At 68.4% G+C, this 222,917-nt stretch carries 210 protein-coding genes and 1 tRNA gene (2 of these 211 cut by a window edge); 86 read left to right on the forward strand and 125 right to left on the reverse strand.

The window, feature by feature from the left end; all coding sequences use genetic code 11:
- The 5 genes from EJJ38_RS10650 to scpA form a co-directional block, all read left to right on the forward strand.
- On the forward strand, positions 1–280 hold the 3' portion of the coding sequence (locus tag EJJ38_RS10650; protein ID WP_127090036.1) for a hypothetical protein. 170 nt of this gene lie to the left of the window's left edge; the window shows 280 of its 450 coding nt (coding positions 171–450); its start codon lies beyond the left edge, outside the window; the stop codon is at positions 278–280.
- Between the two features lie 11 nt (positions 281–291).
- On the forward strand, positions 292–2,319 hold the full coding sequence (locus tag EJJ38_RS10655) for an acetyl-CoA carboxylase biotin carboxylase subunit (RefSeq protein WP_127090037.1): 2,028 nt from the start codon (positions 292–294) through the stop codon (positions 2,317–2,319).
- A 171-nt stretch (positions 2,320–2,490) separates the two neighbouring features.
- The gene (locus tag EJJ38_RS10660) at positions 2,491–3,744 is read left to right on the forward strand and encodes an SAM-dependent methyltransferase (protein WP_127090038.1); all 1,254 of its coding nucleotides are present in this window, start codon (positions 2,491–2,493) and stop codon (positions 3,742–3,744) included.
- Complete coding sequence (locus EJJ38_RS10665) at positions 3,741–5,570, forward strand: methylmalonyl-CoA mutase subunit beta (RefSeq protein WP_127090039.1); 1,830 nt, start codon at positions 3,741–3,743, stop codon at positions 5,568–5,570. Before EJJ38_RS10660 ends, EJJ38_RS10665 begins: the two co-directional genes overlap by 4 nt.
- Positions 5,571–5,784: 214 nt before the next feature.
- Positions 5,785–7,941, forward strand: a complete 2,157-nt coding sequence (gene scpA / locus EJJ38_RS10670) for a methylmalonyl-CoA mutase (RefSeq protein ID WP_127090040.1) — start codon at positions 5,785–5,787, stop codon at positions 7,939–7,941.
- A 782-nt stretch (positions 7,942–8,723) separates the two neighbouring features.
- On the opposite strand, the gene EJJ38_RS10675 is transcribed toward scpA, so the two are convergent.
- Positions 8,724–9,659, reverse strand: a complete 936-nt coding sequence (locus tag EJJ38_RS10675; protein ID WP_127090041.1) for a LysR family transcriptional regulator — start codon at positions 9,657–9,659, stop codon at positions 8,724–8,726.
- A gap of 110 nt (positions 9,660–9,769) precedes the next feature.
- Here EJJ38_RS10675 and EJJ38_RS10680 point away from each other — a divergent pair, with 110 nt between their 5' ends.
- The 4 genes from EJJ38_RS10680 (at position 9,770) to EJJ38_RS10695 (ending at position 13,509) form a co-directional block, all read left to right on the forward strand.
- Positions 9,770–11,125 carry an acyclic terpene utilization AtuA family protein gene (locus EJJ38_RS10680; RefSeq protein ID WP_127090042.1) on the forward strand — a complete coding sequence of 452 codons (1,356 nt, stop codon included), beginning with the start codon at positions 9,770–9,772 and terminating at the stop codon, positions 11,123–11,125.
- Between the two features lie 9 nt (positions 11,126–11,134).
- Positions 11,135–11,494, forward strand: a complete 360-nt coding sequence (locus EJJ38_RS10685) for an AtuA-related protein (protein WP_127090043.1) — start codon at positions 11,135–11,137, stop codon at positions 11,492–11,494.
- A gap of 57 nt (positions 11,495–11,551) precedes the next feature.
- Positions 11,552–12,547, forward strand: a complete 996-nt coding sequence (locus EJJ38_RS10690) for a Bug family tripartite tricarboxylate transporter substrate binding protein (protein ID WP_127090044.1) — start codon at positions 11,552–11,554, stop codon at positions 12,545–12,547.
- A gap of 71 nt (positions 12,548–12,618) precedes the next feature.
- A complete protein-coding gene (locus EJJ38_RS10695) occupies positions 12,619–13,509 on the forward strand; it encodes an MBL fold metallo-hydrolase (RefSeq protein WP_127090045.1) in 891 nt (296 codons plus the stop codon).
- Here the strand turns inward: EJJ38_RS10695 and EJJ38_RS10700 are convergent.
- The 5 genes from EJJ38_RS10700 to EJJ38_RS10720 form a co-directional block, all read right to left on the reverse strand.
- Complete coding sequence (locus EJJ38_RS10700; RefSeq protein ID WP_245454217.1) at positions 13,506–14,171, reverse strand: ribonuclease HII; 666 nt, start codon at positions 14,169–14,171, stop codon at positions 13,506–13,508. The two genes, EJJ38_RS10695 and EJJ38_RS10700, sit on opposite strands and share 4 nt — an antisense overlap.
- 29 nt (positions 14,172–14,200) lie before the next feature.
- Positions 14,201–15,070, reverse strand: coding sequence for a VOC family protein (locus EJJ38_RS10705; protein WP_127090047.1), 870 nt, complete (start codon positions 15,068–15,070; stop codon positions 14,201–14,203).
- Positions 15,071–15,213: 143 nt separating this feature from the next.
- Entirely contained in the window at positions 15,214–16,842 is a 1,629-nt protein-coding gene (locus EJJ38_RS10710) for a CTP synthase (protein ID WP_127090048.1), read from the reverse strand.
- 107 nt (positions 16,843–16,949) lie between these two features.
- Entirely contained in the window at positions 16,950–17,480 is a 531-nt protein-coding gene (gene secG / locus EJJ38_RS10715; protein ID WP_127090049.1) for a preprotein translocase subunit SecG, read from the reverse strand.
- A gap of 305 nt (positions 17,481–17,785) precedes the next feature.
- Positions 17,786–19,924, reverse strand: coding sequence for a sodium-translocating pyrophosphatase (locus EJJ38_RS10720; RefSeq protein WP_127090050.1), 2,139 nt, complete (start codon positions 19,922–19,924; stop codon positions 17,786–17,788).
- Positions 19,925–20,123: 199 nt separating this feature from the next.
- On the opposite strand from EJJ38_RS10720, the gene EJJ38_RS10725 reads away from it, so the two are divergent.
- From EJJ38_RS10725 to EJJ38_RS10765, 9 genes are all read left to right on the forward strand, one after another.
- Positions 20,124–21,542 carry a mannose-1-phosphate guanylyltransferase/mannose-6-phosphate isomerase gene (locus tag EJJ38_RS10725; protein WP_127090051.1) on the forward strand — a complete coding sequence of 473 codons (1,419 nt, stop codon included), beginning with the start codon at positions 20,124–20,126 and terminating at the stop codon, positions 21,540–21,542.
- Between the two features lie 81 nt (positions 21,543–21,623).
- Positions 21,624–22,181 carry a dTDP-4-dehydrorhamnose 3,5-epimerase gene (gene rfbC / locus EJJ38_RS10730; protein ID WP_127090052.1) on the forward strand — a complete coding sequence of 186 codons (558 nt, stop codon included), beginning with the start codon at positions 21,624–21,626 and terminating at the stop codon, positions 22,179–22,181.
- A gap of 38 nt (positions 22,182–22,219) precedes the next feature.
- A complete protein-coding gene (rfbB, locus tag EJJ38_RS10735) occupies positions 22,220–23,275 on the forward strand; it encodes a dTDP-glucose 4,6-dehydratase (RefSeq protein WP_127090053.1) in 1,056 nt (351 codons plus the stop codon).
- Complete coding sequence (gene rfbD, locus EJJ38_RS10740) at positions 23,275–24,150, forward strand: dTDP-4-dehydrorhamnose reductase (protein WP_245454183.1); 876 nt, start codon at positions 23,275–23,277, stop codon at positions 24,148–24,150. Before rfbB ends, rfbD begins: the two co-directional genes overlap by 1 nt.
- A 16-nt stretch (positions 24,151–24,166) precedes the next feature.
- Positions 24,167–25,039: a glucose-1-phosphate thymidylyltransferase RfbA gene (gene rfbA, locus EJJ38_RS10745; RefSeq protein ID WP_127090054.1), complete on the forward strand. Its 873-nt coding sequence runs from the start codon at positions 24,167–24,169 to the stop codon at positions 25,037–25,039.
- Positions 25,040–25,229: 190 nt separating this feature from the next.
- A complete protein-coding gene (locus tag EJJ38_RS10750; RefSeq protein ID WP_127090055.1) occupies positions 25,230–26,003 on the forward strand; it encodes a ferredoxin--NADP reductase in 774 nt (257 codons plus the stop codon).
- 92 nt (positions 26,004–26,095) lie between these two features.
- A complete protein-coding gene (locus EJJ38_RS10755; protein ID WP_127090056.1) occupies positions 26,096–29,383 on the forward strand; it encodes an autotransporter domain-containing protein in 3,288 nt (1,095 codons plus the stop codon).
- A gap of 165 nt (positions 29,384–29,548) precedes the next feature.
- A complete protein-coding gene (locus tag EJJ38_RS10760) occupies positions 29,549–30,307 on the forward strand; it encodes a DUF4198 domain-containing protein (protein WP_127090057.1) in 759 nt (252 codons plus the stop codon).
- Between the two features lie 14 nt (positions 30,308–30,321).
- The gene (locus EJJ38_RS10765) at positions 30,322–33,045 is read left to right on the forward strand and encodes a sulfite reductase flavoprotein subunit alpha (RefSeq protein WP_127090058.1); all 2,724 of its coding nucleotides are present in this window, start codon (positions 30,322–30,324) and stop codon (positions 33,043–33,045) included.
- 78 nt (positions 33,046–33,123) lie between these two features.
- On the opposite strand, the gene EJJ38_RS10770 is transcribed toward EJJ38_RS10765, so the two are convergent.
- Together EJJ38_RS10770 and thiD are read right to left on the reverse strand one after the other, a co-directional pair.
- Complete coding sequence (locus EJJ38_RS10770) at positions 33,124–33,738, reverse strand: helix-turn-helix domain-containing protein (protein ID WP_127090059.1); 615 nt, start codon at positions 33,736–33,738, stop codon at positions 33,124–33,126.
- A gap of 93 nt (positions 33,739–33,831) precedes the next feature.
- On the reverse strand, positions 33,832–34,641 hold the full coding sequence (thiD, locus tag EJJ38_RS10775; RefSeq protein WP_245454184.1) for a bifunctional hydroxymethylpyrimidine kinase/phosphomethylpyrimidine kinase: 810 nt from the start codon (positions 34,639–34,641) through the stop codon (positions 33,832–33,834).
- 176 nt (positions 34,642–34,817) lie between these two features.
- Between thiD and EJJ38_RS10780 the strand changes: the two genes are divergently transcribed.
- Entirely contained in the window at positions 34,818–35,054 is a 237-nt protein-coding gene (locus EJJ38_RS10780) for an Lrp/AsnC ligand binding domain-containing protein (RefSeq protein ID WP_127090061.1), read from the forward strand.
- Positions 35,055–35,060: 6 nt separating this feature from the next.
- Here EJJ38_RS10780 and EJJ38_RS10785 read toward each other — a convergent pair whose 3' ends face one another.
- From EJJ38_RS10785 to EJJ38_RS10795, 3 genes are read right to left on the reverse strand one after another with little or no spacing between them, the layout of a single operon-like run.
- Positions 35,061–35,588: a chromate transporter gene (locus EJJ38_RS10785; protein WP_127090062.1), complete on the reverse strand. Its 528-nt coding sequence runs from the start codon at positions 35,586–35,588 to the stop codon at positions 35,061–35,063.
- The gene (locus EJJ38_RS10790; RefSeq protein WP_164738473.1) at positions 35,585–36,163 is read right to left on the reverse strand and encodes a chromate transporter; all 579 of its coding nucleotides are present in this window, start codon (positions 36,161–36,163) and stop codon (positions 35,585–35,587) included. Before EJJ38_RS10790 ends, EJJ38_RS10785 begins: the two co-directional genes overlap by 4 nt.
- A complete protein-coding gene (locus EJJ38_RS10795; protein WP_127090064.1) occupies positions 36,160–37,056 on the reverse strand; it encodes a DMT family transporter in 897 nt (298 codons plus the stop codon). Before EJJ38_RS10795 ends, EJJ38_RS10790 begins: the two co-directional genes overlap by 4 nt.
- A 270-nt stretch (positions 37,057–37,326) precedes the next feature.
- On the opposite strand from EJJ38_RS10795, the gene EJJ38_RS10800 reads away from it, so the two are divergent.
- Positions 37,327–37,998 carry a cytochrome b/b6 domain-containing protein gene (locus EJJ38_RS10800; protein WP_127090065.1) on the forward strand — a complete coding sequence of 224 codons (672 nt, stop codon included), beginning with the start codon at positions 37,327–37,329 and terminating at the stop codon, positions 37,996–37,998.
- Between the two features lie 122 nt (positions 37,999–38,120).
- On the opposite strand, the gene EJJ38_RS10805 is transcribed toward EJJ38_RS10800, so the two are convergent.
- The 3 genes from EJJ38_RS10805 to EJJ38_RS10815 form a co-directional block, all read right to left on the reverse strand.
- Positions 38,121–38,546 (reverse strand): c-type cytochrome, encoded by a 426-nt coding sequence (locus EJJ38_RS10805; RefSeq protein ID WP_127090066.1) that lies wholly within the window; start codon positions 38,544–38,546, stop codon positions 38,121–38,123.
- A gap of 122 nt (positions 38,547–38,668) precedes the next feature.
- Entirely contained in the window at positions 38,669–40,981 is a 2,313-nt protein-coding gene (locus tag EJJ38_RS10810; RefSeq protein ID WP_127090067.1) for a xanthine dehydrogenase family protein molybdopterin-binding subunit, read from the reverse strand.
- A 146-nt stretch (positions 40,982–41,127) separates the two neighbouring features.
- Positions 41,128–41,874, reverse strand: coding sequence for a competence/damage-inducible protein A (locus EJJ38_RS10815; RefSeq protein WP_127090068.1), 747 nt, complete (start codon positions 41,872–41,874; stop codon positions 41,128–41,130).
- Between the two features lie 161 nt (positions 41,875–42,035).
- On the opposite strand from EJJ38_RS10815, the gene EJJ38_RS10820 reads away from it, so the two are divergent.
- From EJJ38_RS10820 to EJJ38_RS10850, 7 genes are all read left to right on the forward strand, one after another.
- Positions 42,036–43,451, forward strand: a complete 1,416-nt coding sequence (locus EJJ38_RS10820) for a circularly permuted type 2 ATP-grasp protein (protein ID WP_127090069.1) — start codon at positions 42,036–42,038, stop codon at positions 43,449–43,451.
- Between the two features lie 52 nt (positions 43,452–43,503).
- Entirely contained in the window at positions 43,504–44,454 is a 951-nt protein-coding gene (locus EJJ38_RS10825) for an alpha-E domain-containing protein (protein WP_127090070.1), read from the forward strand.
- 114 nt (positions 44,455–44,568) lie between these two features.
- Entirely contained in the window at positions 44,569–45,426 is an 858-nt protein-coding gene (locus tag EJJ38_RS10830) for a transglutaminase-like domain-containing protein (protein ID WP_127090071.1), read from the forward strand.
- Positions 45,427–45,493: 67 nt separating this feature from the next.
- Positions 45,494–45,934, forward strand: a complete 441-nt coding sequence (locus tag EJJ38_RS10835; RefSeq protein WP_127090072.1) for an HIT family protein — start codon at positions 45,494–45,496, stop codon at positions 45,932–45,934.
- A 44-nt stretch (positions 45,935–45,978) separates the two neighbouring features.
- Positions 45,979–47,103 (forward strand): ATP-grasp domain-containing protein, encoded by a 1,125-nt coding sequence (locus EJJ38_RS10840; protein WP_127090073.1) that lies wholly within the window; start codon positions 45,979–45,981, stop codon positions 47,101–47,103.
- Between the two features lie 132 nt (positions 47,104–47,235).
- Complete coding sequence (folB, locus tag EJJ38_RS10845; protein ID WP_245454185.1) at positions 47,236–47,670, forward strand: dihydroneopterin aldolase; 435 nt, start codon at positions 47,236–47,238, stop codon at positions 47,668–47,670.
- A gap of 68 nt (positions 47,671–47,738) precedes the next feature.
- Positions 47,739–48,722: a class 1 fructose-bisphosphatase gene (locus tag EJJ38_RS10850; RefSeq protein WP_127090074.1), complete on the forward strand. Its 984-nt coding sequence runs from the start codon at positions 47,739–47,741 to the stop codon at positions 48,720–48,722.
- Positions 48,723–48,798: 76 nt separating this feature from the next.
- Here EJJ38_RS10850 and EJJ38_RS10855 read toward each other — a convergent pair whose 3' ends face one another.
- Positions 48,799–49,410: an LOG family protein gene (locus tag EJJ38_RS10855; RefSeq protein ID WP_127090075.1), complete on the reverse strand. Its 612-nt coding sequence runs from the start codon at positions 49,408–49,410 to the stop codon at positions 48,799–48,801.
- 151 nt (positions 49,411–49,561) lie between these two features.
- On the opposite strand from EJJ38_RS10855, the gene EJJ38_RS10860 reads away from it, so the two are divergent.
- The 6 genes from EJJ38_RS10860 (at position 49,562) to EJJ38_RS10885 (ending at position 56,232) form a co-directional block, all read left to right on the forward strand.
- Positions 49,562–49,897 carry an ArsR/SmtB family transcription factor gene (locus tag EJJ38_RS10860; RefSeq protein ID WP_127090076.1) on the forward strand — a complete coding sequence of 112 codons (336 nt, stop codon included), beginning with the start codon at positions 49,562–49,564 and terminating at the stop codon, positions 49,895–49,897.
- Between the two features lie 10 nt (positions 49,898–49,907).
- On the forward strand, positions 49,908–51,857 hold the full coding sequence (locus tag EJJ38_RS10865) for an ABCB family ABC transporter ATP-binding protein/permease (protein ID WP_127090358.1): 1,950 nt from the start codon (positions 49,908–49,910) through the stop codon (positions 51,855–51,857).
- 38 nt (positions 51,858–51,895) lie between these two features.
- Positions 51,896–53,641, forward strand: coding sequence for a glucosamine inositolphosphorylceramide transferase family protein (locus EJJ38_RS10870; protein ID WP_127090077.1), 1,746 nt, complete (start codon positions 51,896–51,898; stop codon positions 53,639–53,641).
- Between the two features lie 77 nt (positions 53,642–53,718).
- Positions 53,719–54,420, forward strand: coding sequence for a phosphatidylserine decarboxylase (locus tag EJJ38_RS10875; protein WP_127090078.1), 702 nt, complete (start codon positions 53,719–53,721; stop codon positions 54,418–54,420).
- A gap of 6 nt (positions 54,421–54,426) precedes the next feature.
- Positions 54,427–55,272: a CDP-diacylglycerol--serine O-phosphatidyltransferase gene (gene pssA / locus EJJ38_RS10880; RefSeq protein WP_127090079.1), complete on the forward strand. Its 846-nt coding sequence runs from the start codon at positions 54,427–54,429 to the stop codon at positions 55,270–55,272.
- Positions 55,273–55,461: 189 nt separating this feature from the next.
- A complete protein-coding gene (locus tag EJJ38_RS10885) occupies positions 55,462–56,232 on the forward strand; it encodes a VOC family protein (RefSeq protein WP_127090359.1) in 771 nt (256 codons plus the stop codon).
- A 99-nt stretch (positions 56,233–56,331) separates the two neighbouring features.
- Here EJJ38_RS10885 and EJJ38_RS10890 read toward each other — a convergent pair whose 3' ends face one another.
- On the reverse strand, positions 56,332–59,052 hold the full coding sequence (locus EJJ38_RS10890) for a molybdopterin-dependent oxidoreductase (RefSeq protein ID WP_127090080.1): 2,721 nt from the start codon (positions 59,050–59,052) through the stop codon (positions 56,332–56,334).
- Positions 59,049–59,879, reverse strand: a complete 831-nt coding sequence (locus EJJ38_RS10895) for an FAD binding domain-containing protein (protein WP_127090081.1) — start codon at positions 59,877–59,879, stop codon at positions 59,049–59,051. The genes EJJ38_RS10890 and EJJ38_RS10895 overlap by 4 nt, the downstream gene beginning before the upstream one ends.
- Positions 59,880–60,005: 126 nt before the next feature.
- On the opposite strand from EJJ38_RS10895, the gene EJJ38_RS10900 reads away from it, so the two are divergent.
- Positions 60,006–61,118 carry a linear amide C-N hydrolase gene (locus EJJ38_RS10900; RefSeq protein WP_127090082.1) on the forward strand — a complete coding sequence of 371 codons (1,113 nt, stop codon included), beginning with the start codon at positions 60,006–60,008 and terminating at the stop codon, positions 61,116–61,118.
- Positions 61,119–61,195: 77 nt separating this feature from the next.
- Here EJJ38_RS10900 and EJJ38_RS10905 read toward each other — a convergent pair whose 3' ends face one another.
- From EJJ38_RS10905 to EJJ38_RS10915, 3 genes are all read right to left on the reverse strand, one after another.
- Positions 61,196–62,794: an acyl-CoA synthetase gene (locus tag EJJ38_RS10905; RefSeq protein ID WP_127090083.1), complete on the reverse strand. Its 1,599-nt coding sequence runs from the start codon at positions 62,792–62,794 to the stop codon at positions 61,196–61,198.
- 119 nt (positions 62,795–62,913) lie between these two features.
- Positions 62,914–63,594 (reverse strand): ribulose-phosphate 3-epimerase, encoded by a 681-nt coding sequence (gene rpe, locus EJJ38_RS10910; protein ID WP_127090084.1) that lies wholly within the window; start codon positions 63,592–63,594, stop codon positions 62,914–62,916.
- Positions 63,595–63,711: 117 nt separating this feature from the next.
- Positions 63,712–63,996, reverse strand: a complete 285-nt coding sequence (locus tag EJJ38_RS10915; RefSeq protein ID WP_127090085.1) for an exodeoxyribonuclease VII small subunit — start codon at positions 63,994–63,996, stop codon at positions 63,712–63,714.
- A gap of 169 nt (positions 63,997–64,165) precedes the next feature.
- On the opposite strand from EJJ38_RS10915, the gene EJJ38_RS10920 reads away from it, so the two are divergent.
- The 3 genes from EJJ38_RS10920 (at position 64,166) to EJJ38_RS10930 (ending at position 67,421) form a co-directional block, all read left to right on the forward strand.
- A complete protein-coding gene (locus tag EJJ38_RS10920; protein WP_127090086.1) occupies positions 64,166–65,314 on the forward strand; it encodes an ATP phosphoribosyltransferase regulatory subunit in 1,149 nt (382 codons plus the stop codon).
- A complete protein-coding gene (hisG, locus tag EJJ38_RS10925; RefSeq protein ID WP_127090087.1) occupies positions 65,314–66,294 on the forward strand; it encodes an ATP phosphoribosyltransferase in 981 nt (326 codons plus the stop codon). The genes EJJ38_RS10920 and hisG overlap by 1 nt, the downstream gene beginning before the upstream one ends.
- A gap of 152 nt (positions 66,295–66,446) precedes the next feature.
- Positions 66,447–67,421, forward strand: a complete 975-nt coding sequence (locus EJJ38_RS10930; protein WP_127090088.1) for a malate dehydrogenase — start codon at positions 66,447–66,449, stop codon at positions 67,419–67,421.
- A gap of 166 nt (positions 67,422–67,587) precedes the next feature.
- Here the strand turns inward: EJJ38_RS10930 and hemN are convergent, their stop codons facing one another.
- Together hemN and EJJ38_RS20775 are read right to left on the reverse strand one after the other, a co-directional pair.
- Complete coding sequence (gene hemN, locus EJJ38_RS10935) at positions 67,588–68,952, reverse strand: oxygen-independent coproporphyrinogen III oxidase (RefSeq protein WP_127090089.1); 1,365 nt, start codon at positions 68,950–68,952, stop codon at positions 67,588–67,590.
- Between the two features lie 85 nt (positions 68,953–69,037).
- Positions 69,038–70,156 (reverse strand): methyl-accepting chemotaxis protein, encoded by a 1,119-nt coding sequence (locus EJJ38_RS20775; protein ID WP_127090090.1) that lies wholly within the window; start codon positions 70,154–70,156, stop codon positions 69,038–69,040.
- A 346-nt stretch (positions 70,157–70,502) separates the two neighbouring features.
- On the opposite strand from EJJ38_RS20775, the gene pepN reads away from it, so the two are divergent.
- From pepN to EJJ38_RS10970, 6 genes are all read left to right on the forward strand, one after another.
- Positions 70,503–73,136, forward strand: a complete 2,634-nt coding sequence (pepN, locus tag EJJ38_RS10945; protein WP_127090091.1) for an aminopeptidase N — start codon at positions 70,503–70,505, stop codon at positions 73,134–73,136.
- Positions 73,137–73,385: 249 nt separating this feature from the next.
- Positions 73,386–73,967, forward strand: a complete 582-nt coding sequence (locus tag EJJ38_RS10950) for a carboxymuconolactone decarboxylase family protein (RefSeq protein WP_127090092.1) — start codon at positions 73,386–73,388, stop codon at positions 73,965–73,967.
- Positions 73,964–75,046 (forward strand): acyl-CoA dehydrogenase family protein, encoded by a 1,083-nt coding sequence (locus EJJ38_RS10955; RefSeq protein WP_127090093.1) that lies wholly within the window; start codon positions 73,964–73,966, stop codon positions 75,044–75,046. Before EJJ38_RS10950 ends, EJJ38_RS10955 begins: the two co-directional genes overlap by 4 nt.
- The gene (locus EJJ38_RS10960) at positions 75,043–75,810 is read left to right on the forward strand and encodes an ABC transporter ATP-binding protein (protein WP_127090094.1); all 768 of its coding nucleotides are present in this window, start codon (positions 75,043–75,045) and stop codon (positions 75,808–75,810) included. The genes EJJ38_RS10955 and EJJ38_RS10960 overlap by 4 nt, the downstream gene beginning before the upstream one ends.
- A gap of 14 nt (positions 75,811–75,824) precedes the next feature.
- Positions 75,825–77,027, forward strand: coding sequence for an ABC transporter substrate-binding protein (locus EJJ38_RS10965; protein WP_127090095.1), 1,203 nt, complete (start codon positions 75,825–75,827; stop codon positions 77,025–77,027).
- Positions 77,024–77,872 (forward strand): ABC transporter permease, encoded by an 849-nt coding sequence (locus EJJ38_RS10970; protein WP_245454186.1) that lies wholly within the window; start codon positions 77,024–77,026, stop codon positions 77,870–77,872. The genes EJJ38_RS10965 and EJJ38_RS10970 overlap by 4 nt, the downstream gene beginning before the upstream one ends.
- A 52-nt stretch (positions 77,873–77,924) precedes the next feature.
- On the opposite strand, the gene EJJ38_RS10975 is transcribed toward EJJ38_RS10970, so the two are convergent.
- From EJJ38_RS10975 to cysE, 9 genes are all read right to left on the reverse strand, one after another.
- The gene (locus EJJ38_RS10975; protein ID WP_127090096.1) at positions 77,925–78,548 is read right to left on the reverse strand and encodes a cysteine hydrolase family protein; all 624 of its coding nucleotides are present in this window, start codon (positions 78,546–78,548) and stop codon (positions 77,925–77,927) included.
- Positions 78,549–78,585: 37 nt separating this feature from the next.
- Positions 78,586–79,272, reverse strand: coding sequence for an amino acid ABC transporter permease (locus EJJ38_RS10980; protein WP_127090097.1), 687 nt, complete (start codon positions 79,270–79,272; stop codon positions 78,586–78,588).
- Positions 79,265–80,074: an amino acid ABC transporter permease gene (locus EJJ38_RS10985; protein ID WP_127090098.1), complete on the reverse strand. Its 810-nt coding sequence runs from the start codon at positions 80,072–80,074 to the stop codon at positions 79,265–79,267. The genes EJJ38_RS10980 and EJJ38_RS10985 overlap by 8 nt, the downstream gene beginning before the upstream one ends.
- A complete protein-coding gene (locus tag EJJ38_RS10990; RefSeq protein WP_127090099.1) occupies positions 80,071–80,844 on the reverse strand; it encodes an amino acid ABC transporter ATP-binding protein in 774 nt (257 codons plus the stop codon). Before EJJ38_RS10990 ends, EJJ38_RS10985 begins: the two co-directional genes overlap by 4 nt.
- An 8-nt stretch (positions 80,845–80,852) precedes the next feature.
- Positions 80,853–81,695 carry an ABC transporter substrate-binding protein gene (locus EJJ38_RS10995; protein ID WP_127090100.1) on the reverse strand — a complete coding sequence of 281 codons (843 nt, stop codon included), beginning with the start codon at positions 81,693–81,695 and terminating at the stop codon, positions 80,853–80,855.
- Between the two features lie 134 nt (positions 81,696–81,829).
- Positions 81,830–82,366 (reverse strand): rhodanese-like domain-containing protein, encoded by a 537-nt coding sequence (locus tag EJJ38_RS11000; protein ID WP_127090101.1) that lies wholly within the window; start codon positions 82,364–82,366, stop codon positions 81,830–81,832.
- A gap of 7 nt (positions 82,367–82,373) precedes the next feature.
- Entirely contained in the window at positions 82,374–84,236 is a 1,863-nt protein-coding gene (locus EJJ38_RS11005) for a cysteine desulfurase (RefSeq protein WP_127090102.1), read from the reverse strand.
- Positions 84,223–85,611 carry a family 2B encapsulin nanocompartment shell protein gene (locus EJJ38_RS11010; protein WP_127090103.1) on the reverse strand — a complete coding sequence of 463 codons (1,389 nt, stop codon included), beginning with the start codon at positions 85,609–85,611 and terminating at the stop codon, positions 84,223–84,225. The genes EJJ38_RS11005 and EJJ38_RS11010 overlap by 14 nt, the downstream gene beginning before the upstream one ends.
- Before the next feature lie 66 nt (positions 85,612–85,677).
- Entirely contained in the window at positions 85,678–86,502 is an 825-nt protein-coding gene (gene cysE / locus EJJ38_RS11015; protein WP_245454187.1) for a serine O-acetyltransferase, read from the reverse strand.
- 420 nt (positions 86,503–86,922) lie between these two features.
- Here cysE and EJJ38_RS11020 point away from each other — a divergent pair, with 420 nt between their 5' ends.
- Positions 86,923–89,241, forward strand: a complete 2,319-nt coding sequence (locus tag EJJ38_RS11020; protein ID WP_205666137.1) for a sensor histidine kinase — start codon at positions 86,923–86,925, stop codon at positions 89,239–89,241.
- A gap of 130 nt (positions 89,242–89,371) precedes the next feature.
- Here EJJ38_RS11020 and EJJ38_RS11025 read toward each other — a convergent pair whose 3' ends face one another.
- The 9 genes from EJJ38_RS11025 to ccmI form a co-directional block, all read right to left on the reverse strand.
- The gene (locus EJJ38_RS11025) at positions 89,372–92,335 is read right to left on the reverse strand and encodes a bifunctional [glutamine synthetase] adenylyltransferase/[glutamine synthetase]-adenylyl-L-tyrosine phosphorylase (protein ID WP_127090105.1); all 2,964 of its coding nucleotides are present in this window, start codon (positions 92,333–92,335) and stop codon (positions 89,372–89,374) included.
- A 30-nt stretch (positions 92,336–92,365) separates the two neighbouring features.
- Positions 92,366–93,775, reverse strand: a complete 1,410-nt coding sequence (locus EJJ38_RS11030) for a sensor histidine kinase (protein WP_127090106.1) — start codon at positions 93,773–93,775, stop codon at positions 92,366–92,368.
- A 31-nt stretch (positions 93,776–93,806) separates the two neighbouring features.
- Entirely contained in the window at positions 93,807–94,523 is a 717-nt protein-coding gene (locus EJJ38_RS11035; RefSeq protein WP_127090107.1) for a response regulator transcription factor, read from the reverse strand.
- 196 nt (positions 94,524–94,719) lie between these two features.
- Positions 94,720–96,276, reverse strand: a complete 1,557-nt coding sequence (locus EJJ38_RS11040; RefSeq protein ID WP_127090108.1) for a Do family serine endopeptidase — start codon at positions 96,274–96,276, stop codon at positions 94,720–94,722.
- Positions 96,277–96,424: 148 nt separating this feature from the next.
- Positions 96,425–96,847 carry a hypothetical protein gene (locus EJJ38_RS20630; protein ID WP_245454188.1) on the reverse strand — a complete coding sequence of 141 codons (423 nt, stop codon included), beginning with the start codon at positions 96,845–96,847 and terminating at the stop codon, positions 96,425–96,427.
- A complete protein-coding gene (locus EJJ38_RS11050; protein WP_210211190.1) occupies positions 96,847–97,356 on the reverse strand; it encodes a cytochrome c-type biogenesis protein in 510 nt (169 codons plus the stop codon). Before EJJ38_RS11050 ends, EJJ38_RS20630 begins: the two co-directional genes overlap by 1 nt.
- Positions 97,357–97,358: 2 nt before the next feature.
- Positions 97,359–99,338: a heme lyase CcmF/NrfE family subunit gene (locus EJJ38_RS11055; protein ID WP_127090109.1), complete on the reverse strand. Its 1,980-nt coding sequence runs from the start codon at positions 99,336–99,338 to the stop codon at positions 97,359–97,361.
- A complete protein-coding gene (gene ccmE / locus EJJ38_RS11060; protein ID WP_127090110.1) occupies positions 99,335–99,814 on the reverse strand; it encodes a cytochrome c maturation protein CcmE in 480 nt (159 codons plus the stop codon). The genes EJJ38_RS11055 and ccmE overlap by 4 nt, the downstream gene beginning before the upstream one ends.
- Positions 99,815–99,853: 39 nt before the next feature.
- Positions 99,854–100,984 (reverse strand): c-type cytochrome biogenesis protein CcmI, encoded by a 1,131-nt coding sequence (ccmI, locus tag EJJ38_RS11065; protein ID WP_127090111.1) that lies wholly within the window; start codon positions 100,982–100,984, stop codon positions 99,854–99,856.
- Between the two features lie 280 nt (positions 100,985–101,264).
- Between ccmI and EJJ38_RS11070 the strand changes: the two genes are divergently transcribed.
- The gene (locus EJJ38_RS11070; protein WP_164738474.1) at positions 101,265–101,648 is read left to right on the forward strand and encodes a YidB family protein; all 384 of its coding nucleotides are present in this window, start codon (positions 101,265–101,267) and stop codon (positions 101,646–101,648) included.
- Between the two features lie 329 nt (positions 101,649–101,977).
- Here the strand turns inward: EJJ38_RS11070 and EJJ38_RS11075 are convergent, their stop codons facing one another.
- The 5 genes from EJJ38_RS11075 to EJJ38_RS11100 all read right to left on the reverse strand — a co-directional run bounded on the left by EJJ38_RS11075 (position 101,978) and on the right by EJJ38_RS11100 (position 105,979).
- The gene (locus EJJ38_RS11075) at positions 101,978–102,424 is read right to left on the reverse strand and encodes a hypothetical protein (protein ID WP_245454189.1); all 447 of its coding nucleotides are present in this window, start codon (positions 102,422–102,424) and stop codon (positions 101,978–101,980) included.
- A 149-nt stretch (positions 102,425–102,573) separates the two neighbouring features.
- Positions 102,574–103,959: a sensor histidine kinase gene (locus EJJ38_RS11080; protein WP_127090113.1), complete on the reverse strand. Its 1,386-nt coding sequence runs from the start codon at positions 103,957–103,959 to the stop codon at positions 102,574–102,576.
- 31 nt (positions 103,960–103,990) lie between these two features.
- Positions 103,991–104,662 (reverse strand): response regulator transcription factor, encoded by a 672-nt coding sequence (locus EJJ38_RS11085; protein ID WP_127090114.1) that lies wholly within the window; start codon positions 104,660–104,662, stop codon positions 103,991–103,993.
- Positions 104,663–104,761: 99 nt separating this feature from the next.
- Positions 104,762–104,992, reverse strand: coding sequence for a hypothetical protein (locus EJJ38_RS11090; RefSeq protein ID WP_164738475.1), 231 nt, complete (start codon positions 104,990–104,992; stop codon positions 104,762–104,764).
- A 219-nt stretch (positions 104,993–105,211) separates the two neighbouring features.
- Positions 105,212–105,979 (reverse strand): glycoside hydrolase family 108 protein, encoded by a 768-nt coding sequence (locus tag EJJ38_RS11100; protein ID WP_127090117.1) that lies wholly within the window; start codon positions 105,977–105,979, stop codon positions 105,212–105,214.
- 100 nt (positions 105,980–106,079) lie between these two features.
- On the opposite strand from EJJ38_RS11100, the gene EJJ38_RS11105 reads away from it, so the two are divergent.
- Entirely contained in the window at positions 106,080–106,310 is a 231-nt protein-coding gene (locus tag EJJ38_RS11105; RefSeq protein WP_127090118.1) for a hypothetical protein, read from the forward strand.
- Positions 106,311–106,317: 7 nt separating this feature from the next.
- Here EJJ38_RS11105 and EJJ38_RS11110 read toward each other — a convergent pair whose 3' ends face one another.
- The 8 genes from EJJ38_RS11110 to EJJ38_RS11145 are packed head-to-tail and all read right to left on the reverse strand — an operon-like array spanning position 106,318 to position 114,344.
- A complete protein-coding gene (locus EJJ38_RS11110; RefSeq protein WP_127090119.1) occupies positions 106,318–106,539 on the reverse strand; it encodes a hypothetical protein in 222 nt (73 codons plus the stop codon).
- Entirely contained in the window at positions 106,536–107,351 is an 816-nt protein-coding gene (locus EJJ38_RS11115) for a hypothetical protein (RefSeq protein WP_127090120.1), read from the reverse strand. The genes EJJ38_RS11110 and EJJ38_RS11115 overlap by 4 nt, the downstream gene beginning before the upstream one ends.
- Positions 107,348–107,662: a spike base protein, RCAP_Rcc01079 family gene (locus EJJ38_RS11120; RefSeq protein WP_127090121.1), complete on the reverse strand. Its 315-nt coding sequence runs from the start codon at positions 107,660–107,662 to the stop codon at positions 107,348–107,350. The genes EJJ38_RS11115 and EJJ38_RS11120 overlap by 4 nt, the downstream gene beginning before the upstream one ends.
- Before the next feature lie 27 nt (positions 107,663–107,689).
- Complete coding sequence (locus EJJ38_RS11125; protein WP_127090122.1) at positions 107,690–108,391, reverse strand: DUF2793 domain-containing protein; 702 nt, start codon at positions 108,389–108,391, stop codon at positions 107,690–107,692.
- 26 nt (positions 108,392–108,417) lie between these two features.
- Positions 108,418–112,332: a baseplate multidomain protein megatron gene (locus EJJ38_RS11130; RefSeq protein ID WP_127090123.1), complete on the reverse strand. Its 3,915-nt coding sequence runs from the start codon at positions 112,330–112,332 to the stop codon at positions 108,418–108,420.
- 30 nt (positions 112,333–112,362) lie between these two features.
- On the reverse strand, positions 112,363–112,797 hold the full coding sequence (locus tag EJJ38_RS11135; RefSeq protein ID WP_127090124.1) for an NlpC/P60 family protein: 435 nt from the start codon (positions 112,795–112,797) through the stop codon (positions 112,363–112,365).
- On the reverse strand, positions 112,794–113,672 hold the full coding sequence (locus tag EJJ38_RS11140) for a DUF2163 domain-containing protein (protein WP_127090125.1): 879 nt from the start codon (positions 113,670–113,672) through the stop codon (positions 112,794–112,796). Before EJJ38_RS11140 ends, EJJ38_RS11135 begins: the two co-directional genes overlap by 4 nt.
- 30 nt (positions 113,673–113,702) lie before the next feature.
- Positions 113,703–114,344 (reverse strand): DUF2460 domain-containing protein, encoded by a 642-nt coding sequence (locus EJJ38_RS11145; protein ID WP_127090126.1) that lies wholly within the window; start codon positions 114,342–114,344, stop codon positions 113,703–113,705.
- A 109-nt stretch (positions 114,345–114,453) separates the two neighbouring features.
- On the opposite strand from EJJ38_RS11145, the gene EJJ38_RS11150 reads away from it, so the two are divergent.
- The gene (locus tag EJJ38_RS11150; RefSeq protein WP_127090127.1) at positions 114,454–115,179 is read left to right on the forward strand and encodes a hypothetical protein; all 726 of its coding nucleotides are present in this window, start codon (positions 114,454–114,456) and stop codon (positions 115,177–115,179) included.
- Between the two features lie 238 nt (positions 115,180–115,417).
- Here EJJ38_RS11150 and EJJ38_RS11155 read toward each other — a convergent pair whose 3' ends face one another.
- The 8 genes from EJJ38_RS11155 to EJJ38_RS11190 are packed head-to-tail and all read right to left on the reverse strand — an operon-like array spanning position 115,418 to position 118,608.
- Complete coding sequence (locus EJJ38_RS11155) at positions 115,418–116,008, reverse strand: phage tail tape measure protein (RefSeq protein ID WP_127090128.1); 591 nt, start codon at positions 116,006–116,008, stop codon at positions 115,418–115,420.
- 25 nt (positions 116,009–116,033) lie between these two features.
- Entirely contained in the window at positions 116,034–116,234 is a 201-nt protein-coding gene (locus EJJ38_RS11160) for a rcc01693 family protein (protein WP_274704728.1), read from the reverse strand.
- The gene (locus tag EJJ38_RS11165) at positions 116,231–116,587 is read right to left on the reverse strand and encodes a gene transfer agent family protein (protein WP_127090130.1); all 357 of its coding nucleotides are present in this window, start codon (positions 116,585–116,587) and stop codon (positions 116,231–116,233) included. The genes EJJ38_RS11160 and EJJ38_RS11165 overlap by 4 nt, the downstream gene beginning before the upstream one ends.
- Positions 116,588–116,598: 11 nt before the next feature.
- Positions 116,599–117,006 carry a phage major tail protein, TP901-1 family gene (locus EJJ38_RS11170; protein WP_127090131.1) on the reverse strand — a complete coding sequence of 136 codons (408 nt, stop codon included), beginning with the start codon at positions 117,004–117,006 and terminating at the stop codon, positions 116,599–116,601.
- A 33-nt stretch (positions 117,007–117,039) separates the two neighbouring features.
- The gene (locus EJJ38_RS11175; RefSeq protein WP_245454190.1) at positions 117,040–117,444 is read right to left on the reverse strand and encodes a DUF3168 domain-containing protein; all 405 of its coding nucleotides are present in this window, start codon (positions 117,442–117,444) and stop codon (positions 117,040–117,042) included.
- A gap of 8 nt (positions 117,445–117,452) precedes the next feature.
- Complete coding sequence (locus tag EJJ38_RS11180) at positions 117,453–117,734, reverse strand: hypothetical protein (protein ID WP_127090133.1); 282 nt, start codon at positions 117,732–117,734, stop codon at positions 117,453–117,455.
- A complete protein-coding gene (locus tag EJJ38_RS11185; protein WP_127090134.1) occupies positions 117,731–118,048 on the reverse strand; it encodes a head-tail adaptor protein in 318 nt (105 codons plus the stop codon). Before EJJ38_RS11185 ends, EJJ38_RS11180 begins: the two co-directional genes overlap by 4 nt.
- Positions 118,045–118,608: a head-tail connector protein gene (locus tag EJJ38_RS11190; protein WP_164738476.1), complete on the reverse strand. Its 564-nt coding sequence runs from the start codon at positions 118,606–118,608 to the stop codon at positions 118,045–118,047. Before EJJ38_RS11190 ends, EJJ38_RS11185 begins: the two co-directional genes overlap by 4 nt.
- Positions 118,609–118,699: 91 nt before the next feature.
- Here EJJ38_RS11190 and EJJ38_RS11195 point away from each other — a divergent pair, with 91 nt between their 5' ends.
- Positions 118,700–119,470: a S1 family peptidase gene (locus tag EJJ38_RS11195; RefSeq protein WP_245454191.1), complete on the forward strand. Its 771-nt coding sequence runs from the start codon at positions 118,700–118,702 to the stop codon at positions 119,468–119,470.
- Positions 119,471–119,614: 144 nt separating this feature from the next.
- Here EJJ38_RS11195 and EJJ38_RS11200 read toward each other — a convergent pair whose 3' ends face one another.
- The 8 genes from EJJ38_RS11200 to EJJ38_RS11235 all read right to left on the reverse strand — a co-directional run bounded on the left by EJJ38_RS11200 (position 119,615) and on the right by EJJ38_RS11235 (position 125,450).
- Positions 119,615–120,856 carry a phage major capsid protein gene (locus EJJ38_RS11200; protein ID WP_127090137.1) on the reverse strand — a complete coding sequence of 414 codons (1,242 nt, stop codon included), beginning with the start codon at positions 120,854–120,856 and terminating at the stop codon, positions 119,615–119,617.
- Positions 120,834–121,316 carry an HK97 family phage prohead protease gene (locus EJJ38_RS11205; protein WP_127090138.1) on the reverse strand — a complete coding sequence of 161 codons (483 nt, stop codon included), beginning with the start codon at positions 121,314–121,316 and terminating at the stop codon, positions 120,834–120,836. The genes EJJ38_RS11200 and EJJ38_RS11205 overlap by 23 nt, the downstream gene beginning before the upstream one ends.
- Complete coding sequence (locus EJJ38_RS11210; protein WP_127090139.1) at positions 121,313–121,501, reverse strand: hypothetical protein; 189 nt, start codon at positions 121,499–121,501, stop codon at positions 121,313–121,315. Before EJJ38_RS11210 ends, EJJ38_RS11205 begins: the two co-directional genes overlap by 4 nt.
- Positions 121,502–121,551: 50 nt before the next feature.
- The gene (locus EJJ38_RS11215) at positions 121,552–121,737 is read right to left on the reverse strand and encodes a hypothetical protein (protein ID WP_127090140.1); all 186 of its coding nucleotides are present in this window, start codon (positions 121,735–121,737) and stop codon (positions 121,552–121,554) included.
- 373 nt (positions 121,738–122,110) lie between these two features.
- On the reverse strand, positions 122,111–123,298 hold the full coding sequence (locus EJJ38_RS11220; protein ID WP_127090141.1) for a phage portal protein: 1,188 nt from the start codon (positions 123,296–123,298) through the stop codon (positions 122,111–122,113).
- 108 nt (positions 123,299–123,406) lie between these two features.
- Positions 123,407–123,586 (reverse strand): hypothetical protein, encoded by a 180-nt coding sequence (locus EJJ38_RS11225; RefSeq protein ID WP_127090142.1) that lies wholly within the window; start codon positions 123,584–123,586, stop codon positions 123,407–123,409.
- 63 nt (positions 123,587–123,649) lie between these two features.
- Positions 123,650–124,963: a DNA-packaging protein gene (locus EJJ38_RS11230; protein ID WP_127090143.1), complete on the reverse strand. Its 1,314-nt coding sequence runs from the start codon at positions 124,961–124,963 to the stop codon at positions 123,650–123,652.
- Positions 124,935–125,450, reverse strand: a complete 516-nt coding sequence (locus EJJ38_RS11235; protein ID WP_127090144.1) for a hypothetical protein — start codon at positions 125,448–125,450, stop codon at positions 124,935–124,937. Before EJJ38_RS11235 ends, EJJ38_RS11230 begins: the two co-directional genes overlap by 29 nt.
- Before the next feature lie 268 nt (positions 125,451–125,718).
- On the opposite strand from EJJ38_RS11235, the gene EJJ38_RS11240 reads away from it, so the two are divergent.
- Positions 125,719–126,492, forward strand: a complete 774-nt coding sequence (locus EJJ38_RS11240; RefSeq protein ID WP_127090145.1) for a hypothetical protein — start codon at positions 125,719–125,721, stop codon at positions 126,490–126,492.
- An 8-nt stretch (positions 126,493–126,500) separates the two neighbouring features.
- Here the strand turns inward: EJJ38_RS11240 and EJJ38_RS11245 are convergent, their stop codons facing one another.
- Together EJJ38_RS11245 and EJJ38_RS11250 are read right to left on the reverse strand one after the other, a co-directional pair.
- Entirely contained in the window at positions 126,501–127,748 is a 1,248-nt protein-coding gene (locus EJJ38_RS11245) for an Hsp70 family protein (protein ID WP_127090146.1), read from the reverse strand.
- 153 nt (positions 127,749–127,901) lie between these two features.
- Entirely contained in the window at positions 127,902–128,156 is a 255-nt protein-coding gene (locus EJJ38_RS11250; protein WP_127090147.1) for a hypothetical protein, read from the reverse strand.
- Between the two features lie 207 nt (positions 128,157–128,363).
- Here EJJ38_RS11250 and EJJ38_RS11255 point away from each other — a divergent pair, with 207 nt between their 5' ends.
- On the forward strand, positions 128,364–128,981 hold the full coding sequence (locus EJJ38_RS11255) for a hypothetical protein (protein ID WP_127090148.1): 618 nt from the start codon (positions 128,364–128,366) through the stop codon (positions 128,979–128,981).
- 109 nt (positions 128,982–129,090) lie between these two features.
- On the opposite strand, the gene EJJ38_RS11260 is transcribed toward EJJ38_RS11255, so the two are convergent.
- From EJJ38_RS11260 to EJJ38_RS11295, 8 genes are all read right to left on the reverse strand, one after another.
- Positions 129,091–129,804, reverse strand: a complete 714-nt coding sequence (locus tag EJJ38_RS11260) for a GntR family transcriptional regulator (RefSeq protein WP_127090149.1) — start codon at positions 129,802–129,804, stop codon at positions 129,091–129,093.
- Positions 129,805–129,928: 124 nt separating this feature from the next.
- Positions 129,929–130,333, reverse strand: a complete 405-nt coding sequence (gene hpxZ, locus EJJ38_RS11265) for an oxalurate catabolism protein HpxZ (RefSeq protein ID WP_420836874.1) — start codon at positions 130,331–130,333, stop codon at positions 129,929–129,931.
- 91 nt (positions 130,334–130,424) lie between these two features.
- Complete coding sequence (locus EJJ38_RS11270; protein WP_127090151.1) at positions 130,425–131,867, reverse strand: AtzE family amidohydrolase; 1,443 nt, start codon at positions 131,865–131,867, stop codon at positions 130,425–130,427.
- A complete protein-coding gene (locus EJJ38_RS11275) occupies positions 131,864–132,076 on the reverse strand; it encodes an AtzG-like protein (protein ID WP_127090152.1) in 213 nt (70 codons plus the stop codon). The genes EJJ38_RS11270 and EJJ38_RS11275 overlap by 4 nt, the downstream gene beginning before the upstream one ends.
- A 263-nt stretch (positions 132,077–132,339) precedes the next feature.
- The gene (locus tag EJJ38_RS11280) at positions 132,340–134,187 is read right to left on the reverse strand and encodes a dipeptide ABC transporter ATP-binding protein (protein WP_127090153.1); all 1,848 of its coding nucleotides are present in this window, start codon (positions 134,185–134,187) and stop codon (positions 132,340–132,342) included.
- A gap of 15 nt (positions 134,188–134,202) precedes the next feature.
- Positions 134,203–135,090 carry an ABC transporter permease gene (locus tag EJJ38_RS11285; RefSeq protein WP_127090154.1) on the reverse strand — a complete coding sequence of 296 codons (888 nt, stop codon included), beginning with the start codon at positions 135,088–135,090 and terminating at the stop codon, positions 134,203–134,205.
- An 11-nt stretch (positions 135,091–135,101) separates the two neighbouring features.
- Positions 135,102–136,115 carry an ABC transporter permease gene (locus EJJ38_RS11290; RefSeq protein WP_127090155.1) on the reverse strand — a complete coding sequence of 338 codons (1,014 nt, stop codon included), beginning with the start codon at positions 136,113–136,115 and terminating at the stop codon, positions 135,102–135,104.
- Positions 136,116–136,374: 259 nt separating this feature from the next.
- Entirely contained in the window at positions 136,375–137,994 is a 1,620-nt protein-coding gene (locus tag EJJ38_RS11295; RefSeq protein WP_127090156.1) for an ABC transporter substrate-binding protein, read from the reverse strand.
- 321 nt (positions 137,995–138,315) lie between these two features.
- On the opposite strand from EJJ38_RS11295, the gene EJJ38_RS11300 reads away from it, so the two are divergent.
- Both EJJ38_RS11300 and EJJ38_RS11305 read left to right on the forward strand, forming a co-directional pair.
- Positions 138,316–139,323 (forward strand): Bug family tripartite tricarboxylate transporter substrate binding protein, encoded by a 1,008-nt coding sequence (locus EJJ38_RS11300; RefSeq protein WP_127090157.1) that lies wholly within the window; start codon positions 138,316–138,318, stop codon positions 139,321–139,323.
- Between the two features lie 347 nt (positions 139,324–139,670).
- Entirely contained in the window at positions 139,671–139,859 is a 189-nt protein-coding gene (locus EJJ38_RS11305) for a hypothetical protein (RefSeq protein ID WP_245454192.1), read from the forward strand.
- A gap of 248 nt (positions 139,860–140,107) precedes the next feature.
- Here EJJ38_RS11305 and EJJ38_RS20445 read toward each other — a convergent pair whose 3' ends face one another.
- Positions 140,108–140,998 carry an NUDIX hydrolase gene (locus tag EJJ38_RS20445; RefSeq protein WP_205666138.1) on the reverse strand — a complete coding sequence of 297 codons (891 nt, stop codon included), beginning with the start codon at positions 140,996–140,998 and terminating at the stop codon, positions 140,108–140,110.
- Positions 140,999–141,280: 282 nt separating this feature from the next.
- On the opposite strand from EJJ38_RS20445, the gene EJJ38_RS11315 reads away from it, so the two are divergent.
- On the forward strand, positions 141,281–142,369 hold the full coding sequence (locus tag EJJ38_RS11315) for an alpha/beta hydrolase (protein WP_127090158.1): 1,089 nt from the start codon (positions 141,281–141,283) through the stop codon (positions 142,367–142,369).
- Positions 142,370–142,384: 15 nt separating this feature from the next.
- Here EJJ38_RS11315 and epmA read toward each other — a convergent pair whose 3' ends face one another.
- Positions 142,385–143,437 carry an EF-P lysine aminoacylase EpmA gene (gene epmA, locus EJJ38_RS11320; protein WP_127090159.1) on the reverse strand — a complete coding sequence of 351 codons (1,053 nt, stop codon included), beginning with the start codon at positions 143,435–143,437 and terminating at the stop codon, positions 142,385–142,387.
- A 180-nt stretch (positions 143,438–143,617) separates the two neighbouring features.
- Here epmA and efp point away from each other — a divergent pair, with 180 nt between their 5' ends.
- Positions 143,618–144,187, forward strand: a complete 570-nt coding sequence (gene efp / locus EJJ38_RS11325) for an elongation factor P (RefSeq protein WP_127090160.1) — start codon at positions 143,618–143,620, stop codon at positions 144,185–144,187.
- Positions 144,188–144,365: 178 nt separating this feature from the next.
- Positions 144,366–144,791, forward strand: a complete 426-nt coding sequence (locus EJJ38_RS11330; RefSeq protein ID WP_164738477.1) for a response regulator — start codon at positions 144,366–144,368, stop codon at positions 144,789–144,791.
- Between the two features lie 30 nt (positions 144,792–144,821).
- On the opposite strand, the gene ureG is transcribed toward EJJ38_RS11330, so the two are convergent.
- From ureG to urtA, 11 genes are all read right to left on the reverse strand, one after another.
- Complete coding sequence (gene ureG / locus EJJ38_RS11335) at positions 144,822–145,442, reverse strand: urease accessory protein UreG (RefSeq protein WP_127090162.1); 621 nt, start codon at positions 145,440–145,442, stop codon at positions 144,822–144,824.
- Positions 145,439–146,158 (reverse strand): urease accessory protein UreF, encoded by a 720-nt coding sequence (locus tag EJJ38_RS11340; RefSeq protein WP_245454193.1) that lies wholly within the window; start codon positions 146,156–146,158, stop codon positions 145,439–145,441. Before EJJ38_RS11340 ends, ureG begins: the two co-directional genes overlap by 4 nt.
- Positions 146,136–147,008, reverse strand: coding sequence for a UreE family protein (locus tag EJJ38_RS20635; protein ID WP_127090164.1), 873 nt, complete (start codon positions 147,006–147,008; stop codon positions 146,136–146,138). The genes EJJ38_RS11340 and EJJ38_RS20635 overlap by 23 nt, the downstream gene beginning before the upstream one ends.
- Before the next feature lie 61 nt (positions 147,009–147,069).
- Positions 147,070–148,782 (reverse strand): urease subunit alpha, encoded by a 1,713-nt coding sequence (gene ureC, locus EJJ38_RS11350; protein ID WP_127090165.1) that lies wholly within the window; start codon positions 148,780–148,782, stop codon positions 147,070–147,072.
- Between the two features lie 58 nt (positions 148,783–148,840).
- Complete coding sequence (locus EJJ38_RS11355) at positions 148,841–149,461, reverse strand: urease subunit gamma (protein WP_127090166.1); 621 nt, start codon at positions 149,459–149,461, stop codon at positions 148,841–148,843.
- Between the two features lie 69 nt (positions 149,462–149,530).
- A complete protein-coding gene (locus EJJ38_RS11360) occupies positions 149,531–150,382 on the reverse strand; it encodes an urease accessory protein UreD (RefSeq protein WP_245454194.1) in 852 nt (283 codons plus the stop codon).
- Positions 150,348–151,043, reverse strand: coding sequence for an urea ABC transporter ATP-binding subunit UrtE (urtE, locus tag EJJ38_RS11365; protein WP_127090167.1), 696 nt, complete (start codon positions 151,041–151,043; stop codon positions 150,348–150,350). Before urtE ends, EJJ38_RS11360 begins: the two co-directional genes overlap by 35 nt.
- A gap of 181 nt (positions 151,044–151,224) precedes the next feature.
- Positions 151,225–151,974 carry an urea ABC transporter ATP-binding protein UrtD gene (gene urtD / locus EJJ38_RS11370; protein WP_127090168.1) on the reverse strand — a complete coding sequence of 250 codons (750 nt, stop codon included), beginning with the start codon at positions 151,972–151,974 and terminating at the stop codon, positions 151,225–151,227.
- Positions 151,975–151,979: 5 nt separating this feature from the next.
- On the reverse strand, positions 151,980–153,107 hold the full coding sequence (gene urtC, locus EJJ38_RS11375; protein WP_127090169.1) for an urea ABC transporter permease subunit UrtC: 1,128 nt from the start codon (positions 153,105–153,107) through the stop codon (positions 151,980–151,982).
- Positions 153,104–154,735: an urea ABC transporter permease subunit UrtB gene (gene urtB, locus EJJ38_RS11380; protein WP_420836875.1), complete on the reverse strand. Its 1,632-nt coding sequence runs from the start codon at positions 154,733–154,735 to the stop codon at positions 153,104–153,106. Before urtB ends, urtC begins: the two co-directional genes overlap by 4 nt.
- A gap of 103 nt (positions 154,736–154,838) precedes the next feature.
- Positions 154,839–156,152 carry an urea ABC transporter substrate-binding protein gene (gene urtA, locus EJJ38_RS11385; RefSeq protein WP_127090170.1) on the reverse strand — a complete coding sequence of 438 codons (1,314 nt, stop codon included), beginning with the start codon at positions 156,150–156,152 and terminating at the stop codon, positions 154,839–154,841.
- A gap of 453 nt (positions 156,153–156,605) precedes the next feature.
- Between urtA and EJJ38_RS11390 the strand changes: the two genes are divergently transcribed.
- Together EJJ38_RS11390 and mgtE are read left to right on the forward strand one after the other, a co-directional pair.
- The gene (locus EJJ38_RS11390) at positions 156,606–157,217 is read left to right on the forward strand and encodes a carbonic anhydrase (RefSeq protein ID WP_127090171.1); all 612 of its coding nucleotides are present in this window, start codon (positions 156,606–156,608) and stop codon (positions 157,215–157,217) included.
- Positions 157,218–157,321: 104 nt separating this feature from the next.
- Positions 157,322–158,686 (forward strand): magnesium transporter, encoded by a 1,365-nt coding sequence (gene mgtE / locus EJJ38_RS11395; protein ID WP_127090172.1) that lies wholly within the window; start codon positions 157,322–157,324, stop codon positions 158,684–158,686.
- A gap of 48 nt (positions 158,687–158,734) precedes the next feature.
- Here mgtE and EJJ38_RS11400 read toward each other — a convergent pair whose 3' ends face one another.
- The gene (locus tag EJJ38_RS11400; protein WP_127090173.1) at positions 158,735–158,980 is read right to left on the reverse strand and encodes a hypothetical protein; all 246 of its coding nucleotides are present in this window, start codon (positions 158,978–158,980) and stop codon (positions 158,735–158,737) included.
- Between the two features lie 224 nt (positions 158,981–159,204).
- Between EJJ38_RS11400 and EJJ38_RS11405 the strand changes: the two genes are divergently transcribed.
- The 4 genes from EJJ38_RS11405 to EJJ38_RS11420 all read left to right on the forward strand — a co-directional run bounded on the left by EJJ38_RS11405 (position 159,205) and on the right by EJJ38_RS11420 (position 164,601).
- Entirely contained in the window at positions 159,205–160,578 is a 1,374-nt protein-coding gene (locus EJJ38_RS11405; protein WP_205666139.1) for an HdeD family acid-resistance protein, read from the forward strand.
- On the forward strand, positions 160,575–161,720 hold the full coding sequence (locus EJJ38_RS11410) for an MFS transporter (protein ID WP_127090174.1): 1,146 nt from the start codon (positions 160,575–160,577) through the stop codon (positions 161,718–161,720). The genes EJJ38_RS11405 and EJJ38_RS11410 overlap by 4 nt, the downstream gene beginning before the upstream one ends.
- A 133-nt stretch (positions 161,721–161,853) precedes the next feature.
- Positions 161,854–162,390 (forward strand): hypothetical protein, encoded by a 537-nt coding sequence (locus EJJ38_RS11415; protein WP_127090175.1) that lies wholly within the window; start codon positions 161,854–161,856, stop codon positions 162,388–162,390.
- A gap of 144 nt (positions 162,391–162,534) precedes the next feature.
- A complete protein-coding gene (locus EJJ38_RS11420; protein ID WP_127090176.1) occupies positions 162,535–164,601 on the forward strand; it encodes a methyl-accepting chemotaxis protein in 2,067 nt (688 codons plus the stop codon).
- A gap of 178 nt (positions 164,602–164,779) precedes the next feature.
- Here EJJ38_RS11420 and EJJ38_RS11425 read toward each other — a convergent pair.
- Positions 164,780–164,856, reverse strand: a tRNA-Pro gene (locus tag EJJ38_RS11425).
- Between the two features lie 143 nt (positions 164,857–164,999).
- Here EJJ38_RS11425 and fabI point away from each other — a divergent pair.
- From fabI to EJJ38_RS11445, 4 genes are read left to right on the forward strand one after another with little or no spacing between them, the layout of a single operon-like run.
- Complete coding sequence (gene fabI, locus EJJ38_RS11430) at positions 165,000–165,827, forward strand: enoyl-ACP reductase FabI (RefSeq protein ID WP_245454195.1); 828 nt, start codon at positions 165,000–165,002, stop codon at positions 165,825–165,827.
- Positions 165,828–165,856: 29 nt separating this feature from the next.
- Positions 165,857–166,339, forward strand: coding sequence for a hypothetical protein (locus tag EJJ38_RS11435; RefSeq protein WP_127090177.1), 483 nt, complete (start codon positions 165,857–165,859; stop codon positions 166,337–166,339).
- Between the two features lie 59 nt (positions 166,340–166,398).
- The gene (locus EJJ38_RS11440; RefSeq protein ID WP_127090178.1) at positions 166,399–166,794 is read left to right on the forward strand and encodes a hypothetical protein; all 396 of its coding nucleotides are present in this window, start codon (positions 166,399–166,401) and stop codon (positions 166,792–166,794) included.
- Entirely contained in the window at positions 166,791–167,375 is a 585-nt protein-coding gene (locus EJJ38_RS11445) for a histidine phosphatase family protein (RefSeq protein WP_127090179.1), read from the forward strand. The genes EJJ38_RS11440 and EJJ38_RS11445 overlap by 4 nt, the downstream gene beginning before the upstream one ends.
- A 284-nt stretch (positions 167,376–167,659) precedes the next feature.
- Here the strand turns inward: EJJ38_RS11445 and EJJ38_RS11450 are convergent, their stop codons facing one another.
- Positions 167,660–168,973, reverse strand: coding sequence for a hemolysin family protein (locus EJJ38_RS11450; protein WP_127090180.1), 1,314 nt, complete (start codon positions 168,971–168,973; stop codon positions 167,660–167,662).
- A gap of 151 nt (positions 168,974–169,124) precedes the next feature.
- Between EJJ38_RS11450 and aroC the strand changes: the two genes are divergently transcribed.
- The 3 genes from aroC to EJJ38_RS11465 all read left to right on the forward strand — a co-directional run bounded on the left by aroC (position 169,125) and on the right by EJJ38_RS11465 (position 172,792).
- A complete protein-coding gene (gene aroC / locus EJJ38_RS11455; RefSeq protein WP_127090181.1) occupies positions 169,125–170,237 on the forward strand; it encodes a chorismate synthase in 1,113 nt (370 codons plus the stop codon).
- A gap of 68 nt (positions 170,238–170,305) precedes the next feature.
- Positions 170,306–171,616, forward strand: coding sequence for a 3,4-dihydroxy-2-butanone-4-phosphate synthase (gene ribB, locus EJJ38_RS11460; protein ID WP_127090182.1), 1,311 nt, complete (start codon positions 170,306–170,308; stop codon positions 171,614–171,616).
- Between the two features lie 333 nt (positions 171,617–171,949).
- Positions 171,950–172,792, forward strand: a complete 843-nt coding sequence (locus EJJ38_RS11465; protein ID WP_127090183.1) for a DUF1194 domain-containing protein — start codon at positions 171,950–171,952, stop codon at positions 172,790–172,792.
- A gap of 85 nt (positions 172,793–172,877) precedes the next feature.
- Here EJJ38_RS11465 and EJJ38_RS11470 read toward each other — a convergent pair whose 3' ends face one another.
- The 3 genes from EJJ38_RS11470 to EJJ38_RS11480 all read right to left on the reverse strand — a co-directional run bounded on the left by EJJ38_RS11470 (position 172,878) and on the right by EJJ38_RS11480 (position 175,550).
- Positions 172,878–173,372 (reverse strand): DUF4142 domain-containing protein, encoded by a 495-nt coding sequence (locus EJJ38_RS11470; RefSeq protein ID WP_420836883.1) that lies wholly within the window; start codon positions 173,370–173,372, stop codon positions 172,878–172,880.
- A gap of 217 nt (positions 173,373–173,589) precedes the next feature.
- The gene (locus tag EJJ38_RS11475) at positions 173,590–174,825 is read right to left on the reverse strand and encodes a class I SAM-dependent RNA methyltransferase (RefSeq protein WP_420836876.1); all 1,236 of its coding nucleotides are present in this window, start codon (positions 174,823–174,825) and stop codon (positions 173,590–173,592) included.
- Entirely contained in the window at positions 174,822–175,550 is a 729-nt protein-coding gene (locus EJJ38_RS11480; protein ID WP_127090185.1) for a TlyA family RNA methyltransferase, read from the reverse strand. Before EJJ38_RS11480 ends, EJJ38_RS11475 begins: the two co-directional genes overlap by 4 nt.
- A 522-nt stretch (positions 175,551–176,072) precedes the next feature.
- Here EJJ38_RS11480 and EJJ38_RS11485 point away from each other — a divergent pair.
- Both EJJ38_RS11485 and EJJ38_RS11490 read left to right on the forward strand, forming a co-directional pair.
- Positions 176,073–176,609 carry a hypothetical protein gene (locus EJJ38_RS11485; RefSeq protein WP_127090186.1) on the forward strand — a complete coding sequence of 179 codons (537 nt, stop codon included), beginning with the start codon at positions 176,073–176,075 and terminating at the stop codon, positions 176,607–176,609.
- Between the two features lie 74 nt (positions 176,610–176,683).
- Positions 176,684–177,142 carry a hypothetical protein gene (locus tag EJJ38_RS11490; RefSeq protein WP_127090187.1) on the forward strand — a complete coding sequence of 153 codons (459 nt, stop codon included), beginning with the start codon at positions 176,684–176,686 and terminating at the stop codon, positions 177,140–177,142.
- A 182-nt stretch (positions 177,143–177,324) separates the two neighbouring features.
- Here the strand turns inward: EJJ38_RS11490 and dxs are convergent, their stop codons facing one another.
- Both dxs and EJJ38_RS11500 read right to left on the reverse strand, forming a co-directional pair.
- Positions 177,325–179,247 (reverse strand): 1-deoxy-D-xylulose-5-phosphate synthase, encoded by a 1,923-nt coding sequence (gene dxs / locus EJJ38_RS11495; RefSeq protein ID WP_127090188.1) that lies wholly within the window; start codon positions 179,245–179,247, stop codon positions 177,325–177,327.
- Positions 179,248–179,430: 183 nt separating this feature from the next.
- Positions 179,431–180,279, reverse strand: coding sequence for a glycosyltransferase family 2 protein (locus EJJ38_RS11500; protein ID WP_164738479.1), 849 nt, complete (start codon positions 180,277–180,279; stop codon positions 179,431–179,433).
- Positions 180,280–180,386: 107 nt separating this feature from the next.
- On the opposite strand from EJJ38_RS11500, the gene EJJ38_RS11505 reads away from it, so the two are divergent.
- Positions 180,387–181,625: an alpha/beta fold hydrolase gene (locus EJJ38_RS11505; protein ID WP_127090190.1), complete on the forward strand. Its 1,239-nt coding sequence runs from the start codon at positions 180,387–180,389 to the stop codon at positions 181,623–181,625.
- Positions 181,622–182,212 (forward strand): protein-S-isoprenylcysteine O-methyltransferase, encoded by a 591-nt coding sequence (locus EJJ38_RS11510; protein ID WP_127090191.1) that lies wholly within the window; start codon positions 181,622–181,624, stop codon positions 182,210–182,212. Before EJJ38_RS11505 ends, EJJ38_RS11510 begins: the two co-directional genes overlap by 4 nt.
- Positions 182,213–182,777: 565 nt before the next feature.
- On the opposite strand, the gene EJJ38_RS11515 is transcribed toward EJJ38_RS11510, so the two are convergent.
- The 11 genes from EJJ38_RS11515 to EJJ38_RS11565 all read right to left on the reverse strand — a co-directional run bounded on the left by EJJ38_RS11515 (position 182,778) and on the right by EJJ38_RS11565 (position 193,853).
- Complete coding sequence (locus tag EJJ38_RS11515; RefSeq protein ID WP_127090192.1) at positions 182,778–183,197, reverse strand: F0F1 ATP synthase subunit epsilon; 420 nt, start codon at positions 183,195–183,197, stop codon at positions 182,778–182,780.
- 127 nt (positions 183,198–183,324) lie between these two features.
- On the reverse strand, positions 183,325–184,761 hold the full coding sequence (atpD, locus tag EJJ38_RS11520; protein ID WP_127090193.1) for a F0F1 ATP synthase subunit beta: 1,437 nt from the start codon (positions 184,759–184,761) through the stop codon (positions 183,325–183,327).
- Positions 184,762–184,793: 32 nt separating this feature from the next.
- Positions 184,794–185,666 carry a F0F1 ATP synthase subunit gamma gene (locus EJJ38_RS11525; RefSeq protein WP_127090194.1) on the reverse strand — a complete coding sequence of 291 codons (873 nt, stop codon included), beginning with the start codon at positions 185,664–185,666 and terminating at the stop codon, positions 184,794–184,796.
- Between the two features lie 38 nt (positions 185,667–185,704).
- Positions 185,705–187,234, reverse strand: a complete 1,530-nt coding sequence (gene atpA / locus EJJ38_RS11530; protein ID WP_127090195.1) for a F0F1 ATP synthase subunit alpha — start codon at positions 187,232–187,234, stop codon at positions 185,705–185,707.
- A complete protein-coding gene (locus EJJ38_RS11535) occupies positions 187,234–187,788 on the reverse strand; it encodes a F0F1 ATP synthase subunit delta (protein ID WP_127090370.1) in 555 nt (184 codons plus the stop codon). The genes atpA and EJJ38_RS11535 overlap by 1 nt, the downstream gene beginning before the upstream one ends.
- 280 nt (positions 187,789–188,068) lie before the next feature.
- Positions 188,069–188,794, reverse strand: a complete 726-nt coding sequence (locus EJJ38_RS11540; RefSeq protein ID WP_127090196.1) for an amino acid ABC transporter ATP-binding protein — start codon at positions 188,792–188,794, stop codon at positions 188,069–188,071.
- On the reverse strand, positions 188,772–189,431 hold the full coding sequence (locus EJJ38_RS11545) for an amino acid ABC transporter permease (protein ID WP_127090197.1): 660 nt from the start codon (positions 189,429–189,431) through the stop codon (positions 188,772–188,774). The genes EJJ38_RS11540 and EJJ38_RS11545 overlap by 23 nt, the downstream gene beginning before the upstream one ends.
- Positions 189,428–190,102, reverse strand: coding sequence for an amino acid ABC transporter permease (locus tag EJJ38_RS11550; RefSeq protein WP_127090198.1), 675 nt, complete (start codon positions 190,100–190,102; stop codon positions 189,428–189,430). The genes EJJ38_RS11545 and EJJ38_RS11550 overlap by 4 nt, the downstream gene beginning before the upstream one ends.
- Positions 190,103–190,156: 54 nt before the next feature.
- Positions 190,157–190,942 (reverse strand): transporter substrate-binding domain-containing protein, encoded by a 786-nt coding sequence (locus EJJ38_RS11555; protein WP_127090199.1) that lies wholly within the window; start codon positions 190,940–190,942, stop codon positions 190,157–190,159.
- 221 nt (positions 190,943–191,163) lie between these two features.
- Positions 191,164–192,513 (reverse strand): S41 family peptidase, encoded by a 1,350-nt coding sequence (locus tag EJJ38_RS11560; protein ID WP_127090200.1) that lies wholly within the window; start codon positions 192,511–192,513, stop codon positions 191,164–191,166.
- Positions 192,510–193,853: a murein hydrolase activator EnvC family protein gene (locus tag EJJ38_RS11565; RefSeq protein ID WP_127090201.1), complete on the reverse strand. Its 1,344-nt coding sequence runs from the start codon at positions 193,851–193,853 to the stop codon at positions 192,510–192,512. The genes EJJ38_RS11560 and EJJ38_RS11565 overlap by 4 nt, the downstream gene beginning before the upstream one ends.
- A gap of 166 nt (positions 193,854–194,019) precedes the next feature.
- Between EJJ38_RS11565 and EJJ38_RS11570 the strand changes: the two genes are divergently transcribed.
- Positions 194,020–194,736 (forward strand): SDR family oxidoreductase, encoded by a 717-nt coding sequence (locus EJJ38_RS11570; RefSeq protein ID WP_127090202.1) that lies wholly within the window; start codon positions 194,020–194,022, stop codon positions 194,734–194,736.
- 15 nt (positions 194,737–194,751) lie between these two features.
- Here the strand turns inward: EJJ38_RS11570 and rlmH are convergent, their stop codons facing one another.
- The 6 genes from rlmH to obgE all read right to left on the reverse strand — a co-directional run bounded on the left by rlmH (position 194,752) and on the right by obgE (position 200,195).
- Positions 194,752–195,234: a 23S rRNA (pseudouridine(1915)-N(3))-methyltransferase RlmH gene (gene rlmH, locus EJJ38_RS11575; RefSeq protein ID WP_127090203.1), complete on the reverse strand. Its 483-nt coding sequence runs from the start codon at positions 195,232–195,234 to the stop codon at positions 194,752–194,754.
- Positions 195,235–195,271: 37 nt separating this feature from the next.
- A complete protein-coding gene (gene rsfS / locus EJJ38_RS11580; RefSeq protein ID WP_127090204.1) occupies positions 195,272–195,661 on the reverse strand; it encodes a ribosome silencing factor in 390 nt (129 codons plus the stop codon).
- A gap of 116 nt (positions 195,662–195,777) precedes the next feature.
- Positions 195,778–196,458: a nicotinate-nucleotide adenylyltransferase gene (locus tag EJJ38_RS11585; protein WP_127090205.1), complete on the reverse strand. Its 681-nt coding sequence runs from the start codon at positions 196,456–196,458 to the stop codon at positions 195,778–195,780.
- A 17-nt stretch (positions 196,459–196,475) separates the two neighbouring features.
- Complete coding sequence (locus EJJ38_RS11590) at positions 196,476–197,717, reverse strand: glutamate-5-semialdehyde dehydrogenase (RefSeq protein ID WP_245454221.1); 1,242 nt, start codon at positions 197,715–197,717, stop codon at positions 196,476–196,478.
- A gap of 164 nt (positions 197,718–197,881) precedes the next feature.
- Entirely contained in the window at positions 197,882–199,012 is a 1,131-nt protein-coding gene (gene proB, locus EJJ38_RS11595; protein ID WP_127090207.1) for a glutamate 5-kinase, read from the reverse strand.
- 142 nt (positions 199,013–199,154) lie between these two features.
- On the reverse strand, positions 199,155–200,195 hold the full coding sequence (gene obgE / locus EJJ38_RS11600) for a GTPase ObgE (protein ID WP_127090371.1): 1,041 nt from the start codon (positions 200,193–200,195) through the stop codon (positions 199,155–199,157).
- 277 nt (positions 200,196–200,472) lie between these two features.
- On the opposite strand from obgE, the gene EJJ38_RS11605 reads away from it, so the two are divergent.
- Entirely contained in the window at positions 200,473–202,644 is a 2,172-nt protein-coding gene (locus EJJ38_RS11605; RefSeq protein WP_127090208.1) for a primosomal protein N', read from the forward strand.
- A 211-nt stretch (positions 202,645–202,855) separates the two neighbouring features.
- Here EJJ38_RS11605 and EJJ38_RS11610 read toward each other — a convergent pair whose 3' ends face one another.
- Genes EJJ38_RS11610 through EJJ38_RS11620 form a run of 3 tightly spaced genes read right to left on the reverse strand, consistent with a single transcriptional unit; the run spans position 202,856 to position 205,497 of the window.
- Positions 202,856–203,668 (reverse strand): ABC transporter permease, encoded by an 813-nt coding sequence (locus EJJ38_RS11610; RefSeq protein ID WP_205666140.1) that lies wholly within the window; start codon positions 203,666–203,668, stop codon positions 202,856–202,858.
- Positions 203,649–204,485 (reverse strand): ABC transporter ATP-binding protein, encoded by an 837-nt coding sequence (locus EJJ38_RS11615; protein ID WP_127090210.1) that lies wholly within the window; start codon positions 204,483–204,485, stop codon positions 203,649–203,651. The genes EJJ38_RS11610 and EJJ38_RS11615 overlap by 20 nt, the downstream gene beginning before the upstream one ends.
- Positions 204,486–204,489: 4 nt before the next feature.
- Entirely contained in the window at positions 204,490–205,497 is a 1,008-nt protein-coding gene (locus EJJ38_RS11620; protein WP_127090211.1) for an ABC transporter substrate-binding protein, read from the reverse strand.
- A 176-nt stretch (positions 205,498–205,673) separates the two neighbouring features.
- Between EJJ38_RS11620 and EJJ38_RS20780 the strand changes: the two genes are divergently transcribed.
- Positions 205,674–205,802 carry a hypothetical protein gene (locus tag EJJ38_RS20780; protein ID WP_274704724.1) on the forward strand — a complete coding sequence of 43 codons (129 nt, stop codon included), beginning with the start codon at positions 205,674–205,676 and terminating at the stop codon, positions 205,800–205,802.
- Positions 205,803–205,871: 69 nt separating this feature from the next.
- Here EJJ38_RS20780 and EJJ38_RS11625 read toward each other — a convergent pair whose 3' ends face one another.
- Both EJJ38_RS11625 and EJJ38_RS11630 read right to left on the reverse strand, forming a co-directional pair.
- The gene (locus tag EJJ38_RS11625) at positions 205,872–206,552 is read right to left on the reverse strand and encodes a GntR family transcriptional regulator (RefSeq protein WP_127090212.1); all 681 of its coding nucleotides are present in this window, start codon (positions 206,550–206,552) and stop codon (positions 205,872–205,874) included.
- Positions 206,549–207,463, reverse strand: coding sequence for an amidohydrolase family protein (locus tag EJJ38_RS11630; protein ID WP_127090213.1), 915 nt, complete (start codon positions 207,461–207,463; stop codon positions 206,549–206,551). The genes EJJ38_RS11625 and EJJ38_RS11630 overlap by 4 nt, the downstream gene beginning before the upstream one ends.
- A 146-nt stretch (positions 207,464–207,609) precedes the next feature.
- Here EJJ38_RS11630 and EJJ38_RS11635 point away from each other — a divergent pair, with 146 nt between their 5' ends.
- From EJJ38_RS11635 to EJJ38_RS11650, 4 genes are all read left to right on the forward strand, one after another.
- Complete coding sequence (locus tag EJJ38_RS11635; protein WP_127090214.1) at positions 207,610–208,596, forward strand: Bug family tripartite tricarboxylate transporter substrate binding protein; 987 nt, start codon at positions 207,610–207,612, stop codon at positions 208,594–208,596.
- A 109-nt stretch (positions 208,597–208,705) separates the two neighbouring features.
- Complete coding sequence (locus EJJ38_RS11640; RefSeq protein ID WP_127090215.1) at positions 208,706–209,077, forward strand: carboxymuconolactone decarboxylase family protein; 372 nt, start codon at positions 208,706–208,708, stop codon at positions 209,075–209,077.
- Between the two features lie 120 nt (positions 209,078–209,197).
- Positions 209,198–209,980: a 2-oxo-hept-4-ene-1,7-dioate hydratase gene (gene hpaH, locus EJJ38_RS11645; protein ID WP_127090216.1), complete on the forward strand. Its 783-nt coding sequence runs from the start codon at positions 209,198–209,200 to the stop codon at positions 209,978–209,980.
- Positions 209,981–209,988: 8 nt separating this feature from the next.
- The gene (locus tag EJJ38_RS11650) at positions 209,989–210,753 is read left to right on the forward strand and encodes an HpcH/HpaI aldolase family protein (RefSeq protein ID WP_127090217.1); all 765 of its coding nucleotides are present in this window, start codon (positions 209,989–209,991) and stop codon (positions 210,751–210,753) included.
- 51 nt (positions 210,754–210,804) lie between these two features.
- Here the strand turns inward: EJJ38_RS11650 and EJJ38_RS11655 are convergent, their stop codons facing one another.
- Positions 210,805–211,173, reverse strand: coding sequence for a hypothetical protein (locus EJJ38_RS11655; RefSeq protein WP_127090218.1), 369 nt, complete (start codon positions 211,171–211,173; stop codon positions 210,805–210,807).
- Between the two features lie 468 nt (positions 211,174–211,641).
- On the opposite strand from EJJ38_RS11655, the gene EJJ38_RS11660 reads away from it, so the two are divergent.
- Positions 211,642–212,148, forward strand: coding sequence for a GNAT family N-acetyltransferase (locus EJJ38_RS11660; RefSeq protein WP_127090219.1), 507 nt, complete (start codon positions 211,642–211,644; stop codon positions 212,146–212,148).
- A gap of 176 nt (positions 212,149–212,324) precedes the next feature.
- Here the strand turns inward: EJJ38_RS11660 and EJJ38_RS11665 are convergent, their stop codons facing one another.
- Together EJJ38_RS11665 and EJJ38_RS11670 are read right to left on the reverse strand one after the other, a co-directional pair.
- On the reverse strand, positions 212,325–215,204 hold the full coding sequence (locus EJJ38_RS11665; protein ID WP_245454196.1) for a DNA translocase FtsK: 2,880 nt from the start codon (positions 215,202–215,204) through the stop codon (positions 212,325–212,327).
- 212 nt (positions 215,205–215,416) lie between these two features.
- Positions 215,417–216,733, reverse strand: a complete 1,317-nt coding sequence (locus tag EJJ38_RS11670) for an MFS transporter (protein ID WP_127090220.1) — start codon at positions 216,731–216,733, stop codon at positions 215,417–215,419.
- 192 nt (positions 216,734–216,925) lie between these two features.
- Here EJJ38_RS11670 and cyoA point away from each other — a divergent pair, with 192 nt between their 5' ends.
- The 6 genes in view from cyoA to EJJ38_RS11700 are tightly spaced (at most 15 nt apart) and all read left to right on the forward strand, a layout consistent with a single transcriptional unit that may run on beyond the window.
- Positions 216,926–218,098 carry a ubiquinol oxidase subunit II gene (gene cyoA, locus EJJ38_RS11675; protein WP_127090221.1) on the forward strand — a complete coding sequence of 391 codons (1,173 nt, stop codon included), beginning with the start codon at positions 216,926–216,928 and terminating at the stop codon, positions 218,096–218,098.
- 11 nt (positions 218,099–218,109) lie between these two features.
- The gene (gene cyoB / locus EJJ38_RS11680; RefSeq protein WP_127090222.1) at positions 218,110–220,122 is read left to right on the forward strand and encodes a cytochrome o ubiquinol oxidase subunit I; all 2,013 of its coding nucleotides are present in this window, start codon (positions 218,110–218,112) and stop codon (positions 220,120–220,122) included.
- Positions 220,119–220,751: a cytochrome o ubiquinol oxidase subunit III gene (cyoC, locus tag EJJ38_RS11685; protein WP_127090223.1), complete on the forward strand. Its 633-nt coding sequence runs from the start codon at positions 220,119–220,121 to the stop codon at positions 220,749–220,751. Before cyoB ends, cyoC begins: the two co-directional genes overlap by 4 nt.
- On the forward strand, positions 220,748–221,131 hold the full coding sequence (cyoD, locus tag EJJ38_RS11690) for a cytochrome o ubiquinol oxidase subunit IV (RefSeq protein WP_127090224.1): 384 nt from the start codon (positions 220,748–220,750) through the stop codon (positions 221,129–221,131). The genes cyoC and cyoD overlap by 4 nt, the downstream gene beginning before the upstream one ends.
- A gap of 2 nt (positions 221,132–221,133) precedes the next feature.
- A complete protein-coding gene (locus EJJ38_RS11695) occupies positions 221,134–221,892 on the forward strand; it encodes an SURF1 family protein (protein ID WP_127090373.1) in 759 nt (252 codons plus the stop codon).
- Between the two features lie 15 nt (positions 221,893–221,907).
- Positions 221,908–222,917, forward strand: partial view of an ATP-binding protein gene (locus EJJ38_RS11700; protein ID WP_127090225.1) — the 5' portion only. Its footprint extends 274 nt past the window's final position; 1,010 of the gene's 1,284 nt are visible here — the first part of the coding sequence; the start codon lies at positions 221,908–221,910; its stop codon lies off the right edge, out of view.

Below are 222,917 nucleotides of genomic sequence, written 5' to 3' on the forward strand. Positions count from 1 at the left end.
AGGAAGCGATAATCCACCGATACTTGTGGAATGCAAATCCCATAAGTGGACATCTGGATGGAATGTGCCGAGCGCGAAACTGACCGTCTGGAACGAGGCGATGCTGTATTTTCTATGCGCACCGCCTCAATACAGAAAGCTGATGTTCGTCTTAAAGCACAGTAGAAAAGATCAATCCTTGGCATCTTATTATATTCGCAACTACTCACACCTGATACCAGAAGGCGTCGAATTCTGGGAGTATTGCGAAATCGAAACTGTCGGCACCCGGATTAGATAGTAGGAAACTCTATGTTCTCGAAAATCCTGATCGCAAACCGGGGCGAGATCGCCTGTCGCGTCATCAAGACGGCGCGCAAGATGGGCATCAAGACCGTGGCCGTCTATTCCGACGCCGACAAGGACGCGCTCCATGTGGAGATGGCGGACGAGGCGGTGCATATCGGCCCGGCCCCCGCCGCCCAGTCCTATCTCATCGCCGACAAGATCATCGAGGCGTGCAAGAAGACCGGCGCCGAGGCGGTGCATCCCGGCTACGGCTTCCTGTCCGAACGCGCCTCCTTCCCGCAGGCGCTGGCCGAGCACGGCATCGTCTTCATCGGTCCCAATCCCCATGCCATCGAGGCCATGGGCGACAAGATCGAATCCAAGAAGGCGGCGGCCGCCGCCAACGTCTCCACCGTGCCCGGCTATCTCGGGGTGATCGAGAGCGGCGCGGAAGCCGCGAAGATCGCCGACGAGATCGGCTATCCCGTCATGATCAAGGCTTCGGCGGGCGGCGGCGGCAAGGGCATGCGCATCGCCTATTCCCGTGAGGAAGTGCAGGACGGCTTCGACCGCGCCAAGTCCGAGGCCAAGTCCTCGTTCGGCGACGACCGCGTGTTCGTGGAAAAGTTCATCGTCGATCCCCGGCACATCGAGATCCAGGTGCTGGGCGACAAGCACGGCAACGTGCTCTATCTGGGCGAGCGTGAATGCTCCATCCAGCGCCGCAACCAGAAGGTTGTGGAGGAAGCCCCTTCCCCGCTGCTGGACGAAGCCACCCGCCGCAAGATGGGCGAGCAGGCCGTCGCCCTCGCCAAGGCCGTGGGCTATGACAGCGCCGGCACGGTGGAGTTCGTCGCGGGCCAGGACAAGAGCTTCTACTTCCTGGAGATGAACACCCGCCTCCAGGTGGAGCACCCGGTCACCGAGCTGATCACCGGCATCGACCTTGTGGAGCAGATGATCCGGGTTGCGGCGGGCGAGAAGCTGGCCTTCACCCAGGACGACATCAAGCTGAACGGCTGGGCGGTGGAAAGCCGCATTTATGCGGAAGATCCCTACCGCAACTTCCTGCCCTCCATCGGCCGTCTCGTGCGCTACCGCCCCCCGGCGGAAGGCAAGACCGGCGACATCACCGTGCGCAACGACACGGGCGTCTATGAGGGCGGGGAAATCTCGCTCTACTACGATCCCATGATCGCCAAGCTCGTGACCCACGCGCCCACCCGCGCCGAGGCCATCGAGGCCCAGGCGGACGCGCTGGACGCCTTCGCCATCGACGGCATCGGCCACAACATCCCCTTCCTCTCCGCGCTCATGGCCCATGAGCGCTGGAAGTCCGGCCAGCTTTCCACCGGCTTCATCGCCGAGGAATATCCGGACGGCTTCCACGCCCGCGCCCCGGAAGGTGAGCTGATCCACCAGATCTCGGCCGTGGCCGCCGTGATCGACCACGTCCAGAATGCCCGCAAGCGGCACATTTCCGGCCAGATGATGGGCAAGCCCGTCACCTTCGATACCCACCGGGTGGTGCATCTGGGCGGCTCCCATGCGCTCATCGTCGCATCCTGCGAGATCGCGGACGTGGACGGCGGCTACAAGGTGCAGATGTTCGAGGACGACGGCACGCCGGGCCATGTCCATGTGCTCGCCTCGGGCTGGACGCCCGGCGAGCCGGTCTGGCGCGGCACCATTGACGGCGTGCCCGCCGCCCTGCAGGTGCGCCCCGTGCTGAACGGCGTGGCGCTGGCCTATCGGGGCGTCGCCACCGAGGCGCGGGTGTTCACCGCGCGCGAGGCGGAACTCTGCGCGCTGATGCCGGTGAAGGAAGCTTCGGCGGGCGGCAAGGAGCTTCTGTGCCCCATGCCGGGCCTCGTGGTTTCCATCGCGGTCCAGCCGGGCCAGGAGGTGAAGGCGGGCGAGGCGCTGGCGGTGGTGGAAGCCATGAAGATGGAGAACGTGCTGCGCGCCGAGCGTGACGGCGTGATCAAGTCCGTCCTCGCCAAGCCGGGCGACAGCCTGGCCGTGGACGCGGTGATCCTGGAATTCGCGTGATCCGCGCGGGCGGCCAGACCCCTTCTCCCGCCTGCGGGGGAAGGGCAGGATGGGCGCAAGCCGTCCTCCGCCGGTTGATGGCCGCCACGCCGGAGGGCAGCATACCCTCCCCGTCCTTCCCCCGCCTGCGGGAGAGGGAGCCTGTTCCGCAAGCCGGAGGAAACGCCTGACATGCGCCTGCTCTCCCATCTCCTGTCCCGCTTCGTGGAGAAGGGATCCCTCACCGTCATCACGGTGAAGGGCCAGAGGGTCGTGTTCGGGTCGGGCCTGGACGGGCCGAAGGTCACTGTCCGCTTCATGGACGAGAAGCTGGAACGGGACCTGTTCTTCAATCCCGAGCTGACCGCCGCCGAAGCCTATATGGACGGGCGCCTCGTGTTCGAGGACGGCTCGGGCGTGTTCGACCTGCTGCTGCTGTTCTCGGTGAACCGCAAGGGGCTCGGCAGCCATCCCGTGCAGCAGGCGCTGCGCAAGACCTGGCGGGCGCTGCGGCGCTTCCACCAGGCCAACCCCGTCGCCAAGGCCAAGGAAAACGTCTCCAGCCATTACGACCACCCGGCCGATTTCTACCGGCTGTGGCTGGACGAGACCATGGCCTATTCCTGCGCCTATTTCGACTTTCCCGACCAGCCGCTGGCCGACGCCCAGCGCGCCAAGTTTCGCCATGTGGCCGCGAAGCTGAAGATCGAGCCGGGCATGAAGGTGGTGGAAATCGGCTCCGGCTGGGGCGGCCTGTCCATCTATCTGGCCAAGCAGTGCGGCGCCCATGTCACCGCCATCAATGTCTCCCCCGAGCAGCTGGCGGAATCCCGTCGCCTCGCGGAGGCCGCGGGCGTGGCTGATCTTATCGACTTCCGGGAGGTGGATTACCGCAACCTCACCGGCAAGTATGACCGCCTCGTCTCCATCGGCATGATGGAGCATGTGGGCGTCACCCATTTCGACGATTACTTCACCACCGTGCGCGCGCTTCTGGCGCCCGGCGGCTTCGCGCTGGTGCATGCCATCGGCCGCATGGCCCCGCCCGGCACCACGGCGCCCTTCATCCGCAAATACATCTTCCCCGGCGGCTATGTGCCCGCCTTGTCGGAAGTGTTCGCCTCCACGGAGCGCACCCATCTGTGGGTGGCCGACATGGAGGTGCTGCGGCTCCACTATTACTGGACCATCCGCGCCTGGAGGCACCGCTTCATGGCCCGCTACGGGGAGGTGGAGGCCATGATGGGCGTGCGCTTCGCCCGCATGTGGGACTTCTACCTCTGCGCGGTGGAGCTGGGCTTCCTGCACGGCTCCAACATGGTGTTCCAGCTCCTGCTGAGCGAGCGGCGCGACGATGTGCCGGTGCGGCGGGATTACATGTTCCAGGACGAATTGATGCTGGCCGCGCGCGACGGCGCCGCGCCCGCCACGGAGGCCCTTCCATGACCGACCTGCCCTTTGCCGCGGACCTCAAGCCCGCAAGCCGCGAGGACTGGCTGAAGCTGGTGGACGGCGTGCTCAAGGGCGCGCCCTACGACAAGAAGCTCGTCACCCGCACCCAGGACGGGCTGGTCCTGGACCCGCTGCCGCCGCGCGCGCCCGATGCTTTGACCGTGGCCGGCCGCGCCGCCGGCGCGCCCTGGACCATCTCCGCCCGCGTGGACCAGCCGGACGCGGGCGCCGCCAATGCCCAGGCGCTGGACGATCTCGGCAACGGCGCCTCGGGCCTGACGCTGGTGTTCGCCGGCTCGCCCCACGCCCACGGCTTCGGGCTGACAGACGCGGACGGGCTCGGCGCCATCCTCGACGGCGTGATGCTCGACCTCATCGAGACGCGCCTCGAAAGCGGCGGCTTCCAGGGCCGCGAGCATGCTCTGGCCTTCGCGGATGTGATCGCCACGCGCGACTTCGATCCCGCGACCCTGTCGGTCTCGTTCGGCCTTGACCCGCTCTCCGACATGGCCCGCGCGGGCAGCTCCCCGCTGCCCTGGGCGGACGGCCTCTCCAAGCGTCTGGCGGAGAGCTTCGGCATCCTGCGCGGGCGCGGCTTCACCTCCCCCATCCTGCGGGCGGACGGCGCCGTGCACCATGCGGCCGGCGCCTCGGACGCGCAGGAACTGGCCGCCGTGCTCGCCACGGGCGTCGCTTATCTCAGGGCCATGGAAGCCGCCGGCCTCGCGCTGGAGGATGCCGCCGCGGGCATCGAGCTGGCGCTGACCGCCGACGTGAACCAGATCGCCACCCTCGCCAAGTTCCGCGCCATCCGCCTGCTCTGGGGCGCGGTGCTGCGCGAGGCGGGCATTCCGGCGCGCCCCGCCACGGTGCATGCCACCACCGCGTGGCGCTCCCTCACCCGGCGCGATCCTTATGTGAACCTGCTGCGCTCCACCGTCGCCGCCTTCGCGGCGGGCGTGGGCGGGGCGGACAGCCTTACCGTCCTGCCCTTCACGCAGGCGCTCGGCCTGCCGGACCCGTTCGCCCGGCGCCTCGCCCGCAACACCCAGCTCATCCTGCTGGAGGAAGCCAACCTCCATCGCGTGGCCGATCCCTCCGCCGGGGCCGGCGCCGTGGAGGTGCAGACCGATGGCCTCGCCGCCACCGCCTGGGAGCTGTTCCGCACCATCGAGCGCAAGGGCGGCATGGCCGAGGTGCTGGGGAGCGGCTGGTGGCGGTCTGAGATCGCCGAGGTGGCCAAGCGCCGCGCCAAGGATATCGCCACCCGCAAGGAGCCCCTGACGGGCACGTCCGAATTCCCGCTGCTGGGCCAGGAGGCGCCGGAAGTGCTGGCGCCCGCCCCCGTGGTGGAGCCCGCCCCCTCCGACACCGCGCTCGCCCCCCACCGCCTCGCCGAGCCCTTCGAGGCCCTGCGCGACGCGGCGGAAGCGGCGCCGACGCCGCCCAAGGTCTTCCTCGCCACCCTCGGCCCGGTGGCCGCCTTCACGGCGCGCGCCACGTACGCGAAGAACTTCTTCGAGACCGGCGGCCTCGCCGCCCCGGTGCCGGAAGGCTTTTCGTCGGTCGCGGAGATGGTCGCCGCCTTCACGGCGTCCGGCACCGCCTTCGCCTGCCTGTGCGGCTCGGACGAGCTGTACGGCACGGACGGCGCCACTGCCGCCGCCGCGCTGAAGACCGCCGGCGCCACGGTGTGGCTGGCCGGACGGCCGGGAGAGCTTGAAGCGTCGCTGACCGAGGCCGGTGTCTCGGGCTTCGTCATCGCCGGCGGTGACGTGCTGGAGACGCTGAGGAAGGCGCACACGGTGGTGGGGATCTGAGGGCGCACACGGCCCCCTCCCCCCCTCCCCCGCAAGCGGGAGAGGGAGTTGTCGGCAAGCGGAACGGAAAGCCCTCTCCCGCTTGCGGGGGAGGGTTGGGAGGGGGAAACGGGTTGCCCCCGGAGCGGGAGCCTCCCGCCGCACATTCACCCCGCCCCGGCGGGGACACGGAACAGGGGCGCCAAGAGGCGCATTTTGGATTAGGATGGGGACCATGAGCCGCTTGCCCGCATTCGCCGAGATCGACTGGCGCGCGCCGGACCTCGCGCCGCCGGCCGCTGCCGACGCGCCGTGGATGACCCCTGAGGGGATCGCGGTGAAGTCCCTCTATGGCGCCGGGGACGTGGCGGACCTCACCTTCCTCGATACCTATCCCGGCATCGCGCCCTATCTGCGCGGCCCCTACCCCACCATGTATGCCAACCAGCCCTGGACCATCCGGCAATATGCCGGCTTCTCCACGGCCGAGGATTCCAACGCCTTCTACCGGCGCAACCTCGCGGCGGGCCAGAAGGGCCTGTCGGTGGCCTTCGACCTCGCCACCCATCGCGGCTATGACAGCGACCATCCGCGCGTGGCGGGCGATGTGGGCATGGCCGGCGTCGCCATCGACAGCATCTACGACATGCGCACGCTGTTCTCCGGCATCCCGCTGGACCAGATGAGCGTGTCCATGACCATGAACGGCGCGGTGCTGCCGATCCTGGCGCTGTTCATCGTGGCGGGCGAGGAGCAGGGCGTGCCCCACGCCAAGCTCTCGGGCACCATCCAGAACGACATCCTCAAAGAATTCATGGTGCGGAACACCTATATCTATCCGCCCACGCCCTCCATGCGCATCATTTCCGACATCTTCGGCTACACGTCGAAGGAGATGCCGCGCTTCAACTCCATCTCCATTTCCGGCTACCACATGCAGGAAGCGGGGGCGACGCAGGATCTGGAGCTGGCCTATACGCTGGCGGACGGCGTCGAATATGTGCGCGCGGGCGCTGCGGCGGGCCTGGACATCGACGTGTTCGCGCCGCGCCTGTCCTTCTTCTGGGCCATCGGCATGAACTTCTTCATGGAGGTGGCCAAGCTGCGCGCCGCCCGCCTCCTGTGGAATCGGCTCATGACCGATCTCGGCGCCAAGAGCCCGAAGTCGCTGCCCCTGCGCACCCATTCCCAGACCTCCGGCTGGAGCCTGACGGCGCAGGACGTGTTCAACAACGTCATGCGCACCGCCATCGAGGCCATGGCGGCCACCCAGGGCCACACCCAGTCGCTGCACACCAACGCGCTGGACGAGGCGCTGGCCCTGCCCACGGACTTCTCCGCGCGCATCGCCCGCAACACGCAGATCCTGCTGCAGCAGGAGAGCGCCACCACCCGCCAGATCGACCCCTGGGGCGGCTCCTTCTTCGTGGAGCGCCTCACCGCCGATCTCGCCGCCAAGGCCTGGGCGCATATCCAGGAAGTGGAAGCTTTGGGCGGCATGGCGAAGGCCATCGAGGCGGGCATCCCCAAGCTGCGCATCGAGGAAGCCGCCGCCACCACCCAGGCTCGCATCGATGGCGGGGCGCAGACCGTGGTGGGCGTCAACAAGTTCAAGCCCGAGGCCGAGAAGCCCATCGACGTGCTGAAGGTGGACAATTCCGCCGTGCGCGCCGCGCAGATCGAGAAGCTGAACCGCCTGCGCGCCGAGCGCGACCCGGCCGCGGTGGAGGCGGCGCTGACCGCCCTCACCAATGGCGCCACCCAGGGCGCGAACCTGCTGGAACTGTCCGTCAACGCCGCCCGCGCCAAGGCGACGGTGGGCGAGATTTCCGACGCGCTGGAAAAGGTGTTCGGCCGCCACCGGGCGGAGATCCGCGCTATTTCCGGCGTCTACAAGCGCGAGGCCGGCGCCATGACCGATAAGGTGGGCAAGGTGCAGAAGATGGTGGAAGGCTTTGAGGAAGCGGAGGGCCGCCGCCCGCGCATCCTCGTCGCCAAGGTGGGCCAGGACGGCCATGACCGTGGCCAGAAGGTGATCGCCTCCGCCTTTGCCGATCTCGGCTTCGACGTGGATATCGGCCCCCTCTTCGCCACCCCCGATGAAGCCGCCCGCCAGGCGGTGGAAAATGACGTGCACGTCGTGGGCATCTCGTCCCTCGCGGCGGGCCATCTCACCCTTGTGCCCGCGCTGAAGGCGGCGCTGGAGGCGGAAGGGCGCGGCGACATCATGGTGGTGGTGGGCGGCGTGGTGCCCCCGCAGGATTATGACGCGCTGAAAGCTGCTGGGGCCGAAGCCATCTTCCCGCCCGGCACCGTCATCGCCGACGCGGCCCGCGACCTGCTGGTGACCCTCTCCGAGCGCCTGGGCCACACCCGCGAAGCGGCGGAGTGAGGGGGACGGCCCTTTCCGCTTGAGGGAGGGGCGCGCATGCGAGGCGGGTGAGCGAGTGAGTGCCGGGCGCTTCCTGAAAATGCTCGGCCCGACGGCTCTCCTCCCCCTTCCCCCGGATTTCCCCCTCCCCAACCCTCCCCCGCAAGCGGGAGAGGGGGCCTGTGGCGCTATATGGAGAGGGACTTCACCATCCCGCACGCCGCAAGCCCTCTCCCGCTTGCGGGGGAGGGTTGGGAGGGGGCAGAGCGGGGCGCAGGCGAGCATTCTGAGACGACATCTCAATACAAATTCGGAACAGGCGTTCTTTCTCTGCCCTACCGAAAACATGCAGGCTCATAACGCGGCCCCCGTCCTCAATACAGCCCCGGAATCGGCGCCCGCTTGGGGCCACGGCCACGCGGTGGGCCTAAGCGTTCGGCGAGGAAATCCACCACCGCCCGCACGCGCGGCACCGAAGTTCGGCCGCGCAGATAAAGTAGGTAGAAACAGCCGAGTTCGGGCGGGAGAGCGTGTGCGCCGCGCGGATTGAACAGCACCTATCCGCCTTCCCCCTCCCCAACCCTCCCCCGCAAGCGGGAGAGGGGGCCTGTCGCGTCTTATGGAGAGGGGCTTCACCATCCCGCACGCCGCAAGCCCTCTCCCGCTTGCGGGGGAGGGTTGGGAGGGGGCAGCAGGGCGCAGGCGAGCGTTCACGATCAACGTCTCAATACAAGCCCGCAAGAGGCGAACGTTTTCTCTGCCCTGCCGAAAGAAAACGCCGGTTCCGAACGCAACTCCCATCCTCAATACAGCCCCGGGATCGGCGCCCGCTTCGGGCCACGGCTGCGGGGTGGGCCGAAGCGTTCGGCGAGGAAATCCACCACCGCCCGAACGCGCGGCACCGAGGTTCGGCCGCGCAGATAGAGCAGGTAGAAACGGTCGTCGTCGGACTGTTCCTGATAATCAGCCAGGAGCGGCACCAGCGTGCCCGCCGCCAGATCCTCCGAAAGATGGAAGGTGGCGAGCCGCACCACCCCCATCCCCACCAGCGCCAGCGTGCGCAGAAGCTCGCCCTGGTCCGCCCCCACATGGTTGGGGATGTCGATGGTCTTCAGCGCCCCGTCCTCGTGGAAAGTCCAGGAGTTCCATTGGGTGCGGATGGTGAAGTTGAGGCAGCGATGCCGCAGCAAATCGTCGGGATGCTGCGGAACGCCGTGCTTTTCCAGATAAGAGGGCGCGGCGGCGATGGTCCAGGGCCGGACCATAAGCGGGCGGCCGATGAGGGAGAGTTCGGTCGGCCGCCCGCTATGGATGGCCACATCGATACCCTGGCGAGCGAAGTCGCCCCGCTCGGTGCCCAGCACGAATTCCAGGCGCAGGTCCGGATGCCGGTCCATCAGGTCCGGCAATTGGGGCGCGATGAGATATTTCGCCGTGGTGAGGGCGGTGTGGATACGCACCGTTCCCGAGACCGGGTCCGCCACCGGGCGCACCGCGCCTTCCGCCGCCTCCATGGCCGCCACCACGGCCTCGCTCGCCGCGCGGAAGGCCGCCCCTTCCTGCGTGAGGCGAATGGTGCCGTCGATGCGCTCGAACAGCCGTGCATCGAGCCGCGCCTCCAGGCGGGCGATGAGCTTGCTGACCGTGGACGGCGCCTGGTTCAGCTTGCGCGCGGCGGCGGAGAAGCTGCCCTCCTCCACCACCCGCAGGAACACCGTCATCTCGCCGAACCGGTCCATGCGCGCCCCCTGTGAATTTTCATCATAGGGCCTTTTCCGCCGGCTGCATTGCCCCTGCGCGGCGCGGATGAAGAATGGAGGAAAGACAAGACGAATGGGATGAACGCCTGATGAGCAAGACATTACGGATCGGCTCCGGATCCGCCTGGTGGGGCGACCGCGTTGAGCCGGCGGCGCTGAACGCCGCGCGCGGCGACCTCGATTTCCTCTGCTTTGAGACCATGGCGGAAGCGACCATTTCCGCCGCCCAGGTGCGCGCACGCCGCGACCCCAGCTTCCCCGGCTACGACACCTATCTGGACGACCGCATGCGCGCGGTGCTGCCCGCCTGCATGAAAAGGGGCACGCGCATCGTCTCCAACCAGGGTTGGGTCAATCCCGACGGCGCGGCGCAGCGCATCGTGGAATTGCTGCGCGAGCTGGGCATCACCGGCGTCAAGGTGGCGGCGGTCAACGGCTCCATCATCACCGACCGGGTGCTGGAGCTGACCGACACCATCCTGGAGAGCGGCGCCCCCACGGCGACGCTGGGCAACAGCCTCATCTCGGCGGAAGCGTATCTCGGCGCCGAGCCCATCGTGGAGGCGCTGGACGCAGGCGCCCAGATCGTCGTCACCGGCCGCGTGGCGGACCCGTCCTTGTTCCTCGCGCCCATGATGCACAGCTTCGGCTGGACCGCGGACCAGTATGAATTGCTGGGCGCGGGCAACGGCATCGGCCATCTCATGGAATGCGGGGCGCAGGTCACGGGCGGCTATTTCTCCGATCCCGGCTTCAAGGATGTGCCGGAGCCGTGGAATTTCGGCTTCCCCATCGCCGAGGTGGAAGCGGACGGCACGGCCGTCATCACCAAGACGCCGGGCTCCGGCGGGGCGGTGACGCTGGCGACCGTGAAGGAGCAGATGCTCTACGAGGTGCACGACCCCGCCAATTATCTCACCCCGGACGTGGTGGTGGACTTCACCACGGCGCGCCTGGAGCAGGAGGGGCCGGACCGCGTGCGCGTCACCGGCCTCACGGGCAAGCCCCGCACCCCGACCCTGAAGGTCTCCATGGGCTGCACCGAGGGCTTCATCGGCGAGGACATGTTCTTCTATGCCGGCCCCGGCGCCCTGCGCCGCGCGCAGCTCGCCAAGAAGGTGCTGGAGGAGCGCTTCAAGATCGTGAAGCTGGACGCCGAGGACATCCGCATCGACTTCCTCGGGCTCAATGCCATCCACGGCGCCGCCACCCCGGCGGATGCACCGGAGCCTTATGAGATCGCGGTGCGCGTCGCCGCCCGCACCCGCACCCGCGAAGAGGCGGCGAAGGTCGGCCGCGAGGTGGACGGCATGGCGGTCTCCGGCATCGCCCATACCGGCAAGCGCGTGCCCCACCAGGAGCGTTTCCGCGAGGTGATCGGCGTGTGGTCCACCCTCGCCCCGCGCACCGCCGTTCCCGCCACCGTGCGCTATTTCGAAAGCTGAGGCCCGACCATGACCAAGACCGTCGCGCTCCAGCACGTCGCCCATGCCCGCTCCGGCGACAAGGGCAACACCTCCAACATCGCCGTGTTCGCCTATGACGCGGCGCTCTACCCGCTGCTCAAGGACCAGCTCACCGCCGAGCGGTTCAAGACCTTCTATGGCGGCGCCATTACGGGGCCGGTGCTGCGGTACGAGGTGGACAATATCGAGGCCCTGAACTTCGTCTGCCACGGGGCCCTGGGCGGCGGTGTCTCCCGCAGCCTGTCGCTGGACAATTACGGCAAGGCCCTCTCCTCCGCCGTGCTCGGCTTCCCCATCGAGGTGCCGGACGACCTTTTCCCCCTGCTGCGCGGCCACCCGGCCGCCTGATCTTCCGACGCATGCAACGAACCGGGGCGAAGACCCCGACTGAAGGATGGAAACGCCATGATACCCAGCGCCCTGCGGGCCCGGCCGTCGCGCCGCGCCCTCCTCGTCCTCGCCGCCTTGTCGCTCGCCCTTCCCACGGCGGGCGCGCAGGCGGAGACCTATCCCTCCAAGGTCGTGAAGCTGGTGGTCCCCTATCCGGCGGGCGGCACCACGGACATCATCGCCCGTCTCATCGCCACCCAGCTCAGCGAGAAACTGGGCCAGCCCTTCGTGGTGGACAATCGCGCGGGCGCGAGCGGCGCCATCGGCACCTCGGCGGTCGCGAAATCGGCGCCGGACGGCTACACCCTGCTCATGGGCACGGCCAATACCCATGGCATCAATTCCGCGCTCCAGAAGAGCCTGCCCTATGACGCGCTGAAGGATTTCGCCCCCGTCACGGTGGTGGCGAGCACGCCCAACGTCATCGTGGTCAATCCCAGCGTGCCGGCGCAGAACCTCCAGGAGCTGATCGCGCTGGCGAAGAAGGAGCCGGGCAAGCTCAATTACGGCTCCACCAGCGCCGGCGGCTCGCCGCACATGAGCGCCGAGCTGCTGAAGATGATGACCGGCATCAACATCGCCCACGTGCCCTATAAGGGCGCGGCGCCCATGCTCACCGACCTTGTGGGCGGGCACATCCCCATCGGCTTCGATAACCTGCCCTCCGCCATGCCCTTCATCGAGAGCGGCAAGCTGCGCGCCATCGCGGTGACCACCGCCAAGCGCTGGCCGGGCGCGCCGAACATCCCCACGGTGGCGGAAACCGTGCCGGGCTATGAAGTGTCGGGCTGGTTCGGCATCCTCGCCCCCGCCGGCACCCCGCCCGCCATTGTGGACCTGCTGCAGAAGACGGTGGCGGAAGCCGTGGCCAAGCCCGAGATGCGCAAGCAGCTGGAAACCGTGGGCGCCGAGCCCGTGGCCAACACGCCCGCGGCCTTCGCCAAGCAGATCGAGGCGGACGTGGCCCGCTGGAAGACCGTGGCCGAGACCACCGGCGTGAAGCTGGATTGACCGGCGCCATTGCGCGCGGGGGATAAGTCGGGGAACGTCCGTCGAACCTCTGTTCGACGGACCCGCCTCGCATGCCTCCCGCCCTCGGTGCCACCCTGCGCATCCTTCAGCCCGCCCCCCATGTGCTCGCCTTCTATGACGGGCGCGTGCCGGGGGTGCGGCTGCATTCGCCCAAGCCCAACTGGCTGGATGACGGCGCCTATGAGGCGGGCATCGCCTCCTATGCGGTGTTCGACGGCGCCGAGGCGCTCATCTACGACACCCATATCTCGCTGACCCACGCCCGCATCATCCGCGAGACCCTCGCCGCGCGCGGGGTCACGCGCTTCACGGTGGTGCTGAGCCACTGGCACGACGACCATGTGGCGGGCAACGACGTGTTCGCCGATTGCGAGATCATCGCGAACCGCCTCACCGCCGACATCCTGGCCGAGAAGCGTGAGGCGCTGGAAGCGGCCGACCCGCCCATTTGCCCGCTCATCCTGCCCAACCGCACCTTCGAGGGGGAGATGACGCTCACCGTGGGCACGCTGCCTGTGCGGCTGATCCAGGCGGACATCCATTCCCGCGACGGCACGGTCCTCCTCCTGCCCGGCGGCCTGCTGCTGGCGGGGGACACGCTGGAAGATCCCGTGACCTATGTGGACGAGCCGGACCGGCTCGCCGTTCATCTGGTGGATCTGGAGCGCATGGCGGGCTGGGACATCTCCCGCATCCTGCCCAATCACGGGGCGGAGGAGGTCATCGCGGCGGGCGGCTATGGCCCGGGCCTGATCGCGGCCACCCAGGCCTATGTGCGCAAGCTGCTGACGGTGCGGGAGGATGCGCAGGCGCGGGGAGAGGATTTGCGGACCTTCGCGGCGGAGGGCTTCGCCTCCGGCACGCTGCGCTACTTCGCGCCCTATGAAGCCGTGCACCGCATGAATGTGGAAGCGGTGCTGAAGGCCGGCAGACCCAGTTAGCCCGCCGATCCGCCGAACAGCTTCAGTTGCTGCTCGCGCACCGGGGCGAAGCTCTGGCGGTGGTGGGGACAGGGGCCGTGGGTGCGCAAGGCCAGGGAATGGGCCGCCGTGCCATAGCCCATATGCCGCTCGAAGCCATAAGCGGGAAAAGCGGCCCCGAGGCCCGCCATCAGCCGGTCCCGCGTCACCTTCGCGACGATGGAGGCGGCCGCGATGGAGGCGATGAGCCCGTCGCCGCCGATCACCATCTCCAGCGCGCAGGGCATGGGTGGGGGATCGTTGCCGTCCACGAACACGAAGGCGGGCACCCGCGGCAGGCCGCGCACCGCGTTCGTCAGCGCCCAGAGGGACGCTTCGCGGATATTGTCCCGGTCGATGCGCGCGGGCGGGGCGAGGCACACCGAGACCTCCGCCGTGGCGCAGATCTGCGCATAGAGCGCCTCGCGCCGCGCGGCGGTGAGCTTCTTGGAATCATTGAGGCCCTGGGGCACCCGCTCCGGGTCGAGAATCACGGCGGCGGCCACCACGGGACCGGCCAGCGGCCCGCGCCCCGCCTCGTCCACGCCCGCCACCGGGGTGGTGCCGGCCGCGAGAAGCGCCGCCTCCCGCACAAAGGGAAGGCCCTCGGCGGGACGACGCCCGCCGCCGCTGCCGCGCTTCATGATGCGTCCCGCCATGGCGCCGTGCGGCCTCAGGAGGGCCGGTCGAAGATGAGCGTCGCGCCCATGGCGGCGCGGGGCGCCACCACCACCAGGCCCTCGATCTTCTCCTCGATCATGCCCCGCGCCGCGAGGCCCCGGCGCATGTCCACCGCGCCCGGCGAGACGAACCGCACGCCCGCGATGCGCAGGTCCGTGCCCGAAGGCGCGGGCACGCCGAAGCGGTCGGAGAACATGGTGCGGGTCATGATGTCGATCTCCCCGCGCGGGGTGCGGGCGATGTACCAGTCGTCGGTCGCGCGCCGCGCCGTCACCCCGGCCAGGGTGTCGATGAAGCTCACATGGTCCATGGGATGCTCGGCCACCAGAACCACGCCCGCCACGCCCGTTGTGCCATTGGCATGGCGCTGGAGATCGGGGGACCAGAAATTCTCCGGCTTGCGCTGGGTGCAGGTGAAGAAGCCCGCATTGGGGGCCGCGGGGTCCTGCGCGAAGGCGAGGGAAAAGCCTACCTCCACCTCCTGCCCGTCCGGGCGGCGGGCCATGCGGGAGAAGTCGAACACGTCGAAGCCGCCGAATCCGGCCGCCGCGAAAGCCGCCGCCTCGGCGGTCGGGTCGCGACCCTCCAGCGCCAGCATGGGCAGGCCCTCGCCGTTGCGGGCGAGGAAGTCGCGGTTGAAGGCGCCGAACGAGAAATGGCTGCCCGCACCCTCCGGAATGCGCTCCGGCTCCGCCACTTCCAGAAGCTCGATGAAGAAGCCGGGAAGCTGGACGATGCGGTTATGGGTGCCCCAGGGGTGGTGATTGCGCGGCCCCACCGTGAAGCCGATCAGGTCATAAACCTCTCCGGCCGCATCGAGATCGCGCACCAGATGCACAAGGTGATCGAGACCGCGCGGCATGGGCTGCTCCCTGATTCATCGCTGGCTTTGTGGCACGCGCGGTGAAAGGGGGGCAAGTCGCGCGGCCGCCGATGCTGCCCCGGCGCCCACGACGCTTTCAAGACCACGCCCGCGAGGGGCGTGGTCCTAGATCGCACTCTGGATCACACGAGACGGCTCTGTTCCTTGGCTGCGCCGATGAAGGACGCGAACAAAGGATGGGGCTCGAAGGGCCGCGACTTCAGTTCGGGATGGAACTGCACGCCGATGAACCAGGGGTGGGCCGGATATTCCACGATCTCGGGCAGCAGGCCGTCCGGCGACATTCCGGAGAATCGCAGGCCTTGCTGCTCCAGCCGATCGCGATAGGCGGTGTTCACCTCGAAGCGGTGCCGGTGGCGCTCCTGGATGTCCTGCGTGCCATAAACGTTCGACACCCGGCTGCCGCCCTCCAGGCGGGCCGCATAGGCGCCGAGGCGCATGGTGCCGCCCAGATCGCCGTTTGCCCGGCGCTGCTCCAGCTCGTTGCCGCGCAGCCATTCGGTGAGCAGGCCCACCACGGGCTCGGGTGTTTCGCCGAACTCGGTGGAATTGGCCTCGGGGATGCCTGCGAGATTCCGGGCCGCCTCGATGACCGCCATCTGCATGCCGAAGCAGATGCCGAAATAGGGCACCGCCCGCTCGCGCGCGAACTGGGCCGCGCGGATCTTGCCTTCCGCGCCGCGCTGGCCGAAGCCGCCGGGCACCAGGATGCCGTGCACATGCTCCAGGAAGGGCGCTGGATCCTCGTGCTCGAAGGTCTCGCTCTCGATCCAGTCGAGATTGACCTTCACCTTGTGGGCGATGCCGCCATGGGCCAGCGCCTCGATGAGCGACTTATAGGCGTCCTTCAGGCCGGTATATTTGCCCACGATGGCGATGGTGACCTCGCCCTCGGGATTGCGCACCCGGTCCTCGATATTGGTCCAGCGGGCGAGCTTGGGCAGCGGCGCCGGCTCGATGCCGAAGGCGGCCAGCACTTCCGTGTCGAGCCCTTCCGCGTGATAGGCGGAGGGCACCGCATAGATGTTGTCCACATCCCGCGCCTCGATCACCGCGCTTTCCCGCACATTGCAGAACAGCGCCAGCTTGCGGCGCTCCTCGCGGGGCACGGGCCGGTCGGTGCGGCACAGCAGGATATCGGGCTGGATGCCGATGGAGCGCAATTCCTTGACGGAATGCTGCGTCGGCTTGGTCTTCAGCTCGCCCGCCGAGGGGATGTAGGGCAGCAGCGTCAGGTGGATGAAGATGGAATGATTGCGCGGCAGGTCGTTCTTCAGCTGCCGGATGGCCTCGAAGAAGGGCAGGCCCTCGATGTCGCCCACCGTGCCGCCCACTTCCACCAGAACGAAGTCGAAGCCGTCATTGCCGTCCAGGACGAAGTCCTTGATGGCGTTGGTGACGTGGGGAATGACCTGGACGGTGGCGCCCAGATAATCGCCGCGCCGCTCCTTGTTCAGGATGTCCTGATAGATCTGGCCGGTGGTGACATTGTCCCGCCGCGTGGCCGGGCGCCCGGTGAAGCGCTCATAGTGGCCAAGGTCGAGATCGGTCTCCGCCCCGTCATCGGTGACGAAGACTTCGCCGTGCTGATACGGGCTCATGGTGCCCGGATCGACGTTCAGGTAGGGGTCCAGCTTGCGAAGCCGGACGGTGTAGCCGCGCGCTTGAAGAAGCGCACCCAAAGCGGCTGAGGCGAGGCCCTTGCCCAAGGAGGACACGACGCCGCCGGTGATGAAGATATAGCGCGCCATGGGCTTTCACTCTAATCCGTGCAAACGCGATTCGGCGAGAACGAAGCGCAGGAACGCCTCGTTTTCGCCTGTGGAAACCTGACGCGGCGGATAACCGCCGCGTCTGATCACTGGGGCTGAGGAGCCGGGGTGGCCGGAGCGGGCGCCGAAGGCGCGCTCTGCGGCGCGGGCGCCTGGGATTCGGGAGCCGGGGTCGCAGGAGCCTGCGGCGCGGGCACCGGAGCAGACGACGCGGGAGCGGCCGGCGCCGGGGCCGGAGCGGCCGGCACCTGGGGCACCGGCACCTGCGAGGCGGGAGCCTGGGGCGCGGGCGCCTGCGGACGGATCTGGTCGAGAATGCTGCCGCCGGTGGGCACCGAGGGGCCGGACGGCGCGCCGGGCTGGTTCAGCAGCGCGGGGGGCGTGCGGCCCCAGCCGGCCATGACGGTCAGCGTGAGACTGGTGACGAAGAAGATGGCCGCGAGAACGGCCGTCGCGCGGGTCAGCACGTTGGCGGTGCCGCGAGCGGTGAAGAAGCCGCCGCTGCTGCCTCCCCCGCCGCCGATGCCGAGCCCACCGCCCTCAGAGCGCTGGATGAGCACGACGCCAATAAGGGCAAGCACCACCATCAGGTGAATGACGATCACGACTGTCTGCATGGATTCCATCGTCCACGCGCCGCATGGGGCGCGCACCAAAGCAATTCGGGCGCGTTCGTACACGATCGGCCGCGCGATTGAAAGGGCGGCGCCCCTGCATGGGACGCCGCACAGAAATGCGAAAGGGCGGGGGATGGTGCAGACGCGGCTCTCGCGGGCCCTCGTCCGGGCTGCAGTCCCGCACGTCTTTCCCCTCCCCTCCCCTCCCTGGCGAGCGGGAAAGGGAGGAACGCCCCGCATGGGGAACGCCGCGCGATTCTATGCGCCGCGCGCCCCGTGGGGCGCGCGGCGCAAGCCCCCTCCCCTCAATGCCCCATCACCGCCAGCATCAGGAGCGCGACGATATTGGTGATCTTGATCATGGGATTGACCGCCGGCCCGGCGGTGTCCTTGTAGGGATCGCCCACCGTATCGCCGGTCACCGACGCCTTGTGGGCGTCAGAGCCCTTGAAGTGGCGCACGCCGTCCTTGTCCACGAAGCCGTCCTCGAAGGACTTCTTCGCATTGTCCCAGGCCCCGCCGCCGGAGGTCATGGAGATAGCCACGAACAGGCCGGTGACGATCACGCCCAGCAGCATGGCGCCCACCGCCGAGAAGGCGGCGGACTTGCCCGCCACGCCCCCGCCCGCCACCACATAGATCACGTAGTAGCAGACGATGGGCGAGAGCACGGGCAGCAGCGAGGGGATGATCATCTCCTTGATGGCCGCCTTCGTGAGCAGGTCCACGGCGCGCGAATAGTCCGGCTTGTCGGTGCCCGCCATGATACCGGGCTTCTCGCGGAACTGGCGGCGCACCTCCTCCACGATGGCTCCGGCCGCCCGGCCCACCGCCGTCATGCCCATGGCGGCGAACAGGAAGGGCAGCAACCCGCCGAACAGCAGGCCCACCACCACATAGGGGTTCTCCAGCGAGAAATTGGGCGTCACCCCGGCGAAATAGCTGCCGGGCGCCGCCTGGGCGATGAAGTATTTCAGATCCTGGCTATAGGCCGCGAACAGGACCAGCGCGCCGAGGCCCGCCGAACCGATGGCATAGCCCTTGGTGACCGCCTTGGTGGTGTTGCCCACCGCGTCCAGGGCATCGGTGGCATGGCGCACCTCCGGGGGAAGACCCGCCATTTCCGCGATGCCACCGGCATTGTCGGTGACCGGCCCGAAGGCGTCGAGCGCCACCACCATGCCCGCCAGCGCCAGCATGGTTGTGGCGGCGATGGCGATGCCGAACAGGCCCGCGAGGCCATAGGCCGCGAGGATGCCCGCGATGATGATGAGGGTGGGCAGCGCCGTCGCTTCCAGCGAGACGGCGAGGCCCTGGATGATGTTGGTTCCGTGCCCCGTGACCGAGGCCTGGGCGATGGAAACCACGGGGCGATAGCCCGTGCCCGTATAATATTCGGTGACGACCACGATGCCGCCCGTCACCAGCAGGCCCACGAGGCCGCACAGGAACAGCATGGTGCCGGTCATCGGCCCGCCCGCGATGGGGCCCCAGCCCGGCAGCAGCCAGGTGACCAGCGCCAGCGCCACCACCGAGAAGGCGGCCGAGGCGATGAAGCCCTTATAGAGCGCCCCCATGATGGACGAGGTGGGGCCGAGCTTCACGAAGAAGGTGCCGGCGATGGAGGTGAGGATGCACGCCCCGCCGATGGCCATGGGATAAAGCAGCATGGCCGAGAGCGCCGGGGTGCTTCCGAAGAAGATCACCGCCAGCACCATGGTGGCCACCAGCGTCACCGCATAGGTCTCGAACAGATCGGCGGCCATGCCCGCGCAGTCGCCGACATTGTCACCCACATTGTCCGCGATGGTGGCGGGGTTGCGGGGGTCGTCCTCCGGGATGCCCGCCTCCACCTTGCCCACGAGGTCGCCGCCCACGTCCGCGCCCTTGGTGAAGATGCCACCGCCCAGGCGCGCGAAGATGGAGATGAGCGAGGCGCCGAAGCCGAGGGCCACCAGCGCGTCCACCACCGTGCGGCTGCCCGGCGCAAGGCCGAGCCCGAAGGTGAGCACGCCGAAATAGACGGCCACCCCCATGAGCGCGAGGCCCGCCACCAGCAGGCCGGTGACCGCGCCCGCCTTGAAGGCGAGATCGAGCCCCCCCGCCAGCGAAAGCGTCGCCGCCTGGGCGGTACGCACATTGGCGCGCACCGACACGTTCATGCCGATGAAGCCCGCGAGGCCCGAGAGAATGGCGCCGATGGCGAAGCCCACCGCCACCAGCCAGCCGAGGAAGAGGCCGACCAGGATGAAGATGACCACGCCGACAATGGCGATGGTGGTGTACTGGCGCTGCAGATAGGCACGCGCCCCCTCGGCAATGGCCGCCGCGATCTCCTGCATGCGCGGCGTTCCGGCATCGGCGGCCATCACGGCCCGCCCCGCCCATATTCCGTACCCCACGGCGAAAAGACCGCAGACGATGATCAAGATGAGAGCCAGCATGAAACCCATCCCTGTTTTGGCGTTTCCCAACCCGTTTCAGGTTCTTGTTTATGGTCGGGAGTGTGAGGGGTGCGCCCGAAAGTCGCAATGGCCGCTGCCTGCAATTTCATCATTTCCAGCCCGCGCTGGACGCCTCGCGCGCGCTATGCCAGTAGCTGGGATCGGCGCACAGGCGCGCCGCTGACCGTTGGGGGCTCGGATGCAGGCGGAAAAGATCGTTCCGGTCATTCTGGCGGGGGGAACGGGCACCCGGCTCTGGCCGCTCTCGCGCAACAGCCTGCCCAAGCAGTTCCTGGCGCTGGCCTCCGACAAGACGCTCTACCAGGAGACCCTGCTGCGCACGCCGCCGGGGCCGGACTTCCTGCCGCCCGTGGTCATCACCAACGAGGAATTCCGCTTCTTCGCCCTGCGCCAGGCGAGCGAGGTGGGCATCGAGGCGAGCGTGGTGCTGGAGCCCACCCGGCGCGACAGCGGCCCCGCCTTGATCGCCGCCGCCGCCGTGGTGCGCGAGCGCTACGGGGAGGATGCCCTCATCCTCGCCCTGGCCGCCGACCATGTGGTGCTGGACCCGGAGGGCTTTCGCGCGGCGGCGCGGCTGGCGGCGCGCGTGGCGGCCGGCGGGCGCATCGTCACCTTCGGCATCACCCCCAACGCCCCGCGCACCAGCTACGGCTATATCCGCCTGGGCGCCGCTTTGCCCGAGGGCGGCAACGTGGTGGACGCCTTCGTGGAGAAGCCGAACCTCGCCACGGCCGAGCGCTATGTGGCGGATGGCTACGTCTGGAACTCCGGCAACTTCCTCTTCCCCGCATCGTTGATGATCGCCGAGGCGGAACGCTTCGAGCCGACGCTTGCGGCGGCGGCCGTGGCGGCGGTCGAGAGCGCGCGGAAGGATCTCGGCTTCATCCGCCTGGACACGGCGGCCTTTTCGGCGGCCCCCGCCAAGTCCATCGACTTCGCGGTGCTGGAGCGCACCGACCGCGCCGCCGTGGTGGCGGGCGATTTCGGCTGGTCGGACATCGGCTCCTGGGACGCGGTGCGCGAGATCAAGACCGCCGATGCGGACGGCAATGTGGTGGAAGGGGCCGCCGAGCTGCTGGACAGCCACAATTCCTACATTCGCTCCGAAGGCCCGCTGGTCACCGGCATCGGCCTGGAAGGCGTCTCGGTGGTGGCCACCGACGACGCCATCCTCGTCATGCCCTCCGACCGCAGCCAGGACGTGAAGGCGCTGGTGGCGGCGCTGAAGGCGGACCGCCACACGGAAGCGGACGAGCACCGCAAGATCCACCGGCCCTGGGGGACCTACGAGACCATCTGCCGGGGCGAGCGGTTTCATGTGAAGAAGATCATGGTGGAGCCGGGTGCAAAGCTCTCGCTCCAGAAACACCATCACCGCTCGGAGCATTGGGTGGTCGTTCGCGGCACCGCCGAGGTGACGGTGGGCGAGCGGACCTTCACGGTGCACGAGAACGAATCCACCTACATCCCGCTGGGCGAGGTGCACCGCCTCGCCAATCCCGGCCGCATCCCGCTGGAGCTGATCGAGGTGCAGACCGGCTCCTATCTGGGCGAGGACGACATCGTCCGGCTTGAGGACATCTACAACCGGTCGTGACGATGCGTTCACCTCAGATTGACCTTACAGAAGCGCCCGAGTAACGTCCGCGCCGCTCAGCCAAAAGAGATTTGCACGCCCATGACCGCTTTCGTGCGCCTGGAGATTCCCGAGGTCATCCTGGTGACCCCGGCGCGGTTCAACGACCCGCGCGGCTATTTCAGCGAGAGCTATGTGAAGGCCCGCTGGGAAGCCAATGGCGTCGTCGCCGACTTCATGCAGGACAACGAGTCCCTCTCCGAGCCGGTGGGCACCATTCGCGGCCTGCACTTCCAGGCGCCGCCCTTCGCCCAGGCGAAGCTGGTGCGCGTGGTGCAGGGCGAGGTGTTCGACGTGGCGGTGGACCTGCGCAAGGGCTCGCCCACCTACGGCAAATGGTGCGGCGCCACGCTCACCGCCGAGGGCCGCGAGCAGCTTTTCGTCCCGCGCGGCTTCGCCCACGCTTTCTGCACTCTCGTGCCCAATACGAAGGTGCTCTACAAAGTGGACAGCCCTTATGCGAAGGACTGCGAGGGCGGCATCGTCTGGGACGATCCGGACCTCGCCATCACCTGGCCGGTGGCGGAAGCGATCCTGTCGGACAAGGACCGCGTCCTGCCGCGCCTGAAGGATTTCGACAGCCCGTTCGACTACGCCTGAGGGCGCGGGCGAACGCGGACGACGCAAGCGGGTAAGACATGGCACAGCGCATTCTGGTCACGGGCGGGGCGGGCTTCATCGGATCGGCGGTGGTGCGCCACCTCATCGCCGCCGGGCGGGACGTCCTCACCTTCGACAAGCTCACCTATGCGGGCAACATGGCCTCGCTCGCGCCGGTGGCGGACAATCCCCGCCACGCCTTCGTGCGCGGCGACATCTGCGAGGCGGAGCAGGTGCGGGCCGCGCTGGAGAGCTTCCGGCCCGACCTCGTCATGCATCTGGCCGCCGAATCCCATGTGGACCGGTCCATCGACGGCCCTGCGGCCTTCATCGAGACCAATATCGTCGGCACCTATGTGATGCTCCAGGAAGCCCTGCGCTACTGGCGCTCGCTGTCCGGCGCCGAGGCGGAGGCGTTCCGCTTCCACCACATCTCCACGGACGAGGTGTTCGGCACCTTGGGCGCCGAGGGCCTGTTCCGCGAGGATACCCCCTACCAGCCCAATTCGCCCTATTCCGCCTCCAAGGCGGGATCCGACCATCTGGTGCGCGCCTGGTTCCACACCTATGGCCTGCCCACCGTGATGTCGAACTGTTCGAACAATTACGGGCCCTATCATTTCCCCGAGAAGCTGATCCCCCTCGTCATCCTCAACGCGCTGGAAGGCGCGCCGCTGCCGGTCTACGGCACGGGCGAGAATGTGCGCGACTGGCTGTTCGTGGAGGATCACGCCGAGGCGCTGGTCCTCATCGCCACCAAGGGCCGCCTGGGCGAGAGCTACAATGTGGGCGGCGCCAATGAGCGGCGGAACATCGACGTGGTCCGCACCATCTGCACCATCCTCGACGAGATCCGCCCGGACGCGAAGATCGGGCGCCGCGAGGATTTGATCCGCTTCGTCACCGACCGCCCCGGCCATGATGCGCGCTATGCCATCGACTTCTCCAAGCTGAACGGCGAACTGGGCTGGTCGCCGCGCGAGACCTTCGAGAGCGGCCTGCGCAAGACCATCGAATGGTATCTGGCCAACGAAGCCTGGTGGGAGCCGCTGCGCACCCGCTATGCCGGCCAGCGCCTGGGGCTCGCCTCCTGATGCGCATCCTCATGTTCGGCGCCAATGGACAGGTGGCGCGCGAGACCGTGGCGCTCGCCGCCGCGCAGGGCCGCGATCTCGTGGCCCTCGACCGCACCCAGGCGGACATTGCGGACGCCGAGGCGGTCGCCCGCGCCATTGCCGAGGTGAAGCCGGACATCGTCTTCAACGGCGCCGCCTATACCGCCGTGGACAAGGCGGAGGGCGACCCCGCCGCCGCCGAACGCGGCAATGCCACCGGCCCGGCCGTGCTGGCCGCCGCCTGCGCCAAGGCGGGCATCCCCCTGGTGCACATCTCCACGGACTATGTGTTCGACGGCACCAAGACAGGCGCCTATGTGGAGAGCGACCCCATCGCGCCGCTCGGCGTCTATGGCGGCACCAAGGCCGCCGGGGAGGCCGCCGTGCGCGCCGCCACCGAGCGCCATGTGATCCTGCGCACGTCCTGGGTCTATGGCGCCCATGGGGCGAACTTCCTCAAGACCATGCTGCGCCTTGCGGGCGATCGCGACCGGCTGACCATCGTCGCCGACCAGCGCGGCTGCCCCACCGCCACCCGCGATATCGCCGAGGCGCTGTTCGCGGTGGCCGATGCCGTCGCGGCGGGCACGGTGCGCTACGGCACCTATCATTTCGCCGGCACGGGCGCGACCACCTGGCACGGCTTCGCCAGCGAGATCATCGCCCACGCGGCGCGCCATACCGGCCGCACGCCGGACGTGGCGGCCATCACCACCGCGGACTATCCGACGCCCGCACAGCGTCCGGCCAATTCCGAGCTTGATTCCAGCCTGTTCGAGCAGACCTTCCGCTACCGCGCCGCGCCCTGGCAGACGCGCGCGGGTGAAGTGGTGGACACCCTGCTCGCCCCTTGAGAACTTTGGAGGTCCCGTGAAGGGCATCATCCTCGCCGGTGGGTCCGGCACGCGCCTTTATCCCATGACGCAGGTCGTGTCGAAGCAGCTTCTGCCCGTCTACGACAAGCCGATGATCTACTATCCCCTCTCCACGCTGATGATGGCGGGGATCCGGGACATCCTGATCATCACCACGCCCCATGACAGCGCGCTGTTCCAGAAGCTTCTGGGCGACGGCAGCCAGTTCGGCATCCGCCTCGAATATGCGGTGCAGGAAAGCCCGCGCGGTCTCGCGGACGCCTTCATCGTCGGCCGCGAGTTCGTGGGCGACGACCGGGTGGCGCTGATCCTGGGCGACAATCTCTATTTCGGCCACGGCCTGCCGGAACTGCTGGCCGAAGCCACCTCGCGCGAGACCGGCGCCACCGTCTTCGCCTATGCGGTGCAGGACCCCGAGCGTTACGGCGTCGTGGAGATGAGCGGCGAGGGCCGCGCGCTCTCCATCGAGGAGAAGCCCGCCAAGCCGCGCTCCAACCTCGCGGTGACCGGCCTCTATTTCTACGACAACCGGGTTCTGGACATCGCGGCGGCGGTGAAGCCTTCGGCGCGCGGCGAGATCGAGATCACCGACGTGAACCGCGCCTATATGGAGATGGGCGAGCTTCATGTGAGCCGCATGGGCCGGGGCTTCGCCTGGCTCGACACCGGCACGCCGGATTCGCTCACCGAGGCCGCTTTGTTCGTGCAGATCCTGGAACAGCGCCAGGGCCTGAAGATTTCCGCGCCCGAGGAGATCGCCTACCGCTCCGGCTTCATCGACGAAGCGCAGCTGCGCATCCTGGCGACGGCCCTCGGCAAGTCGGCCTATGGCCGCTATCTCGTTCGCGTGGCGGACGAGGAGGTCTGACACCCTGGAACGCGCGATGCGCGGCCGGGGAAACGACATGAGGGACACGGCGCCGCATGGGAACTGCCCCAGGTGGCGCCGGTGCAGTTATTCGTTTATAAGTGAAATTGAAAATATCACAGATCGGAAACGGTGAATGCGGTGGAGACCCATCGCATGCACCGCCCGCTCCGCTTTCGATGACGGCGCCATGAGCAATCTGAACCAGGAAACGGTGACCAGCGTCCATCATTGGACGGACCGCCTGTTCACCTTCACCACCACCCGCGACCCGGGCTTCCGCTTCCTCAACGGCCAGTTCGTGATGATCGGCCTTATGGTGGAGGGCAAGCCGCTGCTGCGGGCCTATTCCATGGCCAGCGCCAATTACGAGGAAGACCTGCGCTTCTTCTCCATCAAAGTGGCGAACGGGCCCCTCACCTCGCGCCTCCAGCACCTGCAGGTGGGCGACAAGCTGCTGGTGGGGCGCAAGGCCACGGGGACGCTGGTCCAGGACAGCCTCATCCCGGGCAAGACGCTCTATCTCCTCTCCACCGGCACGGGCCTTGCCCCGTTCCTCTCGGTGGCGCGGGATCCCGACGCCTATGAGCGGTTCGACAAGATTGTGCTGGTGCACGGTTGCCGCACGGTGGCCGAGTTGGCTTATGACAATTATCTCACCAACGAACTGCCCAACGACGAGTTCATCGGCGAGATGGTGCGCGAGAAGCTCATCTATTATCCGACCGTGACCCGCGAGCCGTTCCGCCACCAGGGCCGCATCACCGCGCTCATCGAGAGCGGGAAGATCTTCGAGGATATCGGCCTTCCGCCCCTGGATGTGGCCAATGATCGCCTCATGCTCTGCGGTAGCCCGCAAATGCTGAAGGACGTGGTGGAGCTTCTGGAAGCCCGCGGCTTCCAGGAAGGCAGCCAGTCCCAGCCCGGTCACTATGTGATCGAGAAGGCGTTCGTGGAGCGCTGAGGCGCTTCGCCGCCACCCACACAAAGTTCCGCCGCATTTCTTGACTGCCCGCGCGGGTTGCGATCAGTGTGCCGCATCCTGCGGGGGATGACATGCTGACTCTTAAATCCAATGTCCTGGTTCTGTCCGAGACGCACGCGCCCATGGGGTTGCGTCCGGCGCTTTCGCGGGCAACCGCCCTCGGCCTCCTGGCCGCCGGCACGTTCCTGGCCTCGGCCAGCCCGGCCGCCGCACAGCTCTGCACCACCACGGCCTGCGAGCAGTCGGTCGCGACGCTCTCGGCCTTCGGCACCCTGCTGAATACGCCCGAAGGGATGGCACTGCTCCAGGCGACGCTCGCCAAGGAAATCGAGATCTACCGGACCTCGACCCTCGACCAGCAGAACCTTGCCACCATCAATGCGCAGGGACCGTTCGTGCCCTGGTATGTGAGCGGCAACATCTGGGCCATGGTGCCCGGCACCACTGCGCAGACCCTGTCCTCCACCGCGTACAGCCAGGCCCTTCCACCCCTGGTGACACAGGAACTGAACAACGTCCTCAGCACCACCTATGTGGGAGAGGCCAAGGCCTATTACGCCCAGAACGACACCTACGGCATCGCCTATGGGGTGACGAACAACACGCCGGATCCGCGCCCCTATCTGGTGACCACGGAAGTCTCGGGCCATCCCTGGACCACCGTGGCTCCCGGCCCCTTCCCCGGTCTTACGCCGAGCGACATCTGCTATCAGGCCTGCCAGTGGACGGCGAACGCGCCTGAGCCCTCCTTCCCCAGCGGCCATACGGAAGCGGGGTATACGACCGGCCTGCTCTATGCGGTTCTGCTGCCGGAATATTACCAGGGCCTCGTCACCGCCGCGCAGACCTTCGGCTACAGCCGCAACATCCTGGGCGTCCATTATCCGCTGGACGTGGTGGGCGGCCGGATCATCGCCACCTACAATCTCGTCCAGTGGCTGGCGGGTGCCTACCAGCCGAACTTCCAGCAGGAGATGAAGGACGCAGCGGAAGAGCTGCGCATCATGCTCGGCGGCAGCGCCACCGTGCCCTATGCGTCCTGCGCCTCGGACGTGGCGAGCTGCATGGCGGCGGGCGTCTTCCCCACGGCGGCCGAATTCACCGCCGCCAATCTGGCGATGGTCTCCTTCCTCACCTATGACCTTCCCTCGGTGGGCTCCACCACCGATGCGCCCATCGTGCCGGAGAACGCCTATCTCCTGCTCCAGACGCGCTTTCCCTATCTCACGCCGGACCAGATCAACGCGGTCATCGCCAGCACGGAACTGGCCTCCGGCGTGCCGCTGGACGACCACGCCACCGGCTGGGCGCGGCTGAACCTCTATGCGGCGGCGGGCGGCTACGGCGCCTTCACGTCCGACGTGACGGTGACGCTGACCGGGACCCACGGCTATCAAGCCATCGATATGTGGAGCAACAACATCTCCGGCCCCGGCGGGCTCACCAAGCTGGGCGACGGCGTGCTGGTGCTCGGCGGCGACAACACCTTCACGGGCGGCACCAATGTCGGTGCCGGCACATTGGCGCTCACCGGCAGCATGGTGGGCGACCTGACGGTGTCGGCGGGCGCCACCTTCCTCACGGCGGGCGGCTACAAGGTGGCGCGGGACGCGACCCTCACCAATGACGGCACCGTCCAGTCGGTGAACGCCGTGCTGCGGTCCCACGGAACCATCGATAATCGCGGGCTCATGGTCAGCGACATCATCAATGACGGCACGCTCACCAATAGCGGTACCATCCAGGGGGTAAGCGCCGGGCTGACGTCCAATGGCACCCTCAAGAATACCGGCACCATCGTCAGCGATGTCGCCAATGGCGGTACGCTCGCCAATACCGGCACCATCATCGGCACGCTCACCAATACCGGAACCCTGAAGGGCACCGGCGCGTTGGTGGGCGACCTCATGAACCAAGGCGTGCTCGCGCCCGGCAACAGCATCGGCACCACGAGCGTGACCGGCGCCGTCACCTTCGGGGCGGGCTCCACCTATCAGGTGGAGGTGGCCGCCAACGGGGCAAGCGATCTCCTCGTCGCCGGCGGCCCCATCACGCTGGGCGGCACGCTGCAATTCGTGCAGACGGACGCGGCGGTGCAGCCCTTCACCTCCTACACCATCCTCACGTCGGGCACGGGCATCACCGGCAGCTTCGCCACCGTCATCGACCCGTTCGGCACCGCCTTCCCCTTCCTCGACGTTGCGCTCACCACTTCCGGCACCGGCCTCAGCGCCGCCGTCATGCCCGACAGCGCCGCCTTCGCGAGCTTCCAGGGCAGCGCCAACCAGCGAGCCGTGGGCAGCGCCCTTGCCTCGCTGCCGGGCACGAACGGCCTGCTCCAGTCCGCCTCGATGCTGAGCGCGGCCGCGGCCCCCGCCGCCCTCGACCTGCTCTCCGGCCAGATCTATGCGTCCGCCGCCACCGTGCTGCAGGAGCAGTCCGGCTATGTGCGCGAGGCCATCGGCGCGCGGCTGCGCCAGACTGGTGCGGGGATCGGCACGGGCGGCCCCGCCACCGCCGCGCTCGCCCCCGGCCTTGCCCCCACCGTCTGGCTCCAGGCCTATGGCGGCTGGGGCAGCACCGACGCCACCGCCAATACGGCGGAAGTCACCCGCAGCATCGGCGGCGTGGTGGGCGGCCTCGACGTGGCGCTGGGCGAGAACTGGCGCGTGGGCCTTGCGGGCGGCTACAGCCAGTCCAGCTACAGCCTGGAGGGGCTCGCCTCCTCGGGCGGCGCCGACAGCTACGACCTCGCCGCCTATGCGGGCGGCCAGTGGGATGCGTTCGCGGTTCGCCTCGGCGCGGCCTATGGGTGGCATGACCTCTCCACCAACCGCACCGTGGTACTGCCCGGCTTCGTGGATGCCCTCTCATCGGACAATTCGGGCAACACCGCCCAGGTGTTCGGCGAACTGGCCTACGGCTTCGCTCTGGGCGCCGCCCGGATCGAGCCCTTCGCGGCCCTCTCCTACGTGCATCTCAATCTCGGCGGCTTCACCGAAGCGGGCGGCGCGGTGGCGCTCACGGGCGCGTCCCTCACCCAGGACAACACCTTCTCGGCGCTGGGCGCGCGCGTGAGCCAGTCCGTGGCACTGGGCGCGGGCACGCTCACGGCGCGCGGAAGCCTTGCCTGGCAATATGCCTTCGGCGACATGAACCCGGTCCAGACCCTCGCTTTTTCGGGCAGCACGCCCTTCTCGGTCTCGGGCGCGCCCATCGGCCGGAACGCGGCGCTCATCGGGGTGGGGCTCGATTACCGCGTCTCCACCACGGTCTCGGTGGGCGTGGCGTATTCGGGCGCATTCTCGGATGTGGGGCAGGATAATGCCGTCAACGGGCGCCTCTCCATCGCGTTCTGAAAGACCAAAAACCGCACAGATGCAGTCTGGAACGCTTAAAAACAACTGATTACAATCATTCCATAGAAACCCGGAGCGTATTGATGCGCTCCGGTGCGGTTGATATGTGGCACTTTGCTTGGCCGAAGCCCCTGCGCGCGGCCACCGCCTCAGCGCGAGGAACAGATGCCACATTCACCTCCCAGCCACCGCTTTGTGGCCCGCCTGCGTCGCGCCTTGCTGCTCGCCGGCCTCGGCTCCGCGCTCGCCGCACCCGCCTTCGCCCATGACCTTGTGGTGAAGCCCGGCACGACGGCGGACGGCAAGGTGCCGGTGGAAGTGCTGCTCACCGAGGTCTTCTTCACGGGCGACGTGGTGCTGAAGCCGGAGAACGTCACCGTCCAGGCGGTGGAGGGCACGCAGAAGAGCCCGGTGACCGTTGCGCCGGACACGGCGGCCAAGGCCCTGGCGGGCAGCGCGCCCGCCGCCGGCCCCGGCCTCGTGGTGGCCAAGATCTCCCGCACCCGCCCTGCCCGCGAGGACGCCGGGCGGCCGCCCGAGCCCGCCACCCTTTCGGAAAGCACCTCCAAGGCGCTGGTGAACCTCGCCCCCGGAACGGCCGGGTTCGGAACCCTCTCCGGCGACCGGCTGGAGATCGTCCCACTCGCCAATCCGGCGGACCTGAAGGTGGGCGACGAACTTCCCGTACAGGTGCTGTTCGACGGCAAGCCGCTGCCCGTGCGCGTTTTCGCCACCCATGACGGCTTCTCGACGCGCGAGGGCACCTTCGCCACCACCGCCGTGGGCGAGAAGGAAGAGCCCGCTTATGTGAAGATCACCGCCCCCGGCCTCTGGGTGGTGAAGGCCTCCCACGCCCAGGCCGAGGACGCCCCCAGCCACAAGCGCTACAGCGCCAATTCCAACCTCGTCTTCCTGGTGAAGTAGGGCTGGGCGGCGCGATGTTGAAGGCGGTCTGGTTCCAGATTCATTGGTTCCTCGGCATCACGGCCGGACTCGTGCTGGCCGTGGTGGGTGTCACGGGCGCGATGCTCTCCTTCGAGGGGGAGATCCTCGCCGCGCTCAATCCCGAGGTGGTTCATGTGGCGCCGCAGCCGGGCGGCCCGCTCGCCCCCGCGGCGCTTCTGGAAAAGGTGCGCGCCAACGCGCCGGGCCGCACCGTCACCGCCCTCAACATCTCGGCCGATCCCGCCACCTCCGCCCGCGTCACCCTCGCCCCCCTGCCCGGCGGGACGGGCGGGCCGCGCGGCGAGACGCGCTATGTGAACCCCTATGACGGCGTCTTCCTGGGCGATCTGCAGGGCCAGGACTTCTTCCGCACCACCATGCAGATCCATCGCTGGCTGGCCTCCGGAGACGTGGGCAAGCAGATCGTCGGCGCTTCCACCATCGGCCTCATCATCCTGTCCCTGTCGGGCCTCTATCTGCGCTGGCCCCGGCGCTGGCACGATTGGAAGAGCTGGCTGCCGCTCGACCTCTCCCGGCGCGGGCGCAACCTGTTCTGGGAACTGCATTCGGTCATCGGCACCTGGGTGCTGCCCTTCTATCTGCTGGCCTCGCTCACCGGCCTCTACTGGTCCTATGACTGGTATCGCGGCGCCCTGTTCGACATCACCGGCACGCCCCGTCCCCAGCAGATGGGACCCGGAGGCGGCGGCCAGCGCCCGCCCGCTCAGCCGGGCCAAGCACAAGGCGGCCAGCAGGCCGCCGGCCAAGGCGCGCCGCAAGGGGCGCCTCAAGCCGCGCCTTCTGCCGCCCAGGGCCAGCCGGGCGGCGCGCCGCAGGGCGCTCCCGGCCAGCAGGCCCAGCGCGGCCCAGGCGGCGGACAAGGTGGCGGACAAGGTGGCGGTGGACAAGGCGGCGCGGCCCGTGCCCCGCTCGATATCGCCAAGCTCTGGGGCGTCTTCCTGAAGGAGAGCGGCGGCTATTCCACCGCCACCCTGCGCCTGCCCCAGGGCAATGCGCAGACCCTCACCATTTCCTACCAGTCCCTCGACCCGGCCCATGAACGGGCGAACAACACCCTTGTGCTGGAGGCATCCGGCACGGTGCGCGAGCACAAGCGCTATGACGACCTGCCGTTCGGGCAGAAGATCATGGCCAGCATCTTCGTGCTGCATGCGGGCAGCTATTTCGGCATGCCCGGCCTGATCCTGATGATGGTGGCGAGCCTGCTCATGCCGCTCTTCACCATCACCGGCTGGCTGCTCTATCTCGACCGCCGCAAGAAGAAGAAGCTGGTGCGGCAGGCGGTGCGTGGCCTCGGCGCCTCCGCCGCCGACGACGCCCCTCTGCTGATCGCCTTCGCCAGCCAGAGCGGCACCGCCGAGCGGCTGGCATGGCAGAGCGCGGGCGCGCTCCAGGCGGGCGGGCTGCCGGTGAAGGTGGCCGCCCTCTCCTCGCTGGGGCCGGATGCGTTCGGCGCGGCAAAGAGGGCGCTGTTCGTGGTGTCCACCTTCGGCGAAGGCGAGCCGCCGGACCAGGCCCGCGCCTTCGCCCGCCGCATGACAGGTGCCGCGGATGGGCTGGCGCAGCTCGATTACGGCGTGCTCGCTTTGGGCGACCGGGCCTATGGGCAGTTCTGCGGCTTCGGCCGGGCGCTGGACGACTGGCTGCGGGCGAACGGCGCCACGCCGCTCTTCGAGCGCATCGAGATGGACAAGGAGGACGGCGCGGCGCTGGAGGAATGGCAGGCACGCCTGGGCGAGATCGCGGGCAAACCGCTGAACGGCCCGCTCGTGCCTCCGCCCCCCCAGGCCTTCGAGCCCTGGACGCTCGCCTTGCGCCGCCATCTCAATCCCGGCAGCGTGGGCCTGCCCACCTTCCATCTGGCATTCACCCCGCAAGTGGCGCGCGACTGGCAGGCGGGCGACGTGCTGGAAGTGCGCCCGCGCAATGCACCGGCCGCCGTGGCCGAGCGCCTGACCGCCGCCGGGCTCCCGGCCGATGCGCCCGTCACCCGCGAGGGGCGCATCGAGACGCTGGGCGCGTGGCTCACGCGGTCCATTCTTCCCCCGGAACTGGTGGGCACCCCGGAGGCCATCGTCCAGGACCTCCTGCCCCTGCCCACGCGCGACTATTCCATCGCCTCCATCCCGGCGGACGGTCGGGTGGAGATCCTGGTTCGCCAGACCCGTACACCGGAAGGCGGCCTTGGCCTCGGCTCCGGCTGGCTCACGGTGCATCTGGCCGATGGCGGCGACGTGGAGGCCCGGCTGCGGAGCAATTCCGCCTTCCACGGCCCAACGGACGACCGCCCGCTCATCCTTATCGGCAACGGCACCGGGCTTGCGGGGCTGCGCGCCCATCTGAAGGCCCGCATCCATGGGGGCCATGACCGCAACTGGCTGATCTTCGGCGAGCGCAACCGGGCGGCGGACTTCTATTTCCGCGACGAGATCAGCGCGTGGCACAGTTCCGGCGGCCTCGCCCGCCTCGACTTCGCCTTCTCGCGCGATCAGGCGGACCGCATCCATGTGCAGGAGGTGGTACGGGCGTCGGCCGCCGACATCGCGGCCTGGGTCCAGGAGGGCGCCGCCATCTATGTGTGCGGAAGCCTGAACGGCATGGCGCCGGCCGTGGACCATGCGCTGGCGGAGATCATCGGGCGCGAGACGCTGGACGCCATGTCCGCTGACCGACGCTATTGCCGCGACGTGTATTGAGGCAGCGGCGAGATGCCCCCTCTCCTTCGTGGGAGGGGACAAGAGACGTGATGGCGAGCCTTGCCGGAAGCCGCCGTCCTAATCCAGCACCGCCGCCTTCATCATGCAGACCATGAAGGCATGGGCGGGCACCGGGCCCGTATTGCGGATCACATGGCGCCGGTCGCAGCGATAGCGCAGGGTCTCGCCCGCCTTCACGGTCTCCACCGCGCCCGCCACGTCCACCTCCAGCGCCCCTTCCAGGACGCTCAGGCACTCGATGGCGCCGCGCTGGTGCCCGTCGGAATCCAGCTCCCCGCCCGGCTCGGCGTGGAAGTCGTAATATTGCAGCCACTCCACCGTCTTGATCCAGCCGATGATGGACAGGCGGCACAGGCCGTCCTCGGAGACCAGGAGTGGGGTGTCCGCGCGGGAGAGCTTCTCCAGAAACGGCCCGTCATCTGAGGAGGCGAGCACCCGCTCCACCGACATGTCCAGCGCCTGGGAGAGGCGCCAGACGGTCGCCAGCGTGGGATTGGTCTCGTTGCGCTCGATCTGGCTGATGATGGACTTGGCCACGCCCGACTGCTCGGACAGCTCCGAAAGCGAGAGGTTATAGGCTTTCCTCAGGCGCTGGATGGTCTTGCCCAGTTGGCCGGTGATGACCTGCGCGCCCTGTTCCATATTGCGCTCGCCTGACCGTTCCCGCGACATCCCACTTCCTTCTTCCGAACGCACGTTCGCTGTTCCGTACGATAGCGGGATTTGGGCGGCGCACCAAACCCTTCGCGGCGGCGCGGTCGTCCGTCACCACAAATCGAAGAAATGGTGCACCGGCCCATGGCCGTGCCCCACCTTCAGGTCGTCTGCGGCGGCGATGGCGCCGGTGATGTAGCGCTTCGCCTTGGCCACCGCTTCTTCCAGGGGAAACCCATGGGCGAGGCCCGCCGCGATGGCGGAGGAGAGGGTGCAGCCGGTGCCGTGGGTGTTGCGGGTGGCCGCGCGCGGCGCGGGAAAGCGCGTGACGCCCGCGGTGGTCACCAGAAGGTCCACGCTCTCCGGCCCTTCGCCGTGCCCGCCCTTCATGAGTACCGCGCGCGCGCCCATGCCCATGAGCCGCACGCCCTGCTCCTGCATCTGTGTTTCCGTGCGCGCCACGTCCGCGCCCAGCAAAGCCGCCGCCTCGGGCAGATTGGGCGTGATGAGGTCGGCGCGTGGCAGGAGCCGCAAGGTCAGAGTCTCCACCGCCGCGTCCTCCAGCAGCCGCGCGCCGGAGGCGGCCACCATCACCGGGTCCAAAACCACGGGCGCGCCGGGCCAGCGGGCGAGCCCCTCGGCCACGGCCGCGATGGCGGGCGGGCGGGAGAGCATGCCGATCTTCAAGGCGCGCACGTCCAGATCATCGAACACCGCATCCATTTGCGCGGCGATGAAATCCGGCGGCACATCATGGATGGCGGTGACGCCCAGCGTGTTCTGGGCGGTGAGCGCGGTGAGGATGCTGGCGCCGAAGCAGCCCAGCGCGGAAAAGGTCTTCAGGTCGGCCTGAATGCCCGCGCCGCCGCCGGAATCGGAGCCGGCGATGGTCACGGCGATGGGAATGGACGGTCGGGTCACGGCGGGCTCCGAAATCAAGGAACGCGGCATGATGCCGGGCGCTGGGAAGGTTTCAGACCATCATCTAATATGACGGCGCGCCGGACGCGAGAGCGCGGCCTTGAAAGCGGCGCCTGTTTTGTCCACCTTGCGCCCGCCCGGGCGGGACCCATCGCCCGGCAATCGCGGAGGCGCCGGTGATCCCCTTCTTCATGCAGATCAAATGCCAACTCGGCCGCTCCTACGACGTGGCCAACGCCATCGCCGACGCGGAGATCGCCTCCGAGATCTATTCCACCGCCGGCGATTTCGACCTGCTGGTGAAGTTCTACGTGGCCGAGGGCACGGATATCGGCCATTTCGTGAACGAGAAGGTGCAGGTCATCGCGGGCATCCAGGACACCCGCACCATCATCACCTTCAAGGCATTCTGAGCCCCCTCACACGAGGCCGAGCGCGCCGCAGGCCCCGCCCGCCAGCAGGAAATAGAGCGGGCTGGTCCGCAGCACCAGCATCCCGAGCGCGGCGGCGCCGGTCAGCAGATAGCCGGTGAGCGAGCTGTCGGTCGCGCCCATCAGGATATAGGCGCTCGCCAGCACCACCCCCACGGTGAGCGCCGCGAGGCCCCGCTGGATGGCGATGCGCACCCGCGACTGGGCGAAGCGATCGGAGAGGCTTGCCATGACGCAGGCCGCAGCCCCCGTGGGCACGCACATGAGCACCGTGCCCACCACCGCGCCATAGACCCCCGCCACATACCAGCCGATGAGCGTGACAAGGATCACGTTCGGCCCTGGCGTCACCTGGGCGATGGCGAACAGGTCCGAGAACCGGCTGTCGCTCATCCAGCCGCTGTCCACGGACATGCGGTGCAGCTCCGGGATGACGGCGTTCGCCCCGCCGATGGCGAGGAAGGAAATGTAGGACACCGCGAGGGTGAAGTCGGTGAGCGAATCGCGTCCGGTCATCGGGACCAGCGCCAGGCTGCGAGAATGGAGAAGGGCGCGAGCACGAGGATCACCGCCAGCAGCGGAAAGCCCAGGGGCCCCGCTGCCAGGAAGGCGACGGCGGCGAACACCAGGATGTGTGGGCTGCGCCGTTCCGCATAGGCCATCTTCGCCCCGAGCGCGACGAACAGGCCGATGGCCGCCGCCGAGATGCCGCGCAGGGCCCCCGAGATGAACGGCATCTGGCCGTAGCGCAGATAGAGCGTCATGAGGGTCAGGCCGATGATGCAGGGCGCCACAACGAGCCCGGTAAAGGCCGCCACCGCCCCCGGCAATCGTCCGAACCGCCAGCCCAGGCAGATGGACATGTTGCAGATGTTCGGCCCCGGCATGAGCTGGCAGATGGAGAGCAAGTCGTTGAACTCGGTGGGGCCGAGCCACTGGTGCCGTTCCACCAGTTCGCGCCGGGCGAACGGCAGCGCGCCGCCGAAGCCCGACAGGGCGATGCGCAGGAAGGTGAGGAACAGCATGGACACGCTGGGTGGCCCGGCGGGAACCGTGCCGGACGGGGACGGTTCGGCCGCCCCTGCGCTCATGGGGCGATCCGCGAGCGGGCCCGACGTTCCGCCTGCCGCTCGCGCAGCGCGATGCCCGCGCCGGAGGCCACCACCAGAGCGGAGCCGCAGAACACCAGGGCATGGGGCCATTCGCGGAAGAACATCGCGCCGAACAGCACCGCCCAGAGCAGGGTCGCGTAATTGAACGGCGCCACCACGGAGGCGGGCGCCACCCGGTTGGCGGCGGTAAGGAAGATCTGCCCCAGGCCGCCCAGTAGGCCCAGCGCCACCAAGGCAAGGCCGTCCTCCAGGCTGGGCAGCGTCCACCAGGGCAGTGTCACGAGGCTGGCGAGGCAGGCCACCACGGAGAAATAGAAGACGATGGAGCCGGTGGATTCGGTCAGCGTCAGGCGGCGCACCTGCGTCACCGCGAAGCCTGCGAGCAGCGCGCCGCCCAGCGCGCAGCCGACGCCGATATAGGCGCCCTCCGCCGCGAGCCCGTGGGTCGAGAACAGCGGCAGCAGCATCAGGAGGATGCCGACGAGGCCGAGGCCCACGGCCACCCAGCGATAGGCCGGCACATGCTCGCGCAGGAACACGGCGGCGAGCACCACCACCACCAGCGGCGTCACATAGGAGAAGGCCACCGCCTCGGCGAGCGGGATGAAGGACAGGGCCACGAAGCCGAGCCACATGGAGACGACGCCCACCCCGCCGCGCACCAGATGGCCGCCCACATTGCGGGTTCCGAGCGTGCGCAATTCCCCGCGCCAGGCGAGCCAGACCAGCAGCGGCACCGTGCCGATGGCGCTGCGCGCGAACACCACCTCGCCGCTGGGCACGGCATCGGCCACGCCACGCACAAGCGCCTGCATGCCGGCGAAGGCGAGGGTCGCGCAGATCTGGAGGACGATTCCGAGGGGGATATTCATGGGGCTTTCGTCACGCGGGACGGCTGGTGCCCCCTATAGCGCGGCTTTGCGACGCGGAGTCATGCAACATCGGAATACGCTTCGCGCGAGCCGCCCCGTGGGCGGGGGGCAGCGCCGAAAGCCTTACCGAATGTTGCAATCTTCACGACTTCTTAAAGACTTATCCGTGCGTTCCGGGCACTTTTCGCCGCTCGCGCGATTGTGCAACGCAACACGCCTTGCACTTGCGCGTCCGCATGCCTTGAATGCCGCGCAGATACGGAGGTGATCATGGCGCAAGCCGATCCGCAGAAGATGCGTTGGGTCAAGATCTGGGACGCGCCGACGCGGCTGTTCCACTGGACGCTGGTGGCGCTCATCATCGGCGCCTATGTGACGGCGGAGAACGGCTGGATCGACTGGCATTTCCGCTGCGGCTACTCGATCATCGCGCTGCTGCTCTTCCGTCTCGGCTGGGGGCTGGTGGGCAGCGATACGGCCCGTTTCGTGCGCTTCGTGAAGTCGCCCTTCGCCGCGCTCGGCCATCTCGCCCATTTCACCCGCCGCGAGCCGGACACCGAGGTCGGGCACAATGCCGCCGGTGGCCTCATGGTGCTGGGCATGCTGGCGCTTATCGGATTTCAGGTGGGGTCCGGCCTGTTCTCCACAGACGGCATCTTCACCGACGGTCCGCTGGCGAGCCTCGTGGGATCGGACATGTCGGAGCGCATCACCGGCTGGCATGTGTTCAACTTCAACCTGATCCTCGCCGCAGTGGCCATGCATATCCTGGCCATCCTCGCCTATGCGGCGGTGAAGCGGCACGATCTGGTGCGCCCCATGGTGACGGGCGTGAAGCGCCTGCCTGCGGCCATCGCCGCGCCGCGCATCGCGCCCTGGTGGCGCGCGCTCCTGGTGTTCGCCGTGGCGGCAGGCGCGGCCTGGGGGCTTTCGGCCGCCTGAGCCGATCGCTGGAGAGAAGACATAAAAAAGGGCCGGGTTTCCCCGGCCCTTTTTCTATGGGTGAGCCTGAAGAGCGCTTCACCCGTCAGCTTGAATCAACCTGACGGGATCAGGCTATGGGCTCAGCGCGCCTGATAGGTGCTGTGGCAGGTGCGGCAGGTCGCGGCGACCGCCTGGAAGGCGGACTTGAACCCGGCCTCGGTGCCGATATTGGGCAGGCCCTGCTGGACGGCCGTGTTGAACTTCGCCATTTCCGCATCGAAGCCCGCGCGATCGCTCCAGATGGCCGGAGCGGCCTTGGTGTCGCCGGTGTTGGAGCCCGCGGGGAACAGGGTGTTGAAGGTGGAGGCGTCCGTATAGGCCTTGAAGATGGCCGCCGCCTTGGCCGGATCATAGGGCTGATCGCCCTTCATGATGGCCGCGCCCGCCTTGGTCTGGTCGCCCAGCGCACCCATGAGCGCCTTGCGCTCCTTGATCACATCGGACTGGGCGAGCGCGACGCCCGCGACGAAGGGAACGAGAAGGCCGGCAAGCAGGACAGCGCGCATGGAATAACTCCAGACAAGGACAACCAGCCTGACTTAACGACCTCCTTCCTTAAGGGCCAGTCCGATACCGTTCACGCCTGCGCGAGAGATCAGCGCAGGGCGAGGCGCCATAGACGAAGGTATTAGCTGCCTCCCCCCGCCTGTGCCTGAGCGATGGCCGCGAACACGGCGGCAGGGGTGGCGGGCATGTCCAGATGGGCGATGCCGTAGCCACGCCAGAGCGCATCCACCACCGCATTCATCACCGCCGGGCAGGAGCCGATGGCCCCCGCCTCCCCTGCCCCCTTCACGCCGAGCGGATTGGTGGTGCAGGGCACGTTGCGCATCTCGAAATGCAATGGCGGCACATCCAGCGCCCGCGGCAGGGCATAGTCCATGAAGCTGGCGGTGAGGAGCTGCCCCTCGGCATCGAACACGGTGCGCTCCAGCAGCGCCTGGCCGATTCCCTGCACCACGCCGCCCTGCACCTGCCCCTCCAGCAAAGCCGGGGTCACCACCGCGCCGAAATCATCCACCACCACATAGGTCTCAAGCCGCACCTCCCCGGTGTCGGGGTCGATCTCCACCTCGCAGGCATGGGTACCATTGGGATAGGTGGCCTCGGGCGGGCTGAAGGCATCCTGCGCGCTGATCCGTTCCTCGCTCGCCTGCGGCAGGGCCGCGAGGTCCGCGAAGGAAAGGCGACGGTCTGTGCCCGCCACCTCCGCGCCGCCATCCACCAATTCCATGTCGCCGGGATCGGCCTCCAACGCCTCGGCGGCGAGGTCGCGGAGCTTTTCCGCCAGCCGCCGCGCGGCGCCTGCCACCGCCGCCCCGCCCACGGGAATGGAGCGCGAGCCGCCCGTGCCGTGCCCCTCTTCCAGGTCGTCCGTATCGCCCTGGAACACGTCCACCTCGTCCATGGGCAGACGCAGATGGGCGGCGGCGAGATGGGCATAAGCGGTCTTGTGCCCCTGCCCGCTGGCCTGCGAGCCGATGCGGATGCGCACCCGCCCGCTCCGCTCCAGCTTCAGGAATGCAGGCTCGGGCGCGCCGCCGCCACAGGCCTCGATATAGCTGGCGAAGCCGAAGCCGCGCAGGCGTCCTTGCCCCCGCGCCGCCGCCGCGCGGGCGGGGAAGCCCGCATGATCAGCCGCCTCCAGCGCCCGCGTCATGTGCCCGTCGAATTCGCCGCTGTCATAGAGGCGCCCGGAGGCGGTGCGGTAGGGCATGGCGGCGGGCGGCACGAAATTGCGACGGCGCAACTCCTCCGGCGCGATGCCGGTCTCCCGCGCGGCGGCGTCCACCAATCGCTCGATCACATAGGCCGCCTCGGGCCGCCCCGCGCCGCGATAGGCATCCACCGGCACGGTATGGGTGAACACCCCATGGATGCGGGCATGGAAGGCCGGGATGTCATAGACCCCTGGCAGCATGCGCGCCCCGCCCACCGGCACGAACGGGCCGTAATAGGACAGATAGGCCCCCATATTGGCGAGGGTCTCCACCCGCAGCGCCAGGAAGCGGGCATCCGCGTCGAGCGCCAGCTCGGCGGTGGTGATGTTGTCGCGCCCGTGGCTGTCCGCCTGGAAATGCTCGTTGCGGTCGCAGATCCAGGCCACCGGGCCGCCCAGTCGCCGCGCGGCCAGCGCCGCCAGGGGATATTCGGCGAAGGGGAACATCTTGGTGCCGAAGCCGCCGCCCACATCGGGCGTCACCACGCGAAGATCCTCGCGGGTCCAGCCCAGCATCTTCACCACCGCGTCGCGCAGGCGGTGGCTGCCCTGGCTGCCCAGCGTCAGGCGCACGCGCCCGCTCTCCTCCACCTCCGCCAGAACGCCGCGCGTCTCCAGGTAATTGGTCACCACGCGATTATTGACGAGGCGCAGGCGCACGACGCGCGCGGCCCGCGCAAAAGCCGTGTCCACCGGGCCGGCGTCGCCCACCTCGCTGGTGAAGGCGCGGTTATGGCCGCGCTGGGGCCAGACCAGCGGCGCGCCATCCTCCAGCGCCGCCTCCATGTCGGCCGAAACCGCGTGCGGCTCCCAGTCGATCTCCAATGCCTCGGCGGCGTCGCGCGCGGCGTCCAGCGTGTCCGCGACGATGAAGGCCAGGGGATCGCCCACATGGCGCGCCGTGTGGCGGGCCAATATGGGCCGGTGCGGCCGCCACATGCGCGCCTCGCCCACCACCGGAACGGCTGAGCCCACCGGCAGTTCGCCCGCATCCTCCACATCCGCATGGGTCAGCACGAGCCGCACGCCCGGCAGGGCCTGCACCGCGTCCAGATTGGTGAGGACGAAGCCCGCATGGGCATAAGGCGAGCGCACCACAAAAGCCGCCGCCGCACCCGCCGTCGCCGCCGCATCGGACACGAAGTTCCCGGCGCCGGTGAGGAGCGCGGGGTCTTCGAGACGGGTGAAGGGCTGGGCGCGGCCGAATTTCGGGCTGTTCATGGCGGCTCCTGGCACCGGGGCGCCCGGCGGGAAAGGACAGGCTTCCTTTCATCTGGGCGCCCGGGCGCGAAGACGCAATGCCGACCCAGCGTCAGGCCACCGCGAGAGCGCCCGCCACGGCTCGCCCTCTCGCCGCACCGGGAATGTCAGGCCCCCTGCCGGTGCGCCACCATCTCTTCCACCAGGTCCCCCACCAGTGCCAGACGCTCGGGGGAGCGGGAGCGCACGACGAGATTGGTGTTGGGTCCGTCATCGCTCATGAAGGGATAGGAGCCGATGATCACGTCCGGGAAGCGGCGGGCGATCTCGGCCAGCGGCGTGGCGATGTCGCCCTCCTTGGCATTGGCCAGCACCGTGCGCGACAGCATGGGCGTGCCCGTGCGCAGGGTGGGGATGATGGCCTCCAGCATGGCGTGCATGATGCGCGGCACCCCCGCCATCACATGCACATTGCCGATTCGAAAGCCCGGCGCCTTGGACACCGAATTGACGATCAGTTCCGACCCCTCGGGGATGCGCGCCATGCGCAGGCGCGCCGCGTTCAGGTCCGCCTCGGGAATATATTCGAGCAGCATGGCCCGGGCGCGCGGATCCACGTCGATGGGAACCCCGAACGCCTTGGCCACGGCGTCGGCCGTGATGTCGTCATGGGTCGGCCCGATGCCGCCGGTGGTGAACACATAATCGTATCGCGCGCGCAGCGCGTTCAGCGCCGAGACGATCTCGTCCTCCTCGTCCGGCACCACCCGCACCTGCTTGAGATCGATGCCGATCTCGGTGAGCCGTTCGGCGATGTGGCCGATATTCTTGTCCTTGGTCCGGCCCGAGAGAATCTCGTCGCCGATGACCAGGAGAGCCGCCGTGACCGGCTGCGCGCCTGCTGCCTCGCTCATGTCCTTCTCCTTGCCCGGTACACGGGCACCTGCGTGCCTTTTGCCCAGCTTTTGTTCAGCTTTAGCGGTGCGCGTATCGCACGCGCCGAGAACCGTCGGTTTCCTCTTTCCTTGGCACGATGTTTGTACATAGGCTGAGGCATAGCGGAGTGGCAGTCCCGATGCGGCGTATTTTCGACGAGATGAGCGGTGAGGACGGAGCGATCCGTTCGGCCTATGAAACCCTGTCGTCCTGGCTGGACAAGGTTCCTCGCGAGGTCCTGGACCAGCGCCGCAAGGAGGCGGAATTCATTTTCCGCCGTATCGGCATCACCTTCGCCGTCTATGGGGAGCAGAATTCCCAGGAACGGCTGATCCCCTTCGACATCGTCCCGCGCATCATCACCAATCAGGAATGGGCCGGGCTCTCCAAGGGCCTCGAACAGCGCGTGAAGGCGCTGAACCTCTATATCAAGGACGTGTATTCCAAGCGCGAAGTGCTGCGCGCGGGCATCGTGCCCGAGGATCTCGTCTACAAGAACCCCGCCTTCCGGCCGGAAATGAACGGCCAGCGCGTGCCGCACGACCTCTATGTGCACATCGCCGGCATCGACATCGTGCGCACCGACCCCGACACCTTCTACGTGCTGGAAGACAATGCCCGCACGCCGTCCGGCGTCTCCTACATGCTGGAGAACCGGGAGATCATGCTCCGCCTCTTCCCGGAGCTGTTCTCCATGCACAAGGTGGCGCCGGTAGACAAATATGCCGACGACCTGCTGGCGACGCTGAAATCCCTGTCGCCGCGCGCCGGGTCGGAGCCGAACGTGGCGATCCTGACCCCCGGCATCTACAATTCGGCCTATTACGAGCACTCCTTCCTCGCCGACAAGCTGGGCGTGGACCTCGTGGAAGGGCGCGACCTCTTCGTGAAGGACAATGTGGTGTTCATGCGCACCACCGAGGGTCCCAAGCGCGTGGACGTGATCTATCGCCGCCTGGACGATGACTTCCTCGACCCCCTCGCCTTCCGCCCCGACAGCGTGCTGGGCGTGCCGGGCCTCATGAGCGCCTATCAGGCCGGGAACGTCACCCTCACCAATGCGGTGGGCACGGGCGTGGCCGACGACAAGGCGGTCTATTCCTACATGCCGGACATCATCCGCTTCTATCTGGGCGAGGAACCCCTCCTGCCCAACGTGCCCACCTGGCGCTGCCGTGAGCCCGAGCACCTGAAATACGTGCTCGACCACCTGGAAGAGCTGGTGGTGAAGGAAGTGCACGGCTCCGGCGGCTACGGCATGCTGGTGGGGCCGAAGTCCGACAAGGCGCAGATTGAGGTGTTCCGCGCCAAGCTCAAGCACGATCCCGCCAACTTCATCGCCCAGCCGACCCTGGCCCTCTCCACCTGCCCCACCCTCGTGGAGGAAGGCGTCGCGCCCCGCCATGTGGACCTGCGGCCCTTCATCCTCTCCGGCTCCGACCGCGTGCGCATCGTGCCCGGCGGCCTGACCCGCGTGGCCATGAAGGAAGGATCCCTGGTGGTGAATTCCAGTCAAGGCGGCGGCACCAAGGACACCTGGGTCCTCGACGCCTGAGCCCGGCGCGCCCGCGCGCCGAAAACCCGACTTTGGACACACGAGCCCCAAAATGCTCTCCCGTACCGCCGATAACATCTACTGGCTGGCCCGTTACGTGGAACGCGCCGACTGCCTCGCGCGCATCCTGGACGTGGCCCAGCGTCTCTCCTACCTGCCGGTCACCTATGGAGGCTCCACCAATGAGTGGAGCTCGGTGCTGCTCACCGCCGGCTGTGCCGACGCCTTCGTCGAGAAGCACGGCCCCATCGAGAACGCGACCGAGGAGAACGTGGTCTCCTTCCTCGCCCTCGATCCGGAGAACCCCACCTCCATCCGCAACTGCTTCGAGGTGGCGCGCACCAATGCGCGCTCGGTGCGCACCGCGCTGACCTCCGAGATGTGGGACGCCATCAACGCCTCCTGGATCGAGCTGCGCGGCTTTCCGGACCGGGCGCTCACCCGGGAGGAGCTGACGCGCTTCCTCGCCTTCGTGAAGGAGACCTCGCTGCGCTTCGACGGTGCCATGCACCGCACCATGCTGCGCAACGATGCCTTCTGGTTCGCGCGTACCGGCGTGCATATGGAGCGTGCGGACAATACCGCTCGTATCCTAGACGTGAAGTATCACGTCCTGCTGCCGGACGAGGAGCAGGTGGGCGGGCCGCTGGACTATTTCCAGTGGGCCTCGATCCTGCGCTCGGTGTCCGCGCTCACCGCCTTCCACTGGGTCTACCGCGACTCCGTGAAGCCCTGGCTGGTGGCGGATCTGCTGATCCTGAACCGCGCCATGCCGCGCTCTCTGGCGAGCTGCTACGAGAACCTCGCCAATTCCCTGGACGACATCGCCGACGCCTATGGCCGGCAGGGCCCGTCCCAGCGGCTGGCCCGCTCCATCCGGGCGCGGCTCACGAACCAGTCCATCGACGACGTGTTCCATACCGGCCTGCACGAATTCATTTCCGAATTCATCTCCGACAACAACAAGCTCGGAGCGGAGATCACGGAGCAATATCTCACCTGAGGCTCCGGCGCGGAGGTTGCGCCGGCCGCCACTCAGCCCTAATCCGGGGTCAACGATCCGGGCGCCCCGCCTTCGCGGACGCGCCCGGACCATCGCCGCCTGGAAGAAGAAGCGATGCGCGTACGGGTCCGACACAAACTGGTTCATGCCTTGGAGCCGGGCACACGCACGGCCATCGCGCTCCTGCGCGTCACGCCGCGCAATCATGACGGCCAATATGTCCAGCGCTGGTCGCTCGATGTGGAGCCCGATTGCCGCCTCTATCCCCATGAGGATGCCTTCGGAAACCTCACCCACACCTTCACCGTGGAGGCACCGGGCGACGAGATCATCCTGACCGCCTCCGGCGAGGTAGACACCCAGGACGCATCCGGCATCGTGCGCGGGACGCTGGAGCGCTTCCCGCCCACCCTGTTCCTGCGCCCAACCCCCCTCACCACGCTGACGCCCGAGGTAGCGCAGTTCGCCCGCCTGGTCCTGGATGCCGCCACCGACGATCTCGGCCGCCTCCACGCGCTCATGAGCATCATCCATGCGGAGGTGAAGGAAGCCCCCCGCGCGCCGGCCGCCCCCGCAATGGGCGCGGCCGATGTGCTCAAGGCCAAGGCCGGCTGCCCCGGCGGCATCACCCATCTGTTCACCGCCTGCGCCCAGTCTCTGGGCATCCCCAGCCGCCATGTCTCCGGCTATGTGGCCGAGGCGGATGGGAACGGCCATGCCCGCGAATGGGCCGAGGCCTATGTGCCGCGCATCGGCTGGGTCGCCTTCGATTGCGGCCGCTCGCTCTGCGCCACCGACAGCTATGTGCGGGTGGCGGTGGGCCTCGATGCGGCCGGCGTCACCCTGCTGAAGGGCATGGGCGTGACGGTGAAGGAGGAAGTCCAGGCGCGCGAGACACGCGGCGGTCCCCGCGCACCCACCAGCGGCACCTCCGCCCAGAGCCAGCGCGAGCAGGGCCAGCGCGACCAATAGCCCGTCGCACTTGACCCCCGGCGCCCCGCCTGCGATGCGACAAGGGAAGGCACCCGGAGAGGCCACCATGAGCGACAAGCTGACGCCCGCCTACGACCCGCAGAACATCTTCGCCAAGATCCTGCGAGGGGAAATCCCGGCCTTCAAGGTCTATGAGGACGACAAGGTTTTCGCCTTTCTGGACATCATGCCCCGCGCGCCGGGCCACACATTGGTGATCCCGAAGGCACCCGCGCGGAACCTGCTCGACATCACCCCCGACGATCTCGCGGCCGTGGCCGTTGTGGCGCAGAAGGTGGCAAAGGCCGGTCTCGTCGCGTTCGAGGCTGACGGCGTGACGCTGATGCAGTTCAGCGAGCCGGCCAGCGGACAGGAAGTCTACCATCTGCACATGCACATCATTCCCCGGGTGGACGGCGTGCCGCTGAAGCCCGCCGCCAGCATCAAGGAAGACATGGCCGTGCTCGCCGGGCATGCCGAACGCCTCAAGGCGGCCCTCGCCGCCTGATCTTTGCCGCGCCCCGGCGCGGTCTTTCCGGCCGGGAGACACCCATGGACCTCGCCGTCATCGCCCTTTCCGCCCGCCCGCTTGCCGCCAGCGCCTCGCGCGCGGGGCTGGCGGCGCTGGCGCTGGACCTGTTCGCGGACCTCGACACCTGCGCCCATGCGGCCCGCTGCGTGCGGGTGCACAAGAAAGGCGGCCTCGCCTTTGACGGGGACGACCTGCTCCAGGCGCTCGCCTCCCTCTCCCCGCCGGGCCTGCCGGTGGTGCTGGGGGGTGGGTTCGAGCATGACACGGGGCTCATGCAGCGCATCGGCGAGCGCAACCCCATCCTGGGCAACATGGCCGAGACGGTGCGCCTGCTGAAGGACCCGCTGGCGCTCTCCGCCCTGTGCGGGCATCTGCGGGTGCCCTTCCCGGCTGTGACGCTGGAGGCACCTGCGGGCGCGCTGCAGGAAACCGCCCTGGTGGAGAAACAGATCGGCGGCCTCGGCGGCTCCCATGTGCGTGCGCGTGCGGCCGGGGACGTGAGCCCGCCTGCGCCGGGCCGCTATCTCCAGGCGCGGGTGGAGGGCGACACCTATTCCCTCGTCCTTCTCTGCAACGGCACGGATTCCCGCGTGGTGGGCGCGGTGCGCCAATGGACGGCGCCGAGCCCCGACCAGCCGTTCCGCTATGGCGGCGCGCTCGGCCCGGTGGCCCTGCCGGGCGGACATGGCGGCGCCATTCTTCGCGGCGCGCAGACCATCGCCCAGGTGTGCGGCCTTGTGGGCATCGTCTCCTTCGACGTGGTGATCGGCCCCTCCGGCTGGTGGCTGCTGGAGATCAATCCCCGCCCCGGCTCCAGCCTGGAAATCCTGGACGTGGACCCGCTTCCCCCGCTGCTGGCGCTGCATCTGGCTGCCTGCGGAGGCAAGCTGCCCAAAGCCCTTCCCACCCCTCGGGGCGTGTCGGCCACCGCCGTCCTCTATGCGGACGCGGACGTGATGATCCCGCCCGGCGACTGGCCCGCGGACGTGGGCGACCGGCTTGCGGCCGGCAGCGTCATCCCCCGGGGCGCGCCCATCTGCACGGTCAAGGCCCAGGCCGCGACACCCGAAGCCACGCGCGTGGCGGTGGAGGCGCGCCTCGCCGAGATGCGCGGGCGGCTCGGTTTGCCCTCGCCGGACGCCTGAGGGATGATGCGTGGCGCCTGAGAAGCATCCGCGCGGCGGCGCTCGAAGACCCGAGCGGACGATCATGATCCTTCCATCGCCTCGACGGGGCGACGGTATTCCAGCTTTCCTTTTTGCCGGCGGCCAGATGCCATGATGGACCCTTCCGACCCCATTGCCCTCGCGGCAGAAGATGCCGAAGCGAGCGCCGCGCCGGCGCCCGGCCGCCGCGACCGCATCTTCCTGCGCGGCCTGCAATTCTACGCCCGCCACGGCGCCAAGAAGGCCGAGCAGGTGATCGGCCAGCGCTTCGTGGTGGATGTGGACTGGTGGCACGACACCCGCCCCGCCGCCTGGGCCGACGACATCGCGCTGACCGTCTCCTACCAGGACGTGTACGAGCATGTGCGCGCGGTGGTGGAGGATGACCTCGTCCAGCTCATCGAGACGCTGGCGGAGCGCATCGCCACGCGCCTGCTGGACCATTTCCAGCTCATGGAACAGGTGCGCGTGGTGGTGCACAAGCCAGGCGCGCCCATTACCGGCGTATTCGGCGACGTAGGCGTCGAGATCCTGCGCAGCCGCTGAGCGGCCCCTCGACGCATCGACCCAGTTACGCCATAAGAACGCGCAAATTGGCCGATGGAGAAGCATCCGTGAGCGTGACCCTTCAGGCGTTCCTGCGTGACTATGCCGGAACGGACCCTCGCAAGCTGGCGGTGGCGGATGCGGTGTCGCGCATCGCGGAAGCGGGCATCGCCATCGCGGATCTGGTGGCCCAGGGGCCCCTGGCCGACCACTTCGCCAAGGTGCGCGGCGACGAGGCGAATGCCGGCGGCGACACCCAGAAGGAACTGGACGTGATCGCCGAGGAAGCGATCATCGCCAAGCTCAAGAGCGGCCCCGTGGCCTTCCTCGGCTCGGAAGAGAGCGAGACCCCCATCCCGCTCAATGCGGACGGCAGCCTCGTGGTGGCCGTGGATCCGCTGGACGGCTCCTCCAACATCGACACCAACGTGTCGGTGGGCACCATCTATTCGGTCCTGCCCTATGACGCGGCGAGCTTCCCCGATCCGACGGCGGCGCTGATGCAGAAGGGCTCCGCGCAGCTTGCGGCGGGCTTCCTCATCTACGGTCCGTCCACGGTTCTGGTCTCCACGCTCGGCGCGGGCACGCAGGTGTTCGCGCTGGACCGCGCCAGCGGTGACTTCATCCTCGCCAAGGCGGCGGTGGAGATTGCGGCGGCGACCAAGGAATACGGGGTGAACCAGTCCAACATGCGCCATTGGGAAGAGCCCATGCGGCGCTATATCGAGGACTGCCTCGCGGGCAAGGACGGCCCCCGCGCCAAGGACTTCAACATGCGCTGGGTGGGCTCCATGGTGGCCGACGCCTTCCGCATCTTCACGCGCGGCGGCGTCTACATCTATTCCGGCGACAAGCGGAAGGGCTATGAGAATGGCCGCCTGCGGCTGATCTACGAGGCCAATCCGGTGGCCTTCATCACCGAGCAGGCCCAGGGCGCGGCCACGGACGGCACCACCCGCATCCTCGACATCACGCCCCAGAAGCTGCACCAGCGCATCCCGCTGGTGTTCGGCTCGCGCGAGGAAGTGGCGAAGATCGCGTCTTATTATTGAGGATACGAGGCGGCCGTGCCCGCGCGCGGCCTGCCCCCTTCCCCTGCATTCAGGGAGGGCTGGCTGAGCCCTCGCCTCACATCTTGTCGATGGCGAACATGGGCTGTGCGCCGCGCAGTTCCGACTCGGGAACCCGCGCGGCGGCGGTTCGCAGCTTCGGCAGGATCTCGTCCACATGATCCGCCACAAGGATCTCCACCGGGTTCGCGCCGCCGATGAAGGCGGAGGCCCGCATGTGATCCAGCAGCGAGAGCAGCGGGTCCCAGAAGCCGGCAATGTTGGCGATGAGGATCGGCTTGCGGTGACGCCCGAGCTGCGCCCAGGTGAGCTGCTCCACAAGTTCCTCCAGCGTGCCGACGCCGCCGGGAAACGCCACGAAGGCATCGGCGCGCTCGAACATGAGGCGCTTGCGCTCGTGCATGTCCTGCGTCACCACCATCTCGGCGTCGTGCTCGAACGCCCGTTCGCGTGAGATGAGGAAGTGCGGGATGATGCCGGTCACCTGACCGCCGTTCAGGGCGACCGCCGTCGCCACTTCCCCCATGAGGCCCACGCCGCCGCCGCCATAGACGAGGCGGATGCCGTTGCGGGCGAGTTGGGTGCCGAAGTGCCGTGCATCCTCGGCGAACAGGGGATCGGCACCTTTCGAGGAGCCACAATAGACACAGATACTTTCAATCGAGGCCATGGCGCTCACTGTAGCAGTTTTGTGCAGTGCGTCACGGGGGCGACCCCATCTTTCCGTGCCGTCCACCATGGCGGGGACCGCCGACGAAACAATGACGGCGCGCGGAAGATCGGTTGATTGTGACAAGGCCATCGTTTATCGGCGATTTACGATGGACGGACCTCTTCTTCACCAATTGGCCGATCGCCTGAAGGCGCTCTCCCACCCCGCCCGGCTCAAGGTGCTGGTGACGCTGGCGGGCGGGGACGGCTGTCAGTGCGGCGCCATCGTCGCGGGCCTGCCCCTGGCGCAGTCCACCGTCTCGCAACATATAAAGGTTCTGCTGGAGGCGGGCCTGATCCGGGGGGGCACGGAAAAGGGGCGCGCCTGCTACTGTCTCGACGCGGAAGCGCTCGCCACGCTACGCCGGGATCTCGACATTCTGTTCTCCGCCTTGCATGCGCCCGCGCCCGATGCGGCATGCGAGCCCGAAAAGGCCCACGTTTGACATGTCCGACATGACCCGGCCGGGATCGTCCCGGCGTTCGTTCAAGGCCGTCTCGGCGGCCGGGGGCGCGCTGCTCGCGACCGTGCGCGCGCTCTGGCCCTATCTGTGGCCGCAGGATCGCGCGGACCTGCGCCGCCGCGTGGTGGCGACCCTGCTGCTGCTGTTCCTCGCCAAGCTCGCCACCATGGCGGTGCCCTTCTTCTTCAAATGGGCCACCGACGCGCTGGCCCATGTGCCGGACGACCAGGGCGACCCGGAGATCGCCTGGCTGCTGGCCGCCCCCGTGCTGCTGACGCTTGCCTATGGCGGCTCGCGCGTCGTGATGGCGGGCATCACCCAGCTGCGCGACGGCATGTTCGCCCAGGTGGCGCTCCATGCGGTGCGCAAGCTGGCGCTGGAAACCTTCGACCACATGCATGCTCTGTCCTTGCGCTTCCATCTGGAGCGCAAGACGGGCGGCCTCACCCGCGTTCTGGAGCGGGCGCGCGAGGGCATCGAGACCATCGTGCGCATGCTGATGCTCCAGCTCGCGCCCACCATCGTCGAACTGGTGCTGGTGCTCGTCGTATTGGCCGTCGCCTTCGACTGGCGCTACGTGGCGGTCGTGGTGACCATGGTGGTGCTCTACACATGGTTCACCTATGTCGCGAGCGAGTGGCGCATCTCCATCCGCCGCGACATGAACGAGAGCGACACCGAGGCCAACACCAAGGCCGTGGACAGCCTCCTGAACTACGAGACGGTGAAGTATTTCGGCGCGGAGCGCTGGGAAAGCGCGCGCTACGACAAGTCGGTGGCCCGCTATGAGAGTGCCACCGTGCGCACCTTCACCTCGCTCGCCTGGCTCAATGCCGGGCAGGCGGTGATCTTCACCCTGGGCCTCACCGCCACCATGGTGTTGGCCGCCTTCGACGTGCGCTCCGGCCGCCAGAGCGTCGGCGCCTTCGTCATGGTCAATGCCATGATGATCCAGCTGTACCAGCCGCTGAACTTCCTCGGCATGATCTATCGCGAGATCAAGCAGGCCATCGTCGACATTGAGGCCATGTTCACCGTGCTGGCCCGCGATCCCGAAATCGAGGACGCCCCCGACGCGGCGCCGCTGGTGGTGGCGGGCGGGACGGTGCGGTTCGAGGACGTGCACTTCTCCTACGATCCGGGGCGCGAGATCCTGCGCGGCGTCACCTTCGAGGTTCCGGCGGGGCGCACATTGGCCATTGTCGGCCCCTCCGGCGCGGGCAAGAGCACCCTCTCGCGCCTGCTCTATCGCTTCTATGATGTCTCCTCGGGGCGCATCACCATTGACGGGCAGGACCTGCGGGCGGTGACGCAGGACAGCCTGCGCGCCGCCATCGGCATGGTTCCCCAAGACACGGTGCTGTTCAACGACACCATCGCCTACAACATCCGCTATGGGCGCTTCGGCGCGAGCGAGGCGGAAGTGGAGGCGGCCGCCGGGCTGGCGCAGATCGACGCCTTCATCCGCGCCACCCCCAAGGGCTACCAGACCGAGGTGGGCGAGCGGGGGCTGAAGCTCTCCGGCGGCGAGAAGCAGCGGGTCGCCATCGCCCGCACCATCCTGAAGGCGCCGCCCATCCTGGTTCTGGACGAGGCCACCTCGGCCCTGGACAGCCACACGGAGCGGGACATCCAGGAAGCCCTGGACGGCGTCTCGCGCGGGCGCACCACTTTGGTCATCGCCCACCGCCTCTCCACCGTGGTGAATGCCGACCGCATCATCGTCCTCGCCAAGGGCCGGATCGCGGAGCAGGGAACCCATGGCGAGCTTCTGGAGCTGAACGGGGTCTATGCCGCGCTCTGGCAGCGCCAGCGGGAAGCGGACGACGCACGCGAGCGCCTGCGTGCCGCTGGGGAAGAGGAGAGCGCGTCGGAAAAGCGGGAGGTTTCAGCAGGTTCGGCAACAAACCGGACGTTGCCCGAGCCGTCGGGAGCGTGGTAGCAAAAAACCAGAGCACCTCCGGATTCAAGGGCTGCCGCGTGACCGGCGATCTCTTCTTGGCCTCCGCCTCCCCCGCCCCCAAGCTGCGGGTGGGCCTGCTGATTGACGGCCCCGAATTACCGGCCGTCTTCGCGGCCATGGTGGATGACATCCAGCGCTCGAGCTTCGCCGAGATCGTGCTTGTGGTGCGCAATGCCGGGGGCGCGGGCGCCGCGCCGCGGCCCGCCTCCCTCGCGGCCCGGGCACTGAAATTCCTGCGCACACCCGAGCTTCGCCACGCCATCGCCTATGCGCTCTATCTCCGGCTGGACGAAAAGCGCAGCCGGCGCGCGGGCGAGGACCCCACCCGGCGCGTGGACTGTTCCGAGCGCTTGCGCGGCATTCCCCAGCTTGCAGTGGCGCCCCTCGTTAGCGGCCATGTGCAGCGCTTCCCGCCGGAGGCGCTGGACGCCATCCGGGCGGTGAAGCTCGACGTTTTCGTGCGGTTCGGATTCAACATCCTGAAGGGCGACATCCTCACCGCCGCCCGCTACGGCATCTGGTCCTTCCACCACGGCGACAATGATTTCTATCGCGGCTCCCCGCCTTATTTCTGGGAGATGACGGAGGACAATCCGCGCGCCGGCGTGATCCTCCAGGTCCTCAGCGAGAAGCTGGATGACGGGCTCGTCCTGGCGAAGGGGCAATATGCCAATGAGGGCGGCGTCTCCCTCTACCTCACCCGCATGGGGCCATACTGGGGATCGGCCTATTTCCTCATCTGGAAGCTGAAGCAGTTGCACGAGCAGGGCTTCGAGGCGCTGAAGGCCCAGGCCGTGCCGCCCGCCCCCTATGCGGGCCGCCAAAAGCTCTACAAGAAGCCGAAGAACCGCGATGTGCTGGGCTGGCTCGCGCGCGCGGTGCGCGACAAGCTGGCCGAGCGGCTGGGGCGCCGCATCCAGCATTGGCAGACCGCCGTGCGGCGGGACGTGGACATGCCGTCCGTCCGGCCCGGCACGGGGGCCTTGGACCTTTCCCGCTTCGCCTTCTTCGCGGCCCCCAAGGGGCATTTCTACGCCGACCCCATGCTGTTCGTCCATGAGGGGCGCACCTACCTCTTCCTTGAGGATTACGACTATGCCGCCGACCGCGGCGACATCGCGGTGATGGACATCACCGACGGCGTGCCGCAGACGGCGGACATCTGCCTCGCCACCGGCTCCCACCTCTCTTATCCGCTCGTCTTCGCCCATGACGGCGCGCTCTACATGATCCCCGAGAGCATGGCGGCGGGCGAGGTTGCGCTCTACCGGGCCGAGCTGTTCCCCCACCGCTGGGTGAAGGAGAAGGTGCTGTTCCGGGGACCCGTGGTGGACACGACGCCCTACCTGAAGGACGGCGTCTGGTATTTTTTCGCCACCTTCCTCGCGCCCGGCACCAAGGCCACGTCCCTGCATTTGTTCACGGCGGACAGCCTCACCGGGGAGTGGCGCCTTCATCCCGCCAGCCCGCTCTCCAACGATGTGCGCGACGCGCGCTGCGCCGGGCGCATCGTGGAGCAGGACGGGGTGCTCTACCGCCCCGCCCAGGACTGCTCGGGCACCTATGGGCGGGCCATACGTTTCTGCCGCATCGACCGCCTGACGCCCGACGACTATGCGGAGACCCCGGTCCTGGAAGTGGGGCCCGATGCGGTGCCGGCCTTTGCCGGGCAGCCGTGCGAGGGCATCCACACCTATGACCGCGCCGGGCGGTTCGAGGTGATCGACGCCAAGTACAGCCTGCCCCGGACCGAGATCCTGTGAGGAGCGCCCGCCCACAGCGTGATTTGACGCCTTGCCGGGGGCGCACTACCTATCGGGCTCCGTAAAGGGAGCCGCGTGTGTCCATCCTCGCCAGCATCCGCAAGACCATTCCGCCCGTCCATCGCGAAGGCTATCCGTTCATCGCCATCGCGGCGGTGCTCACGCTGGTCATTTTCCTGGTGTCCACCTTCTGGGGGATGCTGGCGCTCGGCCTCACGGTCTGGACCGCCTTGTTCTTCCGCGACCCCCAGCGCGTCACGCCCATCCGCGAGGGTCTGGTGGTATCGCCCGCGGACGGGGTCATCTCGCAGATCACCCTCGCGATCCCCCCGCGCGAGCTGGATCTCTCCGACACGCCGCTCCTGCGGGTCTCGGTCTTCATGAACGTGTTCAACGTGCATGTGAACCGCGCGCCGGTCACCGGCCGCGTGGCGCGCATCGCCTACAAGCCGGGCATCTTCCTCAATGCGGACCTGGACAAGGCGAGCGAGGACAATGAGCGCAACGGCTTCATCTTCCAGACCGCCTTCGGGCCGGTGGGCTGCGTGCAGATTGCGGGTCTCATCGCCCGGCGCATCGTGTGCTTCGTGCGCGAGGGCGAGGAGATGGGCGCGGGCGAGCGCTTCGGCCTGATCCGGTTCGGCTCGCGGGTGGACATCTATCTGCCGCCGGGCACGCGCCTTCTGGTGGCCGAAGGCCAGCTCGCCACGGCCGGCGAGACCATGATTGCGGATTTCGCCGCCCAAGGCGGGCGCGACACCGCTTACCGGGTCAGCTGAGGTCCCATGGCGCCGCTCTTTCCCCCGTTCGATCCGGAGGGCAAGCCCCGCTTCGGCACCTTCGGGCGCATTCCGCTGCGCGTGCTCATTCCCAATCTCGTCACGCTGCTGGCCCTGTGCTCCGGCCTCACGGCCGTGCGCATGGCGGTGGAGGACCGGTTCGAGCTGGCGCTCGCCGCCATCGTCTTCGCCGCCATCCTGGACGGGGTGGACGGGCGGCTTGCCCGCGCGCTCAAGGGCACCTCGCGCTTCGGCGCGGAGTTGGACAGCCTCGCGGACTTCGTGAATTTCGGCTGCGTTCCCGCCCTCATTCTCTACATGTGGGGCCTGGACGAGGTCGGCTCCATGGGCTGGATCGCGGCGCTCCTGTTCGCCATCTGCGCGGCACTGCGCCTTGCGCGCTTCAATGTGATGCTGGACGACCCCGACCGTCCGCCCTTCGCCGCCGACTTCTTCACCGGCATTCCCGCTCCTGCCGGGGCCATCACGGTGCTGCTGCCGGTCTATCTGGAGCTTGTGGGCGTGCCGCACGGTTCGGCCACCGCACCTTTGGCCATGATCTACACCATCGCCATCGGCGTGCTCATGATCTCCAAGCTGCCCGCATGGTCCGGCAAGACGCTGGGCAAGAAGGTGCGGCGCGACATGGTGCTGCCGCTGTTCGTGCTGGTCGCTTTGTTCGCGGGCCTGCTGGCGAGCTATCCGTGGCTCGTCCTGTCCGTCTGCTCCGTGCTCTATCTGGCCTTCCTCCCGCTCTCCACCCTGCGCTACCGGGCGTTGCTGGCGGACTATGAGGCCGAGCAGGCGCGCGAGGCGGCCTCCGGCGGGGCGCCCTCCGACGTGGCGCCCTGAGCGCCGGCGTCCCGTAATTCATCCGTCAACAGAATGCGCGAGGCTGCGGGGCTTTCGCGCGATAGCGTTTCCGAGCGAAGTGTGAAGCGGTTCGCGTGAAGGAAACGCGGAAACTCAAAGAGATAGAGTGTTTCAGCATTTCCTTGAAAGGCTGAAACACTCTTGATGGGAGGATCGAAGATGGGACAGCTGCAGGGAACGTTCGTCTGGTACGAACTGATGACCACGGACACGGAAGCCGCGAACCGCTTCTATGCTGACGCGGTGGGCTGGCAGACCCGCGACGCCGGTATGCCGGGCATGGCCTACACCCTGCTCTCCTCGGGCGGCGACGATATCGCCGGCATCATGGAATTGCCGGAAAACGCCCGCGCCATGGGCGCGCCGCCGTCCTGGATCGGCTATGTGGGCGTGGACGACGTGGATGCGGGCGCCGCCTCCGTCGCCGCGGGCGGCGGGCAGGTCTATCGCGCACCGCAGGACATTCCCGGCATCGGCCGCTTCGCGATCGTCGCCGACCCGGAGGGCGCGGTCTTCGCGCTGTTCCAGGGCGACGGCGAAATGCCGCCCCGCAACCCCGCCATGCGTCCCGGCCTCGTGGGCTGGCACGAACTGCTGGCCACCGATCCCGAGCGCGCCTTCGCCTTCTATTCCGGCCAGTATGGCTGGGCGAAGGACCAGGCCATCGACATGGGCCCGCTCGGCACCTACCAGCTCTTCACCTATGGCGGCGGCTCCGAGGGCGTGGGCGGCATGATGGCCCGTCCGCCCGGCGTGCCCGTCTCCTTCTGGACCTATTATTTCACCACCGACGACATCGTCTTCGCCGAGGCGCGGGTGATCGCCGGCGGCGGGCGCATCATCAACGGGCCCATGGAAGTGCCCGGCGGCGTCCACATCTTCCAGGCTCTGGACCCGCAGGGCGCGGTGTTCGCCATGGTGGGGCCGAAGCTCGCCTGAGGCCGGTTCAACCGGCCGTGCCCTCATGGATGGACCGGTGGCACGCGCCGCCGCAAACCCGCACCGCGCCGCCCCGGTGAGAGACCGGGGCGGATCAGGTCATTCACAAGCCGCGCCGGATGCTGCGAGCGCCGCATGGACCGTATCGGGCGCGAAGGGCGGGTGGGTCAGCCGCACGCCGGTGGCATCGCGCACCGCATTGGCCAGCGCCGGGGCCACCGGGTTGAAAGGGCTTTCGCTCATGGACTTCGCCCCGAACGGCCCGAGCCGGTCATAGGTGTCCGCGAACAGCACCTCGGTGCGCGGGATGTCCACGAACCGGGGCATCAGGTAGGAGCGGAAGTTGGGGGTCTCCACCACGCCGTCCGGGCCGATGCGCAGGTTCTCGCTCATGGCGGCGCCCAATGCCTGGGCAACCCCGCCTTCGACCTGCCCACGGCATTGCATGGGATTGAGCACCCGGCCCGCATCGGCCGCCTGCACGCTCTTGAGGATGCGCAACTCCCCCGTGCCGCGGTTCACCGCCACCTTGAAACCGTGGACATTGAAGGCTACCGAGCGGGGCGATCCCGTGGAATGCCCTTCCACCGTGATGGTCCCACCCGCCTGCGCGGCCAAGGCCGAAAGCGGCACCGCCGTGGCGCCCGCGCGCACCGCGCCGTCTTCCAGGTGGCAGGCCTCGGGCGCGACGCCCGCCGCCCCGGCCGCCTCGGCGAGGAGGCGCTCCGCCATGGCACGGGCCGCACGCTCCGTGGCGAGGCCGGCCACCACGATGCCGGTGCTGCCGAAGGCGCCGGTATCATGGCCGAGCTGCGTCGTGTCGCCCTGGACGAGGCGGATCTTGTCCGGCGTCGTGGCCAGCACGCTGGCCGCGATCTGGCGATGCACCGTGCTGGTGCCGTTGCCGAACTCCACCGTGCCCACGGTCAGCTCGAACGCACCGTCCTCCGTCAGCCGGACGCGGGCATCCGAGAAATGGCCGCGCGGGGGAATGGTGTCGATCATGGCCGCCGCCATGCCCTGGCCGGTGGCCCATTCCGCGCCGTCCGGCGGCACACTCTCATCGCGGGCGAGAGCGGCTTCCACGAGATCCAGGCACTGGTCCAGGCCGTAGCTGCCGAATTCCACGTCGTGGGGATGGTCCGAATAGGCCCTCATGGCATCGCCCGGGCGCACCACATTGAGCCGCCGCAGCTCGAACGGATCGACACCGATGGTGCGCGCCAGTTCGTCCAGCGCCGATTCCATGGCGAAGACGGTCTGGCTCAGCCCATAGCCCCGGAAGGCGCCGCTGGGCAGGGTGTTGGTGTAGGCCGCAAAGCCGTCCACCTTCTTGTTGGGGCAGCGATAGAGCTGCAGCACCTCGTTGCAGCCATGGAACAGAGTGCCGACGCTGTGATTGCCGTAGGCCCCCGCATCGCTCACCACGCGGATCTGCATGGCGGTGAGCGTCCCGTCGCGCCGGGCGCCGAGCATCACCCGCACGCGCACCGGATGGCGGCAGGTGGCGGCCGTGAACTGCTCCTCGCGGGTGAATTCGTGCTTCACCTTGCGCCCGGTCTTGAGCACGGCGAGGGCGACGATGTCCTCGGTGAGCATCTCCTGCTTGGCGCCGAAACCGCCGCCCACGCGCCCACAGGCCACGCGGACCAAAGCGGGGTCCAGCGAAAGCACGTCCGCCAGCGCGTTGCGGACCAGGAACGGAACCTGGGACGAGGTGCGCAGGGAGAGGGTGCCGTCCGCTTCCAGCCAGCCGATGCTCCCCAGGGTTTCCAGATGGCCGTGCTGGATGCGCTGGGAGGCATAATTGCCTTCATAGATGGCATCCGCCTCGGCAAAGCCTGCCTCCACGTCGCCCAGCATGCCGTGGACTTCCCCCACCACATTGCGCTCGGGTGCCCCGATGCGAGAGGTGGCGGGGTCCTTGTGGTGGAGAATGGGCGCGCCGGGCGCCATGGCGGCTTCCGGATCGAACACGGCGGGCAGGATCTCGTAATCCACCTTGATGCGCCGGCACCCTTCCTCCGCCGCGCCCTCGCTCTCAGCCACCACGGCCGCCACGCGCTGGCCGACGAAGCGCACAACGTCGTCCAGGATGCGCAAATCGTCCGGGTCGTCCTTCGAGACCTCGTGGCGCGCCGAGGAGAAGCAGGCTTGGGGCGCATCCGCATGGGTCAGCACGGCGATGACGCCGGGCACGTCATACGCACCACTGGCATCGATGGCGCGGATGCGGGCGTGCGGATGAGGCGAGCGCAGGATCTTCAGATGCGCCGCATCGTCCACCGGAACGTCCATTGTGTAGCGGACGGCGCCCGTCACCACCGCATGGTTCGCCGGGTCGGGCAGGCTGACGCCGCAGGAGGGGGCGTCCTGCGGGGCTTGCTCCGTATGGGCGATGCCGTGCACCGCGTCCTCGACGGCGCGGTAGCCGCTACAGCGGCAGATATTGCCCTTCAGGGCGATGGGCAGGTCCGCCCGCTGGCCCTGGGTAAGGGCCGCCGTGGTCATGACCATGCCGGGCGTACAGAAGCCGCACTGGAAGCCCTGGGCGGCGATGAACGCCTCCTGGACGGGGTGAAGGCCATCCGCGCCGCGCATCCCCTCGATGGTGCGCACTTCCCGCCCTTTGGCGCGGAAGGCGGGAAAGATGCAGCTATGAACCGGCTCGCCGTCCACATGGACGGTGCAGGCGCCGCAATCGCCCGTGTCGCATCCCTTCTTCACGCCGAACCAGCCCTGGTCCCGCAGGAAGGTGCGCAGGCATTGGCCGGCACGGGGCGCGGCGTCGGTGGGGTGTCCGTTGATCGTGAGGGTCATGCCCGGTCTCCCTCGTACAGCGCGTTCCGGATTTCCTCCGCCATGCGGACCGTCATGTGGCGCCGCCAGGCCGGGGCCCCGTGAATGTCGTCATAGAAGCCTTCGGGCGGAATCCCCGCCTCCAGGCGGGCGCGCAGGGTCTGCGCGTCCGGCGCCTCGGGGAAATGGAATTGCAGCGGCCGGGGAACCGAGGCGGTGACGGCCAGCGTGAAGGCCCCACTCGTCCGGTCCCGCGTGCCGATGAGCAGCGCCGCCGACCGGCCATGGCGCGTGAGCGAGGCGCGGCGCATCTCGGCGCTGCGGGCAAGCACGGCGGCGGGAATGTGGATGCTGCGCAGGATCTCGCCGGGCCGCAGGGCATTCTGCCGGGGGCCGGTGATGAAATCGAACAGAGAGACGCGACGGTCTGTCCCGTCCGGCGCCCAGAGGAGGCAGGTGGCCTCCAGCCCGGCGGACAGCGAGATCATGGGGCCGGCGGGGAGCGACATGCACAAATTGCCGCCCACGGTGGCCATGTTCCACACCTTGAACGAGCCCATGAGGCAGCGGCAGCAGTCCGCCAGCAAATGCGCCGCGGGCCATTCGGCGGGCAGGTTCGCCGCATTCAGCTCCGCCAGGGTGCAGGTGGCGGCAATCTCCAGCCCCTCCGGGCTGACACGCAGCGGCTCCCAGCCGAGGGTGGACAGATCCACCAGCCGTCGCAGATGGGGCTGTGGTTCGGAAAAGAGCCAGGTGCCGCCGCCGACAAAGGCATCTCCCGGAGAAAAGGGGGGAATCTCGCCCCGTGCACCCGGCTGTTGCACATGCTCGATGGTATTGAGGTCCATCTTTTCCCCCCTCGCCGCAACACACTGGAAACCAGAAGCATTCTAAACGACTTAGCTTTGCCTGTGCATCCCTCAATAGAGGGATATGGTTCCGGCCTGCAGTGAACTGCGTATAAGGAGAACGACGTGCTCAATCGCATCATCCGGACGGGCGCTGCCGCCCTGGCGCTCGGCGCGGCCGTGCTGCTGCCGGTGCAGCAGGCCGCCGCCTGCACCTCCTTCCTGCTGAAGGCTGCCGACGGCGGCTTCGTCTATGGGCGCACCATGGAGTTCGGGCTGGCGCTCAACTCGCAGATCATCGTCGTGCCGCGCAACCTCGCCTATTCGGGCACCGGGCCGGACGGCAAGGCGGGAACGGGTCTGACCTGGACCACGAAATACGGCGTGGGTGGCGCCAACGCCTTCGGCCTGCCGGTCATCATGGACGGGGTGAACGAGGCGGGCCTCGCGGGCGGCATCCTCTATCTGCCGGGCCTCTCGCTCTATCAGGACGTGCCGGCTTCGGAGGGCAAGACCTCCATCGCCGCCCATGAGGTGCTGACCTACGTGCTCACCAATTTCGCCACCGTGGCGGAGGTGAAGACGGGGCTGCCGAAGATCAAGGTGAACCGGTCGGCCCTTGAGGCCCTCAAAATGCCCGTGCCCATGCACATCACGCTGCATGACGCCACCGGGGCGAGCCTCGTCATCGAATATATCGGCGGGGAACTCCAGCTCCACGACAACCCGACGACGGTCCTCACCAACGCGCCCGCCTTCGACTGGCATGTGGCCAATCTGGGCAATTACCTGTCCCTGTCGGCCTACAATCCTGAGCCCCTGAAGCTGGGCAGCCTCACCATCTCGCCGCCCTCCACGGGCGCCGGCGCGCCGGGCCTGCCGGGCGACATGTCCTCGCCCTCGCGCTTCGTGCGGGCGTTCCTGTATTCGCGGGCGGCGCCGGTCATGCCCACCACGGAGCAGGCCAGCAGCCTCGCCTTCCACATCCTCAACAATTTCGACATCTCGCCCGGCATCATCCGCACCTCGGCGGATTCGGCCACCGGCGGCGGGGTGACGGGCATCGAGACCACGGAATGGACCTCCGTGGTGGATCTGAAGGCCAAGCGCTACACGATCCGCACCTATGACAACAGCCAGACCCGGGTGCTGGACCTCGCCAAGGCGCCGCTGGACGGGAAAGAGATCAAGACCTTCCCGCTGAACCAGCCGGCCACCGCGGTGGACATCCTGAAGTAAGCAGGATCAGGCCTTGCCCAGCGGGGGATGTCCAAAACATTCCCCGCTGACAGGCTCAGGCGTGGCGCGGGGCCGGATCAGCCCAGCGCGCGCAATTCCCGTCGCAGAATCTTGCCCGTGGCGGTCATGGGCAATGTGTTCGTGAAGGCGACGTGGCGGGGATATTCGTGGGCGGACAGGCGCTCGCGCACATGCTGCTGGATCTCGGCGGCGAGCCCATCGGAACCTTCAAAACCGTCCTTCAGCACCACCCAGGCTTTCACCGCCTCGGTGCGCACCGGGTCCGGTATGCCCACCACCGCCACCAAAGCGACGGCCGGGTGCTTCAGGATGCAGTCCTCGATCTCCCCCGGCCCGATGCGGTAGCCGGCCGAGGTGATCACGTCGTCCGAGCGGCCCACATACCAGAGATAGCCTTCCTCGTCCGTGCGCCCCATGTCGCCGGTCAGCAGGAAATCGCCCGCATATTTGTCCCGCGTGGCGGCGGGGTTGCGCCAATATTCCAGCATCATCACGGGATCGCCGCGCCGGATGCCGATATGGCCCTCCGCGCCCGTGGGCAGCGGGTTGCCCTCATCGTCCACGACGCGCACGTCATGGCCCGGAATGGGCTTGCCCATGGCGCCGGGGCGGATGGGGAAATAGCTGGAATTGGAGCCCACCACGAGGTTGCACTCGGTCTGCCCGTAGATCTCACGGGCCTCCACCCCAAGCCGATCCTTCACGAAGGCGCCCAGCTCCGCACCCAGCGTCTCGCCGCCCGTGAGCAGCGAGCGCAGGACGAGGCCGGGATGGCGCACATCCGCCTGTCGCATGAGCTTGAGGGCGGTGGGCGGCAGGAAGACGTTGCGCACCTTGTGGCGCGCCATGAGGTCCATGGCGGCGTCGGGGGCGAACTTCTTCGCCCGGTGGGCGAGCACCGGCACGCCCAGATAGAGGGTGGGGAACAGCACGTCGAACAGGCCGCCGATCCAGGCCCAGTCGGCGGGCGTCCAGTGCAGGTCGCCGGGCTGGGGCATGCCCTCATGGATGAAGGTGATGCACGGCAGATGGCCCAGCAGGATGCGGTGCCCGTGAAGCGCCCCCTTGGGGTTTCCCGTGGTGCCCGAGGTGAAGATGATAATGGCCGGATCGTCCGGGCCCGTATCCACCGGCGTGAAGCGGTCCGAAGCCAGCGCCAGGGCGGCGTCGAAGGAGAGCGCACCGCCCGTATCCGCGCCGATGACATAGACATGGGTAAGATCGGGCAGATGGTCGCGCACGCGGGCGAGCTTGGCGAGGCCGGGCAGGTCCGTGACCAGCGCCTTCGCTCCTGAGGCACCCAGCCGGTATTCCAGCGCCTCGTCGCCGAACAAGGTGAAGAGCGGCACCGAGACGAGGCCCGCCTTGAACGCGGCGAGATGCGCGATGGCGGTTTCCGGCGCCTGGGGCAGGAACACGCCCATCCGGTCGCCCCGCTGCAGACCGGCGGCGACCAGCACATTGGCGAAACGGTTGGTGAGGCGGGAGAGGTCCTCGAAGGAATAGCGGCGCTCGGTGCCGTCCTCCTCCTCGAAGATCAGGGCCGGCTTGCCCGCGCCGGTGGCATGGGCATCGGTGCAGGCGACGCCGATATTCAGCCGCTCCGGGATGTTCCAGCGGAAGGCGCGGATCAGGTCGTCATAGGCGTCGGCCATGGCTGTTTCCTCGAAGGGCGTCGTTCTTCGGACGCGGCTCTCAAGGAAACAATCGAACGTTTTATTCCTGCCCGTCAAGCGGGATCAGACCGGCAGGCCCGATCTTTCCCGCGCGCCCCTCAGGCCACAAGACCCAGGGCGTTGGCGGCGCCGTCGCGGATGGCGCGGATGTTCGTACGGTAGCCCTCGATGCCGCCCTTGAACACGGCCGAGCCTGCCACCAGAACGTCGGCGCCCGCCTTGGCGCAGAGCGCGCCGGTCTGCGGGTTCACGCCGCCATCCACCTCAATGCGGATGTCGCGGCCGCGCACCATGTCGCGGATGCGGGAGATCTTGGGCAGCACTTCGGGAATGAAGGCCTGCCCGCCAAAGCCCGGATTGACGCTCATCACGCAGATGAGGTCCACCTTATCGAGCACATATTCGAGGCAGCTCTCATGGGTGGCGGGATTGAGCGCCACGCCCGCCTTCTTGCCGAGCCCCCGGATCACCTGGAGGCAGCGGTCGAGATGGTCGGTGGCTTCCACCTGCACGGTGATGATGTCCGAGCCCGCCGCCGCGAACGCCTCCAAATAGGCCTCCACGGGGGAGATCATCAGGTGGGTGTCGAAGGTCTTGTCCGTATAGCGGCGCAGCGACTTGATGATGTCCGGGCCGAAGGTGATGTTGGGCACGAAATGGCCGTCCATCACGTCGAGATGGATATAATCCGCCCCAGCCGCCGCCACGTCGCGCACCTCTTCGCCGAGGCGCGAGAAATCGGAGGCGAGGATGGAAGGGGCGATCAGGGGCAAGGTCATGGCGGGTCTCTCCGTCGGCGGCGCTTCTATAGCAGATCGGGCGGCGGTTTTGAGGCGCGCCGTCATGCGCTGCGCACATGGAGCATGCGCATGCCCCCGTGCGGCGCCATGGCTGGATCAGCCCGCCGGATCGAGCGGCGCGGTGCCGGAGGGGCGGCCGTCCGCATCGCGGGTGATCATGTCCACCCGGGCCTCGGCTTCCTTCAGCAGCGCGTCGCAGCGCGCCCGCAGGGCCTCGCCCCGCTCATAGATGGCGATGGATTCCTCCAGCGGCACATTGCCCGCCTCCAGGCGCTGGACGATGGTCTCCAGCTCCGCCAGCGCAGCCTCGAAGGAGAGGCCCGAGATATCCGGCGCGGCGGGCCGGGCGGCGTCCTTAGCGGTCTTGGCTGTCTCGGCCATGGGCGTGTCCTTCCTTGCGTCGGCAATCCGCGAATCTGCCGCACCATAGCCGATCCGCCCCGCGCATCGAACCCAAGCGGGCAGGCCCCGCGCGCATTGACGCTTCCATCCGGGGCCATGGCGCACTAGAACCCGCGCGGACCCACCCGGAACCCGTCTGGACCTTTCCATGTCTCCCGCGGCGATGAGCCCCCTCCCCCGGCGCGATGCGCGCGCTTTGGACGAAGCCCTCCTGTCCCGCTTCGCGGATGCCGGCTTCGCGCGGGTCGATCCCCCGATCCTGCAGCCCGCCGACGTGTTCCTCGATCTGTCCGGCGAATCGATCCGCCGCCGCCTTTATCTCACCACCGATGCTGAAGGCGCCGAATTGTGCCTGCGGCCGGACCTGACCATTCCCGTGGCGCGCGAAGTGCTGGCGGCCCGCATGCCCCTGCCCGCCGCGGTCAGCTATCTCGGCCCGGTGTTCCGGTTCCGTGGCGAGGGCACCGGCGAGTTCCGCCAGGCGGGCGTCGAATCCTTCGGGCGCGCCGACACGGAAGCGGCAGACGCGGAGATCCTCGCCCTCGGCCTTGAAACCTGCGCCATCTATAATCTGCCCGCCCCGCAGATCCGCCTGGGCGATGTGGGCCTGTTCGGCGCGCTGCTGGATGCGCTGCCGCTGGCTCCCGCCTGGCGCCGCCGCCTCATGAAGGATTTCGGCCAGGGGCGCCTGGATGCCGACCTCCAGCGCATCAGCGCCGAGCGCACCGGCAACGGCACCGGCCATGCGGGCGTGCTCAACGCCCTGGCGGGCTCGGACCCGGAAGGCGCCCGCGCGCTGGTGACGGACCTCCTGTCCATCGCCGGCATCACCACGGTGGGCGGGCGCAGCGTCTCGGAGATCGCGGCGCGCTTCCTGGAACAGTCGGCGCTGGACGCGGGCAACAGCCTGCCGCCCGAGACCAGCCTGTTCCTGTCGCGCTATCTCGCCATTGCCGGCGACCCCGACGATGCCTCGGCCCGCATCCGGGCGCTCACGCGGGAGGCGGGGCTCGTCATCGATGCCGCGCTCGATGCCTTCGACCGGCGCTCCGGCTTCCTGACCACGCGCGGCATCAGCCTGTCGGACGTGGCCTTCTCCACCGCCTTCGGCCGCCCGCTGGATTATTACAGCGGCATGGTCTTCGAGCTGCACGATCCCTCCGGGCGGGTCAACGGCCCGCTGGTGGCGGGCGGGCGCTACGATCCGCTCCTGCCGCGCCTCGGCGCGCCGCAGCCCATCCCGGCCGTGGGCCTTGCTGCGTGGCTGGAACGTCTTGCCGTGGTGGAGGGCGCGTGATGAGCGAGACCCTGATTCTCGCCGTGCCCTCCAAGGGACGGCTCCAGGAGAATGTGAACGCCTTCTTCGCCCGCGCGGGCATGTCGCTGGTCCAGGCGCGCGGCGCGCGGGACTATCGCGGCGCGCTGAACGGCGTGGACGGCGTGGAGGTGGCTTATCTCTCCGCCTCCGAGATCGCCGGCGCCCTTGCGGCGGGCACCGCCCATGTGGGCGTCACCGGAGAGGATCTGGTGCGGGAGAACATCCCCCATGCGGACAGCCGCGTGGCGCTGCTGGAGAAGCTGGGCTTCGGCCATGCCAATGTGGTGGTGGCGGTTCCCCAGGCCTGGATCGACGTGCGCTGCATGGATGATCTGGACGACGTGGCGGGCCATTTCCACAGCCGCACCGGGCGGCGCATCCGCGTCGCCACCAAATATGTGAATCTCACCCGCGCCTTCTTCGCGCGGCACGGCATTGTGGATTACCGCATCGTGGAAAGCGCGGGCGCCACCGAGGGCACGCCCGCGTCTGGCTCGGCCGAGCTGATCGTGGACATCACCACCACCGGCTCGACGCTCGCCGCCAACGCCCTGAAGGTGGTGGATGACGGGGTGATCCTGAAGTCGGAAGCGAATCTCGTCGCCTCCCTCACCGCGCCCTGGACCATCGGCGCGCGCACCGCCGCCCGCGCCATGTTCGACCGCATGGCGGCCGAGCGCCGCGCGCGCACAATGCGCGAAGTGCGCACCCGCTTCACCCGCGCCGATGCGGGCCTCGTGGAGCGGGCGGTGCAAGACTTCCGCTGCGTCGCCCCGTTCGGCGGGCCCACCTCCTCGGGCATGCTGACCCTGCATTGCCCGCCGGACACGCTGCACGCGCTGGCGGTGTTCCTGCGCGGCCACGGCGCCAGCATGGTGACGGTGGGGGCGATCGAATACGTCTTCGCCTCCGACAATCCGCTCTACGAGATGCTGGAGGCGCGCCTTTCGGGGCGCTGAAGCTGGGCCGCGCCGTTGCTCCGCACATTTTTTTGCGCTGCGGCGCCCAGGTCCCGCTTTTTTCTTCGGTAGCCGGGTGAAAGCGGGCGCAAGCCGTCCTATAAGCCAGGACCGGGCGCGTCCCGCGCCAGTCCTGGCCTTGGAGCTTTTACATGACCCGTCCTGCCAAGCGCGTCGCCATTACCGGTGCGGCCGGCCAGATCTCCTATTCGCTTCTGTTCCGCATTGCCCACGGCGACATCTTCGGAGCCGACCAGCCCGTCATCCTTCAGCTTCTGGACCTGCCGCAGGCCCAGGCGGCCGTGGGCGGCGTGGTGATGGAGCTTGAGGATTGCGCGTTCCCGCTGCTGGCCGGCACGGTCATCACCGACGATCCGGCCGTTGCGCTGCGCGATGTGGACGCCGCCATCTTCGTGGGCGCCCGCCCGCGTTCGAAGGGCATGGAGCGTCGCGACCTGCTGTCCGCCAATGCCGAGATCTTCAAGGTGCAGGGCCGCGCCCTGAACGAGGCCGCCAAGCGCGACGCCAAGGTGCTCGTGGTGGGCAACCCCGCCAACACCAATGCCGGCATCCTCTCGCACTTCGCGCCGGACTTCCCGGCCGAGAACATCACCGCCATGCTGCGGCTCGACCACAACCGCGCGCTCTCCCAGCTCGCGGCCAAGGCCGGCATCGAAGTGGCGAGCATCGAGAAGATGACCGTGTGGGGCAATCATTCGCCCACCATGTTCGCCGACTGGCGCTTCGCCACCTCCGGCGGCAAGTCCCTGCCCGAGATCATCGGCGACGAGACCTGGTATCGCGAGACCTTCATCCCCACCGTCGCCAAGCGCGGCACGGCCATCATCGAAGCCCGCGGCGCCTCCTCGGCGGCCTCCGCCGCCAACGCGGCCATTGACCACATGCATGACTGGGTCCAGGGCACCAATGGCGGCTGGGTCTCCATGGGCGTGCGCTCGGACGGCGACTACGGCATTCCGGAAGGCATCATCGCCGGCGTGCCCTGCACCTGCGCCAACGGCTCTTATGAGCGCGTGAAGGGCCTGCCCATCGACGACTTCGCCCGCAAGATGATCGACCACACCGTGGCCGAGCTGAAGGAAGAGATCGAGGCCGCGCTCTCCTGAGCCCTGCCGATCCGATCATCCGTTGAGAGGGGCGCGGTTTCCGCGCCCCTTTTCTTTTGGCTCATACCAACGGCCTCGATCTTTGACCGAAGCCGAGTGGTTTACGCTCAGGCGCCGCGCAGGCTTGCACCATCGGCCCGTGCGTGGAGGTTACGGGCCGATGGTGTCAGACCGCCATCGAGTGGCGCCCGCCCTGGCCGAGATAGGCGTCGAAGGCCGAGGCCACCACGCGGGCGATCTCATGGGCATGGGACGTGATGGCGAGGCGCTTGCCGTCGAACGTCACCCAGCCCGCATCGAGGAACGGGCGCAGCGCGTCGAGGTCGGCCGTCAGCGCCTCCGGGGGCGCCCCGTGGGATGCCGCGATCTCGGCCAGATCCACGTCGAAATAGCACAGCAACTGGGCGATCACGTCGCCGCGCAGGGCGTCCTCGCCCGCAAAGGCCCGGCCCTTGACGGTCGGCAGGCACCCCGCATCCACCGCGCGCCGCCAGCCGGCGACATCGGGGGCATTCTGGGCATAGCCGAACGGCGTGCGGCTGATGGAAGAGGCGCCGAGGCCCAGAAGCGTGCCGGCCTCGTCCGTAGTGTAGCCCTGGAAGTTGCGGTGCAGCCGCCGGGCGTCGCGGGCCAGGGTCATGCTGTCGTCCGGCAAGGCGAAATGGTCGATGCCGATCTCCACATAGCCGCCCGCCACCAGCATCTCGCGGGCGAGCCCCGCATGGCGGATGCGCGCCTCCGCGCCCGGCAAGTCCGCTTCCACCACCAGCTTCTGGTGCGACTTCATCCAGGGCACATGGGCATAGCCGAACAGCGAGATGCGGTTCGGCCGCAGATCCAGCATATGGCGCACCGTGTCCGCGATGCTCAGATGCGTCTGGCGCGGCAGGCCGTACATGAGGTCCGCATTGATGGCCGCGATGCCCGCCGCCCGCAGCGCCGCAAAGCCAGCCGCCACGGTCTCCAGCGGCTGGATACGGCCGATGGCGGTCTGCACGTCCCCATCCAGCGTCTGCACGCCGAGGCTCGCGCGGGTGATGCCGATGCCGGCCAGAAGGCGCGCGCCCTCCTGCGTCAGGTGGCGCGGGTCCAGCTCGATGGCATGCTCGATGCCGGCGGGAATGCGGAAGTGCCGGTGAAGCGCGGCGGCGAGCTCCTCCAGGCAGTCCGGCGGCAGCGCATTGGGCGTGCCCCCGCCCCAATGGATATGGGAGACCTCAGTCGTCCCCACCTGCTCGGCCACCAAAGCGATTTCCGCCGCCAGCACCTGCGCATAGGCGCGCACCGGCTCCTCCCGGCGCACCGCCTTGGTGTTGCAGCCGCAATAGCTGCACAAGGACTGGCAGAACGGCACATGCAGATAGAGCGAAACGGGCGCAGCCGTGTCCTTCAGGCGCGCCAGCCACGCGCCGTAATCGGCGCCGGTCACCTGCGCCGAGAAATGGGGCGCCGTGGGATAGGAAGTGTAGCGCGGCACCATGCGGCGGGCATGGTCCAGAAGGGCGGCGGAGGGCGGGACGTGACTGATCATGGCGCCCACTATGGGCGCCCCCGGCGCGGCCATCCTTGACCAAGGTCAGATTGCCGCGCCGCAGGTTCCGCTTATTCGCAGCTCGCTATTTGCGCCCCGGCGGAACCGCCGAGACACCGGGCTGGCCATCGCGGCGGGGCGGCTCCTGGATGATGACGCCCGCCCATTCCAGGCCGCGATAGGTCTCGTAGCCGGGGGTAAGGTGGAAGGCGGTGGCGCGCCCGTTCGTGTCATGGACGACACCCTGGCGCCGCCCCGCAAGGGCGAGGTCCACGCGCTCGGTCAGCTCGCCCCGGCGGTCGGACGAGGACAGGATGCGCCCGCGCGCATCCACCAGCAGAACGCGCGAGCGCTCCGCCTCCTCGGGGGAGAGACGCACGCCGTCCACCACCGCATGGGCCTGGGGCTCCCAGTCGAAATGGATGCCCAGCACGCCGATGGGGGCGCCGAAAGTCTCGCCATTCTCGCGCACGGCGGCGGCATAGGTGGCCACCGGGGCATTGTTCAGCGGGCGGCACAGATCCACGTCCGCCACCGCATAGGCATCGCCCGACGCGGAGGTGAGCGCCTCCTTGAACCACTTCTCGTGGGAGACATCCACACCGCGCACGGCGGGGTAGCGGTCCGGTCGCCCATGGGCCACCACCCGCCCATCCGGCGTGCAGATCCAGAGATCCAGATACACCGTGTAGGCGGAGAGAATGACGCCGAGGCGCCGCTCCCCCTCCAGCAGCACGTCGGTGGACTGGTCGCCGGCTGCGGCCACGACGGCGGCGTCGGTGGCCCACCAGCGCACGTCGCAGGTGCGCTCATACAGGTTGCGGTCGATGATCTCGATGCCGTTCAGGCACAGATCCACCAGCCGCTGGCCACGAAGGTCGGCGGCCATGCGCCGGCCCACGGAACGCAGCTCGTCGAGGGCGGAGGTCAGCTCGCTTTCCATCTCCGAGGCGAGCTTGCCGATCTCCGCGCTCACCGCCTTCACCTCCTGGGCGACGACGGCGAAGCCTTTGCCGGAATCCCCCGCCCGGGCCGCCTCGATGGTGGCGTTGAGGGCGAGGATGCGGGTTTGTCCGGTAATGGACTGGATTGCCCGGGCCTTTCCCGCAGCAATGCTGCGGGCATGGTCCGAGAGGGCGATGACCTGTTCAGGCGTATCAGCCGCGGCAGCTGCCTGCGACAACGAGGGAAGCGATCCGTGCATGGGAACCCTCCGGGCGGTCGCGCAATGCAATGGCGACCCCTATGATCAAGAACGAAACAAAAACGCACTCCCCGAAACCGCCGAAAACAGCGACCCCGGGACTGAATAAACAGTGACTCGCAAAAACCATGCCGCCCCGAAAGGATGCTGCGCCGGCTAGCTTGTGCGTGCATTGCACAAAACACCATCGCTTGACGTGTCCTGAACGGGCGGAATGCCTTTCCTCCGGGCTGGCAGCCCCTTAATGTCCCGATTCTGCCCCCACGCCCGGCTTGGCCGGGCCTTGCCGATGCTTCAGAGCCCGTAGCGGGGCATATCCCGTTTGCGTGGCAGCGGAGAGACGAAGATGCGAAACGCCGATGTTGCCCCCATCCGTTTGGCGGACTACCGCCCGCCGGACTGGCTGGTGGACACGGTGGACCTGGACATCTCGCTTCACCCCACCGCCACGCGGGTGGTTTCGCGCCTCGCGCTGCGGCGCAATCCGGCGGGTCGCGCGGATGCCCCCGTGATGCTGGACGGCGACGGCCTGCAATTGGTGCGCCTCGCCATGAACGGCCAGCCCGCAGTGGGCGGCGCCTATGAGGCGACCCCGGCCCGGCTCACCATCGCCGTGCCCCCGGCCGATGCCTTCGTGCTGGAGGTGGAGACCCTTCTGGACCCCTCCGCCAATACCCAGCTCATGGGCCTCTATCGCACCACCGGCGCCTATTGCACCCAGTGCGAGCCGGAAGGCTTCCGCCGCATCACCTATTTCCCGGACCGCACCGACGTACTGGCGGTCTACACCACCCGCATCGAGGCTGAGCGGGACGAGGCGCCCGTTCTGCTGGGCAACGGCAACCTGCTGCGCCACGGCCCGGTGGAAGGCACCAGCCGCCATTATGCCGTGTGGCACGACCCCTGGCCGAAGCCCAGCTACCTGTTCGCACTGGTGGGCGGACGGCTCGCCAAGGTGCCCGGCCATTTCCTCACCGCCTCCGGCCGCCCCGTGGATCTCGGCATCTATGTGGAATTGGGCAAGCAGGACCGGGCAGGCTACGCCATGGATGCGCTGAAGCGCTCCATGCGCTGGGACGAGCATGCGTTCGGGCGGGAATACGATCTCGACGTGTTCAACATCGTCGCCGTGTCCGACTTCAACATGGGCGCCATGGAGAATAAGGGCCTCAACGTCTTCAACGACAAATACATCCTGGCGACGCCCGAGACCGCCACCGATGCGGACTATGCCAATATCGAGGCGATCATCGCCCACGAATATTTCCACAACTGGACCGGCAACCGCATCACCTGCCGCGACTGGTTCCAGCTCTGCCTGAAGGAAGGCCTCACCGTCTTCCGCGACCAGGAATTCTCCTCCGACCAGCGCTCGCGGCCGGTGAAGCGCATCGCGGACGTGCGGCTCCTGAAGGCGCAGCAATTCACCGAGGATGCCGGCCCCCTCGCCCATCCCGTGCGGCCCGATACCTATCGCGAGATCAACAACTTCTACACCGCCACCGTCTATGAAAAAGGCGCCGAGGTGGTGCGCATGCTGAAGACCCTGCTCGGGGCCGACGGCTTCCGGGCGGGCATGGACCTGTTCTTCACGCGCCATGACGGCGATGCGGCGACGGTGGAGGATTTCCTCGCCTGCTTCGCCGAGGCCACCGGCCGCGATCTCTCCCAGTTCGCCTTGTGGTACCAGCAGTCCGGCACGCCGCGCCTGTCCGTGATGGGCACCTATGATCCCGACGCCGCCACCTTCCGCGTGGATGTCGCGCAGGCCATGCCCCCGACGCCCGGCCAGCCGGAGAAGGCGGCCATGGTGATCCCGCTCGCCATCGGCCTTGTGGGCGCCGACGGCACCGACCTGCCGCTCATTCTCGCCGACGGCCAGCGGCTGGAGACCGGGGTGCTGGAGGTGACGCAGACGCGGGAGAGCTTCCTGTTCACCGGCCTGCCGGAGCGGCCCGTCGCCTCCCTGAACCGGGGCTTCTCGGCGCCGGTCAATCTCACCAGCTCCCTCTCAGTGGACGATTTCGTCTTCCTCGCCGCCCATGACCGGGACCCGTTCAACCGCTTCGATGCCATCCAGGCGCTGGCCCTCGATCTGCTGAAGCGCGGCGCCGCCGACGGCGCATTGCCGGCCCCCAACGCGCTCTTGGACGCGGCGCGGCGCATTCTGGACGCGGATGACCTCGACCCCGCCTTCAAGGCGCAGGCGCTGGCCCTGCCGGGGGAGATGGAGGTCGCCCGGGAACTGGCCCGCGACGTGAACCCCGATGCGGTGTTCACCGCCCGCCGGGCGCTACGCCGGGCGGTGAGCGAGGCGCTCTCCCCGCGCCTTGTGGAGGTGTATGGCACGCTCGCCACACGCGGGCGCTATTCGCCGGATGCCGCCTCGGCGGGACGGCGCGCGCTGCGCAACCTCGCGCTGGATTACCTCGCCGTGCCCGGCTCGCTGGACGGGCTCGCCCGCGCCGAGACCCAGTTCAGCGAGGCGGACAACATGACCGACCGCTTTGCCGCACTGGCCGTGCTCGCCCAGCACGACACGCCGCACCGGATTTCGGCGCTGGACGCCTTCCACCGCCGCTATGCCGCCGATCCCCTGGTGATCGACAAGTGGCTGAGCCTCCAGGCGCAGATCGCCGAGCCCGGCACGCTGGACCGGGTGCGCGACCTGACCCTGCTGCCGGTCTTCGCCATGACCAATCCGAACCGCGTGCGCGCGCTCATCGGCGCCTTCGCAGCGGGCAACCCCACCCAGTTCAACCGGGCGGACGGCGCGGGCTACGACTTCCTCGTGGATGTGGTGCTGAGCCTCGACGGGAAGAACGCGCAGCTTGCCTCGCGCCTTCTGTCCGCCTTCAAGACCTGGCGCCAGTTGGAGCCCGGCCGCGCGGGGCTGGCGGAAGCGGCCCTGCGCCGTGTCGCCGACACCCCGGAATTGTCTGACGACGTGGCCGATATCGCCACCCGCGCTCTGGCCTGAGGCCCGGCCAAGCCTCTCATCGCCCCGCCTTTTCCGCCATCATGCCCGGACCTGATCCGAGCGTGATGGCGCCCCCGTGCGCACGCGCCGCAGGGCGCTGCCAGGCCCCAGGCGACGCCTGCCTACGCCTCGCACAGCGCGCCCAGAAGACGAACTCCGTATTTGCACTGTGATTAATCGTATTGCACACGTCTTGCGCAAAATTTCAGAGGCAATAAAATTCATCGAAAATATCTGGAGTTTTCAGCCATGCCGCGCACCGCATCGCGCCTTCCCTTGCGCACAACCGAGGATGCCCCTGAAGCTGCGAGGGAGCGCCTTGCCGCCGCCGAGCAACGCAACGGCTACCTGCCCAACCTGCTGCGCGTGCTCGCCAATGCGCCGGTGGCGCTGGAGGCGTACCAGACGCTCGGCGCCATCAACGGCCGCGCCTCCCTTTCCCTCGCCGAGCGTGAGGCGGTCCAGATCACGGCGGCCGCGCTCCATGGCTGCGGCTTCTGCGTGGCGGGGCACACCGCCATCGCCACCAAGCAGGCCAAGCTCGATGCGGTGACCATCGAGGCCCTGCGCGCCGTCGGCCGCGTGCCCGATGCCCGCCTCGCCGCCATCGCGCGCCTCACGGGCGCGGTCATCGCCACGCGCGGCCGGGTGCCGGAAGCCGATCTTCAGGCTTTCCATGCGGCGGGCTTCGACGATCAGGCGGCGCTGGAAGTGGTGCTGGGCGTCAGCCTCGCCACTTTGTGCAACTTCGCCAACAATCTCGGTGCCCCGCCGCTCAATGCGGAGCTGGAGCCCTATCGCTGGGACGGCCCCGCCGCCGCCGCGGAATGAGCGGCGCGCAAACGACGCTCGATCGCGCTTTGGCGGACTGGCTGGACGCAAGCGCGGCGACCCTCGACGGGGACGCGACATTGGCCCCCCAGGTCCTGCCGCGCCTTGCCGCCGCCGGGGCGGCATCTGCCGGCGTGCCGGTGGCGCAGGGCGGCGCCGGTGGGGATGTGGCCGATGCGGTCGCCGCCATCGCCGCCGTGAGCGCCCGCTCCCTGGCGGCGGGCTTCGTGCTCTGGGGCCATCGCAGCTACATCGAATATCTGCTCCAGAGCCCCAACAGCGCTCTGCGCGAGCGCCTTTTGCCGGACCTGCTGGCCGGGCGCCTCGCCGGCGCCACGGGCCTGTCCAACGCCATGAAATTCCTCTCGGGCCTTGAGGACTTGCAGATCGCCGCGCGGGGCGACGACGCGCATCTGCGCCTCGACGGGAAGATGCCCTGGGTCACCAATCTGCCGCCCGGCACCTTCCATGTGGCCGCCGCCGTATCCCGGCCGGGCGGCGGCGCGTTCGTCGCCAGCCTCGCCAGCGACGATGCGGGGCTGGAGCGCTCCGAAGACCTCGACCTCATGGGATTGCGCGGCACCAACACCGCCGCCCTCGCCATCACCGACCTGCCCCTCCCGCCCGAACGTGTGATCGCGCCGGACGCGGGCGCCTGGCTGCCGCGCGTGCGCCCGGCCTTTCTCGGCCTCCAATGCGGCATGTCCATCGGGCTGGCCCGGCGCGCCTTGGCCGAGGCGACGGACTGCGCGGGGCCGGGGCGCGGCGTGCTGGCCGCCCCGTGCACCACCCTCGCCGCCGCCCTGAGCGATCAGGAGGAGGCGCTGACGAAGGGGCTGCGCGCGGGCACCTTCCTGTCCGATCCCGCCGCCTTGTTCCGCATCCGCATCGCCCTCGCCGATATCGTCGCCGAGGCGGTGGGGCTGGAACTTCAGGCGTCCGGCGGGCGGGCCTATCTCTCCGGGCCGGGCGCGGGCTTCGCGCGCCGCTGGCGCGAGGCGGCCTTCATCCCCGTCATCACGCCGAGCCTCGTCCAGTTGAAGAGCGCGCTGGCGGCCCAGCGCCGGGGCGCCGCATGAGCGCGCCCCTTCTTGCCGCCCAGGGCATCGAACTGCGTTATCCCGGCGCCGCCGCGCCGGTGCTCACCGGCTTCGACCTCGCCTTGCAGCCGGGCGAGGTGGTGGCGTTGCTGGGGCCGAGCGGCGTCGGCAAGTCCAGCCTGCTGCGGGTGCTGGCCGGCCTCCAGCCGCCGAGCGCGGGCGCTGTGGCCCTCGAAGGCGCGCCGTTGCGCGAGGGGCATCCCCGCCTTGCCATGGCCTTCCAGGATCCCTGCCTTCTGCCCTGGCTCTCCCTGGAGGCCAATGTGGCCTTCGGCCTGGATTTCAAGCGCCAGCCCCGCCTGCCCCGCCCCGAGCTTCAGGCACGGGTGGACGCGGCCATTGCTGAAGTGGGCCTCGCCCATGCCCGGCGCCTGCCGCCCTCGGCCCTTTCCGGCGGCATGGCCCAGCGCGCCGCCCTCGCCCGCTGCCTCGCCCGCAAGCCGCAGGTGCTGCTGCTGGACGAGCCGTTCGGCGCGCTGGATGAGGTGACGCGCGGCGAGATGCAGGATCTGCTGCTGAAGGTGGTGTCCGATTTCGGCACCGCCGCCATCCTTGTGACCCACGATATCGACGAGGCGCTGCTGCTGGCCGACCGTGTGCTGCTGCTGGGCGGCACGCCCGCGCGGCAGATCGGCGCCTGGCCCGTGGCCCTGCCCCGGCCGCGTCGCGACGCCATCGCCGCCTTGGGCGAGATGCGCGTCGCCATCCTTCAGACCCTTCATCAGGCGGTTCGCCGCCACTGAACCGGAGTTGCTCCATGTGCATTGAATGCGTGACCGGGCGCGGCTTCTCGCGCCGCGAAATGCTCAAGCTCTCGGCCCTCTTCACGGCCGCAGGCGCCCTGCCGCTGCTGCGCGCGGCCGAGGCCCGCGCCCAGGATGCGGACGCCCCCGTGCGCATCGGCTACCTGCCCATCACCGATGCGACGCCCCTGCTGGTGGCCCATGCCAACGGCTATTTCGACGCCGAGGGCATCAAGGCCGACAAGCCGGTGATGCTGCGCAGCTGGGCGCAGGTGATCGAGGCCTTCATCTCGGGCCAGGTGAACGTCATCCACCTGCTCTCCCCCATGACCGTCTGGGCGCGCTTCGGCAGCGGCGCCCCGGCGAAGGTGGTGGCGTGGAACCATGTGAGCGGCTCGGGCCTCACGGTCCTTCCCGAGATCAATGCGGTGAGCGACCTCGGCGGCAAGACGGTGGCCATTCCCTTCTGGTACTCGATCCACAATGTGGTGCTCCAGGACCTGCTGAAGAAGAACGGCCTCACCCCCGTCACCAAGCGCAGCGGCGCCCCCGCTGCCAACGAGGTGAACCTCGTGGTGATGGCCCCCGCAGACATGCCCCCCGCCCTCGCCTCCAAGCAGGTGGCCGGCTACATCGTCGCCGAACCCTTCAATGCGGTGGCGGAGACGCAGGGCATCGGCAAGATCCTGCGCTTCACCGGCGATGTGTGGAAGGATCATGCCTGCTGCGTGGTGTTCATGCATGAGCGCGACCTGAACGGGCGGCCGGACTGGTCCCAGAAGGTGGTGAACGCCATCGTGAAGGCCCAGCTCTGGACCCGCGCCAACCGGCCCGAGACCGCCCGGCTCCTCTCCAAGGACGGCCCCAACCGCTACACGCCCCACCCCGTGGCGGTGCTGGACAAGGTGCTGGCCCCGCCGCCCGGCGACACCGCCGCCTATGAGGCGTCCGGCGCCATCCGCCATGCGGACTGGAAGGAAAAGCGCATCGACTTCCAGCCCTATCCCTTCCCCAGCTACACCGAGGAACTGGTGCGGCGGCTCAACGGCACGCTCATCGAGGGCGACCGGACGTTCCTGGCCTCGCTCGATCCCGCCACCGCCGCCCGCGACCTGGTGGATGACCGCTTCGTGAAGACCGCGCTCGCGGCCAATGGCGGCCTGCCCGCCTTCGGCTTCCCGGACAGCTTCACCCGCACGGAGGTGATCGCCCCGTGACGGTCGCGCCGCGTCCCGCAGAGCTTGAGAGCGCCGTGCCGGCGGCAGCCCCGCAGGCCCGCCCGCGCGGGCCCGTGCCGCGGCGGCCGGGGCGCGTGCGGCAGGGCTTGGGACGGCTGGGATTGGGGTTGGCGGGGCTGGCGGTTCTGCTGGCGCTCTGGTGGGCAGGCACCGACCTGCTCGCCCCGGCGAGCAGCTTCGCGCGGCGCTTCTCCCCCACCAGCGCCCTGCCCGCGCTGGTGGACCTGCTGCTGCATTCGGACCTGCCCATCCATGTGGCTGTGAGCCTGCGGCGTATCCTGGTGGGGCTCGCCTTCGCGCTGGCCATCGGGGTTCCGCTCGGCCTCGCGGTGGGCAGCTTCGCGACCCTGGACGCGGCCACCACGCCGGCCTTCCAGTTCCTGCGCATGATCTCGCCGCTCTCCTGGATGCCGCTGGCGGTGATGATGTTCGGCGTGGGCGACAAGCCGGTCTATTTCCTGCTGGCCTTCGCGGCGGTCTGGCCCATCCTCCTCTCCACGGCGGCCGGGGTGCGCCAGCTGGATCCGCGCTGGACGCAGCTTGCCCGCAGCCTCGCCGCCACGCGCTGGGAGATGGTCCGGCACGTCATCCTGCCGGGCATTACCGGCCATGTGCTGACCGGCGTGCGCCTCTCCATCGGCATCCTGTGGATCGTGCTGGTGCCCTGCGAGATGCTCGGCGTCTCGGCCGGCATCGGCTATTTCATCCTCGATACCCGCGACCGGCTCGCCTATCCGGAGCTGATGGCGAGCGTGATTCTGGTGGGGGTGCTCGGCTTCGCGCTCGACGCCTTCGCCCGCGCGCTCTGCCGCCGCTGGTCCTGACCCCGCCCGGTTCCGGGCGGGGTGGCACACGGCTCCCGGAGGAGCCGCGTCGTCAGTCCTCCTTCAGGAGGGCGGCGGTGTCGGGCGCGATGATGGCGAAGCGATCGCCCAGGCCCGCAAGGCTCGCCCGGTGCAGCGCGTCCGCGCTCACCACGCCGCCCAGCGGATCCGGCAGGTCGCGCGTGGCGCAGGCCCGCCCCACCACCGTGCTGCGATAGCCCAGGTCCAGCGCCGCGCGGGCGGTGGCGCTCACGCACATATGGGTCATGAAGCCGGCGATGATCAGCTCCTTGCGCCCCGCCAGCTCGATCTGCTGGTGGAGGCCGGTCTTCTCGAAGGCGTTGGGGAGCGGCTTGAAGATCACCGCCTCCCCGTCCTTCGGCCGCACCGGGTCGGCCACCGCCGCATAGGGCCCCTCCGGGTCGAACAGGCGCCCGCCCGGCCGGCCGTGATGGACGATATGGAAGATGGTGGCTCCGTGCGCCCGCCCCGCCTCCAGCAGGCGGCCCGCCTCTTCCAAGGCAGCAGCCGCGTCCGGCAAGGCGAGCGCACCCACCGTATATTCAAGCTGATAGTCGATCAGAACCAGCGCCGCCTCCCTCAGGCGGCCGGGCTTGAGGGACGCCCCGGCGAAATCCAGCAGGGTCCGGGGATGGGTCGTGGTGTCCGCACACATGGAAGCCTCGAACAGTGAAAGGAAGAAAGGCGGGATCTCAGGCCGGGCGCGCCCGCCGCCCCCCGGCCAGATGGACCGTGAGGGACAGCGCGCCGCACAGGAGGAAATATACCGCACCCGTGAACAGGAAGATCTCCGTTGGATAGATCTGGGTGCGATTGTTCACCTGCCCCGCCACCGTGGTCAGCTCCGGCACGTTCACGATGAAGGCGAGGGACGTGTCCTTGATGAGGCTGATGAACACCCCCACCAGGGACGGCAGGACATTGGGCAGCGCCTGCGGAAGCAGGATGTTCACCAGCACCTTGGTCCGGGAGAAGCCCGCCGACAGGCCCGCCTCCACCTGCCCCTTCGGCAGCGCCTCCAGGCCCGCCAACGTGGAATACATGACGGCGGCGGAGGTGAACCAGGCGATGGCCAGCACCACCGTGATGGTGTCCGGCAGGTTCACGCCGAACAGCGAGGGCAGCAGGAAGTACAGCCAGAAGATGACGAAAATCAGCGGAATTCCGCGGATGAAATCGGCCCAGGCGAACAGGATGCGCCGTGTCCAGCCACCCGAGAGCCATGCGGCGAGGGCAAGCAATACCCCCACCACCAGGGCCAGCACGCCGGCTTCGAGCGACATGATAAGGGTCAGCAGCAACCCGCCCGGCTGCCCCTCCAGGGCGCGGCCCCACAGGAGATAGGGCAGGTTCTGGGTAATGACGGAGAAATCAGGCATCGCCGCTCGCTCCCACGATGGCGGCCGCCGTGGCGGACCGGTTGGCCTTCACGGCACGCCGCCGGGCGCGCGCGCCCACGGGCTTCGGCCCGAACACGATGAGCAATTGCCCAAGCACAAGGCCCAGCAGCAGATAGAGCACCGTGCCCACCGCGAACGCCTCGAAGGCGTGGGCGTTGTAGCTTTCCACCTGGCGCACCTGATAGGTCAGCTCCGCAAGGCTGATGGCGCTCGCCAGAGAGGAGAGCTTCATCAGGTTGAGATACTGCGTCACCAGCGGCTGCCAGGAATTGGCCAGCGCCTGGGGCAGCAGCACGAAGCGCAGCGTCTCCCAATGGCCGAACCCCTGCGAGAGCGCCGCCTCCTTCTGGCCGCGCGGCATGGCGTTCAGCCCGGCCCGCAATTCCTCCGCCAGGAAGGCGGCGGTGAACACGCCAAGCCCCCAGGCGGCGGCGATGAATTCCGGCGCCAGCAGCACATTGCCCACCGGCAGCACCGCCCAGGGATGCTCGGCGGTGATGTAGTCGCGGAAGGAGCGGGGCAGCAGGTTGTAGGCGGCGAAGTACCAGAACAGGAACTGCACCAGGATGGGGGTGTTGCGGAACAGCTCCACGAGGGCGATGGCGAGCCCCCGCGCCGGCGCCAACGGCGCGATGCGCAGGCCCAGCAGCAGCACCGCCAGCAGCGTGGCCAGCAGGGCGCCGACCACCGTCACATAGATGGTCATGAGGAAGCCGGAGAGCAGCCACTGGCCGGGCTGGCCGGTGAGCACGCCCGCGAAATCGAAGCTCACGCCGGTCATGACGCCTCCGCCGCGCTCAAGGGGGAGAGCACCTGCTGGAGGAACCGGCGGGTGCGCGGATGGGAGGGAGCGGAGAAGAATTTCTCGGGCGTCTCCAGCTCCAGGATGGTGCCGCCGTCGATGAAGGCGACGCGGTCCGCCACCTCGCGGGCGAAGGCCATTTCGTGGGTGACCACGAGGATGGTGATGCCCGCCTTCGGCAATTCCCGGATCACCGCCAGAACCTCGCCGATCATTTCCGGATCGAGGGCGGAGGTGGGCTCGTCGAACAGCACGATCTTCGGGTCGGTGGCGAGCGCGCGGGCGATGGCGACGCGCTGCTGCTGCCCGCCCGAAAGCTGGGAGGGGAAATGGCCCGCCTTGTCGGCAAGCCCCACCCGGTCCAGCAGGTCGCGCGCCCGCGCCTCAGCCTTGGCGCGGGGCACGCCCCGCACCTTGCGCAGGGCCAGGGAGACATTGTCCAGTGCGGTCAGATGTCCGTAGAGATTGAACTGCTGGAACACGAAGCCGATCTCGCTCCGCAATTCCCGCAGCTCCCGCCCCGCGAAGCGGGCGGTGGGGACACCATCGATGATGATCTCCCCCTCGCTGATGGCCTCCAGCCGGTTCACCAGCCGGATCAGGGTGGACTTGCCCGATCCGGACGGGCCGATGATGGCGAGCGCCTCGCCGCGGGAGACCGTCAGGTCGATGCCCCGCAGGACATGGAGGTCCCCATGCCATTTATGGACGTTCTGCAGCTCGATCAGGGGTGTGGCGGAGGCTGTCATGGCGGGCCTCAGTTCGTCACGCCGATGGTGAAGCTGCGCGGCGAGGCGAACTTCGTGCCGGGGCCGAACCACTTGTCGTAGATGGCCTTGGCCTGCCCGTCCTTCTCCAGCCCCACCAGGATCTCGTTGACCTTGGCGAGCAATGCCGGCTGGCCCTTGGCCAGGCCGATGCCGATGATCTCGCGGCTCAGACGATCGGGCAGGATCTTGAACTTCGCCCGGTCGGGCGCTTCGGCCAGGAGGCCGGCGAGGATGGTGCTGTCCTGGGCGATGGCATCCACCGAGCCGTTACGCAGGGCCGCCAGCGCCGTGGGGATGTCGTCATAGGAGAGAACGCGGCTGCCCGGGAAACGGGCCTTCAGCGCCTGCTCGCCCGTGGTGCCCTTCACCGCGCCGATGCGGGCCGTGGCGAAGGAGGACAGCGCGTCGGAGGACGAGGCTGGCACGAGGAGTTCGAGGCCGGTCTCGAAATAGGGAATGGAGAAATCCAGCACCTGCGCGCGCTCGGGCGTGATGGTGAGATCGGCGACGATCAGCTCCACCTTGCCGGACTGCAGCAGCGGGATGCGGTTGGCGGGATTGGTGGAGACAAGCTGGAGCTTCACGCCGAGCGCCTGGGCGATGGCCTTGGCGAAGTCCACGTCATAGCCCACCAGATTGTAGGTGCTGGGATCGATGGAGCCGAAGGGCGGGTTGGAATCGAAGGTCGCCACGCGGAGCGTCCCGGCGGCCTTGATGTCCGCGAGTTGGTCGGCGGCGGCGGCCGGGGCGAGGCCGGCCGCGAGCGCGAACAGGCCGGCGGCGGCACTGAGGAGGTGGCGGCGGGTGAGCGGGACTGGCGATGGGAACATGGACGCGGTTCCTTTCGGACAAAGAGGGACGATCGGCGCCGGGGCGAGGCCGGTGCCGGGACAGTTTCGCTTCCGCGCCCCGGTGGTTCGCGAGGCTGCGGTCCTTCAGGAAGGGATGGCGGCGGGCTGTGCGGTCAGGCGCGGCGGTTCCAGGGCGCGCGGGCCAGAAGCAGGCCCATGCCACAGAAGTCCGTGATGCCCGCGAAGACGAGCCCGGCGCCCACGAAGCCCGACAGGAGGATGAAGGGCGGCGCCACGAGCCACGCCAGCAGGACGCCCAGCACCACCAGCGACCCCGCCCCGATGCGCACCTGGCGCTCCAGGCTGATGACCGCCCGGCCGGAGCCGCGCGTGACGGGATAGCCCGCCGCCTCCCATTCGGAGGTGCCGCCCTCCACCACCACCACGTCCTGGAAACCAGCTTTCTCCAGGGCGTCGGCGGCGAGCTTCGAGCGGTTCTGGGTGCGGCAGATGAGATGCACCCGCTGGTCCTTCCGCGCGATCCCCGCGGCGACGAGCGCCGCGGGGTCGAGGCCTTGCAGGGGCCGGCTCACGGCCTGCGGAATGTGGACTTCCGCAAACTCCGCCGGGGTGCGCACATCGATGAGCACGACGTCCGGCAAGGCGGACAGGCGCGCCCTGAGCCCGGCGATGGTGAGACGGTCCGCCATTTTTTCCTCACGTTCTCGGCAAGGCGTGCAGCGCGCGCACCAGCGCGTCCACGTCCTCGCGATTATTGTAGAAGGCGAGCGAGGCGCGCACCGTGGTCTCCACGCCGAAGCGGCGCAGGGCCGGCTGGGCGCAGTGATGTCCGGAGCGCGTGGCGATGCCCTGCTTGTTCAGGAACTTCGCCACTTCCTCGGTGTCCCGGTCCTTGATGACGAAGGACAGGACACTCGCCTTGTTGCGCGCCGTGCCGATGATGCGCAGGCCCTTCACGGACGAGATGGCATCGGTGGCATAGACGAGCAGTTCGTGTTCGTAGGCGGCGATGGCCGGAAGCCCCACATCCTCCAGGTAATCCACCGCCGCACCGAGCCCGACAGCCCCCGCAATGTCGGGCGTCCCCGCCTCGAACTTCTCAGGAATGCCCTGGAAGACGGTCTTGGCAAAGGTCACGTCCTTGATCATGTGCCCGCCGCCCTGCCACGGGGGCAGGCTCTCCAGCAGGTCGGCCTTCCCGTAGAGAATGCCGATTCCGGTGGGGCCGAACACCTTGTGGCCGGACAGGACCAGGAAATCCGCCCCCAGCGCCTGCACATTGATGGGAATGTGCGGCGAGGACTGCGCCGCATCCACCAGCACCGGAACCCCATGCGCATGGGAGAGCGCGATGATCTCCTCGATGGGATTGATGGTGCCCAGCGCGTTGGCCACATGGGTGATGGAGACGAGCTTGGTGCGCCCGGTCAGCAGCGCGGCGAACTGTTCCAGGATCAGCTCGCCCCGGTCGTTCACCGGCGCCACCTTCAGCACCGCGCCCGTCTGCTTCGAAAGAAGCTGCCAGGGCACGATGTTCGCGTGATGCTCGATGGTGGAGACGATCACCTCGTCACCCGGCCCGATATTCTGGCGGCCGAAGCTCTGCGCCACGAGGTTGATGGCCTCGGTGGTTCCGCGCACGAACACGATCTCCTTGGACGAGGCCGCGCCGATGAAGCGGCGCACCTTGTCCCGGCCGCCCTCGAAGAGGTCGGTCGCCCGCTCCGCCAGCGAATGGGCGGCGCGGTGGATGTTCGAATTGTGCTTGGAATAGAACTCGCTGGTGATGTCGATGACGCTCTGTGGCTTGTGGGTGGTGGCCGCATTGTCCAGCCACACCAAGGGCTTGCCGTTGACCGTCTGGTGCAGAGCGGGGAAGTCCCGCCGCACCTTCTCCACGTCGAACCCACCAAGTCCCCCCTGCCGGCCGCCCGAGGAAAAGGCGGAGGCGTGGGGCGGCGTGCCGCCCGTGGGGTTGCGGGAGGAGCCGGGCGTCAGGAAGTAGAAGTCCGAGGAGGCGAAGGGGTCCGCCCCCGCCGGGCTGTCCACCACCTGGATGCGGGACCAGTTGCCCGGTGCCTTGGGCGGCGTGGACGGCCGCCCGAACGACGGGCTGTCCACGCCCGCCGCGCGCAGCAGGTCGCCGAGCACGGGCTCCCCCTCCCCCCCGGTGGGCACCGAGCCCACGGACAGGGGCTCGATGACCGGGTGGACGGGCGGGGCCACATGGGCCACCGCCCCGGGATCGGCGCTCGCCAGCGGGAAGCTGACGGGGCTGCCGTGCCCATAGGCCGCATTGGTCACGTCCGGCGTGAAACCCGGCAGGCGACCGGACGGGCCGAGCGCCGATGTGGGAATGGCCGTCTGCGCCAGCAGGCCCGGATCCACATGGGGGAAGGCCGCGTTGGGAACCGGGGCGGAAACGCCCCGGTCGAGTTCGGAATAGACCTCGTTGACCAGCCGGGCGATGAGCCCGGTCTGGAACGGATCGCCCGGCAGGTGCCCTGCCAAAGCGGAGGCAAGGCCCTCCGTCTGGGGGAGCGGATCAGGCGTAGTCATGGTAACGGCCGATCAGCACGTTATCGAGCCGGGCGATGGCGTCCTCGATGAGCACCGCCGCGGAGAAGTAGCGGGTGACGAGATGCGAGGCGATGGAGTGCTCGTTGGTGCCCGAATAGCGCACCGACAGGCCCGGCTCCACCTCGCCCGTGACGCCCACCTTCTGGAGGCCGACGACGCCCTGCTCGGCCTCGCCCACGCGCAGCAGGAGGATGCTGGTGGAGGCGACGCCCGTGGCCGGGTCCACATGCACCGGCACCTTGTCGCTCGGCACCAGCGGGATGCCGCGCCAGGTAAGGAAGGGCGAGCCGTAGAGATGCACGATCACCGGCGGCACGCCGCGCCGGGTGGCCTCGCGGCCGAAGGCGGCGATGGCGCGCGGATGGGCCACGAAGAAGGCCGGGCGCTTCCAGACCAGGGAGATGAGGTCGTCCAAATCGTCCGGCGTCGGCGCGCCGCCACGGGTGGGAATGCGGTACTGCGCGCTCACCTCATGCAGCAGGCCGAAATCGGGATTGTTCAGAAGCTCCCATTCCTCGCGCTCCTTCACCGCCTGCACGGTGACGCGGATCTGCTCGCGGAGCTGGTCGATCTCGTTGCTGTAGAGGTCGGTGATGCGGGTGTGGGTGTGCAGCACCGTCTGGATGGTGGAGAGGTGATACTCGCGCGGATGCTCCTGGTAATCCACGAAGGTGGTGGGCAGGAGCGGCTCGCCCGCATGGCCGGACAGGAGCTTGATGGTGGGCTCGCCGAACGCATTGGTGCGCTCGCGCACCTCGGCGGCGGCCTTCGCGGCGGTGGCGATCTTGTCCTTCAGGCCAGCGATGGACTCCACCGCCTTGGCATCCAGGGAAAGGATCGTCGCGCCGGACAGGGCCTTCACCGCAGGCGCATGGGGCACGTCGCCCACCAACGCCTCGGCGCCGAAATAGTCGCCCTTGGCCGCGAGGCGCTGGCGCAGCGGCCCGCCGAACGGCCCCTGGAGGAACAGTTCCACCGTGCCTTCGGCAACGACGTGCAGAAGGTTGGCGCCGTCGCCCTGCTTGGCCACCACGTCGCCCGGCTTGTAGCTGGCGGCGGTGAACTTGCCCGCGAGCGCGGCGAGGCTGTCATCGTCCAGGCCCGCCAGCACCGGGATGTGGCGCAGGCTCTCGGCCTCGATGCGGTGAGGCTCGCCCGAGATGCCGATGAGGCCGGGCTTGGCGACGACCACGGACCGACGGTTCACGCGGAAGACGCCGCCCGCCACGTCCACCCAGGGCAGCAGCCGGTGCAGCCAACGGGGGGTGTTCTCGGAATTCTGGACGACGGTCACGCTGGCGGTCGCAAGGTTCCTTGCGGCGGCGGCGCTGACGCTCAATTTCAACTCACTCATGAACGCGGTACTCCCCGGTTGAAAACGAGCGCCGATCCATAAGCGGCGCGCGCGGTTACGCATGGATCAGATGCCGTCGCCGAACATCTGATCCATGCTGAAAGCAGGCGCCTGGTCCTTGGACCGTGCGATCACCTTGGCGGGCACGCCCGCGACGGTGGAAAAGGGTGGGACGTCGTGCAGGACCACGGCGGCGGCGGCGACGCGCGCGCCCTCGCCGATGGTGATGTTGCCGAGCACCTTCGCGCCCACGCTGAGCAGCACGCCGCGCCCGATCTTCGGGTGACGGTCGCCGCGCTCCTTGCCGTTCCCGCCCAGGGTCACGGACTGGAGGATGGAGACGTCATCCGCCACCACCGCTGTCTCGCCGATCACCACCGCCGTGGCGTGGTCGATGAACACGCCGGAGCCGATGCGCGCGGCCGGATGGATATCCGCCTGGAACACCTCGGAAACGCGGCTCTGGAAATTGAGCGCCAGCGTGATCCGGCCCTGGTGCCAGAGCCAATGGGCGATGCGGTAGGCCTCCAGCGCGGCGAGGCCCTTGTAATAGAGGAAGGGGTCGATGAACCGGCTGCAGGTGGGATCCCGCTCGCGGATGGCCTGGAGATCGCGCAGCAGTGCCGGGCGCAGCGAGGGATCCCCCGCGAAGGCGGCGAGGCTGAGATCGCGCACCGCCATGCGGCTGAGATCGCCGCCGCCCAAGCGCTGGGCAAGCCGGAAGGAGAAGGCCGCGGAGACGTCGTCCTGGTCGAGGATGGTCGCCTGGAGGATGCCCGCCAGCAGCGGCTCCTCCAGCATGGCGGCCTCCGCCTCGCGCCGGAGCGCGGGCCATATGGCCTGGTGCTCCGGTGCCACACCATCTTGCGCCAAGGGCTTGACCAAACTCACCGAAACTCCCCCGAGCCATATTTCTATAAAATCTATAGAATTACGTGCTTATAAGAGTGTCAAGGGGCTTCTGCTGCGACGCACACCATTTCGGGAGGTAAGGGGCGGACCCGCATCGGGCGCGGCGGGACGGGAGGCGCGGGCGCGGGCCGACTTGCCCACAGGCTACCCACAGTACCCGCCAGGGGCGGACCGACTCCGGTTGCTGGATTTGCGCGGGGAATGGGGCAAGACGGGCCGCACGAGGGCGTACTTTTTAGCGACTTGACTCCCGCAGACTCTAGACAGAGAGGCCCCGATTCGATTCAAATCGAACACGATTCGGAGAGATGCGGCACGTCCCTCCAGGTCAAAAATCGAGGACGTTGAGCCGGGGGAGCGGGGCCGCTCCATCGGCCGGGATACCGGAGGATACCGGCGATGGCACGCGCCAACGCTGCGAGCGCTGGCGTGCGCGATCAAGCCATAGGTGGATTGGCGCGATCCGTCGCACGCCCTGCCTACCAACGGCTCCTTGAAGCCGAGCCTTTCCTGCGCCGTATCGTCCCCGCCCTCATCATCACGTTCCTCGCCGTCATCGGCATCGGCGCCATGGTCCAGGTGCACGGCCATCGCCAGTCCGTGCTCGACAACGCCAAGGACGACCTCTCCCTCCTCGCCCTCGCCACAGCCGAGGGCCTTTCCCAGAAGCTCGGCGGCAACCTCTCCCGGGTCCAGGCGGCGCTCAACGATGCGCTGCCTCCGCGCGCCACCCTCTCCGGCCGCCGGGTGTTCGTCACCGATCCGGCAGGCCGCGTGATCGCCGCGGCGCCGTCCCTGGGGCCGGGCGTCGCCAATCTCTCGGACATCCTCGATCCCTCGCAGCCGCTGACCGTGTTCGCGGAGCGGGCGGGCGTGCTGGAAATCACGGTGCGGGACCGCGCGACGCTCGCGACGGTCCGCAACCTCACCCCGCCGCTCGGCCAGATCGTCTATGTGCAGCCGCTGGACGAGGCCCTTCGGTCCTGGTCGGAGAGCACCACCCTCACGCTGACCCTGTTCACCACCACCGGGGCGGTGCTGCTCATCCTGGGCTTCTCCTTCCACTGGCAGGCGACCCGGGCGCGCGAGGCGGACCACATCTACGACACGGTGCGCATGCGCATCGACACGGCGCTCAATCGCGGCCGCTGCGGCATGTGGGACTGGGACATGGCGCGCGGGCGCATGTACTGGTCCGACACCATGTTCGAGCTTCTGGGCCTGGAGCGGCGGGACGACCTGCTCTCCTTCGGCGAAATCGAGGCCCTGGTTCATCCCGACGACGTGAACCTCTACGAACTGGCCCAGGAACTGGCCGAGCGCCCTGGCGCCTCCGTGGACCGGGTGTTCCGCATGCGCACCGCGCGCGGCGACTATGTGTGGCTGCGCATGCGCGCCGAGGTGGTGCAGCAGACCGGCGAGGACGGCCCCCATCTCATCGGCATCGCCATGGATGTCACCGAGACCCAGCACATGGCCGAGCGCACGGTGACCGCCGACATGCGCCTGCGCGATGCCATCGAGAGCATCTCCGAGGCCTTCGTGCTGTGGGACAGCAAGAACCGCCTCGTGCTCTGCAACTCGAAATTCCAGTCGCTGCACGAGCTGCCCGACGACGCCATCCAGTCGGGCACGCCGTTCGAGACCATCGCGGCGGTCGGCCGCCATCCCGTCACCCGCACCCCGCTGAAGCCCGAGGACAAGCCGGAGGAAGGCTCCCGCGCGTTCGAGGCGCAGCTCTCCAACGGCCGCTGGCTCAAGATCGCCGAGCGCCGCACCAAGGATGGCGGCTACGTGTCGGTGGGCACCGACATCACCCCGCTCAAGCGCCATGAGGAACGCCTCATGGACAATGAGAAGCGTCTGATGGCCCTGGTGGCGGACCTGCGCAAATCGCAGCAGACCCTGGAGCACCAGACCCAGCAGCTCGCCGAGCTGGCGGAAAAATATTCGGAAGAGAAGAACCGGGCCGAGGACGCCAACCGCGCCAAGAGCGAGTTCCTGGCCAATATGAGCCACGAACTGCGCACGCCGCTCAACGCCATCATCGGCTTCTCGGAGATCATGGAGAGCGGCATGTTCGGCCCGCTCGGCTCCGCCAAGTACCAGGAATATTGCCACGATATCAAAGGCTCGGGCACCTACCTGCTGGACGTGATCAACGACATCCTCGACATGTCCAAGATCGAAGCCGGGCGCATGCAGCTGGAGCTGGAGGACCTGCGCCTCGACGAGATCGTGGCGGACGCCATGCGGGTCATGGTGCTGAAGGGCGAGGAGAAGAACCTCTCCATGACCGCCGAGGTGGGCGAGGGCCTGATCCTGCGCGGCGACCGCCGCGCGCTGAAGCAGATCCTGCTGAACCTGCTCTCCAACGCGGTGAAGTTCACCCCCGAGGGCGGCGACGTCTCGGTGCGCGCGCGCATCAACGGGGATGCCGCCATCATCGCCATCGAGGACAGCGGCATCGGCATTCCCAGGCATGCCCTGGCGAAGATCGGCCGCCCCTTCGAGCAGGTGGAGAGCCAGTTCACGAAGACCTACAAGGGCTCCGGCCTGGGCCTCGCCATCGCCAAGTCCCTCACCGAGCTGCATGGCGGCGCCATGCGCATCCGTTCCACCGAGGACGAGGGCACCAGCGTCGTCATCCGCCTGCCGCTGGATGCCGGCGCCTCCGCGAACGCCATCGAGGCGCCGAAGCTCATCGCCGTGGTGTGATCCCGAAGGTGCCCGTCAGCGCCTTCTCTTCCCGAATCTCGCGCGTTCCCCCGCCCCTCCCCGCAGACGAGAGAGGGGCTTTGGCGCGCCGGGGCGGGCAAGGCAGCCACAAGGGCTCGCCGGCCTCGTCCTAGGCCCCAAGCACCTGCATGAAGATCTCGCGCACCTTCGCCTGCGTCTCACCCAGATAGGCGTCCAGCGTGGGGAAGTCCGGCATCTGGCCGGCGCGGGCGAGAAGGGCGCGGAGCGCCGGGCTCACGTCGCCGGACAAGGCGTGCGTGTCCAGGGAGAGGCGCAGCACCTGGGTGAGATCCTGGTAGAGCGCGCAGGCCTTCACCAGAATCTCGATATCCTGCGCCGGCAGCAGGCTCAGCCAGCCCGCAACCGCCAGGATGCGGGCGGTGGAGGTGTCCACCAGTTCGGGATGGCGTGCGCCATGCACCAGCACCAGATACTGGGCGAGGAACTCCACATCCACCTGCCCGCCCGCCGCGTGCTTCAGGTTCCAGCGCTTGTCCTCGCCCTTCTCGGCGGCGATGGACTGGCGCATGTCCAGGATGTCCCCGGCGATGCGGCGGGGATCGCGCGGGCGTGCGAGCACCCGGCCGACCACATCCTCCACCTGCGCGCCGAACGCCGCGCTGGCGGCGATCACGCGGGCGCGGGTGAGCGCCATATGCTCCCAGGTCCAGGCCTCCTCCATCTGGTAGGTCTCGAAGGAGGAGAGCCGCGTGGCGACGGGACCGGCCCGGCCTGACGGCCGCAGGCGCAGGTCCACGTCATAGAGCTTGCCGGCATTGGTGAGGCTGGTGAGGGCCGAGACCAGGCGCTGGGTGAAGCGGGCGAAATATTGCGCGCCCACCAGCGGCCGGGGCCCGTCCGAGGTGACGTCCGCGTCCGGGTCATGGTCATAGAGGACGATGAGGTCGAGATCGGACCCGGCGGTCATTTCCCGCCCGCCCAGCTTGCCCATGGCGATCACAGCCGTTTCGGCGCCCGCAATGCGCCCATGGGCCTCCTCGAAGCGGGCCCGCACCCGCTTGTAGAGCGCGCGGATGATGACCTCCGCCAGCGTGGCGTAAGCCTCCCCGGCCCGCTCCGCCGGCAGCGTGCCGGACACGACCCGCACGCCGATCAGCACATGCTGCTCCTGCCGGAAGCGGCGGGCATTGTCCAACTGGTCCTCGTCGCTCTGCGACCCATCCAGAAGCGCGTCCAGCCGCCGCTCCAGGGTAGGGCCGTCAGGCAGCACGTCGAAGAAGGCGGGGTCCAGCAGTGCGTCGAACAAGGAGGGGCGCCGGGCCAGGGTCTCGCGCACGCGGGGGGCGGCGGAGAGCACCGTCGTCAGCAGCCGGACGAGGTCGGGATGGCGGTGGAGCGCGGAGAGGATCTGCGGCCCGGACAGGTCCGTCAGGAAGGCATCCATGGCGAACAGCGCGCCGTCGGGATCCCCGCCGCGCGCGAACTGCTCAAGGATGAGGGGGATGAGGACCTGGAGGCTGTCCAGCGCCGCCTGTGTGCGCAGCACGCGGGGCTTTCCCGCCAGCCAGCCGCGCACGATGGCGCTGACGCCCGGAGGATCGCGGAAGCCGAGCCGCGCCAGTTCGGCAACGGTGGCCTTGTCGTCATGCTCGGGAGGGAAGAGAAGATGGCCGTCGAGGGCGCAGGGCGGCGGGCTGTCCTCGAACAATTGCGCATAATGGTGCTGCACCCGCTGGAGATGCTCCACCAGGGCGGCGGCGAACCCGTCACGGTCCGCATAGCCCATGAAGCGGGCGAACTGCGCCAGCGCGTCCCGCTGCTCCGGCAGCGTGTGGGTCTGCGCGTCGGCCACCATCTGGATGCGATGCTCGACCCGGCGCAGGAACACATAGGCGGCGGCGAGGTCGTCCCGCACCTCGGAGGCGATCCAGCGGTCGCGCACCAGCGCATCGAGAGCCGTCAGCGTGCGCGGGGAGCGCAGGTTGGGATCGCGCCCGCCCGCGATGAGCTGCTGGGTCTGGACGAAGAATTCCACCTCGCGGATGCCGCCGCGCCCGAGCTTCACGTTATGGCCTTCCACAGCCACCACATCATGGCCCCGGAAAGCGTGGATCTCGCGCTTCATGGCATGGACATCGGCGATGGCCTGATAGTCCATGATCCGGCGCCAGACGAAGGGTGCGAGTTCCGACAGGAAGGCGCGCCCCACGTCCATGTCGCCCGCCACGGGGCGGGCCTTGATATAGGCGGCGCGCTCCCAGGTGGCACCTTCGCGCTCGTAATAATCCAGCGCGGCGATGGTGGAGAGCGCCACCTGCGTGGAGCCCGGATCCGGCCGCAGGCGAAGGTCCACCCGCAGCACATAGCCATCCGCGGTGCGCTCCTGGAGCAATCGGACCAAGGACTTGGTGATCCGCACGAAGAAGGGCGAGGGCTCCACGCCCTCCGCCAGCGGCGCGGCTTCGCGGTCATAGACCACGATCAGGTCCACGTCCGAGGAGTAGTTCAGCTCCCGCGCGCCATGCTTGCCCATGGCGATGACCGCGAGACCGCACCCGTGCGCGACATGCTCCGGCTCCGGCGGCACAAGCTTGCCGGCGTCAACCGCCTGGCGCAGCAGGAAATCCACCGCGCCGGCCACCGCACGATCAGCCACGTCCGCGAGGGAACGGGTCACGTCGGTCAGGTCGAGCGCGCCGCCGATATCGGCCAGGGCGATCACCAGGGCGGCCTCAGAGCGCATGCGGCGCAGCGCGGCCATGGCGACGGCCTCGTCCCGCGTGGCCGCAAGCGCGGCCTCGCAGGCGGCGATCAACGCCTGGACGTGTGCCATGGGCTGGGCACGCAAAGCGCGCGCAAGCCGACAGGGATCGAAGCGGATCAACTCCAGGAGGAAGGGCGAGCTTTCCGCGACCCCGAGAAGAACCTGGCGCGCGAAAGGAAAGGCCGAGAAGGCCGCCTCCACCTGTGCGCGCGCATCGGAATCCAGCTGTTCCAATGCCTGATCGAGGCGTGCGGTTGCCGCCTCGGGAACGGCTACAACCGGGGCCTCCCGCATCAGAGATGCGAGGCCGTCGCGAACCAGGAGATCGGGATCGGTCGTAGAGGGCATTGCCTCATCTAAAGGCACGAGCACTGCCTCTTACGCAAGCCCTTCGGGCGAAAGCGCAGGCAGGCGCAGCGTCACCTTGAGCCCCGGCGCGGCATCGGAGAAGGCCAGCCCGCCGCCATGAAGCCGTGCCACGGCCGCCACCAGCGAAAGGCCGAGGCCCGATCCCGGCCGGGTGCGGGAGGCGTCCAGCCGCACGAAACGCTCCACAACACGGTCGCGATCCTTCTCGGGAATCCCCTCCCCGCTGTCGCTCACCTCCAGCAGGGCATCCCCGCCCTCCCGCCGCAGGCGGACGCGGATCTGCCCCCGGGCACCCGCCGGGGGGTGGCCGTACTTGATGGCGTTGTCCACGAGATTCGCCAGCACCTGGGCCAGCAGTTCGCGTACGCCCAGCACCTGCACCGGCTCGGCCTCCACGGTCAGGTCGAGCCCCTGCTCGTCGGCCAGCGGCTCGTAAAGCTCGGCCACATTCTCCGCGATGGCGGCAAGGTCCACGGGCACCATGGTGCCGCGCGCCTGCCCGGCCTCGGCGCGGGCGATCATGAGCAGCGCATCGAAGGTGCGGATGAGATTTTCGCTCTCCTCAATGGTGGTCTCCAGGGCCGCCCGGTACTGCGCCTCCCCCGACGCGCCGCGCAGCGCCTCTTCGGCGCGGTTGCGCAGGCGGGTGAGCGGGGTCTTGAGGTCGTGGGCGATATTGTCCGAGACCTCCTTCAGCCCGATCATCAGGGCCTCGATCCGCTCCAGCATGGCGTTCAGCGAATGGGCGAGCCGGTCGAACTCGTCGTCCGTCCCGTCCACCGTGAGGCGCCCGGAGAGGTTGCCCGCCATGATGATCTCGGACGTGGCGGTCATGGAATCGATGCGCTTCAACACACGCCGGGTGACGAAGAAGCCGCCCACCAGCCCCAGCACGAGAATCAGCAGCAATGCGCCCTGTGCGGGCCGCACCACCATCTGGCGCACCGTGTCCCGCTCCTCCACGTCGCGGCCCACCAGCAGGCGATAGCCGCCGGGCAGCATGAACACCTCGACGAAGGCGAGATTTTCCTTCGCGCCCGCCTCGTCCGAACGACGATAGAAGGTGAAGCGCGTGCCCGCCGCATCCAGGAGACCGAGCGGCAGGTCGGACACGTTGGAGGCCAGCACCTCCCCGTTGAAATTGGTGAGCAGGTAGATGGACGACCCCGGACGGCGGGTGCGCCGGTCGATGGCGAAGACGAGCCGCTGGATGCCGCCGATGCGGTACTGCTCCGAAAGGAAGCGCACTTCCCCGGCCACGCTCTCCGCCACCTGCGTCTCGATGAGCTGGCGCGTATGCCACGCCACATAGCCGATCATGAACAGGGCGAAGACCGCGAACACCACCAGATAGACCGCCAGCAGCTTGAAGGCGGTGGTGCGGATGAGGCGGGAGAGGCCGCGCGGCAGGATCCTCATGGACTATCCCACCGCGTGCCGGACCGGGCGTTCACTTCAGCCCTTCGCGGACCATGTAGCCGGCGCCGCGCACGGTATGGATGAGGGGCACGTCGAAGCCCTTGTCGATCTTGGAGCGCAGCCGCGAGACATGCACGTCGATGACGTTGGTCTGGGGGTCGAAATGATAGTCCCAGACATTCTCCAGCAGCATGGTGCGCGTCACCACCTGCCCGGCATGGCGCATGAGATATTCCAGCAGCCGGAATTCGCGCGGCTGGAGCGGAACGTCCTTGCCCGCGCGGCTCACCCGGTGGGCGAGGCGGTCCAGCTCCAGGTCGCCCACCTTGTAGAGGGTTTCGGTGGCCGGGATGCCGCTGCGCCGGGAGAGCGCTTCCACCCGGGCCAGAAGCTCCGTGAAGGCATAGGGCTTGGGCAGATAGTCGTCGCCGCCCGCGCGCAGGCCCATCACCCGGTCGTCCACCTGGCCGAGGGCGGAGAGAATGAGCACCGGCGTCGCCTCGCCGCGCTGGCGCAGCTCCGAGACCACGGAGAGCCCGTCGCGGCGCGGCAACATGCGGTCCACGACCAGCACGTCGTAATGCCCGTCCAGGGCGAGCGCGAGGCCCTCCTCGCCGTCGGCGGCGTGATCCACCACATGGCCCGCCTCGCGAAAGGCCTTGCGCAGATAATCGGCCGCGTCCCGGTCATCCTCGATCAGGAGAAGGCGCATGGCGAAGCTGTCGTCCGAAGTTTGAATCAGAGTCATGCTTCCATATCCCGTTCCGGGCCGCCAGTCGCTGCGGCGTTGAGCCGAAGCGGGCCATGGCCGGGGCATCGGCTAGAAACGGACGCGGCGCGGACGGTTTGGCCGTCCGCGCCGGAACCGGCACGCTGCGTGCCGGTCGCGTCCTTGAATACCGGCTCGGCGCCCTTCCCCCGATCGGCGCCGAGCCAAGCGGGCCTCAGCCCGCCTTGTCGGTGAGCGTGACCGCGACGAAGCGGACACCCTGCTCACCCTTGACCCGCATGAGCACCGCCTTGCGGTTCTCCGCCTTGGCGGCGGCAAGGCCGTCGCTCACATCCTTGGGGCTGGTCACCACCTTGCCGCCCACGTCCAGGATCACGTCGCCGGAGCGGATGCCGCGCTGGGCGGCGGGGCCGTTGGGCTCCACTTCCACAACCACGACACCTTCCTCGCCAGCGCCCTGCACGGACTTAGCCGGGGCGAGCTGGAGGCCGAGGCGCGGCACGCTGGTGCTGGCCGAGTCCTTCTCCTGCACGCTCGCCTGCTTCTGCTCGCTGGGAAGCTGCTCCAGCTTCACGTCCATGTTGGAGGTCTTGCCGTCGCGGATGACGGTGAGCGCGACCGTGGAGCCGGGCTTCATCATGCCGATGCGGCGCGACAGGTCACGGGCGTCCTTCACGGTCTCGCCGTTCACCTTGGAGACCACGTCGCCGCTCTTCAGGCCCGCCTTGGCGGCCGGCGTGTCAGCCTGGACCTGGGCGATGAGCGCGCCCTGGGGCTCGCTGAGGCCGAGGCCGGAGGCGAGGTCGTCGGTCACGGGCTGGATCTGCACGCCGATATAGCCGCGCGCCACCTTGCCGGTCTCGCGGAGCTGGTTCACCACCTGCTTCACGGTCTCGGAGGGGATGGCGAAGGCGATGCCCACATTGCCGCCCGAGGGGGAGACGATGGCGGTGTTCATGCCGATGACTTCGCCATTCAGGCCGAAGGTCGGGCCGCCGGAATTGCCCCGGTTCACCGCCGCGTCGATCTGGATGAAGTCGTCATAGGGGCCCGCGCCGATGTCGCGGCCGCGCGCCGAGACGATGCCGGCGGTCACGGTTCCGCCGAGGCCGAACGGGTTGCCCACTGCGATCACCCAATCGCCGACGCGCGGCGGGGCATCCGAGAGCTTCACCCACGGCAGGCCGGTCTTGCCCTCGATCTTCAGCAGCGCCACGTCGGTGCGCGGATCGGTGCCGATGACCTTGGCCACATAGTCCTTGCCGTCGGTGGTGGTGACGTCCACCTCGCTGGCGCCGTCAACCACATGGTTGTTGGTCACCACATAGCCGTCGGACGAGATGATGAAGCCGGAGCCCTGGCCCACCACCTGGCGGCCGCCGCCTTCGCCGCCGCGCGGCGGACGGGGCATCTGGCCGGGGCCACCCTGGCCGCCGGGGCCGTTCTCGAAGCCGAAGCGACGCAGGAATTTCTCGATCTGGGGCGGCACGTTCTCACCGAACAGGCCGTCCTCGTTGGAGGCCATGTTGCGGGCATTCACGTCCTTCTTGATCTTCACCGACACAACAGCCGGAGACACCTTCTCCACCACATCGGCGAAGGAGTTCTGGCTGGACGACAGGTTGGTGGCGATCTGCGCCTCGGCGGGCGCGTTGAAGGGCGGAATGAACTGGCCGACGATCGCGCCGGTCATGGCGAGGCCGACCGCACCCGCGAGCAGGGCGGAACGGCGACGGCGGACGCGGGACGAAGGGGAGGTGAAACCAGTCATTGGGCTCGTCGTCTCTCTGCAGGAGTTTGCCCCACCACGGGGCAGCCTTGGGGAGAGACTATGAACCGGACCATTACAGTCTGCTGGCGGGAGGATTACCGCGCTGTAATGTGGGTCACGAGGGCGTGAGAGCCGCCACGCTCCAGCATCACGAGGCCTTGAAGTCCACCATCCGCCCTTCGCGGAACACGCAGGTCACGTTCCAGAAGGCGACCGAAGCGCCCGGCTTCTCGATCTTGAAGGACAGGCTGACGGACTTCGGATCGTTGCCCGACACAGTGTTGGTCGCGAGTCGCACGATGGGATAGGGCGGCCTCGCGCTGGCGCGCTCCACGCACAATTGGGTGGCAAGGCCATCGGCCACATTGGGACGCTTGGCGGGGGCAGCAGGCGCGGACGGGGCGGGGCCCGCGCGCTGGGATTCAAGGGCGGCCAGACAATTATAGAAGGCCTGGGTGCCCGGCTGGGCACCCCAGGCGACACACCGCTCCATGTCGGTCTGTGCCATCGCGGCGCCCGGAACCGCCAGCCCCAGGGCCACCATACCCGCCGCAAATCCTGCGAACCGCATCACTTTCCCCCCTGCCCGTCACCATTCCGGCCCGCCTGCGGCGCGTCCGCCAGCAATTGCGCCATGCGCGCCTCCTCCGCCGCCGAGAGCGGCGCGGGGGGAGACGCGGTGGCGCGGCGGCGCATGACGCTGGCCGCGAGCGCCGCGCCCAGCACCAGGACCAGCACCGGAAAGCCCCACAGCAGCGCGTTGCGCCAGGAAAAGACCGGGCGCATCAGCACGAACTCGCCGTAGCGCGCCACCAGATAGTCCAGCACCTGCCCGTTGCTGTCGCCCGCCTTCAGCCGCTCGCGCACCAGGATGCGCAGGTCGCGGGCGAGCGGGGCGTCGCTGTCGTCGATGGACTGGTTCTGGCAGACCATGCAGCGCAGTTCCCGGGACAGGTCGCGCGCCCGCTGCTCCATGGCCGGGTCGGGCAGCACCTCGTCCGGCTGCACGGCGAAGGCCGGCGAGACCAGCAGGCTGAGGCCGAGCAACAGAGCCGACAGGTGGGGAAAGCGCATGCCCATGCCTATTCCGCCGGAACCATGCGGCGGCGCTTGGCGGGCTTGGGCGCGCCCACCCGCAGGCGCCGGTCCGCCAAAGAGAGAGAGCCGCCCAGCGCCATCACCACCGCACCGAGCCAGATGAGCGTCACGAGCGGCTTCCAGGTGGCGCGCACGGCGATGAGCCCGTCCGGCGCCTCGTCCCCCACCGCCACATAAAGCTGGCTGAAACCGAAGGTGCGGATGCCGGATTCCGTGGTGCCCATGCGCCGCGCGGTGAAGGTGCGCTTGCCGGATTCGATGGTGCCCTGGGAAATCCCGCCCTGGCGGATGGTGAAGACGGCGACGCGGGCGCTGTAATTGGGGCCGGTCCGGTTCTCCATCCGCTCCAGAGTGAGGTCGCGGGTTCCAATGGTGAAGCTGTCGCCCATGCGCAGGCCGGCGATCTTCTCCGTGCTCCAGGCACTCTCGGAGACGATGCCGATCAGGCAGATGCCGACGCCCATATGCGCCACCGCCGTCCCATAGGTGGAGCGCGGCAGGCCCGCGAGACGCGAGAGGCAGACCCGCGCGGGCACCCGCCCGACGCCGGAGCGCTCGACGATGTCGGTGAGCGCGCCGAGGATGACGAACACCGCGATGCCCAGCACCACGGGGGCGAGCACCGGGCCCCGGTCCTCCGCCGCCGCGGTCACCACCGCCGCCACCACCGCGAAGGCGGCCGCCAGCATCAGGCGCTGCGCCACGCCCAGCAGGTCCCCGCGCTTCCAGGCCAGAAGCGGGCCGAACGGAACGGCGAAGATGAGCGGCAGCATGAGGCCGCCGAAGGTGAGGTTGAAGAAGGGCGGGCCCACCGTGATCTTGTCGTCGGTCACCGCCTCCAGCGCGAGGGGATAGAGCGTGCCCACGAAGACGGCGGCCGTGGCGGCGGTGAGGAACAGATTGTTCAACACCAGCGCGCCCTCGCGCGAGACCGGGGCGAACAGGCCGCCTTGCTTCAGGTCTCCCGCCCTCAGCGCGAACAGGCCGAGCCCGCCGCCGATGAACACCGCAAGAATGGCCAGGATGAACACGCCGCGCGTGGGATCGCTGGCGAAGGAATGCACCGACGTCAGCACGCCGGAGCGCACCAGGAAGGTGCCGAGGAGGGACAGGGAGAAGGCCAGGATGGCGAGGAGGATGGTCCAGACCTTCAGCGCGTCGCGCTTCTCCATCACCACGGCGGAATGCAGCAGCGCGGTGGCCGCAAGCCAGGGCATGAGGGAGGCGTTCTCCACCGGGTCCCAGAACCACCAGCCGCCCCAGCCCAATTCGTAATAGGCCCAGTAGGAGCCCATGGCGATGCCGAGGGTGAGGAACACCCAGGCGGCCAGCGTCCAGGGCCGCACCCAGCGCGCCCAGGCGGCGTCGATCCGCCCCTCGATGAGCGCCGCCATGGCGAAGGCGAAGGCGATGGAGAGGCCCACATAGCCGAGATAGAGCAGCGGCGGATGGATGGCGAGGCCGGGATCCTGCAGCACCGGATTGAGGTCCGCGCCCTCCGCGGGCGGGGGCACGAGGCGCGTGAAGGGATTGGAGGTGAGCAGGATGAAGAGCAGGAAGGCTACCGCGATGGAGCCCTGCACGGCCAGCACATTGGCCTTGAGGCGGTCGGGGAGATTGCCGCCGAAGATCGCCACCAGCGCGCCGAACAGCGCCAGCACCAGGACCCAGAGGAGCATGGAGCCCTCATGGTTTCCCCAGGTGGAGGTGATCTTGTAGATGGTGGGCATGCGCGAGTGGGAATTGTCCACCACGTTCACCACCGAGAAGTCGGAGGTGAGATAGAGCGCCACCAGGGCCGCGAAGGACAGGCTCACGAACAGGAACAGCACCAGCGCCACGGGCACGCCCACGCCCATGAGCGTCGGGTCCCCCCGATGCGCGCCCCAGGCGGGGAGCACGGTCTGCATGAGCGCGAGGGCGAGCGCCAGGATGAGCGCGTATTGTCCGATTTCCGCGATCATTGGGTCAGCGCCCCGCCGCCAGCGCCGGAGGCGCGGCCCTTTTGTGCCTCTTCCATCCAGTGGCCGGACTTCTTGAGCGTGTCCGCCACCTCGCGGGGCATGTAATTCTCGTCGTGCTTGGCGAGCACGGTGTCGGCGGCGAAGGTGCCGTCCGGCTGCAGGCGGCCTTCTGTGACCACGCCCTGCCCTTCCCGGAACAGGTCGGGCAGCATGCCCGTATAGGCCACCGGCACCTTGGCGGCACCGTCGGTCACCACGAAGGTGACGGTGGCGCCCTGCTTCACCACGCTTCCAGCTTCCACCAGCCCGCCCAGGCGCAGCCGCTCACCGGGCACCACCTGCCGCTGGGCGACCTCCGTGGGGGTGCGGAAGAACACGATGGTGTCGTTGAGCGCGGTCAGCACGAGCGCGGCCGCAAGGCCGAGCACGGTGAGCGCGGCACCGATGAGAACGAGGCGGCGACCCTTGCGCGTCACGATCCACTGGCCTTTCTGCCTTTGGCATTGCAGCCCATCTTACCCGCCCCCCAATTCCTTCTGCGCCGCATCGATGCGCGCCGTGGCGTCCGCATCGCCGGCAAAGACGGTGCGCGCCGCATTCAGCGCCGCGCGCATCTTGGCCTCCTCGCCCAGCACGCGCCATGCGCGCGCCAGACGGAGCCAGCCGTCCAGATCCTTCGGTTCGGTATTCAACCGCTCCTGGAGGCGGTCCACCATGCCCTGGATCATGGCCGAGCGATCCGAACCGCTCATTTGCGACGCCGCTGCCACATCGGCAGCGCTGGGACCGGGAGCCTGAGCCGGTGCCGCCGTCGCCGGGGTGCCACCGGTGCGCGCCAGCGCGGCCCGCACCATGGGCAGCCAGGGGGCATTGGGCGGAGCATCCGCGGCCATCTGACCGAAAATGGCGGCGGCATCCTGGCGCCGCCCGTCCTGCTCGGCGGCAAGGCCCAGGAAATAGCGTGCCTTGGGGGAGGAGGGATCGAGCGCCGCCGCTGCCTGGAAGGCGCGGGTGGCATCCTGGCCCACCATGCCCTCGTCGCGCACCACCAGCGCTTCGCCCAGCGCCGCCTGCCGCTCGGCGGTCGGCCCCAGAAAGCGGATCGCCTGGGCATAGGCGCGCACGGCATCGTCCATGCGGCCGAGCTTGAGATAGACCGGGGCCAGCAGCTCATAGCCGCGCCCGTCATTGGGATTGGCCGACAGATGGTCCTCCACCCGGCGCACCAAAATGGCCACGTCGGTGCCGTCCGGCGGCGCGGAGAGGCGGGAGGAGAGCGGCATGTCCGGCACGTCCGGCGCGCCGAGCTTGAGATAAAGGCCCGCGCCGATCAGCGGAATGAAGGCGAGCGCGATGACGGCGGCGGCCTTGCGGCGACCGGCGGAGGTGGACGAGATCTCGGCACCGGCATCGGCCGCCGCGATCATGCGGCGGGCCACTTCCACGCGCGCGGCCTCCGCCTGCTCGGGGGAGAGACGGCCGGAACCGGCATCGCGGTCCAGCTCGGACATCTGGTCACGATAGACCGCAAGGTCCGCATCCCGCGCCACGCGCAGGTCGCGGCGGCGGCTGAGCGGCCACAGCACGGCCATCACCGCCAAAGCGGTCATGAGCGCGAAGGCGGCGAAGAGAGGAGCCGGCAGCATGCGCATGCCGTTAGCGGAGGTTTGCCGCGAAGCAAAGGCTGCTTGTGGTCGCGGGACGGCTTGCCGCGCCCTCCTCTCCCAACCGTGATCGCCGGGAGGTCACGGCGAAGCCCGCGCCTCGCCCGAACCAATGTGCTATGAGACCGGCTTCATTCAGAGTGCGATGGGTTCGGACGGCGCGCGGCGCGCGCATGTCCCAACGGTACCTTCGCCTCTATTCATTCGGTTTGACCACGATCCGTCCGGACGGATCGCGCTTTCGGGCGGAAGGAGATGTGCCATGGGCCTGTTCGACCATCTGGGCGCTGCCCTCGGCAAAGGCGGCGCCTTCTCCGGCTTCCTCGGCGCCGCGCTGGCGAGCCAGCTTCCCGCCAAGCTGCAGGCCGCCTTGGCCGCAAGCCCCTATGGCGACCTCGACGGCCTGCTGGACCGGTTCCGCGAGGGCGGCTTCGGGGCACAGGTGGAGTCCTGGCTGGGCGCGAGCGACAACCTGCCCGTCACCTCCGAGGAGATCATGGAAGTCATCGACCCCATGACCATGAGCACCCTCGCCGCCGCTCTCGGGGTGCCCGCCGCCATGCTTCCCGGCCTGATCTCGCAATATCTCCCGCTCGCGGTGGACCGCCTGAGCCCCAACGGCGTGGTGGAACTCCCCGCGCCCTGACAGCCCGTTTGGAAAGACACGGGTTGCGTCCTTCCCCCTCCCCAGCCCTCCCCCGCACCTAAGTCGGCTGTTGCCGACTTCGGCACACGATCGAACCGAACTCGGCAACAGCCGAGTTCGGGCGGGAGAGGGGGCGCGGTGCGCTGAGGGTGAGGGATCGCCGAAACCCAGCAACTGCCGTTCGGCCTGAAGCGCTACCTTCCATCCCACACGACAGGCCCCCTCTCCCGCTTGCGGGGGAGAATTGGGGAGGGGGAAGAGCGCAGAGGGTATGAAGAGGGACCAACAGGCACGCCTGCGCAGCCGTGCGGAAACGGGAACGGATCGCCTCAGACCCCCACGGACACCGCCGTCCAGCCGCCGTCCGTATTGCGGCAGGCGGCGCCGCGGGCGAGCTGCGGCTTGCCCTGCATGAAAATGGTGTGGGAGAAATCGCGGCAGCGCGTATAGCCGGGCCGCTGATAGGCAGGCCCCGCGATCACGGTGCCGTAGATGCCGTTGTCCCCGCGCCAGCCCACCGGCGTGCCGGGGCCGCCCTCTTCCAGGGCCGCGATCTCGGCATTGTAGGCCCGCTGCCGGTCGGCCTCGTCCAGGCCGCCGCCCAGCGCATTGTTCAGCACACCGCCGGCGGCCACTGCGGGCAGGGCATTGCCCGACGCCGAAGCCAGCGAGCCGCCCGGCCCCGAGCCGCCGCTGGTGACGCAGCCGCCGAGGGCGCCGCCCAACAGCGCCAGCACGAGCACCCGTACCGCCATCATGACACTCAAGGTCCCCACGCCGTTACCCTCCGGCCCTTCGGACCGGCCACGGCCAGGATTGGGATGAAACCGCGTGCAGCGCAAGAGGCGGGTGGCGTTTCGCCCCGTCCCCGCAGCCGGTCGGCGCTCTCGCGCGGCATCCGGGACACGCTCCAGGCGGGTTTCGCTCAGGCGGCGGGCAGGATCAACTCCGCCCGCAATCCCCCGAGCGGGGCGGTTCCCAGCTCCAGCCGGCCGCCATACAGGCCCGCCAATTCCTGGACGATGGAGAGGCCGAGGCCCGATCCCGGCTTTGATTCGTCGAGCCGCCGCCCGCGCCGCCCCACCTCTGCCCGCTTGGCGGGGGCGAGGCCGGGGCCGTCATCGTCGATGATGATGTGCAGGAAGGTCCGGTCGAACGGCTGGTGGGCGGGCGGGCCATAGACCTCCATCTCCACCCGTCCCGTGGCCCATTTGCAGGCATTGTCCACGAGATTGCCGACCATCTCCTCCAGGTCCTGGCGCTCACCGCGAAACCGGAGATCCTCCAGGCTGCGCACGTCGATGGCGAGGTCCTTGGCCCGGTGGATCTTCTCCATGGTGCGCGCCAGCGACACCAGGATGGGCCGCACCTCGCACACCGTCGCGGGCACGGACACGCGGGCCGCCATGCGGGCGCGCTCCAGATGGTGGGCCACCTGCCCACGCATCACGCCCGCCTGGTCGCGTACCCGCTGGGCCAGGGGATCCTCCCGCGTGCCGGCTTCGTTCAGCAGCACGGACAGGGGGGTCTTCAGGGCATGGGCAAGGTTGCCCACATGCATGCGGGCGCGCTCGACAATCTCGCGATTGGCGTCGATGAGGGCGTTCACCTCCTGGATGAGCGGGCCAACCTCCTCGGGATATTCCCCCTCCAGGCGCTCGGCCCGTCCCGAGCGCACCGCCGCCAGCGCCTGCGACATGCGTGCCAGGGGCCGCAGGCCAAAGCGGATCTGGAACAGGACGGTCAGCAGGAAGGCGAGGCCCAGCACGGCGAAGGTGCCCGCCAGCGCCAGATTGAAGGAGGCGATCTCGCCGTCGATCTCGCTGGCATCCCCCGCCACCGCGATGGCGAACTTGCCCTCCGGCCCGAGATCGAGCGTGCGCTCCACCACGCGCAGGCGCTGGCCTTCCGGGCCGGGGAGATAGCCCTCCTGGATGCTGCCGCCATGGTCCGGCTCGGCCTTGGAGAGCAAAGGCAGCGTCGCGTCTCCCAGCGAACGGGAGGCACGGGTGAGCGGGCTGTCGCCATCCACCCGCGTGACCTGCCAATACCAGCCGGAGAGCGGAAACAGGAACAGAGGCTCGCCCAGCGCCTGGGGCACCGGCATGTCGGTGCCCGGGCCTGTGCCCGCCACCTCGGCCACGAGGGTCTTCAGATAGATGTCGAGACGGCGGTCGAAGGCCCGCTCGGTGCCCGCCCGGTAGAGCGAGGACAGCACCACGCCCACCAGCAGCAACACGCCGGCCGTGACCACCACGGCCGACAGGAACAGGCGGAAGGCGAGCGACCCGCTTCCCGAATGGGGGGTCATGGCCTGCGATCCCAATGGGATGGCAGCGCGGTCACCGCCCCCCCTCTGCCGGGGCGAGCATGTAGCCGAGGCCGCGCACGGTCTGGATCACGTCGCTGTCCAGCTTCTTGCGCAGACGGCCGACGAACACCTCGATGGTGTTGGAATCGCGGTCGAAATCCTGGTCGTACAGATGCTCGACCAGCTCCGCCCGCGACACCACCCGGCCCACATGGTGCATGAGATAGGCGAGCAGGCGATATTCGTGGCTGGTGAGCTTCACCGGCGTGCCGTTCACGCTCACGCGGCCCGAGCGGGTGTCCAGGCGCACCGGCCCGCAGGTCAGCTCGCTGGAGGCATGGCCCGTCGCCCGCCGCAGCAGCGCCCGCAGGCGCGCCAGCACCTCCTCCATGTGGAAGGGCTTGGCCACATAATCGTCGGCCCCCGCGTCGAAGCCCTGGACCTTGTCGCTCCAGCGGTCGCGCGCGGTGAGGATCAGGACCGGCATGGTGCGGTTGGCGCGCCGCCAGTTCTCCAGCACGGAGATGCCGTCCATCTTGGGCAGGCCGATATCGAGAATGACCGCGTCATAGGGCTCGGTATCCCCCAGATGCAGCCCCTCCTCCCCGTCGAACGCCGCATCCACGGCATAGCCCGCATCGCCCAGGGCGGTGGCGAGCTGACGGTTGAGATCGGGATCGTCTTCGATGACCAGGAGGCGCACGGGCCAGCACTCCGCTCGATTCGGGGGCCCGCACCGCGGCACGGGTCAAGTCGCCGCGGACATTGACAGAAGTCGCGGCGAGCGTCACCCGCCGCGCCGTCAGCGCCACCCGCAGAGGGCCCGGCCCGCCGCATTGTGGCCCTTCACCTGCCGGATGGTCTCGTCCGTATCCGCCGCCGACCAGCGGATGGGCGCGGCGGCCCCGCAGAACACGTCACGGCCGCCGGAACCCGTCGTCGCCGCGCAGCCCGCCAGGGCCGGAGCGCCCAGAATCAGCACGTTCAGCATCAGCGCGGGCACGGCGCGCGGTCTCGATGTCGTCTTGCGCATCGCGTTGCTCCTTTTCCTCATGATCGGACCACCCCTGCTGGCGGGCACGGCGCAAAAGAGCCAAGGCGGCGAGCAGCCCCGCCACCGGGCCCGCGAGACGCAGCGCCGTCCCGACCCCGAACAGGCGGGCGGCCAGGAGAAGGACGGGCGCGGCCAGCCCGGCGGCAGCCAAAGCCTGGAGCCACCAGGGCCAGCCATGGATGAGCCAATGGGCGACGCTCATGCTTCCCTCCGCCGCCGCACGAAGGCCACCGCCGCCGCCGCCACGGCGGCGAGGACGGCCAGCGCCACCGCCCATTGCAGCGGCCCGGGCTGCGCCGCCCCGTTGGCCAAGGCGCCGAGCACCGCCAGCCCGCCGGCCAGCGCCTCGGGACTGCGCGCCACCGCCGCCAAGGACAGGTCCGAGGGCGGCGCCTTGCCGGCCGGGGTGGCGGTGAAGACGGGCATTTCGGGCTCGGCAAGGGATGTGCCGGAGGCAAGCGCGACGGACACCCGCCGCACCTCGGCCACCCGCCGCCCCCAGCCGCGCCCGAAGACCGGCCAGGTGCGCAAGGTCCGCAGCATGGCGAGGCGCCGGTCGCAGAGATCGGCGGCCAGCCTGGCGGGATCGCCGGCCGTGACGGCGGCCAGGGTCAGCGTGCCCACCTGCCCGTCCGCGACGACGCCCGCCGCCCGCTGGAGCCACTTGGCCGCCTGGGCCGGGCCGGAATTCACCGCCGCATCGAACACCGCATAGTCGAGCCCCACGGGTAGGTCGTCAGCCCGCACGGCGTCCCAATAGTGCCGGCGGTAGATATCCACCAGCTCGGCCTCCTCCAGCAGGCGCACGCTGCGGGGAGGCAGGTTCTTGCGGGCGCGATAGCCGTCATAGACACGCTGGGTTACGCCCGTCTGCGTGGGGCCGCCGGGGTCCGCGGGATGGTCGCTGAAGCCGCCTTCGTGGCGCAGGACGCGCGCGAGCGCGGCGCCGAAACTGGACGCTGCCATTCGGGTCACCTATGTTTAGGGGGATGAAAAGCGGGCTCCGGAGCCGGAGCTGCGGCGAACTCAGGCCTCCGCTTGAGGCTTAGTGGGAGAGGCGCATTCGATGGACCGCTTGTTGGGGCGCGGGTTCCTCATCTTGCTCCTCGTCTTCATGACCTTCGTCTTCTACCTGCAGGTGAATGCACTCGGCATGTACGTACCGGCGCGTGTCCTGATGAACTGGCAAAAGCGGATCGACGAGATCGACTGCTATTATTTTACCGGCGTCTCCTTCCATAAGGTGACGTTCCACAATGCGCGCGCCGAATGCCCCTCCTGGCTGGACATCTATTGAGGCGCCGCTACTGAGGCACCTCCCACGCTGTCGGATCCAGCGCGCGACGCTCCAGCGCCGCGAGCAAGGCGTGGTGCACCGCGTGGGCGGGATCATCCAGGACCGCCATGGGCAGCACGAAGGTGGTCCCATCCGCCTGTGCCATGGGCTCCAGTGCCGCCCCCGCCGCGGTGGGGCCGCGCACCGCCTGCGCATCCTGCGCGTTCAGGATGAGGAAAAGCGCGCTCATGCCACCGCTCCCACGCTCTGAAGGTAGGCCCTGAGCGCCGCATGGAAGGCGGCGGCTTCCCCCGCCGTCAGCCCCCCGCCCATGCTGAATGCGGCGATCCGGTCGGTGCACCAATAGCCCCGCGCCGCGCCGCCGTTATAGATAAAGCACAGCAGGTCCACGGGAATGGAGGGGATCGCCACGCTGGTGGCGGCCGTGTCCACCAGGAGGACTCCGTTTCGGTAGACGCCGCGCGTCGCCGAGGAGAGGCGGTTCCCGATGAAGAACCCCTCGGAGTGCGCGTTCGCGAATGTGGAGGACTGGTCGTTGACGGAGATGGCGGCGCGATCGGTCGAATAGCGCTGCAACATGCCCACCAGAACGCCGGTCCCCGTGGAGGTCCCCGCCGGAACGATGTTGCCGGCCGCGCGGTCGGTCAGGTCCCAGACGCCCATATGGGCGTCGTTCCGGGTGTAGCGGACGCCGTGGACGGCCGGATTATAGCCGGTGGCGAGATAGGTGTTCGTCCCACCCGCATAGCCCTGGTCCGCCAGAAAGGACGGCGAGTTGACGGCGGTGAGGTTGTAGAGGTCCGCCATCCAGTTCAGCCGCGCCGCCTGGGCGTCATGGGCGGCAAGGATGTAGAGGACATCCAGCTTCGGCCAGACCCCCGCGGTCTTCAGGGACTGAACCAGCGCGCCGATGGCACGGGTTCGGCCGGCGGACGGTGCCGCCGTCATGCGCGCCGTCAGCGCGAGAACCTCCGGCAGCAGGCCCCGCGCGCGGCCCCGCAGAAGGGCCGTGCTGGGAAGGGACAGGCCGAGGCGGCTCATCGGTCGCTCAGGGCATAGATGGCGAGGCCCGCCGTGGTGCCGGTGGCCCAGACGCGACGCACCTGGACGGGCGGAAGCGGCTGGAGGCCGGACGCGGCCAGCACATCGACGCTCTCCCCGTCCGCGGCCCCCGCGCAGGTCACGCGGACGGTCGCCTCGGCGAGGGTGGCGGGCACATGGACCCACAGGCTCTTGGCATAGACAGCAAGGTCGCCCGTGTCGGACGGGACCACCCGGCGCAGCAGGCGGGCGGGCGAGGATGCGCTCGCCGCGAGCCCATGGACGGGGTCGCGGGCGGGATCATAGGGCATGGATGCTCTCCGGGACGGGGGATGGGATCAGGCGATGGGGGCGGGACAGGTGAGCATGTGGATGGCGACGCGCACCTGCCCTCCGGTGAAGCTGCCGCCATTGGCGCTGAGGCGCACGGCGGTGGCGGCATAGAAAGCGGTGGGGCCGACGACGCCCACATTCACGGAGCCCATGGCGGCGCCCAACGTGCCGCCGAACTTCGCGCGCTCGGCGGCGAGGCCGCAGTCATAGGATGTGGCCCCCGTGACCGCGACCAGCGTGCGCGTGGAGACGCCCAGCACGATGGCCCGGTCGGGAATGAGGATGGTCGTGTCGCGGCTCGCGCCGGACAGGGTCACGTCCTCCTGCAGCACCAGCGCATCCACGCTCGCCCGGTGGAGGCTGGCCGCCAGCGGAGAGAGGAACGCCGCGCCGTCGAACACCCGCAGGCGCCGCTCGTCGGCCACATAGGCCACGAAGCCCGCGCGGGGTGCGTAGAAGTCCCACGCCCCCGCCTCATAGGCCGCGATGGTGCCGGCCTTGCCCGCCCAGGCCCCCGAGGCGCCGGTGGCGACAAACCAGCATTGCCCGTCGGAAAGCGCGCCGGGTGGCGTCGTCCGGGTGAGGCTCTCCAGGGTGAGGTGGGCGAGCGCGTCCAGTTGCCGGACGGCGGCATTGTGGGTGACGTGCTTCTGCGCCTGGGCGGCGGCGATATAGGGCAGGCCCAGGCGGGCCGAGATGTCGGGCATGGCAGGCTCCGGGAGAGAGAAAAGGATCAGAGCGCGCGGGTGGCGGTGGCCCACGCGCCAGGGCCGATGGCGGCGGAGAGCTGCGCCACGCGGAAGGCGAGCGCGGTGCGCGGCGTGCCGAAGTCCGCCACTTCCTGGCTGGCCGCATAGGTGAGCGTGGGCGTGGAGACCTCGAAGTCCCGGCGCACGCTCGCCCCGTCCAATATCTCCACGCGATAGGCTTCCAGCGCCTCGCCAAGCGGCGCGTCCAGCGCGTCCCAGTCGCCATCCGTGCGCGTCCGCCGCACCCAGGAGAGGAGGATGTCCCCGCCCGTTCGCCGCGCCTTCAGATGCACCGGCGCAAGCGGCGTGAGGGCGCGCCCGCCCACGGTGCCGGACACTTCGCGCACCGCCGTGTCGCCATGGTCGCGATCGGCCCGGCCCACGCGGAAGGTGAAGCTGCGGCCATAGGATGAGAGGCCGGCAGCGCCCACCGCCAGGTTCCGGTCCAGCAGGACGAGGCGCGTGCCGGAGGGCCAGGACGCGGCCCCCGCCGCCTCCGTGCCCGCCTGTCCGCGCAGCAGGCCGGTGAGGGCATAGATGCCGGTCTCGAGCAGTTCGGCGTCCAGGAACTGGATGATCTCCGGCGCCCGCCCCTCCCCCACCAGGGCCAGGGCATTGGCGCCGTCCAGCACCTGCGCCTCCCCCGCCCCCATGAGCAGGCCGCCTTCGAGGCGCACCACGAGGCGCGTGGAGCGATCGAACCGCCAGAGCGGACCGGGGGGAAGATCCTCCAGCGTCTGGCCCAGCGTGGCGGGTGCCCCCAGCGCGGCCACCGCCTCGAAGCTGGCGCCATCCGCCGAGCGCCACAGGGCCAGCGTGCCGGGCCAGGGCGCGGCGAAGGCCGCCACATGCAACAGGGGAACGGGGTCGGCAGCTTCCAGCAAGGGCAGGTCCAGCAGCAGCACGTCCGGCGGACCGGACGGCTCCGGCAGGAGGATGCGGCCGGGCTCCGAAACCCGCTGGGCGGTCTCGAACACCTCCGGCTCGATGGAGCGGGCGGTGACGGCCCGCGCTTCCGCCTCCTCGATGCGGGTGATCTCAAGAAGCCGCGCGCGGCCGCCCGCCGTCAGCTCCACGATGTCGCCGGGCACCAAAGCGAGCCGGGAGGGCGGCAGGGCGAAGGTGGCGGTCTCGCGCGCAGCCCACAGATCCTGCAGCCAGACATCCGCCGCCCGCCCCATGACGGCCGGCGGGGCCACCACCGGCACCTGCGCGTTGGAGACGTGGCGGCTCGGCCCCGGTAGGCGGCGGGAGGCGACGGTGGCGGTGCGATAATCGGCGCCGGGATCGGTGAAGGTGATGCCCACCTCCAGAGGCAGTTCGCTCTCCTGCCCGCGCACCAGGGAGAGCGGCGCGCGGTCCTCCTCCAGCACGAGGTCATCCTCTTGGATCTCGGCCGCGACGCGCCCGCCGCGCGCGGAAAACACCATGAGCCCGTCTTCCTCCCGCGCCTCGAAGGCAAAGGCGCGGGCGAGCGGCTCCAGCGCGGCGCGGGCGGACATGGGGCGATCCACCACATAGCCGTCCACCACGCCGGGAATGCCGGACGCATCCGCGTCCTCCACCCCATGGTCGGCGCACAAGGCGGCGACGAGATCGCCCAGCGGCGCGGCGCCGAGCCGCCCGTTCAGCCAATGGCCCGTCTCCCAGTTCGCTCCGTCCGCCCACACGGAGGTGGCGAGCGGGAATTCGGGATAGGGCCGGGCATCCCAGGTCCACAGGAACACGCAGCCCGGCTCCACCATGCGCCCGCCATAGACAGGCGCGGCCGGATTGTCCGCCTCCCCCGCCCCGGCGGCGGGCTCGAAGGTGGAGAGCACCGCCTCCAGCATGCGGCGCTGGACGAAATCGTCGCGCCGCGCATTGGAGAAAGGCGGGTAGCCGCTCTCAGTGGATTTGGGATCCGGAAACACGCTCGGCCGGTTCGGCCCCTTGTCCACGGCGGGGCAACCCGCCTCCATGAGGCGGATGGGCTTGGAGCCGGGCACCCAGGCGCTGGGCAAGGCGGACCGCACGCCGCCGGGCCGCGGAAGATGCACCCGCGACCACCAGTTCCAGAGGTCCTTCTGGCGATGGATCCAGGGCTCGCCATAGGCCCCGTCCGTGATGGGCACGCGCGCCTGCGCGGCCCGTGCGGCATCGTCGGGATAATACCAGTCGAACGCCTCCCCGCTCCGCAGGCGGGACTTCAGATAGGTGGGATCGTGGATGGCGGGGGCCTCGCCGGCATCGAGATGTGCGGTGCCGTCGCGCCAGTCGGAGAGCGGCGGGTAATAGTCGATGCCCACGAAATCCACGGCGGGCGATCCCCACAGGAGATCGAGGGGAAAGGCGACGCTTCCGTCCGCGAAGACCTGCGCGCCATATTCGGTCCAGTCCGCCCCGTAGGACACCTTGGTGCCGGCACCGAGAATGGTCTTCACGTTCGCCGCAAGGATGGCGAGGTTGGTGGCGCCGGGAAAGCCGCCGTCCGGCCCGCGCACCCGCGTGAGCGCGGCGAATTCCGAGCCCACGAGGAACGCCTCCACCCCGCCCGCCAGCTCCGCCAGATGGGCGTAATGCAGCACCATGCGGCGATAGCTCCATTCCGCCGGGCCGCCATAGAGCACATGGCCGGAGGCGGAGGAGAAATGAGCAGGCTGCGCGGCCCCGAAGAAGGCCGTCACCTGCGCCGCCGCTCCCGATGCCCCATCCGGGCTCCCCGCGCGGCCCGGCGCGGGGTCGCAGGTGATGCGCCCGCGCCAGGGATAAGCGGGCTGGCTCGCCGCGCCGGTCCAGGGGTCGGGCCGCCCGCTGCCGGGGGGCACGTCCATCATCAGGAAGGGGTTCAGCGTCACCTTCAGCCCGCGCGCCTTGAGCGCCGAGATGGCCGCCACCACGCTGGCGTCGGAGGGCGTTCCGCCATAGGCGGCGCGGCCCTCATGGCGGCTGGTGGGCTGGGCGAGAAGGCGCGTGAGGCCGCTCACCATCCAGGTGGCGGGCACGGTGAGCTTCTCCACCAAATCCACCTTGGGCCGCACCGTGCAGGCCCCGGCCCGCAAATCGTCGCCGAACCAGGACACCACCAGCGACACCCGCTCCAGGTTCGGGCAGGCGGCGAGCAGCTGGTCGATGGAGGCGGAAAAGTCACTGCCGGCGGTGCGTACATGGCGGTTCTCGGCGGCATAGGCCCCCGGCCCCACCACGCGCTGCACCTCGGCGGGCTCGTATCCGAACTCGGTGGCGCCGGGAATGAGCGTCACCGCCTTCACGCTGCGCTCCAGCGCGCCGACGCTGCGCTCCACCTCCGCCGTGATCTGCGGCACGCGATTGCCGAACTTGGCCAGCGGCAGGCGCTCGAACACCAGATAGGCGACCCCGCGATAGGCAGGCGCCTCGGTGGCGCCTTGCTTGGCGGCGATCCAGGGATCGGGCAATTGCCCCTCGATGCCCAGATGCGCGCGCACCGTGGCGCCCGCGCGGTCGAACGGCTTGCCGTCCGCCCAGATGCGGCCGATGCGCGTCACCGGCCCCTCGCACAGGGCCACCGCGAAGGAGGCGTAGTAGGCATAGCTCACCGTAGTGGTGGTGGCGGTGCGTGCCGCGCGCCCGCCCTTGCCGCCGGTGGATTGCACCTGCGTGGACACCACCTCCTCCAGCCGCGTCGCCCAGATGACCTCGCCCGGCAGGCGCGCGCGGCCATAGAGGCGGGGCACGGGCGCGCCCGCATTGGAGGTCATCACGTCGAGGTCCGCGAGGCGCGGGCCCTCCACCACGCGGCTGCGCCCGCCGCCCGAAAGGGCCGCATCCGCGCTCGCCCCGCCCAGCGCACCCAGCGCACGGCCGGCCAGCGCCCCCACGGGGCCGAACAGGGCCCCGCCCGCGAGCGAGCCCGCCGCACCGAGAAGCAGCGTCGCCATGAACGTCTCCGATGTGTTTTGGGAAGGGTCTCAGGCGCCCGGAAAGGCAAAGGCGAAGGCGAGGCGGCGGTGCCACCAGGGGGCAAGGTCCCCCTCGCACACGCAGGCCCCGTCATAGGCATGGATCATCCGCGCGGGCGCGCTGAGGATGGCGGCATGCTTGGCGGGCAGATGGGCGCGGAAGCGGAACAGCAGCACGTCGCCCGGCGCGGCCTCTTCCAGCGGCACCGCACGCATGTGGCGCAGGGCGGTGAGGGCCAGGGTCTCCGCACGCCCGGCCTCGGCCCAATCGGGCGCATAAGGGGCAAGCGCCTCCGGCTCCGGCCCCACCACGGCGCGCCACACGCCGCGCACCAGGCCCAGGCAGTCCGCCCCCGCCCCGCGCACGGAGGCGCGGTGCAGATAGGGCGTGCCGATCCAGCCCCGCGCCTCGGCCACGATGGCGGCCCGCACGGTCGCGCTCATGCGAGCACCGAGCCGTCGTTTCCGCCCTCGCCGGGCACGGCGATGGAGACCACGAAATCATTGCCCGGCATATGCGGGAAGCCGCGGAAATTGACGGTGTTGGCGAAGCGGTCGCGGCAGGTGGAGAAGCGCTTGTCGCAGCCCGCGATCACCACCAGTCCGTCGCCCGCCAGGACGGGCTCGGGCGGGCGCTGCCAAAGCTGGAGCACGCCTGCCGCATGGTGCTTCACCTTGGTGGCGAAGCCCACATTGGCGCCGGAGGAAAAGCGCACATGCCCGTCCGCGAAGGTGCCGTCCGCGTATCCCGCAATGCCGTCCACCGCGAGCAGCAGCGCCCCGCGCACCTGCGCCACGACAGCGCTCGCGCGGCGCTCCGGCCGGTCGAGATCGACGCCGCAGCGGGCATCGCCGAAATCGGCGTCGCACGGCGCCCCGAACAGGCGCCCGCGCGTCTCGTTCAGCGCATCGGCGGGGCCGCGCAGCTCGGCCACGAACGCCCCGCCCTCGCGCCGCACCTCGCCGATGGTGCCCCGGCGCAGCAGCATGTGATTGAGCGGGTTCGACCAGTCGATGAGAAGCTGGTCCACCCCCGCGCCGTCATACTGCCCGGCGGCCAGATCCGCCTCTTCCAGCGTGGCGGCGCCGAGCGCGCCGGACAGCTCCAGCCCGGTCACGCCCAGGCCCTGCGCCAGCACGCTTTCGCTGCCCTGGACGCCCGACCCCGCCACGAAGGCGAGGCCGTCCACGACGAGGTCGCGATCATGGTCGGTGAAGCCCATCACCTGCCCGTCGCGGCGGGTCACGCGCCAGCCGTGGCACAAGGTGGTGACGCCGCTCTCCAGCATGGCCTGGAGGGCACCGGGAACCTGTCTCATGATATGTCTCCTCGCCAGCGGACCGCGCGCTCAAAGGCGGATCTCGACGATGGGAATGCGGGGGATCTCGCCCGCCGCGAAGGCGGTGAGATTCACCTCCAGGAAATCGGTGTCGAAGCGCACGGGAACATCGAACAGGAAGCCCGCGCGCACCGCCGCGCCGGCGGGCGGACGGTGGCCCGGCAGGAAGGTGACGCGCCCCTGCGCGGCGTCCACCGCGAAGTGGGTGCCTTCGACCTTCTCCACGGAGGCGACGCTCACCTTGACGCTGCCCGACACCGGCTTGCCGATGGCCCGCACATAGGGCGCGTGAAGGCCGCCATAGGTCTTCGCCAGGGGGAAGACGGAGCGGCTTCCATCGCCGGTTCCGATGAGTTGGTCGAGGGCGGTGGGCGCGACGCCGGGCGGGCCGGAGGAATGGTCCAGACGATCCCGCCAGCGGAAGCCGTAAAGGCGTCCGCGACGCTCCTCGAAAAAGGCCACCACGGCACTCAAGGCGGCGAGGCTTTTGACCCCGTATCCGGCATCGAATCGGCGCCGCGAATCAGCGCGCCGCGCATTGCGTTCCTCCCGCCCCGAGACGCTGGTGACCACCTCGGTGAGGCGCTCCGGTCCGCCCGATGCACCCAAAGCGACATCGAGAGGAAACAGAATTTCATGAAAGGCGGGCATATTCTTTATTCTCCTGTCAAAACTGCCTGCTTTTCAGTATCCGCCGGCTTGACATAGGTTAGCTGCGCGCTTTGACTTTCATCGCCTCGTCGAGGATGGAGCCTGTATCATGGCCACGAAGCCCGAAAAGAAGCCTGCCGCTAAAGCGCCTGCGAAGGCTGCAGCGAAGGCGCCTGCAAAGCCGGCGGCGGCGGCCCCCAAGGCGCCCGTCAAGACTGCGGCGAAGGCCGCTCCCAAGGCCGTCGCGAAGGCCCCCGAGACGAAGGCTGAAGCAGCCCCCGCCCCGGCCCCCGCGAAGGCCGCGAAAGCCCCTGCCAAGACGGCTGCGAAGGCACCCGCCAAGGCTGCTGCCAAGCCGGCCGCGAAGCCCGCTGCGGCCCCCAAGGCCGAAGCGCCCAAGGCACCTGCGAAGGCGGCACCTGCGAAGGCGGCTCCCGCCAAGGCTGCCCCCGCGAAGGCCGCGGCTCCGAAGGCAGCTGCAAAGGCGTCCGCCGCTCCCAAGGCGGCCACTGCCAAGGCGCCCGTCGCCAAGCCTGCGGCGGCCCCGAAGGCTGCCGCACCCAAGGCTGCGGCCAAGCCCGCCGCTGCGAAGGCCCCCGCCAAGCCTGCCGAGGCGAAGGCACCGGCCAAGGCCGCCGCTCCCAAGGCTGCTGCGGCGCCCAAGGCGGCGGCTCCCAAGAAGCCCGCTGCCCCGAAGGCTGCCAAGCCCGCCGCCAAGGTGGAAGAGAAGCCCGCTGCTGCTCCCAAGCCCGCAGTTGCACCCAAGCCCGCCGCCGCGAAAGCTCCGGCGAAGGCCAAGGCGCCTGCTAAGGCAAAGGCGCCCGCCAAGAAGTGATGCGCCTTCGCGCATGACCGGTGGCGGGCCTGCGGCCCGCCATTTTCACACACGAGATGCGGTGCCGGGCCTCGTTGCCCGGTGCGCCACGATCAATCCTGACGCACCGCCGGGGCTCAAGCACCGCCGGCGCTCAAGTCATGGCCTGCATGGTGTTCCATCCATGCGCCTGCCGCTGGTTTCCGCCCTTCTGCGGCATCCCCGGTTCCGACCTCAAATCCGGCCACTCGCGGCGCTCTCACGCCCCCCGCTGGCCGCGCGCCACGGCGCGCGCCACGAGGCCGGACAGATAGGCTTCGGAGCGGCGGAAAGCGCCCGGATCCGGCGTCGTGACATTCACCACCACCGAGCCCCGCCCGGCCCCCGCCCCTTCCATGCGCACGCCCAGCGCGCCGTCCGCGCCGCGTGACAAAGGCAGGATGGCTTCCGCCCCCGCCTCGCCCATCAGCCCGGTGCCGGAGGCAAGCGGAAAATACGTGGGCGCGGCCACCACGCCCCCCTTTGCGAAGGGCTGCACGCGCCCCTGCGAGATCACGCCGCCATCGGCGAAGCCGGAGAGGCCGAGCACGCCGGAAAACAGGCTGGAAACGCCCTGCTCCACCGGCTTCAAGGCGAGGTTCAGCGCCATGGAGGAAAGGCGCTGGCCGATGTTCTCCACCACGTCGCCCACATCCTTGCCCTTCACCGCCACGCCCGTGAAGGCATCGCCCAGCGTGGAGGCGAAGCCGCGCGCCAGCCGCTCGGCATCCGCGAGCTGCGTGCGGAAGGCGCGGGTGTCGGCGCCGATCTCCACCGAGACGCTGTCGATGGGCGCATCGAGGTTGGCCATCAGAAGATCCTTTGAGATTTCGGCCTCAGGCCGTGTCGGGAAACCGCTGCAAGAGCGCGTCCAGCGCGGCGCGGTCGCAATGCGCGGCGCGCGCGCCGCTCCAGCCCAGCGCCGCCGACAATTCGCGCGGGGTCATGCGCCAGAAAGCGTCTGGAGACAGCCGCAGGAGGCCGAGGCCGGCATGCATGGCCGCGCCCCAGGGAAACGGGTCGGGCGCCCGCCTCAGCCTGCCTGCGGCGACGGAGGGCGCGTGCCGTCTCCGCTCCCCTCCTCCATGCCGAAAGTGGCGGCGAGCAGCGCGTTGACGAGCCGCACGCAGCCCACCGCGCCGCCGTCCACCCGCATGGCCGCCACCTCCTCCGGCGTCACCGCCTCGCCCGCGCCGCGCAGGCCCGCGGCGAGCACCAGGGTCACGTCGCGCGCGCCAAGGCGCCCGGCGGAAAAGCGCTCGGCGAGCGCCATCAGATCGGCGGCGCCGAACGCCGCCTCCAGCTCGGCCAAAGCGCCGAGGGTGAGGACGAGGATGCGGCGGCGGCCATCGATGACCGCCTCCACCTCGCCGCGCCGGGAATTGACCATGGCCGCCTCCCTCACAGCGCCGCGAAGACGAGTTCGCCCGCGCTCTCCAAAGTGAGGTCGAAGGTCACCTCCCGGTCATGGTCGCCGCCCATCTCCAGAGCGGAGATCTGGAACGGGCCGGTGACGGTGCCGAAATCGGGGATCAGCACCTGCCAGGTCTTCAGCGTGCCGTCGAAGAAGGCGGTGCGCACCAGCGCGTCGGACGCCGCGTCCTTGAACACGCCGGAGCCGGAGACGCTGGCCCGCTTCAGGCCCGCCCCCGCCAGCAATTCGCGCCAGCGCCCGGACGAATCCGCATGGGTGGTGTCCACCGCCTGGGCATTGAAGGCGATGCGCCGCGAGCGCAGGCCCGCCACGGTCACATAGGACGATCCATCAAGGACCTTCAGCAGCAGGTCCTTGCCCTTCTGTATGGCCATGAGGGCCTCCGTTTGAAGAGATGTGGGGAAAGGTCAGGCCGGCTCGGTCACCGCCCGGAAGCGGATCACGGCGTGGTAGGTGCGCCCGTCGCCGTCGCGGCGCACCTCGGCGGTGGTGGCGCGCAGATTGGCGAGGCGGTGGCCGGACAATGCCAGAGGCGCATCATGCAGCGCCTGCTGCACGGCGGCGGCGATGGCGAAGCCCTCCCGCCGCCCGCCGGCGCGGGAATAAGCGTGCAGCATCAGGCTCTGCTCCGTGCCGCCTTCGGGCATCACGGCGCCGTCCGACACCAGCGCCTCGCCCAGGGTCACGAAGGGAAAGGCCGCGTCCGAGGGCGCGCCGTCATAGACGCGCGCACCGCCCAGCAGGGCCAGCAGCGGCGCGTCCGACGCGAGCCGCGCATACAGCGCCTGGCGCAAGGCCAGCGCAGCGCTCATGGGTGCCGTCATCCGCGCCTCCGCAGCAAAGCGAGAGCCGGGGCGAGCCAAGGGCGGGCCTCGGCGGAAAGGGTGCCGGTCTCCCGCGCCACGGCGGCGGGATCGGTGCTGCCGAGGCGGCGGCGATCGCCCGCCGCCTCCCGCTCCAGGACGATGCCGGCGCGGACGGCCTCGGCTGAAAGTGCCGCCTCGGCGCGGTCCAGCGCGGCCTGGGTGAGGCGCGGGGCGAGCGCGCGGGCGAGGCGTTCGCCCAGCCCCGCATCACCCGTGCTGCGGGAGAGGAGGATCATGTCTGTTCCTCCAGGCAGCGGCAGCGGCTGAAACGCCCGCGCCCATCGGGATCCGAGACGCTCTGCACCTCCAGACTGCGCGCGCCCAGCACCAGCCGGTCGCCGGGCGCCAGCGTATTGGGCGCGCGCACCGTCACCCGGTGCGCCAGCATGGCGATGGGCCGCTCCTCGGCGAGGCCGGTGCCGTCCGAGAGCGGTTCGATGGCGCCCCAGAGCCGGTCCACGGTCAGCCAGGTGCGGGCGACCCCACCCACGCCGTCCGGCAGGTCCACCGCCGTGCGGTGCTGGAACAGGTGGCGCAGCGGCCCGGTCACAGCCGCACCATGCGGTAGGGGCGCAGCAGCGCCGCGACGCCCTCCGGCAGCAGGCCGGCGACGCCCGCTTCCTCGCGCCGCTCATGCAGATGAGCCGCCAGCAGCCGCACCGCCTGGACCAGATCCCCGGGCACGTCCTGGGAGGTCTCGCCATAGCCCAGCACGAGGTCGAACTCGATACCGCCCACACGGCGGTCCGGCGCGGGCAGGCGCGCCTTGTCCAGCGCGATCACGGCGGGCGTGCGGTCGCCGCGCAGCGTGAAGGCATTGAGCGGCAGGGCCGTCTCGCTCCCATCCGCATGGCGCAGCCGCGCGGCGGCGATGGTGGCGGCGGGCGCGAGCGGCAGCAGCAGCAGGCCGGAGGGCGGCCAGGCATCGCGCACCACGCGCCAGGTCTGGGTCAGCAGGATGCGCGCGGCCGCGCTCTCCACCATCTGCCGGGCGGTGGTGATGAGGCGGCCGAGGAGCGCGTCCTCCGCATCCTGGGTGATGCGCAGGAAATCCTTCAGGTCGGCCACGGTGAGGGGCTCGGCCGGGGGGCCGGTGAGAAGCTCGGGCATGGGGGCTCCGCTGTGCGGGGGTGGGCGCACGGTGCGTGCGAATGGGACAGGCGAATTGACGGCGGCGCGGGCGCGCGCCAGAAAGCGGGCGATGCCCAGCCGCGCCCTCCTCCTTCGTGCCCGCCCCGTCCTGCGCCTGATGCTCGGGCTCGCGGCGCTCGCCGCTTTGCCCGCGCCCGCGCGCGCCATCGTAGGGGGCGGTGCCGCGCCGCCGGAGGTGGCGGCGCGCACGGTGATGATCGTCTCCACGCGCGGGGCGTCCTGCACCGGCACGGTGCTCGCACCGGACCTGCTGCTCACCGCCGCCCATTGCGTGGCGCCGCAGGCGGACTATGCGGTGGCGCTGGTGGGCCAAGGGCCGGTCCAGCTCATTCCGGTGGTGCGCACGGCCCTCCATCCCGGCTTCAGCGGGGAGCAGTTCCGCACCCGACGCCCGACGCCCGACCTCGCTCTGGTGAAGCTCGCGGAGCCGCTGCCGGGCCGCTTCGTGCCCGCGCGCCTCGCGCCCGATACCGGCCTGCCGCCGCGCGGCGCGACCTTCCTCATCGCCGGCTTCGGCATGACGGCGGACGGGGCGGAGAAGACAGCGGGAACCTTGCGGGCCGTGTCGCTGCCCTCCATCGGCACCACGGGGGGCATCATGGTCCGCCTCTCCGTGCCGGAGGGCGGGGCGGGCGCCTGCACGGGTGACAGCGGCGGCCCGGCCTTCTCGAACGGCGATGTGGCCGGGGTCATCGGCTGGGTGACGGCGGTCGGCGGCGCGCGCGGCTGCGGCGGCGTCACGGGCATCACGCTGGTGGGCCTCCAGCGGGACTGGATCGCGCGGGCCGCGCAGCAATTGGGGCGCCCGCTCGGGCAATGAAGCCAACGGCCCGCGCGCTGAACGCACGGGCCCCTTGTACCAACGGCCCCGGTCTTCCGACCGGTGCCGAGTGGGTTTCGCTCAAGCGCCGCGCGGGCTTGACCAAAGGCCCGTGAGCCGTGCTCACGGGCCTTTGGTGTGACGTCAGCTCACGGCGAACTTCAGGAGCTTGGCCGCGTCGAAGTCCTGGATGCCGCCGCCCACCCGCTTGGTGGTGTAGAACAGCACATAGGGCTTGGCCGAATAGGGATCGCGCAGCACCCGCACGCCCGCCCGGTCCACCACCAGATAGAAGCGGCGGAAATCGCCGAAGGCGATGGGGAAGGCCCCGTCCGCGATATCCGGCATGTCCTCGCTCTCCACGATGGGAAAGCCCATGAGGCTGGCGGGCTGGCCCGCCGATGCGGGCGGCGCCCAGAGATAGGCGCCGGTCTCGTCCTTCAGCTTGCGCACCGCCGCCTGGGTGCGCCGGTTCATGACGAAGGAGGCATTCTGCCGATAGCCGCCCTTCAGCGCATAGACGAGATCCACCAGCGCGTCGGAGGGATTGGTGGCGTCGAAGGCGCCCGCCGTGCCGGTGGCCACATAGCCCACCTTGTCCCAGGCCCAGGCGCTCTCGGCCACCTTGGTATAAGCGAGGAAGCCCTTGGGCTTGGCGATGCCGTCGCCGGTCACGAAGGCCGTGCCCTCCTGCTCGGCGAAGACCGTGTCCACCTCCCCGGCGATCCAGGCTTCCAAATTCACCTGCGCATCGTCCAGCAGCGCCTGGGTGGCGGCGGGCATGGCATAGAGTTCCATGGCCGGGAAGCTCAACTCCACCAAGGCCGGGCTGTCGGTCTGCGGGCGTGCGGCGGTCTCGGCCGCCCATCCGGCCGCCGGGCCGGTCTTCAGGAAGGGCTTCTTGTAGGTGCCCGCGCCGATCACCCGTACGGTGGCGATGGCGCGGATGGGCGAGAGGGCGGAGAGGCGGCGGCCGATCTCGGTCTCGATCTCGAACGGCACCAGATAGCCCCCGTCCGGCCCGCTACCCACCGACAGCGCCTTCTGCTCCAGCGCCTTCAGCCCCGCCTGCTCGCCATGGCGGGCATAGACGAGGAAGGCATCCGCATGGGCGTCCCCCTCCGTCCCGCGCGCCGGGCCGCCCAGGGCCGGGCGGCGGCTCTTGGTGGCGAGGGCATCGAGGCGCGCCTTCTGGGTATCCATGGCCACCGCCATGCGCTCGATCTTGTCGGTGAGCAGCGGATCGGCGGCGCCGCGCCGCTCGATCTCGGCGAGGCGTGCGTCATTCGCCCGCCGATAATCCTCGAAGGTGGCGGTGAGGTCGTCCGCCTCGGACAGGTCGCCGGGCAGCATCACCTTGGTCTCAGGCGCGGAAAGAAGGGTCATGTGAGATCCTCGCGGTACGGGAGAGAAGGGGCGCGGCGATGCGCGCGCCCGGCTGCATGGGGAAGGTCACCACCGACACTTCCCAGAGATCGACGCGCAGGAGCCGGCGCGCGCGGCGGCTGGGATCGGTGCGGGCGCGCACGGCCTTGAAGCCGATGGAAAGGCCGTCCAGCGCCCCTTCCGCCACGAGGGTCTGCACCTCGCGGGCGCGCCGCACATCCAGCGACAGGCGCCCGCGCACGAACAGGCCGCGCGTGTCCTCGCCGATCTCGTCCCACACGCCGATGGGCTCGGCGGGGTCGTGCTGGTAGAGCAGGCGCACGCCCGCTGCGCCGCGCGCGGCCAGGGTCTCGGCGAAGGCACCGCGCTCGACGATGTCACGCCCCAGATCCAGCTCGCCGAACACGCAGGCATAGCCCTCGATGCGGCCCTCCCGGCCGGGGGACAAGGCGCTGCTCATCGGCCCGCGTCCGGCGCCTTCGCCTTGCGCCCGCGCACCTTCTCCAGGCGCTCCAGGGTGGCGACGAAATCGCGGAACACACCGCCGGAGGGCGGCGCGGGCGGCGGGGCCGAACGGGTGCGGCGCGGCTCGGCGCCGAGCGCGCGAATGCGCGGCGCCGATGCCTTCTGGAAAGGGGCACGCATGGATCAGTCTCCTGGATGTGACGGCTGCGCGGGCGGGAGAAGCGGCGCTCTCAGTCGGCGCCGTGCCGGGCGTTGAAGCGGGCGAGTTCCCGCACGAAGGCGTCGAGCCGCTCGGTGGCGCGCGCCAGCGCGGCGAGCGCGCGGATGGCGATCAGCGAGGCGCTGCCCGCCCAGAGCAGCAGCGCCAGATGCGCCAGATCACCCCGCTCGGCGAAGATGCGGACGAGAGCGTCCATGGCGGGCTCCGGTGGGGGGTCGCGGATGGTGGAATGTGGGGATGGCTTCCCGCCTTACGGCGGCCCCCTCCCAACCCTCCCCCGCAAGCGGGAGAGGGCTTTTTCCCTTCCGCGCAACGCAAAGCTCCCTCTCCCGCTTGCGGGGGAGGGTTGGGGAGGGGGAAAGCGCCGGGGAAGTCCAACTGGTAGAAGAACAAGAACCGAGGGTAGCGACCACCCCAGCCCCTACCCGCCCACGCCGTCCACCCCCTTCGGCCCATAGCCCACCGCCGCGCGCTTCTCGTCTTCGGTGAGGAAAGGAGCTTCGCGTTGCGCCAGCGGGAAAAGCCCTCTCCCGCTTGCGGGGGAGGGTTGGGAGGGGGCAAGCGCGGTTTTAGACACCCACGCCATCCACCCTCTTCGGCCCATAGCCCACCGCCGCGCGCTTCTCGTCCTCGGTGAGGAAATCCGCCGCCGCCACGCGGCTCCACAAAGCGGCGCGTTCCTGGGCGAGGGCTTCCACCTGGTCGAGATCCGGCACCAAAGCCAGGTCCGGCCCATGGAGCGGCGCGAACCAGCCGCACAGGGCAGCGCCGATGCGCCGGGCCAGCGGAATGGCGGTGAGCCGCCACAAGGCGCGGTTGGCTTCCGCATAATTGGAATAGGTGGCGTCGCCCGGAATGCCCAGCAGCATGGGCGGCACGCCCAGCGCCAAAGCGATCTCCCGCGCCGCCCCCGCCCGCGCCGCCTCGAAATCCATGTCCTTCGGCGTCAGGGCCAAGGGCTTCCAGTCGAGCCCGCCTTCCAGCAGCAGGGGCCGCCCGGCATTGGCCGAGCCCTGGAAGCTCGCTTCCAGCTCGCTCTTCAGCCGCTCGAACTGGTCGTCGGAGAGACTTCCCGTCCCGCCATAGACCAGGGCGCCGGACGGGCGGGCGGCATTGTCGATGAGCGCCTTGTTCCAGGCGCCGGAGGCATTGTGCAGGTCCAGCGCCTGGGCCGCCGCCTCCAAGGGCGGGAAGCCGTAATGGTCGTCCAGCGGGTTGAACAAGGTGAGGTGCAGGATCGTGTCCATCCCCTCCCCGGACTGAGGGATGCGCAGGGTGCGCCCGTCCAGCGTGTAGTCATAGGCTTCCGGCCAGCCGTCCGCGCCGGGCACCACCTTCATGCGGTCGGGCCGCAGCACATGGATCTCGCGCGGCACGCCCTCCACGCACACCACCTCCAGATAGGCATTGCCCGCCACCAGAAGATGGCCGCACACCGCCTCCAGCAGCTCCGGCAGGCGCATGCGCGGATGGGGATGGGCCAGCAGAGCCTGAAGCGGGTGGCCGTCGAGGTCGCGGCCCGCCTCCTGGAGCACATAGGGCATGGTGCCCACCGCCTCGCAGACCAGCCGCACCGCCCGATAGGCCACCGCATTGCGCGCGAATCCTTCCCGCGCCAGGGAGGCATAGTCGCGCGGGGTCCAGCGGGCGCGCCCCTGGGAGAGCAGCGCCACCAGGGCCGCCGTGCGGCTCGCCTTCGCTTCCGCGGGGCGCGGCACCGTGGGGCGCGGGCGGGAGGGCTGGAGGAAAGAGAACATGCGCGGCTCCGTGCGTGGATGGGGCGGACATGCGAAGGCGCGCCGCCCCCTTCCGGGAGAAGCGGGCCGCGCGAAAATGTTCGGAAAGGCCGGAGAGAGGGGCCGGGATCAGCGCCCGCGACGGGCGATGAAGCGCCAGACGAGGATGGAGACCGAGAAGGACAGGAGCCAAGCCACCACCACGATGGCGATCTCAAGCGTCGTGGTCTGCGGCAGGCTCGACAGCGCGGAATAGGCCAGCGCCAGCACCACGCCCGAGGCGAGCGCGGCGAGCATTTCGCGGACCATGTTGGGGCGTTCCTTCATGGCCTGCCTTTGGCACAAAGCCCGGCCGAGATAAAGGGCGGCCCGCTACAGCCCCCGCACGCGGGGGCGGGCCTTCTCCCCGAGCGCCAAAGCGGTGACGGCCCAGACGAGGGCGTCCAGCCGGTCCGGCGAGCGGCCGTTGGAGAGGCCCTCCGGCGTGAAGTCGCACATCTCGTCCTCCAGCGCCGGAAAGCGGCCCGCATGGCGCACGCGGCCCTGCTCATAGAGGGCGGCCACCGGCTCGGCGCGCAGATATTTTCCGCGCGTCGCCCGCACCATCTCCACCGGCACGGCGGAATCCACCTCGGCGATGACGGCGCGCACCATCTCCCCGCCCTGGTTCACCTCCGCCACCACCCGGTCGGCGCTGTAGCGGTGGTGGAGCGCCACGGCCCGGCTCGCCCAGGCGGCAGGCGAGAGGCCGGCGGCGCTGGCATCCTCCAGCACATGCACGCCCCCTGCCCCGTCCAGCCCCGCGCAGACGAGGCCGCAGGCATCCGCCCCGGCGCGGGAGGAGGCGGGCGGGTCCACCGCCACCACAACACGGGCGAGCGGGGGCGCCGCATCCTCCCGCAGGGCTTCCAAGGCGGCGCGGGTCCACAGGGCGCCGGGCCGGTCCTCGATCAACTCGCCTTCCAGCTCCTGCCGGCCGAGGCGCGTGCCGCCATAGCGGGCGAGCACCGCCTCCAGGAAGCCGGGGGCGAGGTTGCGGGCATTGAGCGACGTGGGCGCGCGGGAGAGCGCGGTGCGCGGGTCCGCCATCAGGCGCTTGATGAGGGCCGTGGGACGGGGTGTCGTGGTCACCATCTGGCGTGGACGTTCCCCGAGGCGCAGGCCGAATTGCAGCATGTCGAAGGTGGCCTCGTCCCGGCGCCACTTGCCCAGTTCGTCCAGCCACGCGGCCTCGAACTGGGGCCCGCGCAGGCTTTCCGGATCCTCCGCCGAAAAGCCCTGCGCCACCGCGCCATTGGGCCAGACGAGGCGGCGCCGCGCCGGTTCCCAGCGGGGACGCTCGCCGTCACCATGGACGGCCAGCAGGCCGGAAACGCCCTCCACCATCACCTCGCGCACATCCGCCATGGTCTCGGCGATGAGCGCGATGCGCAGGACAGGCCGCGTGGCGAAGGGCGGGCGGCCGAGCGCCAAGGCGCGCACCCATTCGGCGCCCGCCCGCGTCTTGCCCGCCCCGCGCCCGCCCAGCACCAGCCAGGTGGCCCAGGGCCGCCCGTCCGGCGCGGTTTCGGGGGGAAGCTGGTCGGGCCGCGCCCAGATCTCCCAGTCGGTCAGCAGCCGGGCGGCCACCGGTTCGGAAAACAGGCCCAGCAGCGCGTCACGGTTCCCCGTCGTCGCGCAATGCATCAAGGCGGCGCGCAAGCTCGCGGCGGAAGGTGTCGAGGTCGCTGAAGGCAAGATCATCCTCCGGGGCGGACGGGTCGGGGCGCGCGGGCGGCGCCGGGGCAGCGTCCAGGGCCGACAGATCACGCACCACGCGGGCGAGCACCGCCAAAGCGCGGGCATCGCGTTCCGCCTGGGCGGGGCCGCTCTCCAAGGCCCCCATGCGCGCCTCGATCTCGCCCACCTGCGCCTCGGCCGCCCGCCAGATGCGTTGCGCCAGAAGCTGGCGGCGCTCGGCGGCAAGGGCCGGGGGCACGGGGCGCCGCCGCTTGCGGCGGGGCAAGGGACGCGGGCGCGGCAGCCCGTCGGGGGCAGTGTCGTTGTCGAGCCAGTAATAGATCCGGGCATAGCTGAGCCCGGTCTCGGCCCGGATGTCGCGGACGGCGCGCCCGGCGGCATAGAGCGCGCGCACCCGCGCGCCCGGCTCCGGTTGCGGGGAAGGGTCCGGCATGAGCGGCTCCCGGAAGGTCAGGCTGTTCAGGGACGGGACAGGAAGGCGCCGAGGGACGGTGCAGCACCGGCACCGGAGTGCGTGGCGGGCGCAACTCGGGAACGTGATAGAATGATGTCCTATCAGCGGATCGCTGTAAAGGGATTTTTTCCTAGAAACGCATTTTTCTACGGCCCCGCCCACGGCTTCGCGCAAGGCTCGCCTGCTTGGATCCAAGTTGGCCGTGATTCGCGAGATCAGGGTCGGCAGCCGCGTGAAGGAGTGTAGGGTGAGCGAGACGACATCATGGCCGCGCCGCCGCATCCTGACCCTGTCCGCGGCGGGCGCCGCCGCCTTGCTGCTCGTGGGCGGCGGGGCATTCGCCGCCTGGAGCGTCCTCGGCCAGGCTGAACCGGCCCCGCAGGCCGTGGCGCCACCCGCGCCGGCCCCTGCCCCGGTGGTTCTCGCCCCCATCGAGCTGCCGCAGAAGAAAGGCCCCGCCGACCAGCAGGCCTTCCTCGCCGCCATCGAGGCGGGGCGCGCGGCGCTCGCCAAGGCCGGCGCCGCTATGGAAGCCGACCGCGCTCCCCAGCTGGAGGCCATCCGCGCGCGGCGCGCCCAGGCCCTGTGCACGGCGCTGAAGGACGGCCCCCCACACCGCTGGGTGGGCACCATCGCGCAGGTGGGGCTGAACGGCGACAAGCGCGGCACGCTCACCATCCAGATCGCGCCCGGCATCAGCGTGAAGACCTGGAACACCGCCCCCGCGGATGCGGGCTACGACACGCTGCTGGATCCCAAATCCGTGTTCTTCCAGGGCGCCGATTTGTTCGGCCGGGGGCAGCAGGTGGTGTTTTCCGGCCGCTTCTTCCCCGCCCAGGCGGACTGCGTGAGCCTGTCCACCCTCAACCCCGCCTCCGCCGTGGCCGAGCCCGCCTTCATCATGCAGTTCGAGGAACTGCGCCCGCTGGGCCCGGTGAAGTCACTCCAGGCGCTCAATGACGGCAAAAGCGGGGAGAAGGCCGCGAAGGGCGACCAGACGGGCAGCACGGCCAAGCATTGAGCGGCCTCTCAGCCGAACCGCCGCCCCGCCTCGATGGCGAGGCCCAGCCCCACGGAGCCGAACGTGTCGCCTTCCGCCACCTTGGCATGGGGCACGGTGGCGAGAATGGCGGCGCGCACATGGGAGAGGCGCGTGGAGCCGCCGGTGAGGAACACCGCGTCGATGGCCCCCGCCTCCACGCCCGCAGCCGCAAGGCAGGCGCCGATGCGCGCGGCGATGCGCTCCGCCAGCAGCCCGGTATCCGCCACGAGGTCCGCATGGGTCACGCCCACGGACAGGCCCGCCTCCACCATGGAGAGGTCGAGGGTCGTCTCGCCCGTCTCGGCCACCGCGATCTTGGCGGCCTCCGATGTGAGCGCCAAGGCATGGCCGCGCTCCTCGGCGAGCACGCGGGCGAGGCGCGCCACCTTTTCCGGCTCGCGGGCGTCGCGTTCGAGATCGCGCACCATGCGCTGGGTGCGCGCGTCATAGAGCCGGTTGATGGCCGACCATGTGGCAAGGTCCTGATAGAGGGCGGCGGGCATGGAGAGGCCCGCCCGCTTCAGGGGCGCGCCAAAGCCGAGCAGCGGCATGATGCGCGCCAGCGACAGGCCCCGGTCGAAATCCGTGCCGCCGATGCGCACGCCCTCATTGGCGAGGATATCCCCCGCCCGGTCCGCCGCCGTGGCCCGCGCGGGGGAGAGGCGGACGATGGAGAAATCCGAGGTGCCGCCGCCGATATCGGCGATCAGCGCCAGTTCCTCGCCGCTCACCTGCCGCTCATAATCCAAAGCGGCGGCGATGGGCTCGAACTGGAAGGCGCGGGTGGTGAAGCCCACCTCGGCCGCGATATCGTCCAGCGCATCCTGCGCCTTGGCATCGCCCTCCGGGTCGCCGTCCACGAAATGCACCGGCCGGCCCAGCACCACGCTGTCCAGGGGCGCGCCCGCCGCCGCCTCGCCGCGCGCCTTCACCTGCCCGAGAAAGGTGGCGATGACCGCGCGGAACCCGACCCGCTGGCGGCCCACCGCCGTGGTCTCGTCGATGAGGCTGGAGCCGAGCACCGCCTTCAGGGAGCGCATGAGGCGTCCGTCCTGCCCGCCCACATAGGCCGTCATGGCCGCGCGGCCCACGACGGGCGTGCCGATACGGGGATAGAAAATGGCGCTGGGCAACGTGTCCGCCGTCCCTTCCAGGGGTGCCAGATGCGGGCCGTTGCCGCCCGGCAGGCCGAGTGTGGTGTTGGAGGTTCCGAAATCGAGCCCGCATGCCGCCATGGACGCCTCCTTTGCCGCGAAGGGGGCGCTTGCTAGGCCATTGTGCGCCGCAGCGCAAGCAGGAAGGAGAGGGGGCGTGCCGGAGCGGCGGGCAATCCCAGGCCCGGCGGCCATGGGCGCCGCCTGCGAGACTGCGGAAATCCGGACGGCGCTTTATCCGGTCCGGGCGAGGCGCGGCCCGAAGGCCAGCATGATCCCGAACGCGACGAAGAAGGCGACGGCATGCACCCACACCGGCGCCCAGTCGAAGAAACCGTAGCTCACGCCGACCACGATCAGCGCCACGGCCACCGCTGCGGCCAGCGAGGTGCCAGTCACCGCATGGTCGCGCGCATCCTCCACTGGGTCCGGCGCCGGCAGGTCCCGAGGGGTCACGAGCTTCAAATTACTGCGTCGTTCTGCGGACATATCGCATCTCGGCGGTTCGCAGGAAAAGTGTCATTTAAAATCGGCGGAACGAAAAGCCCCCTGAATGGATCATAATACCGATCCATAAGAAAGAGCATCGCGTTCTTTCCACGCGCGGGAGTATCCGCCTGGAACCGATAGGGTTGCAAGTGTCTTGTCTCCATGAAGCTGCATGCAGCGAAAACCCACGCGACGGGAGACGCAGACATGAACATGTTCGCCAAGACAGGCGCTGACCATTCGAAGCGCGATGAAATCGAACGCTGGGCGTCCGGATTTGCCTCCACCGCCATGGGCTCCTGGGGCGCCCGGCGCGGCGGCTGGATCGGGCTCCTGGCGCTCGCGGGCGCGGGCTTCCTCGCCTGGCGCGCCGGGACGGGGCAAAGCCTGCTGCCGGGGCGGGCCAAGGCCACCAGCGCGGCCGAAAAGACGCGCGCGGCGCGGCCCCGCCTGACCGCCGCCCGGCGCGGCAAGTCGGCCGAAGCCCGCGCCACCGCCCGTGAGGAGAAGGCCGCGAGCGGCGAGACGGCCAAGCGCACGACCCGCACGCGGGCTTCCGCCAAGACGGCGACCCGTGGCTCCAAGGCGAGCGCCGCCAAAACGGCAGCAGTGAAGACGTCCGCAGCCAAGCCTGCGGCAGCGAAGACCAGCGCCACGAAGGCGAGCACGGCTAAAGCCAGCGCTTCCAAGACTGGCGCTTCCAAGACCGGCGCTTCCAAGACCAGCCTGGCGAAGACGCCGGGCAGGAAGGTGAACGGCGCCCACCCGGCCCGCGCGGCCAAGAGCGAAATGACGCCCAAGGCGCCCATGGCGACCCATTCCTGAGCAAAGACAGACAGCCGGAGACCAACGTCCCGGCGATCTCTTCGGCCGCCTGCCCTGACCTCCGGGTGTGGCGGCCTCTTTTTGCCTGGTTACCGTCGAGACAACGGCCTCACACGCTCTCGGCGTAGCGCTCGTAGGCGTGTTCCACCGTGAGGATGTGGGCGCGCATGGCGGCGGCGGCCTCGGCCTTGTCACCGCGCAGGATTGCGGTGACCACCGCGTCATGCTCCGCATAGGACAGAGCAAGGCGGCCCAGATTGCGGAACTGCGCGCGGCGGAACGGCTGGAGGCGCGCCCGCGTCGCGAGCGTCAGTTCCGTGAGATAGGAATTGTGCGCGCCCGCATAGAGGAAGGTGTGGAAGCGCTCGTTCAGGAAGGTGTAGTTGGTCTCGTCGCCCTTGCGGGTGAGATCGGCGAGGTCCGCATGGATGGCCTGGAGCTGGCCGCGCTCGGAGGCGGTCATGTTCACCGCGCACAGGCCCGCGCACAGCGCCTCCAGTTCCGCCATCACCTCGAACATGCCCCGCAGGCGATCCAGCGAGGGCTTGGCCACCAGAGCCGAGCGGTGGGGCCGCGTTTCCACCAGTCCCGACGCCGCAAGATCGCGGATCACTTCGCGCACCGGCGTGCGAGACACGCCGTAGCGCTTGGCGATCTCCATCTCTTCCAGCGCGGTGCCGGGCGCGATGCGCCCGCCCACGATGTCGTCGGCGATCTGGAGGCGCAATTCCTCGGTGCGCGTGACGCTGCGCACCACGGCGCGGCGACGACGCGCGGGCGCCGGACGGTCGGCGGCGAGGCTCTGGGTGACGAAAGGGCTCATGATTGGAAGGGTACCGGGATTCTCTGGAGCCGGATGTGTTGAGATGGAATCGCTCTGCGTTCCCATCTCAACACTGAATCCGTCTCTTTCCAAAAGTGAGAGGGCGAAGGGGTCGGGCGGGATCTCAGGCGGGGTCCGCGATGATGCTCACCTGGGCGGCGACCACCTGCCAGCCCTCGGGAAAGCGCACCCAGCTTTGCTGCTGGCGACCCACCTTGCCCGGCACCCCCGCGCGGGTGAACAGGGTGGAGGCCACCGCGAAATCGGTGCCGTAGGTGGTGATGACGGTGCGCGCCAAAGTGCGCGCGAGGCCCACGGGCGAGCGGGCCCGGCGGAAGGCGCGGATCTCGTCCATGCCATAGAGGTTTTCACCGCCGCCATAGCGGATGGTCTCCGGGGCATCCCGGAACAGGGCTTCGAGGGTCTCCACGTCATTGCTGACGAGCGCCTCCTCGTAGCGGGCGAAAGCGGCCTCCATCTCGGCCAGCACGTCGGGTCGGTTGATTTCCACGGCCTCGTCCTCACGCATACAGCGGCCGGGCGGAACGCGCCCGGCCAAGTCAGGTCTTCATGACGGGACGGGAGGCTTTCGCGTCCCGTCCCGCAGAACTCAAATGCCGTCAGGCCCCCAGGGCCGCCACCGGCGCCTTGGCCGTGCCGGACGCGGCCAGCGCCTGCGCGACGCGCAAGGCAAGGTCCTCGCGCCAGGGCGGCGCGATCACCTGCACGCCCAGCGGAAGCCCCCCATCCACCCAGACCGGCACCGCCGCCACGGGCAGGCCGATGAAGGAGATGGGCTGCGTGAACAGGCCGAGATTCGGCCGCACCAGCAGTGTCTCACCATCCAGCACGAACGTCTTCTGCCCCAGTTCCGGCGCCCGGCATGGGGTGGAGGGGGCGAGGATCACATCCACCTCCTCGAACGCAGCCAGCATCTGCGCGCGGAAGACGCGGCGGAACTTCTGGGCCGCCATGACCCAGGCGGCGGGAATGGCGAGGCCCGCAATCAGCCGGTCGCGCACCGCCGGGTCGAAATCCTGCGGGCGGGCATGGAGGCGCCGGGCATGGAGCGCGGCGCCCTCGGCGGCGGTCATCACATAGGCCGCCGCGCGGGCACGGGCGGCTTCGGGGATCTCCACCACCTTGGTGGCGCCCAGCGCGGCGGCGACAGCATCCACCGCCGCGAACGCCTCCGGCAGGGCACGGGCGCGGAAATAGCCGCCCGCCACCCCGATGCGCAGGCCCTCCGTTCCCTCATCGAGCAGCGGCGTCACCGCCTCATAGGGGCGCGGGGTCAGCGCCGGGTCGTCCAGGTCCTCGCCCTGCATGGCGTCATAGGCGAGCGCCAGATCCAGCGGGCAGCGGGCGAAGGGGCCGAGATGATCGAGGGCGGAGACGAAGGGAAAGGTGCGCGCACGGGAGAGGCGTCCGTAAGTCGGCTTCAGGCCGAACAGGCCACATAGCGCGGAGGGCACGCGAATGGAGCCGTTGGTGTCCGAGCCGAGCGCCAGGGGCACCTCTCCCGCCGCCACCGCCGCGCCCGAACCGCCCGAGGAGCCGCCGGACATGTGGCCGAGGTCATGGGGGTTGCGCGAGGGGCCGTCATGGGCGTTCTCGCCCGTAAAGTCATAGGCGTATTCGCCCATATTGAGCGCGCCCACGAGCACCGCGTCCGCCGCCTCCAGCCGCTCCACCAAAGTGGAATCGCGGGGCGCGGGGGGAAGGTCGCGGTTGATCTTGGAGCCCGCGCGGGTGGCGATGCCCTGAACGTCGAACAGGTTCTTCACCGCGAACGGCACGCCCGCGAGGCGGCCCAGCTCCCGGCCCGCCGCGCGGGCGGCGTCCACCGCGTCCGCCTTGGCAAGCGCCCGTTCGGCGGTCACGTCGGTGAAGGCGTTCACCTGCGGCTCCAGCGCCGCGATGCGGGCCAGGCTCGCCTCGATGACCGCGCGGGCGGTGACGGTGCCCGCCTTCACGGCGGCGGCGATCTCATGGGCCGGGGCGGTGGCATAGGCCGCCGCGTCGGGCGCCGGGGTGTCGGGGGTGGTGAGGTCGGTGCTCATGGCCGGTACACCGGAGCGGGCTCCGCCTCGTCGTGGAGATCATAGGCCATCACGAAATGGGCGGCCTCGGCCACGTTGCGCAGATAGGCCATGGCCTCGCGCTGCCACTCGCCCTCCACGGGAATGGCGAAGGCGCCGATGGCACCGTCCAGCAGGCGCTCCAGGTCACGCTCCTCCGGCGGGGGAATGGGGGTTTCCGGCACGGACATCGAACTCCCTTTCTTTGATTTCCTTCGGGTGTGGGGGGCGAATTGAGGAACGTCATCCCGCTCTTCTGTCGCTCCCTTGCCCCCTCCCCACCCCTCCCCCGCACCGAAGTCGGATGTTTCCGACTTCGGCACGTTATCGAACCGAACGCGGCAACAGCCGAGTTCGGGCGGGAGAGGGAGCTTAGCGTTGTGTCGGCGGGTAAAGCCCTCTCCCGCTTGCGGGGGAGGGTTGGGAGGGGGAAGACCGGGAGCAGGAAGCCCCCTCACACCGGCGGATGCGGAATGGCGGACAGAAGTTCGCGCGTATAGGCGTCCTTGGGCGCTTCCAGCACCTGTTCGGAGGTGCCCTCCTCCACCACCCGGCCCTGGCGCATGACGATCACCCGGTCGCACAAGAGCTTCACCACATGCAGATCGTGGGACACGAACAGGTAGCTCATGCCGATCTTGTGCTTCAGCTCCTCCAGCAGGTTCAGCACCACCGCCTGGACGGACACGTCGAGCGCCGCCGTGGGCTCGTCCAGGATGACGAGATCGGGATTGAGGGCGATGGCGCGGGCGATGCCCACGCGCGCCTTCTGCCCGCCGGACAATTGGTGGGGGAAGCGGTCCAGCAGATCGCCGGGCAGGCCCACCATGGACGCCAGTTCCTCCACCCGCGCGCGCATCTTCGCGCCGCCCGACATGCCGCCCATGCGCAGTAGCGGGTCGGCGATGGCGCGCGAGGCCGTGTAGCGGGGATTGAGGCTCTCGGTGGGATCCTGGAACACCATCTGGATACGCCGGCGCATGGGATGGTGGGCGAAGTCCTTGGCCGGGATGGCGCCGATATCCTCGCCCGCGAAGGTGATCTTGCCCGCCGTGGGATCGATCAGCCGCATGACGATGGTGGACGTGGTGGACTTGCCGCAGCCGCTCTCGCCCACGAGGCCGACGCTCTCGCCCTTCTTCACCTCGAAGGAGATGCCGTCCACCGCGCGGAAGATGGTGTCCTTGGGGTCGCCCTTCTTGCCCAGCAGGCCGGACATGAAGCTCCCGGTCACGCCCTGGCGGGGATATTCCTTCAGCAGGTTCTCCACCTTCAGGAGGGGAATGTCCGCCGCTGACGCGGCGGCCCCCTCCCTGCCCTCCCCCGCAAGCGGGAGAGGGTCGCCAACGGAGAGCGCATCGCCCGCTCCCTCTCCCGCTTGCGGGGGAGGGTTGGGGAGGGGGAATGGCACGGACGTAGAAGAGGACGCCTCGCTCTCCGGCAGCAGGTCCTTCAGCGTGATGCCCGGACGGGGCGTCGCGCGCATGAGCTTGCGGGTATAGGGATGCTGCGGGTTGCGGAAGATCTGCTCGGCGGGGGCGGTCTCCACCACCACGCCCTTCTCCATCACCATGACCGTGTCGCAATAGGCGGCCGCGAGGCCCAGATCATGGGTGATGAGGATGGTGGACATGCCGCGCTCGCGCGTCAGCTCGGTCACCAGATCCATCACCGCCTTCTGGGTGGTGACGTCGAGGCCCGTGGTGGGCTCGTCCGCGATCATGAGCTGGGGGCGACAGGCGAGCGCCAGCGCGATGACGATGCGCTGGCACATGCCGCCGGACAGCTCGAACGGATAGGCGTGGTAGCGCTCCTCCGGCCGGGCGATGCGCACCTGGTTGAGGATGTCGATCACCTTCTCCTTCACATTGCGGGGGTCCGCCTGGAGATGGTGCATGAGCACGTCGCCGATCTGCCGGCCCACGGTGCGGATGGGGTTCAGCGCCGCCCGCGGGTTCTGGAAGATCATGGACATTTCGCGCCCGCGCAGGTCGCGCATCTGGCTCTCGGGCGCGTGGGCGATGTCCAGGCCGGAAAAGGCGATGGAGCCTTCCGCGATGCGCCCGGCCCGGTCGAGGATGCGCATCACCGTGTAGGAGGTGACGGACTTGCCCGAGCCGCTCTCTCCCACGATGCCCAGGGTCTCGCCCTTGGCCACCGTGAGGTTCACGTTCTTCACCGCCTTCACGAGCCCGTTGCGGGTCACGAACTCGACGGTGAGGTCCTTCACTTCCAGCAGCTTGCCGTGGGCCTCCTCCTTGGGCTGGAGGTCGGCTGTGGCCGGATCGATGACGCCGTGCATGGTCGCCTCCATGGATCAGGTGCGGCGCTGGGGATCGACGATGTCGCGCAGACCGTCGCCCAGCAGGTTGAAGCAGAACACCGCGAACATGAGCGCGAGGCCGGGGAAGAGCGCGATCCACCATTCGCCGGAAATGATGTAGGTGCCGCCCTCGGCCACCATGATGCCCCACTCCGCCGTGGGCGGGCGCACGCCGAGGCCGATGAAGGAGAGGCCCGCCGCGTTCAGGATGGCGTAGCCCATGGTCAGCGACATCTGCACCATCATGATGGGCATGATGTTGGGCAGGATCTGCGTGAGCAGGATGCGCCATTCCGAATTGCCGGTGAGCCGCGCCGCCTGCACGAACCCCGCCTGCCGCCGGATGGCCGCCTCGGCGCGGGCCACGCGCACATAAAGCGGGAAGTTGATGATGGCCGTGGCGATGACGATGTTGGTCACCGTATTGCCCAGCGCCGCCACGATGCCCATGGCCAGCACGAACAGCGGGAAGGCCATGATGGTGTCGGAGATGCGGCCGATGATGCGGTCCGTCCAGCCGCCGAAGAAGCCGGACGCGATGCCCGCAATGCCGCCCGCCGCGAACACCAGCGCCACCGAGAAGATGGCGATGCCGAGATCGAGCCGCGCCGCCACCACCACGCGGGAGAAGATGTCCCGGCCCAATTGGTCGGTGCCGAACCAATAGGTGGCCGAGGGCGGCTTCAGCGCCATGGGAGTGTTGGAGGCATAGGGGTCGTGGGGCACGATGAACGGGCCCAGCACCGCGCAGATCACCAGCACCAGGAACATGCCGAAGGCGAGGCCGGTGACGGGGTTGTCGGAGATGACATAGCGCGCGTGCTTCAGCGTCGCCATGAAGGCGCCGGGGCGGCGGGGGGCGTCTGTGGTGGCGAGGGTCATGCGGGCCTCCTTCAGGCTTCGGCGCGCGCGCGGGGGTCGATGATGCCGTAGGCGATGTCGATGAGGAGATTGAGCAGCACGTAGAGGATCGCCATGGCGAGCACGAAGCCCTGGACCGGGGCGAAGTCGGACGTGATCAGCGCCTCCACCGCGTAGGAGCCGATGCCAGGCCAGGCGAACACCTTCTCCACCAGCACGTTGGCGCCCAGGAGGAAGGAGAACACCATGCCCAGCGTGGTGATGACCGGCAGCATGGCGTTGCGGAAGGCGTAGACGATGATGACCTTGTAGGGGGTGAGCCCCGCCGCCCGCGCCGTGCGCACGAATTCGGAGGAGAGCACCGAGAGCATGGAGGCCCGGGTCATGCGCGCGATGGGCGCCAGCGCGAAGATGGCCAGCGTCAGCGCCGGGATCACCAATTGCGCCAGGGAAGCGCGGAAGGTTTCCAGGTCCCCGGCCAGCAGGCTGTCGATGAGATAGAAGCCGGTGATGTCGGGCGGCGCGGTGGCGAAGGCGTCCAGGCGCCCCAGCGGCGCGGGCGCCCAGCCCAGCTTGAAATAGAACACATAGACCAGCAGCAGGCCGGTGAAGAAGACCGGCAGCGAGACGCCCGCCGTGGTGATGATGCGGCAGGAATGGTCTACCCAGGACCCCTGCTTCACCGCCGCCGCGATGCCGAAGGGAATGGCGATGACCAGCGCCAGGATGAGCCCCGCCAGCGTCAGCTCGGCGGAGGCCGGCAGGCGGGTGGCGATCTCGGTGATCACCGGCTGGCCGGTGGAGAGCGAGGAGCCCAGGTCCCCCTTCGCCAGCGCGCTCACATAGTCCACGAACTGCTCGGGCATGGACTTGTCCAGGCCCAGCTTCGCGCGGATCTCGGCGATGGCCTGGGGCGTGGCGGCGGGGCCCGCGAAATAGGCCGCCGTATCGCCCGGCAGCACGCGGGTGAGAAGGAAGGTGACGATCACGACGCCGATCAGGCTCGGAACGGCGGTGGCAAGGCGGCTGGCGATCAGCTTCAGCATCACGGCCTCTCCCCTGGAGCACGGGCCGGCCGTCCTGCGCTGCAAGCCGACCGGATGCCGTGTTCTCGCTCAAAGATTTAGAGTGCGGTGGGCCGAGCGGGCGGATCCTGCCCGCTCGGTTCTGTCACAGGGGGCGGCCCCGCCCGCTTCGCCGGATCCGGCGCAAACGATGCAAGGATGGCGCCAGACGCGGGGGGAGGTGCCGGGCGGGCGCCGCGCAAGCGACACGCCGCCCGGCTTCCCGTCCCCCCGCACGGGATCAGGACTTCTGGAGCGTCGCGTAGTTGAGCCGGCGGTGGAACCAGTATTCGTAGCCGGTGATGTTCTTCTGCATGGCGACGTTCACATAAGGCTGGAACAGCGGAATGCGCGGCACATCGGCGAAGGCGAGGTCCACCATGCCCTTGATGTCCGTGTCATAGGCCGCCTTGTCGCCATTCGCCGCCGCCGCGCGGGCGCCGTCGATGAAGGTGTCCATGGCCTTGGACTGGTAGCTCATGGTGTTGAACACGGAATTCGCGCCGTGATAGCACCAGAAGAAGAAGTATTCCGGATAGTCCAGCCAACCCGAGAAGACGTTGGTGAACATGGGCATCGTCTTCTTGTTCAACTCGGTCCGCCAGTTCGCGCCGGGGATCTTGTTGATGGTCGTCTTGATGCCGATCTGGGCGAGGTTTTCCTGAACCAGCACGCAGAGCGGCTCATTGACGCCCGCGAAGCCCAGGTCGAAGGAAACGTCGGTCTCGAAGCCGTTGGGATAGCCCGCTTCCGCCAGCAGCGCCTTCGCCTTGGCGAGGTCCGTCACATACTTGGTGGGCTGCGGCCAGGCGACTTCCGTCTTGGCGTCCGCCGGGGCGCCGAACATGGGCTTGGACAGGCCGAAGAGCACCGCGTCCATGATCTTCTGGTAGGGCATGGCATAGGCCATGGCGAGGCGCACCTTCGGATTGTCGAAGGGCGGCTTCGTCACGTTCATGCCCATATATTGCAGGCCGTTGGAATAGGGTGTGGAGATGATGGAGAGCTTGCCGCTCTCCTTCAGTTCCACGAAGTCCTTGTTGGGCAGGTCGTAGGAGATGTCGGCATCGCCCCGCTCCAGCAGCGCCCGGCGGTTGCCCGAGGAGGGCACCATGCGCCAGATGATGCGCTTCATCTTGGGCACGCCGCCCACCCAATTGTCATTGCGCTCGTAGACCACCTCGGTGCCGGGGGTCCACTTCACCACCTTGTAGGGGCCGGAGCCCACGGTGTTCTGCTTGGTGTATTCGAGGCCCCATGGATCCTGCGCGGTGGCGTTCTTCTTCACCAGTTCGGAATTGTAGATGGAGGGGACGATCACCGCGAGATCGGGGATGGTGAGGCGATCCTTGCGGATGAAGTCCACGCGCACCGTGCGGTCGTCCACCACCACGAACTGCTCGGCCTTCTCCAGGGAGCCCGCCTTCATCTGGAAGGTGGGGAAGCCGCCCACGGTGACGGCGCGGTCCAGCGACCACTTCACGTCCTTGGCGGTGACCGGCGTGCCGTCCTGGAACTTGGCGTTGCTCTTCAGCTTGAACGTCACCGACATGTCGCCGACATTCATGTCCTCGGCGAGCTGCCCCTCGAACTTGTCCTTGTCGTAATAGGGGGTGCCGTTCACCGTCTTCATGGGGTGGGTGATCAGGCGGTCATAACAGTTCCAGCTGGCCTCATAGCCGGGCACGTTGGTGCCGACGCCCTGGATGTCGAGATTGTTGGGGCCGCTTTCGGAGACGATCAGCAGCGTCTCGTTGCGCGCCTGGGCCTGGGCCGAGGAGAAGACCGCGGGCGCGGTCACCGCGGTCCCGGAGGCGACGGCGGTCGCGGAGGCGGTTTGCAGGAATTCACGGCGGTTCATCAAGTTCCCCCATCTGGAAACGAAAGCCTGCATCCCTCCATTCAAGTGCCGTGCCAATTGCATGCTATTTTTTGATTTTTCAATTATATCATTGACTTAATACAATGTTCTCCTGATCACATTCCTTCATCACTGATGCGATATGATCAAAATTTGATCACAAAAAGCGAAATTGCATGCATATGGACATGCCCATGCTGCGCCACATATCGAAATAGTTGTGATGCCGGCGGGACGATGCAACCCTCACGCAGGCATGATGAGGCTGTGTCATACTCCGCGACAGCACGCTCTCAGAGTGCGCACCAAGGAGGAAGATTAATGCGCCTGTCATGCCAACCGCGTCTCGGACTGACCCGCACGCTCGCCTCGATCGGCCTCGGCCTCGCCGTATCGTTCACCGCTGCGGGCGGTGCCATGGCGCAGGCCTATCCCACCAAGCCGATCCGCATGATCGTCCCCTTCTCCGCCGGTGGCACCACCGACATCTTCGCCCGCCTCATGGCCGAGCACCTCACCAAGTCGCTGGGCCAGACCGTCATCGTGGAGAACAAGGCGGGCGCGGGCGGCAATTCGGGTGCCGACACGGTCGCGAAAGCCGAGCCGGACGGCTACACCATCGTCATGGGCACCGTGGGCACCCATGCCATCAACGGCGCCCTCTATGCCAAGATGCCCTATGACACCGCCAAGGACTTCGTGCCCGTGGCGTTCGTGGCGGGCGTCCCCAACGTTCTGGAAGTGAATCCCCAGAAAGTGAAGGCCAAGACGGTCCAGGAATTCATCGCCGAAGCCAAGGCGGCGAAGCCTCCGCTCACCATGGCCTCCTCCGGCAACGGCACCTCCATTCATCTCTCCGGGGAGATGTTCAAGCAGGCCACCGGCGTCGAGCTGACCCACGTTCCCTATCGCGGCTCCGGCCCGGCGGTGAACGACCTGGTGGGCGGCCAGGTGGACGTGATGTTCGACAACCTGCCCTCCTCCATCGGCCAGATCCGCGCCGGCGCCCTGCGCGCCATCGCCGTCACGTCCGCCCAGCGCTCGCCCGCTTTGCCTGACGTGCCCACCATCGCCGAATCCGGCGTGCCCGGCTTCGACGCCTCCTCCTGGTTCGGCCTGTTCGCGCCCGCGGGCACGCCGAAGGCCATCGTGGACAAGCTGAATGCCGAGGTGAACAAGGCCCTTGAGGACCCGGCGGTGAAGCAGCGCTATGCCGAAGTGGGCGCCGACATCCGCATCATGAGCCCGCCGGAATTCGCGGCCTTCCAGAAGGCCGAGATGGAAAAGTGGGCACAGGTGGTGAAGCTCTCCGGCGCCAAGGTGGAATAGCCGCGCGCGGCCTGCGCGCGGGCCGCCGTCCGGCTCCACGCCTTCAATGCCCACCAAGCCGGCGAAACCATTCGCCGGCTTTTTCATGCGCGCCCGTCGCGATCACGAACGAGCGCGCCGGCCCCTGTTTTTTTCGTCGCGCCCCGGAACCTTTCCGCAAATCCTGCGTTTAAGCGGTGTTCAGGACCCGCCATGTGGCCTGAACCGTACCTCCCGCCCGCTTGGGCCGAAAATACCAAAAAGCCTCCCCTGCCGGGGACCGCCAAAAAATGGAGGGTGGACCGATGGATCATCACGCTCACGCCCCTTTGCCGCCCCTGAAGGTCAATGTGTCCGGGTCGAGTATCGTGTTGCGCTCGCTGGAAGATGCGGCGGCGTTCATGCGGAGCCATCCCGTGGGAGAACATGCCGAAATGCTGCTCGACCAGATGGAATCCGCCTCGAAGCCGGACCTGAAGCGCCGCGCCTGGCTGGCGTTCGAGACCTTTGCAGAAGCCATGAAGCTCACGCCCGACGCCGGTTCCCGCGTCATGTGAGCCCCGCATCCCGGCGCGTCCCGCCGTCCCGGGACACGCCCCTTACCGACGAACGGCCCGTCCACCGGACGGGCCGTTCTGCTGTCTGCGGGTGCTGAATAGGGGGCGGTCCAGACCGCGCTCCAGGATCAAGCGACATTCAGAGCGATAGAAGGCGTCCAGCCCCCGAGGGCCGTCTTGGCCGAGCTTGTCCCGGCCATGACGCTGTCTGCTTAGAAAATCTGCCAGGCCGCCGGAACGCCGCCGCCCTAATGGGTGGTGGGCAAGGGCCGCGCGACACCCGCCAGCTCAAGCACGTCCGCGTCGCGCAGCTTCACGGCGCCGCCCTTGCGCTTGCCGCCCTTGGCCTTCTCGGACGCCTTCTGAACCTCCGTCCCGAGGCCGGGGAGCCCGCCTTCCATGGACAGGGAGATGGCATGCGCGGCGCCCGCCTCGCTCTTGGACCTCTCCCTGGTCGTCCCCTTGGACGCCTCCACGGCAGGCTTTTTCCCACCGCCCGAACCCGAGCCCGAACCCGAACCCTTGCCAGCCGGGACATCGCCGGACTTGGAAGCGGCGGATTTGGAAGCGGCGGATTTGGACGCGACGGCCTTCGCCGCTCCCGCCTTGGCATCGGCCACCTTGGCCTCGGCGGCCTTCGCCTCCGCCACCTCCGCCGCCCTGGCCTGCTTGGCCGCCTCCTTGGCGGCATGGCGGTCCGCCATGATGGCGCCGAAGCGCAGGATCAGTTCCTTCAGATCCTCTTCCTGGACGGCGGCGGCGGCGCTCTCCACCGTGAACCAGAAGCCGATGCGCTGGCTGCGCTCGGGCCATTTCTTCAGGTAGCGCTTCACCTTCATGGGAAACACCATCACGTCGCAGGTCACGCTGCGCACGGCCGACAGGCGCTTCTCATAGGTGTAGAGGCCGATGGCGTTGGGCGAGGTGTTGCCGATGAGGCCCGCTTCCTCGAACGCCTCGCGCGCGGCCGCCTTGTGGGGCGCGATGTCCTTCATGGGCCAGCCCTTGGGCAGGACCCAGCGCCGCGTCTCGCGGGATGTGATGAGACGCACCTGCACTTCCCCGTCCTGCCGCTGGCGGTAGGGCAAGGCTGCATATTGGACGCGGCGACCCGCGGACGAATCAGGCGGACGGGGCATGAGTCATTATCCTCCGAGCGTCTGTCACATTCACCCTGCGGCAGCAAAAATTGTCTAAAAATACGAACAAAAGTGCTGTCCCCCGGCAAGCAGTGCGCCTCGCCGCTCGCAAGAAGCACGCCAGATGGCAGCCTCCGGTCAAAAATCCCCATGTCGTGGGCGGGGGGTGAACTTGCTATTGTGGGGGCGGGAATACAGGTCAGGGGCAACCGAGTGCAGGGCGAGAGCGTTCTTTTTTCGCGGCATGGCAATAGCTTAGGGGCATACGGGCTGGCCGCCCTCATGCTGGCGCTTGCGGTCGTCCTCGGCGGCTGCGCCTCGCGCCCCGGCCCCGATGCGCTCGTGCCCAGCCTCACGGAAGCGCCTGGAGCGACCCCCCGCAAGGTCCTGGTGGCCACCACGCGGGCGCGGGACATGAATCCCGGCGTGCTGTTCAACGGCGAGCGGGGCACCGGGCTGGACTTCGCCACCGTCACCCTCACCGTGCCGCCCACCCACAAGACCGGCGCCATCGAATGGCCGCGCCAGCAGCCGGGCAACCCGGCCACCGACATGGTGGTGCACGAGGCGCTCTACCGGGACACCGACGCCCAGTTCGTGCAGGAGCTGAACGCGGAGCTGGCCAAGCGGCCCAAGGGACAGAAGGACGTCTTCGTCTTCGTCCACGGCTACAACACCCAGTTCGCGGAAGCGCTCTACCGCCTCACCCAGATGGCGCATGACGCCGACGCCACCGCCGTGCCGGTGCTGTTCACCTGGGCCTCGCGGGGCAAGACCGAGGATTATGTCTACGACAATAACAGCGCCACCGCCGCCCGCGACGACCTGGAGAAGACCCTCTCCCTCGTGGCGCAGAGCAATGCCGAGCACATCAACATCATGGCCCATTCCATGGGCAATTGGGTGACGGTGGAAGCACTGCGGCAGATGAAGATCGACAAGACCATGATCCCCCCGAACCGGGTCGGGAACATCATCCTGGCGGCGCCGGACATCGACGTGGACGTGTTCAAGTCGCAGCTGAAGCGCTTCGGAAAGCTCCCCAAGCCCTTCGTGGTCATCGTCTCCCATGACGACAAGGCCCTGCGCATCTCCGATTTGATCGCCGGCGGCAAGCAGCGGCTGGGGTCCTACAAGAACGACGCCGAACTGGTGGCGCTCGGCGCCATCGTGGTGGACATGACCGACGTGAAGTCCGAGGGCGACGGCCTCAACCACGGCAAGTTCGCGCAATTGGCGGGCCTGAGGGGCCAACTGCGGCAAAGCATGGAACAGACGGTCGCCCAGGGTAACGGCGAGATTCCCGGCACCGTGGAGATCGGCGCGATCCAGATCAGCGGCGTGACGGCGGCGACCCAGTTCCCCCGCTAAATTTCCTCTTGTCCGTCACTCCACCGGCGCCCAGAGCACGTCCTCGAGGCTCCGCCCCCCGGCGGCCAGCATGACCAGCCGGTCGAAGCCCAGCGCGCAGCCGCTGGCGGGGGGCATATGCGCCAGCGCGGCGAGGAAGCCCTCGTCCAGCGGGTAGCGCTCCCCATAGATGGCCGCCTTCTGCGCCATCTCCACCTCGAAGCGGCGGCGCTGTTCCACCGGGTCGGTCAGTTCGCCGAACGCATTGGCCAGTTCCAGCCCGCAGGCATAGAGCTCGAACCTTTCAGCCACCCGCGGATCGCCCGGCTTGGGCCGCGCCAAAGCCGCCTCGCTGGTGGGATATTCGCACAGGATCGTCGGGCGCCCTTGCCCCAAACGCGGCTCGACCCGCTCCACCAGCACGCGGGAAAAAACGTCCGCCCAGCTATCGTCGGGGGCGACGCGAATGCCCACGGCGGCGGCGGCCCGGGCGAAGGCGGGCGCCTCCGGCTCCGTGCCGGGATCGGCCAGGAAGCGGGAGAGGTCGAGGCCCGCATAGGCGGCGAAGGCCTCCACCAGGGTGATCCGCTCCGGCTCCGCGAAGGGGTCGCAGGAGACGCCGCGATAAGAGAAGGATGTGAGCCCCCCGGCCCGCGCGGCGCGCGCCATGAGGCACGCGCAATCCTCCATGAGCGCCGTATAGGGCGCCTCCACGCGGTACCATTCCAGCATGGTGAATTCGGGATGGTGCGCCCGGCCCCGCTCGCGGTCGCGGAACACCCGCGCCAGTTCGAAGATCTTCTTCTCCCCCGCCGCCAGCAGCTTCTTGGCGGCGAATTCCGGCGAGGTGCGCAGGTAGTAAGGCGCCACCCCGCCGTCCGGCGCATGCCACTGGGTGGCGAAGGCGTGCAGATGCGCCTCATTACCCGGCGAGATCTGGAGAATGGGCGTCTCCACCTCCAGGAAACCTTCATCCGAAAAGTAACCGCGCATGGCGGCGGCGATGCGCTGGCGCGCCAGAAGGAAGGGGCGCCGGTCGCCATGCACGGACCTGTCCCACCAGGGGCTCGCGGAGGAAGTATTGGTCATGGCGATGGGAAATGCCGTCCTGCGAGAAGCCAAATGGTCCTGCCGAACGCCGTCTCATCCTGCCGGAACCCCTGCGCGGCCTGAAAACGCAGGGGGAGACTGGCGAAAGCCGCGAAGATCGCTATGGTGCGCGCCAACGCAAGCGGCGTCCTGCCGCCCCATCTTTAAGGAAGACGTGACGTGGTCAAGGTTATCGCCAGCTCTCTGCGCAAAGGCAATGTGGTCGATGTTGACGACAAGCTCTACGTCGTTCTGAGCGCCGAAAACATCCATCCCGGCAAGGGCACGCCGGTGACGCAGATGGACCTGCGCCGTATTTCCGACAGCGTGAAGATCTCCGTGCGCTACCGCACCACCGAGCAGGTGGAGCGCGCTTTCGTGGAAGATCGCACGCATACCTTCCTGTACCAGGACAGCGACGGCTACACCTTCATGAACCCGGAGAGCTACGACCAGGTGGCCGTGCCCGAGGACGTGATCGGCGACCAGAAGGTCTATCTGCAGGAAGGCATGGAATGCATCCTGTCCCTGCACAATGGCACGCCCATCGCCATCGAGCTGCCCGCGCGCGTGACGCTGGAGATCGTGGACACGGAACCCACCGTGAAGGGCCAGACGGCGTCCTCGTCCTACAAGCCCGCCATGCTCTCCAACGGCGTGCGCACCATGGTGCCGCCCCATGTGGCCACCGGCACCCGCGTGGTCATCATGACCGCCGACGCCTCCTATGTGGAGCGCGCGAAGGACTGATCCGGTCCTGCGGCTTGCGTCTTCCCAACGCCACGGCTCCGGCCGTGGCGTTTTGCTTTCGGGGCCCGGGTTTTTCGGCAACAGGCCGGATCAAAAACCCACGCCCCAGCGTTTCCTCTCTCCCGGTGGGAACCGATGTTCGGTCTCCCCCGTTATCGCGCGAACCAACGAGAAAGGCTTGGCGGCCATGAATCTGTCGGGGAAGCGGATTTTCATCGTCGAGGACGAACTGCTGGTCGCCCTCAGTCTTGAGGACAATCTGCGCGGGCTGGGCGCCACGGTCATCGGCCCCGCGGGCACGCTGGCCGAAGCCCTCCACATGGCGGAAGGGGTGGAGGCGGACCTCGCCATTCTCGACGTGAACCTGCGCGGCGAGCCGGTCTTCCCGGCCGCCGAGATCCTGACGGAGCGTGGAATACCGCTGATCTTCTGCAGCGGCATGGTGGGCAGCGCGCCCCTGCCCGCGGGCTTCGAGGCCGCGCAGCAAGTGCCGAAGCCCTATACCGGCACGGTCATCCTCGACGCCATCCGGCGCGTGCTCGCCAGCCGCGACGCCCCGTCCGATGCCGTGGGCGTGCCGAACCGCGAGCCCGCCCACCTCTGATACCAGGGGCCCTCGGCTTGCGCGGCCGGCTTACGCCTTCAGGCCGCCCGCCTCCTCGATGAAGCGCGCCACCACGTCCACGCCCACGCCGTTGCGGATGGACGAGAAGACATAGGGACGGCCCGCGCGCATGCGCTGGGTGTCCGCTTCCATGATGGAGAGATCGGCGCCCACCATGGGGGCAAGGTCGGTCTTGTTCACCACCAGCAGGTCCGAGCGGGTGATGCCCGGCCCGCCCTTGCGCGGGATCTTCTCCCCGCCCGCCACGTCGATGACGTAGATGGTGATGTCCGCCAGCTCCGGCGAGAAGGTGGCGGCGAGATTGTCCCCGCCGGACTCGATCAGCACCACGTCCAGGTTCGGGAACTTGCGCTGCATGTCCGCCACGGCGCGCAGATTGATGGAGGCATCCTCGCGGATGGCCGTGTGGGGGCAGCCGCCCGTCTCCACGCCCAGGATGCGCTCCGGCTCCAGCGCCCCGGCCACAGTGAGCAGGCGCGCATCTTCCTTGGTGTAGATGTCGTTGGTGATGGCGCAGATGTCGTAGCGGGTGCGGAAGCTCTTGCAGAGCGCTTCCATCAGCGCCGTCTTGCCGGAGCCGACCGGACCGCCGATGCCCACCCGAAGGGGTCCATTGCCTGACGCACTCATGAGCGGAACAGCCTCGTATATTGGGTTTCGTGACGGAACGAGCCGAGATCGGCCCGGAAGGTGGATGTACCGAGATCGTCCTCGCCGAGGCCGGGGATTTCGGCCGCCAGCGCCATGATGGCGGGCGCCAGGGCGGAGAGCACCCGCATGCCGGAGGTCTGGCCGATAGGCGCGAGACGGATGCCCGCCGATACCAAAGCCTGCATGAGCGCCTGGAGGAAGGCGGGCACCACCTGCTCTTCCGGAAGCCCATGCACCGCCGCCGCCGCGCCCACCGCCACCGGATAGGCCACCTCTCCGGTGAAGGCGCCCGCGAGCGTCTCCAGCCGGTCATGGGGCCAGGAGGCGCGCACGGCATCGAGAAAGCTCAAGCCCTGCTGGCAGGTCTCCAGCCTGAGTTCAGCCGAGGGCGCGAGCGCCACGGCCAGCGCGTTCACCTCCGCCAGCCTGTCCGCGTCTCCCGCCTGCGCCGCCTGGAAGGCGAGCGACAGCAGGATCGCGTCACTGCGCGCGAAGCCGTGCAGCAGCAGGTCCTTGATCCAGTCCGCGAGGCTCGCCTCGTCCGTGATGTCCCCGGCCTCCACGGCCCATTCCAGCGCGTGGGAATAGGCATAGCCGCCCACGGGAAAGGCGGGCGAGAGCCAGGCGAACAGAGGCAGCAGGCCGACGCCCGCCACCCCGTGTGCGGGCGCCTCAGCCATGCCGGTGATGGGCATGGCCGCAGCCGCAACCCTCGCCATGGGCGTGGTCGTGCTCATGGGAATGGGCATGCGCCTCGGACGTTGCGTGCGCCTCGGCCTTGGCGTGCGCATGGCTGTGAGAATGAGACTGGCTGTGGGACTGCCCTTGGTCGTGCGCGTGAGCATGGTCATGCCCGCAGCACCCTGCCCCATGCTCGTGCGCCGCATGCTCGTGCGCCGCGTGGGAATGGGTGTGGGAATGGGCCTGCGCGTGAGAATGGGCGTGACCATGATCGTGGGAATGATCGTGCCCGCAGCAGCCCGGCCCATGCTCATGCGCCCCGTGGGCGTGAGAATGGGCGTGGCCATGATCATGCCCATGGTGCCCGTGATCGTGGTGGCCATGGTCGTGATGACCGTGCCCGTGGTGATCATGCCCCCCATGGGCCTCGGCCGCCTCATAGGCGCCCTTTTCGGGCCGGAACGGACGCTCCACGGGCGTCGCCTGGGCGCCAAGGCCGCGCACCATGTCCAGCAGCACATGGTCGTGGGCGAAATAGATGGCGTCCTCGGTGATCTCGGCGGGCACATGGCGGTTGCCCAGGTGCCACGCGGCCTTCAGCAGCCGCAGGGGGCTGGAGGTGCGCACCTCGATGAGCTGTTCCGGCGCGGCTTCCACCCGCACCAGCCGGTCATCCTCCAGGCGCACGGCATCGCCATGGTCCAGAACGGTCGCCTTCTCCAGGTCCAGCAGGAACTGGGTGCCCTTCTGGCCGGTCATCACGATGCGGCGGCGATGGCGGGCCTGATGGTCGAGCACGACGATGTCCACCACCCGCTCCTCTTTCACGGCGGGGCGGCGGACGATGGCGGTGGCGCGGATCATGGGAACCTCGGTGGCCTGGGTGCGCGGACTGCAAAGCCGCGCACCTTAGCCTGAAATAGGGTCAAAACAGGAAATAGCGCTGCGCCATGGGCAGCACGTCGGCGGGCTCGCAGACCAGAAGCTCGCCGTCGGCGCGCACGTCATAGGTCTCCGGGTCCACCTCGATATGGGGCGTGGCGTCGTTCAGCACCATGTCCTTCTTGGAGATGCCCGAGCGCACATTCTCCACCGCCACCAGGGCCTTGCCGGTCTGGAGGCGGGCGGCAATGCCGTCCTCCACCGCCGCCTTGGACACGAAGGTGAGCGAGGTGGCCGTGCGCGCGCGGCCGAAGGCGCCGAACTGGTAGCGGTAATGCACCGGCTGGGGCGTGGGAATGGAGGCGTTGGGATCGCCCATCTGCGCCATGGCGATGGCGCCGCCCTTCAGCACCAGATCCGGCTTCACGCCGAAGAAAGCGGGCGTCCAGAGCACGAGGTCGGCGAGCTTCCCCGCCTCCACAGAGCCGATATGCCGGGACATGCCGTGGGCGATGGCGGGGTTGATGGTGTATTTCGCGATATAGCGGCGGGCGCGCAGATTGTCGTTCTGCCCCTCGCCCTTCAGCCCGCCGCGCTGGCGCTTCATCTTGTCCGCCGTCTGCCACGTGCGGATGATCACCTCGCCCACCCGGCCCATGGCCTGGCTGTCCGAACTCATCATGGAGAGCGCGCCGATATCGTGGAGGATGTCCTCCGCCGCGATGGTCTCCTTGCGGATGCGGCTCTCGGCGAAGGCGAGGTCTTCCGCGATGGAGGGCGAGAGGTGGTGGCACACCATGAGCATGTCCAGATGCTCGTCGATGGTGTTGCGGGTGTAGGGCCGCGTGGGGTTGGTGGAGGAGGGCAGCACATTGGCGAGCCCGGCCACCTTGATGATATCCGGCGCATGGCCGCCGCCCGCCCCTTCCGTGTGGAAGGCATGTATGGTGCGGCCCTTGAAGGCGGCGATGGTGTCTTCCACGAAGCCGCTCTCATTGAGCGTGTCGGTGTGGATCATCACCTGGATGTCGAAGGCATCGGCCACCGAGAGGCAGCAATCGATGGCGGCGGGCGTGGTGCCCCAATCCTCGTGGAGCTTCAGCGCGCAGGCGCCCGCGCGCACCATTTCCTCCAAAGCGGCGGGGCGCGAGGCATTGCCCTTGCCCGCGAAGGCGAGGTTCATGGGGAAGGCGTCGGCCGCCTCGATCATGCGGGAGATGTGCCAGGGGCCGGGCGTGCAGGTGGTGGCGAAGGTGCCCGTGGCCGGCCCCGTGCCGCCGCCCAGCATGGTGGTGACGCCGGAGGCCAGCGCCTCCTCGATCTGCTGGGGGCAGATGAAATGGATGTGGCTGTCGAAGCCGCCGGCGGTGAGGATCTTGCCCTCCCCCGCAATCACCTCCGTGCCGGGGCCGATGATGATGTCCACGCCCGGCTGGACATCCGGATTGCCCGCCTTGCCCAGCTTCACGATGCGCCCGTTGGCGATGCCCACGTCGCACTTCACGATGCCCCAATGGTCCAGCACCACCGCATTGGTGATGACCGTGTCCACGGCGCCCTCGGCATTGGTCACCTGGCTCTGACCCATGCCGTCGCGGATCACCTTGCCGCCGCCGAACTTCACCTCCTCGCCATAGAAGGTGAAATCCTTCTCCACCTCGATGACGAGGCAGGTATCGGCGAGGCGGATCTTGTCGCCCACGGTCGGGCCGAACATCTGGGCATAGGTGGAGCGGGGAAGATGGGCTTTGGTCATCGGTGCCTCGGGCGCGCGACGGAAAAAGGATGAAGACGAACGGAAGGGATGGCCGGCCCTAGAGCGGCCCCATCACATCGCCCCGGAAGCCGTAGACCTCGCGCTTGCCGGAGAGGGGAACCAGCGTCACCTCCCGCGTGGAGCCGGGCTCGAAGCGCACCGCCGTGCCGGCGGCGATGTCCAGCCGCATGCCGCGCGCCTTGTCGCGCTCGAAGGCCAGCGCCCCGTTGGTCTCGAAGAAATGATAGTGGCTGCCCACCTGGATGGGCCGGTCGCCGGTATTGGCCACCGTGACGACCACACGCTCGCTGTCCACGTTGAGGGTGATGTCCCCTTCCTGCGTGATCACCTCGCCCGGCACCTCGTCCGAGCCGCCGCCGCGAATGGGGTGGTGCACGGTGACGAGCTTGGTGCCGTCCGGAAAGGTCGCTTCCACCTGGATGTCGTGGATCATCTCGGCGATGCCCGGCATCACCTGCGCCGTGGTGAGCACATGAGCGCCCGCCTGCATCAGGTCCGCCACGGTGCGCCCGTCGCGCGCGCCTTCCACCACGAAGTCGGTGATGAGCGCGATGGCCTCGGGATGGTTCAGCTTCACGCCGCGCGCGAGGCGCTTGCGCGCCACCTCGGCCGCCATGGCGATGAAGAGCTTGTCCTTTTCGCGCGGGGTGAGAAGCACGCTGTCCTCCTAGAGCACGGTCCCTCCCACTGCCCGGCAATGGGAGGGGGAAACAGTCAATCCAACAACTTAAGACGCCCAGACCCGAGGCATGGGCGCCTCTCGAAACCCGATCAGAAACGAGGTGGCGTCGCGCCGCAACGTCTCGATGTCGGCGGCGATCCAGCGGACCGCGAGAATGCCGTTCCAGGCGCTCGCCCCGACCTCGCACCGGGCCTCCGACAGGAGATCGCGCGCACCATCCAGCCGCGCCTCGGCATCACCAGCCACATAGAGGAACGTGGCCAGCGCCGCCGCGCCCTTGCCGATGGCGGGCTTGGCCAATTGCGCCGCCACCGGGCCGGACAGGCGGAAGGCGTCTGCATAAATGAGTTCGCCGCCGCGCCGGATGCGCCACTGGTCGGTGAGATGTCCCTCAGCCATCACCTCGCCCCGCGCGGCGCGGCCGAACACCATGGCCTCGAAGGAGAGGAAGGCCGCGTCCGGCGCCACCTCCACCGCATAGTGCCGGGACAGGCGCGCGGTGTCGAACAGGATGGTCTCCTGGGGCAGCCAGTGGAGCGCCGCGCCGGCCTCGGCCTTCAGCGTCACGTCGATGCGCGCCACCGGCCCGTCGGAGCGATAGACCTTCTCGGCGGCGGGCGAGGCCAAAGTGAGCGCGGCCCCCGGCCCGGCCTCGGCCGTGATGGAAAAGTGATCGCCGCACGCCACGCCCCCGGCCGTGTTCACCAGCACCGCCTCGAACCCCGCCTGGCTTTTCGGCAGGCGGATGCGCAGCGAGCCGGTCTCGGACAGGTCGTCGAGCCGCGTGCGGCCCTTGTCGGCCACCGCCCGCACCCGAACCTGCCCCAGTGCCCTCTGGCGCACCGGCGCGCCGGTCGTCACCTCAGATGGCCATGAGACGGCGGACATCATCCCCATCGAGCCCGCTCCGATCGCCCCGCACCGCCACCTCGCCGCGCTCCATGAGAATGAAGCTGTCGGCCAGTTCCTTGGCGAACTCGAAATACTGTTCCACCAGGATGATGGCCATATCTCCCTTGTCGCGCAAATAGGCGATGGCGCGGCCGATATCCTTGATGATGGAGGGCTGGATGCCCTCGGTGGGCTCGTCCAGCACGAGGAGGCTCGGCCGCGTGACCAGCGCCCGGCCGATGGCCAATTGCTGCTGCTGCCCGCCCGACAGGTCGCCGCCGCGCCGCCCCATCATGGATTTCAGCACCGGGAACAGCTCGAAGATCTCGTCCGGCACGTTCCGGTCCTTGCGCGGCAGGCGGGCGAATCCGGTTTCCAGATTCTCCTTCACGGTGAGCAGCGGAAACACCTCGCGGCCCTGCGGCACGAAGCCGATGCCCAGCGCCGCCCGGTCGGGGGTCGCCATGCGGGTGATGTCCTGCCCCTTGAAGGTGACGGAGCCGCCCGCCACCGGCCGCTGCCCCACGATGGCGCGCAGCAGCGAGGTCTTGCCCACGCCGTTGCGGCCGAGCACGCAGGTGACCTGCCCCGGCTGCGCCTCCAGCGAGACTTTCCGCAGCGTGTGCGCCGCGCCGTAATAGAGATCGAGGTTCTCGACCTTCAGCATGGCAGGTCTCCGTGGGCGCGCGCTGAACCCCTCTCCCGCTTGCGGGGGAGGGTTGGGAGGGGGGTGACCGCAGGCAAGATGGCGCCGTGGTTTCGGAAGGGGAACGCCTGCCCCCTCCCCGACCCTCCCCCGCAAGCGGGAGAGGGAGTGGGTTGCATGCGTGAGAACGGGTCTCCCATCCTCACCTCCCCAGATAGACTTCGATGACGCGCTCATTGGCGCTCACCTGGTCGAGGCTGCCCTCGGCGAGGACCGAGCCCTCGTGCAGCACCGTCACCTTCACGTCGAGGTCGCGCACGAACTGCATGTCGTGCTCCACCACCACCACCGACTGTGTCTTGGCGATGTCGCGCAGCAGCTCGGCGGTGTCGGCGGTCTCCTGGTCGGTCATGCCGGCGGCGGGCTCGTCCACCAGCAGCAGGCGCGGCTCCTGCGCCAGCAGCATGCCGATCTCCAGCCATTGCTTCTGGCCGTGGCTGAGTTCCGCCGCCTTGCGGAAGCGCTGGTCGGTCATGCGGATGCGCTCCAGCAGGATCTCGATGCGCTCCTTCTCCCGCGCCGTGCGGCGCCAATAGATGTTGGAGAAGGCGCGCCGGTCCTCCTTGAGGGCCAGCAGAAGGTTGTCCTCCACCGTGTGCATGTCGAACACGGTGGGGGTCTGGAATTTCCGGCCGATGCCCAATTGGGCGATGGCCGCCTCGTCCAGCTTGGTGAGGTCGTGAATGCCCGCGAACATGGCCTCGCCCTTGGTGGGGCGGGTCTTGCCGGTGATCACGTCCATCATGGTGGTCTTGCCCGCGCCGTTGGGGCCGATGATGGCGCGCATCTCGGCCTCATCGATGGTCAGCGACAAGGCGTTGAGCGCCCGGAAGCCGTCGAACACCACGGAGACGTTGTCGAGATAGAGGAGCGACTGGGTGACGGGTTCCATCGGCCTCACTCCGCGGGCTTGGCCGCCGGAACGGCGGTGTCTGCGGGCTTGGCCCGCTTGGCGGCGAGGGTGTCCCACAGGCCCAGCACGCCGCGCGGCAGGAACAGGGTGACGAGGACGAACAGGGCGCCCAGCGCGAACAGCCACGCTTCCGGCAAGAGGCCCGTGAACCAGGTCTTGCCCGCATTCACCAGCACCGCGCCCAGCGCCGCGCCCACAAGCGTGCCGCGTCCGCCCACCGCCACCCAGATCACCGCCTCGATGGAATTGGCGGGCGCGAACTCGCCCGGATTGATGATGCCCACCTGGGGCACATAGAGCGCCCCGGCGACGCCCGCCAGCATGGCGGAAAGGGTCCAGCAGAGCAGCTTATAATTCTCCACCCGGTACCCCATGAAGCGCGTGCGGCTTTCCGCATCGCGCACCGCCACCAGCACCTTGCCGTATTTGGAGGTGACCAGCGCCCGGCACAGCACATAGCCGCCCGCCAGCGCCAGCGCCGAGGCGGCGAACAGGGCCGCCCGCGTGCCGTCCGCCGAGATGGAGAAGCCGAGGATGTCCTTGAAGTCGGTGAGGCCGTTATTGCCGCCGAACCCCATGTCGTTGCGGAAGAAGGCCAGCATCAGCGCATAGGTCATGGCCTGGGTGATGATGGACAGATAGACGCCCGTGACGCGCGAGCGGAAGGCGAACCAGCCGAACAGGAAGGCCAGCAGCCCCGGCACGAACAGCACCATCACGAAGGCGAAGGGGAACCAGTCGAACCCCCACCAGAACCAAGGCAGCTCCTTGTAGTTCAGGAACACCATGAAGTCGGGCAGAATGGGGTTTCCATAGACGCCGCGCGGGCCGATCTGGCGCATGAGATACATGCCCATGGCATAGCCGCCCAGCCCGAAGAAGGCGGCATGGCCGAGCGAGAGCACGCCGCAATAGCCCCAGACCAGATCCACCGCCACGGCGAGCAGCGCGTAGCACAGATACTTGCCCAGCAGCGGCACCAGATAGTCGGAGACGTGGAGCGGGCTGCCCTCCGGCACCATGAGGTTGGCGACCGGCACAAGCACCGCCGCCCCCAGCACGATGGCGATGAAGAACCAGCCCTTGCGGTCGATGAAGCCGGTGCCGTTCATGCTTCCACCGCCCGGCCCTTGAGCGCGAACAGGCCGCGCGGGCGCTTCTGGATGAACAGGATGATGAGGACGAGAATGATGATCTTGCCCAGCACCGCGCCCGCGAAGGGCTCCAGCAGCTTGTTGGCGATGCCGAGGCCGAAGGCGGCCACCAGCGTGCCCCAGAGGTTCCCCACCCCGCCGAACACCACCACCATGAAGCTGTCGATGATGTAGCCCTGGCCGAGATTGGGGCTCACATTGTCGATCTGCGAGAGCGCCACCCCGGCAATGCCCGCAATGCCCGAGCCGAACCCGAAGGTCAGCGCGTCGATGCGGCCGGTGCGGATGCCCATGGCCGCCGCCATGCGCCGGTTCTGGGTGACGGCGCGCACATAGAGGCCGAGCATGGTGCGCTTGAGCACGAGGAGCAGCGCGAAGAAGACCAGCAGCGCGAAGACGATGATCCAGAGCCGGTTATAGGTGATGGCCATCTGGCCGATATCGAAGGAGCCGGACATCCAGTAGGGGGCGCCCACCTCCTTGTTGGTGGGGCCGAAGATGGACCGCACCGCCTGCTGGAGGATCAGCGAAATCCCCCAGGTGGCGAGCAGCGTTTCCAGCGGGCGGCCATAGAGGAAGCGGATGACCGTGCGCTCGATGAGGATGCCCACCAGCGCGGTCACGAGGAAGGCCAAGGGCAGCGCGATGGCCAGCGACCAGCCGAACAGGAAGGGCGCGCTGGTGCGGATCACCTCCTGCACCACGAAGGTGGTGTAGGCGCCGATCATCACCATCTCGCCATGGGCCATGTTGATGACGCCCATGACGCCGAAGGTGATGGCGAGGCCGATGGCGGCCAGCAGCAGCACGGAGCCCAGCGACAGGCCGTACCAGACATTCTGCGCCACCGCCCACATGGCGAGCGAGCTGTTGATGCTCTCGATGCCGGCGGCGGCGGCCTGCTTCACGGCGGCCGGGCTGTCCGCCGGAAGATTGGAGAGGGCCGCCAGGGCCTCCTGGTCGCCCCGCGCCGCAATGAGGCGGGCGGCGGCGACGCGCTCGGCCTCGGCCACGGACGGATTGCCGACGATGAGCACCGCGCGCGCCTCCGCGAGCGCCGTCTTCACCCGCGCATCGCTTTCCTTGGCGATGGCCGCGTCCAGCGCGGGCAGCGCGGCGGCGTCCCGCGACTTGAAGACGGCGGCGGCGGCATCGAGCCGTTTCGCGGGATCGGGGCTCACGAGCGCGAGGGCGCCGGCGGCGGCATCCACCGCGCGGCGCACCCGGTTGTTCATGCGCACCGGGCGCAGGCCCGCCGGGGGAGCGGCGACCGCAGCGCCCGTGGCGGCGTCCGTCACCGCGCCCGCCGGGCTGCGCAGGAAGACGGCCTTGGTCTGGGGATCGAACAGGAGGCGGCCGTCGCGCAGCGCCTCGACGATCTCGGAGGCGCGTGGATCGCCGGACACGGACAAGGCGCCCAGCGCGGCTTCCGTGTCGCCATAGCTGTCGGTGCCGAAGCGGGCGATCGTGCCGGCGGGATCGGCTGCCGCGCCTTGGGCGCGGGCCGGGGTCGCAGGGGTGAGGAACAGGATGCCGGCAAACATCAGAAGCGCCAGCGACACGATGCCGGAGCGCGTTGCTCTCAAGATCCGCATGTCCACACGACCCCGCCACGACCGATAAAACGAGCCGCCCGGAGGCGGCTGCGAGGAGGAAGGCGGCCCGCCACCGAAGCGGCGGGCCGGTTTCTCACTTGGTGGCGCTGCCGAGGCAGACGTTCTTCTGGGTGTCGAAGTTGCCGCAATTCAGCTTCACCCAGTCGGCGACCAGGAACTTCGAGCCTTCCAGCTGGGGCGACCACGCCTCGCCGGGGATGAGGTTCTCGGTCTTCCACACCACGTCGAACTGGCCGTCTTCCTCGATCTCGCCGATGAAGACAGGCTTGGTGATGTGGTGGTTCGCGAGCATCTCGGAGACGCCGCCGGTCAGGTTCGGCTGCTTGGTGCCGGGCAGGGCCGCGATCACCTTGTCCGGATCGGTGGTGCCCGCCTTGGTGACCGCCTGAACCCACATGTTGAAGCCGATATAATGGGCTTCCATGGGATCGTTGGTGACCGCCTTCGGGTTCTTCATGAAGGCCTGCCACTGCTTGATGAAGGCGTCGTTCTCCGGGGTCTTGATGGACATGAAGTAGTTCCACGCCGCCAGATGGCCGACGAGGGGCTTCGTGTCCATGCCGGCGAGTTCTTCCTCGCCCACGGAGAAGGCAACGACCGGGATGTCGGTCGCCTTGATGCCCTGGTTCGCCAGTTCCTTGTAGAAGGGCACGTTGGCGTCACCATTGATGGTGGAGACCACGGCGGTCTTCTTGCCGGCGGAGCCGAATTTCTTGATGTCGGAGACGATGGTCTGCCAGTCGGACTGGCCGAACGGCGTGTAGTTGATCATGATGTCCTCGGCCTTCACGCCCTTGGACTTCAGGAAGGCTTCGAGGATCTTGTTGGTGGTGCGGGGATAGACATAGTCGGTGCCCGCCAGCACCCAGCGCTCCACCTTCTCCTCCTTCATCAGGTATTCCACGGCGGGAATGGCCTGCTGGTTGGGGGCGGCGCCGGTATAGAAGACGTTCCGCTCGCTCTCCTCGCCCTCATACTGGACGGGGTAGAAGAGGATCGAGTTCAGCTCCTTGAAGACCGGCAGAACCGACTTGCGGCTCACCGAGGTCCAGCAGCCGAACACAGCCGCCACCTTGTCCTTGGTGACCAGCTCGCGGGCTTTTTCGGCGAAGAGCGGCCAGTTGGAGGCGGGATCCACCACCACCGGCTCCAGCTTCTTGCCGAGCACGCCACCCTTCTTGTTCTGCTCTTCGATCAGCATGAGCATGACGTTCTTCAGCGTCGTCTCGCTGATCGCCATGGTTCCCGACAGGGAATGGAGAATGCCGACCTTGATCGTTTCCTGCGCGGAGGCGGAGCCGATGCTTCCCGCCACCGCCGCAACCGCGGCCAGGGCCCCCAATCCGACGCCCAGCCCTTTGGCGGCCCGTCCCAGCAATCCGAGCATGCGCTCTCTCCGTGGTTTTTCATGCCGGCGCGCGGCCAGCTGAAATCCCCGGAGCAAGCGTCATGCCACAGTGGCGCGCATTGGGGTGCGGCCGGGCAGACCCTCAACCGGCACGGGGGGAATGTCGGATTCGGGCATACATGGCGAATGTTCTGCCCAATTCATAGGCAGACGACCTTTCGCGCCCGCAACCCGCGCACCCTCCCTGCCTCTGCTCAGAGCACGTTGAACAGGTATAGAAGGACGATCACGGAAAAAGGAACGCCCAGAAACCAAAGAACAAGCCCGCGCATCACATTCTCCTGCGGTTCATTTTCGTCATGGACCTAACGCGGCACAGGGGGTTGCGTTCCGCGCACCGGCGCCTGTCCTTTCGTTGTGCAGCGCATCCACCTTGACCGCGGGCGCAATGGAGCCTTTTTTTATGGGCGTCTGCGTGCGAGGCTCGATGTGATGGACAATTTGATCGACGGCTACCGCCGGTTCCGGGACGTGGCTTGGCCGGACCACAAGGCGGTCTTCGAGCGCCTGGCGGCGCGCGGCCAGAAGCCGGAAACCTTCGTGGTGGCCTGCTCGGACAGCCGCGTGGATCCCCAGATGATCTTCGATGCCGGCCCGGGCGAACTGTTCGTGGCGCGCAACGTGGCGAACCTCGTGCCGCCCTATCAGCCGGACAGCAATTATCACGGCACCAGCGCGGCGCTGGAATTCGCCGTGCGCGTGCTGGAGGTGAAGCGCATCGTGGTGATGGGCCATGCCCAGTGCGGCGGCGTGAACGCGCTGCTCCAGGGCGCCCCTCCCGGCGCGCAGGACTTCGTCGCCCACTGGATCGAGATCGCCGAGGAAGCCCGGCGGCAGACCCAGGAGGCGAACCTGCCGGAGCACGAGCGCCAGCGTTTCTGCGAGCATTGCTGCGTGCGCCTGTCCATCGGCAACCTGAAGAGCTTCCCCTGGGTGGCCGAGCGCGTGGAAAGCGGCGACCTCGCCGTGCACGGCGCCTATTTCGGCGTGGCCACCGGCCGCCTCGAAGTCATGGGCGCGGACGGGGTGTTCCGCGACGCCTGACGCCCCGCGACGGCCTGCCGGAAAAGCGTCACACGACGTTAGCGGGTTTCCGGCTAAGGGTGCCCTCAAGGCCCGCATCACGCGGGCGTGATTGGGGGAGAGGGATGAAGCAGGATCCGATCGACACAGCCGCCATCGCCACATCGCCCAAGACGCTCGCCTCCCACCATGTGGCGGATATCGTCGAGCTGCTGAACGGGAAGTCGCTGGAGGAAACGGTGCAGTTCATCGGCACGCTGCCCGGCGACTGGGCCGTGGAGCTGATGGACCAGCCCGACTTCGAGTGGGCGTGCGAGGTCATGGAGGAGCTTTCGACCGAGAAAGCGGCCGACATGATGGAGCTGATGTCCAGCGACCGGGTGGCGGACATCCTGCGCTGGCTGCCCGAGCCCAAGCGCTCCGAGCTGAAGGACCGGCTGACGCCCGAGACCCGCGCCAGCATCGACCGCCTGCTCACCTACCCGCACAACAGCGCGGGCAGCATCATGACCACCGAGTTCGTCAGCGTCCCGTCCGACTGGACCGTGGAGCAGACCCTCACCCATCTGCGCGAGGTGGAATCCTCCCGCGAGACCATCTACGCCATCTATTTGCTGGACCCGGTCACCCGGAAGCTGGTGAATGTGGTGAAGCTGCGCGCGCTGCTCACCGCCGATCCCGCGGCGGCGATGCTGTCGCTGGCGCCCAGCTACGCCCCCATCACCGCCAATGCCCTGGCCGACCGCTCCGAGGTCGCCCGCCAGATCGCGAAATACGACATGCTGGCCGTGCCCGTGGTGGACACCACCGGCCACATCATCGGCATCTGCACCTTCGACGACATGATCGACGCCATGATCGACGTGCAGACCGAGGACGTGCAGCGCATGGGCGGCATGGAGCACATCCACGAGCCCTACCTGCAGATCAGCTTCGGCGAGATGATCCACAAGCGCGCCGGCTGGCTGTGCGTGCTGTTCCTGTCGGAAATGCTCACCACCAGCGCCATGCAGGTCTTCTCCGACGAGTTGGAGAAGGCCATCGTCCTGGCGCTGTTCATTCCGCTCGTCATGAGTTCGGGCGGCAATTCCGGCTCGCAGGCCACCTCGCTCATCATCCGCGCCCTCGCCCTGCAGCAGGTGCGCCTGCGCGACTGGTACAAGGTGGCGTTCCGCGAGCTGCCCACGGGCATCGTGCTCGGCTCCATCCTGGGCGTGATCGGCGTGGTCCGCATCGCGCTCTGGCAGGAACTGGGCATCTTCGACTATGGCGAGCACTGGGTGCTTCTGTCGGTGACCATCGGCGTCGCGCTGGTTGGCATCGTCACCTTCGGGTCTCTGTCGGGCTCCATGCTGCCCTTCATCCTGAAGCGGATCGGGTTCGATCCGGCCACCGCATCGGCCCCCTTCGTGGCGACGCTCGTGGATGTGACCGGCATCGTCATTTATTTCAGCGTCGCCTGGCTGTTCCTGCACGGAACCATCCTGTGACGCCTCCGGCCCGGGCCCAGGCCCGGGCCGAAAGCCCGGCGGGGGGCGTCACTGGCGGGCGATGAAGCGCATGAGCGCGCCATAGCCGCCCTCCCCGTCCGGCGGCAGGTCCCGCGCCGCCGCGGCGGCAGCCAGGGACAATTCCCGCACGGAAACGTCGAACCCGCGGCTCGCCAGGAACGCCACCGCATCCTCGGCGGTCGCGAAGTCCGCCACGGCCTCCCCCAGCACCTCGCTCAGGCCGGTATTTCCCGTCGCGTCGGCCTTCAGCCGCTCCATATCCGCCTCTGCCATGGCGTTCTCCTTGAATTGTGCGCCCTGCCTACCCGGACCGAGTAACCGCCGTACCGGCGCGGCAGTTCCCCGGGACCGGGCCAGCGCAGCACAGGCCGTGACGGCCCGCCGCCTTTTTCTTTCCTAATATTTCCCGCCTTCCAGCAACCCGAAGAGACGTGGCTGAAAGACACTTGGCCGAATCCGCGCGTTGAACTAGGAAGGTCATCATCGTTTGAGGATTGATGCCGGTGGGGCAGCTTGCCTTTCTTCTGATTGGTTCGGATTCCCTTCGTCGCCACTGGCATGTGGTGGCCATCCTGGGAGCGGTCCTGACCCTCATCGGCATTGCCATCATCGTCGATGCGGCCGACGGCGTGACGCTGTTCGCCACCCAGGCCTTCGGCGTCATCTTCGTGATCCAGGCGGGCCTCGCCTTCTCCAGCGTCGCCGGCGGCATGAAAAGCTGGCTCACTTTGTTCCGGGCGTCCGTGCTGCTCCTGTTCGCCGCCCTGATCCTCGACTTCCCGGTGCGCAACGACCTTGCGGTGACCAGCCTGTTCGCCGCCGCCTTCATCGTGGACGGCATCCTGCGCATCCTCACGGCCAATGCCCTGCGCTATGCCGCCTGGAAGTCGGTGGTGGTGTTCGGCGTGCTGGAATTCGTCCTCGCCGCGCTCATCATCAGCGACTGGCCCATCCCGCGCGAGAAGAATATCCCGTTCTGCGTCAGCCTCAGCCTCATGCTGTCGGGCTGGGTGCTGCTGCGCATGAGCTTTTCCCTGAAGAGCCTGGAGCCGGAAGTGGCCATCCTGGCGCTGCCCATGTTCGGCAAGCGCCAATGGTATGACAACGCCCCGGTCCTCATCGGCCTGGAGGACGAGCCCAAGCCCGAGGCGCCCATGATCGTGCGCGTCTGGACGCCGGTGGGCTCGGCGGACGTTGCCCAGCGCCGCCCGCTGCTGGACCGCTACATCGCCGCCGTGGACAAGAACGGCGTCATCTCCACGGGCCATGCCGCGCTCCAGGCGCCGGGCGTCTATATCAGCCACTATCCCGCCGTGGAGATCGACCGCTCCTCCGGGGACTTCATGGCCATGTTCCGGGCCACGAAGGAAAACGACATGCCCGGCCGTCTCCTCCCGTCCTACGAGGAGGAGGCCGCCGGCTGGTGCGAGGCGGATTCCAGCGTCCCCTTCCGCAATTACAGCCTGCGCCGGCTGCGCGCCTTCTGGGCGGGCTACCGGCAGGAAAACACCTACAACCTCACCAACCGCAACTGCTCGGTGGCGGTGGCCTCGGCCCTGGATGCGGCGCTGGAAGGCTCGCTCGCCTCCAACTATCCCTGGGCCCGCCTCATCCGGCTGCTGTGCAATCCCGACCTGTGGGTGGCGGTGCTGCTGCGCCAGCGGGCCGAGACCATGACCTGGACGCCGGGCTACGCGCTGGACTATGCGCGCGCCCTCCACCGCATCGTGGAGCGCCAGGACCTGACCTGGACGGACCGCCTGAAGGGCGCCTTCCACATGTTCGGCCGCATCCTGCGCGGGTCCGATACCCCGCGCGACGACACGTTCCACGCCGACCTTTCCACGCCCAGCAAGGAACCCGTGCCGTGACCGAGACGACCTCCGGTGCCAACATCCTGTCTCGGGGAGCGGTCATCGCCACGGCGATGATGTTCGGCCTCACCTACAGTCTCAGCGCGACGCTGATCGCGCTGGACCTTGCGGAGAAGGGACTGAGCGAGGCGGTCATCGGCGCCAATGCCGCCATGCATGCGGTGGGCATCCTCGCCACCGCAATGGTGCTGCCGCGCATCGTCGCCATGTTCGGCGCGCGCAAGCTGATCCTCGCGGCCCTGGCGCTCGCCGCCGTCACCCTCATGGGCTTCCCCCTCATGCCGGCGGTGTGGCTGTGGTTCCCGCTGCGCTTCATCCTGGGCGTCGCCTCCGAGACCCTGTTCGTGCTCTCGGAAACCTGGATCAACAGCCTGAGCACCGAGAAGACCCGCGCCCGCGCCATGGCCACCTACACGGCCGCGCTGTCCGTGGGCTTCGCCTCGGGGCCGCTCATCCTCTCGCTCATCGGCACGGCCGGCGCGCTGCCTTATGCGGTGGGTGCGGGCCTCGCGCTGTTCTCCGCCTTGTTCGTCGCCTCCCCCAAGGTGAAGGCCCCGGTCTTCGAGGAGCCGTCCCACTCCAATCCCATCCACTATATGCGCCTTGCGCCCCTCGCTTTGTCCGCCACCCTGCTGAACGCGGCGCTGGAGGCGGCGGGCCTGTCCTTCCTCGCCATCTATGCGGTGAATGTGGGCTGGAGCGAGGGTGACGCCACCCGCCTCATCACCTGCATGATGGTGGGCGCCATCCTGCTGCAGCTGCCCATCGGCTGGCTGGGCGACCATATGGACCGGCGCCGTCTGGTGATCATCCTCGCCGTCATCGCCACCATCGGCGCCGTGCTCTGGCCGCTCACCATGGGCCATGAATGGGCCGCCTATGCCCTGCTCTTCGTGTGGGGTGGCTCGTTCGTGGGCGTTGCCACCATCATGCTCACCGTGGTGGGCTCGCGCTTCAAGGGCGGCGAGCTTGTGGGCATCTATGCGGTCATGGGGCTGGTCTGGGGCGGCGGCGCCCTGGTGGGGCCGCTGGCGGCGGGCATTGCCATGCAGGCCTTCGTGCACGGCCTCGCCTATGTGGCCGCCATCGCCTGCGGCGCGTTCGCTTTGGCCGCCATCTTCCTCAAGCGGCAGGCGTGAAATAGTCGAACCCGCGAACATTACATGGAATTCATCCAGGACTGTTAAATTACAGTAATGGAGGCATCCGGATATTTTCTTTTATTGGGAGCCTGCTAGGGTCCGCCCCGTCACAAGACGTTGGGAGGCTCCCATGAAGACTTCACTGAGCAAGACTTGGTTGAGTGCGGCCCTGATCGCGGGCACGCTGGCCACCGCCGCCGTTCCGGCCATGGCGGCCGACAATGCCGTCGCGCAGGTTCCCATGCCCGCGGCCAACTGGCTGTTCGTCCAGACCGCCGATAACGCCACGGTCGATGGCAACAAGCTGGTGCTGAAGGGCGTGGCGCCCCAGACGGTGATGTTCACCGACCGCCCCGAGCGGATGACCGGCGACACCGCCACCACGAAGTTCGTGAGCTTCTGGAACCAGGGCAAGGACAATTTCCAGAAGGATCCGCCCAACGCCACCCTCTCGGTGACCAAGGACGGCACCTCCAAGGTGTCCGTGGTGGAACTGACCGACCCGGTCCTGTCCGGCGATACGCTCACCTACACCATCAAGGTGCTCAGCCCCGAGGCCCCGGTGTCCGGGCAGTCCGCGAGCCTGTTCATCGACTGGTGGGTGGGGCCCGGTTATGGCGGCCATTGCTGGCGCGGCCCCTATGGCGGCCTGCACTGCGGCTGGTGAGATCCAACCCCTCTTCAACCCGCCCGGGGCTTCCGGGCGGGTTTTTTGTGGGTGCGTTCGACTTTCTGCTTAAGCTCCGCGCAAGCAACCCCACGTAGCGCTCTTAAGGTTTTCGGGCATGGCCCGATCCGGAGGGGGCTCCTAATGCGCGTGCGCGGCCTGTTTCTTCTTTCTATCTCACTCATCGGTGCCGTCGCTCTGGCGGGCGGCGTGGTGTTCGCCGTCGGCGAATGGCGCAAATGGCAGCAGGCGGCCACGGCCCAGGAACTGATGGAGGTGCTGGCCAATCTCGCCTATCTCAGCGAGCGGCTCTCCATGGAGCGGGGCGATTACAATCAGCTCCTGCTGGCCGAAGGGGCCGCCGCCGCCAGGCCGAACCTCCAGCGCTCCGATGAATCGCTTGCCGCCGTCGCCGCCACCAAGTCCGCCCTGGACGGGGCGGAAGGCAAGATGGTGGACGAGGCCTTCGCCAAGATCACCGCCGGCGTGGCCGCCGCCCGTGCGCTGGCCGACGCGCAGATCGTCAAGCCGCTGTCCCAGCGGGCGCCGGACAGCGGTCCGCGCTACATCACCGACACCACCAACCTGCTCGGGGCCATCAGCCGCCTGTCCGACACGCTGGAACTGAAGGTGAGCGACAACAATCCGGAAATCGGCCGCCTCGCGGCCATGGCGCGCCTGTCGCTGATGATGCGCGACATTGGCGGGCGCCGCTCCACCTTGCTCACCAGCTATCTGGGCAACCCCAAGCCCCTGACCCCCGGCCAGGTGGAGCAGTTCTACCTCTATGAAGGCCAGTTGCGGGCCATCTGGTCCATGCTGGAGCATTCGGTGAGCGAACTGGCCAGCCTGCCCGGCATCGAGGCCGCGGCACAGCGTGCCAATGCGGAATTCGTCACCGCCTTCGGCGCGGAAACCAAGGACGTGTTCCAGGCCGCGCTCAGCGGCAAGCCCCCCACCCTGACCGTGGACGCCTGGCGCGGGCGCGCCCGCCCGGCGCTGCTCGCCGCCCTCGCGCCGCGGGATGCCGCCTTCGCCGCCGCCGACATCATGTCGGATGCCCATATCGCGAACGCGCGCACCGGCTTCATCGGCGCCATGGCGCTGTGCGCCGTCATCCTGCTGGTGGTCATCGGCTTCGCCATCTTCATCACCCGCCGGGTGGTGCAGCCCATCCGCGTCATGGCGGTGGACATCGAGAAGATCGCCAAGGGCGTGCTGGACGTGAAGGTGGTGGGCCTGGAGCGCAAGGACGAGATCGGCGAGATCGGCCGCGCCGTGGAGGTGCTGCGCAACAATTCCATCGAGATGGTGCGCCTCCAGCACGAGCAGGGCGCCATGCGCGAGAAGATGGAGAGCGACCGGCGCGTCGCCTTCCAGGAAGTGGCGGATGAACTGGACCGCGCGGTGGGCCGCATCGCCGGCGCCGTCTCGGCCACGTCCGAGGAACTCCAGGCCTCCGCCCGCGCCATGGCGGGCATGGCCGAGAGCACCTCGCACCGGTCTGGCGAAGCCTCCGAGGCGGCCCAGATGGCCGCCACCATGGTGGAGACGGTGGCCGCCGCCGCAGAGGAATTGTCCGCCTCCGTGGACGAGATCGGCTCCCAGGTGCACGAATCCACCCGCATCGCGGGCGTCGCCGTGCGGGAGGCCAACGACGCCGCCGGCAAGATCACCCGCCTGCTGGAAGCGGCGCGGCGCATCGGCGACATCCTCAGCCTCATCACCAACATTGCCGGCCAGACCAACCTGCTGGCCCTCAACGCCACCATCGAGGCGGCGCGCGCGGGCGAGGCGGGACGGGGCTTCGCGGTGGTGGCGAGCGAGGTGAAGAACCTCGCGGACCAGACCGCCAAGGCCACCGCCGAGATCGAGGCCCAGATCTCCACGGTCCAGAGCGCCACGGACGAGGCCGTGAAGGCCATTTCCGACATCGCGCGGACCATCGGCGACATCAGCCAGATCGCCGGCTCCATCGCCTCCGCGGTCACCCAGCAGTCCGCCGCCACCCAGGAGATCGCCAACTCCATCTCCAAGGCGTCGGACGGCGCGCGCGGGGCCACCAGCAACATGGTGGAAGTCTCCCGCACCGCCGCCGAGACCGGCAGCGCGGCGAGCCAGGTGCTCGAAGCCTCCTCGGAACTGTCGCGCACCTCCTCGGACCTGCGCAACGCCACCGACAGCTTCGTGACGCGCATCCGCGCCGCCTGATTCTACTGACCCAACGTCACGCGAAAGGGCGCCCGCGTGGCGCCCTTTTGATTCGGCGCACGCCCGAATCGCCGGTGCGCCGAATCGGCACAGGCCGCCTCGGCCCATGGGGCGGCGGATCGATCGTCAGGTGAGGATTTCTCGGGGGGACTGGGGGGACGCCTTGACGGCGTCTGAATGGTCGGAGTGGCAGGATTTGAACCTGCGACCCCCACGTCCCGAACGTGGTGCGCTACCAGGCTGCGCTACACTCCGAACTGAGGACGGAGCCTCTAGCATGCGTCGCTGGCGGGAGGCAAGGCCGATCTTGCACGCCGTCGCTTGAACCCCCATCGCCCGCATGCGATAGGAGGCCGCGCCCCGTCACGGGCAAAATGGATTTTCAGGAGTTCAGGCAAATGGCGAACCACGGCAGCACCGGCAATCTCATGACGGGAAAGCGCGGGCTGATCCTCGGCATCGCCAACAACCGCTCCATCGCCTACGGCATCGCCAAGGCGGCGCGGGCCCAGGGCGCGGACATCGCCCTCACCTATCAGGGCGAGGCGCTGAAGAAGCGCGTGGAGCCGCTGGCGAACGAACTGGGCGCCCATCTGGTGGGCCATTGCGACGTCACCGAGCCCGCCACCATGGACGCGGTGTTCGCCGAAACGGAGAAGCTGTTCGGCAAGCTGGACTTCCTGGTCCACGCCATCGCCTTCTCCAACAAGGACGAGCTGGACGGCCGCTACGTGGACACGACGGCGGACAATTTCTCCAAGACAATGCTCATCTCCTGCTTCTCCTTCACCGCGCTGGCCCAGCGCGCCGAGAAGCTGATGACGGACGGCGGCTCGCTGCTCACGCTGACCTATTACGGCGCCGAGAAGTGGATGCCCCACTACAACGTCATGGGCGTCGCCAAGGCGGCGCTGGAGGCCAGCGTGCGCTATCTGGCCGCCGACCTCGGCCCGAAGAATATCCGCGTCAACGCCATCTCCGCCGGTCCCATCAAGACGCTGGCGGCGTCCGGCATCGGCGATTTCCGCTACATCCTGAAATGGAACGAGCTGAACTCGCCGCTGCGCCGCACCGTCACCACCGAGGAAGTGGGCGACACGGGCGTCTATCTCCTGTCCGATCTCTCGCGGGGTGTGACGGGGGAGGTACATCATGTGGATGCGGGCTATCATATCGTCGGCATGAAGCACCCCGACGCGCCGGACCTGGCGCTGGTGCGCGACTGACCTGATGCGTCATTGACGGAGACCGGACCATGCGCTGCCTGAAGATCGCTCTCGTCGCAGCGCTGCTCTCCGTGGGGGCGGGCGCCGCGTTCGCCCAGAGCCCGCCCAGCCTCCAGGAATACCCCCTGCGCGACCGCGTCTTCGGTCCGGGCGGCGCCATGTTCCCGAACTATGTCACGCCCTCCGAATCCCGGATCGCCTATGTGACCGGCTCCGGCAACGGCATCCTCTTCGGCGCGGCCACGGTGGATTTCCTCTGCCAGGCCGAGCAGCGCCCGGTGATCTCCGTCATCAAGCCCCCGGCCAAGGGCAAGGTGGTGGTTTCGCCCGGCACCTTCGTCGCCACCGGCACCGATGCGGGCTCCACTTTCTGCCTGGGCCGCCCGGTGAGCGGCGCCGTGGTGCGGCTCGCGGGCCGTCCGCCCAAGGGCGGCATGCAGTTCGTGGTGCGCGTGACTTACCCGCATCTCGGTGCGTGGTATGATCATATGGTGACTGTGCCGGGCAGATAGGCCCGGCTGCGCCGACGGGAGGGGAGATCCGGATGGCGGGACACCGGCTTTCGAGGGGAATGCGGGGCCTGATCGGGGCCGCGGGCCTGCTGGCCTGCGCCGTCACCGCCGCCTCCGCCCGCGTGGACAACGACCCCGACGCCTATGTGGTGAATTTCTATACGGGCGGGGGAAGCGACGGCGTGCTGTTCGCCGCCGGCACCGCCAACCAGCAATGCACCAATCTGGGCGCGCCCGACATCAGCGTGGTGAGCGCGTCTCCCGGCGTCACCCTCTCCATCCGCCCCGGCAGCTTCGTGGTGACGGGAACCGACTATGGCTATCTGGTGTGCGAGGGCCAGCGGATGCAGGGAACCATCGTGACCGGCACGGGCTCCGGCCAGGCCGTCATCAAGGTGACCTACCCGCCCGTCGGCCAGTGGTACACCCACACTCTGACATTGCCCGCGCGATGAACCGGCTCTTCCTGGTCCGCCACGGCGAAACCGACTGGAACATTGCGGGCCGCCTCCAGGGCACCCGCGACATCGCCCTCAACGCGCTGGGACGCATCCAGGCCGCCGAAGTGGGGCGGGTGCTGAGCCAGATGGTGGGCGGCGCGGTGGCGCCGCTCCATTACGTCTCCAGCCCGCTCTCGCGGGCGGTGGAGACCATGCGCATCCTGCGCACCACGCTGGACCTGCCGGTGGCGGATTTCGTCCATGACGACGATTTGCGGGAACTCTCCTTCGGCCGCTGGGAAGGCCACACCTGGCCGCAGTTGCGCCGCCGCCATGAGGGCGACGTGATCGCGCGGGATCGCGACCCCTGGCATTTCGCCCCGCCGGGCGGGGAAAGCTATGCGGAACTCATGGCGCGCGCGGGCGCCGCCATCGACCGGCTGACCGCCGATTCCGTGGTGGTGACCCATGGCGGCGTCATCCGCGCTTTGCTCCATGCCAAGGCCGGCATGCCGCAGGGCGAGGCCGCCTTGGTCCCCATCCGCCAGGGCGCCATCTATGTGCTGTCCGGCGGAAGCTTCGAGGTGGCGGACTGACGGCGGGCAGGCGGGCGCGGCGCGCACGCCGGAATGACCTGACCGATCGTCATTCAGAGCGATGGACGGAGCGAAGCCCTTTAAGGCCCGTCATGCCCGGGCTTGTCCCGGGTATCCACGCCTCTGTGTCGAGCGCGTACCGGCGGAGCCCCGTGGAGGGCCGGGACAAGCCCGGCCATGACGGTCTCTGCTTAGAAAAGCCGGCAAGACGGCTTGAAGGTCGATCCGACCGAAGCCGCCGATACCGAACGGGAAAGCCAAGCCGCCTCCCCTGCCGGACGGGATCAGCCCCCGCCCACCTTCTGCCGGTGCAGGACCGGGGGGCGGTAGGCCAGCAGCTTGTCGATGCGCCGCCCGTCCATGTCCACGATCTCGAAGCGCCAGCCATGGGCGTCGAACATGGCGCCCACTTCCGGCAATTCCTTGAACCGAGACAAAGCGAAGCCCGCCAGCGTGTGATAGCTGCCGTCCTGGGGCAAATCGGCGTCCAGCACGTCGCGCAGTTCGTCCACCGGGGTTTCGCCGGAGATCAGCAGCGAGCCGTCCTGGCGCTCCACCACATGGCGCTCGTGCACATGCTGGGCCTCGGTGATGGAGCCGGTGATGGCGATGAGCAGGTCATAGCCCGTGACCACGCCGACCATGTCGCCATACTCGTCCACCACGATGCCCATGGGCACCTCGGCCCCGCGCAGCACGCGCATGGCCTCCAGCGCCCCCACGGTCTCCACCAGGAAAGGCACGGGCTCCACGAAGGCGCGCGGGTCCGGCGTCTCGCCCTTCAGATAGGCGTTGAGCAGGCGCTTGGCCTGGATGACGCCCAGCGTCTCCTCGGGGGACTTTTCGCAGGCGGGCATGCGGCTGTGGGGGGCGTCCAGCAGCGCCTGACGGATCTCGTCGGGGCTGGCAGTCACATCCACCCATTCCACGTCGGGGCGCGGCGTCATGATGGCGGTGACGGGACGGTCGGCGAGGCGCATGACGCCGGAAATCATCTTGCGTTCGGCCGGATCGATGACGCCCGCGCCTTCCGCCTCGGCGATGATGGCGCGGATTTCCTCGTCGGTGACGCCATCCTCGCCCTTGGAATCGCCGCCCATGAGGCGCAGCACGGCGCGCGTGGAGATATCCAGCAGCCAGACGGCGGGCGCGGCCACGCGGGACAGGCTGATCATCAGCGGCGCGAGCACCATGGCGAGGCGCTCGGGGTTGCGCAGCGCCATCCGCTTGGGGATCAGCTCACCGATCACCAGCGAGATATAGGTGATGCCCGCCACCGCCACCGTATAGCCGATGGGATCGGCGGCATTGTGGGGCAGGCCGAAATCCACCAGCACCCGGCCCAGCCATTCGCCCAGGCTCGCGCCCGAAAAGGCGCCGGCCAGGATGCCGATGAGGGTAATGCCGATCTGGACGGTGGACAGGAAGCGGCCGGGCTCGGCGCCCAGCAGGAGCGCGGCCTTGGCCCCCGCATGGCCCCGGTCGGCCTTTGGCCGCAGCCGGGCGGCGCGGGCGGAGACGATGGACAATTCCGCAGCGGCAAGCACCGCATTGAGCAAAACGAGGAAAAGAACGATCAGAATTTCGAGGACGGGCATGGCGAGTTTGGGGGCCTTTCTGGCTCTCTCATATCACGAGAAGTGGCGCTTGGGCGAAGCGGGCAATGGAATCGGGCGCCTTCAACTTTGGTGCGCTTTCCTCTAGACCACCACAGAGCCTGCCGAAGGCGGCCAGATCGGATCGAGGCGCATGTCGTTCAACACCTTCGGGCATCTGTTTCGCGTCACCACGTTCGGGGAAAGCCACGGCCCGGCCATCGGCTGCGTGGTGGACGGCTGCCCCCCCGGCCTGCGCTTCACCCAGGACGAGATCCAGGAGGCCCTGGACCGGCGGCGGCCCGGCACCTCGCGCTTCACCACCCAGCGGCGCGAGCCGGACGAGGTCCGCATCCTCTCCGGCACCTTGCCCCACGCGGACGGCGGGCTTGTGACAACCGGCACCCCCGTCGCCATGCTCATCGAGAATGTGGACCAGCGCTCCAAGGATTATGCGGACATTGCCGGCAGCTACCGGCCGGGCCATGCCGACTATGCCTATGACGCCAAATACGGCATCCGCGACCATCGCGGCGGCGGCCGCTCCTCGGCGCGCGAGACCGCGACGCGGGTGGCGGCCGGGGCTTTGGCCGCCAAGGTGCTGCCCGGCGTCACCGTGCGCGGCGCGCTGGTGCAGATCGGCGAGATCGCCATCGACCGCGACCGCTGGGACTGGAACGAAGTGGGCAACAACCCCTTCTTCTGCCCGGACCCCGGCACGGTGCCGGTCTGGACCGAGTATCTGGACGGTATCCGCAAGGCGGGCTCCTCCATCGGCGCGGTGATCGAGCTGGTGGCGGAAGGCGTGCCGCCGGGCCTCGGCGCGCCCATCTATGCCAAGCTGGACGCGGACATTGCCGGCGCCCTCATGAGCATCAATGCGGTGAAGGGCGTGGAGATCGGCGAGGGCTTCAACGCCGCGCGCCTCACGGGCGAGGCCAATGCGGACGAGATGCGGCGCGGCAATGAAGGCCGCCCGGCCTTCATGTCCAACCATGCGGGCGGCATCCTGGGCGGCATCGCCACCGGCGCGCCCATCGTGGCGCGCTTCGCGGTGAAGCCCACCTCCTCCATCCTGACGCCGCGCCACACGGTGGACAAGTTCGGCGCCGAGGCGGAGATCTTCACCAAGGGCCGCCACGACCCGTGCGTGGGCATCCGCGCCGTGCCCGTGGGCGAGGCCATGCTGTGGTGCGTCCTCGCGGACCATGCCCTGCGCCATCGCGGGCAGGTGGGCACGACGCCCCGCTGGCCTGCGGAGCCGTGATTTCAGTATCACTGAAAACCAGCCTCTTTTCAGTACCAATGAAATTGGCTGCATGCTAAAAGCCCGTCATGAAGCTGACGGAGTGGCTGTCCAACACCGGCACGACGCGCAGCGCCTTCGCCCGGCAGGTGGGCCTCTCCCCTGCCAGCGTGACGGCCCTGTGCAACGATGCGCGCGCCTGGGTCTCGCGCGAGACCGCCGAGCGCATCGCGCTGGCGACCGGCCATGCCGTCACGCCCAATGATCTTCTTGGCCTGGCCCCGCCCAGCATCCGAGGTGTTCCCGTGACCGATACCGCCCAATCCCGCGTCCAGACCGCCATCGAAGCCATCGCCCGGGGCGAGATCGTGGTCGTCACCGACGACGATGATCGTGAGAATGAAGGCGACCTCATCCTCGCCGCCTCCCTCGCGACGCCGGAGAAGATGGCGTTCGTGATCCGCAACACGTCCGGCATCGTCTGCACGCCCCTGCCCCCGTCCGAGGCCAAGCGCCTGCGGCTGGAGCCCATGGTGGCCAACAATGACGCGCCCATGGGCACCGCCTTCACCGTCTCGGTGGACGTGCGCCACGGCACCACCACCGGCATTTCGGCGGAAGAGCGCACCAACACGGTGCGCGCCCTCGCCAATCCCAATATGGGCGCCGCCGACTTCGTGCGGCCCGGCCACATCTTCCCGCTCATCGCCAAGGAAGGCGGCGTGCTGATCCGCTCCGGCCATACCGAGGCGGCGGTGGATCTGTGCCGCCTCGCCGGCCTGCCGCCCGTGGGCGTCATCGCCGAACTGGTGAATGACGACGGCACCGTCCAGCGCGGCCCCCAGGTCACCGCCTTCGCGGAGACCCACGGCCTGCACCGCATCTCGGTGGCGGACCTCATCTCCTATCGCCAGGCGCGCGAGAAGCTGGTGTCCCGCTCGGCCGAATTCCCCGTTCCCACCGTCATCGGCGAGATGAAGGGCTATTCCTTCGTCACGCCGTTCGAGAGCGTAAACCATCTGGCGGTGGTGCATGGCCGCATCGGCGACGGCGAGAATGTGCTGGTGCGCCTGCACCGCGCGGACCCCATCGCCGACGCCTTCGGCGGCGCCAAGACCGTGCAGCGGGCACTGGAACTCATCCATGCGGAAGGCCGGGGCGTCCTGGTCTATCTGCGCGACGGCACGGCGGGCGTACCCGCCACCGCCGTGGGCCAGTCGGAAAAGAGCGCCAGCGAGGCCGAGCGCGACCGCCACTGGCGGGAGGTGGGCCTGGGCGCCCAGATCCTGCGCGACCTCGGCGTGGTCTCCATCCGCCTGCTGGCCTCCAAGGCCCGCACCTATGTGGGCCTCGGCGGCTTCGGCATCGAGATCGTGGAGACCGAAAGCCTCGATGCCTGAGAGCCTGTTTGGCATCACACGGATTACGTCGCTCCCCCTTCCCTCGCCTTCGCCCGCACCGAAGTCGGATGCTTCCGACTTCGGTGCGTTAGAGCCTTAGCAGGCCCCAAATCCCGGCGCGGAAAGCCCTCTCCCGCTTGCGGGGGAGGGTTGGGAGGGGGCAAAGCCGATCAGGACGAGCGAAACCTTCGGCTCCGAAGAGCAAACGGATTTGAATTTCCAACCTGTCTTTGAGGGTTTCGGAAAAGACGGCTAAGCACTTCCGTTCCGCCGCGGTCGGTGGCAGCATGATGTGACGCATCGTCCCTGCTGCCGCTCTCCCCGGAGGAAATCATGGCTCAGTGGAGGTCTGGCGTCGCGGCGCTTCTTGCCGCCCTTCTGCTGCCGCTGCTCGCAGGCATCCCCCCTGCGCAGGCCGCGCCGCGGGCCAACGAGTCCAACCGGGCGGGCAATACGGTGGATGTCCAGCTCGTCCTGGCGGTGGACATCTCCTATTCCATGGACCCCGACGAGCAGGCGCTCCAGCGGGAGGGCTATGCGGCGGCCCTCATCTCGCGGGAATTCCTCGACGCCCTGAAGCTCGGCCCCAACGGGCGCATCGCCGTCACCTATCTGGAATGGGCGGGCGAGCTGGAACAGCGCGTCATCATCCCCTGGACCGTGGTTGACGGGGCCGACACCGCCCGCGCCTTGTCGGACCGCATCCTGGCAGTGCCGCTGCGGCGGGCCTACCGCACCTCCATCTCTGGGGCGCTCCAATTCTCCATGGGCCAGTTCCAGGGCAGCGGCTACCGCGCCCTGCGCAACGTCATCGACATATCCGGCGACGGCGTGAACAATCAGGGTCCGCCCGTCACCCAGGTCCGCGACGAAGTGGTGAAGCGCGGCATCACCATCAACGGCCTGCCGCTGGTGCTCAAGCGCAGCAGCAACTCCGCCATGGATGTGCCCGACCTCGACATCTACTACGAGGATTGCGTGATCGGCGGGGCCGGGGCCTTCGTCATCCCGGTGCGCGCCATGGACGAGTTCGCCCGGGCCATCAAGACGAAGCTGGTGCTGGAGGTGGCCGGGGTGAAGCCGAAGCCTCAGCCGCGAATCGTGCCCGCCGCCGACCCGTCGCGCGTCTCCTGCACCATCGGCGAGCGCATGTGGCAGGAACACTGGAACAACTGAGAGCAAGACCGCTCAGGCGTGAAAAAACGGGCTGCCTCGCAAGAGACAGCCCGTCATTCCTGTGGTCACTTCGTGGCCTTCGGGCTCACTTCGTGGCGAGCGCGTAGCACATGCGCAGGTGCATCTCGATCACCGGCAGGGTCTTCTTGGCGAATTCCTGCAGGACCGGGTTGTCGCCGCCCTTGGCGTAGCCCGCGAACAGGCCGACCGCATCCTGGTGGGCCTTGGTCTGAACGGCGATGTAGTCGGCATCAAACGCCGCGCCGCTCTCAGACTTCAAGCGCGTCATGATGGCATCCAGCTCACTGCCGATGCCGGCCGGAGGCGTAATGCCCGTATTGGCCTTACCCAGGGCCGCGACGAAGTTCTTACCGATTTCGGTATGGTCCTTCACCATATGCTTGGCGAATTCCACGACCTTCTTGTTCTTGCTGGTCTTGATCGCGAGCTGGCTCGACGAGATCTCGAACTGGTTGGCGGCAGCGGCGGTCTCCACGAACGCCTTCGTGCTGGGCACGGTGGCGGCAGCGGCGATGGCGGTAGGGGTCGGGCCGGCCGACGGGGCCGCCGGCATGTTCATGGTCTGCGCACCGGCAATGCCCGCGCTCAAGGTCAGGGCCGCGGCAGCAACGAGAAGGGCTTTCATACTTTCCTCCCAGCGGAATGGTACCGTCATCTAGAGTGTTTCCGAGCGAAGCGTGAAGCGGCTCGCGTGAAAAAAATATCGTAAAAACAAAGAAATAGAGTGTTCCAGCGTTTTCATGAAAGGCAGAGGCACTCTCGAGGTCCATGGCCTTTTATCGCTCGAAGCGCGCAACCAGTTCCACATGAGGCGAATAGCGGAACTGGTCCACCGGCGTGACCTCCAGCAGCCGGAACCCGCCTTCCGTGAGAATCCGGGCATCGCGGGCGAAAGTCATTGCGCTGCAAGACACATAGGCGACGCGCGCCACATCCGCCTTCGCCAGTTCCCGCGCCTGCGCCTCCGCCCCCTGGCGCGGCGGGTCGATGACCACCGCATCGAAGCGCTTCAATTCCTCGGCCATGAGCGGGCGGCGGAACAGGTCCCGCACCTCGCTCTCGATCCCCTTCAGCCCCGGCGCGCCCTGCCCTGCCCGGGCCAGGGCCGCCACCGCCGGAGCGTTATTCTCATAAGCCGCCACACGCGCATTCTCGGCGAGGCGAAGGGCGAAGGTGCCCACCCCGCAGAACAGGTCGGCCACCCGCTTCGCACCAGAAGCGATGGCGAGCGCCAGCCGGGCCAATGTCTCCTCGCCCTCGCGGGTCGCCTGCAGGAAGGAGGCAGGCGGCAGCACCACCCGCGCCCGGCCCATGGCGAGGAACGGCGCCTCCCGCTGGGCGACCATCTCGCCATGGCGGGTCAGCCGGGCAAGGCGGAAACGGTCGGCGATGGCGGCAAGGTCCATGGCGATCATGGGCGGCAGCGGCCCGGAGCCGCGCACATCCATGTCCATCCCCGCATCGGTGGCGGTGACGTGCAGGTCGAGAGGTTTCTTTAGCGGCGCCAACGCCTCGGCCACCGCGCGGGATGCGGCGAGGGCGTCCTTCAGTTCCGGGCTCAGAACCGGACAGCCGGCAAGGGGAACCATGGAATGGGACTTGCGCTCGGCAAAGCCCACGACGGTGCGGCTTCCCAGCTGGCGCGCATGAAAGATGACCCGGCGGCGGCCCGTTCCGTGGGCATCGATGAGCGGCGCCACGTCCGCGGCGAGGCCCTCCCGCTCCAGCGCCGCCACCACCAGTTCACGCTTCCAGGCGCCATAGGGGCGCGCGGCCCAATGCTGGAGCAGGCACCCGCCACACAGGCCGAAATGCCCGCATTCCGGCGCCACCCGGTCCTCGCTCGCCTCCAGGATCCGCTCAACCTTGAAACGGTCCTTCTCCAGAAAGCCCGCCACCCGCTCGCCCGGCAGGGTGTAGGGCGCGAAGGCGGACGTGCCGTCCACGTCCGCGAGGCCGTCGCCCTGGGCGCCCATGCGCGTGATCACGCATTCCATCATGTCCACCGTCATGCCCGCACCGCGCCGATGAGGAATTCCCGGTTTCCATCCCCGCCCTCAATGGGCGAGGGAATGAGCCCCGCGACACGCCAGCCGAGATCGGCCACCACCTGGGAGATGCGATCGCAGACCTCGTCATGAACCGCCGCGTCGCGGACGATGCCCTTCTTCACCCGAGCGGGGCCGGCCTCGAACTGCGGCTTGATGAGCGCCGCGAGGCGCGCGCCTTCCCCTGCAAGGGCGAGCGCCGCCGGGAGAACCAAAGCGAGGGAAATGAAACTCACGTCGGACACCACCAAATCCACCGGCTCGGGCACCTGGGCGCGGGAAAGCGCGCGTGCGTCGAGCCCCTCGAAAAGCTGAACCTCGGGCCGCGCGCGCAGGCTGTGATGGAATTGCTCGCGCCCCACATCCACCGCATAGACACGCCGCGCACCGCGCCGCAGCAGCACATCGGTGAAGCCACCCGTGGAGGCGCCCACATCCAGCGCCACGGCCCCGGCCGGATCGAAGCCGAATGCATCGAGCGCGGCGGCGAGCTTCAGCCCGCCGCGCGAGACGAAGGGATGGGCTTCGCTGGCCGCCAATGCGGCCTCGCAGTCCACCTCGTCCGACGGGCGTGTCACCGGAACGCCGTCCGCCTGGACGAGACCGGCACGCACCGCCGCCTGCGCCCGGGCGCGGCTCTCGAACAGGCCGCGCGCGACCAGCAGCTTGTCGATGCGCTCGCGCGCCATTTCATTCACCTGTTCCGGCGGCCCGGCCCTGCGCCGTCACCGTGTTGCCAAGGTGTTCTTCCTAGAGTGCGATCGATCCTGAGGGAAGCGCAGCGCGCTTCCCTCAGGATCGTGAATCGCTCTCTCGCTTAAGGTTCGGAGACTGATTCACCGATCAGGTTGCATCAACCTGATCGGATCAGGCTCCAGAGTGCGATCGATCCTGAGGGAAGCGCAGCGCGCTTCCCTCAGGATCGTGAATCGCTCTCTCGCTTAAAGTTTGGAGACTGATTCACCGATCAGGTTGCATCAACCTGATCGGATCAGGCTCCAGAGTGCGATCGATCCTGAGGGAAGCGCGCTGCGGACTGATCGGGTCGGGACGACGGCTCGTAAACCAATGTTGCGGGACAGGCTGTGCGGGGGGCACCCTCATGCGTCATGTTGCCCGGCCGACAAAACTCGCCAGAACCCTTCCGGGGCAATCGCGGTTATGACCACCGCGACGGCCCCCGTCGCCCAGAGACCTTGACCGGAGTTTGCATGCGCTTCGTCCCCGCATTTTTCGCCGCGCTGCTGGTGGCCATGTGCGCCACCCTTCCCGCAGCCGCTGCGACCCCCGCCAAGCCAAAGCCGGCCAAGCCCACTCCCGATCCGCGCATCTGGACCATGGTCAAGGGTGAGGACACCTTCGTCCTGCGCTTCAGCCTTCAGCGTGACCCCGATCCCGATTTCGCCGCCATCTGCCAGCCGGGAGCCCAACTCCTTCAGATCGCCGCTGAAATCGACGGGCGGCCCTTCTCCTCCGGAGAGGGCGTGCCGGTGACGCTGACCGCCGGCAAGCGTCGCCTGGAACTGGCCGCGACGGCCTTTCTCGGCGGCGGCGACGGAAAGATGGTAGTGGAGGCAGCCGTGGCGCTCGACCCGCGCATCTTCGACCTGTTCGAGAGCGGGGACACGCTGACGCTGCGCATTCCGCCCTCAGCGCCCAAGGCGAAGGCGCTCGTCCTCACCTATCCGCTGGCCGGCGCCCGAGCCCGCCTCGCGGACTTCCAGCGCGCCTGTCTCTCGCGGCGCTAACCAAACCAATCGGTCGGGCTTTTGATTTCCCGGCGAGGGTTTATGATCCCCGCCGCATACTTTGGGGTTGTTCCATGAAACGCGCGGTTCTCGCAGTTACGCTCCTCGCGGTCTCGGCCGGCACGGCATTCGCGCAGGTCAAGATGACCTGGGATGCCTCGGAGACCGACAACGGTGCCGTTCTCACCTTCGGCGTTCCCGAGACGGACAATTCCGTCCTGTCCTTCGTGTGCAACAAGGGCAACGCCAACGTCCTGATCAGCTCCCATGTGGGCTCCAAGGGACTGAAGGCGGACGAAGCTGCCCGCATCATCCTGACCACCGGCAAGGTGAAGAAGGAATTTCCGGGCAAGGCGGTCGCCAATACGGAATCCTCCTCCATCGACGTGGAAGGCGGCGGCAAGCTGGCCGACCTCAAGGCCGTGCTGACGGCCGGCAAGGCCATGTCCCTGGAAGTGAAGGGCGTGAAGCAGCAGGTGAGCCTGGACGGCGCGCCCGACGCCTACGCCCAGTTCGAAGCCGCCTGCCAGTAAGGCCCGGCTCGACACTCAGGCGGTCTGAACGGCTCTTTTCAACAAGGTGGCGTCATGGCCGGGATTGTCCCGGCCATCCTCTGAACTCCGTTGGGTGCCCGCTCGACGCAGAGGCGTGGATGCCCGGGCCTGACGCCCTCAAGAGGCGCGAAGCCTCCCAGCGATCTGAATAGCAAGCGACTCTAGGCGCGGCGGGAGAGAGACGCGCGCGCCTCGGACACGCCCAGCAGCGACAGCGCCTTGGCGGCGATGGCGGCGGCATCAAGGCCGGCCAGGGTCATCTGGTGGGCCGGGGTCTCGTGGTCGATATAAATGTCCGGCAGCACCATGGAGCGGAGCTTCAGCCCGCGATCCAGCGCCCCGGCATCGCTCAGCATCTGCATCACCTGGCTGCCGAAGCCGCCCACCGAGCCTTCTTCCACCGTGATGAGGGCGGGATGGGCGCGGGCGAGCCGCAGGATCAGGTCGCTGTCGATGGGCTTGGCGAAGCGGGCATCCACCACGGTGGCGGAAAAGCCCAGGCTCTCCAGGCGCTCGGCCGCCTCAAGGCAGGCGGCGAGCCGCGTGCCGAGCGCCACAAGCGCCACGTCATTGCCCTCCCGCACCACCCGGCCGCGGCCGATGGGCAGGATCTCGCCTTTCACCGGACGCTCCACGCCAACGCCCTCCCCACGGGGGAAGCGGAAGGCGATGGGGCCTTCATCGAACGCCACGGCGGTGGCAATCATGTGGGTCAGCTCCGCCTCGTCGGACGGGGCCATGATGGTGAAGCCCGGCAGGCAGGCCAGGAACGAGATGTCGTAGGCGCCCGCATGGGTGGCGCCGTCCGCCCCCACGAGGCCCGCCCGATCGATGGCGAAGCGCACGGGCAGGCCCTGGAGCGCCACGTCGTGCACCAGCTGGTCGTAGCCACGCTGGAGGAAGGTGGAATAGAGCGCGCAGAACGGCTTGTAGCCTTCCGTCGCGAGGCCCGCCGCGAAGGTGACGGCGTGCTGCTCCGCGATGCCCACATCGAAGGTGCGCTCGGGAAAGGCCTGCCCGAACAGATCGAGCCCCGTGCCGGAGGGCATGGCGGCGGTGATGGCCACCACCTTCTCGTCCTGCCGCGCCTCCGCGATCAGGCTCTCGGCGAAAACGCGGGTATAGGAGGGGGCATTGGACTTGGGCTTGAGCTGCGTGCCCGTCGTGACGTCGAACTTCACGACGCCATGATACTTGTCGGCCGAGCGCTCGGCGGGCGCGTAGCCCTTGCCCTTCTGGGTCACCACATGGACCAGGATGGGGCCTGCCTTGGCATCGCGCACATTGCGCAGCACCGGCAGCAGGTGCTCCAGATTATGGCCGTCGATGGGGCCTACATAATAGAAGCCCATCTCCTCGAACAGCGTGCCGCCGGTCCAGAAGCCGCGCGCGAACTCCTCGGCCCGCTGGGCGCCGCGCTCCACGAACTTCGGCATGCGGCGGGAGAGCTGCTTGCCCAGCTCCCGCAGCGAGAGATAGGTGCGCCCGGAAATGAGCCGGGCCAGATAGGCAGACATGGCCCCGGTGGGCGGGGCAATGGACATGTCGTTGTCGTTCAGGATGACGATCAGCCGGCTGTCCATGGCGCCGGCATTGTTCATGGCCTCATAGGCCATGCCCGCCGACATGGCGCCGTCGCCGATGACCGCCACCACGTTCCGGTCCTGCCCCGAAAGGTCCCGCGCCACCGCCATGCCGAGCCCGGCGGAGATGGAGGTGGAGGAATGGGCGGCGCCGAACGGGTCATATTCGCTCTCCGCGCGGCGCGTGAAGCCGGACAGGCCGCCGCCCTGGCGCAGGGTGCGGATGCGGTCGCGGCGTCCGGTGAGAATCTTGTGCGGATAGGCCTGGTGGCCCACGTCCCAGATGAGACGGTCATGGGGCGTGTTGAAGACGTGGTGCAGCGCCACCGTCAGCTCGACCACGCCGAGGCCCGCGCCGAGATGACCACCGGTCACGGAAACCGCGTCGATGGTCTCGGTCCGCAGTTCGTCGGCGAGTTGCTGGAGCTTCTCATCCGGGAGCGCCCGCAGATCGCCGGGGGATGCCACCGTATCGAGAAGCGGGGTCCTGGAAACCGTCACGAAACACTCCGCCTGTCAGCCACCGGGCGCCCGGTGCCGGTCCGAGGGACGGGCCGGCTGCGCCTCGCATGCTGCTGACATTCGACGCTTACACGCCGGAGGGGGTTCGCGCAACGTGAGAGCGGCCAGCCCTGTGATGCGTCCGGATCAGGGCCATGTGATGGCCGTGGCGCCGGTCTTTCCTCATCCATCCCGCTCAAGAGAATCGAAAATCCCCCGCAGCTTTCCCGCGCGGATCATGAAGCGGTGGGTATCGAAGCTGAGCGCCGCCAGGAGGCAGCCGCCGATCAGCTTGGCGGCGTCCGCCGCAACGGGCACGGGGCGGGCATATTTGCGGCGCAGATAGCGCTCCGACTGCTTCTTCAGCCGGTTGATGGCGAAGGTGCGCGACAGGCTCGGCGTGGAGGACTTGCCGCCCCCATGGCGCACCCGCGCCGCGCCGATCACGGTGATGGGCAGGCGACGCTCCAGGGCCCGGAGCGCGAGGTCGTCATCCTCGTGATAGAGGAAGATCCTCTCATCGAACCCGCCCATCTCCAGGAACAGGTCCCGCGCCGCGAGGAAGGCCGCGCCATGGACGAAACGGGTGCAGTAATCCCCCGCAATTTCCTCCCCCTTCAGACGCCGTCCGCGCGGGACGGGCTGGAAGATGGAGCCCTCCTTGCGCATGAGGCGCCCGTTCTCCCCCACGATGGAGGGCATGAAGAGGCCGGGGCCATAGGCACGCTCGGCCGCCAGCAGCGCCTCGATGGCGCCGGTCTCCAGTTCCGCATCGGGATTGAGAAACAGGACGAAGTGCCCGGAGGACGTCTTGGCGCCCGCATTGCAGGCGGTGCCGAAGCCCATGTTGCGGGGCATGGCCACAAGCCGCGCCGGTCGCGCCAGATGATCCATGAAGGCGGTGCCTTCGGGGCTGGCATTATCGACGATGACCACTTCGGCGCCCGCCGGCACCGAGGCCACGGCCCGGCCGATGACCGCGCCGCTGTCATAGGTGACGAACACCACCGAGACGCTCTCAAGGCCCTGCACGCGCGTTCCTTTCATTCGCCCGCGAGGGATAGCACCGTGGCCGTGCCCCGCAAACCGGCGGGTAGGCCTTTCATCGCGGCCCCTCCTCCGGTAGAACCCTGCCCACCATGCCGCTGCGCGATCCCGCACCGACGCTTCGCCGCCACTTCTTCTTCGTGGCGGGCTTCGATCCCATGGATGCGGATGGCCACCACCGCATCTTCCATCGGGAGATGGCGCGCTTTTCGTCCGTCTGGAACGTGACCGTCGAGGCCGATTCCGCGCCGCGCCCCACCGCCACCGGCGCCCTCTGGGATGCGCGCGCGCAAGGCCAGGGCTGGACCTCGCAGGCGCGGGTGGAGCTTCTGTGCTGGGACGACCTGGTGCGCGAGGAGATGGGTCGCAGCCGCCTGTCCCATATCTGGGGTGGGATCCGGGCCATCGGGGACATGATCTCCACCGGCACCATCGTCCGCTATTTCCGGTTCAGCCACCGCTACGGCATCTTCTTCCTCCTCACCTATGTGGCGCTCCTCGCCATTCTCGCCGTGTCGGGCGGGGCGGGCTGGCTGGCCTATGGCCTCGCCTCCGGCCTCGGGCCGCTGGCCGCCGCCCTGCTGGCGCTCGCCGTGGGCGCTGCCTGCTTCTTCGGCGCCATGGCCACGTTCGGCGCCCGCATGCGATTGAAACAATCGCTGGATCTTGCGGAATTCTCCGTGGACTTCGTCCGGGGGCGCCATCCGGCCATCAATGCGCGCATGGACGCCCTCGCCGACCGCCTGCTGGAGGTGGTGGACGAAGGCGGCGTGGACGAGATCGTGATCGCCGGGCACAGCCTCGGTGCCATGCATGCGGTGAGCCTGCTGGCCCGCGCGCTGGAGAAGGATCCGGATTTTCCCCAGCGCGCCACGGTGCGCCTGCTCACCGTGGGCAACACCTCGGCCAAGTTCGCGCTGCACCCCGCCGGGGGCTGGCTGCGCGAGGCCGGAGAAAAGGTGTTCGAGGCGCGCGACATCTATTGGGCGGAATTCCAGGCGCGGGACGACCTCGTCAGCTTCTACAAGGTCAATCCCGTGACCCTACGCCATGCGGGCAATTCCAACGGGATGCTGCGGCCCTTCGTGCGACAGGTGACCATCCGCGAGATGATGACACCCGCCACTTTCGCCCGCTATCGCCTGGACCTCATGCGGCTGCACTGCCAGTTCTTCCTCGCCAATGACCGGCGCGCCGCCTACGACTTCTACGCCTTCATCTTCGCCCCGGTATCGTTCGATGCCGTGGTCCATGAAATCCAGGGGCCGCTTGAGATCCTCGATCCGGACGGTGCCATCATTCCCTTGGAGCACCGGGGCTCGGCCGCATGACCCTCCTGACCTTCGCAAAGCTCGCCTGGACCCTCGGCGTCGTCGCCTGGTTCGTCCTGCGCCTTCCCTTCCAGCGCAAGGCGCGCCGCGCGGGCGTGGCGGATGCGCGGCGCCGGAACCTACGGGAAATGGTGCTGCTGACCATCTCCACCTGCGGTCTCGGCGTGGTGCCCGCCATCTATGCCTCCAGTGGCTTTCCCGCTTCCCTCTCCTATGCCCCCTCCCCCCTCCAGGTGGGCGCGGGCGTGGTGGTCTTCCTGGCGGCGCTCTGGCTGTTCTGGCGCACCCATTCGGACCTCGGGCGCAACTGGTCGGTGACGCTGGAGCTGCGCGAATCCCACAAGCTGATCACCACCGGCGTCTACAGCCGGGTGCGGCACCCCATGTATTCCGCCTTCTTCCTCTGGGCGCTCGCACAGGCCCTGCTGCTGCCCAATCTGGTGGCCGGGCTCTCGGGCTTCGTGGGCTTCGGCATCCTCTACTTTTTCCGGGTGGGAGAGGAGGAAGCCATGATGCGCGAAGCGTTCGGCGCCGAATATGACGCCTATTGCGCGCGCACGAAGCGCGTCATCCCCTTCATCTGCTGAGCGCCACGACTCCCGCCGCCCGCTCCGTAGGCACGAGGCCGGAACGAACCGGCATCTTTTGCCCGTCCGTGATTCGGAGCCGGTTCGTTCGCGCCCTGTGCTGTCTTCGCCTCCGCTATGTCCCGGTTCGGCACAGGCTGCACGGTCATGACGAGAGAGGATGATCACGCCGGAACGAACCGGGAAGCGGTCACGATCCGCGATTCGGAGCCGGTTTGTTCCCGGCCCGTGCCGAAGCTCCGCGTCTCCCGTCCCGATCCGGGACAGCCCGTCCGCGCCCGTGCCCAGAGGGCTCAGAGGCCGATCGACAGGCGAAAGGGTGACCCGGCCTGAGGAACGAAACGCCACCGGCGTGGAATCGCGATTCGGAACCGGTTCGTTCGCGGGATGGACCGGCGGGCGCAGAGACGTGTCCCAAGGCGGGACGAGGGCATGCCCTGCCTGATCTGGTGCGCCGTGACGCGCGGGCGCTTTCCCGTCGGCGGAACAGAGCCATCCGGACACACGGCAATAAAAAAGCCGGGCGCGAGGCCCGGCTGGTCGAAAGCGATGCTGTCCAGAAGGATCAGTGCGACGCGGTGGTCGAGCCCTGGCTGAGCGCGTCGGCCACCTGCTTGAGGTCGGCCAGCATGACGGTGGCCTTCTGGCGCGCTTCGTCGGTGCGGGCGTCGGCCACGTCCTCTTCCGCGTCCTTGATGAGCTGGCGCAGCTGGGCCGTGTCGATCTCCTCCACCGGGGTCGCCCGCTCGGCGAGGATGGTGAGGGTCGTGGGGTTCGCCTCGGCGAAGCCGCCGCGCACGAACAAGCGCTTCGCCGTGCCGTCGCCGCGCACCGTGAGGATGCCGGGGCGCAGGGTCGCGATGAACGGCGCATGGCCGGCGCCCACGGAGAAGTCGCCTTCCGAACCGGGGACATCGACCCAGGTCACGGGACCGGAGAAGACGAGCCGCTCCGGGGAGACGAGCTCAAAGGTGAAAGTGGCCATATGCGTGTCTCCGCTGTCCCCGTGGCGCGGTCAGCCGCGCCGGGAGCACCAAGCCGCCTGATGGCGGAAGGCACTCCGAAATCCGATACGGCACCCGCCCTCAAGGGGCGGATGCCCGGGAAGCTGCTCAGGCCGCGTCGGCCGCGAGCTTCTTGCCCTTCTCGATGGCTTCCTCGATGGAACCCACCATGTAGAATGCCTGCTCGGGCAGGTGGTCGTACTTGCCTTCCACCAGGCCCTTGAAGCCCTTGATGGTGTCGGCGAGATCCACCAGCTTGCCGGGCGAGCCGGTGAACACTTCCGCGACGTGGAAGGGCTGGGACAGGAAGCGCTCGATCTTACGGGCGCGGGCCACCACCAGCTTGTCCTCTTCGGACAGCTCGTCCATGCCCAGGATCGCGATGATGTCCTGGAGCGCCTTGTAGCGCTGCAGCGTCTGCTGCACCTGACGGGCCACGCCGTAATGCTCTTCGCCGATCACCAGCGGGGAGAGAATGCGCGAGGTGGAGTCCAGCGGATCCACCGCCGGGTAGATGCCCTTTTCCGCGATGGAGCGCGACAGCACGGTGGTCGCGTCCAGATGGGCGAAGGAGGCGGCAGGCGCCGGGTCGGTCAGATCGTCGGCGGGCACGTAAATGGCCTGCACCGAGGTGATCGACCCCTTGGTGGTGGTGGTGATGCGCTCCTGGAGCGTACCCATGTCGGTGGCGAGCGTCGGCTGATAGCCCACCGCCGAGGGGATGCGGCCCAGCAGCGCCGACACTTCCGAGCCGGCCTGGGTGAAGCGGAAGATGTTGTCCACGAAGAACAGCACGTCCTGGCCCTGGTCGCGGAAATGCTCGGCCACGGTGAGGCCGGTCAGCGCGACGCGGGCGCGGGCACCCGGGGGCTCGTTCATCTGGCCATAGACCAGCGCGCACTTGGAGCCGGCGGAGGAGCCGTTATGCTCGTGCGGGTCCACGTTCACCTTGGACTCGATCATCTCGTGATAGAGATCGTTGCCCTCACGGGTGCGCTCACCCACGCCGGCGAACACGGAATAGCCGCCGTGCGCCTTCGCGATGTTGTTGATGAGCTCCATGATGAGCACGGTCTTGCCGACGCCGGCGCCGCCGAACAGGCCGATCTTACCGCCCTTGGAATAGGGCGCCAGCAGATCCACCACCTTGATGCCGGTGACCAGCATCTCGGCTTCCGTGGACTGCTCCGCATAGGAGGGAGCGGGCTGGTGGATGGAGCGCATGCTGTCGCCCACCACCGGGCCCAGTTCGTCAACCGGCTCGCCGATGACGTTCATGATGCGGCCGAGGGTCGCCTCGCCCACGGGCACCAGGATCGGCGCGCCGGTATCGGCCACGGGCTGACCGCGCACGAGACCCTCGGTGGAGTCCATGGCGATGGTGCGGACCGTGTTCTCGCCCAGATGCTGAGCCACCTCAAGCACCAGGCGGTTGCCCTGGTTGGTGGTTTCCAGCGCGTTCAGAATTTCCGGCAGGTGGGTATCGAACTGCACGTCGACGACGGCGCCGATGACCTGGGTGATGCGTCCGGTGGGGTTCGCCATGTTCGTCGTCCTTTATCCTCGTCCCGCTGCCGTCAGAGCGCTTCGGCGCCGGAGATGATTTCGATGAGTTCTTTGGTGATCTGGGCCTGACGCGTCCGGTTGTAGATCAGCGTCTGCTTCTTGATCATGTCGCCCGCATTGCGGGTGGCGTTGTCCATGGCGCTCATCTGCGCGCCATAGAAGGACGCCTGGTTTTCCAGGAGCGCCCGGAAGACCTGAACCGCGATGTTACGGGGCAGGAGGTCGGCGAGAATCTCGCTCTCTTCCGGCTCGTAGTCGTAAGGGACCGCCTCTCCCGCCGCCTTCTGCTCGAACACAGCCGGGATGACCTGCTGCGCGGTCGGGATCTGCGTCACCACATTCTTGAAGTGCGAGTAGAACACGGTGGCAACGTCGAAGCTGCCCTTGTTGAACAGGTCGATCACCTTGTCGGCGATGCCATGGGCATTGTCGTAGCCCAGCGTGCGCACGGCGCGCAGGTCCACGAACTCGACGATCTGCTTGGGATAGACGCGGCGGATCTGGTCGTAGCCCTTGCGGCCCACGCAGAAGAATTCCACCGTCTTGCCCTGCGCCATCAAGGCGTTGGCGCGCTCGCGCACCAGCCGCACGATGGAGGAGTTGAACGCGCCGCACAGGCCGCGCTCAGAGGTGCAGACGATCAGCAGGTGACGCTGATCGCTGCCCGTTCCCGCCAGCAGAAGCGGAGTGTCCGCGCTGGTGGTGATGCTGGAGGCGAGATTGCCCAGCACCTGTTCCATGCGCTCCGCGAACGGGCGCGCGGCTTCCGCAGCCGTCTGGGCGCGACGCAGCTTCGCCGCGGCGACCATCTGCATCGCCTTGGTGATCTTCTGCGTCGCCTTCACCGAGGCGATGCGGTTACGTAGGTCCTTCAGGCTCGGCATCGCACCCGCCCTTTCACTTGGCTGGCTTCAAGGGGACCTCAGGCGAAGCTCTTGGAGAAGGCGTCGAGCGCCTTCACCAGCTTCTCGGTGGTCTCCTTGGAGAGCTCCTTGGTGGTGCGGATGGTGTCCAGGATCTCCTGGTGCTGAGAGCGCATGGCCAGCAGGAAGGCCTGCTCGAACTCGCGCACCTTGGACACCGGGAGGTTGTCGAGATAGCCGTTGGTGCCGGCATAGATCACGACCACCTGCTCTTCGACCTTCAGGGGCGAGAACTGGCTCTGCTTCAGCAGCTCGGTCAGGCGCGCGCCGCGGTTCAGCAGCTTCTGGGTCGAGGCGTCGAGGTCCGAGCCGAACTGGGCGAAGGCCGCCAGCTCACGATACTGGGCGAGCTCGCCCTTGATCTTGCCCGCAACCTGCTTCATCGCCTTGATCTGGGCCGAGGAGCCCACGCGCGACACGGACAGGCCCACGTTCACCGCCGGGCGGATGCCCTGGTAGAACAGGTCCGACTCCAGGAAGATCTGGCCGTCGGTGATGGAGATGACGTTGGTCGGGATATAGGCCGACACGTCGTTCGCCTGGGTCTCGATGACCGGCAGCGCGGTGAGAGAGCCGGCGCCGTTCTCGTCATTGAGCTTGGCGGCGCGCTCCAGCAGGCGGGAGTGCAGGTAGAACACGTCGCCGGGATAGGCTTCGCGGCCCGGCGGGCGGCGCAGCAGCAGCGACATCTGACGATACGCGACGGCCTGCTTGGACAGGTCATCATGGATGATCAGGGCATGCATGCCGTTGTCGCGGAAGAACTCGCCCATGGCGGTGCCGGCGAAGGGCGCCAGGAACTGCATGGGGGCCGCATCCGAGGCGGTGGCGGCGACGACGATGGAATATTCCAGCGCGCCCTGCTCTTCCAGCACCTTCACGAACTGCGCGACGGTGGAGCGCTTCTGGCCGACGGCCACATAGACGCAATAGAGCTTGGCCTTCTCGTCCGTGCCCTGGTTGATGGGCTTCTGGTTGAGAATGGCGTCGAGGGCCACGGCGGTCTTGCCGGTCTGGCGATCGCCGATGATCAGCTCGCGCTGGCCACGGCCGATCGGGATCAGGGCGTCGATCGCCTTGAGGCCGGTCTGCATGGGCTCATGCACGGACTTGCGGGGGATGATGCCCGGCGCCTTCACGTCCACGCGGCGGCGCTCGGCGTACATGATCGGGCCCTTGCCGTCGATCGGATTGCCCAGCGCGTCCACGACGCGGCCCAGCAGGCCCTTGCCCACCGGCACGTCCACGATGGCGCCGGTCCGCTTGACGGTCTGGCCTTCCTTGATCTCGCGGTCGGAGCCGAAGATCACGATACCGACATTGTCGATTTCGAGGTTCAGCGCCATGCCGCGCGTACCGTTCGCGAACTCGACCATTTCGCCGGCCTGGACATTGTCGAGGCCATAAACGCGGGCGATGCCGTCACCAACGGAGAGAACCTGACCGACCTCCGAGACTTCCGCCTCCTGGCCGAAATTCTGGATCTGCTCCTTGAGGATGGCAGAGATTTCAGCGGCTCGAATGTCCATCAGCGGACCTCTTTCATCGCATGGCGGATAGAATTGAGTTTGGTCTTCAGCGAAGCATCGACCATGCGGGAGCCGATCTTCACGACGAGACCACCGAGGATGGACGGGTCAACGGTCACGTCGAGGCCAACGTCCTTGCCGGTCTTTTCAGCGAGCGCCTGCTTGAGCGCCGCGTAATGCGCGTCGCTGAGGGGCTCGGCCGCCGTCACCTCTGCGGTGACCTCACCGCGCTTGGCGGCGACGAGGGCGGCGTAGGATTTGATCATGCCGGGCAGCGCGAACAGGCGGCGATTGCGCGCCACCAGCTTCACGAAATTGGCGCTCAGGCCCGAAATGCCCACGGAGGACAGGATGGCGGACACCGCCTTCTCCTGTTCCTCGGCGGTGAAGACCGGGCTTTTCACCAGTCGGCTGAAATCAGCGCTTTCGGCCAACAAGGCAGCCAGCGTGTCCAGATCCGCCTTCACGGCGTCGATGGAGCTGGCCTCCTCGGCCAACTCAAACAGCGCGGTCGCATAGCGCCCCGCCATGCCTGACACGATTGTATCCGCCACCCGTGCCTCTCTCGGGCTTGTCCCCGTCAGGCGCCAATGCGCCAACGGGACCAGAAACCCTTGATCTGTTGGGATTATCACTGCCCATCTTCCGGGCTGCGGACGAAGCCGAGCCCGAGAAAACGGGGGTTGCCTAACACAGGCTTCGCGAGGCGGCAACTCACCCCCCCCTCACGGCGAGCGCCGCATTGCCGCACCGCCCGCGCCTGTGGACGAATGCGGCCTCACGCAGGGGCAGCGCGCGCCGCCCCCGAACCCGCTCCGGCGGGCCGGCGCTCCGTCAGGCCATGCCGAAAAACTGACGCAATTCCAGCGTCTTGGGTGATTCGAAGACATCGCCGGGCGGTCCGATCTCATGGACCCGCCCCTGATGCATGAACACCACGCGGTCGCAGACCTCCCGGGCGAAACGCATTTCGTGCGTCACCATCAAAAGTGTCATGCCTTCGGCAGCGAGCTTGCCCACCACCTGGAGCACCTCGTTGACCAGTTCCGGATCGAGCGCCGAGGTGATCTCGTCGCACAAAAGGGCCAGCGGCCGCATGGCGAGCGCGCGGGCAATGGCGACCCGCTGCTGCTGGCCGCCGGACAGTTGGTCGGGATAGGCATCGAACTTGTGGTCGAGGCCCACCTGGGCGAGTCGCACGCGCGCCTCTTCCTCCGCCTCCTTGGCGGACACCTTCTTCACCACCATGGGCGAGAGCATCACGTTGCGCCCGGCCGTGAGGTGGGGAAACAGGTTGAAGCCCTGGAAGATCATCCCGACCTTGAGCCGCAGCGCCCGCAGATGCACCTCGTCGGCGGCGAGCTGGGCGCCCGCCACCACGATGGAGCCCTCGTCGATGGTCTCCAGCCCGTTGATGCAGCGCAGCAGCGTGGACTTGCCCGAGCCGCTCTTGCCGATGATGGCGATCACCTCGCCGGCGGCCACGTCCAGGTTGATTCCCTTCAGCACCTCGTTGGTGCCGAAGCGCTTGCGCACCTCAGTGATTGCGATGAGCGACATTCAGCTTCCTTTCCAGAAGCTGGCTGCTCTTGGACAGAGGCCAGCAAAGCGCGAAATAGATGAGCGCGGCGAAGCCGTAGACCACGAACGGCTGGAACGTGGCGTTGGTGATCATGGTGGACGCCTTGGACAGCTCCACGAAGCCGATGATGGAGGTGAGTGCCGTCGCCTTCACCACCTGCACGGAGAAGCCCACCGTGGGCGGCACGGCGATGCGCAGCGCCTGGGGCAGGACCACATGTCGCATCTGCTCGAAATAGCTCATGGCGAGGCTGGAGGAGGCCTCCCATTGCCCGCGCGGGATCGCCTCCACGCAGCCGCGCCAGATCTCCGCCAGGAAGGCCCCGGTCCAGAGAATCAGCGCAAGCGCCGCCGCCAGCCAGGGCGGGACGTTCACGCCCACCAGGGACAGGCCGAAGAAGAACAGGAAGAGCTGCATCAGCAAGGGCGTGCCCTGGAACAGCTCGATGTAGAACACCGCCAGCCGCCGCGCCGCCCGGTTTTGCGAGGTGCGCGCCAGCAGCGCCAGCAGCGCCGCCACCCCGCCGCCCACGAACGCCACCAGCGACAGAAGAATCGTCCATTGGGTCGCCAGCAGCAGGTTGCGGACGATGTCCCAGGTGGTGAAGGTCGTCATCGTGCGGCCCTCCGGCGGGGAAACAGCGCCGTGCCCAGCAGCCGCATCCCCTGGCGCAGCAGGATGGCGAGGGCGAGATAGAGCAGGGTCGCGACGATATAGGCCTCGAAGGCCCTGAAATTGCGCGACTGGATGAAGTTGGCCGCGAAGGTGATGTCCTCCACCGCGATCTGCGAGCACACGGCGGAGCCGAACATCACGATGACCAATTGGGAGGTCAGAGCCGGCCAGATGCGCTGGAGCGCGGGGCGCAGCACCACATGGCGGAAGGTCTGGAAGCGGCTCATGGCGAGGCTCGCCCCTGCCTCGAACTGGCCGCGCGGCGTCGCCTCGATGCCCGCGCGGATGATCTCGCAGGCATAGGCGCCCAGATTGATCACCATGGCCAGGATGGCCGCCTCCATCTCGCCCATGGAGACGCCGATGGAGGGCAGGCCGAAGAAGATGAAGAAGAGCTGGATCAGGAAGGGCGTATTGCGAATCAGCTCCACATAGAGGGAGACGACGGGGCGCAGCAGCTTCGGCCCCTGCGTCTTGACCCAGGCGCAGGTCACGCCGAGCGAGATGCCCAGCGTGCCCCCCACCACGGTCAGTTCCACCGTGACGCCGACGCCCTTCACAAACACCGGCACATAGTCCGCGAGCGCCCCGAAATCCAATCCTACGGCCATCCGCCCCTCCCCTCCCCGGCCGTCAGGGCCGGTGCTCCCGAAATGGTGCGAGGATCACAGATCGGCGGGCAGCGGGGCGCCGAGCCACTTCTTGGAGAAGGTATCCAGCGTCCCGTCCGTGCGGGCGGCCGTCAGGATGGCATCCACCTTGGCCAGCAGCTTGGGCTCGTCCTTGTTGAGGCCCACATAGCAAGGCGAGTTCTTGATGAGGAACTTCACCTCCGGCTTCTTGGGCGGGTTGCGGGCGAGGATGGCGGCGGCCACCACGTTGCCGGTGGCGATCACCTTCACTTGGCCGGAGAGGAAGGCCGAGATGGTGGCGTTGTTGTCCTCGTAACGCTTGATGTCCGTATTGGGCGGTACGAGCTTGCTCAGTTCCAGATCCTCGATGGACCCACGGGTGACGCCCACCGTCATGCCGGCCAGATCCTCGGGCTTGGAGACCTTCAGGTCCGCCGGGCCGAACACGCCGTTGAAGAAGGGCGCATAGGCCACCGAGAAGTCGATCACCTTCTCGCGCTCGGGATTCTTGCCCAGCGTGGAGATGACCAGATCCACCTTCTTGGTCTGGAGATAGGGAATGCGGTTGGCGGAGGTCACCGGCACCAGCTCCGCCTTCACCCCCAGCTTCTGGGCGATGAGATTGGCCACGTCGATGTCATAGCCCACCGGCTTCAGGTCCGGCCCCACCGAACCGAAGGGGGGAAAATCCTGGGGCACGGCGACCTTGAGGACACCCGCCTTGATGATGTCGTCGAGCGTATCGGCATAAGCCGACACGCTCGCGAAGAAGGGAGCGGAGAGGCCGGCGGCGAGGAGGAGGCGGCGGGAGACGAGCATGAGGCACGGTTCCGGAATGGGTCCGTCCCGATCTCGCAAGACATATGCCACGCCCTTGAGGCGTGCAGGGCCGCCCGGGCGGGACCGGGGCGCCCGTTGAAGCGGCGCCGCGCATAAAATCGCGCCACAACCTGACGCCGGTCGCGGCCCATAAAAAAAGGCCCCGCCGTCACCGGCAGGGCCTTTTCATCTCGAAGTGCGTCCCTCAGGGAGCGCGAGGCTCAGTTGGCGACGCTGGTCTTGTTGGGGTTGGGCGGGAAGGCCGCGTTCTTCTGCGTGCCCTCCAGCAGTTCCTTCGCCATCTTGAGCTGGGTGTCGTCCTTGGGATCGGCGGGCACGTAGGACGGGGATCCGGCCTGCTCGTCCTCGCCGTTCTTCAGGTGGCCCTTCAGCGAGGCCTCGCCGCGCGTGGTATCGCCGCCGGCCGCCGCGATCTTGGCCTTCTGCTCGTCCGGCAGATCCTGGATGAGGACGATGTCCGGCTCGATGCCCTTGGCCTGGATGGAGCGGCCAGAGGGCGTGTAGTAGCGCGCGGTGGTCAGGCGCAGCGCGCCGTTGCCACCCAGCGGGATGATGGTCTGCACCGAGCCCTTGCCGAAGCTGCGCGAGCCCAGGATGGTCGCGCGCTTGTGGTCCTGCAGGGCGCCGGCCACGATCTCGGAGGCCGAGGCGGAGCCGCCATTGGTGAGCACGATGATCGGCCGCCCCTTGGTGAGGTCGCCGCCGCGCGCATTGAAACGCTGGGTCTCGTCCGCATTGCGGCCGCGGGTGGAGACGATCTCGCCGCGCTCCAGGAAGGCGTCGGACACCGCGATGGCCTGATCCAGCAGACCGCCGGGATTGTTGCGCAGGTCGAGAATGTAGCCCTTGACCTTGTCCGGGCCGATCTGCGCCGTCAGATCCTCGATGGCCTTCTTCAGGTTGTCGTAGGTCTGCTCGTTGAACGAGGTGACGCGCACATAGCCGATATTGCCGTCCTCGATGCGCGAGCGCACCGCGCGGATGCGGATCGTGTCGCGCACCACCTTGATCTCGATCGGCTTCTCCTGACCCTTGCGGACCACGGTGAGGATGATGGGCGTGTTGACCGCGCCGCGCATCTTCTCGACCGCCTGGTTCAGGGTCATGCCCTGCACCTGGTCGCCGTCCAGCTTGGTGATGATGTCGCCCGCCTGCACGCCCGCCTTGGCGGCCGGGGTCTCGTCGATGGGAGCGATGACCTTCACGAGGCCGTCTTCCATCGTCACTTCGATGCCGAGGCCGCCGAACTCACCGCGGGTCTGCACCTGCATGTCGCGGAAGCTCTTCGCGTCCATGTAGGAAGAATGGGGATCAAGCCCGGCGAGCATGCCGTTAATGGCCGCCTCCACCAGCTTGGCGTCCTCCGGCTTCTCCACATAATCGGACCGGACGCGCTCGAACACGTCGCCGAAAAGGTTGAGCTGACGGTAGGTATCGGACGAGGCAGCCTGGGCGGCCATGCCCGAGATGGCGTCGGTCTGCGTAACGAACACAGCCGCAAGCGCGCCGGCCGCGACGCCGAAAGCAAAGAAAGACGTACGACGCATCATCCGCGCACCTTCTGACTGTCCGTTGCCGCCCACCACGGGGCGGGATCGATCGAAACTCCGTCTTTGCGGAATTCCACATACAATTGAGGCTGTCCCGAGGCCGCGCCTGCCGTGCGCGGCCCGCTTCCCATTACCGCGACCGGCTCGCCGGCCAGGACGAACTGGCCGAGATCGACGGTAATGCGTTCCATGCCTGCCATCAGCACATGGTACCCGCCGCCCGCATTAATGATCAAGAGTTGCCCGTAACTGCGAAACGGTCCCGCATAAACAACCCATCCGTCGGTGGGCGCGGTGACCTGGGCGCCCATGCGGGTGGCGATTGTCAGCCCCTTTTCGGCGCCTCCGACGCCGTCCACGGCGCCGAAATCCTTCAGCCGGACGCCTGCAACCGGTAACGGCAGCAAGCCCTTGGCTTCGGAGAAGGGCATGGCGGGAGCGATTCGGGTGGGGTTCTGGAGGGCGGCGATCTCGGTCTGGCTCGGGGCCCCACCGCCCGGCGCGGCGGCAGGTCCCGCCCGCGCCGCCTCGGCCGCGCGGGCCGCCTGGGGGACTTCAGTCTCAAGCCGGGTCACGAGATCGTGCACGTCGCCAGTGCCCTTCGCCACCGTTTCAGCCTGGGCCTTATCCGTTGCCTGGGCCGGATTCGCCTCCGCCTGACGGCGCTGGCGCTCACCAACCAGGGCCGCGATGCGGGCGCGGTCCTCCTCCAGGGCGTGCCGCAGCCCCGTGAGCCGCTCGCGCGCCGTGGAGAGTTCCGTGCGCACCCGGGCCAGCTCCGACAGGTCGGCCGCGAGGGTTTCCGCCTCCACCCGCATCTCCGGCAGGATGGCGCCCAGGAGGATGGCGGAACGCACCGCATCGAGCGCATCGTCGGGCCGCATGAGCAAGGCGGGCGGCGGATTGCGGCCCATGCGCACGAGGGCGGCCAGCACTTCGGCGAGCACCGCCCGCCGCTGCACCAGGGAGGCCTGGATCTGCGCGCCGGTCCGGTCCAGTTCCGTCATGCGGGCCTCGACCTCGATCAATTGCTGTTCCACCTCCCGCGAGCGGGCGCCGGTGTCCACCAGAAGCTGGTTGAGCTTGCCGCGGTCGCCGCGCGCGGCCTCAAGCTCCGCGCCGAGGCGCTGCTGGAAGGCTTCGTTACGCACCACGTCGCTCTTCAGCGCATCCGTGTCCACGCGCGGCACGGCCACCGGCGCAGGCCGGGGCCGGGGCACGGGAACGCCATGGGGCGCCGTACCCTGGGGCGCGGCGCCCGGCGCCTGTGCCTCCACGGGCAGCGCCGCCGCGCAGGCGATGAGGATCGCCGCCGCGAGAATGCGAAGGGGAGCAAACATGAAGGAAGGCTAAACCAGCATGGTTGCGTAGAGGTAAACCATGCCGCTCCTCCTCCATCGCCGCAAGTCGGGACCGATCGAGCGCCCGCGCGGCCGAAGGTCCGCCGACCCTGGCGGCTCCCGGGCACCCATGGCAGAACATCCGCCATAACAATCGGGGGAAACCATGCGCCAGACCGCCATCCTGATCACCGGGGCCTCGAAGGGCATCGGCCTCGCCACCGCCGCGCGCCTCGCGGCCGAGGGACACCATGTGGTGGGCGTCGCCCGCACCGCCCCGGCGCAGGCCTTCCCCGGCACCTTCATCGCCTGCGATCTCGCCGACGCCGACGCCACCGGGCGGCTCCTGGCTGAACTTGCCGCGCGCTTCGAGGTGTTGCGGGTCATGAACAATGTGGGCGTGGTCATGCCCCAGCCGTTCGGACAGGTGGACCTCTCCAGCCTCCAGGCGGTGTTCGACCTCAATGTGCGGGTAGCGGTGCAGGCCACCCAGGCCTGCCTGCCCGACATGAAGGCGGGCCGCTTCGGGCGCATCCTCAACATCGTCAGCCGCGCCATCAATGGCGGCTATGACCGCACCGCCTATTCGGCGGCCAAGAGCGCGCTGGTGGGCTGCACCCGCAGCTGGGCGCTGGAGCTGGCCCCTTTGGGCATCACCTCCAACGCCATCGCCCCCGGCCCCATCGACACGGAACTCATGCGCCGCACCCGGCCCCATGGCAGCGAAGCGGAGCGCAAGGCCCTCGCCTCCATTCCCATGGGCCGCTTCGGCACCCCGGACGAGATCGCAGCGGCCGCCGCCTTCCTGCTGTCGGACGCGGCGAGCTTCGTGACCGGCCAGGTTCTCGGCGTGGACGGCGGCGCGAGCCTCGGGGGACGATAACGCGCGATCGACCCGTCAGGCGCGATGATAGGGGTGGCCGGAGAGGATGGTCGTCGCGCGGTAGATCTGCTCGGCCAGCATCACGCGCACCAATTGGTGGGGAAAGGTGGCCGCGCCGAAGGAAAGCAGCAGGTCCGCCTTCTCCCGCACCTGCGGGCTCAGCCCATCCGCCCCGCCGATGAAGCAGGCGAAGGCACCCGTGCCGCTGTCGCGCTCGCGGCCGATGCGGGCGGCGAAATCCTCGCTGGTGAGGCTCTTGCCGCGCGGGTCCAGCAGACAGAGGCGCGCGCCAGGTGGAACGGCGGACAGCAGGGCACCGCCCTCCTCCGCCATGCGGTCCTCGGGACGGCGCGCCGATGATTCGGCATGCTCGGAAACATCGAAGCCGCTCAGGCCCAGGGCTCGACCGCCCGCTTTGGCGCGGTCGAGGTAGCGGGCCACAAGCTCACGCTCGGCGCCCGCCTTCATGCGGCCGATACAGCAGATCAGGATGCGCACGGCGCGCCTCTCGGATGATCGAGCGCGCCGCTTCGCCTCACACCTTGGCGGTGCCGGACCACATCTTCTCGATGTTGTAGAAGCTGCGGACCTCGGGCTGGAAGACGTGGACGATCACGTCTCCGGCGTCGATCAGCACCCAGTCGCAGGCCGGCTGGCCTTCGACACGAACCTGCTTCACGCCGGCCGCCTTGAGCCCCTCAATGAGGTGCTCGGCGATGGCGCCCACATGCCGCTGCGAGCGGCCGGAGGCCACGACCATGTGGTCGGCGATGGATGTCTTCCCGCGCAGGTCGATGGGGACGATGTCTTCCGACTTATCGTCGTCCAGACGGGTAAGAACCAGGGCGAGGATCTCCTCGGCGTCAGGTTGCGCTTGGGAGACCGGCGCGGGCGCTTGTGGTGAAGCGGCCGCAAAGGAAGCCAATGTGGACAGGGGTCCGGATCCTCTCGCTCGTGAGTGTCGGACCGGAGGGAACGCAGTGCGACCACCCCCGACCGCATGCTCAGGATGAGGGCAAAACGCGAAAATTTCAAGACTTCTTAACCAGCAGCCCCTTTCACCCCCCCGGCACCCCCTGCCATGCGGGCCCGTATCCCCGTGGAAGACATGGGAGATTTCAGCCCGTGGAGGAACACCCAGGCGGGTGGGGAGAGCAGCGGCAGGATGGCCGCGTCGCTCTCCTCGATACGGTAGGGGCCGAGCGCCCGCGCCGCCAGGGAGGCGGTTGCGGACAGGCTTTCGCCCATCCGGTCCACCACCGCGATGGGCACCGTCTGCGCCAAGGCACGCCAGCGTTGCCAGCGGTGGAAATGGGCGAGATTGTCCGCGCCCATGAGCCAGACGAAATGCACGCCCGGCGCCTGCGACACGAGGCGTTCCACCGTCTCATAGGTGTAGCGCGTGCCCAGCACGGCCTCGATGCCCGTCACATCGATGCGCGGATGATTGGCGAGCCGGCGCGCGAAGGCGACGCGCTCGGCGAGCGGCGGCAGGCCGCGATTGTCCTTCAGGGGGTTTCCCGGCGTCACCAGCCACCAGACCCGGTCGAGCCCCAGCCGCTTCAGGGCCAGGAGGCTCACCGCCCGGTGCGTGGCATGGGCGGGATTGAAGCTGCCGCCATAGAGGCCGATGCGCAGCCCGCGCGCCACCGGCGGGCGGCGCGCCACGTCCCGCAGAACGGCGCCCTCCGCGCCGCTCGCTTTCGTCTCCCCCAGCCTCATCCCGCCCCCGGCGGGTGTCACGGACGGGTCTGGCCGGCGCCGTGCACCCTGTATTTGAAGGTCGTCAACTGCTCGGCGCCCACGGGACCGCGCGCATGCATGCGGCCCGTGGCGATGCCGATCTCCGCCCCGAACCCGAACTCGCCGCCATCGGCGAACTGGGTGGAGGCATTGTGCATCACGATGGCCGAATCCACTTCCGCCAGGAACTTGGCGGCAGCGGCCTCGTCGGCCGTGATGATGGAATCGGTGTGGTGGGACCCATGGGTCTCGATATGGGTGATGGCCGCATCGATCCCCTCCACCACCTTCACGGAGATGATGGCGTCCTCATATTCAGTGTCCCAATCCTCGGGCTTGGCGGGCACCACGCGGGGATCCACGGCCAGCGCCGCATCCTCGCCGCGCACCTCGCAGCCCGCATCCAGCAGCATCTTGACCAAGGGCGCCAGCATCTCGCCCGCCACCGCGCGGTCCACCAGCAGCGTTTCCGCCGCCCCGCAGATGCCCGTGCGGCGCATCTTGGCGTTCAGCAGCACGGTCTTGGCCATGGCGAGGTCGGCGGCCGCATCTACATAGACATGCACGATGCCGTCCAGATGCGCGAAGACCGGCACGCGGGCCTCCCGCTGCACCCGGCCCACCAGCCCCTTGCCGCCGCGCGGCACGATCACGTCGATATTGCCGCCCAGCCCCGCCAGCATGGCACCCACGGCGGCCCGGTCGGCGAAGGGCACGAACTGCACCGCGTCCGCAGGTAGGCCCGCTTCCGCGAGGCCCGCCACGAAGGCGGCATGAATGGCGCCGGAGGACAGAAGGCTGTCCGACCCGCCCCGCAGGATCACCGCATTGCCCGCCCGCACGCACAAGGCGGCAGCGTCCGCGGTCACGTTGGGACGGCTCTCATAGATGACGCCGATGACGCCCAGCGGCGTGCGCACCCGCTCGATGGCGAGCCCGTTGGGCCGCGTCCAGCGCTCGGTCACGGCACCCACGGGATCGGGAAGGCCCGCCACCATGTCCACGCCCGCCGCGATGGCCTCCACCCGCTTCTCGTCCAGGGCGAGGCGATCGAGGAAAGCCGCACTCATGCCGTCCGCCCGCGCGCGGGCAAGGTCCTGGGCATTGGCGTTGAGGATGGCGGGCGAAGCGGCGCGGATGGCGGCGGCGGCGGCCTTCAGCGCGCGGGACTTGGTGTCCGCATCCGCAAGGCCGAGCACGCGCGCGGCGGCGCGGGCACGGCGGCCGAGGTCGGTCATGTAGCCCTCCAGGTCCGCCGGGGCGGCCGGAGGCGTTGCCTGCGTCAGGGCGGCGTCGGCTCGGGCGGCGGAGGACTGGGACATGGCACGTCTCACAATGATGTCGCGGCTTTTCTTACCATCGCGCGCCCCGGCCGCACAGGCGCGCAGGGTTTCATATGGGATCAGGGCGCGCCGACCACCATGTCGTCGCGATGGATCATCTCTGCCCGGCCGGACATGCCGAGGATGGCCTCGATCTCCGCCGTGGAGCGGCCGATGATGCGTTCCGCATGGTCGCTGTCATAGGCGACGAGGCCGCGCCCCACTTCCGCACCGTCGGGTCCGCGCAGCAGAACCGCATCGCCCCGCTCGAAGGCGCCTTCCACGCGCACCACGCCTGCGGGCAGCAGGCTCGCGCCGCGATGCAGCGCCTTCACGGCGCCCGCATCCAGATGCAGCACCCCGCGCGCTTCCAGCGCACCGCCGATCCAGGCCTTGCGGGCGCGGGCGGGCGTGGCGCCGGTGAGGAACCAGGTGCAGCGTCCGCCCTCGGCTATGGCGCGCAGCGGGTTCTTCCCGTGTCCGGAGGCGATGACCATGTGGGTGCCGGCGGAGGTGGCGATCTTGCCCGCCTCGATCTTGGTGCGCATGCCGCCGCGCGAGAGTTCCGAGCCCGCCGCTCCCGCCATGGCCTCGATCTCCGCGGAGATGCGCGGCACCACGGGGATATGCCGCGCGTCCGGGTCCTGGGCGGGCGGCGCGGTGTAGAGGCCGTCAATGTCCGACAGCAGCACCAGCAAGTCGGCGCTGGCCATGGTGGCGACACGGGCCGCGAGGCGATCATTGTCGCCGTAGCGGATCTCGGAGGTGGCCACCGTGTCATTCTCGTTGATGACCGGCACCGCGCGATAATCCATGAGGCGCGCCAGCGTGGAACGGGCGTTGAGATAGCGTCGCCGCTCTTCCGTGTCGCCCAGCGTCAGCAGGATCTGCCCGGCGGTGATGTCCTCATGGGCGAGCACTTCCGCCCAGGTGCGCGCCAGCGCGATCTGCCCCACGCCTGCCGCCGCCTGGCTGTCCTCCAGCTTGAGCGGCCCCTTGGGCAGCGAGAGCACGGTGCGCCCCAGCGCGATGGCGCCGGAGGAGACCACCATAATCTCCTTGCCCTGCCTGTGCAGGGCGCCGATGTCCTCGGCCAGCGAGGTGAGCCAGGCAAGGCGAACCTTGCCGCGCGCGGAATCCACCAGCAGCGCGGAGCCGACCTTGATGACGATGCGGCGGAAATCGGCGAGGGCGGGCGTCTGAGTGGTCACGGCGGCGCTTTTCAGGTGGAGCGGGGCCGTCTCGATACTCCAAGCACGGCCGCGCGAACAGAGGGCACGGCCGCCGCCCGGGCCGTTCAGCCCTGCAGCCGCCGCATTCGTCCAGCCCCGGCGCGCGGTGCGCGGGGCTGCATCACGGTCGCCACGCTTCCTTCGGCTTGGCCGCTGCCTTTTTTTCTTCGGCGCGGGTGGCCGCCACGACATCCAGCAGCGCCCGAAGCGCTTCCTGCACGCCCTGGCCCGACTGGGCCGAGATGAGCATGGGCTTCTTCTTCGCCGCGCGCTGGAGGCGCTCCTTCTGCTGCTTCAGCAGTTCGGGCGAAAGCGCGTCGATCTTGGAGAGGGCCACGATTTCGGGCTTGTCCTCCAGCCCGGCGCCATAGGCTTCCAGCTCCGCGCGCACGGTCTTGTAGGCCTTGCCCGCATGCTCGGACGTGCCGTCCACCAGATGGAGCAGCGCGCCGCAGCGCTCGATATGGGCGAGGAAGCGGTCGCCGATGCCGACACCCTCATGGGCGCCCTCGATGAGACCGGGAATGTCCGCCAGCACGAATTCGCGCCCGTCCGCCCGCACCACGCCGAGGCCGGGATGGAGGGTGGTGAAGGGATAGTCGGCGATCTTGGGCTTCGCCGCCGTGGTGGCCGCCAGGAACGTGCTCTTGCCCGCATTGGGCAGGCCCACGAGACCGGCATCGGCGATCAGCTTCAGGCGCAGCCAGATCCAGCGTTCCTGGCCTTCGAGACCCGGATTGGCGCGGCGCGGCGCCTGATTGGTGGAGGTCTTGAACTGGGCGTTGCCGAAGCCGCCATTGCCGCCTTCCAGCAGCTTGATGCGCTGGCCCACTTCCGTGAGGTCGGCGAGCACCGTCTCCTCGTCCTCGTCGAGGATCTCGGTTCCGGCAGGCACCTTGAGGATGATGTCCGAGCCGCGCGCGCCGGTGCGGTTGGCGCCCTTGCCGTGGTCGCCCTTCTTGGCCTTGAAATGCTGCTGGTAGCGATAGTCGATCAGCGTATTGAGGCCGTCCACGCACTCGACCCAGACATCGCCACCGCGTCCGCCGTCGCCGCCATCGGGGCCGCCGAACTCGATGAACTTCTCGCGCCGGAACGAGACGCAGCCCGCCCCGCCATCGCCGGAGCGCACATAGACCTTGGCTTGATCGAGGAATTTCATGGCCTGGAGGTAGACGCGCGCGGCGCGCAAAGCAAGAGCATCCCTCGCCTCAGGCGTCCATGAGGGCTTTCAGATGAGGGAGCGTGGCTCAGTTCCAGCCGGTCCCGCACAGGCCCGAGGCGCGAGCGGCCGATGCCGTTCGGAAGGAAGCCGTAGAAGGCCTTCGGCGAGCACCCGCATGAGGGCCAAGCGCCTGCTCATGGGTCTGTTGAAAAGCCCTCACGGCCCGGTGGCCAACCCCTTTGACCTTTCGGCCCGTCCAGACCAAAAGAAGAACATGAGCATTCAGTCCGTCGATGTCCTGCTCCCGCTCGGTTTGGACACACCATATTCCTACCTTGTTCCGGAAAATCTCTCGCTGAAACCGGGAGACCTCGTCCATGTGCCCCTCGGCACGCGGGGCATGGTGGGGTGCGTGTGGCCGGGCGGCGGGGCGCGCACGGTTGATACGGCCAAGCTCAAGTCCGTAAAGGCGAAGCTCGACTTCGAGCCCCTGCCCGAAGACCTCATGAAGCTCATCGACTGGATGGCGGACTACACCCTCGCTCCCAAGGGCATGGTGCTGCGCATGGCGCTGCGGCATGGGGAGAGCCCCGGCCCCCAGCGCGAGCGGGTGGGCGTGCGGGCGACCGGGCGGGACTCGGTGCGCATGACGGCGGCGCGGGGCAAGCTGCTGGCGCTCCTGGCTGATGGCTTCGTGCGGGGCAAGGGCGAAGCGGCGCGGGAAGCCGGGGTCTCGCCCTCGGTGGTGGACGGCCTCGTGGACGAAGGGGTGCTGGAGACCGTCGTGCTCCCCCCCGAGCCCGCTGCGGAGCGGCCGGACCCCACCCATTCCACCCCCACCCTCTCCCCCGCCCAGGAAGAGGCGGCTGCGGAGCTGCGGCAGGCGGTGGCGGACAAGGCGTTCAGCGTCCGCCTGCTGGACGGCGTCACCGGCTCGGGCAAAACGGAGGTCTATTTCGAGGCGGTGGCGGCGGCGCTGGCGGAAGGGCGGCAGGCGCTGATCCTGCTGCCGGAAATCGCCCTCACCCAGGCCTTCCTCGACCGCTTCACCCGTCGCTTCGGGGTGAAGCCCGCCGAATGGCATTCCGGCGTCTCCACCAAGCGCCGGGCACGCATCCTCAACGGGGTGGCCAAGGGCGAGGTGCAGGTGGTGGCCGGGGCACGCTCGGCTTTGTTCCTGCCCTTCCAGGATCTCGGCCTCGTCATCGTGGATGAGGAGCACGACCCCGCCTACAAGCAGGATGAGGGTGTCTGCTACCACGCCCGCGACATGGCGGTGGTGCGCGCGCGCTTTGCCCGCGCGCCCATCGTGCTGGCCTCCGCGACCCCCTCCATCGAGACGGAAGTGAACGCCCGCCGGGGCCGCTATGGGCGACTCGCTCTGCCGGAACGGTTTGGTGGCGCCAAGGTGCCGGGCCTCGCCCCCATCGATCTGCGCAAGGAGGGCCCGCCGCGCGGGCGGTGGATCTCCCCGCGTCTCGCGCAGGAGATGGGCGAGACGGTGGAGGGCGGCGGGCAGGCGCTGCTGTTCCTCAACCGGCGCGGCTATGCGCCCCTGACGCTCTGCCGCTCCTGCGGGCATCGCATGAAATGCCCCTCCTGCTCCGCCTGGCTGGTGGAGCATCGCTTCCGCCGCCGCCTCTCCTGCCACCATTGCGGCTATCAGGCGCCGGTGCCGGAGGCGTGCCCAAGCTGCAACGCCAAGGACAGCCTCATTCCCTGCGGCCCCGGCGTGGAGCGCCTTCAGGAGGAGGTGCAGACCCTGTTCCCGGAGGCGCGCAGCCTCGTCCTCTCCTCGGACCTCACGGGCGGCATCGAGCGCATGCGGGCGGAGCTGGACGCGGTGGCACGCGGCGAGGTGGACATCGTCATCGGCACCCAATTGGTGGCCAAGGGCCACAATTTCCCCGGCCTCGCCTTGGTAGGGGTGGTGGACGCGGATGTGGGCCTCGGCCAGGGCGACCCGCGCGCGGCGGAACGAACCTTCCAATTGGTCCACCAGGTGGCGGGCCGGGCCGGGCGCGGGGCGGCGGAGGGGCGCGGCTTCCTCCAGACCCATATGCCCGAGCACCCGGTGATGCAGGCTTTGGTGAAGGGCGACCGCGCCGGCTTCTACGAAACGGAGATCGGGTCGCGGGAGGAGGCGCACCTTCCGCCGTTCGGGCGGCTCGCGAGCCTCGTCATTTCGGCGAGCGAGGCCCATGCGGCGGAAGCCCATGCCCGCCGCCTCGCGTCCTGCGCGCCCGTGGTGGAAGGGGTGCGCGTGCTGGGTCCGGCAGAAGCGCCCCTGGCGGTGCTGCGCGGCCGCCACCGCTGGCGGCTCCTGGTGCGCGCGCCGCGCGGCTTCGACCTCTCCGCCTATCTGCGCGCCTGGAACGCGGCAGCACCCAAAGTGACGGGGAATACCCGCGTCGCCATCGACGTGGACCCCATCAGCTTCATGTGAGGGGCGCTCTCCTTAAGCGCACGTCCCGTCCGTCGGGGGACGCGCGTCTACCCCCTCCCCAACCCTCCCCCGCAAGCGGGAGAGGGAGTGATGGCGCGCTGGGGGAGAGGGATTGCTTCGAAGCCGGCACGACAGGTTCCCTTTCCCGCTTGCGGGGGAGGGGTAGGGAGGGGGAAGCAGCGCCCCGTCCCAAATAGACAGGCAAGCTCCCCTACCCCTCCTGCCCCCAGCGCCGCACGGTGAGGCGGGTCAGGGTGGAGAAGATCACCGTCTCCACCACGAGGCCGATCAGGATCACCGCCAGCAGCCCCGCGAAGACATTGGCCGTCTCAAGCTGGGCGCGGTTGGTGAAGATGAACCAGCCGAGCCCGCCCGAGCGGGCGCTGGCGCCGAACACCATTTCGGCTGCGATCAAGGTACGCCACGCGAAGGCCCAGCCGAGCCGCAGGCCCGAGAGGATGGAGGGCAGCGCCGCAGGAACCAGCAGCGCGAACACATAAGACGGTCCTGACAGGCCCATGTTGCGCCCCGCCATGCGCAAGGTCTGCGGCACCGCGCGGAACCCCGCATGGCAGGCCAGCGCCAAAGGCCAGAGCACCGCATGGACGGTGACGAAGGTGAGGCTGCTCGTGCCGACACCGAACCAGAGCAGCGCGATGGGCAGGAGCGCGATGGCGGGCAGCGGGTTGAACATGGAGGTGAGCAGGCTCAGCAAGCTCTCGCCCCATTGGTTCAGCGCCGCCAGCGCCGTGATGACCACGGCGATGCCGATGCCGATGCCGTAGCCCGTGAGCAGGACGGACAGCGAGGCCACCATCCGGCCCGGAAGCTCGCCATTGCGCGTGACGCTCCAGAGCGCCTCAGCGGTCTCGGTAAAGCTCGGCAGCAGCAGCGAATTGCCGAGATAGCGCGCATAGGCTTCCCAGATGGCCGCCAGCGCCACCAGGATGACCACCTGGCGCGCGCCGGGGCTGAAGGTGGGCAGCCGGCGTGGGGCGACGGCGTCAAGCGTGCTCAAGGACATGGTCTGCCTCCGCATCGGAGGAAAGGGGCTCGCTGCCGAAGATGCGCGACTGGATCTCCGCCTCCAAAGCGGCGAAGGCGGCGGTGCCGCGCCGGGCGGCCTCGCCGGACACGGGGTACTCGGCCGCGACGCGGCCCGGATGGGCCGAGAGCACGAGAACCCGCGTGCCCACATGCACCGCCTCGTCGATGGCATGGGTGACGAACAGCGTGGTGGCGCCGGTCTCCTCGCACAGAGCGAGCAGTTCATCCTGCATGCGGCGGCGCGAGAGCGCGTCGAGCGCCGCGAAGGGCTCGTCCATGAGCAGGATGGCGGGCTGAACGGCGAAGGCGCGGGCGATGGCGACGCGCTGCTTCATGCCGCCCGACAGGGTATGGGGAAAGGCATCGGCGAAGCGGGCGAGGCCCACCCGGCCGATCCAGTCGCGCGCCACGCTCCGCGCGGCGGCGGCGGACAGGCCGCGCGCGCGGCGCAGGGCGAATTCCACATTGCCGGAAACCGTGCGCCAGGGGAGAAGCTGATCGAACTCCTGGAACACCACCATGCGGTCCGGCCCCGGCCCCTTCACGGGCGCGCCGTTCAGCAGGATGGCGCCGGAGGCGGGCTTGAGGAAGCCGCCCACCGCGCGCAGCAGGCTGGACTTGCCGCAGCCCGAAGGCCCCAGCAACGCGAGGCGCTCGCCCCGGCCGATGGTGAAGGAGACATCCTCCACCGCCGTGACGAGGCCCTTCTCCGTCTGGTAGCGGAGCGTCACCCGCGAAACGGACAAGGGCGCCGGAACCTCCGGCGCCCGCGCATCCTGTTGGCCTTGCGGCACCGCCTCAGCTCCCGCCCTTGGCGTGCAGGCCGGGCTGGAACAGGTCCTTCCAGGTGGGCTTCTGCTTGATGAGGCCGATGCGGTATTCGAAATCCGCGAAGGTATCGACGCGCTCGGGCGCGGTGGTGAAGTTGATCTGCGGATCGCGGATGATGCTCTCCACGAAGGCCGGGGCCAGCTTGGAATTCTCGGCCGCGATATAGAGCTTGGCCGCGTCTTCCGGGTTCGCCTTGATCCAGGCGTTGGCTTCGTCCAGCGCCTCGACGAAGGCCGCGACCACCTTGGGATTGTCCTGCACGAACTTCTTGGTGGCATAGACCACGTTGAACGTGTGGGGGCCGCCCAGCACGTCATAGCTGTTGAGCACCTCGTGCACCTTCCCACTGGCGAGCTGCTGCTCGAAGAAGGGCGGCGAGGTGAAGTGGGCGGTAATGCCGCCGGTGCCGGAGAGCAGCGCGGTGGTGGCGTCCGGGTGGGGCAGGCTCACGGTGAGATCGTCGAGCTTGTCATATTTGCCGAACGCCTTCTCGGCAGCGATCTGCAGCACGATGGGCTGGAAGCCCACCTTCACGGAGGGCAGCGCGATCCGGTCGGCCTCGGTGAAGTCCTTGAGGGTCTTCACCTTGGGATTGTTGGTGGTGAGCACGTTGGGCATGGAGCCGAGCGAGGACACCAGCGAAATGTCCGCCCTCCCCCGCAGCTTGTCCCAGGTGAGGATGGCCGGGGCGATGCCAGCGGTGGCGAAATCAAGCCCGCCGGAGATCAGCGCGTCATTCATGGCCGCGGCGCCCGAGAGACGCAGCCATTCCACCTTCAGATTGGGCAGGCCGTCTTCGGCCGCGTGCTTCTCGATGAGCTTTTTCTCTTTGGCCACGATCAGCGGCAGATAGGCGATGCCGAATTGCTGGGCGATGCGCAGCTCATTGGTTTCCGCCCGGGCCGGGGCCGGGGTCCAGAGGCCGAGCGCGGGCACGACGGCCGCCGCGAGGGCCAGAAGCGCACGAACGCGCATGGTTGCTCTCCGTTGAGGACTGAGGATGCCTCGACGAATATCCAGTAATTCCATAAAGTCAATTTTATTTATGGATTAAATATTAATTACAGATATGACTCGTATTTTTGTCTACGGGTGCAAATCGGCGCCCGATGGCCTAGGTTCCGGAACGATCCGAACCGGGAGTGTCCGTCTTGCGCAGCAACTTCATCCGCATCGCCCTGGTGGTGGCGCTCGGCCTGTCGGTGTCCGCCTGCGACAAGTGCGGGAATTGGTTCGGCGGGAAGCCCGGCGCGTGCGGGGTCGAGCCGCTGCCGAAATAGCGCGCAGCAGCGTGCAGCCCGGCCGCGCATGGACGGCCGGGGAGACCAAATCAGTCTCAAAGGAAATGGTCAGGCGGGCAGCGTCGCCTGGATATTGCGGCCGGTGCGCTCGATATGGTCGCGCAGCAGGCGCACTGCATCTTCCGCGCGCCGCTCGATCATGGCATGGGCAATGGCGGCATGCTCCGCCGGCACGTCCCGGTCCGGCTTGTGGCCCTTCAGGAAAATGCGCCGGTAGCGGTCCGACTGGTCGTGCAGCGTCTCGCAGAACTGGCGCAGCATGGGCATGCGGCATGCGGAGATGATTTCCGCATGGAAGGCGCGGTGCGCCCGCCCCCAATCCTCCTGCTCGGCAGTGGACGGCTCCTCGCGCGGGATGCGGCTGAGCACATGCAGCGCGCCCAGGATGCGCGCCTCCCAGGCGGCGTCCCCAAGCGCCATGGCCTCGCGGGCGGCAAGGCCCTCCAACTCCACGCGCAGGCGGATCACCTCGGCCAGATTCTCCTTGGAGACCGGCGCCACGCGATAGCCCCGCTGGTCCTCGATCTGGACCAGCCCCTCGCTCTCCAGCCGGCACAGGGCCTCGCGCAGCGGGCTGAGCGAGACGCCATAGGCCGCGCGCATGCGGTCCAGCACCAGCTTGGCGCCCGGCATCAATTCCCCGCTCATGATGGCATCGCGCACCCGCGCGACCAGGGTCGAGGAAAGCGTGGTGCTGCCGGAAACGTCGAGGGTGCGCAGATCGGTCATGCGGGATCCTGATTCAGGGGGCCGAAACCGTACAATTTTGCCGGCGTCTCCACCAGCGCCAGCTGCTGGGCCTCCGCATCCGGCAGCCACAGGGGGATGAGGTCCACCAGATCCCCGTCATTGGGCATGGGCACGGGGCAGATGGGATGGGGCCAGTTGCTGCCCCAGATCACCCGGTCCGGCCGCGCCTCCACCACCCGCTCGATCATGGGCAGCATGTCGGCGTGGGGATAGGGCTCCGAGGACAAGCGATAGAGGCTCGCCAGCTTCACATAGCAGCGGTCGGTGTCCAGGAGGCTCATGAGCACCTTGAAGGGCAGCGAATCCACGCCCTCCGCGCCGCCGATGCGCGCCATGTGGTCGAGGATGAACGGGCTCTGGACGGCTTCCAGCCGGGGCGCCACATCCACCAACTCGCTGGCCTTGTTGAAATGCAGCACCAGGTGCCAGCCCAGATCCAGCGTCTCGGCGGACAGGCGCTCCAGATGGTCGAAGGACGCGCCACCGCTCACCACCGTGGACATGCGGCAGCCGCGCATGCCGCGCCGGTCCATGTCCACCAATTCCGCGCGCGGCAGGCCCGAGGGGATGACGGCGACGCCCCGCAGGCGCTCCGGCTCGCGGTCGAGCGCGTCCAGGGTGGCGCTGTTGTCCGTGCCGTGCGCCCCGCCATGGACGATCACCGCCCGGTCGATGCCCAGTGTCGCATGGAGGGCATCCAAATCCTCCAGGGTGCAGTCCTCGGGCGTGTAGGAGCGCTGCGGGCTGAAGGGGAAGCGCGCGGCGGGGCCGAAGACATGCACATGGGTGTCGCACGCCCCGCGCGGCAGGGTGAAACGCGGCCGCTTCGGCGCCCGGTCGGGGCCGGGGCAGGCATGCTGGGGACGCAGCGGGGGGGCATCGACGGTCATGAAAAGGGTCTCAAGTCCAATGGGCTTTCCAGCCCGCGGCGGGCCGCAAGCCGGCGAACATGATGCATTTGACGACGGGTCGGCGGCGTGTAAATAGATAAATCGATGATTTCAGAAAAATCGATGATAATTTGATAGGAGAGGTCATGCTTGCTCGTCGCTCGTTCCTTGCCCTGGCGGCCCTGGCACTCGCCGTGCCTGCCGCCGGCATCTCCGCCGCCCCGGCCGCTGCCGCCTTCCCGGATCGCCCGGTCCGCATCGTCGTCCCCTTCCCCCCGGGCGGCTCAAATGACGTGATCGCGCGCCTGCTGGCCGAGAACCTCTCCCAGCAGTGGAAGCAGCCGGTTATCGTGGACAACCGCTCCGGCGCGGGCGGAAACGTGGGCGCCGGCGAAGTGGCCCGCGCCGAGCCGGACGGCTACACCCTGCTGCTCTCCGCGCCCGGCCCGCTCGCCATCAATTCCTGGCTCTACAAGAGCCTCACCTATGATCCGCTGAAGGACTTCGCCCCCATCGCGCTGGTGGCGAACGTTCCGATCGTGCTGGCGGTGAACCCGCAGCTCAAGGTCAATTCGGTGAAGGAACTGGTGGCCCTGGCCAAGGCCGAGCCCGGCAAGCTGAACTACGGCTCCTCCGGCAACGGCACCACCAACCACCTGGCGGGCGAGCTGTTCGAGACGCTGGCCGGCATCAAGCTGGAGCACGTGCCCTATCGCGGCGCCGCCCCCGCCATGAACGACCTCGTCGCCGGCCACATCCCGGTGATGTTCGACAACATGCCCGCCGTGCGCCCCCAGGTGGATGCGGGCAAGATCCGCGCGCTCGCCGTGTGCGGCACCCAGCGCTCGGCGCTCTTCCCCGAGCTGCCCACCATGATCGAGGCGGGCGTGCCCGGCTTCGACGCCTCGGCCTGGTTCGGCATCGTCGCCCCGGCCAAGACCCCGCAGGCGGTGATGGACACCCTCATCGCCGGCGTGAAGGCCGCCCTCTCCCAGCCCGAGACCGTGAAGAAGTTCACGGACCTGGGCGCCGAGCCCGGCACCCTGTTCGGCCCTGCCTTCGGCAAGTTCCTGGAAACCGAAAGCACCAAGTGGGGCAAGGTCGTCACCGAGGCGGGCGTGAAGCTCGACTGATCCCGACCGGAGCCGCATTACGCATGCCCTGACAGCTGCTGCGGTTCCCGGCCCGGAGGCCGGCCTGTTTCCAGGCCGGCCTCCAACCCTTTCTTTGCGGGAGAGCCATATGACCGAGCGCCCCAGCCTCCAAGATTTTGAACGCCGCTACGAAGACATGATCGGCTTCACGCCGCCCAAGATCGCCAAGCGCCTCAAGCTGGGCATGCGGGTGGATCCCGACCTGGTCGCTGCCATCGAGGATTGGCGCATCGCCGCGCTCACGCCCGACGCGCTGGACCAGAAGTCGGTGCAGCTCATGTGCTTCGCCATCCTCCTCGTGCAGACCTCGGAAGCCGCCGCCAACCACGCGAAGGCCGCCATCAAGGCCGGCGCGACGCTGGAAGAGCTGCACGCCGCCGCCGGCATCGCCGCGCTGTTCCGGGGCGTCGCCGCCTTCAACATGGCCGGCGAAATCCTGGCGAACCTGTTCCCCGAGTGATCTGAACACTCATCTTTGACCAAGGCATTTTTGCCAGAGTGATCATTGCCCAATGATCCTCCAAGAATGACCTTTCCAGACTGAGGCGCCCCCGCGCGCCCCGCGTGACCGGAGACACCCATGCTCACAGAAGCCGAGCGCCAGGCCGCCGTCGAAATCCTCCTGAAGGCCGAGGCGGACCGCAAGCAGGCCACCCAGCTGTCCATCACCTATCCGCATATCGAGATCGAGGATTCCTACGCCATCTCCACGGCGGTGATGGAACACAAGGTGAAGAACGGCTCGAAGCTCATCGGCCACAAGATCGGCCTCACCTCCAAGGCCATGCAGGCCTCCTCGCAGATCGACGAGCCGGATTACGGCCATCTGCTGGACTACATGCTGCTGAACGACGGCGCGAAGGTCCGCCATGAGGATTTCTGCGTGCCGCGCGTGGAGCCGGAGCTGACCTTCATCCTGAAGGAGCCGCTCAAGGGCCCCGGCATCGGCCTCGTGGACGTGCTGCGCGCCACCGAATGGGTGGTGCCCTCCATCGAGATCATCGATGCGCGCGTGCAGAACCCCCGCAAGATCACCGACACCGTGGCCGATAACGGCGCGGGCGCGGGCATCGTGCTGGGCGGCCGCCCGGTGCGTCCGACCGACGTGGACCTGCGCTGGGTGGGCGCGGTCTTCTATCGCAATTCCGAGATCGAAGAGACCGGCCTCGCGGCGGGCGTGCTCGGCCATCCGGCCATGGCCATCGCCTGGCTCGCCAACAAGGTGGGCCGCTTCGGCACGGTGCTGGAGCCCGGCCACCTGATGCTCTCCGGCTCCTTCACCCGGCCGGTCTTCGCCGCCAAAGGCGACACGCTGCATGCGGACTTCGGCCCGCTCGGCTCCGTCGCCGTCCAGTTCGTCTGAGGCCCGCCATGGAGCTTCCGCGCAACGCCTTCAAGCACGCCTTGGCGAAGGGCGAGCGCCAGATCGGCCTCTGGTGCAGCCTGTGCAGCAACATCACCGTGGAAGTCGTGTCGGATTCCGGCTTCGACTGGCTGCTGCTGGACACCGAGCACTCGCCCAACGAGCTGCCCGCCGTGCTCACCCAGCTCCAGGCGGCGCGCGGGGGCACCGCCACGCCCATCGTGCGCCCCTCCTCCAATGATCCGGTGCAGATCAAGCGCCTGCTGGATATCGGCGCGCCGGGCCTGCTCATTCCCTATGTGCAGGATGTGGAAGAGGCCCGCCGTGCCGTCGCCGCCGCGCGCTATGCGCCCGCCGGCTTCCGGGGCGTGACGGGTTCGGGCCGCGCCAGCCGCTATGGCCGCGTGCCCGGCTATCTGCAGAAGGCCGAGAGCGAAATCTCCGTCCTGCTGCAGGTGGAGACGCGCGAGGCCATGGACCAGTTGGAGGCCATCGCCTCCGTGGAGGGCGTGGACGGCATCTTCATCGGCCCCGCCGACCTTTCCACCTCCTATGGCCATTACGGCAACTGGTCGTCCCCCGAAATGCAGGCGGTGATCAAGGACGCGGCGACGCGCCTTGCGGCGCTGGGCAAGCCGGCGGGCATCCTCACCGCAAACGAGGACGAGGCCCGGCGCTTCATCGAATGGGGCTACAGCTTCGTGGCGGTGGGGGCCGATCTCGGCCTGCTGCGCAATGCCGCCGACGCCCTTGCCAAGCGCTTCACGGCCTGACGGACGCGCGGCAGAAACACAAGGTCCGGCCGCCGGGCATGACCGGCGGCCTTAGGCCACGAGATAGCCGAGGCAGAGGGAGATGGCGAGCAGCGTCCCCGAAACCGCGGCGGCGTGGCGCGCGAACAGGAAATAGGCGTCCTTCAGGGCTGTGGAGACCATGCGCCGCAATTGGCTGTCGGCGCCATGAAGGGGCTCGGGCTGCAACCCGATCCTCTCGGTGGAGCGCTCCTCGGAGGTGTCGAGGCCGGTGGTCTTGAGAATGAGGACGAGGGCAAGGACCAGGCAGAGGATGCCGCCCATCTGGAAGGCAAGGCGCGGATTATAGCTGAGCCCGGCCATGACGGCGGCAATCGCGACCGCGGCATAGCCGCAGGCTCGGAACACGGTGTTGCGCGCCAGTCGGTTGATCTCTTCCATGCCTCGGCTCCAGGGACCCGTGCAGTCTCTCCTGATCGGTTCAAACGACCCGCTCCGGCCGGCTTTTGCCGACCGACACCGGCTTGTGTCCCGTGTTCCTTCCGGCCGACGGTGCGCATGCGGCTTTCCGTGGCCGTCCCCTTCATCCCAAGATCGGCTTGCGCGAAGCTGGCCCCACCGCACAGCTTACACGGGAATCGCGCCCGACCACTGCTTTGGCGGCTGTTTCATCGGTCAGGTCCGTTCTGCCCGATGGGATCAGGCTCTGGACCCCCATTCCGCCCCGTGCTATCGGCGCTCAGCCTTCGGGCCGCATGATCTGTCTAACGGGATCCGGCACACGCCATGGTCTTAAGGGTGCAGCGACGACGATCGGGAGCCTCGCGCCTTCGCGCGCGCCTCCACCTGCCCGCCTGACCGGCCGCCCCGGCCGGAGCGGGACCATGTGCCCCTGCCCGGTTTTCCAAAATGACTGAACTTCCCATCGCCCTCGCGCCGGAAATCCCCCAGGACGCCGACGCCATCGAGAAGCTGCACCGGCGGACCTTCGGTCCCGGCCGCTTCACCCGCACGGCCTTCCGGCTGCGGGAGCAGGCGTCCCACGACCTCGCGCTCTCCTTCACGGCCCATGTGGGCACCATGATGGTGGGCTCGGTGCGGCTCACCCCCATCGCCATCGGCGATACCCCTGCCCTGCTGCTGGGTCCGCTGACCGTGGAGCCGCCGTTCCGCTCGGTGGGCATCGGCGCGCGGCTCATGGACGTGAGCCTGGAGGCGGCGAAGGCCGCCGGGCATACGCTCGTGGTCCTGGTGGGCGACGCCCCCTATTACAGCCGCTTCGGCTTCAAGCATGTGCCGCCCGGCCGCATCACGCTTCCCGGCCCGGTGGACCCTGCCCGCCTGCTGGTGGCGGAACTGCAGGATAACGCCTTCGCAGGCGTGAGCGGCCCCGCCCGCGGCCTTCCGGCGGCGTAAAGGCGGGGATCGGGGGTTTCGACCGGGCGCGGGTCTTTGCATCCCGGCTGGGCCCTGTTCACACCCTCTGCTCTCTGCCCCCTCCCCAACCCTCCCCCGCAAGCGGGAGAGGGTTGGGGAGGGGGAAATGGCAAGACCGCAACGCCCGAGGCGGAAAGCGCTTAATACCCCCGCCGTCAGGCCGGGCGGGCCGCCAGGATCTCGCGCTTGCCCGCATGGTTGGCGGCACCCACGATGCCTTCCTGTTCCATGCGCTCCATGAGGCTGGCGGCCTTGTTGTAGCCGATCTGCAGGCGCCGCTGGATGTAGGAGGTGGACGCCTTGCGGTCGCGCATCACCAGGGCGACCGCCTGCTCGTAATGGTCCCCTCCGTCCTCGGCACCAAGCGCGGTGCGGTCGAACACGGCGCTGTCCTCGTCCGCCTCCTCCTCCTCGGCGGCGGCGGTGACGGCGTCGAGATATTCCGGCCGCCCCTGGGCTTTCAGGTGCGCCACCACATGCTCCACCTCCCCGTCCGAGACGAAGGGGCCGTGGACGCGGGTGATGCGCCCGCCATTGGCCATGTAGAGCATGTCGCCCTGCCCCAGCAGGGTCTCCGCACCCATCTCTCCGAGGATGGTGCGGCTATCGATCTTGGAGGTCACCTGGAAGGAGATCCGGGTGGGGAAATTGGCCTTGATGGTGCCGGTGATCACGTCCACCGAGGGGCGCTGGGTCGCCATCACCAGATGGATGCCGGCGGCGCGGGCCATCTGGGCGAGGCGCTGGATGGCCCCTTCGATATCCTTGCCGGCCACCATCATCAGGTCCGCCATCTCGTCCACGATGATGACGATATAGGGCAGCGCGGTGAGGTCGAGGGTCGCCTCCTCCACCAATGTCTCGCCGGTCTCCTTGTCGAAACCCTTGTCCACGGTGAAGGTGATGACCTCGCCCTTCTCGCGCGCTTCCGCCACGCGGGCGTTGAAGCCCTCGATGTTGCGTACCTTCAGGCGCGCCATCTTGCGATAGCGGTCCTCCATCTCGCGCACCGCCCATTGCAGGGCAATGATCGCCTTCTTGGGATCGGTCACGACCGGCGTCAGCAGATGCGGGATGCCCTCATAGACCGACAATTCCAGCATCTTGGGGTCGATCATGATGAGGCGGCACTGCTCCGGCGTCAGGCGGTAGAGCAGCGACAGGATCATGGTGTTGATGGCCACCGACTTGCCCGAGCCGGTGGTGCCCGCCACCAGCAGATGGGGCATGCGGGCGAGATCCGCGATGACCGGCTCGCCGCCGATGGTCTTGCCGAGCGCGATGCCGAGGCGACCGCGGGCATCGGCGAAGCTCTGGTCCGCCAGAAGCTCGCGCAGCCACACCGTTTGGCGACGCTGGTTGGGCAACTCGATGCCGATGACATTGCGCCCCTCCACCACCGCCACGCGGGTGGACACCGCGCTCATGGAGCGGGCGATGTCGGCGGACAGGCCGATGACGCGGCTCGACTTGGTGCCGGGCGCGGGCTCGAACTCATAGAGGGTGACCACCGGGCCGGGATTGGCGTCGATCACCTCGCCGCGCACCCCGAAGTCGCGCAGGGTCTGCTGGAGCACGGCCGAATTGCGGTCCAGCGCTTCTTCCGACAAGGCGAAGTCCGGCTCGCTCTCCGGCGGCTCCGCGAGCAGTTCCAGCGGAGGCAGATCATAGGCACCGAACAGGGACGCGGGCAGAGCCGGGGCAGCGGGTGCCTCCGGTGCGGGGGCGTCCGGCTGGCGCACCTGCTCGGAGCGGGTGTCCTGGGACAGCGTATCCTGAGCGCGCGCCTCTTGGGCGCGCGTCTCTTGGGCGCGCGTCTCTTGGGCCACAGGTATCGCCGGGACGGACGGTGCCTCAGGCACGGGCATGCCCGCCATGGGCCAGCCAAGCGCGGCACCGATGCTCATGCCCCAGCCGAAGAAGGGCGGCGGTGCCATGGCTTCGCCGAGCGACGGCAGAGGCGCGGCGGGCGCGGCCGCGAGCGGCTCTGCGGGCGGCTCCATATCTACGGTCTGCGAGGCGGAGATCGGCGCCTCCGGCGCGGTGTCGGGCTGGTCCTGCTCCTGGTCCCGGTCCTCCGACAGGCCTCCCGCCAGTTCCGCCAACAGGCCCTCAGCCTCGGCGGCTGCGATTTCGGCGCAAGCAGACTCGGCGCAAGAGGTTTCGGCGCAGGAGGTTTCGATGGAGGAGGTCTCGGCACTCACTGCCGGCGCTTCGGCGATCGGCTCCACCGCGGCTTCGACGCGGGGCGCCAGGTCCTGGTCCGTCTCGGCGCGCGGGAGATGGACGGGGTCCACCAGAATGAGGCCGGCGAGGCGCAGGATGTGGCCGGGCACCGGTACGCGATCCGTCACGGCCTCGGACGTCTCGATAAGCTCGGCCGGCAGTTCCGCAACCGGTTCCTGTTCCGGTACCGGCTCTGCAATACAGGCGGTCTCCGGCTCGGCGAGAACCGTCATCACCGAATCATCGGCGCTGTCCTCAGCAGCGGACAGGTCTGACGACCCGCCGACGACCTCGATAGGAGAGTCGCCCTCGCCCTGCCCGTCGCCATCCACAGGCGAAAGGTCGGGTTCGGCGGCCGATATTGCCTGCCGTGCGGCCCAGCTTCCGCCGGTCCAGTCGATGAAGACCTCGTCCTCGGCCAGATCGTCCGGCAAGGCGAGGTGAACGGGCGGTCCTTCTGCGGGCGGAGCGATCTCCGACAGCACCGCGTCCAACGGCATGCCGTCCGAAAATCCGTCCTGCGCGAGCCCTCCCTCGGGCAACACAGCCTCCGGCAGCCCCATGTCCGGCATGCCCAGCGGCGGAAGCGGCGAGATTACGCCGTCCCGGCCCTTAGAGCGGGCGCGAATGAGCGAATCGGGTGTGCGCGTGAAGCGCGTATTGCTGTCCAGACTGAAGGGCCGCAGCCAGCTGGGAAGGCCTTCGGCTTCCACCCAAGGCGAGATGGACACCCGTCCGCCGCTGCCGCTGTCCCCGGAGGAGGCGGAGGTTGGATCGAGCGAATCGGGAGTGCGGTTCCAGTCAGACATGCCAGCCCATGACCCAATGCCGGGCGAGACAGGGTCCCGGCGCAGAGGTCAAGCAATAGGGGATGGCCGTTAATGGGAGGTTGGGAGCGCGCCCCGACCGGCGCTTTTTCCCCTGCCCTGTGGATGGAGCGTCTGCGGGCGTTCGGCCCAAAAAACAAGGCGCCGCAAAAACTTGCGACGCCTTGCCGAAGAGCAGAGATGGAGCGTGACGCTCAGGAGCCGGCGGGCTGGAGCTGTTGGTTGAGGAACAGCGCCAGAAGCGTGCAGAGCGCGCCGGACAGAAGGTAGGCGCCCGCCGAGATCAGGCCGAAATGGCTGGAGATGAACAAGGCGGCGAAGGGCGCGAAGCCCGCGCCGAACAGCCAGGCCAGATCGTTGGTGAGCGCGGAGGCGGTGTAGCGATAGCGATTCGCGAAGCTGGAGGCGACCACGCCCGACGCCTGGCCGAACGACACGCCCAGGATCACGAAGCCCAGCGTCATGAAGATGATCTCGCCCACCACGCCGCCATTCAGCAGCTGCGGCGCGAAGCCGCTAAAGGCCGCGATGGCGATGGCGCAGACGCCCAGCAACGTGCGGCGGCCCACCCGGTCGGCGATGAAGCCGGAGGCGACCACGGCGATAAGTCCGATCACTGCCGCGCCCGCCTCGATCAGGAGGAAGCGCGTGGGACGCTCGATGGTGAACAGATACACCCAGGAGAGCGGGAACACGGTCACCATGTGGAACAGGGCGAAGGTGGCAAGCGGCGCGAAGGCGCCGATCACGATCTGCCGGCCTTCCACACGCATGGTCTCGATGACCGGGGCGGGCTGCAGTTCGCCGCGCTTGAACAGCTCTTCATATTCCGGGGTCACCGCCATGCGCAGGCGGGCGAACAGCGCCACCACGTTGATGGCGAAGGCCACGAAGAAGGGATAGCGCCAGCCCCAGCTATAGAAATCCTCGGCGCTCAGCAGACCGGCGAAGAAGGCGAACAGCAGGCTGGCGATGATGAGGCCAATGGGCGCGCCGAGCTGCGGCAGCATGGCGTACCAGCCGCGCCGTCCTTCCGGGGCGTTCATGGACAGGAGCGGGGCAAGGCCGTCCCAGGTGCCGCCCCAGGCGAGGCCCTGGCCGATGCGGAACAAAGCCAGCAGCCACACCACCGTCACGCCCATCTGCTCGCGATTGGGCAGGAAGGCGATGGCCACCGTGGAGGTGCCGAGCAGGAACAAGGCCGTGGTGAGCTTCGCCCCGCGCCCATGGGCCCGGTCAATGGCCAGGAACAGCATGGTGCCGAACGGGCGGGCGATGAACGCCAGCGAGAAGATCGCGAACGAATAGAGCGTGCCGGTCAGCGCATCCACATGGGGGAAGACCAGGCGCGGGAACACGATCACCGAGGCGATGGCGTAGACGAAGAAGTCGAAAAATTCCGACGTGCGGCCGATCACCACCCCGACGGCGATCTCGCCGGGATCCACATGTCCCTTATCGGCATGGATCTGCTTCGCGTCGCGTTCCAGGGTGGACATGGTCTGGGCCATTGATTTTCGCACCGTTTGAGCCGGGAAACCGTACCGCTATGCACAATCTCGCGGTGTGCACTGCAGCCAATCCCGCCTTATTCCCCTGATCCGCGACAGGCAGGCATTGGGCAAATTGTCCAATGTCGCGCTTGCTGCAGTGCATCTAGCCGTTCGAACTAACTTAAGGACTCTTCCTGACAGGTGCATCCCGTGAGCCGATTCCGTCTCATCGCCCTCCTGCCCATCGCTTTGCTGATGGGTGGGTGCAATTTCGTGGTCCTTGACCCTTCGGGCGACATCGCCATCCAACAGCGCGATATCGTCATCCTTTCCGTGGTGCTGATGCTTGTCATCATCATCCCGGTGATGGCCCTGACGGTGTGGTTCGCCTGGCGCTACCGCTCCTCCAACAAGGAGGCGACCTACGATCCGGACTGGCATCACTCCACCCAGCTGGAACTGGTGATCTGGGCGGCCCCGCTGCTCATCATCATCTGCCTGGGCGCGGTCACCTGGATGAGCACCCATCTGCTCGATCCCTACCGTCCGCTGGATCGCATCGCCGCCGACACCCTGGTGAAGCCGGACGCCAAGCCCCTGGAAGTCCAGGTGGTGGCGCTCGACTGGAAATGGCTGTTCATCTACCCCGAGCTGGGTGTAGCCAGCGTCAACGAGCTGGCCGCGCCGGTCGATCGGCCGCTGTCCTTCCGCATCACCTCCTCCGCCGTGATGAACGCCTTCTACATCCCGGCCATGGCGGGCATGATCTACGCCATGCCCGGAATGGAGAGCCGCCTGCACGCGGTGATCAACAATGCCGGCACCTATCGCGGCATCTCGGCCAATTATAGCGGCGCCGGCTTCTCCGGCATGCACTTCAAGTTCCACGGCATGTCCGACGCCGACTTCGACAAGTGGGTCGCGGGCGTGAAGGCGGGCGGCGGGGATCTCACCCGCGCGGTCTATCTGGACCTCGAAAAGCCCAGCGAGAACGTCCCGATCACCCATTACGCCCAGGTGGATCCGGTTCTGTTCAAGGCCATCCTCAATATGTGCGTCGAGCCCGGCAAGATGTGCATGAGCGAGATGATGGCCCTCGACGCCAAGGGCGGCCTCGGCCTTGGCGGCGTCTCCAACGTGATGAACATCGCCTATGACAAGTTCAACCGCCGCGGCGGCACCACGGTGCTCGGCGGCGACCAGGGCTTCGTCATCGGCCTGTGCTCGCCCGAGGAACTGGTGGAATCGGGCGCCAAGCTGTCGGTGGTGCGCACCACGCCCTCCACGCGCCTGATCGGCGCGGGCCTGCCGCTGCCCGCCTTCACTCCGATCTCGTCCTCCGCAACTCCCTTCTCGGCCCCCTTCCGGCCTTCCAACATCTGAGACGGAACGCCATGGCTGTTTCCTATCCCGTCCCGACCAGTCCCATCTTCGGGCGGTTCACGCTCGACGCCCTGCCGTTCCACGAGCCGATCCTGGTGGTCACCTTCCTCGTCGTGGCCGTCGGCGGCGCGGCGGTGCTGGGTGCGCTGACCTATTTCCGCCTATGGGGCTATCTGTGGCGTGAATGGTTCACCAGCGTGGACCACAAGAAGATCGGCATCATGTACATGGTGCTGGGCATCATCATGCTGCTGCGCGGCTTCGCCGACGCCATCATGATGCGCATCCAGCAGGCCTGGGCCTTCAACGGCTCGGACGGCTACCTGCCATCACACCATTACGACCAGGTGTTCACGGCGCACGGCGTCATCATGATCTTCTTCGTCGCCATGCCGCTGGTGACGGGCCTCATGAACTATGTGGTGCCGCTGCAGATCGGCGCCCGCGACGTGTCCTTCCCGTTCCTGAACAATTTCAGCTTCTGGATGACCACCGGCGGCGCCATCCTGGTGATGATGTCGCTGTTCATCGGTGAATTCGCCAAGACCGGCTGGCTCGCTTATCCGCCGCTGTCGGGCGTCTCATACAGTCCAGACCCAGGCGTCGATTACTATATCTGGGCACTTCAGGTGGCGGGCGTCGGAACAACGCTCTCAGGCATCAACCTCATCTGTACCATCATCAAGATGCGTGCCCCCGGCATGACCATGATGAAGATGCCGGTCTTCACCTGGACCTCGCTGTGCACCAACGTGCTGATCGTCGCCACCTTCCCGGTGCTGACGGCGGTGCTCACCCTGCTCGCGCTCGACCGCTACCTCGGCATGAACTTCTTCACGTCCGACTTCGGCGGCAGCCCGATGCTGTACGTGAACCTGATCTGGATCTGGGGCCACCCGGAGGTCTACATCCTGATCCTGCCGGCCTTCGGCGTGTTCTCGGAGGTGGCCGCCACCTTCTCGGGCAAGCGGCTGTTCGGCTACACCTCCATGGTCTACGCGACGGTGGTCATCACGATCCTGTCCTACCTCGTGTGGCTGCACCACTTCTTCACCATGGGCTCGGGCGCCAGCGTGAATTCCTTCTTCGGAATCACGACAATGATCATCTCGATCCCCACGGGCGCGAAGATCTTCAACTGGCTCTTCACCATGTACCGGGGGCGCATCAAGTTCGAGCTGCCCATGATGTACACGGTGGCCTTCATGCTCGTCTTCGTCATCGGCGGCATGACGGGCGTGATGCTGGCGATCCCGCCGGCCGACTTCGTGCTCCACAACTCGCTGTTCCTTGTGGCCCACTTCCATAACGTCATCATCGGCGGCGTGGTGTTCGGCATGTTCGCCGGCATCGCCTACTGGTGGCCGAAGGCCTTCGGCTTCCGGCTCGAGCCCTTCTGGGGCAAGATGTCGTTCTGGTTCTGGGTGCTGGGCTTCTTCTTCGCCTTCATGCCGCTCTACGTGCTCGGCTTCATGGGCGTGACGCGCCGCATGCGGGTGTTCGACGATCCGTCCTGGCACATCTGGTTCATCATCGCCGCCTTCGGCGCCTTCCTGATCCTGCTGGGAATCGTGAGCTTCCTGGTGCAGATCGGCGTGAGCATCCTGAAGCGGGAGCAGCTGCGCGACACCACGGGCGATCCCTGGAACGGCCGTACGCTGGAATGGGCAACGTCCTCGCCCCCGCCGGACTACAACTTCGCCTTCACCCCCGTGATCCACGAGATCGATGCGTGGTGGGACATGAAGCGGCGGGGCTACAAGCGGCCGTTGGGGGGCTACAAGCCCATCCACATGCCGCGCAGCACCGGCACCGGGGTCATCCTGGCGGGGCTGAGCACGGCGATGGGCTTCGCTCTCGTCTGGTACATCTGGTGGCTGGCGGCGCTGTGCTTCGTGGCGATCCTCGCCGTCGCCATCGGGCATACCTTCAACTACAACCGCGACTACGACATTCCGGCCGATGAGGTGGAGCGCACTGAAGAAGCGCGCACCAAGCTCCTGACGGGACAGGTGACGCCATGAGCTCGACCACCACCACCGCACCGGAAACCGGCGAAATCGTCTTCTACGAGAAGGACGAGCACGCGCATCCCGAAGGCCACAGCACCGCTCTGGGCTTCTGGATCTATCTGATGAGCGACTGCCTCATCTTCGCGATGCTGTTTGCCACCTTCGCCGTGCTCGGCGGCAATTATGCCGCCGGCCCCTCGCCGAAGGACCTGTTCGACCTGGAACTGGTGGCGGTGAACACGGCCATGCTGCTGTTCTCCTCCATCACCTACGGCTTCGCCATGCTGGCCATGGAGAAGGGCCAGGCGAAGCAGGTGCAGGCCTGGCTGCTGGTCACCGCCCTGTTCGGCGCGGCGTTCCTTGCCATCGAGCTCTATGAGTTCCACCACATGATCGAGCATGGCGCGACGCCCCAGCGCAGCGCCTTTCTCTCCTCCTTCTTCACCCTGGTGGGCACCCACGGCCTGCACGTCACGTTCGGCCTGATCTGGCTGTTCACGCTGATGGTGCAGGTGGGCCGGCGCGGGCTCGTTCCCGCCAACAAGCGCCGCCTCATGTGCCTGTCCATGTTCTGGCACTTCCTCGATGTCATCTGGATCGGGGTGTTCACCTTCGTCTATCTCATGGGAATGCTGCGATGAGCGCCGACAGCCACGCACACGGGGCGGACGCCCATCACGGCCACGGCGAAGATCACAGCCACGGCACCTTCAAGAGCTACATGACCGGCTTCATCCTGTCGGTCATCCTCACCGCCATCCCCTTCTATCTGGTGATGAGCGGCGTCATCGAGAACAAGAGCGTCACCGCCATGATCATCACCGCCTTCGCGGCGGTGCAGATCGTGGTGCACATGATCTACTTCCTGCACATGAGCAGCAGCTCGGAAGGCGGGTGGAACATGATGGCCCTCATCTTCACCATCATCGTGGTGGTGATCGCCATCAGCGGCTCGCTCTGGGTCATGTACCACCTCCACGCCAACATGATGCCCGTTCACGACATGAACGGAATGAAATGAAGATGCCGGACGGCGGGGGAGGCCATGCCTCGCCCGCCCCGGAGCCCAAGGGGGCCGCTGGCCTGAAAGGCGCGGCGGTCTTCGCGCTCCTTCTTCTCATCCTGTCCGGCGTGTTCTGCGCGCTGGGCGCCTGGCAGGTGCAGCGCCTCGCCTGGAAACACGACCTCATCGCCCGCGTGGAGGCCCGCGTCACCGCCCCTCCGGTGCCCGCCCCCGGCCCCGGCCAATGGGGCGCCATCGACGCCGCCTCCAGCGAATATCAGCGCGTGCGGACCGCCGGACATTTCCTGAACGATAACGAGACCCTTGTGCAGGCGGTGAGCGCGCACGGGGCGGGCTATTGGGTCCTGACCCCGTTCCGGACCGATGCCGGCTTCACCGTTCTGGTGAACCGGGGCTTCGTACCCCACGACAATCGCACCCGCGCTGCCCGGCAGGCGGGCGAGATCGCAGGCGAGACAATCGTCACCGGCCTCCTGCGCCTGCCCGAGCCCAAGGGCGGCTTCCTGCGCGACAATGACCCCGCCGCCGACCGCTGGTATTCCCGCGACGTCTCGGCCATCGCCGCCGCCCGCGATCTCGGGCCGGTGGCCCCCTATTTCATCGATGCGGACGCAACGCCCAATGCGGGCGGCCTGCCCATGGGCGGCCTCACCGTCATCAGCTTCCCCAACAACCATCTAGGCTATGCGCTGACCTGGTTCGCCATGGCGGCCATGGCGGTGGGCGGGGCGGTGCTTGTGTGGAGGCGCCGGGTCTGACACAACGACCCGGTCATGACGGCGTTCGAGAAAGACACCACCAACAACCAGAACCTGTCCCTCCTCATCCAATTGCGTTGGCTCGCAGTGGTGGGACAGGTGGTGACGATCTTTCTCGCCAGCTCCTGGTTCAAGATCTCCCTGCCGCTGCTGGAGATGGGCTCCGTCCTCGTCTTCCTGGTGTTGCTGAACATCGTCTCCATATGGCGCCACCAGCGCCTGGAGAGCGTCACCAATGCCGAGCTGTTCTTCGAGATGCTGCTGGATGTGGCCGCGCTCACGGTCCAGCTTCATCTGAGCGGGGGCGCCTCCAACCCCTTCATCTCGCTCTATCTGCTCCAGGTGAGCCTGGCCTGCGTGCTGCTGGAGACCTGGTCCGCCTGGACCATCGCGGCGGCGGCGGCGGCGGGCTTCGTCTGGCTCACCACGGTCTTCCGCCCCCTGGCCTTGCCGGACGCCAGCGCCCAGGATCGTTTCAGCCTGTTCCTCCAGGGCGCCTTCGTCTGCTTCGTGCTCACCGCCAGCCTGCTGGTGCTGTTCATCACCCGCATCACCCGGAACCTGCGGGCGCGCGACGCCCATCTCGCCACGCTGCGCCAGATCTCGGCGGAAGAGGACCATATCGTGCGCATGGGGCTTCTCGCCTCCGGCGCCGCCCATGAGCTGGGCACCCCCTTGGCCACCCTGTCCGTGATCCTCAACGACTGGAGCCACATGCGCCCGTTCCGCACCAATGCGGACCTCGCCGACGAGTTGGCGGAAATGCAGAACCAGTTGGACCGCTGCAAGCGCATCGTGTCCGGCATTCTCATGTCCTCGGGCGAGGCACGGGGCGAGGGCACGGTGCGCACCACCGCTGCGGCCTTCTTCGACGAACTGGTGGCGGAATGGCAGGCCAGCCGCTCGCCGCGCATGCTGGACTACAGCAACGCCCTCACCCAGGGCGAGGCGATCATCTCGGACCCGGCCCTGAAGCAGGTGATCTTCAACGTGTTCGACAATGCGCTGGAAGCCTCCCCCAACTG

It is taken from the genome of Aquabacter cavernae, from assembly GCF_003993795.1.
Classification (GTDB): Bacteria; Pseudomonadota; Alphaproteobacteria; order Rhizobiales; family Xanthobacteraceae; genus Aquabacter; species Aquabacter cavernae.

Excerpts from the sequence above, each read along its gene's own strand:
- EJJ38_RS11090 (WP_164738475.1), bottom strand. The coding sequence starts at position 104,992 with ATGCGCAAGACGACATCGAGACCGCGCGCCGTGCCCGCGCTGATGCTG.
- ureG (WP_127090162.1), bottom strand. The coding sequence starts at position 145,442 with ATGAGTGCGTCAGGCAATGGACCCCTTCGGGTGGGCATCGGCGGTCCG.
- EJJ38_RS20775 (WP_127090090.1), bottom strand. The coding sequence starts at position 70,156 with ATGCACGGATCGCTTCCCTCGTTGTCGCAGGCAGCTGCCGCGGCTGAT.
- EJJ38_RS11155 (WP_127090128.1), bottom strand. The coding sequence starts at position 116,008 with ATGGCCAACCTCGATGCGCCCATCGACAGCGTCTCGGTGGAGATCGGC.
- EJJ38_RS11650 (WP_127090217.1), top strand. The coding sequence starts at position 209,989 with ATGGAGCTTCCGCGCAACGCCTTCAAGCACGCCTTGGCGAAGGGCGAG.
- EJJ38_RS11245 (WP_127090146.1), bottom strand. The coding sequence starts at position 127,748 with ATGGCGGCATGCGGGCTCGATTTCGGAACCTCCAACACCACACTCGGC.
- EJJ38_RS10965 (WP_127090095.1), top strand. The coding sequence starts at position 75,825 with ATGTGCATTGAATGCGTGACCGGGCGCGGCTTCTCGCGCCGCGAAATG.
- atpA (WP_127090195.1), bottom strand. The coding sequence starts at position 187,234 with ATGGACATTCGAGCCGCTGAAATCTCTGCCATCCTCAAGGAGCAGATC.
- EJJ38_RS10700 (WP_245454217.1), bottom strand. The coding sequence starts at position 14,171 with ATGAAGCGCGGCAGCGGCGGCGGGCGTCGTCCCGCCGAGGGCCTTCCC.
- EJJ38_RS11505 (WP_127090190.1), top strand. The coding sequence starts at position 180,387 with ATGCCGCTGCGCGATCCCGCACCGACGCTTCGCCGCCACTTCTTCTTC.
- EJJ38_RS10950 (WP_127090092.1), top strand. The coding sequence starts at position 73,386 with ATGCCGCGCACCGCATCGCGCCTTCCCTTGCGCACAACCGAGGATGCC.
- EJJ38_RS11150 (WP_127090127.1), top strand. The coding sequence starts at position 114,454 with ATGGCCACGAAGCCCGAAAAGAAGCCTGCCGCTAAAGCGCCTGCGAAG.
- EJJ38_RS11510 (WP_127090191.1), top strand. The coding sequence starts at position 181,622 with ATGACCCTCCTGACCTTCGCAAAGCTCGCCTGGACCCTCGGCGTCGTC.
- EJJ38_RS11070 (WP_164738474.1), top strand. The coding sequence starts at position 101,265 with ATGGGCCTGTTCGACCATCTGGGCGCTGCCCTCGGCAAAGGCGGCGCC.
- EJJ38_RS10815 (WP_127090068.1), bottom strand. The coding sequence starts at position 41,874 with ATGAGCGAGGCAGCAGGCGCGCAGCCGGTCACGGCGGCTCTCCTGGTC.
- EJJ38_RS11165 (WP_127090130.1), bottom strand. The coding sequence starts at position 116,587 with ATGGTCAATTCCCGGCGCGGCGAGGTGGAGGCGGTCATCGATGGCCGC.
- EJJ38_RS10770 (WP_127090059.1), bottom strand. The coding sequence starts at position 33,738 with ATGTCGCGGGAACGGTCAGGCGAGCGCAATATGGAACAGGGCGCGCAG.
- EJJ38_RS11545 (WP_127090197.1), bottom strand. The coding sequence starts at position 189,431 with ATGACGACCTTCACCACCTGGGACATCGTCCGCAACCTGCTGCTGGCG.
- EJJ38_RS10895 (WP_127090081.1), bottom strand. The coding sequence starts at position 59,879 with ATGGACCTCAATACCATCGAGCATGTGCAACAGCCGGGTGCACGGGGC.
- mgtE (WP_127090172.1), top strand. The coding sequence starts at position 157,322 with ATGAAGCAGGATCCGATCGACACAGCCGCCATCGCCACATCGCCCAAG.
- EJJ38_RS11000 (WP_127090101.1), bottom strand. The coding sequence starts at position 82,366 with ATGGCGGACCGTCTCACCATCGCCGGGCTCAGGGCGCGCCTGTCCGCC.
- EJJ38_RS10675 (WP_127090041.1), bottom strand. The coding sequence starts at position 9,659 with ATGGACCGGTTCGGCGAGATGACGGTGTTCCTGCGGGTGGTGGAGGAG.
- EJJ38_RS10995 (WP_127090100.1), bottom strand. The coding sequence starts at position 81,695 with ATGTTCCCATCGCCAGTCCCGCTCACCCGCCGCCACCTCCTCAGTGCC.
- EJJ38_RS11300 (WP_127090157.1), top strand. The coding sequence starts at position 138,316 with ATGCGCCTGTCATGCCAACCGCGTCTCGGACTGACCCGCACGCTCGCC.
- EJJ38_RS11175 (WP_245454190.1), bottom strand. The coding sequence starts at position 117,444 with ATGAGCGCTGCGCTGGCCTTGCGCCAGGCGCTGTATGCGCGGCTCGCG.
- EJJ38_RS10830 (WP_127090071.1), top strand. The coding sequence starts at position 44,569 with ATGCGCGTACGGGTCCGACACAAACTGGTTCATGCCTTGGAGCCGGGC.
- EJJ38_RS11010 (WP_127090103.1), bottom strand. The coding sequence starts at position 85,611 with ATGAGTGAGTTGAAATTGAGCGTCAGCGCCGCCGCCGCAAGGAACCTT.
- epmA (WP_127090159.1), bottom strand. The coding sequence starts at position 143,437 with ATGACCAATACTTCCTCCGCGAGCCCCTGGTGGGACAGGTCCGTGCAT.
- EJJ38_RS10960 (WP_127090094.1), top strand. The coding sequence starts at position 75,043 with ATGAGCGCGCCCCTTCTTGCCGCCCAGGGCATCGAACTGCGTTATCCC.
- cyoB (WP_127090222.1), top strand. The coding sequence starts at position 218,110 with ATGGCTGTTTCCTATCCCGTCCCGACCAGTCCCATCTTCGGGCGGTTC.
- EJJ38_RS10955 (WP_127090093.1), top strand. The coding sequence starts at position 73,964 with ATGAGCGGCGCGCAAACGACGCTCGATCGCGCTTTGGCGGACTGGCTG.
- EJJ38_RS10835 (WP_127090072.1), top strand. The coding sequence starts at position 45,494 with ATGAGCGACAAGCTGACGCCCGCCTACGACCCGCAGAACATCTTCGCC.
- EJJ38_RS10705 (WP_127090047.1), bottom strand. The coding sequence starts at position 15,070 with ATGCCGCGCGGTCTCGATCACCTTGTGCATCTGGTGCGCGATCTCGAT.
- EJJ38_RS10760 (WP_127090057.1), top strand. The coding sequence starts at position 29,549 with ATGCCACATTCACCTCCCAGCCACCGCTTTGTGGCCCGCCTGCGTCGC.
- EJJ38_RS11470 (WP_420836883.1), bottom strand. The coding sequence starts at position 173,372 with ATGAACATGCCGGCGGCCCCGTCGGCCGGCCCGACCCCTACCGCCATC.
- atpD (WP_127090193.1), bottom strand. The coding sequence starts at position 184,761 with ATGGCGAACCCCACCGGACGCATCACCCAGGTCATCGGCGCCGTCGTC.
- EJJ38_RS10825 (WP_127090070.1), top strand. The coding sequence starts at position 43,504 with ATGCTCTCCCGTACCGCCGATAACATCTACTGGCTGGCCCGTTACGTG.
- urtA (WP_127090170.1), bottom strand. The coding sequence starts at position 156,152 with ATGCTCGGATTGCTGGGACGGGCCGCCAAAGGGCTGGGCGTCGGATTG.
- EJJ38_RS11695 (WP_127090373.1), top strand. The coding sequence starts at position 221,134 with ATGCCGGACGGCGGGGGAGGCCATGCCTCGCCCGCCCCGGAGCCCAAG.
- ccmI (WP_127090111.1), bottom strand. The coding sequence starts at position 100,984 with ATGCTGCCGGCTCCTCTCTTCGCCGCCTTCGCGCTCATGACCGCTTTG.
- EJJ38_RS11035 (WP_127090107.1), bottom strand. The coding sequence starts at position 94,523 with ATGACTCTGATTCAAACTTCGGACGACAGCTTCGCCATGCGCCTTCTC.
- EJJ38_RS11050 (WP_210211190.1), bottom strand. The coding sequence starts at position 97,356 with ATGGGCATGCGCTTTCCCCACCTGTCGGCTCTGTTGCTCGGCCTCAGC.
- urtD (WP_127090168.1), bottom strand. The coding sequence starts at position 151,974 with ATGGAACCCGTCACCCAGTCGCTCCTCTATCTCGACAACGTCTCCGTG.
- EJJ38_RS11205 (WP_127090138.1), bottom strand. The coding sequence starts at position 121,316 with ATGAGCAGCGCCTTGTCCCCCGGCCGGGAGGGCCGCATCGAGGGCTAT.
- EJJ38_RS11670 (WP_127090220.1), bottom strand. The coding sequence starts at position 216,733 with ATGGCCCAGACCATGTCCACCCTGGAACGCGACGCGAAGCAGATCCAT.
- EJJ38_RS10790 (WP_164738473.1), bottom strand. The coding sequence starts at position 36,163 with ATGAGCGCAGGGGCGGCCGAACCGTCCCCGTCCGGCACGGTTCCCGCC.
- EJJ38_RS10920 (WP_127090086.1), top strand. The coding sequence starts at position 64,166 with ATGTCTCCCGCGGCGATGAGCCCCCTCCCCCGGCGCGATGCGCGCGCT.
- aroC (WP_127090181.1), top strand. The coding sequence starts at position 169,125 with ATGTCGTTCAACACCTTCGGGCATCTGTTTCGCGTCACCACGTTCGGG.
- EJJ38_RS10975 (WP_127090096.1), bottom strand. The coding sequence starts at position 78,548 with ATGTGTGCGGACACCACGACCCATCCCCGGACCCTGCTGGATTTCGCC.
- EJJ38_RS10665 (WP_127090039.1), top strand. The coding sequence starts at position 3,741 with ATGACCGACCTGCCCTTTGCCGCGGACCTCAAGCCCGCAAGCCGCGAG.
- rpe (WP_127090084.1), bottom strand. The coding sequence starts at position 63,594 with ATGACCTTGCCCCTGATCGCCCCTTCCATCCTCGCCTCCGATTTCTCG.
- EJJ38_RS11180 (WP_127090133.1), bottom strand. The coding sequence starts at position 117,734 with ATGATCCTCCTCTCCCGCAGCACGGGTGATGCGGGGCTGGGCGAACGC.
- scpA (WP_127090040.1), top strand. The coding sequence starts at position 5,785 with ATGAGCCGCTTGCCCGCATTCGCCGAGATCGACTGGCGCGCGCCGGAC.
- EJJ38_RS20445 (WP_205666138.1), bottom strand. The coding sequence starts at position 140,998 with ATGCCCCGTCCGCCTGATTCGTCCGCGGGTCGCCGCGTCCAATATGCA.
- EJJ38_RS11340 (WP_245454193.1), bottom strand. The coding sequence starts at position 146,158 with ATGCCCATCACCGGCATGGCTGAGGCGCCCGCACACGGGGTGGCGGGC.
- EJJ38_RS11400 (WP_127090173.1), bottom strand. The coding sequence starts at position 158,980 with ATGGCAGAGGCGGATATGGAGCGGCTGAAGGCCGACGCGACGGGAAAT.
- EJJ38_RS11280 (WP_127090153.1), bottom strand. The coding sequence starts at position 134,187 with ATGCACGGCGTCATCGATCCGGCCACAGCCGACCTCCAGCCCAAGGAG.
- EJJ38_RS11635 (WP_127090214.1), top strand. The coding sequence starts at position 207,610 with ATGCTTGCTCGTCGCTCGTTCCTTGCCCTGGCGGCCCTGGCACTCGCC.
- hisG (WP_127090087.1), top strand. The coding sequence starts at position 65,314 with ATGAGCGAGACCCTGATTCTCGCCGTGCCCTCCAAGGGACGGCTCCAG.
- ureC (WP_127090165.1), bottom strand. The coding sequence starts at position 148,782 with ATGACCAAAGCCCATCTTCCCCGCTCCACCTATGCCCAGATGTTCGGC.
- EJJ38_RS10805 (WP_127090066.1), bottom strand. The coding sequence starts at position 38,546 with ATGCGCGCTGTCCTGCTTGCCGGCCTTCTCGTTCCCTTCGTCGCGGGC.
- EJJ38_RS11570 (WP_127090202.1), top strand. The coding sequence starts at position 194,020 with ATGCGCCAGACCGCCATCCTGATCACCGGGGCCTCGAAGGGCATCGGC.
- EJJ38_RS10725 (WP_127090051.1), top strand. The coding sequence starts at position 20,124 with ATGCAGGCGGAAAAGATCGTTCCGGTCATTCTGGCGGGGGGAACGGGC.
- EJJ38_RS10695 (WP_127090045.1), top strand. The coding sequence starts at position 12,619 with ATGCCTCCCGCCCTCGGTGCCACCCTGCGCATCCTTCAGCCCGCCCCC.
- EJJ38_RS11215 (WP_127090140.1), bottom strand. The coding sequence starts at position 121,737 with ATGGACGCTCTCGTCCGCATCTTCGCCGAGCGGGGTGATCTGGCGCAT.
- EJJ38_RS11515 (WP_127090192.1), bottom strand. The coding sequence starts at position 183,197 with ATGGCCACTTTCACCTTTGAGCTCGTCTCCCCGGAGCGGCTCGTCTTC.
- EJJ38_RS11620 (WP_127090211.1), bottom strand. The coding sequence starts at position 205,497 with ATGCGCGTTCGTGCGCTTCTGGCCCTCGCGGCGGCCGTCGTGCCCGCG.
- hpxZ (WP_420836874.1), bottom strand. The coding sequence starts at position 130,333 with ATGCGTGAGGACGAGGCCGTGGAAATCAACCGACCCGACGTGCTGGCC.
- EJJ38_RS11420 (WP_127090176.1), top strand. The coding sequence starts at position 162,535 with ATGCGCGTGCGCGGCCTGTTTCTTCTTTCTATCTCACTCATCGGTGCC.
- EJJ38_RS10755 (WP_127090056.1), top strand. The coding sequence starts at position 26,096 with ATGCTGACTCTTAAATCCAATGTCCTGGTTCTGTCCGAGACGCACGCG.
- EJJ38_RS11450 (WP_127090180.1), bottom strand. The coding sequence starts at position 168,973 with ATGCCCGTCCTCGAAATTCTGATCGTTCTTTTCCTCGTTTTGCTCAAT.
- EJJ38_RS11230 (WP_127090143.1), bottom strand. The coding sequence starts at position 124,963 with ATGCATTGCGCGACGACGGGGAACCGTGACGCGCTGCTGGGCCTGTTT.
- EJJ38_RS10890 (WP_127090080.1), bottom strand. The coding sequence starts at position 59,052 with ATGACCCTCACGATCAACGGACACCCCACCGACGCCGCGCCCCGTGCC.
- EJJ38_RS10915 (WP_127090085.1), bottom strand. The coding sequence starts at position 63,996 with ATGGCCGAGACAGCCAAGACCGCTAAGGACGCCGCCCGGCCCGCCGCG.
- EJJ38_RS11290 (WP_127090155.1), bottom strand. The coding sequence starts at position 136,115 with ATGCTGAAGCTGATCGCCAGCCGCCTTGCCACCGCCGTTCCGAGCCTG.
- EJJ38_RS10690 (WP_127090044.1), top strand. The coding sequence starts at position 11,552 with ATGATACCCAGCGCCCTGCGGGCCCGGCCGTCGCGCCGCGCCCTCCTC.
- EJJ38_RS11135 (WP_127090124.1), bottom strand. The coding sequence starts at position 112,797 with ATGAGCGCGACCGTGCGGGCCGCCATCGTGGCCGAGGCGCGGGGCTGG.
- rfbB (WP_127090053.1), top strand. The coding sequence starts at position 22,220 with ATGGCACAGCGCATTCTGGTCACGGGCGGGGCGGGCTTCATCGGATCG.
- EJJ38_RS10795 (WP_127090064.1), bottom strand. The coding sequence starts at position 37,056 with ATGAATATCCCCCTCGGAATCGTCCTCCAGATCTGCGCGACCCTCGCC.
- pssA (WP_127090079.1), top strand. The coding sequence starts at position 54,427 with ATGGCGCCGCTCTTTCCCCCGTTCGATCCGGAGGGCAAGCCCCGCTTC.
- EJJ38_RS10660 (WP_127090038.1), top strand. The coding sequence starts at position 2,491 with ATGCGCCTGCTCTCCCATCTCCTGTCCCGCTTCGTGGAGAAGGGATCC.
- EJJ38_RS11590 (WP_245454221.1), bottom strand. The coding sequence starts at position 197,717 with ATGACCGACCTCGGCCGCCGTGCCCGCGCCGCCGCGCGCGTGCTCGGC.
- hpaH (WP_127090216.1), top strand. The coding sequence starts at position 209,198 with ATGCTCACAGAAGCCGAGCGCCAGGCCGCCGTCGAAATCCTCCTGAAG.
- EJJ38_RS11115 (WP_127090120.1), bottom strand. The coding sequence starts at position 107,351 with ATGAGCCGCCTCGGCCTGTCCCTTCCCAGCACGGCCCTTCTGCGGGGC.
- secG (WP_127090049.1), bottom strand. The coding sequence starts at position 17,480 with ATGCAGACAGTCGTGATCGTCATTCACCTGATGGTGGTGCTTGCCCTT.
- EJJ38_RS10985 (WP_127090098.1), bottom strand. The coding sequence starts at position 80,074 with ATGACCGGCGTGAGCTTCGATTTCGCGGGCGTGCTCACCGGCCAGCCC.
- EJJ38_RS11440 (WP_127090178.1), top strand. The coding sequence starts at position 166,399 with ATGCGGGGCCTGATCGGGGCCGCGGGCCTGCTGGCCTGCGCCGTCACC.
- EJJ38_RS11525 (WP_127090194.1), bottom strand. The coding sequence starts at position 185,666 with ATGCCGAGCCTGAAGGACCTACGTAACCGCATCGCCTCGGTGAAGGCG.
- EJJ38_RS11660 (WP_127090219.1), top strand. The coding sequence starts at position 211,642 with ATGACTGAACTTCCCATCGCCCTCGCGCCGGAAATCCCCCAGGACGCC.
- pepN (WP_127090091.1), top strand. The coding sequence starts at position 70,503 with ATGCGAAACGCCGATGTTGCCCCCATCCGTTTGGCGGACTACCGCCCG.
- EJJ38_RS10710 (WP_127090048.1), bottom strand. The coding sequence starts at position 16,842 with ATGGCGCGCTATATCTTCATCACCGGCGGCGTCGTGTCCTCCTTGGGC.
- EJJ38_RS11625 (WP_127090212.1), bottom strand. The coding sequence starts at position 206,552 with ATGACCGATCTGCGCACCCTCGACGTTTCCGGCAGCACCACGCTTTCC.
- obgE (WP_127090371.1), bottom strand. The coding sequence starts at position 200,195 with ATGAAATTCCTCGATCAAGCCAAGGTCTATGTGCGCTCCGGCGATGGC.
- EJJ38_RS11270 (WP_127090151.1), bottom strand. The coding sequence starts at position 131,867 with ATGAGCACCGACCTCACCACCCCCGACACCCCGGCGCCCGACGCGGCG.
- EJJ38_RS10750 (WP_127090055.1), top strand. The coding sequence starts at position 25,230 with ATGAGCAATCTGAACCAGGAAACGGTGACCAGCGTCCATCATTGGACG.
- EJJ38_RS11610 (WP_205666140.1), bottom strand. The coding sequence starts at position 203,668 with ATGTCCTTGAGCACGCTTGACGCCGTCGCCCCACGCCGGCTGCCCACC.
- EJJ38_RS11490 (WP_127090187.1), top strand. The coding sequence starts at position 176,684 with ATGAAACGCGCGGTTCTCGCAGTTACGCTCCTCGCGGTCTCGGCCGGC.
- EJJ38_RS11020 (WP_205666137.1), top strand. The coding sequence starts at position 86,923 with ATGGCACGCGCCAACGCTGCGAGCGCTGGCGTGCGCGATCAAGCCATA.
- EJJ38_RS11665 (WP_245454196.1), bottom strand. The coding sequence starts at position 215,204 with ATGTCTGACTGGAACCGCACTCCCGATTCGCTCGATCCAACCTCCGCC.
- EJJ38_RS11315 (WP_127090158.1), top strand. The coding sequence starts at position 141,281 with ATGCTGGCGCTTGCGGTCGTCCTCGGCGGCTGCGCCTCGCGCCCCGGC.
- EJJ38_RS10905 (WP_127090083.1), bottom strand. The coding sequence starts at position 62,794 with ATGGCCGACGCCTATGACGACCTGATCCGCGCCTTCCGCTGGAACATC.
- EJJ38_RS11275 (WP_127090152.1), bottom strand. The coding sequence starts at position 132,076 with ATGTCCGTGCCGGAAACCCCCATTCCCCCGCCGGAGGAGCGTGACCTG.
- ribB (WP_127090182.1), top strand. The coding sequence starts at position 170,306 with ATGAAGCTGACGGAGTGGCTGTCCAACACCGGCACGACGCGCAGCGCC.
- EJJ38_RS20630 (WP_245454188.1), bottom strand. The coding sequence starts at position 96,847 with ATGCGGTTCGCAGGATTTGCGGCGGGTATGGTGGCCCTGGGGCTGGCG.
- rfbC (WP_127090052.1), top strand. The coding sequence starts at position 21,624 with ATGACCGCTTTCGTGCGCCTGGAGATTCCCGAGGTCATCCTGGTGACC.
- cyoC (WP_127090223.1), top strand. The coding sequence starts at position 220,119 with ATGAGCTCGACCACCACCACCGCACCGGAAACCGGCGAAATCGTCTTC.
- EJJ38_RS11195 (WP_245454191.1), top strand. The coding sequence starts at position 118,700 with ATGCCCAGCCGCGCCCTCCTCCTTCGTGCCCGCCCCGTCCTGCGCCTG.
- EJJ38_RS11100 (WP_127090117.1), bottom strand. The coding sequence starts at position 105,979 with ATGGCAGCGTCCAGTTTCGGCGCCGCGCTCGCGCGCGTCCTGCGCCAC.
- EJJ38_RS10860 (WP_127090076.1), top strand. The coding sequence starts at position 49,562 with ATGGACGGACCTCTTCTTCACCAATTGGCCGATCGCCTGAAGGCGCTC.
- EJJ38_RS11475 (WP_420836876.1), bottom strand. The coding sequence starts at position 174,825 with ATGACGGTGGACATGATGGAATGCGTGATCACGCGCATGGGCGCCCAG.
- EJJ38_RS10685 (WP_127090043.1), top strand. The coding sequence starts at position 11,135 with ATGACCAAGACCGTCGCGCTCCAGCACGTCGCCCATGCCCGCTCCGGC.
- EJJ38_RS11655 (WP_127090218.1), bottom strand. The coding sequence starts at position 211,173 with ATGGAAGAGATCAACCGACTGGCGCGCAACACCGTGTTCCGAGCCTGC.
- EJJ38_RS11445 (WP_127090179.1), top strand. The coding sequence starts at position 166,791 with ATGAACCGGCTCTTCCTGGTCCGCCACGGCGAAACCGACTGGAACATT.
- EJJ38_RS11485 (WP_127090186.1), top strand. The coding sequence starts at position 176,073 with ATGCGCTTCGTCCCCGCATTTTTCGCCGCGCTGCTGGTGGCCATGTGC.
- EJJ38_RS11640 (WP_127090215.1), top strand. The coding sequence starts at position 208,706 with ATGACCGAGCGCCCCAGCCTCCAAGATTTTGAACGCCGCTACGAAGAC.
- EJJ38_RS11025 (WP_127090105.1), bottom strand. The coding sequence starts at position 92,335 with ATGCCCTCTACGACCGATCCCGATCTCCTGGTTCGCGACGGCCTCGCA.
- EJJ38_RS11130 (WP_127090123.1), bottom strand. The coding sequence starts at position 112,332 with ATGGCGACGCTGCTTCTCGGTGCGGCGGGCTCGCTCGCGGGCGGGGCC.
- rfbD (WP_245454183.1), top strand. The coding sequence starts at position 23,275 with ATGCGCATCCTCATGTTCGGCGCCAATGGACAGGTGGCGCGCGAGACC.
- EJJ38_RS20635 (WP_127090164.1), bottom strand. The coding sequence starts at position 147,008 with ATGATCCGCGCCACCGCCATCGTCCGCCGCCCCGCCGTGAAAGAGGAG.
- EJJ38_RS11080 (WP_127090113.1), bottom strand. The coding sequence starts at position 103,959 with ATGACCCCCCATTCGGGAAGCGGGTCGCTCGCCTTCCGCCTGTTCCTG.
- EJJ38_RS11565 (WP_127090201.1), bottom strand. The coding sequence starts at position 193,853 with ATGTTTGCTCCCCTTCGCATTCTCGCGGCGGCGATCCTCATCGCCTGC.
- EJJ38_RS11030 (WP_127090106.1), bottom strand. The coding sequence starts at position 93,775 with ATGAGGATCCTGCCGCGCGGCCTCTCCCGCCTCATCCGCACCACCGCC.
- EJJ38_RS11220 (WP_127090141.1), bottom strand. The coding sequence starts at position 123,298 with ATGTTCTCTTTCCTCCAGCCCTCCCGCCCGCGCCCCACGGTGCCGCGC.
- EJJ38_RS10800 (WP_127090065.1), top strand. The coding sequence starts at position 37,327 with ATGGCGCAAGCCGATCCGCAGAAGATGCGTTGGGTCAAGATCTGGGAC.
- folB (WP_245454185.1), top strand. The coding sequence starts at position 47,236 with ATGATGGACCCTTCCGACCCCATTGCCCTCGCGGCAGAAGATGCCGAA.
- EJJ38_RS11225 (WP_127090142.1), bottom strand. The coding sequence starts at position 123,586 with ATGGTCCGCGAAATGCTCGCCGCGCTCGCCTCGGGCGTGGTGCTGGCG.
- EJJ38_RS11550 (WP_127090198.1), bottom strand. The coding sequence starts at position 190,102 with ATGGCCGTAGGATTGGATTTCGGGGCGCTCGCGGACTATGTGCCGGTG.
- EJJ38_RS10990 (WP_127090099.1), bottom strand. The coding sequence starts at position 80,844 with ATGACAGCCTCCGCCACACCCCTGATCGAGCTGCAGAACGTCCATAAA.
- EJJ38_RS11285 (WP_127090154.1), bottom strand. The coding sequence starts at position 135,090 with ATGACCCTCGCCACCACAGACGCCCCCCGCCGCCCCGGCGCCTTCATG.
- EJJ38_RS11295 (WP_127090156.1), bottom strand. The coding sequence starts at position 137,994 with ATGAACCGCCGTGAATTCCTGCAAACCGCCTCCGCGACCGCCGTCGCC.
- EJJ38_RS10655 (WP_127090037.1), top strand. The coding sequence starts at position 292 with ATGTTCTCGAAAATCCTGATCGCAAACCGGGGCGAGATCGCCTGTCGC.
- EJJ38_RS10840 (WP_127090073.1), top strand. The coding sequence starts at position 45,979 with ATGGACCTCGCCGTCATCGCCCTTTCCGCCCGCCCGCTTGCCGCCAGC.
- EJJ38_RS11190 (WP_164738476.1), bottom strand. The coding sequence starts at position 118,608 with ATGCCCGAGCTTCTCACCGGCCCCCCGGCCGAGCCCCTCACCGTGGCC.
- EJJ38_RS11145 (WP_127090126.1), bottom strand. The coding sequence starts at position 114,344 with ATGCCCGCCTTTCATGAAATTCTGTTTCCTCTCGATGTCGCTTTGGGT.
- EJJ38_RS11235 (WP_127090144.1), bottom strand. The coding sequence starts at position 125,450 with ATGCCGGACCCTTCCCCGCAACCGGAGCCGGGCGCGCGGGTGCGCGCG.
- EJJ38_RS11140 (WP_127090125.1), bottom strand. The coding sequence starts at position 113,672 with ATGAGACAGGTTCCCGGTGCCCTCCAGGCCATGCTGGAGAGCGGCGTC.
- EJJ38_RS10820 (WP_127090069.1), top strand. The coding sequence starts at position 42,036 with ATGCGGCGTATTTTCGACGAGATGAGCGGTGAGGACGGAGCGATCCGT.
- EJJ38_RS11005 (WP_127090102.1), bottom strand. The coding sequence starts at position 84,236 with ATGACTACGCCTGATCCGCTCCCCCAGACGGAGGGCCTTGCCTCCGCT.
- cyoD (WP_127090224.1), top strand. The coding sequence starts at position 220,748 with ATGAGCGCCGACAGCCACGCACACGGGGCGGACGCCCATCACGGCCAC.
- EJJ38_RS11465 (WP_127090183.1), top strand. The coding sequence starts at position 171,950 with ATGGCTCAGTGGAGGTCTGGCGTCGCGGCGCTTCTTGCCGCCCTTCTG.
- urtC (WP_127090169.1), bottom strand. The coding sequence starts at position 153,107 with ATGAACGGCACCGGCTTCATCGACCGCAAGGGCTGGTTCTTCATCGCC.
- EJJ38_RS11200 (WP_127090137.1), bottom strand. The coding sequence starts at position 120,856 with ATGACCCTTCTTTCCGCGCCTGAGACCAAGGTGATGCTGCCCGGCGAC.
- EJJ38_RS11170 (WP_127090131.1), bottom strand. The coding sequence starts at position 117,006 with ATGGCCATACAGAAGGGCAAGGACCTGCTGCTGAAGGTCCTTGATGGA.
- EJJ38_RS11435 (WP_127090177.1), top strand. The coding sequence starts at position 165,857 with ATGCGCTGCCTGAAGATCGCTCTCGTCGCAGCGCTGCTCTCCGTGGGG.
- EJJ38_RS10765 (WP_127090058.1), top strand. The coding sequence starts at position 30,322 with ATGTTGAAGGCGGTCTGGTTCCAGATTCATTGGTTCCTCGGCATCACG.
- EJJ38_RS11630 (WP_127090213.1), bottom strand. The coding sequence starts at position 207,463 with ATGACCGTCGATGCCCCCCCGCTGCGTCCCCAGCATGCCTGCCCCGGC.
- EJJ38_RS11125 (WP_127090122.1), bottom strand. The coding sequence starts at position 108,391 with ATGCCCGACATCTCGGCCCGCCTGGGCCTGCCCTATATCGCCGCCGCC.
- EJJ38_RS11040 (WP_127090108.1), bottom strand. The coding sequence starts at position 96,276 with ATGACTGGTTTCACCTCCCCTTCGTCCCGCGTCCGCCGTCGCCGTTCC.
- EJJ38_RS11110 (WP_127090119.1), bottom strand. The coding sequence starts at position 106,539 with ATGAGCGCGCTTTTCCTCATCCTGAACGCGCAGGATGCGCAGGCGGTG.
- EJJ38_RS11415 (WP_127090175.1), top strand. The coding sequence starts at position 161,854 with ATGAAGACTTCACTGAGCAAGACTTGGTTGAGTGCGGCCCTGATCGCG.
- EJJ38_RS10785 (WP_127090062.1), bottom strand. The coding sequence starts at position 35,588 with ATGACCGGACGCGATTCGCTCACCGACTTCACCCTCGCGGTGTCCTAC.
- EJJ38_RS11260 (WP_127090149.1), bottom strand. The coding sequence starts at position 129,804 with ATGAGCCCTTTCGTCACCCAGAGCCTCGCCGCCGACCGTCCGGCGCCC.
- urtE (WP_127090167.1), bottom strand. The coding sequence starts at position 151,043 with ATGCTGAAGGTCGAGAACCTCGATCTCTATTACGGCGCGGCGCACACG.
- EJJ38_RS11480 (WP_127090185.1), bottom strand. The coding sequence starts at position 175,550 with ATGGCGCGCGAGCGCATCGACAAGCTGCTGGTCGCGCGCGGCCTGTTC.
- EJJ38_RS11560 (WP_127090200.1), bottom strand. The coding sequence starts at position 192,513 with ATGATGCGTCGTACGTCTTTCTTTGCTTTCGGCGTCGCGGCCGGCGCG.
- hemN (WP_127090089.1), bottom strand. The coding sequence starts at position 68,952 with ATGATCAGTCACGTCCCGCCCTCCGCCGCCCTTCTGGACCATGCCCGC.
- EJJ38_RS10930 (WP_127090088.1), top strand. The coding sequence starts at position 66,447 with ATGACCCGTCCTGCCAAGCGCGTCGCCATTACCGGTGCGGCCGGCCAG.
- EJJ38_RS11255 (WP_127090148.1), top strand. The coding sequence starts at position 128,364 with ATGAACATGTTCGCCAAGACAGGCGCTGACCATTCGAAGCGCGATGAA.
- EJJ38_RS11055 (WP_127090109.1), bottom strand. The coding sequence starts at position 99,338 with ATGATCGCGGAAATCGGACAATACGCGCTCATCCTGGCGCTCGCCCTC.
- EJJ38_RS10865 (WP_127090358.1), top strand. The coding sequence starts at position 49,908 with ATGACCCGGCCGGGATCGTCCCGGCGTTCGTTCAAGGCCGTCTCGGCG.
- fabI (WP_245454195.1), top strand. The coding sequence starts at position 165,000 with ATGGCGAACCACGGCAGCACCGGCAATCTCATGACGGGAAAGCGCGGG.
- EJJ38_RS11105 (WP_127090118.1), top strand. The coding sequence starts at position 106,080 with ATGGACCGCTTGTTGGGGCGCGGGTTCCTCATCTTGCTCCTCGTCTTC.
- EJJ38_RS10680 (WP_127090042.1), top strand. The coding sequence starts at position 9,770 with ATGAGCAAGACATTACGGATCGGCTCCGGATCCGCCTGGTGGGGCGAC.
- EJJ38_RS11555 (WP_127090199.1), bottom strand. The coding sequence starts at position 190,942 with ATGCTCGTCTCCCGCCGCCTCCTCCTCGCCGCCGGCCTCTCCGCTCCC.
- EJJ38_RS10720 (WP_127090050.1), bottom strand. The coding sequence starts at position 19,924 with ATGCTGGCTCTCATCTTGATCATCGTCTGCGGTCTTTTCGCCGTGGGG.
- EJJ38_RS11390 (WP_127090171.1), top strand. The coding sequence starts at position 156,606 with ATGGACAATTTGATCGACGGCTACCGCCGGTTCCGGGACGTGGCTTGG.
- EJJ38_RS11360 (WP_245454194.1), bottom strand. The coding sequence starts at position 150,382 with ATGGGGATGATGTCCGCCGTCTCATGGCCATCTGAGGTGACGACCGGC.
- EJJ38_RS11210 (WP_127090139.1), bottom strand. The coding sequence starts at position 121,501 with ATGCGTGCCCCTTTCCAGAAGGCATCGGCGCCGCGCATTCGCGCGCTC.
- EJJ38_RS10810 (WP_127090067.1), bottom strand. The coding sequence starts at position 40,981 with ATGAACAGCCCGAAATTCGGCCGCGCCCAGCCCTTCACCCGTCTCGAA.
- EJJ38_RS11405 (WP_205666139.1), top strand. The coding sequence starts at position 159,205 with ATGCCGGTGGGGCAGCTTGCCTTTCTTCTGATTGGTTCGGATTCCCTT.
- EJJ38_RS11120 (WP_127090121.1), bottom strand. The coding sequence starts at position 107,662 with ATGCCCTATGATCCCGCCCGCGACCCCGTCCATGGGCTCGCGGCGAGC.
- EJJ38_RS11250 (WP_127090147.1), bottom strand. The coding sequence starts at position 128,156 with ATGTCCGCAGAACGACGCAGTAATTTGAAGCTCGTGACCCCTCGGGAC.
- EJJ38_RS11540 (WP_127090196.1), bottom strand. The coding sequence starts at position 188,794 with ATGTCGCTCATCGCAATCACTGAGGTGCGCAAGCGCTTCGGCACCAAC.
- EJJ38_RS10855 (WP_127090075.1), bottom strand. The coding sequence starts at position 49,410 with ATGGCCTCGATTGAAAGTATCTGTGTCTATTGTGGCTCCTCGAAAGGT.
- EJJ38_RS11605 (WP_127090208.1), top strand. The coding sequence starts at position 200,473 with ATGAGCATTCAGTCCGTCGATGTCCTGCTCCCGCTCGGTTTGGACACA.
- EJJ38_RS10980 (WP_127090097.1), bottom strand. The coding sequence starts at position 79,272 with ATGCCTGATTTCTCCGTCATTACCCAGAACCTGCCCTATCTCCTGTGG.
- EJJ38_RS11585 (WP_127090205.1), bottom strand. The coding sequence starts at position 196,458 with ATGAGGCTGGGGGAGACGAAAGCGAGCGGCGCGGAGGGCGCCGTTCTG.